The organism is Pseudomonas phenolilytica, assembly GCF_021432765.1.
In the GTDB taxonomy this organism is placed as follows: domain Bacteria; phylum Pseudomonadota; class Gammaproteobacteria; order Pseudomonadales; family Pseudomonadaceae; genus Stutzerimonas; species Stutzerimonas phenolilytica.
Window position 1 is genome coordinate 1,190,120 of record NZ_CP058908.1, and the last position, 229,033, is coordinate 1,419,152.

The following is a 229,033-nucleotide window of genomic DNA, read 5'->3' on the forward strand; positions in this document are numbered from 1 at the left end:
GTCCCGTCTGGTGTTGCTGATGCTGCTGCTGAATGTTCTGACCCTCGCCGCGGGCGTGGGCATCAGCTACTGGCTGTTCAAGCCAGCCGCGGGCGCGCTGGCGTCGACCGAGGCGTCGGTGGCTGAGCCGGCCGAGCCGGTGGCCTACGAGTTCTTCCCGGTGCCGAAGGTGATCGTCAGCGTGCGCGACGAAGGGCGCGAGCATTACTTCGTGCTCGACCTGGCGCTGCAGGCCGAAGCCAGCGAGGACGAGCCGGTCAACTTCGCCCAGGTGGAGCCGCTGGTGCGCAACTCGGTGGTCGCCTACCTCTCCGGCCTGCCGTTCGCCGAGTTGCGCGGCTTGCAGATCGGCGAGCTGCAGGCACGGCTGGAGACGGCGCTGTTCGCTGATTTCGCCAGCAAGAACGCCGCGGCGCCGTTCAAGCACGTGCTGGTCAACAAGCTGATCGTGCAGTAAGGCCCCGCCATGAGCGCCACCTGTCCCGTCGATCACTACAGCGTCGCGCCGAGCGCTCCGGTGCTGTTCGCCCCGGGTGCCGAGCAACGCTGGTTGATGCAGTACCTGCCGCTGGTCAAGCGCATCGTCCGGCAGCTGTCGCTGCAGGCCAATCAGGTGCTCGACCGCGAGGACATGGAGCAGATCGGCATGATGGGTCTGCTCGAGGGACTGCGCCGCTACGGCGAGCCGGACGAGCAGTTCGGGCGCTTCGCCGCGCTGCGCATTCGCGGGGCGATTCTCGACGAGTTGCGCCGGCAGGACTGGCGGCCGCGTCAGGTGCGCCAGCAGGCGCACAAGGTGCGCGACGCCATCCGCGAGCTGGGGCGCCAGTTGGGACATCCGCCGACGGAGGAGGAGATCAAGGCCTTCACCGGTCTTGAGGACAAGGACTACCAGGACTTCCTCTGGGCCGACTCGTCCGAGGCCATCGAGAGCCTGGATGCGCTGCTGCAGAGCGGTCACGAGCATTTTCCCGACGCTGCCGAGCTGTTCGAGGAGCGTCTGCTGAAGGAACGGCTGCTGGAACAGGCGCTGAGCCAGCTGGACGAGCGCGAGCGCCTGGTGCTCACGCTCTATTACCAGCATGAGCTGAGCCTGAAGGAAATCGCCCTGGTGCTGGAAGTCAGCGATGCCAGGGTCTGTCAGCTGAGCAAGCAGGCGATCGGCAAGGCCTGTCGCTTCCTAACCGAGAGAAACTAGAGACGTCATGCAGAAAGTAATAGGTGCGTTGATCATCGTCGGCTGTGTGCTGGGCGGTTATGCCATGGCTAACGGCGACATGCGAGTGCTCTGGCAGCCGGCGGAAGTGGTGATCATCCTCGGTGCGGCCATCGGCAGCCTGGTGGTGGGCAATCCCAAGGAAGTGCTGGTGGAGATGCTCTCGCAGATGCGTGGCGTGTTCATCTACGAGCGGCGCGGCGAGGAATTCCAGCGCCAGCTGCTGATGCTGCTCTACGAGCTGCTGGAAATGGTCGACGTCGGCGGCCTCAAGGTGCTCGATTCGCACATCGAGGAACCGGAAGAGAGCGACCTGTTCGCCCGCTATCCGCTGATCCTCAAGGAGAAGAACCTGATGGCCTTCATCGCCGACAACTTCCGGCTGATGGCCATGGGCAAGATCAGCGCCCACGAGCTGGAGGGCTTCCTCGAGCAGGAACTGGAGGCCATGGAGAACGCGCTGCTGCAGCCGTCGCGCTCGCTGTTCAAGATCGGCGAGGCGATGCCGGGCTTCGGCATCCTGGCGGCGATCATGGGCATCATCATCACCATGGGCAGCATCGGCGGCAGTGTCGCGGAGATCGGCTCGCATGTCGCCGCGGCGCTGGTCGGCACCTTCCTCGGCATCTTCTTCTGCTACTGCCTGATGGAGCCGCTGTCCAACGCCATGGGCCAGCGCGTCAAGACCGAGCTGTCCGCGCTTGAGTGTGTGCGCACCACGCTGGTGGCGCATCTGGCCGGCAAGCCGACGCTGCTGGCGGTCGACGCCGGACGCAAGCTGATCGAGCAGGACGTCAAACCCGCCTTCCGCCAACTCGAGGTCTGGGTCAACCAGTACGAGGAAGAAAGGGACGCGGCATGAAGAGCCGAGGCAAGGGCAAGGGCGGCGAAGAGCACGAGATCATCGTCCGGCGCCGCAGCAAGAAGGGCCACGGCGACGAGCATGGCGGCGCCTGGAAGGTGGCATTCGCCGACTTCACCCTGGCGATGATGGCGCTGTTCATGGTGCTGTGGATCATCCAGCCGCAGATGCAGATGAGCAACCCGGCCTACGGCGAGCAGGAAAGCAATCCGCTGGTCGACGGCGGCGCCGGCATCTTCGACGGCACCAGCCGTTCGCCGCTGGAGCTGGACGGCGTGCCGATCCGCGCGCCGCAGGCCGAGCCCGCGCCAGCGGACAAGCCGCAGCAGGCCGACGAAGGCAGCCGCCGTTACGGTTCCACCGCCGAACTGCAGCAGCTCGCCGAGCTGATGAAGAACGTCGCCAGCGAGGTCGATGCGCTCGCCAACATCGAGGTCGATGTGGTGCCGCAGGGGCTGCGCATCCTGATCAAGGACGACCAGCAGCGCTTCATGTTCCAGCGTGGCAGCGCAATCCTCGATCCGCATTTTCGCAAGTTGCTCGATGTGCTTGCCGGCGTGCTGGCCAAGGTGCAGAACAAGCTGATCATCAGCGGCCATACCGACGCCACGCCCTATCGCCAGCAGAGCGGCTACGACAACTGGAATCTCTCCGGCGACCGCGCTCTGCGCGCGCGCAACGCGCTGGTCGCGTCCGGCTTGCCGGCGCGGGCGGTGCTGCAGGTGACCGCCCAGGCCGATGTCATGCCACTGCACCCGCAAGACCCGCTCAACGGCGCCAATCGGCGGGTGGAAATCCTCCTGCTGACCGATTCGGCGGAAGCGCTGTACAAGGAACTGTTCGGCGACAGCTATGGGCGGGTGAATTTCTCGGAAAGCGGCGCGCGCTTCAGTGAGCCGGCCGACAAGGTGCTGTGATCGGCTGCCGGCAATGGCCGGCAGCTGCTTCAGAGCCGGGCGCTGGCGTGATCAGCGCAGTAGACCTGCTGGGTTTCCACACCATAGAGGCAGGCGCCGATCTTCTCGAGGGTGATCCGTGCACCTTTGTGCTTGCCGTAGAACAGGTTGAAGACCAGCTCGTCGTCGAGCGGGCTGTGCGCTTCGAATCCGTTGATCTGCCCTTCCTCGACCACCAGTCGCGGCTGACCCAGCAGGTCGGTTTCGATCCGTCCGGACGCTTCGACCACGGCAGGAGCGTTGCGGGTCATGGCGTAGAAACGCCCGTCATTGAAGACCAGGCTCTGGGTGACGTGGACCACCTCGCCATTGCTCAGCAGCACCTGGCCGGCCGAGCTGTAGCGGCCCTCCAGACGTGGCGCGAGGCTGCTGGTAGCGCCCATCGCCACCAGCGCCCAGAGCGCCAGCGCCGAAGGCACCATCACCTGCAGCAGGCGTGTGCCGATGACGCCGGCTCTGTTACCCATATTCATTGCAGACATCCTTGCAGCTGTTGCGCGGGAATCTCGTTCAGTCGGCTTTTGTGCACTTTCAGCCAGTTGGTCTGGCCGTTCGCATGCACACAGCGAATTTCATAGAAGCCTGGTGACATGTTGACGATCAGCTGCGTGGGCCTGACGTTCATTGCGGCGATCGCTTCCACCACTTTGCGCGTATCCATGACCAGCGCATCCAGCAGGTGCTGGCTCTTGTCGATGTACAGAACCTCCAGGACGCCGATACCTACCCGGTGGGTGAACAGTCCTTTCGGCGTTAGCAGGAAGCGATAACCCAGGACGGCGACCGCGAGCGCCAGCAGCAGCGCAGTACCGGCCAGCAGGGGCGATAAGCCGAAACGAGGCCGATGCGGGGCCGCTGGTACCGGTACCGGTGCCGGTGCGCGGGTTGCGTCTGGCGACTGCTCGGCCTCGACCGGTTTGACCGTGGTTGCCGGATTGGTCGCCAGAAAATGCGGATTGAACAGATAGCCGCGTCGCGGCAGCGTCTGAATGATCTGGTTGCTCGAATCGAACAGCAGCTGACGCAGGGTATAGATCTGCTGGTTCAGGCTGCCTTGGCCAACCACTCGATTCTCCCAGGCATGGCGCAACAGCTCTTCGCGAGAAACCACCTCACCCGGCGTCTGCAGCAGGCGTTCCAGCACGCGGCTGCCGGAGAAGCCCAGGTCGATCTTCTCGGCGCGGTCAGGATGATGCTGCACCAGCTGGTACAGCGCACTGTCGAAGCGCGCCGTACAGGTGTCGCGCCCGGTTTTCAGCAGCGTACAGGCAGTGGCATCGGTGGCCGAATGCGTCAGAGATGAAGTCATGATGCCTGGTCGGCGAGCTGTGATTGAGATCAACATACTGATGAGAACAGATCGGCAGTATCTTGGCGCCGTTTTTTTGAATGCACAAGCGCAAGCAATGGCATTTTGCTTTGGATAGTGATATCACGGTGATATCATTGGCCTCCAAATGGCACCCGCATGCGAGTGGCTGGTTGGCCTGCAAGCCTCGCCATTACTGGCTTCCCGCGCATGGCGTGGGCGTTCGGCCGCGCCGCAGTGAGGCATCAACCATTGGTCGGATGGACGGCTATTCATCCGGCGGAAACGAAAACGCCCCGAGTTCTCGGGGCGTTTTCGTTTGATCGGACAATCGGCCAGCGAACTGACCGATCCGGCGCAGGCTGTTAGCCCAGCAGGCCCATGACCATGCCCGGCATCTGGCCGGCTTGCTTGAGCATCGAGATGCCGGACTGCATCAGCATGCTGTTCTTGCTCATGTTGGCGCTTTCGATGGCGAAGTCGGCGTCCATGATGCGGCCCTTGGCCATCTCGGTGTTGTCCTTCATGTTCGCCAGGTTGTTGCTGGTGTGGTTCAGGCGGTTGATGGTGGCACCGAACTGCGCACGCAGGGAGCCGATATCGTCCAGCGCGGTCGCCAGGGTATCGACCATGGTGTTGGCGCCGGCTTCGGTGGCGATTTCGCCGCCCGAGGTGGCCGGGGTGGTGTAGGTGCCCGCCAGACCGTCCAGGGTGGTACCCAGGGCAGCGGAAGCAGTGGTGACGTTCAGGGTCAGCTTCTCGGCAGTGGTGGAGCCGATCTGGAAGTTGACGGCAGCGGCGCCGAACTTGCCGGTGGCGCCAGTGAGGCCGAACAACTTGTCGCCAGCATAGCTGGTGTTGGTCATGATGTTGGCCAGTTCTTTGCCCAGCTCGTCGTATTCAGCCTGCAGGGCATCGCGATCCGCCTGGGCGTTGGTGCCGTTGGCGGATTGGGTGGCCAGGTCCTTCATGCGCTGAACGATGTCAGTCATTTCGTTGAAGGCGCCTTCAGCGGTCTGCAGCATCGAGGTGGCGTCGCCAGTGTTGCGGATAGCCACGGACATGCCGCGGCTCTGAGCGTTCAGGCGGGTCGCGATCTGCAGGCCGGCGGCGTCGTCGGCAGCGGAGTTCACGCGCAGGCCGGTGCCCAGGCGCTGCTGGTTGGTCGACAGAGCATTGTTGAATTTGGTCAGGCTGGTCTGGGTGGTCAGCGAGGAGTAGTTCGTGTGGATGGACAGGGCCATGATGAATCCTTCGTGCTAAGTGGGCTGTAGGAGCTGGCTTGACTGCCTGCTGAAAGGACAAGGCGACAGCCGATAGCGAAGGATTAAATTCTGGCGCCAAATTTTTTTTGGCAGCTGTCCTGCTGATGATGTCTGCCGTCCCGGACCCGCCGCGATGCGCGGTACATCTGATAAAGCAGCATCTAGAAGGTGCTGGTCACCACCCCTTCGTCGAGTACCTGTGCATCGATCACCTTGCCGCTGCGCACGTTGCGCACGCGGATCACCTCGCCGGTGCGACCGTCGCCCAGCGCTTCGCCGGCCGTGGAAGCCTCGATGCCGTCGTGGCTGGCGACGATCTTCACCGGCTGGCCGCGCTTGACCGCCAGCGGCTGGGCGAGCAGCGCCGGCGTCAGCGTCTGCCCGGCGCGAATGCGCCGCTTGGCTGCCTTGCCGACAACCTCGTCGAGACGGTTGAAGTAGCCGCGCGGTGCCTTGCCGATGTTGATCCGTTGCAGCTTGAGGTCTTCGCGACCAATGAGCTGGCCGCGTTCGATGATCCCCAGCGCATGCACCGCCGGCAGCGAGACGTTGGCCTGGCTGGTGACATCGATCGACCAGCCGGCGCCGGCCGGGCAGCGGATCTCCAGACGCTGGCGCTCCAGCGGCGACGGCGCCTCGCCACTGGGCCGTACCTGCAACGGCTGGCTGCACGCCGGCAGCCGTACGGCGCTTGCCGGCAGGCTGGTGTCGATCTGCGCCTGCATGCCCTGCCAGCGCTGCCGGACGGCTTCGCGCTGGAGGTTGTCGCGCAGGTAGCCTTCGACCGCCTGTTCGATCTGGCGTGGCGCGTCCGTGCGCGTCGTGGCGGTCTGCGCCAGCGCGGCGCCGGTCAGGCAGAGCGTCAGCAGGGCGGAAACGACTTTTCCGCCTAGCCCGCGCACACCGTGCCGATGCGGAAGCATATGGGCGTTCCGTTGCTCGTCTTCTTTTAAATTAGTCATATAAAACAAAAGCTTATAGGTATCTAAAGGCTGGGCACGATTCCTGCAATCCATGCCCGACCAGCGGCGCGGACGGTTGTCCGCCCACTCATGCTTCAAGGGTATCGGCGAATGAGTATACGGTTTGAAGAGGTGACCGGCGTCCACGAACGCGCCCTCGAGCTGCGCATGCAGCGCAGCGAAATTCTGGCGGCCAACCTCGCCAACGAGGACACGCCCGGCTTCCAGGCGCGCGACATCGATTTCCGCCAGGAGATGCAGCGCTTGCAGGACAGCGAAACACCGCGCCTGAGTATCGCCGGCAGCGATCCGCGTCTGCAGTACCGCGTGCCGACCCAGGCCTCGCAGGACGGCAACACCGTCGAGCTGTCGGTCGAGCAGGCGCAGTTCTCGCGCAACTCCATGGATTTCCAGACCAGCCTGACCTTCCTGACCATGAAATTCCGTGGCCTGAAGCAGGCCATCGAGGGTCGCTGATGTCGTTCGATTCCATCTACCGCATCGCCGGTTCGGCGATGAATGCCCAGACCGTGCGGCTGAACACCGTGGCCAGCAACCTGGCCAACACCGATTCGGCGGCCAGCAGCGCCGCGGATACCTACCAGGCGCGCAAGCCGATGTTCGCCGCGGTGTACGAGAACGACTCGCTGACCCGCGGCGTCGGCCTCGGTGGCGCCCACGTGCAGGTGCTCGACGTGGTCACCTCCGGCGCCGAGCCCAAGCGTCGCTACGAGCCGGGCAATCCGCTGGCCGACAACGAAGGCTACGTCTATTACCCCGACATCAACGAGATCGAAGAGATGACCGACATGATGTCGGCCACCCGCAGCTTCGAGACCGGCGTCGAGGTGCTCAACCGCGTGAAAAGCATGCAGCAGAGCCTGCTGCGTCTGGGAGAAGTCTGATGAGTAGCGTCAACTCCGCGCTGGACAGCAGCCTGGCCGGCAACTCCATCGAGCAGGTCAAGCGCGCCGTCAACGTCAGCGACGCCACCACCATGGAGAACAACTTCATCAGCCTGATGGTCGCGCAGATCAAGTATCAGGACCCGACCAAGCCGGTCGACAGCACCGAGTTCCTCAACCAGTTCTCGGCGATGTCGCAGGTCAAGAGCATGGAGAACATGGCCAGCCTGGCGCAGAACAACCTGGTGCTGATGGACAACCTGCAGACCCTCACCGCCTCCGGGCTGGTCGGCCAGCAGGTCAGCGTCGCGGTCGAAACGCTGAAGCTGGATGGCACGGTCGTCAGCGGCCAGTTCAGCCTGGAGCACGCCTCCAATCGCACCTCGCTGGTGCTGACCGATTCCAACGGCGTGCAGACCGCCGTCGAGCTGGGCGCCCACTCGGCCGGCGCGGTGCCATTCCAGATCGATCCGGCCAGCCTCGGCCTGCCCGCGGGGCGCTACAGCGTGGCGATCGAGTCGGACAGCGGCGAGTTCCCGCAGGCAGAGGTCGCCGGACGGGTCGACAACGTGCGAGTCAGTGCCGAAGGGCCGGTGCTGCAGGTCCAGGGCGTCGGTTCGGTGCCGTTCTACAACATCCTCGAGTTCGGTCAGGGCGCCGCCAGCGCCTGATGGCGCCGCGTGCCGCCCGAACCTCCCTTCAGCAGAGACGAGACGCAACCATGAGTTTCAACATCGCCCTGACCGGCCTCTCCGCCGTCAACGAACAGCTCAACACCATCGGCAACAACATCGCCAACTCCGGCACCGTCGGCTTCAAGTCCTCGCGCACCGACTTCGGCAGCCTCTACGCCGAAACCCAGGCGATGGGCGTGGAAGTGATCGGCAGCACCCAGAGCATCAGCCAGGGCGGCGCGCTGACCACCACCAACCGCACCCTCGACCTGGCCATCTCCGGCGGCGGCTTCTTCGTCACCCGCGCCAGCAACGGCGATGTCGGCTACACCCGCGCCGGCATCTTCGGCACCGACAAGGACAGCTACATCACCAACAGCCTCGGCCAGCGCCTGCAGGGCTATCCGGCGGACGCCACCGGCAACCTGCAGACCGGGACCGTCAGCGACCTGCAGCTGCGCTCCGGCGGCCTGCCGGCGCGCGCCACCGACGCGCTGAGCTTCGTCGCCAACCTCGACGCCAACGGCGAGGTGCCGGCGGTGGCCTTCGACCCGCTGGTGGCCGACAGCTACAACTCCACCTACACCACCAAGCTGTTCGACTCGCAGGGCAAGGAACACACCCTGACCCAGTACTTCGTCAAGACCGCCGACAACAACTGGGATGCCCACTACTACATCGACGGCGCTTCGCTGGGCGCCGCGCAGCCGCTGGCCTTCGACAGCGCCGGCGTGCTCGCCGCGCCGATCGGCACGGTCACCCTCAACGCCGCGCTGACCGGCGGTGTCGCCCCGCTGGCGATCGACCTCGACTACACCGGCAGCAGCCAGTACGGCTCGGAGTTCAGCGTCACCAGCAACCGCGCCACCGGCTATGCGGCGGGCGAGCAGACCGGCATGGCGGTGGAGAAGGACGGTCGCGTCTACGCCAGCTACTCCAACGGCGAGCGCCTGCTGCAGGGCCAGGTGGTACTGGCCAGCTTCGTCAACGCCGAGGGGCTGAAGAACATCAGCGGCACCGCCTGGACCGAAACCGCCGCCTCCGGCGCGGCGATGCTCGGCGCCCCGGGCGTCGGCCAGTACGGCACGCTGGCCTCCGGCGCGCTGGAAAGCTCCAACGTCGACCTGACCCAGCAGCTGGTGGGCCTGATGGAAGGCCAGCGTAACTACCAGGCCAACACCCAGGTCATTTCCACCAACAAGGAACTGACCCAGGTTCTGTTCAACGCACTCTGAGGCTGACCGATGGACCGTCTGGGATACACCGCGATGACCGCCGCCAGCCGCACGATGCTGTCGCTGCAGGTGCGCTCGAACAACCTGGCCAACGTCAACACGCCCGGCTTTCGCGCCGATCTGGAGCGTGCCCAGGCGGTGGCCGTCGAAGGCTATGGCTACGACAGCCGACACATGGCCGTGGTCGAGAACAACGGCGTCAGCCTCGCCGCCGGGCCGCTGATGGCCACCGGCCGCGAGCTGGATTTCGCCGTCAAGGGCAGCGGCCTGATCGTGCTGCAGGATGGCGAGGGCGAGGCGTACACGCGCCAGGGCAGCCTGCAGATCGACGCCGAAGGACGCCTGACCCTCAACGGTCGCGCCGTGCTCGGCGAGGGCGGGCCGATCGTGCTGCCCGAGCACGACCGACTGGAAATCGGCAACGACGGCACCGTGTCGATCATGGCACCGGGCGACTGGGTGATGGCCGAGGTCGACCGCATCCGTTTGGTCGACGTGCCGCCGGCCGATCTGACCAAGAACGCCGCCGGCCTGCTGGTGACCCGCGACGGCCAGCCCGCCGCGCCCAGCGCTGACGTGCGCCTGGCCAGCGGCTTTCTCGAGGCGAGCAACGTCTCGGCGATCGACGAGCTGGCCTCGACCATGAGCCTGAACCGCCTGTTCGAAACCCAGGTGAAGATGATGAAAGCCGCCGAGGACCTCTCCGACGCCGGCAACCGAATGATCCGCGGCAGCTGATCGGGAGATAACGCATGAATTCCGCCCTTTGGGTCAGCAAGACCGGCCTGGCCGCCCAGGACATGGCCATGACGACCGTCGCCAACAACCTGGCCAACGTCAACACCAACGGCTTCAAGAGCGACCGCGCGGTCTTCGAGGACCTGTTCTACGTCATCGAGAAGCAGCCGGGTGCCCAGGCCGACGAGATCAACACCGTGCCGTCCGGCATCCAGCTGGGCAGCGGCGTGCGCGTCGCCGGTACGCAGAAGGTGTTCACCGAGGGCAGCATCCAGACCACTGGCCAGCCGATGGATCTGGCCATCGTCGGCCGCGGCTTCTTCCAGGTCGAGGCGCCCAACGGCGATATCTTCTACACCGAGAACGGCCAGTTCCAGCTCAACGCCGAAGGCATGATGGTCAACGCCCAGGGCCTGCCGCTGAATCCCGCCATCGAAGTGCCCGAAGGCAGCACCGGCTTCACCGTCGGCAGCGACGGCATCGTCACCGCCGTGCTGGCCGGCGATACCCTGCCGTCCGAGCTGGGGCAGATCACCCTGGTCAACTTCACCAACCCCGGCGGACTGGAAGCGCTGGGCGGCAACCTGTACCGCGAAACCGTCGCCAGCGGCGAGCCGGTGGAAGGCGTGCCGGGCGAGGAAGGCCTCGGCCAGCTCAAGCAGGGCGTGCTGGAGGGCTCCAACGTGCAGGTGGTCGAGGCGATGGTGGCGATGATCGCCATCCAGCGCGCCTACGAGGCCAACGCCAAGGTGCTCGACGCCGCCTCCGGCATGCAGCAGTTCCTCAACCAGACCGTCTGAGCCCGATGATGCGTACGCCGATCCTGCTCGCCCTGCTGTTGTTGCTCAGCGGCTGCGCCAGCTTCAACGAGTTGCTGCCGGACGAGGATTCCAGCGAGTACGAGCCGCTGGAGCTGGACTACAGCCTGCCGCCGACCACCAGCGGCGGACTGTTCCGCTCGGGCTACGGTGGCTCGCTGATCAGCGACCGGCGCGCGGTCCGGGTCGGCGACATCCTCACCGTGGTGCTGGACGAGTCGACGCAGTCGAGCAAGAGCGCCGGCACCAGCTTCGGCAAGGAGTCGAGCATCGGCATTGGCATCCCCACCGTGCTCGGCAAGCGCTACCCGGACGTCGAGACCTCGGCCAGCGGCGAGCGCGAGTTCGACGGCTCGGCCAAGAGCTCGCAGCAGAACACCCTGCGCGGCTCGATCGCCGTCACCGTGCACCGCGTGCTGCCCAACGGCACCCTGCTGGTCAAAGGCGAGAAGAACCTCAAGCTCAACCAGGGCGACGAATACATTCGCCTGACCGGGCTGGTGCGCATGGACGACATCAACCGCTTCAACCAGGTGTCTTCGCAGAACGTCGCCAACGCGCGGATTTCCTACGCCGGGCGCGGCGTGCTCAACGACAGCAACTCGGCCGGCTGGCTGACGCGCTTCTTCTCCAGCCCGCTGTTCCCCCTCTAAGTGGAAAGACTCCCGATGCGTGTGAAGCTGTTTCTCGCCGTCGCATGGCTCTGCTGGCAGCTGCCGGCGCAGGCGGTGCCGCTGATGGATCTGGTGGATATCGAAGGCATCCGCGACAACCAGTTGATCGGCTACGGCCTGGTGGTCGGCCTGGATGGCACCGGCGACAAGAATCAGGTCAAGTTCACCAGCCAGTCGGTGGCCAACATGATCAAGCAGTTCGGCGTGAACCTGCCGCCGAACGTCGACCCGAAGCTGAAGAACGTCGCCGCGGTGACCGTCACCGCCATGGTGCCGCCGTCCTACGGGCCGGGGCAGAGCATCGACGTCACCGTGTCCTCGCTGGGCGACGCCAAGAGCCTGCGCGGCGGCCAGCTGCTGATGACGCCGCTGCAGGGCCTCGACGGCGAGGTCTATGCCGTGGCGCAGGGCGCGCTGGTGGTCGGCGGGGTGAATGCCGAAGGTGCCAGCGGCTCGAAGGTGGCGATCAACACCTCCAACAGCGGGCGGATCCCCAACGGCGCGACGGTGGAACGGATGATTCCCACCGATTTCACCGAGCGCGCGCAGGTGATGCTCAACGTCCGCCAGCCGAGCTTCCAGACCGTCACGCGGGTGGTCGATGCGGTCGACGCGCTGTTCGGCAAGGGCACGGCCACCGCGCTGAATGCCACCAAGGTCGCGCTGCGCGCGCCGGTGTCGAGCAACCAGCGCATGAGCTTCATGGCCATGCTCGAGCGCCTCGAGGTCGAGGAAGGCCGCGTGCGGCCGAAGGTGGTGTTCAACAGCCGCACCGGCACCGTGGTGGTCGGCGAGGGCGTGCGCGTGAAGGCCGCCGCAGTGGCCCACGGCACGCTGACGGTGACCATCAGCGAGCGTCCGCAGGTCAGCCAGCCGGGGCCGTTCTCCCAGGGCGAGACCGCCGTGGTGCCGCAGTCGGACGTCGCCGTCGAGCAGGACCGCAACGCCATGTTCAAGTGGCCCGAAGGCGCCAGCCTGGAAAGCATCATCAGCACCATCAACAGTCTCGGCGCCACGCCGGATGACGTGATGAGCATCCTGCAGTCGCTGGAACGCGCCGGCGCACTGAACGCCGAACTGATCGTGATCTGAACCATGAGCATCGTTTCCCTTCCGCAACACCTTAACAGCCTGCGCCAGCGTGCCGACGGCCCGGCCGCGGCGCGGCGCCAGCAGCTGGAAGTCGTCTCCGAACAGTTCGAGGCGATGTTCCTGCAGCAGATCCTCAAGCAGATGCGCAAGGCCGGCGACGTGCTGGCCGCCGGCAACCCGATGCGCAGCCGCGAGCTGGACACCATGCGCGACTTCTACGACGAGGTGCTCGCCGAGAACCTGGCGACCAAGCGCCAGACCGGCATCGCCGACATGCTGGTGCAGCAGCTCGCCGGCGGCGGCGAGGGCCGCACGGCGGCGCCGGTCGCCAGCACCCTCGGCGGACTTTCCGCGGGCCAGACGAACGGGCTGCACGCGCTGCGTGGCACCTGGCAGCGCGGCGTGCAGGCCATCGACCGTGCCTGGGCCGATGGCAAGGCGAGCTTCCAGGCGCTGGTCGCCAGCGTGATCAAGCACGAGTCCAGCGGCAACGTCGCCGCCGTCTCGCCCAAGGGCGCGCGCGGTCTGATGCAGCTGATGCCGGGCACCGCGCAGGACATGGCCGCCGAGCTCGGCCTTCCCTACAGCGAGGCACGCCTGACCAGCGACGCCGCCTACAACCAGCGGTTGGGCAGCGCCTACCTGAGCAAGCTGCTCGAACGCTACGACGGCCATCAGGCATTGGCGCTGGCGGCCTACAACGCCGGCCCGGGCAAGGTCGACGAGTGGCTGCAGCAGCATGGCGATCCGCGCGCCGGCGAGATCGACACGGCCAGCTGGGTGCAGAAGATTCCCTACGCGGAAACCCGCGACTACACCCGCAACATCCTTCAGGACCTGCAGGCGGCGACCGCGCGCCAGGCCGAGCCGCCGGCGCAGCGCGCGGCGCTTAATTCCGCCGCCGCGCCGGTCGCCCTGAATAACCAGCAGCGAAGCGGCGGGCATCTGTCCGTGGCCTTCGCCCAACCGATCCGGATCGAGTCGAAGGAAGTCGTGTCGTGAGCATTCTCAGCCAGATTGGCTACAGCGGGGTTCGGGCTTCGCAGATCGCCCTCAGCGCGACCGGGCAGAACATCGCCAACGTCAACACCCCCGGCTTCAGCCGCCTGGCGCCGGAGCTGCATTCGCTCGGCGGGCAGACCGCCTCGAGCATCGGCGGCGGCGTGCAGGTCAGCAGCATTCGCCGGCTGTCCAACGACTTCCAGAACCAGCAGCTGTGGCGCGCCAGCACCGAGAAGAACTACTACGGCACCAGCCAGCAGTACCTCACCGCGCTGGAAGGCCTGCTCGACAGCGAAGGCTCCAGCGTCAGCGTCGGCCTCGATAACTTCTATGCCGCACTCAGCGAGGCCAGCTCGACGCCCGAGTCGATCGCCCTGCGCCAGCAGATCCTCAGCGAGGCCAAGCAGCTGGCGCAGCGCTTCAACGGGCTGAACGCCAACATCGACACGCAGCTCGGCGCCCTCGAAGGCCAGCGCGTGGCGATGGTCAGCGAGATCAACGGCCTGTCGAGCAACATCGCCGAGCTCAATGCGCAGATTCTCGAGATGGAATCTTCCGGACGCGATACCGCGACCCTGCGCGACTACCGCGAGAACCTGATCAAGGACCTCAGCCAGTACGCCGGCATCCGCGTGCAGGAAGCCGCCGACGGTAGCCTCGGCGTGTCGCTGGTCAACGGTCAGCCGCTGGTCGCCGGCACCACCGCCGGCCAGCTGCAAGTCAGCGAGAACCTCGCCGGCGAGCAGGAACTGACGCTGGTCTTCGCCAAGACCTCCTTTCCGCTGATCCAGGACGGCCTCGGCGGTTCGCTCGGCGCGCTCTACGACATGGAGTACGGCGCCCTGCGCCCGGCCCAGGACGACCTGCACGCCATGGCCGGCGCGCTGGCGCAGGCGGTCAACGACACCCTGGCCGGCGGCTTCGACCTCAACGGCAACCCCGGCCAGCCGCTGTTCGTCTACAACCCGGCGAGCACCAGCGGCATGCTCGCGATCGGCACGCTGTCGACGCAGGAGCTGGCGCTGTCCTCGGTGGCCGGCGAGGTCGGCAACAACCAGACGCTGCTGGCACTGCTTGGCACCAAGACGACCAGCGTCACCGTCGGCGGCGATGCGGTGCCGCTGAACGATGCCTATGCCGGACTGGTCGGGCGCATCGCCAGCGCCAGCCGGCAGAACCAGGCCGATCACGCCGCGGCCACTACCGTCGCCGAACAGGCGCAGGCCCAGCGCGACAGCGTCAGCGCGGTCAACCTCGACGAGGAAGCGGTCAACCTGATGGCCTACGAGCAGGCTTACCAGGCCAACATGAAGGTGATCAGCACCTCCAACGAGCTGTTCAACGCCGTGCTGGCGATGTTCTGAGCCACCTGACGAGAAGAAGACCATGCGCATCTCCAACGCCCAGATCACCGCCACCATGCACGGCTCGCTGAACAACAGCTCGGCCAAACTCGGCAAGCTGATGCAGCAGATGTCCAGCGGCGAGCGCATGCTGCGTCCGTCCGACGACCCGATCTCGGCGGTGCGGGTGCTGCGCATCGAGCGCGAAGAAGCGACCCTGGCGCAGTACCGCACCAACATCGCCAACGTCTCGGGCAATCTGTCCAAGCAGGAAACCAACCTCAAGGCCGCCTCCGACACCATGCTCAGCGCGCGCGACCTGCTGCTCTGGGCCGCCAACGGCAGCAACACCAGCGAGGACCTGGCAGCCATCGCCGGCGAACTGCAGAGCCTGGAGAACACCATCGCCAGCTTCGCCAACGTGCGCGACGAGGAAGGCCGCTACCTGTTCTCCGGCACCCTCAGCGATCGCCCGGCGATCAGCTTCGACGCCGCCACCGAGACCTACAGCCTCACCGGCAACGACCAGCACCGCCAGGCCGCGGTCGCCAACGGCGTGCTGGTCGAGGAGAACGTCACCGCCGCGCAGGTGTTCGGCGCTGGCGTGGACATGCTCAACCAGTTGCACGCGCTGGTTAAGCAGCTGCAGGACCCGACGCTGGATGCCAGCGACCCGGCGGTCGGCGCGCAAATCACCGCCAGCATGAACAGCCTCGACGCGACCCACAGCGAACTGCTCGGCGCCGTCACCGAACTCGGTGGCCGGCAGAACACCCTGACCCTGCTGACCGGCAGCAATCAGGACGTGTCGCTGGTCAACCAGAAGATCGAGGGTGAGCTGTCCCGGCTCGACTACGCCGGTGCCAGCATCGACCTGAACAACTACCAGCTGGCGCTGCAGGCGACCCAGAAGACCTACCTGAAGATCAATGGCCTGTCCCTGTTCGGGATGCTCTGAGCGAGGAAGCCTGAATGAAGATCGGCAAGCAGCTGCCCGCCGTTTCCCCCGCCAGCCCGCAGGAACGGCGTCAGGTGCTGGTACCCGAAGCGCCGGTGACGTCGCGCCGCGCCGCGGCCAGCGAAAGTGCAATCGCCGAAGCCGGCCAGCGCAAGAGCACCAGCTTCAGCCTGCAGCTCAATCAGCAGCTGTCGTCGATGCAGACGGCCGAGAGCTACCTGGCCGACCTGCACAACCGACTGTCGCAGCTCAAGCTCAGCCTCAGCCGCGAACTCGGCGCCCCCAGTCAGGCTGCAGGCCAGGACGCGATCCGCGAGCAGTTCCAGCAGGTTGACGAGCTGCTGCAACAGCGCAGCAGACGCTCGGGCAATACGCTGGATGCCAACCTCAAACTGCGGCTCAACGAGCCGGTGCGCAGCCGCTTCAGTCTGCAGGGGCTGGATTCGCTGGATACCATCCGCCAGTCCGGCCGCGAGACGCTGCTGTTCAGCGGCGGCCGCCAGTTGGCCGAGCCGGTGGCGGTGGTGCTGGATGACAACCTCAGCGACGAACAGATCCTGCGTCGTTTCAATGCCACCCTCGGCAATGCCGGCATCCGTGCCGAGCTGGATCAGCACGGCCAGCTGAAGTTCTCGGCGCGCGAGAGCGACTGGCAGCAGCTCAAGGGCCAGCTGGCGGTGCAGGGCGAGGGCAAGCTGTTCGCCAAGGGCGCCCAGCGCCTAGCAAGCGAGGAGGAGCGGGCGCTCAGCCTGCCCGCCGAGCCGCAGCTGGATTCCTTGCGCGAACTGCGCCGTCTGCTCGACAGCGTGGTCAGCGGGCTGGACAAGGTCACCGCCCTGCGCGAACAACTGAGCCAGCGCCAGCGCGAAATCCGCGAATTCCTCGCCCGCCAGGCCGATGCCGACGAACAGCAATGGGCGCTGGAATTCGCCCGCGAGCTGTACGAACTGATGCAGCGCAGCCCCTCGAGCTACGCCGCGGTCACCCAGACCGTCGTGGCGCAGGCCAACATCGGCCGGTTTGCCGTGGTCAGCTTGTTGTCGGCGTAGCTGCTTCGGCGGGATTTGACGACCTCGCGAGCGATGCTACGTGGTGTGGTGGCAGGCACCGGTCTCGTAGAAGGCTGAAGACGCTTCTCGCCTTCAACCACTTCGAAGCTTGCTGGAGGCGTCTAGTTGGAACCACTTCGCTGCGTATCTCTAAATTATCGCGCCACCCGTGATCGTCAGATCTAGTCAGCGTCAATGGCGCGCGATAGCTCCGTGGATGTAAGCCGCTTCAATGTGTGTGAGATAGGGTCCATTTCTACATCTAGTGCTAAGGGTGTAATTCCATCGGCGTCATATACTAAATAAGCATTGCCGGCGGTCACTTCATGGAATTTTCCACCTTTTGTCGCTATGGTTCTTGGGCTGGCAGACATTAGGTCTTCAATCGAATCGTAGCGCAATGACATATTAACTTCGCCAAGCGGGCCGAGAGGTACTAAAGCAGCTTTGGATGGCTCGTCCATAATAGATTGAAGTGATACCTCGTTGGACGCGTCAATCCAGGCGTCAGAATAGTTAAAAATTAAATCTTGATAATTGTTTGATAGGGGGGCTTCTAGATTGCATACAGCTTTTCGAACGGAGACACCGTTCTGCCCGTTGCGGATATTAGCATAGGCGCAGTCTATAAGAGGGGTGTCCTTGTTAAGTGTTAGGGTATAGAAAACCTCAAAGTATGTATTTGATCCAGAGTTTTCGTAACTTAGGGCGGGGCCGTTGTTGAACGACGTTAGAGTCCTGGTGATCTGTCCTGTATGGCCAACGATATTTGGGAGTGTCGTGATCGTCTCTCCCCTTCTCTGAATTATTAAAATGCCGCTTTCGATATCGGCGGTAAAACTCTCTGAAGAGTCGGCTCTATTGACTGCTATTGTATATGGCTTTGCATATGTGGTGGTGGCTAGGGCTGCCGCAATGAATATCGCAAAAACTAGTAAGAGTCTCATGGAACGAAGGTTTCCTTAGCCGACGATGTTTTTCTGAGGATGGCTTCAAATTTCTGCGCGTAGCCGGCGATACGTTGCCGCTGGTCGGTGCCGTTAATTATCCGTCTGGCTTCCAAATAATCCACCCCATTGGGATTAATGTAGTGACTTAGCTTTTTACCAGTAAAAATTCCTTCTTTCATACCCCATATCATAATGGGCACAGAATGTTCAGGCTCGGCTGCTCGCTCGGGCTGGGTTACGAATGGAATATCAAAATGGTCTTCGGCCTTGCGGTAGTTATTTTTCCATGTGAGGTGTACGAGGCCCCGCCCACGGTATTTATAGCCATCGCCTTCTTGAGTATTTCCATTCTTCATCGCGCGATCACGATGCTCTTGGGTTGCAGCGAGCACCGGATCATACTTGTTAAAATAAGCAATGCTGCCAACCTCTGGTTTAGAGCTAAAGAACTCTCCTGAAGGGAAGTAGTAGGCTTCATGTCGGGCGGTGGCAAACATATACGCTAGCTCGAAAAGGTTTGATTTCTCGGGGGCTCTTTCGTAATACTTATTAATAAGTTCCACGATTATACGAAGATTAGTTTTTGAGGCGGGAGAAAAAGCTGGCGAATTTGGGGCGAATTGCTCGTGCTGGCAAGTGTACTCGTCGATAAATCGATCGACATCAATCAATCGGCTCGCATACAAAAAATGGCCCACCGTGGCAATGGAATGAAGATGCCATGCTTTCCTATCGTTCGAAATCCCATGCCTTCCAGCCAGATCACCCCACCAGCTCAATTTCTCGATCCGCTGCTTTTCCGCTTCCCAAACAAGATTTGGCGTTCCGGGCTCTTCCGCCAGTAACGGATCAAGCTCGTCCCACTTGCTTTTGTTCCAGAACCACTCGCTTTCATACTTGGTGATCAGCTGCCCGAGCACTTGGGCGTGCCAGGGCTTGGCCAGCGCTGCTCGGATTTCGCGACTCGTCAGCGTGCCGTCTTTGTTTGCATCGACGATATCGTACAGCCGAGCAATGGTTGTGAGAGGGCCGCCGTCAGCGTTGCTGATCTGGACACTGTAGTTTTGCTGCTCCTCTGCGCTCAGCAGGCCCTTGGCGTTAAAGGAATAGGCGAGTTTCTCGACGGGCGTTCCGGTTTCCTCGATGCATTGAAAGCCTTCCCACTCCCACGGGCTGTGACGAGTAGTGATCAGCTCCTGCTCGGCGAGCCAGCCATCGATGAGGTTGCCATTATCGTCGGCGAACAGGCCGTCCAGTCGCCACCATGTGGATGTGCTTGCTGGCGTGCTGCCTTCGGCAGGGATGGTGGCCGGAATCTTGTGCGAAGCCGGCAACCCATCCAGCAGCGCTTGCGGGATTATCAGGTCGACACCGACCTGCGTGCCTTCGTCGCTGAGCTTGGGAGGATTTCCGGCACTGATACCCTCTCGATGAGCAATCAGTTTGCTCGCACCTTTATAGACCTTGAGCAGGGTTTTCTGGTCGTCCGGCAAGCGGCTGGCCCAGGCGCGGCTCTGCGCGATGAAAGCAGGCACATCGTCGCAGCTGAACAGTTCGACATGGATCATGTGCTGAGCGGCGCTGTCGTGATTCTGGTACAGACCGGGATGGCCAATAAGTTCACCCGCCTTGATCGGCAACCCGCTGTCGAGAACGACGACCTTGTCGTATTCCGCTGGCTCGCTGTGCGGCTTGAGCAAGCTGGTGGATACATAGCCGGGTAGGTGCCCCTCGTCGTCAGCTGATAGGGCGGGTTGTGCCGTCCCGCTGATCAGACTGACCAGCTTGCTGAATTCACCTTCCGCTCTGCCGATGGTGATCTCGGCACCCTTGGACAGCTCCGAGAGCTTAGTGGTGTGCTTGCTCGGGCCTGCGCGAACGCTCAGGCCATCGTGCTGCGTATTTACGGTATAGCGTTTGGTTTCCCAGAAGGCGGGGCGCGGCAGGTCCGGTTGTGCCTGGTAGCCGACCCAGTCCAGCAAATGCATGTACAGGCTATAGAGAGTGAGGCTTGGAGGGGTTTGCCCTTCGGTGATGCTGCCGTCCGCGTTCTTCAGTGGAGGCGGCTGCAGGCTGTGCTTGATCAGAACGAACCCCGTGGAAAAGGGCGCTCGTTTGACCATGGGAATGTCGTCGGTGAATTCGCTGACCGGATAGCGCTCGTCGATGCGGTAGGCAATTACTTCTCCGTCGGCGATACAGCGGACGCTCGACTGGTCGAATGCAGCAGCCGTGCCTTCGTCGAAGTGCACGCCGCCATGCCATAAGCCGTTCTCGCCAGTAGGGTAGAACCCGCCCTTGGCCTGGGCCATATGCGTAAGCAGGTGCAGCGGGTTGCAGTTGGTGTCCTTGCTGGGAAAGGGGTAAGCCCAATTGATCGGATGGTGTTCGGCCATGTTCGATGCTTCCTTGCGTTCGAGCCGGCGGCGCTGCCGGCACTGTTCTTAGCCCGAGAAATTGAGCGAGCGCTTGCGTTTGCGGAGCAGGCTGTCCGCCTCACCCGGCATTGCCTGCTCCAGTAGGCTCCCGGCCTTATCCGTATCCGCCATTCCCGGCAGCACCGGCGGTTTGATCTTGATCCCTGAGCCCTTGCCCGGTGCGCCGCCGGCGTTGATTCGCGCCAGCGGGCCGGAGATGGTGATGCCGCCCGGGTCGAGCTTGATGAAGCTGCCGCCGGCCTTGAGGGTCAGTTCAACGCCGGCTTCGATGACCATCTTCTGCCCGGCCTTGAGATGGATCTCGCGGCCGGCCTTGGTCAGCTGGGCGGTGCCGAGCTTGATGTGCTGGGTCTGGCCGACGGTGAGGTGGTCGTCGGGTTTGACTTCCACCTTGCGGTCGCCGGCAACGGTCAGGTGTTCCTCAGCGCGGAATTCGCTGTAGCTGTTGGCCTCCACCGTGTCGTGACGTTCGTGGCCGACGCGGATCTTCTGGTCGTTCTCGATGTTCTCGTCCCAGTTGCGCTGGGCGTGGAGGTAGATCTGCTCGGCGCCCTTGCGGTCGTCGATGCGCAGCTCGTTGTAGCCGCCACCGCCGGGCGAGCTTAGCGTCTTGAACACCGTGCGGGTCTTGTTGGCCGGCAGGTCGTAGGGGACCTGATGCTCCTTGTGGTACAGGCAGCCGGTCACCAGCGGTTGATCGGGATCGCCTTCGAGGAAAGTCACCAGTACTTCCATGCCGACCCGCGGGATGGCGATGCCGCCATAGCGGTCGCCGGCCCAGCTGGAGGAGACGCGCAACCAGCAGCTGGTCTTGTCGTCGGCCTGGCCGTGGCGGTCCCAGTGGAACTGGACCTTCACCCGTCCGTATTCGTCGCAGTGGATCTCTTCGCCGGCAGGTCCGGTGACCACGGCGGTCTGGCTACCGAGCAATTTCGGTTTCGGATGTTTCAGAGGCGGGCGGAAGGGGATGTCCCAGGGGGTGACGCTGAAGTGGTTACGGTAGCCTTGGACGAAACCGTCACCGTTATCGACATGACTGGTGATCGACTCTTCCAACACCTGCGGCTGCTTGCCTTCGTGCAGCACCTCGGTGAGCAACCAGAGGTCGTTCCATTCCCGGCGCGGGTGGTCGGAGATCTCCAGCAGATGGCCGCTGACCAGTCCTGTTTGATCGCTGTCGCCTTCGGCCAGGCGATAGTCGTGGCGATGCCGTTCCAGTGCGCGTTGCGACAGGTGCTTGCCGCGGGCGCGCTCGGTGAAGCGGCCGGGGTAGTCGTAGTCCTCGAGATCGGGCTGCGGTATGGCGTTCACCGCTTGCTCGCCGCGATAGGCCGCCTCCATCAATACTCTGGGCTGCTCGAAATCATAGTCTCGACGGCTGACCCGGCTGGTGCGTGTGGCGACACGCACGGCGAAGCGCTTGATCACCGGCTCGTCGGCGGTCATGCCATTGTCCTGCAGGTAGGCGGTCGGCTGGCCGAGTCTGGCGAAGCTGGTCTGGTCATCGCCGAAAACCAGCACATGGCCGTTCGCGCTGTGCTGGAAGTGGTAATGGATGCCCTCTTCCTCGCACAGGCGCTGGATGAAGTGCAGGTCGGTCTCGTCGTACTGAACGCAGTATTCGCGCTCTGGGTAGATCACCGGGCCGCGCTGGAAGCGGTAGGCATCGGCCTGGATACCGTGTTCCTCGAGCACCTGGGCAACGATCTGCGGCACCGTCAGGTGCTGGAAGATGCGCTGGTTGGTGCGGTGCGCTAAGTAAGCCAGCTGCGGTACGAGCGTCAGCCGATAGCGGGTCTGGCGCTTGCCCGATTCGCCCTGGGCGATGCGGTGGACCAAGCCGTGGATACCCATGCCGGCGGGGTCGAACGCGAGAAAGGCAGGTTTATGCAGCAGCGCCTGCAGATCCAGATCAGGCAGCTCGCTGACCAGCTCGAGGTCGAAGCGATACGGTTGGCTGATGGCTTCCCGACCACTGAAGGCGAGGACCTGCAGATCGTGCTCCACGCCTTCGAGCGTCAGGCTGAAGTGGGTTTCGTTAGCCGCGTTGAACATGGGGCTTTCCTTGTCCTGATGTCATCCATGGGAGTGCCCGAACCAGCGCTGCAGGCGGCTCGGCGCGGGGCGGCTGAAGGCTTGCAGCAGGCCCGCTGCATCGATGCTGCGCTGCGCTTCGTCGAATGCCAGTGCCAGACGCAGTGCCGGCCAGCAGTGCGCCGGCAGCTGCGGCGGGCGCTGCAGGGTGCGGTCCAGCTCCATGGCTTTGGCCTGACGGGCGCTGAGCCGGCGATAAGGGTGGCTGCCGCTGGCCAGTTCGTAGAGCACGCAGGCCAGGGCGTAAACATCCGCCGCGGCGGTCAGCTCGCCACCGTCGAGCAGCTCCAGTGCGGCATAACGCGGCGTCCAGGCTGCAAAACGTGTGCGGCACAGGCGCGGCAGACCGGGGAGCAGCCCTTCCAGCGGTTGTCCGAGCCCATAGTCGAACAGGCGCAGGCCGTCATCGGCGAGCATCACGTTGCTCGGCTTCAGGTCGCCATGCAGCACGCCCAGGCTGTGGGAATAGCTCAGCGCGTCCAGCAGCGGCAACGCGATGCCCTGCAGTTCGCTCCAGGGCATGCCCTGCGGGCGCTCGCACAGCAGCTGGTCGAGGGTTGGCCCCTTGAGCAGCTCCAGGGTGATGAAGGCGCGCTGGCTCGCCGGGTCGATATCGAAGTTGTACAGGCGCACCACATGCCGATGGCTGAGGCGCGTGGTCAGTGCGTACTCGCTGTAGAGCAGGGCGCTGGCGTCGGGGTATTCGGCGAAATCCTCGCTGAGGGTTTTCAGCGCCACGTAGGGCTCCGGATCGCCGAGCTGTTCGCGCAGCAGATCGCGGGCGCGATAGACCGCACCCATGCCGCCGACGCCGAGCAGGCGCTCGATCCGGTAGCGGCCGCCGAGGACTTCCGGCAGCTCGCCGACAGGCGTTTTCGGTGCCTCCGACACCGGCGTGACCGCGGTGGAGGCCAGTGCAAAATAAGTGAGATCGCAGGCGGGCTGGGCGTTCATCGGCGTATCACCACGGCGCTGAGATTGTCTCGCGCCGGGCCCTTGAGTGCCTGGCGAAACAGCCGCTCCAGCGCCAGCTGCGTGGACGGCAGGCTGAGCGCGGCGCCGAGCGCGTCGGCGGACATGCTCTGGTAGAGCCCATCGCTGCACAGCAGCAGCGTGTCGCCCGGGAATACGGCGAATTCGAGGATATCCAGCTCCAGCTTCTCGCTGGCGCCGATGGCGCGGGTCAATGCATGGGCGGCCGGGTGTTCGGCGGCAAGCTCGGGGCTGAGCTGCTGCTCGTCAATCAGTTGCTGCAGCAACGAGTGGTCGCGTGACAGCTGATAGAGACGGCCGCTACGCCACAGGTAGCAGCGGCTGTCGCCAGCCCAGATGCAGGCGGCGCGATCACTTTCCATAAGCAGGGCGACCACGGTACTGCCGATCACCGGATCGGGGCGCTCGGCGGTGACCGTCAGTTCCTGGCTGAGGCGGCGATTGAGCTCATGCAGGCAGCGCCGCAACGCCCGCAGCCGCTCCGGCAGATCGCCGCCGCCGGAAAGCTCGGCCAGCTGCTCGATGATCAGGCGGCTGGCCAGCGCGCCGTTCTGGTGCCCGCCCATGCCGTCGGCCACGGCCCACAGCCCGGCCTGTGGCAGGTCGAGAAAGGCGTCCTCGTTGCGCGCCCGCACCTTGCCGGTGTCGGTGCGCGCGGCGCTGCGCCAGCTGCACGCGGTTGCGCTCATCACAGCGTCGCCGGCAGCTTGAAGCCGCGCAACAGCGCGAGGTCGAACGGATTCGGCGAGCGCTGCGCATGCAGCAGATAGTTGGCGCGCAGACCGCCGAGGTCGGCCTTGAGCATCAGCACGTCGCGCCCGCTGTGGTAATCCACCTGCATCAGGTCGATCAGGCGGAACAGCGACCAGGGCCCGGTGTTCTTCTCGATACCCACGCGACGGCCGCCGAGTTCCTCCACTACTAGGCTGGTGCGTCCGTCGTCGGCTTCAGCCGGCCAGCGGAACGCGGTCTGCACGATGGGCCCGTGGCGATATTCCAACTGCTGGTTGCCGAAGCGGAAGTCGGCCCGGCCGAGGCTCGAATCCAGCGAGTACGGTTCGAGCTTGAACAGGATCAGCGGCTCGTTGGGGTTCTCGGCGAAGAAGCTGCGGCGAATGCTCTGCGCCCGGCTCATCTGTGCAAGGAACTGCTCGGACAGCGGCAGGCCGCGACCGTCGACCCGGCGTAACCGATACTGGCCGGCGCTGCCGCTGACGAAGGGCTTGAGGTAGCGCTCGAAGAAGCTGTCCGCCAGGCCCTGGGCCTTGAAGAACTCGCGGAAGTCGGCGAGGGCGACGTCGCTGGCGCTGTGGGCGCTGAACGGATAGCGCTCGCGCAGGGCACCGCGGTAGCTGGCGTAGAGCTCGTTGCGATAACGCTGGTTGAGGTAGTGATAGGCATCGCTGAGCACCAGCGACCAGCTGTCCTCGGCCAGCAGCCCCAGCCACTTGCCCAGCGGCTGCGGCAGGCGTGCAGCGCTGTTGCGCAGCTGGTTGATGGCATCGCGCTGGCCGCCCATGCGTGCCTTGGCCATCTCGAAGGCGGCCTGTTCCGGTGCGCTGGCATGGGCCAGCGAGGCCAGCTGCAATTGCAGGGCGTCGAGTGCCTGCAGGCTTGCCGTCAGCTCAGGACCAGCCGCGCCGTTTTCGTTGAGCAGCTGGTGCAGCGGCGCAAAACGGCGTTCGAGGGCCTTGCGTGCGGTGTCCGGTACGTTCTTCAGTAGCGCGGCCTGCTCCGCTGCCGCGGTAGCCAGCTTGGCCGCCTTGCCGAGCTTGCCACCGGCGCCTTGCGCCGCTTCGGCCAGCTCGCCGGCCTCGGCGGTCGCTTCGGTCACACCGGCGAAGCGGGTGTTCTCGCGTATTTCCAGCAGCAGTTGCAGCAGCGGCGAGTTGGCGGCGGTGAGCCCGGCGAGCTGCGCGGCACCCTGCGCCGCACTGCCGGCGGGGAGGATGTTCAGCTGGGCGATTGCCTCGCTCCAGTGTGCGGCGTAGTCGCGGAAATACAGCTGTTCCATTTCCACCAGCAGGCGGCTGAGGTCCTTGGCGCTGAGGCTGTCGCCTTCGCCCAGCACCCAGTTGTCGCGCAGGATCTCGCTGACCAGATCGCCACCCTGGGCGACGAACAGCTTCTGGTAGCCTTGCTGGGTGTAGAAGCCGGGAATCGTGTAGTCGCCGCCGACGAACAGTGCCGCCTGCGGGCCGAGCTGGGTGTTCAGCCGATAGTCGGGAAGGTTGCGTGCCTGATCGCGCAGCATGCGGTACACCACTGCCGCCAGCGATTCGCTGCGCAGCTGGGCACGGGCCTTGGTCACCAGTTTTTCGTTCAGCTGATACGGCGCAAAGGATTCTTCCAGCAGACGCGCAAAGTGCGTGTTGAGCCCCTGCTGCGCCACGGCATTGCCCGGATGGCGCAGCGACCAGTCGGCGGCCAGCCAGTCCTTGAGAAACGCCGCATCACGGCGTTCGGCCAGGTTCAGCATGAGATAGGCGCGCAGGCTACCGAGCAGTTGCTCGCGGTCGTTCAGGTTGGCGCGAATCTGCGCTTCCAGCTGCCGGCCGACACGTGGCAGCAGCAGTTTCTCCAGATCGCGGCGGTAGGCCTCGTGCAGCGTCGGGTCGACCGCCTCGCCCTGATACAGACCGCCCCGGCGCAGCCAGGACACCTCATCTTTCGGCGGGAACACCTCGGTCGCCGCATAGCTCGCGTCCAGAGCCTTGAGCGTACGTAGCGCCTCGTCTCCCGCCTCGATGGACTTGCGCTCGCTGCCGAGTTGCTGGGCGATGCCGCGCAGCTGTTCCAGGCGCTCATGGTTGCCCGAGAAGTTCATCGCCCAGGCGCCGCCGATCAGCAGCAGGCAGCCGAAGGCGCCGGCATAGAGGGCACGCTGGCCCCAGTCGATGCGGCGTACCTCGCGTTGGTCGAGGCCCGCCAGCTCGGCTTCCGGGAAGATCACCCGGCTGAGCAGCTGATTGATGAAGCGCGCACGGCCGCTGCGGAAGGTTGGCAGTGCACTGCTGGCCAGGCCGAGCTGACGACCGATGCCGGCGGTGAGCGGGTCGAGACCTTCGCGCAGTTGCGGCGCGCTGGTCAGGTAGAAGCCCCGCAGCTGGCTGGCACGCTGGTAACGGTTGCCGGCGAAGGCGAGTTCGATAAACAGGCTCAGATGCTCGCCGATCTGCCCCAGCTGATGGGGGAAGTCGAGGATGCGGCCACGGCGCTGGGTATCGCGCTCCTGATGCATGCGCAGGATCACCTGGCTGTTCAGCCGGCGCAGCAGTTCCTCGAACTCCTGGCGCACGACCTGCGCGTCGCTGCCATTCTGTTCTTTGCGGAAACTTGCGCCGAGCACCTGGTCGCTTTCCTCCCGCGACAGCTGCTCGAAGAACTCGTCGAAACCGAGAATCCGATCGGCCTTGCTCAGCACCAGGTAGACCGGCACGTCCACGCTCAGACGTTGATGGATCTCGTGCAGGCGCTGACGGGTCTGGCGGGCAAGGTTCTCCAGCTCCAGTTCACTGCCGCCCTGCAGCTGGTCCACCGGCAGGTTGACCAGCACGCCGTTGAGCGGACGGGCACGACGCCTGCGCAGCAGACCGAGCAGGGTGTCCCAGGCGCTGCCGTCGACGGCAGCGTCGGGCTGGGTCAGATAGCGGCCGGCGGTGTCGATCAGCACGGCATGATCGGCGAAGTACCAGTCTGCAAAGCGGGTGCCGGAGACATCCTTGGTCAGGCGCTGCTGTTCACTGCGGTTGAGCGGAAAATCCAGCCCGGAGAAGTCCAGCAGGCTGGTCTTGCCGCTACCCTGAGGGCCGATCAGCAGGTACCAGGGCAGCTCGCGGCGCCATTTCTCGCTGCGCCCGCGATAGAGGCTCGAGGTCTTCAGGATACGCAGCGCCTGCCTGAAGCGATGGCGCAACTCCTGTTGCTCTTCGCCGATCAGGCCGTCGCGGCGCAGTTGTTCCTGAACGTCCTGATCCTCGGCGTCGCGCTTCTTGCGCGCGCTGGCGCGCCAGCTGGCGAAGACCATGGCCAGGCCCCAGCCGAGAAACAGCACGCTGATGCTCAGCAGGCGGGCGGTCGAGGATTCCCAGAATCGGTAGTCGTCGACTGCCAGCAGCGGCCCGACGAACCACACCACGACTGCCAGCAACAGGACCAGCAGCAGGCTCCAGACCCAGGTTCGGCGCAGCACGGCGCCGAGTTTGCCGAAGAACGTCTTCATCTCATTTCATCCCTGACGAGGTGGAATCGCCGGCATCCATGTCCAGCGAGCGATAGGGTTGCAGCACGCTCTCGCGTTGCTCGCCGAGCACCCAGGCGAAGCCGCCGTAGATCACCCCGAGACAGATCAGGGTAAACAGCGCCACCATCCACCAGGGCACAATGCGCACCAGACGCCGGCGGGTGTCCTTGAGGCCTTCCCAGTGCGGCGACAGCTCGCGCGGTATATCGCCGCGCATCTGGCGAATCTGTCGGTAGAGGCTGTCGCGTACCGCTTCCAGCTCGAGCATGCCGCGCGGTAGCACGCGATACTTGCCCTCGAAGCCGAGCGACAGGCAGAGGTACATCAGCTCGAGCATCGGCAGGTGCTTGACTGGGTTGCGCGACAGCCGCTCGAGCAGCTGGAAGAATTTCTCTCCGCCGAAGGTCTCGTTGTGGAAGGAGGACAGCAGGCTCATCTGCGACCATTCGCTCTCGTTGCCCCAGGGCGTGGTCACCACGGCCTCGTCGAGCACGGTGCAGAGCACGTAGCGCGCCGCCATCACCTGGCTGCTTTCGGCGCCGTCATGCAGCGCGCGATGCTCGAACAGCTTGATCGCGCCGCTCAACTGCCCGTGCAGGGCCTGCAGGTCTTCGCTTTCCAGGCTGTGCTTGAAGCGCACCACTTCCGACAGCAGCGGCGAGGCGGCGGCCACTAGCGGGTTGAGGCTGATGTTGAAGGTTTCCGCCGGGCGCAGGCGGGCGGCGTAGATCATCCGCTCCTCCAGCTGCTCGAAGCGCGGCGGGCTGTCGAAGTCGGTCAGCGGGCTCTGCGCCGGGGCCTCTCCCGCTCGATTGACGATGACCGTGCGGTCGTCCTGTCCGTAATCCATTTCCTTGATCATGTCGCTCAGTCCCTGACCGCCCAGAATTTCAGTTCGAGCCCGGCGAAGTCACCGGACACATGGAAGGCAAAGCCGCCGGAACGCTCCAGTTGCGCCTGGTCCTCGGCGCTGAGCTCCAGGGCGAAATAGGTCTTGCCGGCATGGAAGGGGATCTGCCGCGGCGCCACCGGCAGCGGCTTGAGGCGGATACCCGGCAGATGCAGGTTGACCAGCTGGCGGATGCGCTCCACCGGGCCGATCTTCAGGTGCGCCGGTAGGCGGGTGCGCAGCGTTTCCGAATCGCACTGGGCGCTGGCGGCGAGCACGAAGGAGGCGGTGCCGAGCAGCTTGTGATCGTGCAGTGGCGATACCTGGATGCCGTACTGGCGTTGCTGCAGCAGCAGTTCGATGGCGTGCTGCTCGAGCACCATCGACAGCACCTGGCGGATCGCGTCCATCAGCTTGCGGAAGCTCGCGCCCTGGTCACTGTGCTGGTAACGGCCGTCCAGGCGCGGGCGCTTGCTCTCGCTGGAGAAGGTCGCCAGCTCGCCGAGCAGGCCAAGCAGGTCGCGGTAGATCTGCTCCGGGTGCACCTGCTCCACGCCCAGGTAGTGGCGCAGCACCGGTTCGTGACGGTTGATCAGCTGCAGCATCATGAAGTCGCCGACCTCGGCGCCACCGACCTTGCCGGTGGCGCTGATGCGCTCGGCGAGGGTATCGCCGCGGTGGGCGAGCATGCTGATCACTTCCTTCAGGCAGGACAGCAGGTAGCCCGAAGCCTGGAAGTTGACGTAGGTGGGAATGAACTCGGGGTCGAGGCTGATGACCCCGTCCGGCGTGGTGTCCAGCACCTCGCACAGCTGCAGCTTCACGTAGGCCTGGTCGCTCTGCTGCTCGCCCAGCAGCAGGCGAAAATCCGGCAGGCCGGTGCTGACCTGGCTGGTGCTGCTGTCGCCGGCATTGGAGTCGGCGACATCCAGCTCATGGGCGGTGTAGCGCGCCAGCACATCCTTCTGTTCGGGACGACGCGTTTCGATGTGGTTGCCGGTAACCAGTGGCAGCGCGAGGTATACCGGTGTACTGCCGGTGTTCGGCGGAATGTCCAGCGCCAGTGGCTCGCGCTCGCTGCCCAGCTCGAACAGCGTACCGTCCGGGAGGATGCCGCTGGCCTGGCTGAGCACCAGCTTGCCCATGTTGAGGAACTGGCGGTCGATCTCCAGATTGAAGAATCCCCAGGCATAGCTGCTCAGCTTCTGGGTGCGCGTCTTGAGTTGGTGATCGTAATATCGATCGCTTTGCTGGAAGTGCTGCGGGCGCAGCAGCATGCCTTCCTGCCAGACAACCTTGTGCAGGCTCATGCTTATTTTCCTTCTTCGGCGAGCGGGTCGAACAGCGCGATGCCACGCTCGTCCAGGCTCAGGGCGATGCGGGTGCGCTCTTGCGGCGGCACGGCGATGACGTAGCGCCAGCTGGCTTCCGGCAGGTCGCGGTAGGCGGCCAGCACGCCGACGTAGCGGCTGCCGTCCTGCACGGAGAGCTTCAGCTCACGGCTTTCGCCGGGACGCAGTTCCAGTTCCTCGGAGGTCACCAGGTCTGGCGCCAGTGCTTCCTTGGGCCGCTGGTAGAGGGCGAAGAAGTCGCCGTTTTCGAACGCCACTGGATGCTTGAGCTCCAGCAGGCGCAGCACGATCGGCGAAGGCCGGCCGTTGAGGTCGGGGTTGAGACGGTCGCTGCCGTGCAGCTCGAGGTCGAGCTTGGTCAGCTTGGAGTACGGCGACAGTGCCGAGCAGCCGCCCAGTACGAGCAGCGAGGCCAGCATGGCCAGGGTGATGCGACGAGGCATGGGATCATCCTTGATGGGTTGAATCGAGCGTGGCGATCAGGCGCACTTGCTCCTCATAGGTCTTGGCGAAGTCGCGGGCGAACAGGCGTTCGCTCCAGTCGGCATCCTGGCCGAGGCTGTGATACAGGCGGCGATAGGCGCGCCAGCGACTGCCGGCGGTGGCGAGCAGCGGTTTGCGGCCTTCGCGTTCGAAACGCAGCGCGAGCTGTTCTGGTGCCAGCTGCTCGAACATCGCGTGAACGGCGGCGCGGCTGGCCGCCAGCAGTGCCACCTGATGCGCCTGCAGATCACGAAAGGCGCGGCCGACGGCCTGTTCGGCGCTGAGCTGGCCGGGTTTGCCACCGCGCAGCAGGGCGTTCAGGGCCTCGCTCGCATCGGCGCTGTGCTTGAGCGGGTTGTTGCCGGCGCTCTGCACAGTGGTCAACGCCAGGCGCAGCTCGTTCTTCAGCTCGCTGCGGGTGCGCAGGCTCTGCTGCAGGCCCGCCACGCTTTGCTTGAGCAGGCGGGCGGCATTCAGCGCCAAGGCCTGGCGTTGGTCCTCGTCGAGATCGTCGAGATCGATGCCCAGCGCCTCGCCGAAACGCGCCCAGAACCCCTGCGGCAGTCGTTCGGGCTCGGCTTCGCCCTTGGCTTGCGGTGCTGCCTGCGGCATGACCAGCTCCGGCAACGGCAGGCTTTCCATGTCGATGCGTGCGTAGTCGCGCTGTTGCTGCGCCTGGCGCTGTGGCGCTACCAGGGCGAGGTCGAGGTCGTCGATCTCGGCATAGATGCGCTCCTGTTGTTCCATCGCGATCAGCGGATCGAGGTCGAGGAAGGCATCGTCGGGGATGATGCTGCCGGCCGGCAGCGGACGACCGATGTCACCTTCGAACAGCGCCGGATCCTGGATCAGCCGGGCGCGGATCTCGAAGTCGCCCAGGCAGTAGACGCTGCCATGCTCGATGCGCTGCGGCTGGCCCTTGACCAGGCTGGCACCGCTGTCCTTGAGCTGGATGCCGTTGCTGCTGGTATCGGTGAGAAAGAAGGCGCCGTCGCGATAGCTGATCACCGCGTGGCGTCCGGAAAGTACACGCTTGCGATCGGGGATCACCCAGTCGCAACCTTCGGCCCGGCCGATCACGCCGCCGGCCTGCTTGAAGGTTTTGGTGGTCAGCAGCCCAGGCACGAATTGCTGGGCGCCTACCATATCGAAGACCAGTTCCATGGTCGTGTCGCTCCTTGCGGTTACTGGCCGCGATTCAAGGCTTGCGGATCACCCAGCGGGCGATAGTGGTCATCGTCGAATCTGTAGTTGCCGGTGCAACCGGCGAGCAGCGCGGCGGCGATGAGCGAAACGAGGGCGTAATAGCGCACGGGCACGCGATTTCCTCCTTGAAGTCGTGTGTGGGGAGCGAGGTGCGCCTGGCGGCGCGACACGGGCGGCACATTGAAGTTCAGTTGTGGTGTCTGGCAGGTGATCCGGTTCACAGAACACCCGCCGGATGCTGCCGAAACGCGCAGACGGTCAGATATGCCCGCGCGGTTGCGGATGTCGGCGCCGATGCGGCGCGTGCCTGGGCGTCCGTGCTGCATCAGAGATCGGCCGGGCTGATATTCAGCCGTTCCATGCGATACAGCAGCGTGCGCCGCGGCAGGCCGAGTTCGCGGGCGGCCTGGCTCTGGTTGCCGCCGTTCTTGCGCAGGCAATCCATGAGCAGGCTGCGTTCGACCCGCTCCATGCGTTCGCGCAGGTTCAGGCTGCTGTCCAGGCTCGCCTCCACATGCAGATTGAAGTGTTCCGGTAGTAGCTCACCGCCCTCGCAGAGCAGCACGGCGCGCTCCACCAGCCCTTTCAATTCCCGCACGTTGCCGGGGAAGGCATAGCCTGCCAGACGCTCGAGCGCGGCGTCGGACCAGCGACACAGATCGCGCTGGAGAAACGCGCAGGCCTTGTCGGCGAAATGCCGGGCCAGGCGCAGGATGTCCTCTTCACGCTCGCGCAGCGGCGGCAGTTCGATGGGGAAGTGCGAGAGGCGGTAGAACAGATCCTCGCGAAACAGCCCGTTTTCCACCTGACTGCGCAGGTCACGGTGGGTGGCGGCAACGATGCGCACGTCGACCTTGTGGGTTTCGGTGGAGCCCAGCGGGCGCACTTCGCCTTCCTGCAGCACGCGCAACAGCTTGGCCTGCAGCAGCAATGGCATGTCACCGATCTCGTCGAGGAACAGCGTGCCGCCGTTCGCCGCATCGAGCAGGCCGCTGCGGTCGCGGTCGGCACCGGTGAAGGCGCCCTTGCGGTAGCCGAACAGCTCACTTTCCAAGAGTTGCTCAGGCAGCGAGGCGCAGTTCTGCACGATGAAGGGCTTGCTGCGGCGAAACCCGCAATCGTGAATGGCGCGCGCCACCAGTTCCTTGCCGGTGCCGGTTTCTCCCGTGAGCAGCACGTTGACCGGGCTGTGCAGCACCTTGCCGATCAATTGGTAGACCGCACGCATGCGCGAGCTGTCGCCGATTAGGCCGTAACCGCTGGCGCAGGGGCTGACCGGTGCGGCGGGCGGTGCGGTGCTCCCGGGTGTACGCAGGCGCTGGAGCAGATGCAGCTGGGCGAGGCCGAAGGCGCCGAGCTGGGCCAGCGAACCGCTGAAGCCGTGCAGCTCGCGCGATTCGGTACTGGCCGTCAGCAGCAGGCCGGCAACACGCTGCTGTTCGTCCTGCAGCGGCAGGCAGAGCAGGCTGCGCCAGGGCGCCGGGCTGTCCGGCAGGAAGCCCGAAGCGTGCAGATTGCTGTCCAGTTCGCTGAGGCAAAGGGTCTGGTTCTGGCACAGGCAGTATTGCAGCAGCTGCTCGCCGTGGTAATCGCTCGGCAGGCTGGTGGCTTCGCGCGGCTGTAGCAGGCCGTTGTGCCACTCGGCCGAGAGCGTCAGGCGGGTATGGGTGGCGTCCAGCAGATAGAGCTGGCTGAGTTGGCAGTTGCTCAGCTGCGCCGCGGTTTCCACCAGCCCACCGAGCAGGCTGTCGGCGTTCGCCGCGCGCGCCAGCCCGGCGAAACGGCCCAGCAGGGCCTCGGCATAGCGCAGCGGCTGTGGCACCTGATTGAACATTGCGGACATCTCAGGCGAACTCACAGACCAGCGCGCCGTCGCCATCCAGCGTGGCATGCACCCGCTGCAGCGGCTCGCCACTGGCCATGGCATCGAGCAGGCGGTCCACCACCAGTGGTTGCAGGTGCTGCTCGATCAGATGGTCGATCAGGCGCGCACCGCTGTCGCTGTCGCAGCAGCGCTCGGAGAGGTGCGTGACCAGCGCCGGGCAGTGGCTGAACTGCAGCTGGCGACGCTGCAGGCGCTCACCGAAGCGTGCCAGCTTGAGCGCAACCAGCTCGTCGAGCACCTCACCAGCGATCGGGTAATAGGGCACCACGCGCATGCGCCCGAGCAGGGCCGGCTTGAAGTGCTGCGACAGCTGCGGACGGATGGCCAGTTCCAGGTCCTCGGCCGTCGGCCGCTGCCCGGCGCTGCAGAAACTGGCGATGCGCTCGCTGGCGAGGTTGCTGGTCATCAGGATCAGGGTGTTGCGGAAGTTGATCTCGCGGCCTTCGCCGTCATTAGCCACGCCCTTGTCGAAGATCTGATAGAAGACGTTCATCACGTCTGGATCCGCCTTCTCCACCTCGTCGAGCAGGATCACCGAGTAGGGTTTCTGCCGCGCCGCTTCGGTGAGCATGCCGCCTTCGCCGTAGCCGACGTAACCCGGAGGTGCGCCGATCAGGCGGGAAACGCTGTGTTTCTCCTGGAACTCGGACATGTTGATCACGGTGAGGAAACGCTCGCCGCCGTACAGCAGGTCGGCCAGGGCGAGGGCGGTTTCGGTCTTGCCGACGCCGCTGGGGCCGACCAGCAGGAACACGCCCACCGGAGCGTCGGGCTTGTTCAGCCCGGCCGCTGCCGCGCGCATGGCACGATCCAGCGCTTCCACGGCCTGTTCCTGACCGCGCACCCGGGCGCGCAGATCGGCGGCGAAGTTGGCGACCTGGGCGTTGTGCTCCCGCGCCAGCTGCGTCAGCGGCACACCGGTCCAGTGGCTGATCACCTCAGCCACCAGGCGCGGGCAGACCTCATGGCTGACCAGTCGTTGCTCGGCCTGGGCTACGGCGAGTTCTGCCTGTACGGTGCGCAGCTCGGCCTCCAGCTCATCGAGCGATGGGGCCTCGCCGTCCTCGTTTGCATCGCTGCGGGCTTCGGCGGTGCGTTTGCGCAGCTCGAGCAGGCGCTCGGCGAGCTGGCGCTGCCTGGTCCAGCGGGATTCGAGCTGCTCTATTTCGTCCCCCGCCGTGAACAGACGTTGCTCCAGTCGCTCGAGGACAGACGCGTCGACCGGCAGGCCGGCGGCCAGATCGCGGCGCATGGCTTCACGCTGGCGCTCGCCTTCGGCGACCTCACCACGCAGGCGTTCCAGCGCCTCGGGCGCGGCGGCGAGGCTGATGCGCACCCGCGCGCAGGCGGTATCCAGCACGTCGACGGCCTTGTCCGGCAGCTGCCGGCCGGCCAGGTAGCGTGCCGACAACTCGGCGGCGGCCGTGACCGCATCATCGCGCAGGTAGATGCCATGACTCTTTTCGTAGACCGGCGCCAGCCCGCGCAGGATGGTGACGGCTTCCGGAACGCTCGGCTCGTGCAGCTGCACCGGCTGGAAGCGCCGGGCCAGTGCCGGGTCCTTCTCGAAGTATTTCTTGTACTCGCTCCAGGTCGTTGCAGCGATGGTGCGCAGCTCGCCGCGTGCCAGTGCCGGCTTGAGCAGGTTGGCCGCATCGCCGCTGCCGGCCTGGCCGCCGGCGCCGATCAGGGTATGCGCCTCGTCGATAAACAGGATGATCGGCTTGGATAAGGCCTTCACCTCGTCGATCACGCCCTGCAGACGGCGTTCGAATTCGCCCTTCACGCTGGCACCGGCTTGCAGCAGGCCGAGGTCCAGGCAGAGCAGCTCGACGCCCTTCAGTGCCGCAGGCACTTCCCCGCTGACGATGCGCAGCGCCAGGCCTTCGACGATAGCGGTCTTGCCGACCCCAGCTTCGCCGACCACGATCGGATTGTTCTTTCGCCGCCGGGCGAGGATGTCGATCATCTGGCGAATCGCCGAGTCGCGGCAGAGCACCGGATCGAGCTTGCCGTCACGGGCCTGTTGGGTGAAGTTGTGGGTAAAGCGCGCTAGGTTCGACTCCACACCGGCGGCAGGTTTGCCAGTGCTGCCTTGAAGCTGCTGGCTTAGGGCGAAGTCGCGCAGGCGCTCGGCATCCAGCCGGGCCAGCAATGGCTGGTAATGACTGCCTGCATAGCGCAGCGGATTGCGCAGCAGCGCGAGAATCAGTGCGGCCTGGTCGATCTGGCTCTGGCCGAGTTCCAGACTGGCCACCAGCAGGGCATCCTGTAGCCATTGCACCAGTTCGGTGGAAAACACCGGGTTGCGCGACTCGCTGCGCTCGCCTCGCGGTTGCAGCGCCTGCGCCAGTGTGCCGGTATCGACTTCGGCATCCAGCAAGGCTCGCTTGAGCAATCCATCGGGACGCTCGAGCAGGCCGAGCAGCAGGTCCTCGACGAGAACCTTGCTGCCGCCACGTACCACGCAGCGTTCGGCTGCGCCTTCCAGATCCTGTTTACTGGGGGCATCCAGGGCTTGCACCAGTTGCTGTAAGTCGACGTTGATCATTTTCATCTTCCTTAATGAGTCTTGCTGCCCAGGGTGACCAGGCCGTCGGCGCGGTCGCGTCCGAGCCAGCTGGTCCAGCCGAGGCGGCAGTTGTTGTCGGCGCCGATGCGCAGCTCACGGATCTCGTCCGGGCGAAGCTCCAGGCGCAGGTCGTAATCCAGCGGATCCCGCAGGGTGAAGCGCACCAGCGCACAGAGCGGCTGGTAGCCGCTGCCGATGGGCAGGAATTCGTGGAAGCGATTCCAGTCCAGCTGGCGGATATGGATGCGGAACTTGCCGCCGCGGTCGCGGACCCGCTCGCCGAGCACCAGGCTTTCGCCCAGCTGACTGTTGGCCAGCCCGAGGCGGTTGCGTTGCTCGCCGAGGATTTCCACCCGGCGCTCCAGGCATTGCTCGATGTTCAACTCGGCGTGCTTGAAGTAGTAGCGCAGCACCGATTCGATCAATGCTGCCGAGTGCGCGCGCAGGCTGAGCAGGCCGAGATAGGGCAGCAGGCGCTTCCAGTTCAGCTCCGGCGCGCTGCGGATGGCCTCGCCGCTGAGTCCGACCAGGGCGAACAGCTGCTCCGAGAAGGGGTCATGGGCGCCGCTGGTGAAGCGGGCGCGGTAGCGGTACTTCTGCCAGATCGGCAGCAGCAGGCGCTGCAGGCGGTTGTTGAACAGGTCGAGGAAGTCGCGGGTCGGGTTGCCGTCTTCATTGTCGCCAAGCGCTTGTTCGCCGTAGAAGGCCGGCAGCGGCGAGCCAGCGCCGAACAGGCTGACCAGGTTGATGCGCAGGCGCGCGCGCCACTCGCCGTGCTCCTGGAAGAACTGCACCTGCTCAATATCACTGCCGGGAAAGCCCAGGCTCGGGTTGGCCTGGAATTCCAGGCGCTCGTAGAGCGCCTCGTCATCCAGACCGGGATTGAGCTGGCGCAGGCGGTCGAGCACCAGCAGCACACCCTGGAACAGGCTGTACTCGCGGATGCCGCGGTTGAGCGGTTTCAGAGCAGCGGTTGCTGACCCATGCGCGGCGTCCATTGGTACACCTCTCCCTGTGTGCTCTGCACGCGCAGCTCGTGATACGAGTTGAGGCTGGCGTAGAGGGCGAAGAATTCGTTGAGCACCGAGGCGAAGAGGAACAGATCGCCCTCACCAATGAAGCCGTCCTGGTTCATGGTCAGTTCGGTACGTACGCCACGCACCGGCAGCCCGCGATGCAGGCGATCGACGTGCTGGTGGGCGATGTGAGCCAGGCCGCCGAGGCGCCGCCGGCTGACGTTCTCGGCGTGCTTGTCGTAATAGCATGGTAGGTCGTAGGTCTCGAGGATCACCTTGAGCGCCTCGACGTTGGCCAATGACAGGTAGTTCAGCGACATGTTGCTGATCAGCTTCCACAGATAGTCGCGCTGCAGCGGCGGCGCGTAGCTCGGGGTGACCGCCGAGATATTGCGGAAGCTGAGAAATTCCGGGGTGTCTTCGCAGGGCTTGCAGATGTCGCCGAGCTTAAGCTGGCGCGGCAGGTTCTGGTTGGTGCAGGTCAGCTCGATGGACAGCGTCTCGTGCTGGTCGAGGTTGCGCAGGCCGAAGCTGAGCCAGGTTTCCTGGCCTTCGCCCAGCAGCGAAGGTTGCTGGCGCACGCTGTAGTGCGGGCGCGCCACCGGCACATCGAAGCTGGGGTCATGCTCGAAGGATTCGAACGGCACGTACTCTTCGTAGCCCATGCCGCCGGGTTTCCAGCCGGTGACCCGGTCCACCGAGAACACGCCGCATTGCTGCGCGTCGTACTCGGCCGGCAGCAGCAGGTACTGGTCCTGCTTGCCGTCCAGGCGGATCGGGATGGCATCGTGCGGGAACAGGTTGACCACCGGCGTGCAGTACAGGCGCACGTTGTCCAGCGTCGGGCGGATGCGCTGCACGCCGGCCTTGTGAATGTCGAAGCGCAGCTCCAGGCCGCGGGCCTGCTTGAGCAGGTCATCCGGAATGCGCTGAATGATCTCCAAGCCCTTGATGTCGACGAAGAGAAACTTGTCGGGGAAGGCGAAATATTCCTGCAGGTAGCGATAACCGCGGAAGGTATTGAGCGGGTAGGGGATCAGCGCCTCATCCTCGGCGAATCCCACCGGCTCGACCTGCTTGGCGTTGAGCTGCAAGGGCGTCAGTGGCCGGCCATCGGAGCCGGTCAACGGTTTGCCCTGGTCGTCCAGCGGCACCAGCTCGATGCCACCCAAGTGGCGCAACAGGCTGAGGTAGAGTAGTTGACTGATGTAGGGCTCGCCCGCCAGGTGCAGGCGCAGATGACTGAGGCCGATCTCGCCGAGATGACCATCGGCGCTCATCTGCAGGCACAGGCTGAGCAGCGCACCGGTGCCCTTGACCGAGTACTCCAGCGTCTGCAACGCCAGAGGCAGCACCTCGGTGGCGTAGGTGGTGCGAAAACAGCAGCTGACACCCTGCACCGGATTGGATTCCACTGGTGTATTGCGCGGCACCGTCAATGCCGGGCCGGGGCGCTTCAGCGGATCGAACTGCAGCATGCTGAAGGCTGGCAGCGGACGCATGTAGTTCGGCCACAGCAGATGCATCAGCGAGTGGGTCAGTTCCGGCAGCTCGTCATCGAGCTTCTGCCGCAGCCGCCCGGTGAGAAAGGCGAAACCTTCGAGCAGACGCTCGACATCCGGATCGCGCCCGGCCTGCCCGAGGAACGGCGCCAGCGCCGGACTCCGCTCGGCGAAGCGCTTGCCCAGCTGGCGCAGGGCGGTCAGTTCGCTTTGGTAGTAGTGGTTGAAAGACATCAGACGTGTTCTCCGTCGATTCCATCGAACGCGCACTGGAGACGAACGTATTTGCGCCAGTCTTCCGGGTAACGGGTATCAGCAAGCCATTCGGCGCGCTGTTGCGGACTGCGGCTGAGCCAGTACGGCCACCAGCAGTGCTGCCACCAATGTTCGAGATTGCCCTGCAGGCTGCCGAGCCCGCCAGCGTCAACTTCCGGGAATACTTCCCAGGGGTTCGGCGGTATTTGGTCTTGATGATTGAGGTGCATTAGCAGTCCCTTGCTGGTAGTCGCTATATCTCAAGCGCTTTTGGCTTTAGAGCCATAGTGCATGGCGGCATAGATAGCCAGAAGCGATAACCCGCCAGACAGCCCAGCGAAGAACAGCGCACGTAGAGGATGTTGCGGAAGCAGATACAGCAGGTTTGCCAGTACCAATGCACTGACCAGAACAATCTTTGCCTTCAGGTTTTTGGTTATGGCGATTAGTGCATTGGTCATAACGAAGGCAGCGAAAATAAGCTGGACCGCCAGACCTATCGCGACACCTCTGGACTGCGTGGCACCGAAGATGGCCGTAAAAGCTTGAAAGCCCAGTGTGGTGGCTATTGGGAACAGCAAGCATGCCAGGGCGTGACACGTCAGGGCAGTGAGTTTTTGTCGATTCATTTCTTCCACTCTCCGTAGATTGCGAGTGATTCGGTGGAGATGGGTTGCTGGAGATAGCGTGAGGAGACCGGTTGGTGGACTGTTCTTGTCCGCTCGACGGTACGAACTACGTCACGTGTTTGGAGCAACTCCTTCGTGACGATTAGTTGGAAGTTTTCCGACGCCCAGAGCGATCCACGCAGCACCATGTAGTTGTCGTATTCATTGGTTGGATCGCTATTGGGAGCGAACGGATTTCCGTCTCCATACTCCATGCCGGTACGCACGGTCTTGCGGATGGCCTCAGGACTAACGCGTAGCTCTTCGAGATATTTTCTGAAGGTGTCGACCGCGAAGGGAATCTGTCCGACGGCATCGGTCCAGAACGGAAGTTTATCGACCATGACCATCAGAAAGCCGGCCCCGCCATCGGAGTTGGCTTTCCAGTCCCCGGGAAGTCCCTTGGAAAAGCTGATCGACCAGCGATCTACGACGGAGAAGTCGATGATCTGCTGCCAAGTGAAGTGCTTGTATGCGGTATAGGCCTCAGAGCCTGGAGTGGACGATTCAGGGTGTTGCCAGATCAGCTCTCGATAATGATCTGCCAACGGCTCAAACCACTGGATTTTCTCTGCGTAGAGTTTTTCAGCATTGATGATGCGAAATGGCGTTTCGCCTTGTTTCGGACGCACGGCGAAGAGAGGAAATCCGCTTCTGCGGGTGATCAGCCATATGGTCGGAACCTGAATCTGTTTCGGTTTCTGGTCTTTGCTCGGAGTGCTCTCGGACTGCAGTTTCAGCTCGGTTTTACCATCTGTTGTCTCAAAGGTATGGCTGACTCCATCCAAAGTAATGATGGTTTCCATCACTCGGCCCCCGAGATATACAGCGTGATCGGCTCCTGCTGGGCGCCAGTCGAGAAATTGCCTGTATCACCAGCGCTTGAAGTGCTGCCTAAGCGAGAGAGACCGCTGGCCGAAACCAGTCGATAGCCAAGTCCTTCAACGGGTCTACCTTCCGCAGTGGTCAGCATAAACGCGCGATCAAAAGTCCCACTGATCGTGAGTGGAGACGGTGCTTTAAATGCCGCCCCACTCCCACTAGTACCAATAATCACCGTCCCCGACCCACTCACCACCACGTTACCGTGACTCCCCACACTGCCCACCACCGCCGCCGGCTTGCCATCGATCAGCACGTTGGAAATTACCGCGCTGGCCATCGCTCCGCCACAGGCGGAAGCGTCGCCCATGCGTGCGGCCGGCAGGCCGTCGAACAGCACGTCGGGCGAGCCGGCGGCGATGGGGTTGGTGCCGTGGCCCGTCTGCGGGCAGGCGGTAGGGTCGCCGAGGCGGGCTGCGGGTTTGCCGGACATCCGTTGTCTCCTTACTGGACCTTGACCTGTCCGCTGCCATCCAGGCTGACGGAAAAGCTGACCTGGCGCTTGAGGCCATCCACTTCCAGCAGGCCTTCGATGGTGAAGGCGAGGGTCAGTGGGTCGTGGGTGCGCGGCAGCGACAGTACGCGCACCTGGGTCAACCTGGGTTCGTACGCTTCGATGAAGCGCTCGATGGCGATACGCGCCTGCTGCAGCGAGTCGTGCAGCGACAGGCGCATATCGTTGAGATCTGGCAACCCATAGTCGGGCAGCGTCTGCACGCTGCCCGCTCGGGTGCTGAGCATCTTGGCCAGATGGGCAGCCACCGAGGCCATCGCCGCGGCTTCGCGGCTCCAGCCGGAGCGCCGCGTGGCGTCGCCGCCGAGGCGTTCGAAGAGGCTGCCGTATCCGTTCAAATGCTTATTCCTTGTCCAGCTTGCCGACCAGCGACAGGGTGAAATCCGCGCCCATGTATTTGAAGTGCGGACGCACGCTGAGGCTGACGCGGTACCAACCCGGCTCGCCCTCGACATCGCTGACGTTGACCTGGGCGGCGCGCAGCGGACGGCGGCTGCGTACTTCGGAGCTTGGGTTCTCCTGATCGGCGACGAACTGGCGAATCCACTTGTTCAGTTCCAGTTCAAGGTCGGTGCGCTCCTTCCAGGCACCGATCTGCTCGCGCTGCAGCACCTTCAGGTAGTGCGCCAGGCGGTTGACGATGAACAGGTAGGGCAGCTGGGTGCCGAGCTTGTAGTTCAGCTCGGCGGTCTTGCCTTCCTCGCTGTTGCCGAAGAACTTCGGCTTCTGCGCCGAATTGGCGGAGAAGAACGCGGCGTTGTCGCTACCCTTGCGCATGGTCAGGGCGATGAAGCCTTCCTCGGCCAGCTCGTACTCGCGGCGGTCGGAAACCAGCACTTCGGTCGGGATCTTGGTTTCGATCTCGCCCATGCTTTCGAAATGGTGCAGCGGCAGGTCTTCCACTGCGCCGCCGCTCTGCGGGCCGATGATGTTCGGGCACCAGCGGAACTTGGCGAAGCTGTCGGTCAGACGGCTGGCGAAGGCGTAGGCGGTGTTGCCCCACAGGTAGTGCTCGTGGCTGCCGGCGACGTTTTCCTTGTAGACGAAGCTTTTCACCGGGTTGTCTTCCGGATCGTAGGGGTTGCGCAGCAGGAAGCGCGGAACGGTCAGGCCGACGTAGCGGGCATCTTCCTGCTCGCGGAAGCTCTGCCACTTGGTGAACTGCGGGCCCTCGAAGTGATCCTTGAGATCCTTCAGGTCCGGCAGACCGGTGAAGCTTTCCAGACCGAAGAATTTCGGGCCGGCAGCGGCGATGAAGGGCGCGTGGGACATGCTGGCGACGCTGGCGACGTACTGCATGGTCTTCACATCGGGCGCGCTGGGGTCGAAGAAGTAGTTGGCGATCAGCGCACCGACCGGCTGGCCGCCGAACTGGCCGTATTCGGCGGTATAGATGTGCTTGTACAGGCCGGACTGGACGATCTCCGGGCTGTCCTCGAAGTCATCGAGCAGGTCCTGCTTGGAGGCGTTGAGCAGCTCGAGCTTGATGTTCTCGCGGAAGTTGGTGCGATCCACCAGCAGTTTCAGGCCGCGCCAGGAGGACTCCAGGGCCTGGAACTGCGGGTGGTGCAGGATCTCGTCCATCTGCCGGCTGAGCTTGGCGTCGATCTCCGCGATCATGCGGTCGACCATCGCCTTCTTCACCGGCTCGTTTTCGTTCTGCGGCTTGAGCAGTTCCTCGATGAAGGCCGAGACGCCGCGCTTGGCGATGTCGTAGGCCTCGTCGTCCGGGGTCAGGCGGGTTTCGGCGATGATGCGGTCGAGGATGCCGCCTTCGGCGAGGTGGTTGCCGTGCTCGACGGCGGCTGCGCTAGTGGTCATGTAGATGTGCTTCCTTGTCGGTGATATCAGGCGTCCAGCTTCTCTTTGGCCGCCAGGCCCAGTTCGCCGAGTACGCGGTCACGCGAATCGTCGTCGGCGAGTACGCTTTCGATGGCCTTGCGGAAGGCCGGGGCATTGCCCAGCGGGCCTTTCAAGGCGACCAGAGCGTCACGCAGTTCCATCAGTTTCTTCAGCTCCGGGACCTGCTCGACCAGATTGGCCGGGTTGAAGTCCTTCATCGAATTGATGCGCAGCTGCACGGCCAGTTCGTCATCGGTCTGCTCGTCCTGCAGGCGGTTCGGCACGCCGAAGGTCAGGTTCAGCTCCTGCTTGGCCAGGACCTCGTCGAAGCTGTTCTTGTCGATGGCGATGGGCTTTCGGTCTTCGATCTTGCGGTCGTCGGCGCGCTGGGTGAAATCGCCCAGCACCATCAGCTTGAGGGGCAGCTCGACCTCTTCCTGAGCGTTGCCGGTGGCCGGCTTGAACGTGACGTTGATGCGTTCCTTGGGTGCAACCGAGCCTTCTTTGGCCATGGTGTTCTCCTTTGCGGTTAGTCCAGCACCACTTCGAGATCGAGGTGGCACAGCCTGCGGTAAATCTCATCCTTGCTTTCACGCACGGCGTGGTTCTGCGGCAGCAGCTCGCAACAGCTGTGCAGCAGGCGCAGTACCTCGAGGGCGAGATCGGGTTCCCAGCTGCCCAGGCCGCTGGCCTCGAGCTGCTGGTCGAGTGCTTCGAGCTGGGTTTTGGCCAGTTCGTATTTCTTGGCCTGGTAGCACAGGCGGGCGAGGCTCAGTTGCCAAAAAAATCGCTCACGGCCGCCACGGGCGCGAGCCAGGCCCTGCTTGAGCTGTTGCACGGCAGGCTTGAGGCCTTCTTTGCGCAACAGCGGAACGGCTTCTTGCAGCGCGAGCTCCCAGCTCGGTTGTGCGGTGCCGGTGACAGGCGGTTCTTCCTGTCTGGTGGCCGTGGCCGGTTGTACATGGGGCATGACCTGGCCGCTGATCCAGGCGCGGGTTTCGGCGTCGGCGAACGGGGTGCCGTCGTGAAAGCGCAGCTCCTCCAGGCGCGGCAGGCGCTGCAGGAACAGCGCGAGCTGAATCTCCACCTCGCGCATGGCCTGTTCGGCTGCCAGCTCCTGCAGGCACTCCCAGGCCAAGCGCTGACCGTCCAGCCAGAACGGCGCGCGCGCGGTGCTGTTTTCCAGGTCCACCAGCAGGTCGGCGTACTGCCCCTGAGCGAAGCGTTCGCGGTAGCTGGCCAGCTTGTCGGCGGGTACGCCACGTAGCGCGGTGATCTGCTCGCTGTTGTGCTCGGGCAGGCTGTCGATGCTCAGCCAGAGCAGGGTTCGCGCCAGGCGCAAGGGGCGCAGATCGCTGGTGCGTTGCTTGAGCCACCAGGCGGTCAATGGGCGCGCCTGCTCCTGCAGGTTGCGCAGGGCCTTGAGCGCTTCCTTGTCGTTCTCGATCGGTGAGCCGGGGGCGAAGACCTGGCTGGCGACCTGCTTCACCTGGGCGATGGCTGCGCCGACTGTCCCGGGCTGCGGTTGCCCCGAGCTGGCGCGCTTGACCATGCCGTCGAGCTGGCGGCAAAGCGGCAGCAGCAGCGGTGCGTCTTCGCCGAGATGGTCGGACAGGCATTGCTCCAGCGCATGCAGTTGCTCGGCGAGGCTGCGAAACAGCGGCAGCTGTTCGCCGACCGGCACGTCTTCGGAAAAGGTCTGTTCAAGGCGCGGCAGCAGCCAGTTGATCGCGGCGGCGCGGGTGCGTGGCTTGCGTGGGTGCAGCTCGTCCCAGTGATGGCTGCACAGGTAGTGCAGAACGCTCAGGCCGGCCTGCAACCCGGCGAAGGACTCGCGCTGGAACAGGCTCCAGGTCAGCCAGGCTGCGGCACGCAGGTCCTTGGACAGCGAAGCGAGCAGCACTTCGCTGCCTTCGCGGACCTTCTGCCAGTCGATACCGGTGGTCTGGTGCAGTGCTCCGGCCTTGGCCAGTTCGGCTTCCAACGACTCGAACTCGCTGCTGTAACGAATATCGTCACCGGCGAAATTGCTGTCATTGACCGGCTTTCTGGCGAGTTCCAGATAATGCTGGCTAAGTGCGCTGGAATGCATGGGGTCTTCCGTGACGCTCAAGTTCTATCCGTGAACTTCTGGAGTGCACCTTATATATGTTCAGGAACACTCCGCGAGTAGGCTGCGCAAATTCTTGCGCACTTCACGTTGCGCAATTAGTTGCGCAGCGGCCTCATGGGGTGGGCATCCTAGGCGTATGAAAGGGGCCATTCAAGGCGAGAAGTGTGACCCGACTAACATTGGAAAAGATTGATCGGGGTGCGATGGAACTAATTGGAAAGCAGGTTCCGATTGTTTGGTTCCGTGTAACTTTGAATGTGCGAGATATGCTCGTTACATATGGCCGATCACTTACAAGTAAACGGCCACTACATCACGGAATGCCGGCGAAGTTTGTTATAGCGCGTCGTTGTGCGAATGGATTTCCACCGACATCGCATGCTGTTCGCCAGGCTGCAGTTCGAACGCATCGCCGAGGACGTTCGCCGTTTCGATGCACAGCATGCGCTGCCAGGCGTCATCGGCGAAGCTCGACAGACGCCGCGCCTTGTCGATCCACGGATTCCACAGCACCGCTGACGATGAGCCGCTGCTGCTGAGCAGAATGCGGCGGTTCCAGCCGTGATCGATCACGCTGAGGCTCGCCGGCAGGTCGAGGTAGATGCGGTCGGTTTCCCCGCAAAAGCGCAGGCTGCCCTGCTGCCGACGTGTCTCCCAATCCGCCAGGGTTTCCACATAGGGCCGACCGTCGAGGCCTTCGACCTCGACCTGACGGATGTCGCTGACGGCGAAGTAGCTGTGCAGTGCCTGACTGATGGCAACCGGCCGGTCGCCGCGGTTGTGGCTGGTTAGCGTCAGCCGCAACCGATCGGCGAGGCGAATCTGCAGCGTCAGCTCGACGGCATGGGGCCAGCCCGGCAGTCGCTCCTGCGCCTGCGCGCAACGGAACTCGAGTAGCGCAACATCGCCCTCGCAACGTTGCTCGGCCAGTTGCCACGGCAGCGCGCGTACCAGCCCGTGGAAGGGGGCGGGCTGCTCGCTCTGGTAAGTCGCCTGTACCGCCGGCGGATTACGCGCCAGATCGCCGAACCACGGCCAGCAGATCGGCACGCCGCCGCGCACCGACTGGCCCTGCTTGAACTCCGCCTGTTCGCTGAGCCAGATCAGCGGCGCCGCGTCGCTCTGGCGATAGCTGAGCACCTGCGCGCCCTGCTCGGCGACCAGCAGCTCGGCGTCGCCGCGGCGGATGCGCCAGCAAACCAGTTGATCCATGTCGATGCGTTGGATGTCGATGGGCATGTGCGTTCTCGGAAATCGGGTGGTTGAGCGAGGCTGTGACCACGCGGTCACGAGGGGATTCCGCTGCTGCGGTCGTCGCTACCAGCCGGCAGGTAGTCGCTGCGGCTGAGGCCGTGGCGCTGCATCTTCTCGTTGAGCGTGCGGCGCGGCAGCTGGAGCACGGCCATGACCTCGGCGATGTTGCCTTTGCAGTGCTGCAGGGCATTGTGCAGGCATTGCGCCTCGTAGGCTTCCATCTGCTCGGCGAGCGACTGGCCGCCCCGGCTGGCCGGCGCCGGTGCGCTGAGGCCGAGCGCGTGGCGTTCGGCGGCGTTGATCAGTTCGCGCACGTTGCCGGGCCAGTCGTGGGCGAGCAGGCGTGCGAGTTCGCCGGGCGATACCGCCGGCGCGGTGCGGCCGTGGCGTTCGGCGGCCTGGTGGGCGAAGTGCTCGAACAGCAGCGGGATGTCCTCGCGGCGCTCGCGCAGCGGCGGGATGTGCAATTCGGCGACGTTCAGGCGGTACAGTAGGTCTTCGCGGAAACGTCCGCCGCGCACTTCGTCCAGCAGGTCCGGCTTGGCGGCGCTGATCACCCGCAGGTCGACCTCGATGCTGCGGTTGGAGCCCAGGCGTTCCAGGGTCTTTTCCTGCAGCACGCGCAGCAGCTTGACCTGCTGCGCCAGGGGCATGCTCTCTATCTCGTCGAGGAACAGGGTGCCGCCGGCGGCATGTTCGATGCGGCCGATGCGCCTGCCCTGCGCGCCAGTGAAGGCGCCGCTCTCGTGGCCGAACAGTTCGCTCTCGAAGATGGTCTCCGGGATCGCCGCGCAGTTCAGCGCGACGAACGGGCCGCTGGCGCGCGGGCTGAAGTCGTGCAGGCAGCGCGCCACCTGCTCCTTGCCGCTGCCGGTGTCGCCGCGGATCAGCACGTTGACATCGGTGCCGGCCAGCTCCAGCACCTGGCGGCGCAGGTTTTCCATCGCGCGGGAGACACCCAGCAGTTGCGATTCGATGCGTCCCCGGCGGTTGAACTGTTCGCGCAGCTGGCGGTTCTCGCAGACCAGCCGGCGCTTCTCCTGCGCGCGCCGCACGCTGTCGAGCAGGCGCTCGGGGGTGAAGGGCTTTTCGATGAAGTCGTAGGCGCCCTGACGCAGTGCCTGCACTGCCATCGGCACGTCGCCGTGGCCGGTGACCATGATTACCGGCAGGTCGGGGTCCAGCTCGACCAGTTGTTCGAGCAGGCCGAGGCCGTCGAGATCGGGCATGCGCACGTCGCTGATCAGCACGCCGGGAAAGTCGCGGTCGATGACGACCAGGGCCTCGCGCGCGCGGGCGAAGGTGCGCACCTCGAAGCCGGACAGTTCCAGCCACTGCTGCACCGCCTGGCGAATTGCCGCTTCATCGTCGATGAAGACTACTTGTGCGCCCATGCTTCGCTCCTCGTCTGCCCGGCGGCGGCAGTTTACGCGGTCGCGCCGACCTCGGCAGCCGGCAGGGTCAGAGTAAAGACGGCGCCGTGCTCGTCGTTGTGCGCCGCGAGGGTGCCGCCGAAGTCACGTACGATGGCGTAGGAGACAGCCAGACCGAGGCCAAGCCCCTGGCCCACCGGCTTGGTGGTGAAGAACGGCTCGAATACCTGCTCCAGATGCTCGCCGCCGATGCCGCCGCCATTGTCGGCGACGCAAAGCTGCCAGCTGTCGCCGCGGCGCTGGCAGTCGATGCGCAGACGCGGCTGTGGCTGTCCGCTCATGGCGTCCAGGGCGTTGTTCAGCAGGTTGATCAGCACCTGTTCGAGGCGGATGGCGTCGCCCTCGATCCACGCCTCGGGCGGAATCTGCCGTTGCACCTCGACCTGCTCGCCGCGAATGCGCGGCGCCAACAGCTGCAGCGCCTGTTCCAGCACCTCGGCCAGACGCAGGCGCTGGCGTAGTCCGGCTGGGCTCTTGCGGGCGAAGGTCTTCAGATGGCCGGTGAGCGCGGCCATGCGTTCGAGCAGCCCTTCGACATGACCGAGGCCTTGGCGCACGTCGGCATCGCGGCCGCTGTCGAGCAGCAGACGCAGGCTGGCCAGCTGCATGCGCAGCGCAGTCAGCGGCTGATTGATTTCGTGCGCCAGCGCGGCGGACATCTGCCCCAGCGCCGCCATGCGCGCGGCATGCACCAGTTCGTCCTGGGCGGTGTGCAGCTCGCGGGTGCGCTCGGCCACCAGGCGCTCCAGCTCGTTGCGGCTGCGCTGTTCGACGCGCCGCGTCTTGCGCCGCTGGGCGAGGTAGAGCAGCAGGAAGGCCAGGGTCATCCACACGCCGGCGGCGGCCAGACGATAGCTGCGCGCGCTGGCGATCGCCGATTGCGGTTCCAGCAGCAGATGCAGCGTCCAGTTCTCCTGCGGCAGTTGCAGGCGTTGCCAGAGGTAATCCTGGCGGCCGTCCGGCCCTTCGACCCGGCGCCGGTCGCCATGCGCGTCGATGCGCTCGAGCTGTTCGCTGTAGAGCGGCCGCAGCGTCTGCTCGGCATAGCGGCGTGCCGCCACCAGGCGACTGCGCACCGCGTCGCTGAGCGGGCGCAGGTGGCTGAAGCGCCACGCCGGGCGGTTGCTGAGGATGACGATGTCCAGCGAGTCGGCGACCAGCAGGATGCCCGGCTGCCCGACCCACTCGCGCTGCATGTCCTCGAGTTCCAGCTTGACCACCAGCACGCCGATTACCTCGCCGGCGGCGTTCTTCACCGCGCTGGAGAGAAAGTAGCCGGGGATGCCGGTGGTGACGCCGACCGCGAAATAGCGGCCGCTGCCGCGCTGCAAGGCGTCGCTGAAGTAGGGGCGAAACGCATAGTTGTTGCCGACGAAGCTGCTCCATTCACGCCAGTTGCTGGCCGCAAGGGTGTCGCCGTTGCGATCGAGCAGATAAAGCACCGAGGAGCCGGCGGCCTGGTTCTGCTGTTCGAGGCGTCGGTTAAGCTGCTTGCGCAGGTGCTGATCGTCGGGTGCCGCCAGCAGCGCCTGGATATCGCTGTCCAGCGCCAGCAGCGCCGGCACCGAGCGGAAACGTTCGACCTGGGTGTGGATGGCCTGGGCATACAGCTCCAGCTGGCCGCGTGCCTCCTGGCTGCGTTCGAGCAAGGCGCGCTGCTCGGCCAGGCGCCCCGCCCAGTGCATGCTGAGCAGCAGGCCGAGAACAATCAGCGCAACGATGAGGATGACGCGCAGATGGCGGAATGGGCTGAACATGGACGCTCGCTCGGGATATCGGGCGATAGTAGAGTAAATGTCGGCGACGCAGGTCCGGCCCGTTCCGTCGAATGATCGCTCAGCGATACAGGTCGGCGCGGCTCCAGGGCAGCTCGTGCGAACCATCCGCATGCGGCTTGCTGGCGAGGATCTGATGCAGGTTGATCCAGTTGTGCCGGAAGCCATAGGCGCAACCGGCCAGATACAGCCGCCAAATACGCAGCGCGCGCTCGGGAATCAGTTGCCGCGCCTGCTCCAGGTTGGCCTCCAGGCGTGCACTCCAGAATTCCAGCGTGCGTGCGTAGTGCAGGCGCAGGCTTTCCACATCGACGATTTCCAGCCCCGCCTCGCTGATGCAGCCACTGATATTTACCAGGTGCGGCAGCTCGCCGTGCGGGAAGACGTAGCGGTCGATGAACTCGCCGGCGCCGTGGCCCACCGGCCGGCCATCGGTGTGGTGGGCGGTGATCCCGTGATTCATCACCAGCCCGCCCGGGCGCACGGCATCGAACAGGCGCTGGCAGTACAGTGGCAGGTTGACGAGGCCGACGTGCTCGAACATGCCGACGCTGACCACCTTGTCGAAACGCCCATCACGCGGCAGGTCGCGATAGTCCATCAGCTCCAGCGTCACCTGCCCGGCCAGCCCCTCGGCGTCCACCCGCTCGCGAGCGAGCTCCAGCTGCTGCTGGCTGAGCGTGATGCCAAGTACCTGAACGCCGAACTCGCGGGCGGCATAGCGCGCCAGCCCGCCCCAGCCGCAGCCGACATCCAGCAGCCGTTCGCCAGGCTTGAGCCGCAGCTTGCGGCACAGATGGCGCAGCTTAGCCTGCTGCGCCTGTTCGAGATCCTCGTCGCCGGTTTCGAAATAGGCGCAGGAGTAGACCATGTCGCGGTCCAACCAGAGCTGGTAGAACGCGTTGGACAGGTCGTAGTGATAGGAAATGGCCTCGGCGTCGGTGGCCTTGTCGTGGGCCTCGCGCGTCGGCAGCGGCAGAGTGTCCTCGCCCAGCACGCGGGTGATGGTGTCGCCGATGCGGATCACCTCATCGACCGGACCTTGCAGATCGATCAGGCCCTCAACATAGGCGGTACCGAGCAGATCGAGACTCGGCCGCGCCAGTTGCGCCACCAGTTGCGGATCGCGGATCACCAGGGTGACGGACGGGGACGGTCCGATATCGATGTCGCTGCCGTCCCACAGGCGCAGGCGCAACGGCAGCTGAAGGTCTTTCAGGGTCGGAAGCAATGAAGCGAGCATGCCGCGATCTCCTTTTCATCACCGAACAATCGTAGTCCAACAAGTTGAAACTATAGGTCAGGGTCGTGATAGTTTCCGTCTATGTGTCGGACGGCGATCCGGCCTCAATGTCCGGACGTGGAGCAGTGACATGCACGCACCTGCAAATCAGCGGGTCCTGATCCTGGTCGCCAGCGGCCCGAGCACGCCGGCGCGCTGTGCCGCGCCGTTCCATATCGCCACGCTGCTGGCCTGCATGGATGCCGAGGTGACGCTCTACCTCACGGGCGAAGGAACGCAGCTGGCCCGCCGCGACGTGGCCGAGTCGCTGCGCGCGGTGGCCGATGGCGAGCCACTGCTGCACTTCATCCGCAACGCTCGGCTGGCCGGTGCGCGGCTGCTGATGTGCCGTCAGCCCGGCGTCGACCTGACCGGTATCGCGCTAATCGACGAGCTGGACGAGATTTCCAGCGGCGGCGAGCTGGCGCAGATGATCCTCGAATACGAAAGAGTCCTGACCCTATGAATCTGCATGGCCTGGAGTTTCCCGACACCCTGCGTTACGCCCCCGAGCACAGCCTGTGGCTGCGCGAGGAAGACGACGGCAGCGTGACGCTCGGCCTCACGGCATACGGCTGTGCGCTCTACGGACAGATCTTCGCCTTCACCCCCAAGCGCGTTGGCATGCGCATCGAGCGCGACCGTGGTTTCGGCGTAGTGGAATTCGCCAAGGCCGCCGCCTCGGCGCGCAGCCCGCTGACCGGCGAGCTGCTCGCCGTGAACGAAGCGCTGCGCGAACGGCCCAGCCTGATCAACCGGGACTGCTATGGCGAAGGCTGGATGGCGCGCCTGCAGCCGCTGGACTGGCCGGCGATACGCGACCAGTTTCCGCAAGGCGAGACGGCGCTGGCTGCCATCGCCGAGCGTATGCGCCTGGACAATTTCGACCCGGCCAACGTCCACGTACAGGCGTTGCAGTGGAAGTGAAATCAGCGCGGGTGGCGGCTGCCCGTGTCAGGCTTCGTCTGGTTCTGAGCAGTGGCGAACCCTGAGGCTGTTCTGCTGGATCGAGTGATCGAGCTGCCTGATGCAGATATCGATCGCCAGATCTCGTGTGCGTGTGTTCGCCCATTCCTGCCCGGCCAGCATCTCGATGAGGTCCTGATGGCCATTCTCGTTGACCAGCATGCCGTGCCGAACCGTGAGGGTGCGGCCCTGCAGACTCAGCTGCACCGGATCCCGGCCCGTCAGCGACGCCCCGGCTGCCAGCAGGCAATCGATATGATCGCGCAGCGCATGCAGCGTGCGGCGCTCGTCGGGTGGGTTGCTCACCGCGACTCTCCTGTCCCTGGAAAGATAAAAAGACGATTGTGATGAATTTCGCATTCGCCTGCGATGGCGTTTTGACATCTCAGGTGCGGCAAACTGCCGCATATGTGCTTGGCTAGGCGGAATTGGCGGGGCAGGACAATGGCGGAAGGCAGTGGGAGTCGAACCCACCCGGGAACGGCTGCCGCCCCCAACCGGGTTTGAAGCCCGGCCGCAGCACCGGCTGCGATTGCCTTCCTTATTGATTTACAACGATTTTTCGTGCGCCGTTTGGGGCTCAGAAGCGGGAGTGTCGAAGAAGTGTCGAAAATCCCTAGCAGGCCCAAACGCTAACACGTCTTGCAGATGATCGGGTGACAGGTGCGCATAGCGCATTGTCATCGCCAAGGACGAATGACCCAAAATCTTTTGCAGAGTCAGTATGTTGCCACCGTTCGCGATGAAGTGGGAGGCGAAGGTGTGCCGCAGGACGTGCGACTTTTGTCCGGCCGGCAATCCGAGGCCAGCACGCGAGACAGCATCATCGAACCGATCCCGACAGTTGCTGAATGCGCCATGCACCCGCAGGTGATCGCGAATACGGTCGGCCAGCTTCGTATCGATCGGCACCACCCGACGCCGCTTCGACTTCGTGTTCACGAACTGGAGCATCCCGTCGCCAACCCGGCTGAGCGTCAGACCCTGCGCTTCACCCCACCGGCAACCCGTCACCAGACAGATCATGGCGATCAGCTCGACATGCGGGTGCGTCATGCTTCGCAGCACCTGGAACAATCGGTCGATCTGCTGAGCATTCAGGTAGGACAGTTCCCGCTCTTGCAGCCGGATCGCTCGGAGCAGGCTTAGCGGATTCTCGAACTCGATTTCTCCGAGTCGCCGCAGCTCATTGAACAGCGCACGCAGGTAGGAGAGTTCATTGTTCAGCGTTTTAGGGCTGATGCCTGACGCGATCCGCTTCGCGCGGTACTCCGCGAAGTCCGTCGCCGTGAACGTAACCGCTACCGGGTCCCTCAGGCGTTCAACCATGCGATCCAGAATGACGCGACGCCCTTCGTAATCGGCCAGCGACCCGCCATGCAGGCGACCCCAGCAATCCACCAGCTCGGAGAGGCGGCGGCGATCCTTTGGCTTGGGTGACCACTGCGGGCTTTCGATCAGCTTGGATCGACAGGTTGCCTCGAAGCGCTGGGCCTCGCCCTTGGTCTTGAACGTCTTGCGGAAGCGCTTGCCCTTGATCGGTTCAACATCGACCCGCCAACGACCGTCCGGCAGTTGCTGAATCGCCATTAAACAGCGCGCCCCCACCTCACATGCCGCTCTTGAAGCAGGTTCTTTATGTGCTTGTACAGGTCGCGTTCGGTCATATCCTTCGAGGCGTAGTGATCGCGAATCACCGGCCAGCATTCCCATTGCTGAAGCGTCTCGAATGCCTTCTTAGCGCCCACCCGCTCCCGTGCCAGCAGGCTTACGAAGTTTCCCAGGAACAGTTCCACGTTCTTGCCCGAGAAGCCGCGCGAGGTTTTGTAGTACCGCTTGTACTGCGTTTCATCGACCAGGGAATCGACTGGCAGATCGACCCGCACATCGTCGCGAATCAGCGTCCAAAGTGGTTCGTAATAGCCAGGGCGGGCGAGCAGCTTGAATTGCCCCAGGCCATAGCGCCACAGCCCTTCCAGATGCGCCGAGAACGCCGCAAACGAGTCCGTATTAATGGCCTCACCGGTTTTCACATCCACCGAGCCGCTAGCGAATTGCTGGATGACCGAATGGTGGTAGCGCAGCTCGACGCGCCACACTTCTTGAGCCGGATCGTAGTTGTCCGGGTCTTCAGCATCGAACGAATCACGGCGACGCCAGACGCTTTCCCAATAATCCAGCTTGTCTTGGGCGCGAGCCTGAAGGGTCTTGTTGTAGATGCCGAGTTGTACGCCACCGGCAGAGCCGAACAGGAACGATTGACCCTTGCCATAAGTGGCAGCTTCCATAGTCCATTGGATTTCTTTGATGCCGGAGATATCGCGGTTGGCGCGTGCGCGGCAGTGCATCCGGGCAGTCAGATCGGCGGGAGGCGTCCAGCCTTGCAGGTCCAACGCCAGGTGGACCGCACATTGGTTGCGTTCGCGATTGGTCATTACAGCCGCCGCGTAGTAGTCCATCCGCTCTTGCAGACGCTCAGGCGACAGCGCGTCGATGGCGTGCGGTGAGACTTCGATCTTCAGATGCGGGCCGATCTGCTCCAGCTTCGCGTTGAAGTTCTTGATCAGCAGGACGAAACCGAGATCGGCGTTCTGTAGCTTGTACTGGTAGCCCGAGTCCCGGCCCACTCGCCCCGAGTGCCAGATCTCCCCGGCAAACTCGACCATTGCGCCCGGCTTCTCGAATAGCGCCATGATTTCCGGGCGGATTAGCCCGCGATACAGCTGGCGGACCGTATCGACGCCGCAACGCAGCAGACGAACCTTCGACAGATCGGTCATCGCCGCCGTGCCCGGATCGACAAACAACCGGCCGTGCTTCGACGGAACTCCGCTTTGACGATCAAGCCTCGCTTGGTCTTTAACGCTCATTCTTGAATCTCCAACAATGTCCAATAACGGATGGTTTCAGCTGGTTTTATCTGACGTGCTACAGGGACGTCAGCGGGGCGGCGCGCGCACGCCGGCACAGGCAACGCGCTCGCTCCGCTCGGCGTAGAGCTGTGCAGCCGAGCGCGCGCTCATTAGCTGCCATGCAGTAACGGCGTCGATGAAGAGCTCGATTGGGTCTTCCAGGCAGGGTTGTTCCTGGGTGAATGGCGGGAGGTAGGGACGTTCAGGCGGCGGGGTGCCGGCAAGGGCGATGCAGAGCACGAGGCTGGCCAGCCCGAGAAGCAGGTGCGGAAGGCAGGAATAGGCGCGGCGCGCGAGGACGAATAACACCAAGGGCGCTGCCCTTGTCATCCCGCTCTTGCCGCCGAGGGCTCGGGAGCGTGGGGTGGAAAAGCTACCCCACACTCCCCGCGATAGGCTTTTCATAGTCGTGCAGGGTCAAGGGTGCGCTGCGCCCGTGCTTCCGTTCGCCGGAACGGTGAAGCTGTTCCGACGAGCCGGGAGCGCGGCCCTTGACCTTGCAGAGTTGGGCAGGGCGATACGGCCCAGTACGTTGCCGGAACCATGCCGGTCGCGGTGCCGCATCGCCCTGATCGTGCGAATGTTCGAGAAGAACACTTCGTTGGGAAATTCGTCCTGGGCGTTCAGCTCCAGAGTCATAAAGCAGCCGTGCTCATACACGCCTTCAACGGGCAGCATCACGCCGACGATATGCAGGCAGTACCAGTAGGATTCCGGCTCATCATCCCAGTGCAGCTCAACGAGAACGGTCTGGCCGATGTAGCCCATGGCGGCTTGGGTATCCAGGGTGATGCCGGGCTTACGCATGGCTGTAGTCTCCTTCCTTGAACTCCATTTTGCCTTTCTTCAGGTCGGCCCGCAGGCGCGCGAGATTGACCATGCGGAGATCCGCGAGGCGCATCGTTGGGATGGTGCCGGTGGCGGCCCAGTCGGCGGCCTCTTCGATGGATACCCCGCCCATTTCGGCGAAGGTCTCGAGGCTGCACAGGTCGAGGCTGTCCTGCGCCTTGCTCATAGCGTCCACTCCTGCTCCAGAAGTTGCTGCTGCAGAAGGGCCACATTAACCATTACGTGCTTACCTACCTTGTACGACGGTATATAGCCCTGACGTATCCACCCCCAAACGATGTTTTGCTCGGCATCCATGCGTATCCATGTAGCGAACTGGCGCCACGGCATAACCGGTGGTGCGACTAGTAGTTTCGAACCAAATTCATCCTCTATATCCATGGCAATATGCTCCAAGGGATCACCGTGGTCCAAATAGAACCACGGTGGTTCCATTGCCGTCAAGACCACCGTGATCCATCATGCGAAAATGAGTAGAGAAGACCCGCAGTTCAAGCTACGTATGCCCCATGAGTTACGCGTTCTCGCAGAGAACGCGGCGAAGGCGGCTGGGCGATCTTTGAACGCTGAGTTGGTTGCAAGAATTGAGGCAAGCTTTCTCGCCGGCGGTGTTGCTTCCCCGCTGATGCGGGCGGAACGTGCTCGGGAATTGGCTCTGATGGCCCGGAGCGGCATTCCTGATATCGTGCGTAAGCGGGCAATTGAAGCAATTGCCAGAGCTGTAAGGCTGGGACATAGCCGTGCTATTGCACGCCTTGATGACCTCCACCTAGACGGGGGAATCGTCGACGAAGATCTAGATCGACTTTTAGACAACCTGATAAAGGAATTGAAGGCAGCAGGTTATAAGGTTAGCTGGGACGATATAAGCGCCTTATGCATTGAGTTCTAAAATGGCGGCGAGCAAGTGGAACGGATCACAGGCATAAATTACGGAAGAGTGCTCTGGTGTTGTGATGATGCCGGAATGAGCATTGCTGACCTCGCTTCTGCTACCTCCATATCTCCGGCTAGCTTAGAAAAGGCTATAGCTGGACGACTGGATCTTACTTTTCCGCAGTTAAACCGGGTTGCTGATTACTTTGGTCGTGGAGTTCTATTTTTCCTAGACGAGTCACCGGTTGAGATAGAGCATGTACACACGCCAGCCTTCAGAACAATAACTAATCAAAAGCCAGGTATATCTCTAAGACTGAGGTCGCTTATCGAGCGGGCGGAAAAGCAACGAGAAATCTATTTAGGTCTTAGAGAAGAACTTGGGTACGTCAACGTTCCTTTCTGCCCGCCAGATATGCCTAAAGATATCAATCTTGCGGCAACTGTGGCGCGAGCTTGGCTTGGGCTATCGAACGAGAACTCCTTTGAAGGTTATCGATCGGCTATTGAGCGAAAAGGCATTCTTGCGTTTCGGAGTAATGGCTATAACGGAAAGTGGCAAGTCCCGAAAGAAAGCCAAATTCTAGGCTTTTCTCTCTATGACAATGTGTGCCCTATAATTTTTGTTAGAAAGCAAGAGTTTGATGCTAGGCAAACTTTCACACTTATGCATGAGCTAGGGCATATACTGCTTCATCGTAAAAGCACCATAGATGACGATGATGATCTTTGGTCTATCGATGGGCCAGAGAGCGAAGCAAATTCTTTCGCGGGAAAAGTCCTTGTTCCAGATAGCTTTCTCAAAGAAATAGTGGACAGCTCGAAGCCCGATGAAGCCTCCGAGTTCGAGAACTGGCTGTATCCCCAAAAACGAAGGTGGGGCGTTAGTACAGAATTAATATTAAGAAGGTTGCTTGATAGCGGTAGGCTTGAACGACATGAGTACACCGCGTATCGCAATTGGCGAAGCAGCTTGCCTCCGGTTGAAAGCGCTGTGGCGCCTCGCATGTATCGACATCGGGAGCCAAAGAATATCTTTGGCGACCGATTTGTACGCACCGTCCTAGATTCATTAAGTGCCAAAAACATTACCTTATCGAAGGCAAGCACATATCTTGATGGATTAAGAATTAATGATTTGCATAAGTTAGAGGACCATTATGCTGGTTCTTGATGCGTCTTCGATGATTCATGCATGGGATAATTATCCGCCAGAACAGTTTCCGGGCCTATGGAATTGGTTTGGTAGTCAGATAGCAATAAAGGCGGTTTGTATTCCATTTGCAGCTTATAAGGAAGTGCGGGATAAAAATCCCGAGTGTGCCGATTGGCTTGATCAAAATGAAGTGGATGTGGTTACTCCGAGCAATGCGATTGTACATATAGCGGGATCTATCAAGGCGTCGCTTGGGATAAGAAATGATCAGTACGGAACCGGCGTGGGCGAAAGCGATATTTTCATCATCGCTACTGCCAAAGCACTAAGCTACGAGCTTGTCTCTAACGAGTCCAAGCAGAATACCCTTCCTGCCGATATGCGGAAATATAAAATCCCTGCCGTGTGCGCGTTATTAAAGCCTCAAGTAGGCCACTTAGATTTTCTTGGATTGATAAAGCGCTCAAAGGCAACGTTTTAGCGTTGTGGCAATTTATCAGCTGAACAGCCAGTTGTCTTGAGCGACTCCAGTGATTTTATTAAACTCATTAAATAAAAATGATCTAATTATGCACCCGAAGGGTGACGTTTCTTTTGGGGTAATCCCTGAATTTAAGCAGCACTCAGTAAAAGAAGGCCACATTTATCTGCGTAAGGGCGATCATTGGGAGAATGGCCGAAAGCTTCAAGGTTATGGCGCCATTCATATTTGGCAGGCTCATGAATACGACTTGAAGAAACTAGGATACCTAACGCCGGAGGACGTGGCTCTTTACGTCGCACATCTAACGCAGCCTGGGACCGCCATCTATTGTGATATCCATGATAGATCAAGGCAGAGACGGTTAAACGTACTAAGAAGCCACTACGGGCTGCTAGTGGTTGAGCCCCGTTCCGATAGAAGTGGGTTCGGTTATTACGTGGTAACAGCCTATCCAAAACGCCAAGCTAACGGCGTGTTCATCGGAGTGACTAGCTAAAAAAAAAGCACCCATTAGGGTGCTTTTGTATTCTGAGGGGTAGTCGCAGCACTTCTTTAGCTCATGGGGTCAGAAGTCGATTTTCAGCGGTCATGGCTTCAATCGTCACTACCGCAGAGATAGCCAGTTCTCTGCTGCCGAACGGTAGGGGGTCAATACTGGAAAACCAAGCCTACCAATGCGCGTTTGCAGTCCTCGGATTTCATTCTACAGCCGATCACTGCCCTGTCAACCGAGGGTTTGAAGAAAGATGACAAGCGGTGACCTGTGTCGAAAAAGTGTCGAAAGCGAAGTCCAAAAGAGTCCAAAGATAACGTCGACGCCGACCTTCCGATCAGCTTAAACGCCATTGTTGTCCAGCATAAGCCTTTGACAGACAATGCAAAAACAGGATTTGAAGCCCGGCCGCAGCACCGGCTGCGATTGCCTTCCTTTTGAAGGGTCATGCTGACCGATAGGTCAGCAGAACGGTTGCCAGACTACCCGAGCGGTGCGTCTGTCGCCAAGGCGTTGTCGTGGCGGATTTTGCGTTCGTTGCCGAAGCGGCGGGTGAAGCCGATGCGGTCGAAGTGTTCGAGCAGTTGGATGCTGCGTTTGCGACCGAGTTGGATCTGGTCGCGGAAGGCGGCGGCGCGGATCACGCCGCTTTTCGCTTCGAGCTGCAGGGCATGCCCGGCGAGCTGGCGAATGGTGGGCTCGGGGTAGAACAGGTCCTTGACCACCTGTTGCAGTAGGCCGAGGCGGGCGAGCTTGCGCAGCAGCTGGCGCGTCTGCATTTCTTCAGCGCCGAGCGCGCTGGCGAGGTCGCGGACCCAGGGCGGGTCGAACCGGCCGGCTTCCAGCAGCGGCCAGAGCCGCGCCTTCAGCGCTTCTTCCTGCGCGGTCAAGCGGACCTGATGGTCGGGGCGATGCAGCCAGGGGCCGCTGCTGGCGATCTCGCCGGCGCAGAGGGCCTGCTCGAGCAGGGCGAGGAATACCGGTCGCTCCAGCTGCGGCAGCGCGAAGCGGCGCAGGCGGTCGCGATCCGGTCCGAGTTCGTCGGGCTGCTCCTCGTGAAAGCGCTGCAGGGCGGCGAGCAGTAGCGAGCCGAGGGTTTGCCAGCGTTGTTGATCGAACAGCCGCGGGCCCTGGCGCGTGGCGATCTCCACTGCGCTGGCCGGCAGCTGCCAGCCATCACGCGGGCGGTTGAACTGGCGCTCCAGAGCCTGCGGTTCGAGGCCGTTGTGGGCTTCGGCCAACAGGCCGGGCAGGGCCTGTTCCAGCGAGGTGGCCTCGAGTGCGCGTAGTTGTGCCAGACGTGCTTCGCGCCGGCGGTTGCGTGGCGGGGCGAAGGGATCGAGCACCCGGCCGCCGCCGAGGGTGCGCTGGGCCGACTGGTCGCGCAGCACGATGCGGTCGCCGTGTACGGCGTGGATCGGCGCGTTGAGCAGCAGTTGGGCGAACATCCATGCGCCGGGCGCGAGGCTTTCGCCTTCGAGCAGGGCGATGCGTGCGGTAACGTCCTGCGCGCCGAGGTGGGCGTGCACCGGGGTCCAGTGCCGGAGTTCGTGGACCTCGCCGGGCAGCAGCTGGAACTGGATATCGATGCGCTGGGTCGGCGCATGCAGCAGCGGTCGCAGCAGCCAGTCGCCGCGATGAATCTGTTCGACCGCCAGCCGCTCGCCGGCCAGGTTCAGCGCTACGCGCTGGCCGGCGTGGGCCTGCCCGGCTTCGCGGTTCTGCGCATGCAGGCCGCGCACGCGAACGCTGCGGCCGCTCGGGCTGAGCTGCAGCTCATCGCCGACCTGCACGCGCCCGGCGAAGGCGGTGCCGGTGACCACCACGCCGGTGCCGCTGACGCTGAAGGCGCGATCGATGGCGAGACGGAAATGTCCGTCGGTGCCACGCGCTTCGGCGCGGGCGGCCTCGGCGACCAGCGCCGTGCGCAGGGCATCGATGCCGTGGCCGGTGACGCTGGACACTGGGAAGACCGGCGCGCCGGCCAGCGGCCCGCTGGCCAGCAGGTCGTCGATCTGCCGGCGCACCGTAGCGATGCGTTCGGCCTCGACACGGTCGATCTTGGTCAACGCGACCAGTGCGCGGCGAATGCCGAGTAGCTCGACGATGGCCAGGTGCTCGCGGGTCTGCGGCATCACGCCGTCATCGGCGGCGACCACCAGCAGCAGACAATCGATACCGCTGGCGCCGGCGAGCATGTTGTGGATGAAGCGCTCGTGGCCGGGCACGTCGATGAAGCCGGTCAGCGTGCCTTCCCCCAGGTCGGCATAGGCATAGCCGAGGTCGATGGTGATGCCGCGCTCGCGTTCCTCGCGCCGTCGGTCGCCCTGCTGGCCGGTCAGTGCCTTGAGCAGCGCGGTTTTGCCATGGTCGATATGGCCGGCGGTACCGACGATCAAATCGCCAGCTCCTCTTGCAGTTGCACCAGTTGCTGGAGAAAGGCCGGCTCGTCGTCGAGCTGGCGCAGGTCGAGCCAGAGCGCGTCGTCGTCAATGCGCCCGAGCACCGGAATCGGCAGGCAGCGCAGCGCTTCTTCCAGCTGGCGCAGGCTGCGGCCGCGCAGGCGCTTGGGTTGCTGCGGGCGAATGCACAGCGCGGCGCTGGGCAGGCGTGCCACCGGCTGGGCGCCGCTGCCGATCATGCCGAGCGCGTCGGTTACCGCGACCTGCCAGGTTTCACCGAGCACGGTGGCCAGCGCCGGGGCGATGCGTTCGGCCTGGACACGGATCTCGGCCTGCGCGCGGCTGAGCAGGCGCAGGCTGGTGAGGCGCTCGGCCAGGCGATCGGGGTCGCGATAGAGGTTGAGCACCGCTTCCAGTGCGGCAAGGGTCAGCTTGTCGACGCGCAGGGCGCGCTTGAGCGGGTTCTTCTTGATCTTCGCGATCAGCTCGCGACTGCCGACGATAAGCCCCGCCTGGGGACCGCCGAGCAGTTTGTCGCCGCTGAAGGTGACGATGTCGGCACCGTCGCGCAGCGCTTCCTGCACGGTGGGCTCCTTCGGCAGGCCCCAGCGCGAAAGGTCGACGAGGCTGCCGCTGCCCAGGTCTTCCAGCAGCGGCAGATCGTGGGCGTGGGCGATGTCGGCCAGCGCGCGGGTGGCGACGCTGGCGGTGAAGCCCTGCACGCTGTAGTTGCTGGTGTGCACGCGCATCAGCAGGCCCGAGCGCGGGGTGATCGCCGCTTCGTAATCCTTGGCGTGGGTGCGGTTGGTGGTGCCGACTTCGACCAGCTTCACGCCGGCGCGCGCCATGATGTCGGGGATGCGGAAGGCGCCGCCGATCTCGATCAGTTCGCCGCGGGAGATGATGCCTTCCTTGCGCGCGCCAAGGCTGTTCAAGGCCAGCAGCACGGCGGCGGCGTTGTTGTTGACCACGGTGACGGCCTCGGCGCCGGTCAGCTCGCGGATCAAGCCTTCGATCAGATCGTCGCGATCGCCGCGCTTGCCAGTCGACAGGTCGAATTCCAGGTTGAGCGGATAGCGCGCGGCGAGGGTGATCGCCTCGATGGCCTCGTCCGGTAGCAGCGCGCGGCCGAGGTTGGTGTGCAGCACCGTGCCGGTGAGATTGAACACGCGGCGCACGCGGCTGCGGTGCTGGCTGGCCAGGCGTTCACCGGCACGCCCGGCGAGCACCGCCTCGGACAGCTCCAGCGCGGCGAGCTGGCCGTTGCGGGCTGGCTCGCGCAGCTCGTCGAGCAGGTCGCGCAGGGTGTTGAGCAGCGCCTGACGGCCATAGCGTTGCTGCAGCGGCTGGCAGGCCGGAGCGCGCAGCAGCCGGTCGACCGAAGGCAGATGAGCGCTGCTCATCCTTCGCCGCCCGGCGCCAGCAGCAGATTGGGCGCCATGCGCTGGAAGCCCTGCTCGGCCAGCAGCATGTCGAGGTCCAGCGTGGCGAGATCGGCTGACAGCGTTTCGCCATCCGCCGCCAGCTCCAGATAGAGTTGTTTGAGATAGCCATTGCAGGACGGACAGACTTCGGCCTTGACGCCGTGTGGCGAGCCCTCGAAATGCAGGTAGTCGAGCTTCTTGGTGCTGCGGCAGTGGCTGCATTTCAGGCGCACATAGTGCCACTCGCTGGAGCACAGCGAGCAGACCAGGTAGCGCAGGCCGTTGAGCTGGCCACGGTGGCGGATCACGCCGGCCATCGGCAGTGCGCCACAGCAGGGGCAATGCGTCTGATCTTCGCGCTCGCGCACGGCGGTCGAATCGAGCGACAGCGCCTGATGAGTCCAGGCGACCTGCAGCGCGGCACCGAGGAACGGCACCAGTGCCGCCGGCAGGCTGTCGTACTGGCCGCTGATCAGCGCCACGGCCCAGGCCTTGCGCTGGCCGGCATCGGCATCGCGCAGCTGTTCCAGCGCGGCGGCAACGGCCGGATTGTCCGGCGTGCCGAACGCATCGAGCCAGGCGTCGAGCATCGCAAGCCAGGCATCCTCGCGGACCAGCGTGTCGGCTGCCAGCGGCGGCAGGCCGTGCGTCAGGCATTCACGGGTGCGGTGGGCGTCCAGCGCCGGCAGTGTGGGGGGGTTATCGAGCACCTGCTGCTGCGCGCGGCAGACCCCGGCCAGCAGTCGCAGGTAATCGCCCAGCGGATGGTCGAGGGCAAGTTTGTCCAGGCGCTCGGCGCGCAGGATGAACAGCTCGCGCGGCGGCAGGTTGAGGAAAGGGGGTTTGCTGGCAGCGGCTTCGATCTGCCCGGGTTCGAGAATGGTGCCTGCCACGCAGGACTCCTTTTCTTATGGCGTTGCGGGACAGCATAGCCCGTGGGGGTTGCTGCATGCGTAAAGCGCACGGCGGCCGCCAACGGTATTCGCCGGCGGCCGCAGCGATGCGGCGCGGGGCTTACTTGCGCTCGTTGATCTCGCGGTACCAGGCCCGATGGTGCTTGCGCGCCCAGGCACGGCTGACCGTGCCGTAGAGCATGGCGCCCATCGAACCCTTCAGCCAGATCGCGGCGTAGATGTGCACGATGATGCTGACGATCAGCACGAACGCGGCCGCGGCGTGCAGCAGGCTCGCCCAGCGCAGCGTGACGATGCCGAACGCGCCAGCGAAGTACTCCCGCCAGATGACGATGCCGCTGAGCAGCAGCACCAGCATGCAGACGATCAGCGTCCAGAACAGCAGCTTCTGCCCGGCGTTGTAGCGCCCCACTTCCGGCAACCGGTCTTCGCGGTTGTTCACCACGTCGCCGATCTGCCGCAGCCACTGGCGATCGCGCGGCTCGATGCGGTTATGCCCGGCAAAGCGCAGCGCCAGCACCAGGAACAGCACGAACATCGCCACGCCGATGAACGGATGCAGGATGCGCGTCCAGGTGCCGCCGCCGAACAGCCCGGAAAGGCCGAACAGCGCCGGATGGAACAGCGCCAGCCCCGACAGTGCGGCGAGCACGAAGAGGATGGCGACGGCCCAGTGATTGGATCGCTGGGACGGTGTGTAGCGTTCGATTTGGTTATTCATAGCTGGCTCCTTGAGCATTCGGCAGCCCCGGGAAAGACGGCCCTGCGTACAGGGCCGCATTCGTCAGGGACGAGGCTCCTTCGGATCGACCACATGCACCGTCGGATCGACCTTGTGCACGACCGGTTCGCTGAGTTCGCCCTCGGACTCCTCCTCGACGCGCACCGGACCGACACGCGTGTAATGGAAGAACCCGGCCAGCACCGCCGCGCCCATGCCGAGCAGGGCCAGCGGCTTGGTGATGCCTTTCCACAGGCTGACCAGCGGACTGATGGTCGGCTCGTTGGGCAGGGCGCTGTACAGGGACGGCTGGTCGGCGTGGTGCAGGACGTACATCACGTGCGTACCGCCCACGCCGTCCGGGTCGTACAGGCCGGCCTTGTCGAAGCCACGCTCCTTCAGGTCGGCGATTCGTCCGGCGGCATGTTCCTTCATATCCTCCTTGCTGCCGAAGACGATGGCGCCGGTTGGACAGGTCTTCACGCAGGCCGGCTCCAGGCCGACCGAAACGCGGTCGGAGCACAGCGTGCACTTGTAGGCCTTCTTGTCCTTCTCGGAGATGCGCGGAATGTTGAACGGACAGCCGGTGATGCAGTAGCCGCAGCCGATGCACTTGTCCTGGTTGAAGTCGACGATGCCGTTGGCGTACTGCACGATCGCGCCGGGACTCGGGCATGCCTTGAGGCAGCCCGGCTCGGCACAATGCATGCAGCCGTCCTTGCGGATCAGCCATTCGAGGTTGCCGCTGTCCGGGTTCTCGTACTCGGCGAACTTCATCACCGTCCACGACTCGGCGGTGAGGTCGATCGGGTTATCGTAGGTTCCCGGGCTGGTGCCAACCTCGTCACGCAGGTCGTTCCATTCCGAACAGGCGACCTGGCAGGCCTTGCAGCCGATGCACTTGGAGGTGTCGATCAGCTTCGCCACTTCGCCGATCTCGCGGATCGACGGCCGCTCGGTGGTCGTGGCGGAGCGGGCAATCACGTCTTGAGTAGCCATCATGCCTTCTCCACGTTGACCAGGAACGACTTGAACTCCGGCGTTTGGGTGTTCGCGTCACCGACGAACGGCGTGAGCGTATTGGTCAGGTAGCCGTTGCGCGCCAGCCCGGCGAAGCCCCAGTGCAGCGGGATGCCGATCTGGTGCACGGTCTTGCCGTCCACCGTCAATGGCTTGATGCGCTTGGTCACCACCGCAACCGCCTTGATGTAGCCGCGGTTGGACGACACCTTGACCCGTTCGCCCGCGGCGATGCCCAGTTCCTTGGCCAGCACTTCGCCGATTTCGACGAACTGCTCGGGCTGGGTGATCGCATTGAGTCGGCAATGCTTGGTCCAGAAGTGGAAGTGCTCGGTCAGACGATAGGTGGTCGCCGCGTAGGGGAATTCCTCCGCGGTGCCGAACAGCTCCATGTCGTTCTTGAAAACCCGCGCGGCCGGGTTGCTGATGGCCTGCGGATTGTCCGGGTGCATGGGGTTGCGCCCGATCGGCGTTTCGAACGGCTCGTAGTGCTCGGGGAAGGGCCCCTCGTTCATCTTGTCCACGGCGAACAGTCGTGCCACGCCTTCCGGGTTCATGATGAACGGGTTCATGCCGGCTTCCGGTGGCGAGTCGACCTTGAAGTCCGGCACGTCGGTGCCGCCCCAGCTCTTGCCGTTCCACCACACCAGGCGCTTCTTCTCCGGATCCCACGGCTTGCCGGAGACGTCGGCCGAGGCGCGGTTGTAGAGGATGCGCCGGTTGGCCGGCCACGCCCAGGCCCAGCCGAGAGTCTGGCCCATGCCATACGGGTCGGCGTTATCGCGTCGGGCCATCTGGTTACCAGCCTGGGTCCAGGCACCGCACCAGATCCAGCAGCCGCTGGCGGTCGTGCCGTCGGCACGCAGCTGACCGAAGCCGGCCAGTTGTTCGCCGGCCTTGGCCAGCACCGCGCCCGTGGCCGGATCGGTCACGTCGGCCAGCGCCTTGCCGCTGAACTCGCGGGCGATTTCCTCGCTGCTCGGCTCGTCGGGGCGCAGATAGGGCCAGTCGATGTTGAGCAGCGGTTCAGCGTAGGCGCCGCCTTCCTTGCGATACATCTCGCGCAGGCGATGGAACAGGCCGCCCATGATCATCACGTCGGTTCTGGCCTGTGCCGGCGGCTCGGCCGCTTTCCAGTGCCATTGCAGCCAGCGCCCGCTGTTGACCAGCGAACCGTCTTCCTCGGCGAAGCAGCTGGTTGGCAGACGGAACACCGTGGTCTGGATGCTGGCGGTGTCGACGTCGTTGAACTCGCCGGCGTTGCGCCAGAATTCGCTGGTCTCGGTGACCAGCGGATCCATGATCACGAGGAACTTCAGCTTGGCCAGCGCCGCGCTGACCTTCGCCTTGTTGGGGAACGAGGCGATCGGGTTGAAGCCCTGACAGAAGTAACCGTTGACCTGACCCTGGTACATCATGTCGAAGTACTTGAGGACGTCGTAGCCGGGAATATCCAGCTTCGGCAGCCAGTCGTAGCCCCAGTTGTTCTCGGCCGTGGCGTTGTCGCCATACCAGGACTTCATCAGGCTGACGTGGAACTTCTCGTAGTTCTGCCAGTACGACAGTTGCCCGGGACGGATCGGCTTGGCGGTGCGCTTGGTGATGTACGCCGCGTAGTCCTGTTCCGCGTCCTGGGGCAGGGTGAGGTAGCCCGGCAGCAGGTTGGACAGCAGGCCGAGGTCGGTCAGGCCCTGGATATTGGAGTGACCGCGCAGAGCGTTCATGCCGCCACCGGGCATACCGATGTTGCCCAGCAGCAACTGCACCATCGCACCGGTACGGATCATCTGCGAGCCGACCGAGTGCTGGGTCCAGCCCAGGGCGTACATGATGGTCATCGCCTTGCCGGGTGCGGACGTCTCGGCAATGGTTTCCCAGACCTTCAGCATCTTGTCCTGCGGTGTGCCGCAGATGTTGCTGACCACGTCCGGTGTATAGCGGCTGTAGTGCTGCTTGAGCAGCTGGAAGACGCAACGCGGATGCTGCAGCGTCGGATCGACCTTGGCGAATCCCTGCTCGTCCAGCTCGTAGCCCCAGGAGGATTTGTCCGGGTAGCTGCGCTTGTCGGCGTCATAGCCGTTGAACAGGCCGTTCTCGAAGCCGAAGCCTTCCTTCACGATGAACGAGACGTCCGTGTAGTTGCGCACGTACTCGTGCTGGATCTTGTCGTTCTCCAGCAGGTAGTTGATCAGGCCGCCGAGGAAGGCGATGTCGGTCCCGGTACGGATCGGCGCATAGAAGTCGGCCACCGAGGCCGAACGGGTGAAGCGCGGATCGACCACGACCAGCCGTGCCTTGTTGTGGGCCTTGGCTTCGGTCACCCATTTGAACCCGCACGGATGCGCTTCGGCGGCATTGCCGCCCATGATCAACACCAGGTCCGCATTCTTGATATCGGACCAGTGGTTGGTCATGGCGCCACGGCCAAACGTCGGGGCAAGACTTGCCACCGTCGGGCCGTGTCAGACACGTGCTTGGTTGTCGAATGCCAGAATGCCGAGTGAGCGAACCACCTTGTGGGTGATGTAGCCGGCCTCGTTGGACGATGCCGAGGCGGCGAGAAATCCTGTGGTCAGCCAGCGATTGACGGTCTGGCCTTTGTCGTTGCGTTCGACGAAGTTGGCGTCGCGATCTTCTTTGACCAGCTTGGCGATGCGGTCGAGGGCTTCGTCCCACTCGATGCGCTTCCACTCGTTGCTGCCGGCCTCGCGTACTTCCGGGTACTGCAGGCGGTTCGGGCTGTGGACAAAGTCCAGCAGGCCGGCGCCTTTCGGGCAGAGCGTGCCGCGGTTGACCGGATGGTCGGCGTCGCCTTCGATGTGGATGATGTTCTGGGAGACGTTCTTGCCGCCACTGCCCTGGCTGTACATGATCAGGCCGCAGCCGACCGAGCAGTAAGGACAGGTGTTACGGGTTTCCCGCGTGTTGGTCAGCTTGAAATGCCGAATCGACTCGGCGTAAGCCGTGGGCGGCGCCATCCCCAACGCCGCCATGCTCGACGCCCCAAGGCCTACACCGCAGACCTTGAAGAACTGTCGACGATTCATATCCATCGTGGTTCTCCTTCTTTCAGGCTCGTGCGCCAGTACGTCGCTGACGCCTGCTGGCAGTGTAGCCAAGACTGGACGGATTGAAGAATTAATTAGACTTTTTGGCGATGAATGAACCTAAATTCCCTTTTATTAAGAAATAAAAAAAGGTTCTTTACAGCATCGGCAACACTGAACCTGACGTTGGTTATTGCACCGCATGCTGTTCGCTGTTAACCGCGACAGCGCCCAAAAAAAACCCGGGACAAGCCCGGGTTTTTGTCGTCATACGCTTCAGGCGTTCTGGCGGATACCAGCCACCAGCCAGGGCTGGTTTTCACCCTGGGCACGTTCCATGCGCCAGCTTTCGCTGAACGCTTCGCCCTGGTCGAAACGCGAGGTCTTGGCGACGCCGCTGAAGGTCAGCGTGGCGACCGTCTTCTCGGCGTTGTCGTCGACGCCCTCGAGCTGGATTTGCAGATCGTCGATATAGGTCGACTGATAGGCATCACCGATCTCGGCGCGCTCCTGCTTGAGGAAGCCCAGCAGCTGCGGGGTGACGAACTCGGCGATCTTGTCCATCTCGTTGGCGTCCCAGTGCTGCTGCAGCGCCAGGAAGTGCTCGCGGGCCGCGGCGACGAAGTTCTGCTCGTTGAACCAGGCCGGCGCGTTGATTACCGGCGCGGCGGCAATCGGAGCCGCACTGCCGCCGAAGATCGAGGTCGGCTGCTGCGGCATCTCGCGCTGCATCGGCGCGTGACCGGCCATGGCCGGCTGCTGCTGGCGGCGACGGGCGGCGAGGAAACGGAACAGCAGGAATGCAATCAGACCGAAGATCAGGATATCCATGAACTGGATGCCCTCGAAGCCGTCGCCCATGAACATCGAGGCGAGCAGGCCGCCGGCGGCGAGACCGGCCAGCGGGCCGAGCCAGCGCGAAGCACCGCTGGGTGCAGCGGCGGTTTGTTTGCCGGCTTGGGTCGGCGCGGCCTGGGTCTGCTGAGGCGCCTGGCGCGTCTGGTGGCTCGGTGCCGAGCCGAAGCTCTTGCCGCCGCCGAAGCGCTTGGCCGCCGTGGCGTCGAGCGCGAAGGTCAGGCTGATACACAGCGCCATGAAAATGCTAAGCACACGTTGCATTGAGTGTTCCCGCTATGAAATGAAGAGGTACGCGCGCCATCCTGCCGAGCTGGGCAGGTGTTGGCGAGGGGCAGAATGTTACCGGCTTTTGCGTGCGGCGGTTGGTCGCGCCGTGCCGCGCCGCGGGTGCGGCCGGCCGGCGAGGCTGGCTCAGCGCCAGTCGTAGAGTTCCTTTTCGGAAATCGCGTGCATCGCTTCGGCTTGCGCCTGGAAGGCTTTCATCGAGGCCCAGATGCGGCCGTTCAGCTCGCTCTGCGCCGCCAGCTCGCCGAGCACCTGCTCGGCCTCGTTGCGCATGGCTTGCAGCACGTCGTCCGGGAAACGCTTGAGCTCCACGCCCTGCTGCTTGAGCTGATCGAGCGCCAGCGCGTTGTGATAGGTGTAGTCGTCGAGCATGTCGCGGCTGGCGGCGCGGGTCGCTTCGGTGAGGATCGCCTGCAGGTCCGCTGGCAGCTCGTCGAAGGCTTTCTGATTGACCAGCAGCTCCAGCACCGCCTGCGGCTCCTGCCAGCCGGGGTAATAGTAGTAGCGCGCCGCCTTGTGCAGGCCGAAGGCCAGGTCGTTGTAAGGGCTGACCCAGTCGGTGGCGTCGATCGCGCCGGTCTGCAGCGCGGTGAACACCTCGCCGCCGGGCAGGTTGACGCTGGTCGCGCCGAGGCGCGTGAGGACTTCGCCGCCGAGGCCCGGCATACGGATCTTCAGACCGCGCAGGTCGTCCAACGCGTTGATTTCCTTGTTGAACCAGCCGCCCATCTGCATGCCGCTGTTGCCGACCACCATCGGCAGCACCTCGAACGGTGCATAGGCTTCTTCCCAGAGTGCCTGACCACCACCCTTGCTGAGCCAGGCGTTCATTTCGATGGCGGAAAGACCGAACGGCACCGAAGTGAAGAACTGCGCAGTCGGCACCTTGCCTTTCCAGTAGTAGGAAGCGCCGTGTCCTAGCGCGGCAGTGCCCCGGGAGACGGCGTCGAAGACCTCGAGCGCGGGCACCAGCTCGCCGGCGGCATAGACCTTGATGGTCAGGCGGCCGCCGCTCATGGTGGTGACGCGTTCGGCCAGGCGTTCGGCCGAGGTGCCCAGGCCCGGGTAGTTCTTCGGCCAGGCGGTGACCATCTTCCACTGATAGGTCTTGGCCGGTTCGCTGGCGGACTGGCCCGTGGCCGGCGCCTGCTCGTCCTTGCAGCCGGTGAGGAACAGGCCGGCGAGCAGGGCGGCGGCACCGAACAGATGGCGGCGTTTCATGGGAAATGAAGGTCCTTGGTTCTTGTGGAAATCTTGACTCAGAGCGCTTCGAGCTTGGCGTAGCTGAGCATCAGCCACTTGCTGCCTTCATCCTCGAAATTCACCTGCACCCGTGCCTGGGCGCCGGAGCCTTCGAAGTTGAGGATGGTGCCCTCGCCGAACAGCGCATGGCGCACGCGCTGGCCGAGGTTGAACGGGGTGTCCGGCACGCCGGCACCGTCGAACAGCGAGCCGCCGCCCATGTTCTTGCCGCTGAACGAGCGCGTCACCGTGTTGCTCAGCCGCACTTCCTGAATCAGCGCCGGCGGGATCTCGCGGACGAAGCGCGAGACCTTGTTGTAGGTCTCGCTGCCGTACAGCCGGCGCGTTTCGGCGTAGGTGATCACCAGCTGCTGCATGGCGCGGGTGATGCCGACGTAGGCCAGGCGGCGTTCCTCTTCCAGGCGGCCGGACTCCTCCAGGCTCATCTTGTGCGGGAACAGGCCTTCTTCCATGCCGACCAGGAACACCAATGGAAACTCCAGACCCTTGGCGCTGTGCAGCGTCATCAGCTGCACGCTGTCCTCGTGGTCGCCGGCCTGCTGCTCGCCGGCCTCCAGCGAGGCGTGGTCGAGAAAGGCTGCCAGCGGTGACTGGACGTCGTCGTCCTCTTCGCTGTAGTTGTCGAAGGCGCGCGCGGCGGACACCAGTTCCTCGAGGTTCTCCACCCGCGCCTGGGCCTTCTCGCCCTTCTCGTCGCGGTGGTAGGCGAGCAGGCCGGACTGTTCGATGACCAGCTGCGCCATGCTGTGCAGCTGCATGCCCTCGACCTTCAGCGCGAGGGTGTCGATCAGTTCGACGAAGCCGTTCAGCGCGCTGGCGGCGCGGCCGGAGACGAGCTTGGTGCCGACCGCCTGGTGCAGCGCCGCCCACAGCGAGATCTCCTCCTGGCGCGCCAGTTGGCGCAGGGTCTCGACGGTCTTCTCGCCGATGCCGCGCGCCGGCAGGTTGATCACCCGTTCCAGCGCCGCGTCGTTGTGACGGGTCTGGATCAGGCGCAGGTAGGCCATGGCGTTCTTGATCTCGGCGCGCTCGAAGAAGCGCTGGCCGCCGTAGATGCGGTAGGGAATCTTCTCGCGCAGCAGCGCCTCTTCCAGCACCCGTGACTGGGCGTTGGAACGGTAGAGGATGGCGATTTCGCTGCGACTCAGACCGTCGCGGATGGCCTTCTCGATGCTCTCGACCACGTAGCGCGCTTCGTCGTGCTCGTTGAAGGCGGCGTACAGGCTGATCGGCTCGCCTTCGCAGCCCTCGGTCCACAGCTCTTTGCCCAGGCGGCCCTGGTTGTTGGCGATCAGTGCGTTGGCGGCCTTGAGAATGCAGGCGGTGGAGCGGTAGTTCTGCTCCAGACGGATGGTCTCGGCGTCGGGGAAATCCTGACTGAACTGCTGCAGATTCTCGATCCGCGCGCCGCGCCAGCCGTAGATCGACTGGTCATCGTCGCCCACCACCATCAGGCTCTCGCCGCCGCGGGCCAAGAGGCGCAGCCAGGCGTACTGCACGGCGTTGGTGTCCTGGAATTCGTCCACCAGCACGTGGCGGAAACGCCGCTGGTAGTGCTCCAGCAGGCCCGGATGATTGCGCCACAGGTCGAGGGCACGCAGCAGCAGCTCGGAGAAGTCGATCACCCCGGCGCGGACGCAGGCCTGCTCGTAGGCCTCGTAGATCTTCAACTGGGTGGCGAGGAACAGGTCGCCGCCGGCCTGGATGTTCTGCGGGCGCAGGCCCTCGTCCTTCTGCGCATTGATCCACCACTGCGCCTGGCGCGCCGGCCAGCGCTGCTCGTCCAGGCCGAGCTCGCGGATTACCCGCTTGACCAGCCGTTGCTGGTCGTCGGAATCGAGAATCTGGAAGTTCTGGTCCAGCTTCGCTTCCTGCCAGTGGGCGCGCAGCAGGCGGTGCGCGAGGCCGTGGAAGGTGCCAACCCACAGGCCCTGCGGGTTCACATGCAGCAGCTGCTCGATGCGCTGACGCATCTCCGCGGCGGCCTTGTTGGTGAAGGTCACCGAGAGGATCGAGTGCAGCGAGGCGCGTTCGACCTGGTGCAGCCAGGCGATGCGGTGCACCAGCACGCGGGTCTTGCCCGAGCCGGCGCCGGCCAACACCAATTGACGCCCCAGCGGCGCGGCCACGGCCTGGCGCTGGGCATCGTTGAGGGAGTTCAGGAGGAGAGAGAGATCGTCATGCATCGCGGCATTCTATGGGAAATGCCCGCGCTGCGCTCGCCCGGCGGTCCTGGCCGGCAGTCGGGCGTCGAGCGGAGGTCCGGCTTCGCGCTAATGGCTGATTGACAGCATTACCGTCGGTCAGCCAGCTTTCCGGTTGTCACAAATTTGCCAATTCGGATAGGTCTTAGCGATGGCAACATGCCATTATCGGTCGCTTCCAACCGCCGTCGACCACCTCGGGGATCATTACAAGAACAACAGCCATGACCGATTCCGTTCGCTCCCTAGACGCCTTCTCTGCCAGCGATGCCACCAGCGCTGACCTCAGACTGCCCATACGCCACGAGGGAGTCGAACGCACTCGCTTGCTGTATCGGGGGTCGCGCATCCCGGCGCTGCTCTCGCTGGTCGCCAGCGTGGCGTGCGTGCTGCTGCTGTGGTCCGAACGTGGCGGTATCGAACTGGGTGCCTGGTTCCTCTGGATGGTCGTGCTCGGCCTGCTCTGGCTGCGGCACGTCAACGCCTTCAGCCAGGCCTCCGGTAGCGAGCAGGCGGCGCCGTCGTGGTATCGATGCTTCCTGCTTGGCAGCGCGACTTCGGCGCTCAGCTTGAGTTATGCGATGGTCGCGCTGGTACCGCCGGCCGATTTTCTCCAGCAGGCGCTGCTGTACGGCCTGATCGGCTCGGTGGTGGTGGTCGCCAGCGTTGCCTACGGCGTCAGCCTGCCGGCGTTCCTCAGTTTCGCCGTACCCTGCCTGTTGCCGGCCGGGCTGTACATGCTCACCGCTGCTGATCCGCAGCAGCAGGGCTGGGGCCTGCTGGCGCTGATCGTGCTGGCGACCCTCAGCCTGATCGCCTGGCAGATCAGTCGGCTGGTCGGCGACGGCCTGACCCAGCGCGTGCAGCGCCTGGTGCTGATCGAGCGGCTGGGCAGCGCGGCACGCCGTGCCGAGCAGCTGAATGCCGAACTGGCGCGCGAAGTGGAACAGCGCCGCGCTGCCGAGCGGCAGCTACGGCGTGCCTACGACGGCCTCGAGCAGCGCGTCGCCGAGCGCACCGTAGAACTCGCGCGGGTGGCCGACGAACTGCGGCAGAGCGAAGCGCGCCTCAGTCTGGCGCTGGAGGCCAGCGAGCTGGGCCTGTGGGACTGGGACCTGGCGCTGGGCAAGGTGCATTACTCGCGCCTGGAGGTGTCCTTCGAACTGGACGCCCGCCAGCGGCCGGACGCCGAGGGGCGACCGCTGCCCGACCTGCACCCGGACGATCTGCCCGGCGTGCGCGCCAAGCTCATCGCACACCTCAAGGGCGAGACCGAGTTGTACGCCGTCGAATACCGCGCGTTGCGCGCCGATGGCAGCCACCTGTGGGTCGAGGATCGCGGGCGGGTGATCAGCCGCGACGCCGACGGACGCGCGCTGCGCATGCTCGGCACGCGTCGCGATATCAGCGACCTGCGCCGCCAGGCCGAACAGCAGCGGCTGGCGGCCACAGTGTTCGAGGCCGCGGGCGAAGGCATGGTGATCATGGATTCGCGCTTCCGCATCCTGGCGATCAACGATGCCTGCTGCGCGCTGTCCGGCTTCAGCCGCGAGGAGTTGCTCGGGCGCAGTGCCGCACGGCTGGCCGGTTCGGCGGAATCGCAACGGCGCTACGCGGCGATGCGCGAGGCCCTGCAGCGCGACGGCAGCTGGCAGGGCGAGCTGCTGGAGGTGCGCAAGAACGGCGAGGTCTACCCGCAGTGGCTCCAGCTGCGCGAGGTGCGCGACGCGCTGGGCGGTATCTCCCATGTGGTCGGTTTCCTTTCCGACCTGACCGTGCGCCGCCAGGCCGAAGAGCGCCTGCGCTACCTGATGCATTACGACAACCTGACCGGGTTGGCCAACCGCAGCCTGCTCAAGGAGCGCCTGCACGCCGCCTGCCTGCGCGCGCAGCAGAGCGGACGCACGCTGGCGGTGCTGTACATCGACCTGGATCGTTTCAAGAATCTCAACGAAAGCCTCGGCCACGAGGCGGCGGATCGCCTGCTTGGCGAGATGTCGCGCCGCATCAGTCAGACCCTGGCCGAGGCCGATACCATCGCACGGCTCTCCGGTGACGAATTCGTCGTGCTGCTGGAGGGCTACGGCAGCCTGTCGAGCCTCGCTCATCTGGGCAGCCGCCTGCTGACGCGGGTGCGCAAGCCGGTGACGGTCGCAGGGGAGGAGCTGGTGATCAGTGCCTCCATCGGCGTCAGCCTGATGCCGGACAACAGCCGCGACGCCGTGACCCTGCTGCGCCAGGCCAGCCGCGCGATGCAGCAGGCCAAGCATCTGGGCGGCAACACGCTGCAGTTCTTCACCGAGCGCGCGCAGCGAGCGACCATCGATTACCTGCAGATGGAGAATCAACTGCGCAAGGCGCTGGTAGAAGGGCAGCTGGAGGTGTTCTATCAGCCGCGGCTGACCCTGCTCGACGACCGCCTGGAGGCCGCCGAGGCGCTGGTGCGCTGGCGCCATCCGCAGCAGGGGCTGGTGGCCCCTGCGCAGTTCATCCCGCTGGCGGAGGAAACCGGGTTGATCATCCCGCTCGGCGAGTTCGTGCTGCGCGAGGCCTGTCGGCAGGCGCGCGAATGGCAGCGCTCCGGCCTGGCGGACATTCGCATCTCGGTGAACCTGTCCGTCAAACAGCTGCGCCAGGGCAACTTCGTCAGTCTGGTACGCCAAGTGCTGGAAGAAACCGGGCTGCCGGCGTCGATGCTGGAGCTGGAGCTGACCGAGAGCCAGCTGCTCGATGACATCGACAACGCCATCAACATCAGCCGGCAGCTGCGTGCGCTGGGCATCAAGCTGGCGATCGACGATTTCGGCACCGGCTATTCCTCGCTCAGCTACCTCAAGCGCTTCCCGGTGGATTACGTGAAGATCGACCGCACCTTTATATGCGAGCTGGAGCATTCGGCCGAGGACGCGGCGATCGTCCGCGCAATCATCGCGATGGCGCACAACCTGGAACTGCAGGTGGTGGCCGAGGGCGTGGAAACCCAGGCACAGATGGATTTTCTCAAGGACCAGCGCTGCGACGAAATCCAGGGCTATCTCGTCAGTCGCCCGGTGCCGGCGGCCCAGCTCGCCGAACTGCTGGGTTAGTCGGCGGCACAGATCGCGAGGTTTTTTGCGCGGTAAGAAGCGTGATTCCGATCATGCGGTCGTCCCGCCATCATTGAATCGGGCATCGAGGTCGTTCAACCTTCGGCCTTCGCCTGACTCAAGGATGGAGGCCAAGGCATGCTGGATGCCAATCAAGCGCATATCACCCTCGCCGTTGCCGGCGTCGAAACCGACCTGCAAGTGCTCAGTTTCGAAGGCCACGAGAAACTCAACCAGCCCTACCGCTTCGACATCGAAGTGGTCAGCGAGCGCCCCGATCTCGATCTCGAAGCCCTGCTGCATCGCCCGGCGTACCTCGCGTTCGGCCCGGCCCGCAAGGGGGTGCACGGGGTGTTGCAGCGCGTCCGCCAGGGTGAATCGGGCAAGCGCCTGACGCGCTATAGCCTTAGCCTGCGCCCGCAGCTGGCCTACCTGGCGCACAGCCACGACCAGCGCATCTTCCAGCATCTCGGCGTGCCACAAGTCATTGCGCAGGTGCTGGAAGCCCACGGCATCCAGGCCGACGCGTATCGCTTCCAGCTCGGTCATTCGTATCCCGAACGCGACTATTGCGTGCAGTACGACGAAAGTGATCTGCGCTTTATCCAGCGACTGTGCGAAGAGGAGGGCATCAGCTTTCACTTCCAGCACAGCGAATCCGGCCATGTTCTGGTGTTCGGCGACGATCAGACGGTGTTCGCGAAACTGGCACCGCTGGCCTACCAGCAGGATTCCGGGCTGGTCGCCGAGCGTACGGTCGTCAAGCGCTTCGGCGTACGCCTGGAGACTCGCAGCAGCCACGCCAGCCTGCGCGATTACGACTTCGAGCAGCCCAGACTGCGGTTGGAAGCCGGCCATGGCAGCGAGTTCGCGCCGATACTGGAGGCCTACGACTATCCCGGGCGCTTCACCACCCGCGAGCGCGGCAAGCACCTGGCCAAACGCAGCCTGCAGCGCCTGCGCGCGGACTACGAGCTGGCCGAGGGCGCCAGCGACGCCTATCTGGCCAGCGGTCACTTCCTTGCCCTCACCGATCATCCGCGTCCATCGTGGAACGATCTCTGGCTGCTCACCGAGGTATTCCATCAGGGCCGACAGCCACAGGTGCTGGAAGAGTCGATCAGCACCGCCACAGCGGACAGTGGCGACGCCGACTTCAATCAGGGCTATCGCAACCACTTTGCCGCCACGCCGTGGGATGTCTTCTACCGCCCGCCGCGCGAACATCCCAAACCCAAGGTTCTCGGCAGTCAGATCGCAGTGGTCACCGGTCCGGTGGGCGAAGAGATCCACTGCGACGAGTACGGCCGCGTGAAGGTCCAGTTCCACTGGGACCGCATCGGTGCGGCCGACGACAAGACCAGCTGCTGGTTGCGCGTCAGCTCCAGCTGGGCCGGCGACCGCTACGGCGGTATCGCCATTCCGCGGGTCGGCATGGAGGTGCTGGTGACCTTCCTCGAAGGTGACCCCGACCAACCACTGGTGACCGGCTGCCTGTACCACAAGGAACACCAAGTCCCCTACGACCTGCCGGCGAACAAAACCCGCACGGTGTTCAAGACGCTCAGCTCGCCCGGCGGTGGCGGCTACAACGAACTGCGCATCGAAGACCGCAAGGGCGCCGAGCAGATCTATGTCCACGCCCAGCGCGACTGGGACGAGAACATCGAGCACGATCAGAAGATCCGCGTCGGCCACGAGCGTCACGATACCGTGGAAGCCAGCAGCTACAGCGAGTTCAGGGCCGAGGAACACCGCACGACTCACGGCGACCGCAAGACCGAAGTCAGAGCCAGCGATCACCTCATCGTCGGCAACACCCAGCACGTCCGAATCGGCAGCGGGCAGTTCATCGAAGCCGGCGATGAGATCCACTACTACGCCGGCAGCAAGGTCGTTATCGACGCCGGGATGGAACTCACCGCCAGCGGTGGCGGCAGCTTCCTCAAGCTCGACCCCAGTGGCGTTACGGTGAGCGGCGCGACGATCAAAATGAATTCCGGTGGCGCACCCGGTAGCGGCTCGGGGCTGAAGGTGCTTGCGTCCGCCCTGCCCAATGCGGCGGGCAAGGCCCGCGCCGGCGCCAAGCCGAAGCTGGCGCTGGCCAACACCCAGCTGATGATGGCACGCAAGGCGCGGCAGATCGGCGCCAGCCGCTGCCCGATCTGCGAAGCCTGCAGAGACGGCGTCTGCGACACGGGGCCGAGCGCATGAACGAGCCCCTGTACCAGTGGCTCGATGACCAGCGGGCGCAACAGCGACAGCTGCTACTCGTTATCGACAGCCTGGCCGAACCCAATCCCGTTCAGGAGCTGTTTGCCCGCGACCTGATGCACGATTACGTCAATCTCTACCATGCAACCGAGTTTGCCGACCTGGCGGATATCGGTCCGTGGCTGGTTGCCTTGAGCGAGTTCGAAATCGCGCGGATCCAGCCGTTGCTCGATGCGCCCGAACGCAACTGGGGCTGGTTGGCCAGCGCCGACCGCGTCGAGCTGCCTGTCCTCGCGCAGCATTGGCGCGAACGTATGCAGGTAGATGATCAGGGACAGCGCTCGCTGTACCGATTCCAGGACAACCGGGTCATCGCCCGTCACCTTGCCGAGCTTGCAGCGCACCAGCAACCGTTGCTGCTGGGGCCTCTGGCGAGCGCCCTGTGCTGGGATGGTGAGCACTGGCGGTGTTTCGATAACCCGCGCCCGGGACAGTACGCTGCACCGTTCGAAGCCGCCTGGTTGGCCCTGCCCGAACCGGACAGGGTCGTGCAGGAGATCCATCGTCATAACCTGACGCTTTGGCTGTGGCAGAACCATGCGGCGGCCACCGCGCGCCTCGCCGAAACTCGCGTTCTCAGCGATTGGCTGAGTGAGCAGCTGGATAAGGCCGAAGTCTGGGGATGGCGGTCGCTGGAACACCTACAGTTCCTGCTGCGTTACCAGCTCGACCCGGAACTCGCGAACCATCCCGCCTGGATTCCCGAAGAACGGGAATCGCCTGAAATGCATTTCGCCAGGCTCAGCCAGATGCTGCACGCCACTTCTACTGCTCGGGATCAACAGTTATGAATCATTACCTCAAGGCATCCCGCATTCATGTGCTCTCACCCTTGCTGCTGGGACTCTCCCTGAGCGCCTGCAGTGCACTGGGTTCGTTCGGCGGTGAATCCTTCATTTTTGAAGGGGAGTTACCGGCCGATTTCTCGCTCAAGGCGCAAGCGGAATATGACGCCGCCGATTCATGCAATGGCCGCAGCCAAAGCAAGACATTCAAGACGGATTATGAAAGCGCTCCGCATCAATATCGTTTCAAGATTCCGGTCAATTACCGTTCCGGCTTATGCGAAATGCAACTGGCAAAAGTGAAACTGACCATAAACGGACGTTATGGCGAAAAAGAGTGGCAGCAAACCTATGACAACGGGGGATTGGTCATAGTCGATAAACTTCCGCAAGGCGCTTCGGCCTTCCAGGCAAACGGGTCGTTTACCAAAACTGCGAAATGTTTGTGGTTGTTTCAGCTAAGTAAGGCGAAATCGCGACAAGGCGAGATTAGCAAGCTTTTGAGTTGCAAGGGGGCAGGAGGTCATCTCGTATCCAATCAGCTTGCACAAAAAAACGTACGGTTAAATTTTGACGTAAGCAAGGAAGAAAAACCGTATATGAGGGGGTATTGGCTAAAGACTATGCGCGGTTGGAAGCCCTGTACTGGGCGTTGGGGGACGAGCTTTGAAGAGCTTTGTATGGACCCGCCGCAGTTTCGCACGTTTATGATGAACGGTCGTGAATGCGCCGTTTACCCAAATTGCATTGAGTGATTCAGGGATGAATGCTTCTCTTAGTTCTTCCAGGCTTAATTGTCCACTTCGCCGCGAGTGGGTCAGCTTTCGTTTAGTAGATGAACATGGGAGTGGCCTACCTTTTGCCGGCCTTGCTTACCAATTGCAAGATAGCCTCGGACAGCGATACACGGGTGCGTTGGATAGTGACGGATATGCCCGCGTAGAACAGCTCCCTTGCGGCCTGATCGTATTACAGCTATTGGATAGCTATGTGGGTAGCGACTATTGGTATGCGGCTATCTCCCGCCGGGAAAAATTCACGCTCCCCTTAACTGCTCTGCAAGTAGCGGCTGAACAGGTGCCTTCTGGGCCGCGTCGTACAGACGGAAAAACCTATCTAGCGGAAGCGCGTGCATCACAAGAGAAAGCTCGTTTTTTTCGAGTCGAAGTTAGGGATTTCGCTAAGGCTGCTGGCCATCTACCCGAGGCAGACAAGACATGGCAGCCGCGCCCTCCAGCCATTCCCAAACGAAATGTCGGTTTGCCGGAAGAGCAACCGGGAATCGTGTTAATGGCAGAAAGCGCGCATTACGTACTCGAAGTCAAAGCCCTGCGCGCCTATAGCCCACTGTTTTCTAGGGATAAGGACTTCTGTGCGTTGAACGCCTATCACTTGGCGGTGATGAGCGCCTTTGTCTACGCGCCGTTCAGCAAGGAGCCGGGATCGTTCGAGCGTTATGAATCGTCGCCGCCACCCTACACGTCTCCCGGCAGCATCGGTCATGTGTTGCAGAATCAGTTGGGACGCCTGGTTAAGCCAACACAATTTAACGCCGCCGGGCCATACCATTTGCTCTGTGAGGAGGTGCCTTATTCCAAGCGCCTGGAAATCATGCCGTACGATCCCGAGCGCTATGTGACGGAGGCGGAGGAGGGCTGGAAGAACCCTGAGGACGTGCACTTTCTCTACGACAAGGATTCCAGTACCCAGGCATTCATCACCCACAACGACAAGATCGTGCTGATTTCGGTGCGCGGCACCCAAGAGATGCTCGCCGACACGGGACGTGATCTGGACGCGCGCCAGGTGCCCTATGAGGGCATAGGCCAAGCCCACCGCGGCTTCCATGGCGGCTTCCTCGCGGTGAAGCCTTTTGTCGAGCGCTATCTGGAAGCGTTCTACACCGCCGAACACACGCTCATCGTCTGCGGCCACAGCCTCGGTGGTGCTATCGCGCTGCTGCTGGCGGAATGGCTTCGTCGAAAGTGGTCCGACGACGTTCAGCTCTATACCTACGGCGCACCTCGCGCCGGCGACCGTGCGTTCGTCCAGGCAGCTCAAGCGCTGACCCACCATCGCATCGTCAATCACGACGATCCCATCCCGGCCTTGCCGCTGCCTTGGATGGATGCCGAGTGGAAGCTGGCGCTGCCCGGTACCGCGCTACTGTTCAGTTCGCCGGTGGCCGGCATCGTGCTGTTGCTCGCGGGATTGGTGAACCTGCACGGCGATCCGTACGAGCATCATGGTGAGCAGCGGCACTTCATGCCGCGCAAGCTGGGCGGCGGAAGCGAGGCAGCCATTCTCTGGCAGCCGGGCTGTGCGCTGATCGACGAGCAGACCTGTGCGCGCTACATGGGAGAGATCGCCCTCGACGGGGATATGCCAGAGCGTGTTCCGCTGTCCGGCGCGCATCACTCGAGCGATAGCGGCTACGCCCGCGCAGCCTTGACGACGCTGCTGCGCTGGCATGACAGCGTCGAGAAACGCCAGGGCGCATTGTTCACCGACAGTGAAGTTCGCGATATCCACGCCCAGGTGAAGGATGTCCGGCAGCTCCTCGAGAGTTGGCAGCCGCGCTCCTTCAACGAGTTCCGCTGGAAGGTCCGGCGCAGCGGCGACATGCGCTTCTATGGCAAGAGCGATCTGGAGCTGCGCGCCATCTACGCCGACGCGCTGCAGAAAGGCGAGCAGCTTCGCAACGAGCAGGAACAGGCTTTGTCGCGAGCGCAGCAGCGTCTGCTGGCTCAGGCCGCGCGGGTGGTTACGCCGCGCAGCGTCCTGGGTGAATTTGCCGGGCGGGCGGACGTGGGCGAACTGTTCGCCCAGTGGCAGACCCTGAAAGAGCACCAGGCGGCGCAGAAGCTGGCGGGAGTCGTTACTAAAACGACACCCAGCTACGCCTAGCGGCCCGACGCGGTTGGTCGACTGCCGGCGCGCTCGCGGAAACCGGGCGCGCCGAACACGGGGCCGGAATTATCGGTTCGCCTGCCGATGGCAGTACGTGCCGACTTACCCTCTCGTCGTGCCGCTCTCCAGTTCGCGCATCAGCAGGGCGTATTGCAGCGCCACGCCTTCCGGCACGGGCAGGTAGACGGTGTGGCCGTCGCCCGGCGCCACGTCGATGGCTTCGCCCCGGCTGTTTTCCAGCCGCTCCAGGCGCAGGTTGAGGTTGCCCTGCGGGGTCATCAGCTCCAGCCGGTCGCCGACGGCGAAACGGTTCTTCACTTTCACCTCGGCCAGGCCGTTGCGGCGTTCGCCGGTCAGTTCGCCGACGAACTGCTGGCGTTCGGAGAGCGAGAAGCCGCGCTCGTAGTTCTGGTATTCGTCGTGCACGTGGCGGCGCAGGAAACCCTCGGTGTAGCCGCGGTGGGCCAGCGATTCCAGCGTGTCCATCAGCGACCTGTCGAACGGCCGGCCGGTCAGGGCGTCGTCGATGGCTTTGCGGTAGACCTGAGCGGTGCGCGCCACGTAGTAGTGGCTCTTGGTGCGGCCCTCGATCTTCAGCGAGTGCACGCCCATCTGCACCAGCCGCTCGACGTGCTGCACGGCGCGCAGATCCTTGGAATTCATGATGTAGGTGCCGTGCTCGTCCTCGGTGGCCTCCATGAATTCGCCGGGGCGCGAGACGTCTTCGAGCAGGAATACCTTGTCGGTCGGCGCGCCGACACCCAGGGTCGGGTTGTCCTGTGCCTCGACCTGCTGCACGGCGATGGGCTCGTAGAGGTGGACCGAGTTGCCCAGTTCATCCTCCTTGGCCTCGTGGGTCTTGTATTCCCAGCGGCAGGCGTTGGTGCAGGTGCCCTGGTTGGGGTCGCGCTTGTTGATGTAGCCCGACAGCAGGCAGCGGCCGGAGTAGGCCATGCACAGCGCGCCGTGAACGAAGACTTCCAGCTCCATGCCCGGCACCTGTTCGCGGATCTCGCCGATCTCCTCCAGCGACAGTTCGCGCGAGAGAATCACCCGGCTGACGCCCTGGCTTTCCCAGAACTTCACCGTGGCCCAGTTCACCGCGTTCGCCTGCACCGAGAGGTGGATGGTCTGCTGCGGGAAATGCTGGCGCACCAGCATGATCAGCCCCGGGTCGGACATGATCAGCGCGTCCGGGCCCATCGCCACCACCGGCTCCAGATCCCTGATGAAGGTCTTCAGCTTGGCGTTGTGCGGGGCGATGTTGACCACCACGTAGAACTGCTTGCCCAGCGCATGGGCCTCGTCGATGCCCAGCTTGAGGTTGGCGTGGTCGAATTCGTTGTTGCGCACGCGCAGGCTGTAGCGTGGCTGCCCCGCGTAGACCGCGTCGGCGCCGTAGGCGAAGGCGTAGCGCATGGATTTCAGCGTGCCGGCGGGTGACAGCAGCTCGGTACGGCGGGTGGTACTCATGGGGGCGGGACTCGCAGGGGCATCGAAGCGCGGCATTCTACTGCGCTCGTGCCCGGCGTGCGCGGCCAATGGGCGGATCGGCGGTCGTGCAGGGCGCCCCGTCTGGCGGAACGCCCGCTGGCCTCAGGTAGGCGATGCCTCCTTGAGCATCTCGTAGAGGCGGTCCTTGAGCTGCAGTTTTTCCTTCTTTAGGGCTTCGACTTCGCTGTCGGTGCCGGGGATGATGCGCGCCTCGATGTTCTTGACGCGCTGGTCCAGCTCGTTGTGCTCGTCGAACAGGCGGGCGAACGTCCGGTTCTCCGCCTTCAGGCGGGTGATCAAATCGCGGTATTCGGGGAACATGGCAACTCCTGCTGCATGGGGGAGCGGGTGGACAGGCGCTACGGTCTACGCGAACCGTGACCTGCCGCCTGTTTCCATGGTCGTCCCGCCCTGTGCCGGCGGTATTGATCGGGGTCATGCGCCGATAGCAAAGGCCAGACAGCAAAACGCCGGGGCGTGCCCGGCGTTTCGACCACCTGCACGGCTCAGGCGGCGGCGATCACATCGCCATGGTTCTCCGGCTCGATCAGCGCGCGGTGCAGCGCGGCGATAGCGGCGGCGTAGTCCTCCTCATTGACCACGCACTGCATCTCCACCTGGCGGATCGACTGGTGCAGCGCCTGGATACTGATGCCGGCCTCGGCCAGCGCGGTGGCGGTGCGTGCGAGGATGCCCTTGACCTTGAGGTTGGAGCCGATCGCCGACACCACGGCGACGTTGTGCATGGTCACCTCGGCCGCCGGGAAGCGCTCCTCGATCAGCCGCGCGGCGCGGTTGATCGCCTTGCGCGAGCCGCTGACGTAGTAGGTGATGCTGTTGGCGTCGCAGCCCTTGTTGATCACGTACAGCTTGAGCTGCTTGAGCAGCTTGCTGATCTCGATGTCGTGTTCGGGGTCGCCGAGCATTTCCTGGTCGAACACCTCGATGCCGAAGACGTCCTTGCGTCCGGCGATGATTTCCACGCAGGGCCGCGCGCTGCAGTAGTCCTGGCTGATCAGCGTGCCGCCGTGCTCGGGCTCGAAGGCATTCTTGATGCGCAGCTCGATGCCGGCGCGGCGCAGCGTGCGCGCGGCACGCGGGTGGATCGCCTCCATGCCGAGGTTCGACAGCTGGTCGGCGACGTCGTAGTTGGTGCGGCCGATGGTGACCACCTTGTCGACGCCGACCAGATTCGGGTCGGCGCTGGAGAGGTGGAACTCCTTGTGGATGATCGCCTCGCGCGCGCCGGTGGCGGCGGCGATCTGGGCGAAGGTGATCTCGCTGTAGCCGCGGTCGAAGGTGTTCATCAGGCCCTCGGCGCAATGCGCGTAGCCGGTGGCGATGATCAGCTCGCGGCTGAGATCGAGGTCGGCGAAGCTCTGCGCGATCATCGTCTCGAACGGCAGCGGCTTGTCCAGCTGCCAGCCGCTGAGGTCGACCAGCCGCGCGTTGATGTCGCGCTGCCGCAGCGCCAGCACGCTGTTGAACGCGCTGTGCGCCTCGCCGAGCGAGGCGAGCATTTCGCGCACCTTCATCAGGTTCTCGCTGAGCTGGAAATGGCCGTAGCTGCATAGCTTGTGCAGGCTGTCCATGCAGTCGCGGGCGTCGTTGATGCGCTCGTTGACGAAGCGATCGGCGGCCTGCAGTTCGGGCGTGCCGGTGAACAGCTCGGCGTTCTTCTCCAGCATGCGCTGGCGCACGGTCTCCAGCGCTTCGCGCCAGGCTTCGTCGTTGTGGGCTTCGGCGAAGCGTTGATAGACGCCCGGCTCGCCGGTCTTCTTGTGCTCCAGCAGCAGATTGGTCATGCCACTGTAGGCCGAGACGACGAACACACGCTGGTACAGCGCGTCACCCTGGCGCGAGCCGATGAAGATGTTGTCGAGCAGTTCGTCGAAGCGGCTCATCGACGTGCCGCCGATCTTTTCCACGGTATGCATCTATTTATTACGTCCGCATCTGGCAGGCCGCTGGCAGGCCGCGCGCGGAAGCGCCGGCGGTCAACGAGCTGGAAATGGATTCATCCCCCGGCCGTGTGGCACGGCCGAGGTCGGGTCGTCATCAGACGCACCCGAACGCCTCAAGGATACTGTTGCGGCTGAATGTCGAGCGGCTTGAATGTCTCACGCTCGGCGACGAACGCCGGGCGCGGCTTCTGCGCGCAGAACGGAGCCAGCACGGCATTATCCACATGGTTGTAGACGTAGAACAGATTGCTCCGCGCACTCGGGGTGATATTGCCATTGGAGCCGTGCATGGTGTTGCAGTCGAAGAACACCACGCTGCCGGCGGGGCCGGTGGCGCAGTCGATGCCGAAACGGCTGGCCAGCTCGCTCAGGCTGTTCTGGTCGGGCACGCCGATCTCCTGCTTGCGCAGGGATTTCTCGTAGTGGTTTTCCGGCGTGGCGCCGACGCAGCGCACATAGTGGCGGTGCGAACCGGGCATCAGCATCAGCGGGCCGTTGTGCGGCTCGTTGTCGGTCAGCAGGATCGAGCAGGACAGGCAGCGCATACGCGGCATGCCGTCCTCGATGTGCCAGGTTTCGAAATCCGAATGCCAGTAGAACTCCTTGCCGCTGAAGCCCGGTTTGAAGTTCATTCGCGACTGATGCACGTAGACGTCGCCACCGAGAATGAAGCGGGCGATGCCGGCGATGCGCTCATCGGCGGCGACGCGGGCGAACAGCGGGTTGTCCTTGTGGATAGCGAACACCGAGCGGATCGCGCCGCTGTCGGGTTCCTGAATGGTCTTGCCGGAGTCGGCGACGGCCGGATCCTGGCGCATGCGCTCGAGTTCGGCGCGAAACAGGGCCACTTCCTCGGCACTGAACAGCTGGGGGATGACCAGGTAGCCGTCGCGCTCGAAGCGTTCGATCAGCTCGGCGGCGATCGGCGCGTTCTCCAGGTCGCTGCGGTAGACGACCGGGTCCAGACGGTCCTGCCAGCGCGGCTGGTTCTCGTGGCGCGAGGGATACAGGTCGGCTTGCATAGGCTGCACGCTTGCCTCCTTTCTTGTCGTGGCGGGGCGGCATGCTGGCCGCCCCGGTGAATCAGACGGTTGCGGCCTCCAGCGGATAGACGCCGCTGGCGTCATGCACTTCGCGGCCGTTGAGGGGCGGGTTGAACACGCAGGCCAGCTTCATGTCCTCGCTGCCGCCTCGCAGCAGGTGCTCGTCATGCTGGTCCAGCACGTACAGCGTGCCCGGCTCGATCTTGTAGATCTTGCCGTCGGCGAGGGTTTCGATCTCGCCATTGCCGCTGATGCAGTACACCGACTCGAAGTGGTTCTGGTAGTGGATGTGCGTCTCGCTGCCGGCGTAGATGGTGGTGATGTGGAAGGAGAAGCCGACGTTGTCATCCTTGAGCAGCATGCGCGTGCTGTCCCAGGTGCCGGTCTGGCTGTGGACCTTGCGTTCGGTCTTTTCGCATTCGGCGAGGGTTCTGACGATCATGTGAAATACCTCAGGAAGCCTGGTTCGCGGTCTGTTCGCTCATCACGGCGGCGAACGCCTTGTCGAGGATGGTAAGTGCCTTGTCGATCTGCCCGTCGCTGATGATCAGCGGGCAGAGACACTTGACCACTTCGCTGTGGGCGCCGCTGGTCTCGATCACCAGACCGCTGTCGAAGGCGTGACGGCAGACGGCGGCAGCGATCTCGCCATCCGGGCAGCTGATGCCGAGCATCATCCCGCGGCCCTTGAGAAACAGCGAATCCGGGCCGTGGCGGCGGATGATGCGCTGCATGCCGTCGGCGATGCGCTTGCCCTTGGCTTTCACGCCGCTGGCGAACGCGTCGTTCTGCCAGAAGTGCTGCAGCGCCGCCGCGGCGGTGACGAAGGCGTGGTTGTTGCCGCGGAAGGTACCGTTGTGTTCGCCCGGCTGCCACTGGTCCAGCTCCTGGCGCAGCAGCACCATGGCGAACGGCAGGCCGTAGCCGGACAGCGACTTGGACAGGGTCACGATATCCGGCTGGATGCCCATTTCCTCGAAGCTGAAGAAGCTGCCGGTGCGGCCGCAGCCGGCCTGGATGTCATCGACGATCAGCAGCATCTCGTGCTTGCGGCAGAGCTTCTCCAGCTTGCGCATCCACTCGGCCGAGGCGACGTTCAGACCGCCTTCGCCCTGCACCGTTTCGACGATCACCGCCGCCGGCTTGTCGATGCCGCTGGAGGGGTCGGACAGCAGCTTGTCCATCATGCCGATGGTGTTGGTTTTGTCGCCGAAGTAGTTGGCGTAGGGCATGCGGCTGACATCGCTGAGGCCGGTGCCGGCGCCGCCGCGGTGGTGCTGGTTACCGGTGGCGGCCAGCGCGCCGATGCTGCAGCCGTGGAAGCCGTTGGTGAAGCTGATGATGTTGTTGCGCCCGGTGACCTTGCGCGCGAGCTTCAAGGCCGCCTCGACCGCGTTGGTGCCGGTCGGGCCGGTGAATTGCATGCGGTAGCTGCCCATGCCGCGCGGCTCGAGGATCAGCCGGTTGAAGGTGTCGAGAAAGCGCGCCTTGGCCGCGGTGTACATGTCCAGGCCATGGGTAATGCCGTCGCGCTCGATGTAGTCGAGCAGCGCCTGCTTGAGTACCGGGTGGTTGTGCCCGTAATTGAGCGTGCCGGCACCGGCGAGGAAGTCGATGTAACGCTTGCCGTCGTGGGTGACCAGTTCGGCGCCCTGGGCCTTGTCGAAGACCACGGGGAAGGAACGGCAGTAGCTGCGAACCTGGGATTCGTTCAGTTCAAAGGTGTTCATACGTGCTCCTTGAGCTCTTCTTCTAGGTGGGAAACGGTGAACGGACCGGCGCGGTAGAGCACCTCGTCCTCGTGCTGTCCGGCGAAATGCACGTCGCGGGCGAACAGCGTGCGTGTCGTGCAATTGGCGTCGAGGCGGTCGAAGGCGCGCTTGAACAGCGCCTGCGACGCCGCGTTGTCCGGCGAGATGGTGGTTTCCATGAAACGTACGCCGTGTTCGCCAGCGACGCGGGCGGTCAAGGCCAGCAGCATGCGCAGGGCCAGCCCCTGGCCACGCATCGAGGCGTCGACGGCGACCTGCCAGACGAACAGCGTGTCCGGCCGTGAGGGCGGGCGATAACCGGAGATGAAGCCGACCAGGCGGCCGTCGGCGGTTTCGGCGGCGATGGCGGTGTCGGCGAAGTCGGAGCACTGCAGCAGGTTGCAGTAGACCGAGTTCCTATCGAGGGGCTGGCAGCGCGCCACCAGCTGATGGAGGTTGTAACCGTCGCTGTCGGTTGGACGACGGAGCATTACGGTGGCAAAACTCAAAACAACTCCTTTCGGTTGATACTGTCCTTTTTCAGGGTAAACACATTGAAAAGATTATCTCAACCCGCTGCGCCGATATTGGCCGCGAGTCAGCGGAGATGAACTCGTAGAATATCCACGGATAACGGCAAGTTGCCGAAGGTGATTCAATGTGTTTCACGGTGCCAATTCGAGCGAGATACTGAGGTCGATGCGGAAGTTGAACTTGGTGGTCGCGCAAAGTTCCATGCGAATGGCGCAAAGGTAGGCTGCAGCCCTCGTCATACCTGGCTTTGCGGCGGATTTCATTGCCGCGCTGTCAGTCTCGAGAACAGTGGAAAGTTTCCGCAGAACTATCTGGCCGATATGGCATGACATGCGGTTGAATATCGCGGACCAACTGTTGGGTGAACTTGCGTGGTTCGCTGGCGGACGAGCGCCTTCAACTGGCGCGTTGCCGGAAAGTTGATCTTGTGTGATGTGACGTAGGGTGCCGGAAGTTCATGCGACTCATCTGGCGGCATATCGGCCATATATGCCGCGCAGTGTCGCGTGATTCCATCGCGCGCACTGCACGCAGTTCACCCAGTGCGCGCGGAACGCCTCAATGCGACCAGCCGCGACCCTGGCGTTCGATGAGCTGGTGGGCCTGTTCCGGGCCGTCGCTGCCGGCGGGGTAGGGGCGCGGCTTGCGGTAATGGCCCTGCCAGCCGCGCAGGATCGGATCGACCCACTGCCAGGCGGCTTCCACCTCGTCGCGCCGCATGAACAGCGTGGAATCGCCTTCGATCACGTCGAGCAGCAGGCGCTCGTAGGCATCCCAGCGGCGGCTGCTGCTGAAGGCGTGCGCCAGGTTCAGATCCAGCTCCACCGGTTCGAGCTGCATGCCCTTGCCCGGCGCCTTGGCCATCAGCTGCAGGCCGATGCATTCCTCGGGCTGCAGGCGGATCACCAGGCGGTTGGCTTCGCCCTTCTTGAACAGCAGGTGCGGCACCGGCTTGAAGGTGATGATGATCTCCGAGCGCTTGCGCGCCATGCGCTTGCCGGTGCGCAGGTAGAACGGCACGCCGGCCCAGCGCCAGTTGTCGATCTCGGTCTGCACGGCGACGAAGGTTTCGGTGTCGCTGTCATTGTCGATGCTGGGCTCGAAGTAGTAAGCCGGCACGTCGTGGCCGCCGATCTGGCCGGCGCCGTACTGGCCGCGCACGGTCTTGTCCAGCACGTCCATGCCGGTGATCGGCTTGAGCGCCTGCAGCACCTTGACCTTCTCGTTGCGCACCGACTCGGCGTCGAAGCGCACCGGCGCCTCCATCGCCACCAGGCAGAGCAGTTGCAGCAGGTGGTTCTGCAGCATGTCGCGCATCGCGCCGGCGTGGTCGTAGTAGCCGCCGCGGTTCTCCACGCCGAGCGTTTCGGCCACGGTGATCTGCACATGATCGATATGCCCGGCGCGCCAGATCGGCTCGAACAGCGCGTTGGCGAAGCGCAGCGCCATGAGGTTCTGCACGGTTTCCTTGCCCAGGTAGTGGTCGATCCGGTAGATGCGCGACTCGGCGAACACCGCGCCGATCGCCGCATTGATCGCGCGCGCCGATTCCAGCGAGTGGCCGATGGGTTTCTCCAACACGATGCGCGCGTTTTCCCCGGCCAGTCCGGCGCTTTCCAGATGGCTGGCGATGGGCTCGAACAGGTCCGGCGCGGTGGCCAGGTAGTAGACCCGCACGCGCCTGTCACCGCTGCCCAGGTGATGCGCCAGGCGGACGAATTCGCCGCGCTGGCTGGCGTCCATGGCGAAATAGTCCAGCCGCTGGGCGAAGGCCTGCCAGGTGTCGACGCTGAAATCGCCGCGCGCGACCTGCGCCCGGCAGTGGCGTTCGGCTAGCGCCAGGTAGCCGGCGCGGTTGAGCTTCTTGCGCGCCAGCGCGAGAATCCGCACGTCGCTGTGCAGGCGACCGTCGCGGTGCAAGTGGTAGAGCGCCGGCAGCAGTTTGTGCAGGGTCAGGTCGCCGGTTCCGCCGAACACGAGCATGTCACAGGAAATCGACACGGGAGCACTCCTGGAGGCCAAAAAAGGGGCGTCACGGCGAGGCTTGTAGTATAACTACCGCCCCACTACAACCCGCTGATGGTCGAGCGGCGCTGCGGCGCCCAGGCCATCGGACGCGAGCATAAGCGAGTCCGCCACGTGAATCTGCTGCAACACATCGCCCAATCGAGAAGCCTGTTGAGGAAGTCGGAACTGAAGGTGGCCGACCACGTCCTGCTCGATCCGGCCTCGGTGATGCACAGTTCGATGGCCGATCTGGCCCATGCGGTAGGTGTCAGCGAGCCGACCATCGTGCGTTTCTGCCGCGCCATCGGCTGCCAGGGCTTTCAGGACCTCAAGCTGAAACTGGCGCAAAGCCTGGCCGCCGGCGCCAGCTTCGGCCAGTTCGCCATCAGCGAGAACGACTCGGTGATGGATGTCAGTCTGAAGATTTTCGATACCACCCTGCACACCCTGATGGAGGTGCGCGAGCGCCTCGATCCGCAGGCGCTGGAGCGCGCCATCGAGGCCTGCGCCAAGGCCGAGCGGGTGGAGTTCTACGGTTTCGGCGCGTCCGGCGCGGTGGCCACCGATGCCCAGCACAAGTTCTTCCGTCTGCTGCTGTCGGCGGCGGCCTATTCCGACCCGCACATGCAGGCGATGTCGGCGGTGACGCTCAAACCCACCGACGTGGCGATCTGCATCTCGCAGTCGGGGCGCTCCAAGGACCTGCTGATCACCGCCAACGTGGTGCGCGAATCCGGCGCCACGCTGATCACCCTGTGCCCGAGCCAGACGCCGCTGGCCGAGCTGGCGACCATCAACCTGGCCATCGACGTGCAGGAAGACACCGAGATCTACACGCCGCTGACCTCCCGCATCGCCCATCTGGTGGTGATCGACGTGTTGGCGATGGGCGTGGCGATGGCGCGCGGACCGAGCCTGGTCAACCACCTCAAGAGCGTCAAGCGCAGCCTGCGCAGCCTGCGGCTGTCGCCCAAGTCGGTGAAGCACGACGACTGAACGGGCGCGTTCATCGCTCGTTCAACGAGCTGTCTTCAAGGCGTCATCTGGCGGTCCGATGCTGGGTTTCCCGATACCCGTCCTGGGAGACCGCCCCATGTACCCGTATACCGACCTTCCGCCGTCCGACGCCAAGGCCCGCCGCAAGGAGCAGGACGTGCGGCGCATGCAGTTCCGTCGCGCCATCGAGAGTTACGCCGAGGAGCGCCGTCTGCACGCGCTGCTGGACCCGTTCGCCGAGCCTGCCGCACTCACTGCACAGCGGGCTTGGGCTGAGAACCGCCGAAGCGCGCGGCCAGCGCACTGACCTGCGCGCGCTGATCACGGATGAAGGCGAAGAATGCCTGGGCCACCGGGCTCAGGCGTTTGCCGCGGGCATGCGCGACGCACCAGCTGCGGTAGAGCGGTAGCTCGTCCACCGGCAGCTCGCGCAGCAGGCCGTGGGCCAGTTCCAGCGTAACCGCATGGCGCGGCAGCAGCGCCACGCCGAGGCCGGCGATCACCGCTTCGCGCAGCGCATCGAGCGAGGCGATCTGCACCGTCTGCGCGAAGTGCGCGCGCTTTTGCTGGAAGTATTCCTCGCAGGCCTTGCGCGTGCCCGAGCCGGGTTCGCGCACCAGCAGCGGATAGGCCGCCAGGTCCTGCAACGACAGCCGGCTGGCCTGACACAGCGGATGTTCCGGCGGCGCCACGGCGACGATCGGGTTGTTGAGGAACGGCAGGAACTCCAGCGCGACTTCCGAGGGCATCAGCGACATGATCACCAGATCGTCGCGGTTGTCCGACAGGCGCTTGATCACCTGCGCACGGTTGACCACGCTCAGTTGCAGGCTGACGTCCGGGTGCTGGCGACGAAACGCGGCGAACAGGTGCGGCACGAAGTACTTGGCGCTGGATTCCACCGCCAGGTTGAGCTGGCCCTGCAGCGAGCCCTGCAGGTCGGTCAGCTGCATGTCGAGGCTGTCGAGGCGGGCGAAGATGTCGCTGCTGGCGCGCTTGAGCGCCTCGGCGGCCTCGGTCAGGTAGAGTTTCTTGCCGACGTACTCGAACAGCGGCTGGCCGACCAGCTCCTCCAGCTGGCGAATCTGCAGACTCACCGCCGGCTGGGTCAGCGCCATTTCCTCAGCCGCGCGGCTGTATGAGCGACTTTCGCAGACGGCGCCGAACACCTGAAGCTGGCGCAGCGTCATGCGCATCAGGGACTTTCGCATGAGGGTTCTCCGGCGCCACGGGCGCCTGGCAGATAACGAATTTTTACTGTTCAAGCGGTCAGCTAAGCGCGCCGCAGCCCGGTAATACCGGTATCTGCACGCATGTATAAGTTTTCACTTATCCATAAGCAAACAATTATTTATTTTCGGTAATCGATAAGCGAGGCGTAGGGTAAAAAACGCTCGCCGAGGCGGGCACTTCCCGACCCGTCCTGCGTGCGGGTCGCCTGCTCATCGATCCGAGGAAGACAGCGTGATCAAGAAGCTGCTGATCGCCAACCGCGGGGAAATTGCGGTGCGCATCGTGCGTGCCTGTGCCGAAATGGGCGTCCGCTCGGTGGCGGTGTTCTCCGAGGCCGACCGCCATGCGCTGCACGTCAAGCGCGCCGACGAGGCGCATTTCATCGGCGAAGACCCGCTGGCCGGCTACCTGAACCCGCGCAAGCTGGTGAACCTGGCGGTGGAAACCGGCTGCGATGCCCTGCATCCGGGCTACGGCTTCCTCTCCGAGAATGCCGAACTGGCGGAAATCTGCGCCGAGCGTGGCATCCGCTTCGTCGGTCCGAGCGCCGAGGTCATCCGCCGCATGGGCGACAAGACCGAAGCGCGGCGCAGCATGATCAAGGCTGGCGTGCCGGTCACGCCAGGCACCGAAGGCAACGTCGCCGACCTCGCCGAGGCGCTGCGCGAAGCTGAGCGCATCGGCTACCCGGTGATGCTCAAGGCCACCTCCGGCGGGGGCGGCCGCGGTATCCGTCGCTGCAACACGCGCGCCGAGCTGGAAGCGGCCTACCCGCGCGTCATTTCCGAGGCGACCAAGGCCTTCGGCAGTGCCGAGGTGTTCCTCGAGAAATGCATCGTCGAGCCCAAGCATATCGAGGCGCAGGTGCTGGCCGACTCCTTCGGCAACACCGTGCACCTGTTCGAGCGCGACTGCTCGATCCAGCGGCGCAACCAGAAACTCATCGAGATCGCGCCCAGCCCGCAGCTGACCCCGGAGCAGCGCGCCTACATCGGCGATCTGGCGGTGAAGGCGGCCAAGGCGGTGGGCTACGAGAACGCCGGCACCGTGGAGTTCCTGCTCGCCGATGGCGAGGTGTACTTCATGGAGATGAACACCCGCGTGCAGGTGGAACACACCATCACCGAGGAAATCACCGGCATCGACATCGTGCGCGAGCAGATCCGCATCGCCTCCGGCCAGCCGCTGTCGGTCAAGCAGGAAGACATCCAGTACCGCGGCTACGCGCTGCAGTTCCGCATCAACGCCGAGGACCCGCGCAACAACTTCCTGCCGTGCTTCGGCAAGATCACCCGCTACTACGCCCCCGGCGGCCCCGGCGTGCGCACCGACACGGCGATCTACACCGGCTACACCATCCCGCCGTATTACGACTCCATGTGCCTGAAGCTGGTGGTCTGGGCGCTGACCTGGGAAGAGGCGCTGGCGCGTGGCTCGCGTGCACTGGACGACATGCGTGTGCAGGGCGTGAAGACCACCGCCACCTACTACCAGCAGATCCTGGCCAACCCGGATTTCCGCAGCGGCCAGTTCAACACCAGCTTCGTCGATAACCACCCGGAGCTGCTGCACTACTCGATCAAACGCAAGCCGGGCGAACTGGCCCTGGCCATCGCCGCTGCCATTGCCGCCCACGCAGGCCTGTGAGGAACGACCCATGACTGCTCAGAAGAAAATCAGCGTTACCGACACCATCCTGCGTGACGCCCACCAGTCGCTGCTGGCGACCCGCATGCGCACCGAAGACATGCTGCCGATCTGCGACAAGCTCGACCGCGTCGGCTACTGGTCGCTGGAAGTCTGGGGCGGCGCCACGTTCGACGCCTGCGTGCGCTTCCTCAAGGAAGACCCGTGGGAGCGTCTGCGCCAGCTCAAGGCCGCGCTGCCCAATACCCGCCTGCAGATGCTGCTGCGCGGGCAGAACCTGCTCGGCTACCGCCACTACAGCGACGACGTGGTCGAAGCCTTCGTCGCCAAGGCGGCGGAGAACGGCATCGACGTGTTCCGCATCTTCGATGCGATGAACGACGTGCGTAACCTGGAGACCGCCATCCGTGCGGTGAAGAAGGCCGGCAAGCACGCCCAGGGCACCATCGCCTACACCACCAGCCCCGTGCACACCATCGACGCCTTCGTCGAGCAGGCGCGCAAGATGGCGGCGATGGGCATCGACTCCATCGCCATCAAGGATATGGCCGGCCTGCTCACGCCGTACGCCACCGGCGCGCTGGTCAAGGCGCTGAAGCAAGCGCTGCCGCAGCTGGACGTGGTGGTGCACTCGCACGACACCGCAGGTGTCGCCAGCATGTGCCAGCTCAAGGCCGTGGAGAACGGCGCCGACCGCATCGACACTGCGATCTCGTCGATGGCCTGGGGCACCAGCCACCCGGGCACCGAGTCGATGGTCGCCGCGCTGCGCGACACGCCGTACGACACCGGCCTGGATCTGGAGCTGCTGCAGGAGATCGGCCTGTACTTCTACGCGGTGCGCAAGAAGTACCACCAGTTCGAGAGCGAATTCACCGGCGTCGACACCCGCGTGCAGGTCAACCAGGTGCCCGGCGGGATGATTTCCAACCTCGCCAACCAGCTCAAGGAGCAGGGCGCGCTGCATCGCATGGATGAAGTGCTGGCCGAGATTCCGAAGGTGCGCAAGGACCTCGGCTACCCGCCGCTGGTCACGCCGACCTCGCAGATCGTCGGCACCCAGGCGTTCTTCAACGTGCTCGCCGGCGAGCGCTACAAGACCATTACCAACGAGGTGAAGCTCTACTTGCAGGGCCGCTACGGCCAGGCTCCGGCGCCGGTATGCGAGCGCCTGCGCTTCATGGCCATCGGCAGCGAGGAGGTCATCGAGTGCCGCCCGGCCGATCTGATCGCACCCGAGCTGGACAAGCTGCGCAAGGAAGTCGGCGCGCTGGCCAAGAGCGAGGAGGACGTGCTGACCTACGCCATGTTCCCGGACATCGGCCGCAAGTTCCTCGAGGAGCGCGAAGCCGGCGCCCTGCAGCCCGAAGCGCTGCTGCCGATCCCGGGCACCACCGCCAACGTCGCCCAGGAGGGCGTGCCGACCGAGTTCGTCATCGACGTGCACGGCGAAACCTACCGCGTCGACATCACCGGCGTCGGCGTCAAGGCCGAAGGCAAGCGCCACTTCTATCTGTCCATCGACGGCATGCCGGAAGAAGTGGTGTTCGAGGCGCTCAACGAGTTCGTCGGCGGTGGCAGCAGCGGGCGCAAGCAGGCCAGCGCGCCGGGCGACGTTAGCACCACCATGCCGGGCAATGTGGTCGACGTGCTGGTCAAGGTCGGCGATGTAGTCAAAGCCGGTCAACCGGTGCTGGTCAGCGAGGCGATGAAGATGGAGACCGAAATCCAGGCGCCGATCGCCGGCACCGTGAAGGCGGTGCACGTCGCCAAAGGTGACCGCGTGAACCCGGGCGAAGTCTTGATTGAAATCGAGGCCTGATAGCGCGTGTCGTAACGGATCAGGGAGCCCGCGCGGCTCCCTTTTTTTCAGCCGCGGATGGCGACCAGGGACGGTGCTCGGATTCCAATCCTCTGCCAGGAGTAACAAATGGGTATCGACCCCGTCGTATTGTTCTTCGTCTTCGGCCTGTTCGCCGGGCTGCTCAAGAGCGAACTGAAGCTGCCACCGGCGCTGTACGACACGCTGTCCATCGTGCTGTTGCTGGCCATCGGCTTGCACGGCGGCGTCGAGCTGGCCGAACAGGCCAGCGCCGCGCTGCTCGGCCAGTCGCTGTTGGTGCTGGCGTTGGGCATGCTGCTGCCGGTGCTGGCGTTCGGCCTGTTGCGCGGCCTGCGCTTCGACCGCATCAATGCCGCCGCGGTCGCCGCGCACTACGGCTCGGTCAGTGCCGGCACCTTCGCCGTGGTGGTGGCCTATCTGGCGGCGCGCCAGGTGGCGTTCGAGAGCTACATGCCGTTGTTCGTGGCGATCCTCGAGATTCCGGCGATCCTGGTCGGCATCCTGCTGGCCAAGGGCGTGTCGCGCGAGACGCAGTGGAAGGAGCTGGGCCGCGAGATCTTCCTCGGCAAGAGCATCATGTTGCTGCTGGGCGGTCTGCTGATCGGCGCGATCGCCGGCAAGGAGGCGATCAAGCCGCTGGAGCCGCTGTACACCAGCATGTTCAAGCCCGTGCTGGCGTTCTTCCTGCTGGAGATGGGGCTGATCGCTTCCGGCCAGCTCGCTTCGCTCAAGCGCTACGGCATCAAGCTCGCCGCGTTCGCGCTGAGCATGCCGCTGCTCGGTGCGCTGATCGGCGCCCTGCTGGCGCGCTTCATGGGGCTGTCGTTGGGCGGCACGGCGATGCTCGCCACGCTGTCGGCGAGCGCCTCGTACATCGCAGTGCCGGCGGCGATGCGCCTGGCGGTGCCGGAGGCCAATCCGTCGTTATCGCTGACCGCCTCGCTGGGCATCACCTTTCCCTTCAACATCCTGCTCGGCATACCGCTCTATCTGGCGCTCGCCGAGCGACTGATCGCCTGGGGACTCTGAGATGAACGCACATACCCGCACGCTGCTCACGGTGATCTGCGAAGCCGCGCTGGAGCACAAGCTGGAAGCCGACCTGCAGGCGCTCGGCGCGCCCGGCTGGACCCTGTCCGACGCACGTGGCAGCGGCAGCCGTGGCGTACGCAACGCCGAGTGGAACACCGACGGCAACATCCGCCTGGAAGTCATCTGCAGTCGCGAGATCGCCGAGCGCATCGCCGAACACCTGCAGGCCCGTTATTACGAACACTTCGCGATGGTCTGCTACCTCGCCGAAGTACAAGTGCTGCGCCCGGAGAAATTCTGAAGCGCGCCAACACACCTTGCGAGAGTCGAACATGAGCAATCAGCAACGCAACGAAAGTGCCCAGGAGGCGCTCGATCACATCATCGGTGGGGTCAAGCGCTTTCGCGAGGAGATCTATCCCCAGCAGCGCGAGCTGTTCGAGAAGCTCGCCTTCGAGCAGAAGCCGCGAGCGATGTTCATCACCTGCGCCGACTCGCGGATCATTCCCGAGCTGATCACCCAGAGCTCGCCGGGCGACCTGTTCGTCACCCGCAACGTCGGCAATGTGGTGCCGCCCTACGGGCAGATGCTCGGCGGCGTCTCCACCGCGATCGAGTTCGCCGTGGTGGCGCTTGGCGTGCAGCACATCATCATCTGCGGGCATTCGGACTGCGGCGCGATGAAGGCGGTGCTCGACCCGGCGCCGCTGCAGCGCATGCCCACGGTGAAAGCCTGGCTGCGCCACGCCGAGGTCGCCCGGCATGTGGTGGAAGAGAATTGCGGCTGCGCCAACGAGCACACCCTGGGCATCCTCACCGAGGAAAACGTGGTCGCCCAGCTCGACCACCTGCGCACCCACCCGTCGGTCGCCGCACGCCTGGCCAGCGGCCAGCTGTTCATCCACGGCTGGGTTTACAACATCGGCACCAGCGAGATCCGTGCCTACGATGCGCAGTCCGGCGCCTTCCGCCTGATCGGCGACGGCCCGCTGCCGATGGCCACGCCGCGGGCGCGCTATCTGGCGGAGTGAGCCGGATCCGATCGAGAAATTTGCTGGAAAAGCGCAACGGCTAGCGCGTTTTTCATTGCAGTTACCGATAACACGGCGCAGTTCAGGCAACTTTTTCGACGCACGCTGTCTTAGAGGCCAGTGAGGAAAGCGGCTCCGGTCGCCCCTCGGCCAAGGACAGACAGCGTGACACACTCCCTCGAATCGATCGGGTCCGTGCTGGACCCGGCAGCGCCCGTGCGCGACTCGACCGCCACCGCGCCGACGCTCTATCGTGCACTGGCACGTCTGGCCGCTGCCGCTCCGCGGCGGCCGGCACTGCTCGCCACGCGCTTCGCCCCGCTGGATCGCGGCGCCCTGTGCGATCAGCTCGACGGCATCCGCCGCCAGCTGCGCCAGGCCGGTCTCGGTCGTGAGGCGAAGATCGGCGTGATGATCCCCGACGCCGCCCAGGCGGCCGTCGGCATCCTCGGCGTTGCCTGTTCGGCGGTCGCCGTGCCGCTCGATCCGCGCCTCGGGCCGGCCGAGCTGGACCAGTTCCTCGAACAGCTGCCGCTCGATGCGCTGCTGATCATCGACGGCGGCCCCGATGCCGGCTATCGCGCCGCGCACCGGCACGACCTGCCGCTGATCATCGCCGAGCCCGCCGAAGACGGCAGCGCCGGCCTGCTGCTGCGCGCCACGGCCGCGGCCGTTCCGGCGCCCGATGCCGAGCCGGAAGCGGACGCGCCGGCGTTCATCCTGCGCAGCTCCGGCACCACCGCGCGGCCCAAGCTGATTCCGTTCAGCCATCGCAACATGCTCGCCGCCGCGCAGAACTGGCAGCGCTGGTTCCGCCTGAATGCCGAGGACCGCTGCCTGTGCGTCTCGGCGCCGTACTACTCGCACGGGCTCAAGGTGACCATCCTTACCCCGCTGCTCGGTGGCGGCAGCGTGGCGTTCCCGCTCAGCCCGGCGACCGTGGACCTGCACGAGTGGTTCGAGACGCTCCAGCCGAGCTGGTATTCCGCCGGCCCAGCACTGCACCGCGCGGTGCTCGAAGCCACCCACAGCCGCCCCGAGGCCTTCGCCCGGCATCGTCTGCGCTTTGCCTCCTCGGGTGGGGCGCCGTTACAGCAGGAGATCATCGACGGCCTGCAGGCGGTGCTGGGCATGCCGCTGCTCGAACACTACGGCTCCAGCGAGGCCGCGCAGGTTGCGGTGAACACGCCGTTTCCCGGCGAGCACAAGGCCGGCACGGTCGGCCGGCCGCTACCGGGCACCGTGCGCATCGTCGATGACGCGGGCACGCCGGTCGCGGCCGGCGAACGCGGCGAGGTGCTGCTCCGCGGACCGACGCTGATGTCCGGCTATCTCGGCGACCCGGCGCTGAACCAGGCGGCCTTTCACGATGGCTGGTTCCACACCGGCGATCTGGGCAGCTTCGATGCCGATGGCTTTCTGCGCCTGCATGGACGCCTGCGCGAGGTGATCAACCGCGGCGGCGAGAAGGTCAGCCTGCAGGAGGTCGACGATGCACTGCTGCGCCACCCGGCGGTGGCCGAGGCCGCGGCGTTCGCCGTGCCGCATCCGCGTCTCGGTCAGGACGTGGCCGCCGCGGTGGTGCTGCGGCCGGGCATGCAGGTGGAGGCGGAGGCGCTGCGCGAGTATCTGCGTGGCGAACTGGTGTACTTCAAGGTGCCGCGGCGCATCCAGCTGCTCGACGAACTGCCGCGCGGGTTGACCGGCAAGGTGCTGCGTCACCGCTTGAGCGATGCGCTGCTGGCGATGCGCGCCGCCCAGGCGCGCGCGGGCGCCACCACTGCGGATGCGCTGCTGACGCCGTTGGAGCGCGATGTGCTGGGCGTCTGGCGGCGCCTGCTGAAGACCGATGCGGTCGGCCCGGACGACAACTTCTTCGACTGCGGCGGCGATTCGCTGCTCGCCACCGAGATGCTCGCCGAACTCGAACAGCTGCTCGGGCGCATGATTCCCGAGACGGTGCTGGTCGAGGAGAGCGCGCGCAAGCTCGCCGCGCGCCTGCAGGACCTTGCCGGGCAGGTGATCCCGGTGATCGAGTTCAATCAGGACCCGCAACGCACGCCGCTGTTCTGGTTCCACGGCGACTTCGCCCAGGGCGGCTACTACATCCGCCGTCTGGCCAAGCTGCTCGGCGCGCGGCAACCGCTGATCGCCATCGCCCCGCACGGCCTGGACAACGAGCCGATTCCGGCGTCGGTCGAGCAGATGGCGCGTGCGCGGCTGCCGCTGATCCTCGAACGCCAGACGCGTGGTCCGTACCGCATCGGCGGCTACTGCAACGGTGCGCTGGTGGCGTTCGAAACCGCGCGCCTGCTGATCGAGGCCGGCGAAGAGGTGGAGATCGTCGCGCTGATCGACCCGCCGACGGCCAACGTGCGGCCCTGGTCGCGCGTCATCCTGCGCAGCGCCGACGCGTTGCTGTCGGAAACGCTGCTGGCGCGCACCTACGAGGCGCTGAGCCGCTTCGGCGAGACCAGCAAATGGCCCTATCCCAAGCGCATCGCCAACCTGCTGCACAAGCTCGGCGGGCGTCTGCTGCGCCGCGCCAGCGCGGAGGCCGCGCCGACGGCGCGGGATCTGGAGGTGCGTGAACGCTTCCAGCGTTACTCGCTGGCGATGGCGCGCTACCTGCCCGGGCGGCTGGCGGCGCCGGTGGTGTACTTCTCGGCCGATTACACCAGCCACGCGTGGCGCAACATGGGCATCCGCTTCGAGAGTTACGACGTACTGGGCGGCCATCACCGCTGCGTGAAGGACTACACCGCCTCGATCGCCACGCCGCTACGCGCCCTGCTGGAGCAGGCCGAGCCCGGCCCGCTGGTTTCCCTTACCGAGTCCCCCGACCATGATCGTACCGTGCACTGAGTCGGCCATCGTGCCGCTGGCCGCCAATCTGGCGGCATTTCCGCGCGTGGACGGCGCCCAGCCGGTCGCTGCGCCTGCCCGGATGCGTCCCGGCGAGCGCGGCTGGCGCTGGCCGCGGGCGATCTCCACCGTTTCGCTGAGCGGCACTCTGCCGGACAAGCTGCGCGCCATCGCCGCGGCCGGCTTCGACGCCGTCGAACTGTTCGAGACCGATCTGCTGCATTACCCGGGCAGCCCGGCGGAGGTGCGTCGGCAGTGCGAGGAGCTGGGCATCGGCATCGCGCTGTTCGAGCCGTTCCGCGACTTCGAGGGCTGCCCGCGCACGCTTGTGCAGCGCAACCTCGACCGTGCCGAGCGCAAGTTCGACCTGATGCAGGACCTGGGTACCGAGCTGCTGCTGGTCTGCAGCAACACCCAGGCCGAGGCGCTGGGCGAGCCGGAGATTCTCGCCGCCGACCTCGCGCTGCTGGCCGAGCGCGCGCAGGCACGCGGCCTGCGCATCGGTTACGAGGCGCTCGCCTGGGGCCGCCATGTGCAGACCTGGGGCCAGGCCTGGGAACTGGTGGCGCAGGCCGACCACCCGGCGCTCGGTATCGTCCTCGACAGCTTCCACACCTTGGCGCTGCGTGACGATCCGGCCGGCATCGCCGCGCTGCCCGCCGAGAAGATCTTCTTCGTGCAGCTGGCCGATGCGCCGCTGCTCACGCTCGACGTGCTGCCGTGGAGCCGCCATCACCGCTGCTTCCCCGGGCAGGGTGCGTTCGATCTGGCGGGCTTTCTCGCGCCGGTGCTGCGCAGCGGCTATCGCGGGCCGCTGTCACTGGAAATCTTCAACGACGGCCTGCGGGCCGCGCCCGCGCCGGCCAGTGCCGCCGACGGGCTGCGCGCGCTGCTCTATCTGGAGGAGCAGACCCGCCAGCGCCTGGAGCAGCAGGGCGCGACACCGCGCGGCAACCTGCTCGCCGCCCCGCCGGCTGCCAGCCATACGGGGCTCGATTTCCTCGAATTCGCCGTCGACGCCGCGCAGGCCGAACGTCTCGGCGGTTGGCTCGAGCGCCTGGGTTTCGCCCGTGTCGGCGAGCATCGTTCCAAGGCGGTGTGGCTGTATCGCCAGGGCGAGGCGAACATCGTGCTCAATGCCCAGCCGCAGTCGTTCGCCGCGGATTTCTTCGCCGCGCACGGCACCTCGCTCTGCGCGATGGCGCTGCGGGTCGAGCGCGAGGCGCCGGCGCTGGAGCGCGCCTGTGCCTTCCGCGCCCAGCCCTACTGCGGCCTGGTCGGCCCCGACGAACGGGAAATACCGGCCGTACGCGCGCCGGACGGCAGCCTGATCTATCTGGTCGAGCCGGGTGCGCCGGGGCACAGCGTCTACGACACCGATTTCCGCATCGACCCGCAGGCGCAGCCGAGCGGCGGCCTGCGCGGCATCGATCAGCTGGCCAGCGCGCTGCCGGCCGAGCGGCTGGCCAGCTGGCTGCTGTTCTACCGCAGCCTGTTCGATTTCGAGGTGGCCGACGAGGCAGTGGCGTTCGACCCCCGCGGGCTGATCCGCAGCCGCACCGTGCACAGCCGCTGCGGTCGGGTACGCCTGCCGCTGGAGACTTCGCCGGACCACGACACGGCGGTCGCCCACACGCTGGCGCGCTACCGTGGCGCCGGGCTGCAGCGCATCGCCTTTGCCTGCGATGACCTGCTCGCCGAGGTGGAACGCCTCCAGCAGGCCGGCGTGGCGCTGCTGGACATCCCGCAGAACTACTACGCCGACCTCGCCGCGCGCTTCGCGCTCGACGACGCCACCCTGCAGCGCCTGGCCCGCGGCAATGTGCTGTACGACCGCGATGCGCAGGGCGGCGAGCTGCTGCAGGTGTGTACCGTGCCGTTCGAGGGGCGCTTCTGCGTCGAGATCCTGCAGCGGCGCAACGGCTACGCCGGGCACGGCGAGGCCAACGCGGCGGTGCGCCTGGCGGCACTCGCGCGCCAGCGCGGTTAGGACAACCGACGCTGGATAAGCAGCAGCGCACGGCCGGCTGTACGTCTATCGGCGAAACTGGGTTTTACCGGGCGCGGTGATATGATCCCGCCGCTTTCGCCCATCAGCCGTTTGCGCGCCGTGCGCTGGAGCTCCCGTGCCGTCGAGAAGCCCGATCGGTCTGCGCCAATGGATCTGGCGCGCCTTCGTTCAGAGTGCCCTGATTCCGCTGGTGCTGGTGGAGGCGGTGCTCATCGCAGTCTATCTGCTGACCAACAATGCCATCCGCGATGCGCATATCGACTACCTGCGCGACACCGCCCTGACCGACCTGCAGGCCTCGGTCGGCCTGGAGGCGCGCATCATCGATGCGCAGCTGGGGCAGATCACCGCGGCCACCGAGCTGTTTCGCAGCCTGACCGGCCGCGCCCTGCTCGATCAGCCGCCGGCGTGTGCCTGCCCGCCGGCGCTGGCCTTGAACGCCGCCGGAGTGCGTTACAGCCCGCGTGACGAGGGCGGCGCGGCGGCGTTCTATTCCGGCTCCACACCGCCGGCGCGCCAGGATCTGGACAAGGTCACGCGCCTGCGCAGCCTCGATCCGCTGATGATGGAGCTCAAGGCGCGCTTTCCGCTGATCGCCAGCCTGTATTTCAACAGCTGGGACAGCTACAACCACATCTACCCCTGGTTCTCCACGCCGGACCAGTACCCGAATGACATGGTCATTCCCGACTACAACTTCTATTACCTCGCCGATGCCGAGCACAATCCGGAGCGCGGCGTGGTGTGGACCGACGTCTACCTCGACCCCGCCGGCCACGGCTGGATGATGTCGGCCATCGCGCCGGTCTATCGCGGCGATTTCCTCGAGGGTGTCAACGGCATCGACATCACCGTCAGCGGCATCCTGCAGCAGATCGCCCAGCTGCATGTGCCGTGGGACGGCTACGCGATGCTGGTCAGCCGCGACCTGGGCATCATGGCGCTGCCCGGCCCCGGCGAGCGCGACTTCGGCCTCGCCGAACTGACCGAGCACTCCTATGAGGAGGCGGTGCGCCGCGAGATCTTCAAGCCCGAGGACTTCAAGCTGCAGCAGCGCGCCGAGACCCGCGAACTGGCCGCCGCCATCGAAGGTGAGCCGGACGGTGTGCGCCGCCTGGTGCTCGGCGGCCGGCCGCAGCTGGTGGCCTGGACCACCATCGATCAGACCGGCTGGCACCTGCTGGCGGTGGTCGACGAGGCGCAGATGTTCGCCCAGACCAACGCCCTGGCCAGCCGCTACCAGCAGATCGGCTACCTGCTGATCGCCGGGCTGCTGTTGTTCTACCTCGGCTTCTTCGCCTTCATGTGGCGGCGCGCGCGGCGCCTCAGCGATTCGCTGCGCGCGCCGATCGCCGGTGTCTCGCAGATGCTCGACGAGATCGGTCAGGGCCGCTGGCAGCCGACGCCGGTGACCTCGCGCATTCGCGAGCTGGACGACATGGCCCGGCATACGCTGTCGATCGGCAGCCAGTTGCAGTCCAGCGAAACGCAGCGCTGGCAGACCCAGCGCCGGCTCGAGCTGGTGCTGGAAAGCGCCACCGAAAGCCTCTGGGAGTTCGATCTGCAGAGCGGCGTGCTGCAGCTGCGCGGGCGCCTGTCAGGACGCTTCGGCTTGCCTGAGGGGCAACTGACCGGCGAGCAGTTCCGCCAGCGCATTCACCCCGAGGACCTGCCGCGGGCGATGGCCCAGCTCAAACTGGTCCAGCAGGGGCTGTCGCAGCGCTACGACGTCGAATACCGCTTTGCCGACGCGCTCGGCCAGTACCACTGGCTGCTCAGCCGCGGCCGGGTGCTGGAGCACGATGCGCAGACGGGCCTGCCGCGCGTGCTGGCCGGCACGCACGTCGACATCGATGCGCTCAAGCAGGCGGACGCCGAGCTGCGCGCCGCGACGGCGCAGGCGCAGGCTGCCAACGAGGCGAAGACGCGCCTGCTGTCGGGTATCAGCCACGAGCTGCGCACGCCGCTCAACGCCATCCTCGGCTTCGCCCAGCTGATGCGCATGGACTGCAACGACGAGAGCCAGTCCGAGGCCGCCGAGTACCTCGACGAAATCCTCCTGGCCAGCCGCCATCTGAACCAGATGCTCGGCGACGTGCTGGAGTGGTCCGGCCTGCAGAGCGAACGGCAGACGCTCGAACTGCGGCCGGTGGCGGTCGCCGGGCTGCTGCGCGAATGCGCCGAGCTGGTGTCGCTGGAGGTGCGCCAGCGCAACCTGCGCCTGGAGGTGCAGCTGCCGCCGGACGCGTTGCAGGTGCTGGCCGAGCCGCGTCGGCTGCGCCAGGTGCTGCTCAACCTGCTGTCCAATGCGCTGAAGTACAACGTGCCCGATGGCTGCGTGATGCTGCGCGCGGAGAGCGCCGGCAACCGCGTGCGGTTGATCGTCGAGGACACCGGGCTGGGTATCGACCCGCAGCAGCAGGATCAGGTGTTCGAGCCGTTCCAGCGGCTGGGGCGCGAGAACAGCATGATCCAGGGCACCGGTATCGGCCTGTCGCTGTGCCTGGAATTCGCCCGGCAGATGAACGGGCAGATGGGCCTGCACAGCGAGCCGGGCGTCGGCAGCCGCTTCTGGATCGAGCTGGAGCAGGCGCCGACGCCGGTCGCCGGCTGAGCCGGGCGGCGCGTCAGTCGGCGCGCTCGCCGCACAGGTCGGCCGCGAACCAGTGCGCCACTTCGGCGGACGTCAGCCCGGCGCCGAGCAGGGCGAACAGCTTGCCCAGCGCCGCCTCGCGCGTCATGCCGCCGCCATCGAGCAAGCCGCAGGCGGCCAGACGGCTGCCGGCGGCATACAGGCCGAAATCCACATGGCCCTGTGGGCACTGACTGATCGCCACCAGCACCACGCCGCGCGCATGGGCCTCGGCCAGCGCCGCCAGCAGCTCGGCATCGTCGGACGGTCCGGTGCCGCTGCCGTAGCATTCGAGCACCAGCCCGCGCACGTTGCCGGCGAGCGCGGCGCGCAGTTGTGTCGCCTGGATGCCCGGATACAGCGGTAGCACGGCCAGTTCGACCGGCTGGCGCGGCTGGCGGTAGTCGAGACACGGCGGGATGCCGCTGCCGCGCGGCTCGTGACGCTGGCGCGGCAGGGTGGCGAACGCATCGAGGCTGGCGGTGCCGAGCTTGCTGGCGCGGGCGCCATGCAGCAGGCGGTCGTGGAAGTACAGCTGGACACCGGCTACCGCGCCGTCGTGCAGCGCCTGCAGGGCGCCGAACAGGTTGTCCCAGGCGTCACTGCCCGGCACGCCCGCCGGTAGCATGGAACCGGTCAGCAGCACCGGCGCCTCCAGCCCGAGCAGCAGGAAGCTCAGCGCCGCGGCGCTGTAGGCCAGGGTGTCGGTGCCATGCAGCACCAGCACGGCGTCGCAGCCCTCCTGCTCGACGCCCTGGCGGATCGCCGCGGCAATCGCCAGCCAGTGGCGCGGTGTCATGTTGGCGCTGTCGATCGGCGGCAGCAGCTCGCGGAACTGCCAGTCTGGCAGCGCCCGCCCCGGTTGCAGCAGCTGTTGCGCCCGCAGCCGCTCGGCGAAGCCGGAGGCCGGCATCAGTCCGTCGGCGCTCTGCTGCATGCCAATGGTGCCGCCGGTGTACAGCACCAGGGTCTTTCTGGAAGCCGGCATGGGATCTCCTCAAACGAAACAGGGGGCCTAGGAGCCCCCTGTCGGTCGACGCGAGCGGGTGCTCAGTGCTGGACGGCGGCGTTGCCGATGATACGGGCCTCTTCGCCGGTCTTGGTCGGCCAGACGGCAGGATCGAGGTCCAGATCGGCGTAGTCGCGCGGGTCGAGCACCGGCGACTCTACACCGGCCTTGAGCTGGTTGTCGTAATCGCGCATCAGGCGCAGGCCGACCTTGAACAGCAGCGCCAGGGCGACCAGGTTGCAGATCGCCAGCAGGCCCATGGTGAGGTCGGCGAAGGCGAACACCGTGCCCAGGTCCTGGATCGAGCCCCACAGCACCAGCGCCACCACCAGCAGGCGGTACAGCTGCACCGGCCAGCGTTTGGCGGTGAAGAAGCCCAGCGCGTTCTCGCCGAGGTAGTAGTTGTAGATCAGCGTGGTGAACACGAACAGCAGCAGCGCGAGGCTGACGAACACTCGACCCCACTCGCCGACCACGGCGGCCACGGCGGTCTGCGTCAGCACCACGCCGGCCTGCTCCATGCCCGGCTGGTAGACGCCCGAGAGCAGGATGATCAGCGCGGTGCAGCTGCAGATCACGATGGTGTCGATGAACACGCTGAGCGACTGCACGATGCCCTGCGCCGCCGGATGTTTGACCTCGGCCACCGCCGCCACGTTCGGCGCGCTGCCCAGGCCGGCCTCGTTGGAGAACAGGCCGCGCTTGACGCCCATGATGATCGCCGCGCCGATGCCGCCGGCGAAGGCCGGCTCCAGGCCGAAGGCGCTGCGCACGATCAGGCTGAAGGTCTCGGGAATCTGCCCGGCGTTACTGCCGATCACATAGATCGCCATCGCGATGTAGGACAGCGCCATGACCGGCACCATCACGTCGGCGAAGCTGGCGATGCGGCGGATGCCGCCGAAGATGATCAACCCCATCACCACCATCAGCGCGATGCCGCTGACCAGCGTCGGCACGCCGAAGGTGTCGTGCAGCGAGCTGGCCACGGTGTAGGACTGCACCGCGTTGAAGCCCAGACCGAAGGTCACTAGCAGCAGCAGCGACACCAGGATGCCCAGCCAGCGCTGACGGAGGCCGTGCTCGATGTAGAAGGCCGGGCCGCCGCGATAGCCGCCGTCCGGCTCGCGGCGCTTGTACAGCTGCGCCAGGGAGCACTCGAAGTAGCTGGTGGCCATGCCGACCAGCGCCACCATCCACATCCAGAACACCGCGCCCGGCCCGCCGAGCATGATCGCCACCGAAACCCCGGCGATGTTACCGGCGCCGACGCGGCCGGCGACCGAGAGCATCAGCGCCTGGAACGAACTGAGCTGACCCGGCTGGCGGGTGAACGCCTCGCCGAAGATGCGGAACATGCTGCCGAAATAGCGAAACTGGACGAAACGCGAGGCAATCGTGAAGTACAAGCCAAGGCCGATCAGCATGACGATCAGCAGCTTGCTCCAGATGAGATCGTTGAGAATATCGAGCATGGGGGAAGGTCTCTCTTGTTGTTTTGCGAGTAGACAACGTGCGGGGCGGAAATGATTCGGCCGCGCGCCCTGGCCACGCAATTGTGCAGGTCGCGGCGACCTGACGCGAGTTGATGCTAGACTCGCGTCACCCGCATCAGATGCCGCCGCCATGTACGAACACCTGGGTGACAATCTCAAACTGCTCTGCAGCCACTACCGTTCGATCGCCGAGGTCTGCCGCAAGCTCGGCATCAACCGCGCGCAGTTCAACCGCTACCTCGGCGGCCAGAGCCGTCCGACCGCGCACAACCTCAAACGCATCTGCGATTTCTTCGGCGTCGAGGCCTACGAACTGGGCCTGCCCGGCGAGCAGTTCGCCCAGCTGATCGGCCTGCGCCGCCACGATCAGGAGCGCAGCGGCGCCAACGATCCGCTGCTGGAGCTGTTCCAGCCGTTGCGCGACAACGCCAGCAGCCTGCTGTCGCGCTATTGCGGCTACTACTTCGAGTACGCCAACTGCATGTCGGTGCCGGGGCAGATCCTGCTGTCGCTGGTGCACCTGCGCGAGGATCGCGGCAGCTTCGTCTTCGAGCGTCAGGAACGTCAGGAGCGCTCGCGCGCCGGCCAGGCGCCGGCCGAGGAATGGGTGGTGCGCTGCCGCTACCTGGGCGCCGCGTTCTACCTGCAGGACCGGCTGTTTCTCATCGACTACGAGTCGCTGACCGACAACGAGATGAGCCAGACCATCCTCATCCCCAGCTTCAAGAGCCGCATCGGCCGCCTCAACGGCCTGAAGACCGGCGTCTCCAGCGGCGACCGTCGCACCCCGGCCTGCACCCGCGTGGTGTGGGATTACCTGGGCAGCGAGATCAACCGCGTCAACGCCTACCGCCAGGTGATGCTCTACGCCCCCGACGACCCGCGCATCGACGATGACATCCGCCAGCGCCTGGCCGGCGCGCAGATTCGTGATGGGCTGTTCGAGATCGAGTAGCGGAGAGCGGTGCGGTCGTCCTGCGAGAGGCGCGATGGAGCGAACGAAACCCGGCGCAACCGGGCCCCGCAAAAATGCCAGTCCGGTGCCAACCCGCTCCCTCCCGCGAAATCGCGATAAACAAAAAAAGGGATGGCCTAACCATCCCTTTTCTACGGCGCGCGCTGGCAGCAGCCGTCACACCGCCAACGGCACCAGCCGTGGGGCGATCATGTTTTCCGGGCGCAGGATGTCGGCCAGCGTGGCGTCGTCGAGCAGCTGCTCCTCGCGCACCAGTTCCAGCACGCCGCGGCCGCCGAGCAGGGCCTGGCCGGCGATGCGCGTGGCGTTTTCGTAGCCGATGTAGGGGTTGAGGGCGGTGATCAGGCCGATGGAGTTTTCCATCAGCTCGCGGCAGCGCCCTTCGTTGGCGGTGATGCCGACGATGCAGTGCTCGCGCAGCATGTCGATGGCGCGCTGCAGCAGGCGGATCGAATCGAACAGCTTGTAGGCGATCAGCGGCTCCATGACGTTGAGCTGCAGCTGCCCGGCCTCGGCGGCCATGGTCAGCGCCAGGTCGTTGCCGATTACCTCGAAGGCGACCTGGTTGACCGCCTCGGGAATCACCGGGTTGACCTTGCCCGGCATGATCGAGCTGCCCGGCTGGCGCGGCGGCAGGTTGATCTCGTTGATGCCGGTGCGCGGGCCGCTGGAGAGCAGGCGCAGGTCGTTGCAGATCTTCGACAGCTTGACCGCGGTGCGCTTGAGCAGGCCGGAGAACAGCACGAAGGCGCCCATGTCCGAAGTGGCCTCGATCAGGTCGGCGGCCGGCTGCAGCGGCTGGCCGCTGATTTCGGCCAGGCGCTGCACGGCGATGGCCTGATAACGCGGGTCGGCGTTGATGCCGGTGCCGATCGCGGTGCCGCCGAGGTTGACCTCGACCAGCAGTTGCGGGGCGATGCGGCGCAGGTGGCCGAGGTCTTCGCCGAGGGTGGTGGCGAAGGCGTGGAACTCCTGGCCGAGGGTCATCGGCACCGCGTCCTGCAGCTGGGTGCGGCCCATCTTCAGCACGTGGGCGAATTCCTCGCCCTTGCCGGCGAAGGCCTGGATCAGGCTGTCGAGGCTGGCCAGCAGGGTGTCATGGCCGAGCAGCAGGCCCAGGCGGATGGCGGTGGGGTAGGCGTCGTTGGTCGACTGCGCCATGTTCACGTCGTTGTTCGGGTGCAGGTAGCGGTATTCGCCCTTGGCGTGGCCCATGTATTCCAGCGCGAGGTTGGCGATCACCTCGTTGGCGTTCATGTTGGTCGAGGTGCCGGCGCCGCCCTGGATCATGTCGACCACGAACTGCTCGTGGAACTCGCCGCGGATCAGCCGCGCGCAGGCCTGGCTGATCGCCTGGTGCTTGGCCTCGCTCAGCTGGCCCAGCTCGCGGTTGGCGTCGGCGGCAGCCTGCTTGACCATCGCCAGTGCGACCACCAGCTTGGGGTAGTGCGACAGCGGCACGCCGGACAGGCGGAAGTTGTTCACCGCGCGCAGGGTCTGGATGCCGTAGTAGGCATCGGCGGGGACTTCCAGTGGGCCGAGCAGGTCTTTTTCGAGGCGAAAGGATGCAGCGCAGGACATGAGAGTTCTCATCCGGTAGGAAAGCGGCTGTGACCGCGATGCCAGCTACCATAAGGCCTGCGGCCGTTCGTCGGCCAATGCCGTTATCCGCTGTGCCATGCCGGATCGGCATAATGTGGCTGTGACGTTCGGTCGTTGGCGAGCGTTATCCTGTCGGCAGACGACGCTTCGGAGATGGCATGAACATCGAAACCAAATGGCTGGAAGATCTGGTCGCGCTGGCGGCCACCCGCAGCTTCTCGCAGGCCGCCGAGCGGCGTTTCGTAACCCAGCCGGCGTTCAGCCGGCGCATCCGCAGCCTGGAGAGCACGCTGGGGCTGACCCTGGTGAACCGCTCGCGCACGCCGGTGGAGCTGACCGAGGCCGGCCAGCTGTTCCTGATCACCGCGCGCAACCTGGTCGAGCAGGTCGGCGAGGTGGTGCGCTATCTGCACAATCTCGAAGGCCAGCGCGGCGAGGTGCTGCGCATCGCCGCCGCGCACTCGCTGGCGCTGGGCTTTTTTCCGGCCTGGCTGGCGCAGCTGCGGCGCGACGGCGTTCCGGTCAACAGCCGGCTGGTGGCGACCAACGTCGGTGAGGCGGTGCATTCGTTGCGCGAGGGTGCCTGCGACCTGATCCTCGCCTACCACGACCCGGAAGCGACGCTGCAGATGGACCCGGAGCTGTTCCCCTCGCTGGCGCTGGGGCGTACCGAGATCGTCCCGGTGTGTGCGGTGGACGAGGCCGGCGCGCCGCTGTTCGATCCCGACAGTGGGCAGAGCGTGCCGCTGCTGGCCTACAGTGCCGGCGCCTCGCTGGGGCGTTCGGTGAATGCACTGCTGCGCCAGCGCGGGCTGCGTTCGACCACGGTGTACGAGACGGCCATGGCCGACAGCCTGAAGAGCATGGCGATGCAGAAGCTCGGCCTGGCCTGGGTGCCGCGGTTGAGCGTGACCGCCGAGCTGGCGCGCGGCGAACTGGTGATCTGCGGCGGCGAGCATTGGCGCGTGCCGCTGGAGATTCGTCTGTACCGCTGCGCGCTGGTGCGCAAGGCGCCGGTGCGCCTGCTCTGGCGCAAGCTGGAGAGCGGCGCGGGACGCGGGGACGGCGCAGGCGATGACTGAGCGGGCAACCGCGCCCTCAGCCCCGTCGCCACCAACGTGAGCGCGACTCAGCGTCCGGCCAGGGTACCGCCTTGTTTTCGCAGCGCACGATGCCGCCGGCGCTCAGGCGCAAGGTCCAACGCTGGGCGATCTCGCCCGGCTCACCGGGTTGCCGGCTGACCAGCAGCAGGTTGTAGTCGTGCTGTTTTTCGATGGCGTGCGCCTGGATGACCGGTGGCTGGCCATCTTCGTCCTGCCATTCGTAGAGCTGCTGGTGGCTGGCCTGGATCAACGCGCAGAGCGGCTCGAAATCCAGGGTCAGACGCTCCTGGATCTGGTTCTGAGTCAGCGCTGCCTTGTCCAGCAGCAGCCGTGAGCGGTAGCAGACGATCTGCCGCTCCTCGTTGGTGGCCCACTTGCCCGAATGCTCGCGCACCGCACGCTGAAGCTCGCCCAGCTTGCGGTAGTCGAGCCAGAGCAGCTGCTGGGCCATCACCTTCTGCGTGTAGGGCATCAGCAGGCGCAGCTTCCAGCGGGGCTTGCCCTTGCGTAGCCAGCGGGTGGCGGTATCGATCAGGTCGTCGCGCAACACGTCGCGAATCGCGTAGATCAGCGCGATGCCCATCAGCAGGGCGAAGGAGAGCTTCTGACTGGCATCGCGCACGTTGAACAGGAAGTAGGTGAACAGCGACATGATCAGCATGGTGGACGCCGCCTTCACCAGCTTGCGGGTGCCGGCGCCCAGTTCGATCAGCTGCTGGCGCAGCACCACCGGGTACTCCAGCAGCCGCTGGTAGAGGCCCATGCGGTTCCACACGCGGGTCGGCGGACCCTTGAAGTCGCCCAGGTAGTCGTGCTCGGCGCGGTAGCGGCGTTCCTGCTGGATGAACTCCAGGGCCGCCCGTTTCAGCTCGTCGTCCAGTTCGTCGTAGCCTTCCAGCGTCATGCTTTCCAGCAGGAACTGCTCGGCCAGCCAGGAAAAGTAGACGTCCAGCTGGCGGAAATAGCGCGATTGCTTGCTCTGCTGCGGCTCGCCCTTGCGCAGGCGCTGGGCGAAGTTCTGGCTCAGGCGCAACGCGCGCGCCAGCTGCTCGGCGGATGCCTTGCCCTGCAGCTGCTGGCGCAGGCGGTCCAGCGACGCCTGATAACGGAAGAACCAGGCGCCGTGCATGATCTCGTAGTGCGGCGAGATCAGCGAGAAGGCGGTGTCCAGCTTGCTGGCGCGGTCCTGGACCGGCAGGCCGAGCAGGCGGAAACGGTGCATCAGCGCGCCGTGGAAGAACTGCTCCTCGCTCAAGGTGTGGCCGGACAAGGTGGTCTCGTGGGGCGTGAACAGGTACAGCTCGACCAGATGCCGGCCCGGCTGGGTTAGGGTTCGGGTCAGTTGCAGGCGGAAATCGCCCTGGCGCTTCAACGAGAACACGGCACCTCCATTCACAGTACGCGGCGAGCATAGCAAGCCTGAGGCACCTGCCGGCGGCGCGAGAACCGGCGCCAGCCCATCCCGATCGGGCGGCGCCTGGCGGACAAGCGCGGGTGCCGGCGCGCCGGGGCTTGCGATATACTGCGCGGCCCTCGGTCGGACTGGTTCCGGCCCTTTTTCCTAACGGCCGCGCTGCCCCCAGCGCGGCCGTTGTTCCTGATGCGCCGGCAAGGCGCGAGAAAGAGGCACGACGATGACCGCACTGGTAGGCGTGATCATGGGCTCGAAGTCCGATTGGTCCACCCTCAGCCACACCGCCGAGATGCTGGAAAAGCTGGGCATTCCCCATGAGGTGACGGTGGTTTCCGCTCACCGCACCCCGGATTTGCTCTTCCAGTACGCCGAACAGGCCGAAGCCCGCGGGCTGCGCGTGATCATTGCCGGAGCCGGCGGTGCCGCCCACCTGCCGGGCATGTGCGCGGCCAAGACGCACTTGCCGGTGCTCGGCGTGCCGGTGCAGTCGTCGATGCTCTCGGGTGTCGATTCGCTGCTGTCGATCGTGCAGATGCCGGCGGGCGTGCCGGTCGCCACCCTGGCCATCGGCAAGGCCGGCGCGATCAACGCGGCGCTGCTGTCGGCGAGCATCCTCGGCCACGAGTTCCCGGAATATCACGCTGCGCTGAAAAAATTCCGCGACGAGCAGACCCAGAGTGTGCTGGATAACCCGGACCCGCGCGGCTGAGCGGGTTCTACACTTGCCATCGGCGCGCGCGGATGGCCGCCTAACGAAGGGCCGTGAGTTATGAAAATTGGTGTGATCGGTGGCGGCCAGCTGGGCCGCATGCTGGCCTTGGCGGGCACTCCGCTGGGCATGAGCTTCGCCTTCCTCGACCCGGCGCCGGACGCCTGCGCCCAGGCGCTCGGCGAGCACATCCGCGCCGACTACGACGACAAGGAACACCTGCGCCGGCTGGCCGACGAGGTGGACCTGGTGACGTTCGAGTTCGAGAGCGTGCCGGCCGAGACGGTGGCCTTCCTTTCGCAGTTCGTGCCGGTCTACCCGAGCGCCGAGTCGCTGCGCATCGCCCGCGATCGCTGGTTCGAGAAATCCATGTTCAAGGACCTCGGCATTCCCACGCCGGAGTTTGCCGACATCCAGTCGCAGGCCGATCTCGACGCCGCAGTGGCCGCCATCGGCCTGCCGACGGTGCTCAAGACGCGCACCCTGGGTTACGACGGCAAGGGCCAGAAGCTGCTGCGCAAGCCCGCCGACGTTGCCGGCGCGTTCGCCGAACTGGGCAGCGTACCGTGCATCCTCGAGGGCTTCGTGCCATTCACCGGCGAAGTCTCGCTGATCGCCGTGCGCGGCCGTGACGGCGAAACCTGCTTCTACCCGCTGGTGCACAACACCCACGAGAGCGGCATCCTGCGGTTGTCAGTGGCCAGCAGCAACCATCCGCTGCAGGCGCTGGCCGAGGACTACGTCGGCCGCGTGCTGGAGAAGCTCGACTACGTCGGCGTGCTGGCCTTCGAGTTCTTCGAGGTGGACGGCGGTCTGAAGGCCAACGAGATCGCGCCGCGCGTGCACAACTCGGGGCACTGGACCATCGAAGGTGCCGAGTGCAGCCAGTTCGAGAACCACCTGCGCGCCGTCGCCGGCCTGCCGCTGGGCTCGACCGCCAAGCTCGGTGAGAGCGCCATGCTCAACTTCATCGGCGAAGTGCCGGAGGTGGCCAGGGTCATCGCCGTCGAGGACTGCCACCTGCATCATTACGGCAAGGCGTTCAAGGCCGGGCGCAAGGTCGGCCACGCCACGCTGCGCTGTCCCGACCGCGCCACGCTGGACCGGCAGATCACCGCGGTCGAGACGCTGATCAGCCACGCCTGACGCTCCGGTCGTCCGGCTGCCGCGAACGCAACCGCCGTCGCCCGGGTCCATCGGTTACCACCTACGGACCCGGGAGAATCACATGGGCATCATCGGTACCATCCTCATCGGCCTGATCGTCGGCCTCATCGCGCGTTTCCTCAAGCCGGGCAACGACAGCATGGGCTGGATCATGACCATCCTGCTCGGTATCGGCGGCTCGCTGCTGGCCAGCTACGGCGGCCAGGCGCTGGGCCTGTACGAAGCCGGCGAGGGCGCAGGCTTTATCGGCGCGGTGGTCGGTGCGATCATCCTGCTGGTCATCTACGGTGCGCTGACCCGCCGCAACCACTGATCCGCCGCGGGCCGCCGTGGCGGCCCATCCCTCCACCGAACCGCCCACCATGCCCCGATTGCTGCTGCCGCTGTTGCTCTGCTGTTCCCTGCTTGCCCACGCCGCCCCGCCGGAACTCGACTGGCTGGAGCTGATGCCGCCCGAGGATCGCCAGGCGCTGGAGGACATGCCGGAAATCGACCACGGCGGCACCGAGGACCCGGGCTTCAGCGCCCAGGGCGCGCTCAAGCAGGGCGCCGGGCTGCCGGCCGTGATGTATTCGGCCAAGACGGTGCCGGCGCTCGACGGCAAATCGGTGCGCCTGGGCGGCTATCCGGTGCCGCTGGAAAGCGACGAGCAGGGCCGCAGCACGCTGTTTTTCCTGGTGCCCTATCCGGGCGCCTGCATCCACGTGCCGCCGCCACCGCCGAATCAGATCGTGCTGGTGCGCTACCCGCGTGGCATTCAGCTCGACGATATCTACACGCCGCTGTGGGTCGACGGCACGCTGAAGATCGAGACGGTGAGTAACGAACTCGCCGACGCCGCCTACGTCATTCCGGCCGATGCAGTGGAGCCGGTCGACGAAGCGGACTTCTGAGTGCTCGACGCACGACGCCGCGAGGCATTTCGCCGGCTCGCGGCCGACACCGTGGGCATCGACGTCGAGGTCTACCGACAGTTTGGCAAGGACCCGCTGGAGCCGATCCTCGGCCTCGGCGATGCCGCCGCACCACTGTGTTTCTTCGGTCGCGATCCGGGCCGCGAGGAGGTTCGCCACGGCGCGCCGTTCGTCGGTGCCAGCGGGCAGAGCGTGCGCCGCGCGCTGCATCGCCAGCTGCATGGCACGGCGCCGCCGGACTTCGATGCGGCGCTGGCGGTAGGGCGGGGTTTCTTCTGGCTCGGCACCGTGCCGTACAAGCCGCTGGGCAACCGGGCCTGGTCGATGGCGGTCAAGCGGCGCTTCCAACCGTTGCTGCGCGAGCTGCTGCTGGCCGAATGGCACGGCCGGCACATCGTCACCTTCGGTCGCGAGGCGTTTCTCTGGTTCGGCATCGACCAGCCGCGCGCGGTGCGTGAACGGCTGGAGGCGTTCTGGCGGCGCGACGACCGCTTCAGCGCGAGCATCGACGTGCGGCTGCACGACGAACACGGCGCGCTGCGGGAATTCGTCCTGCATCCGCTGCCGCATCCCTCGCCGCTCAATCAGCTCTGGTTCAAGCGCTTTCCCGCGCTGCTGCAGGCGCGTCTGGCGGCGCTCGCAATCGGTGCGCCGACGGCGAGCTGAGGCTCAGATATCCAGGCAGATCTTGCCGAAGTGGCGATTGCTCTCCTGATAGCGGAAGGCGTCGCAGATCTGCTCCAGCGGGAAATGCCGGTCGATCACCGGACGCAGGCCGTTGGCGTCGATGGCGCGGATCATCGCCTGCTGCTGGGTGCGGCTGCCGACCAGCACGCCCTGCAGGCGCAGCTGGCGCACCAGCGCGGTGACCAGCGGCAGCTCGCCGGCCACCCCGGTGAGGATGCCGATCACCGCGATGTGCCCGCCGATGCGGGTGGCGGCCATCGACTGCACCAGCGTCGCTGGGCCACCGACCTCAATGACGTGGTCGACGCCACGGCCATCGGTGAGTTCGAGCACGCGCTGGCCCCACTCCGGGGTGCTGCGGTAGTTGATCAGGTGGTCGGCACCGAGGCCGCGCAGGCGTTCGAGCTTGTCGTCGCTGGAGGAAGTGGCGATTACGCTGGCGCCGGCCAGCTTGGCGAACTGCAGGGCGAAGATCGACACGCCACCGGTGCCCTGTACCAGCACCGTCTCGCCGGGCTTGAGCGCGCCGTCGACCATCAGCGCGCGCCAGGCGGTGAGCCCGGCGGTGGTCAGGGTCGCCGCCTCGGCATGGCTCCAGCCCTTCGGCGCACGGGTGAACGAGGTGGCGCGGGCGGTCACCGTCTCGCGCGCGTAGCCGTCGATGCCGTCGCCGGGCACCGTGGCGAAGCCTTCCACCAGTGGCTCGCCGTCCAGCCAGTCGGGGAAGAAGGTGCTGACCACTTGATCGCCGACAGCGAACTCGCTGACCCCGGCACCCACCGCGATCACCTCACCGGCGCCGTCCGCCATCGGGATGCGCGGCTCGCTCGGCCCCCACATGCCGCTGACCACGGCGAAATCGTGGTAGTTGAGCGAGTTGGCGCGCAGGCGCACGGTGATTTCGCCGGCCGCCGGTTCGCGCGCCGGGCAGCTGCCGACGATGACCTTGTCGTAGCCGCCGCCGGGTTGAACGTAGATCGCTTTGCTCATGGTCGCTCCAGAATGCGAATGGTGAGCTTCACAGCCGGCGTCGGCGTCCGGTCACCATCGAGAGAAAGAGGTTTTCGCGCAGCCGCAGGCTTTCCACCAGCGCGGCCAGCAGGTGCAGGCCGACCAGTCCGAGCAGCGCGTTGGCGAAAGCATCGTGCACGATCAGAGGGCCGTCCAGCCCCCAGAAGTAGTCGACTTCCTCCATCAGAAAGCCGGTTACGCCCAGGCCGAGCATCAGCAGCATCATCAGGATCATCACCAGCGCGCCGAGCGGCGAATGCCCCAGGCGATGGTAGGGCCGCCCGTGCAGCAGCGCGCCCAGATGTTCGGCCAGCCGCGCGCGGCTGGGCCAGAAGTCGGCCCAGCGCGCCGCCGGCGTGCCGACGAACCCCCACACCAGGCGGATCGCCAGCCAGGCCACGGCGTAGTAGCCCAGCCAGCGATGCCACGCCTCGCCCTCCTCGGTGAAGAAGTAGTTGGCGATGAAGGCGCCGGCCAGCGACCAGTGGAACAGGCGCACCAGCGGGTCCCAGAGCGTGACGCGGTCGGGTTTCATGTCAGTCGTCGATCTCGGTCTTGACCGCCTCGCCGCTCACCGGATCGAAATAGATCTCGACCTTTTGCTTGTCCTTGTTCCAGCCGTAGATTTCGTAGCAGTTGCCGTCGGTGACCTTGAACTTCTTGATCTCGTAGCCCTGGGCCTTGAGGTCGGCCTGGAACTTGTCCTGGTCCTGCCACTGCGCCTTGTCGGCGCTGGTGCACTCGGGTTCGGCCAGGGCCAGCGGGCTGGCGAGGGCGAGGGACAGCAGAAGCAGCTTGCGCATGGGAAGGTCCTCTTGCGAAAGAATGGCAAATGCCCCGGCGAGGCGGTCGAACGGCGCAGGCCGCGGCGCGTGACGGTGCCCGGGCGCAGCGCCCGGTACCGTCAGCATTCAGAGCGCGGCGGCGCCGGCATGTTCCGCAGCCGCCACCGGCACCGCGCGTGCGGCTGGATTTGCCGCTGATCTGCTGGGAGCATGGGAGGCCCGCCAGCCAAGGAGCCGTCATGAAGGGACAACCGTTCTACCGTCGCCTGCGGTTCGCCCGTCACGGCCTGGCGCAGGCCTGGCGCCGCGAGCGCAGTCTGCGCACGCACCTGCTGGCCGCGACCCTGGTGCTGCTGGTGCTGCTGCTGACGCGCCCGGCTGCCATCTGGTGGGCGGTCCTGACGTTGACGGTGGGCCTGGTGGTGATCGCCGAGCTGCTCAACAGTGCGCTGGAAACCCTACTCGACCACCTGCACCCGCAGCAGCACCCGGAGATCGGCGTGGCCAAGGACATCGCCGCCGCGGCGGTGCTGATCGCCAGCCTGGTGGCGCTCGGTGTCGGCGCGGCGTTCCTGTTCAGCCTGCTCGGCGGCTGAGGCGGCCTCTCAACGCGGGGCGGCCGCGGCCTTGCGGCGCCTGCCGGTGGTGCCTTTGTTTGCGGCGGCCTTGCGCTTGTTCTTCCAGGGCGCGCCGCCGCGTGCGGGCGGCCCGCTGATGGTGAGGCGCAATCCGGCGCAGCGTTCGACCAGCTTGCTCATCCACGCCGACTGCTTGACGACGAATTCCTCCAGCGGCATCTCGCCGTTCTGCACCATATCCAGCGCCTGCTCCCAGATCGCCGTGGTGCCGGGGGCGGCGATCGGCCGCGGCACCGCGTCGATCAGGCCGAACGCCGCGGGCGTGGCGGCCAGCGCCTTGCCCTGCTTGCTCAGGTAGCCGCGTTCGAGCAGGCCCTGGATGATCCCGGCGCGCGTCGCCTCGGTGCCGATGCCGGTGGTGTCCTTGAGCTTCTGCTTCAGGCGCGGGTCGTCGACCAGCCTGGCGACGTTCTTCATCGCCTTGATCAGTTCGCCCTCGGTGAACGGCTTGGGGGGTTGGGTGTGCTGGTCCTTGAGCGTTACCTCTTGCACCGCGCAGTCCTGGTTCGCGGCGAGTGCCGGCAGCGCCTGCGGTTCGGGCGCTTCGCGGCCTTTGGCCGGCCTCAGCGCCTCGGGCAGCGCGCGGCGCCAGCCCGGCTCGACGATGCGCTTGCCCACCGCGCGCAGCGCCTGGCCGGCGCAGCTGAACTCGGCCTGGGTGCGGTCGTACTCGTGGTTGGGCAGGAACTGCGCCAGATAGCGTGCGCGGATCAGCCCGTAGACGGCGCGCGGCTTGCCGCTCAGGCGCGCCGCGGCCTGCGCGGCGACGGTGGGAATGATGCCGTGGTGCGCGCTCACTTTCGCATCGTTCCAGGCCCGCGAACGGCGCCGGGCGTCGAGGTGCGGCGCCAGGGCAGCCAGCGCCGGATCGGCAGTACCCAGTGCGGCGAGGATCGCCGGGGCTTCGGCGTGCTGGCTGAGCGGCAGGTAACCGCAGTCGCTGCGGGGGTAGGTGATGAGCTTGTGCGTTTCGTACAGCGCCTGAGCGATGTCGAGGGTTTCCTGGGCGCCGAGGCCGAGCTTCTTCGAGCAGACTTCCTGCAGCGTGCCGAGATCGAACGGCAGCGGCGCCGCCTCGCGCATCCGTTCGGTCTTCAACTCGACCAGCCGCGCGCTGCCGGCGCTACGCATCGCCTCGGCGGCGTCACGCGCCAGCTCGGGCTTCAGGCAACGGCCCTGTTCGTCACAGGCATCCGCCGCGGCCCGCCACTGCGCGGTGAAGGGAATGCCGTCGGCCAGCAGCTGCACGTCGATGGCCCAGAACGGCACCGGCATGAAGTCGGCGATGCTGCGGTCGCGGTCGACCACCAGGCGCAGCGTCGGGGTCTGCACGCGGCCCACCGGAAGCACGCCCTGGTAGCCGGACTGGCGGCCGAGCAGGGTGAACAGCCGGCTCATGTTCATGCCGATCAGCCAGTCGGCACGCGAGCGTCCCAGCGCGGCCTGGTAGAGATTGAAGGTTGCGCTGCCCGGCTTGAGCGCGCCGAGCGCCTTGCGGATCGACGCCTCGTCCAGCGCCGACAACCACAACCGCTGGATCGGCCCGCGATAGCGGCAGTGCTCGACCAGCTCGCGGGCGATCATCTCGCCTTCGCGGTCGGCGTCGGTGGCGATCACCAGCTCCGCACACTCGCCGAGCAGGCGCTTGACCGCCTTGAACTGGCTGGCGGTCTTCGGCTTGACCTGCATCTTCCACTGCTGCGGCACGATCGGCAGGTCGGCCAGGTTCCAGCGCTTGTAGCGCGCGTCATAGGCATCCGGCGGCGCGGTTTCCAGCAGGTGGCCGATGCACCAGGTCACGCTCACGCCGGCGCCCTGCCAGCAGCCGTCGCCGCGCCGGTTGGCGCCGAGCACCTTGGCAATGTCCTTGGCCTGGGAGGGTTTTTCGCAGAGAAAGAGCCGCATGCTGGTCATCGATGGCTGCAACGAGCACCAAGCATGGGCAGAAAGCGCGGCGCCGGCAATCGAAAATCTGTATATGCATACAGTTTGTTCGTGCCGTGACCTTCAGCTCCGCGGCGGCGGGTGCAGCTGACTGCGGAATTGCCCCGGACTCTGGCCGGTCCAGCGGCGGAACAGCCGATGAAACGCGCTGGGCTCCTGGAAGCCGGCGCGCACGGCGATTTCGCTGATGCTCAGCTGGCGGTCGCGCAGCAGGTTGAAAACCAGGGCGCGGCGTACCTCATGCTTGATCTCCTGGTAGGTGAAGCCTTCCTTGGCCAGTTGCCGTCGCAGCACCTGCTCGCCGAGCCCGCGCGCGCGGGCGATGGCGGCCAGCGTCGGCCACTGATCGCTGGGCTGGCTGCGCAGCGCGCGGAAGAGCTGCGAGGCCAAGCCGCTGTCGTTGCGAAAACGCACCACCAGCCACTGCGGACAGCTGCGCAGGAAGGCGCGCAGCGAGGCGCCATCCTGGATCACCGGCAAGCGCAAGTAGCTGGCCTCGAAGGCCACCTCGCTCTGCGCCCCGTCATATTCCACCAGCGGTCCCCAGTGCCACGGCGTGGTCTGGCCGGCCGGGGCGGGCGTGCTGAAACGGCTGCGATTGAGCGGAATGCGCCGTCCCACCAGCCAGCACATCACACCCAGCACGATGCTGAGGAAGATTTCCTCGGCCGGTCCCTTGAGCGTCGGGTCGGTCAGCTCGCTGGTCAGCCTGACGACGGCCTGGCCGTTGCGCACCTCCAGCGTCGCGCGGATGTCGTGAATGAACAGGCCGAGGTACTGCAAGCAGCGCGGCAGCGCCTTGCCCAGGTTGCTTTCCTGGATCAGCCCGCGGCAGATCAGGGCGAAGCTGCCGTTGGGCAGGCCATGGGAATCGAAGCCGAAGAACTCGTCGCCCAGCTCGGCGCTCATCGCCAGCCAGAAGCGGCTGACCGCGGCGGCCGCCACCTGGGCGTTCGGCGCGGCCAGCGCGGCGGCGTCGATGCCCGCGGCGGCGAGCACCTGCTGCAGGCGCGCCGGGTTGTCGCGCAGACGATGAAGCGCGGCCTGGACGAGGTAGGCCGCCACCGAATCCTGTTCACGCATGGCGTTATCCGTTTGCTGGGGTCGGGCGTGCGCCCGCGGTGGCGTCGGGTGGCCGAATCTATGCCGCTGCAACGACGGTTTTGGGCATAGCAAGTGCACTCGGCGCCTGCCTAGACTGGCTCACACCGTCGCCTGCGTGCAGGCCCGACCATCTCCGTGGAGGCTGCCATGCACGCCCGATCCGCCGCAACCTTTGAAATCAGCCGCGAGCGTGCGCTGCAGCTGTTCGCCGACGAGGGCTTCGGTCAGGTCAGCCTGCGCCGGCTGGCCAGCCACATGGGCATTTCCACCGCGACCCTGTACACGCATGTGGCCGGCAAGGAGGAGCTGCTGTTCGACGCGCTGGAGGAGCATTACGAGCATCTGCTGCTGCTCGCCGAGCGCGGTGTGCGCGGCGAACCGGCCGTGCGCCCGCGCGTGCAGCGGCTGAGCCGGGCGCTGGTCGAGCTGTATCGACACTGTCCGTCGCGCTTCCTGCTGGCCACGCGCGAGCGGCACTGCCTGCGCGATGGCCACCGGCGACGCATCGACAGCCTGCGCCGACGCATCGTCGAGCAGCTCGCTACCTGGCTGCAGGGCGGCGAGGCGCCGACGGCAGGTCGCGTGCTGCTCGAACTCATCGAACACCTGCCGCTCTGGCTGGCCGCGCATGGCCTCACGGCCGAGCAGCAGACCCGGCTGGTCGATGCGCTGCTGCTCGGCAGCCTTCCCGGCCTGCGCCAGCTGCCCTCCCCAGAACCCATCCTGCCGACCGAGGTAATTCACCATGCCCAGTTACAAGGCCGATCTGCGTGACGCCCGCTTCATCCTCCACGAAGTCTTCGATGCGCCTGCGCTGTGGGCGCGCCTGCCGGCGCTGGCCGAGCGGATCGATGCCGAGACCGCCAACGCCATACTCGATGAGGCGGCCAAGGTCACCGGCGAGCTGCTGGCACCGCTGAACCGCAGCGGCGACGAGGAGGGCGCGCAGTGGCTCGAAGGCCGGGTGCGCACCCCGGCGGGCTTTCGCGAGGCCTATGCCACCTACGCCGAAGGCGGCTGGGTGGGCCTGGCCGGTAATCCCGAATACGGCGGCATGGGCATGCCGAAGATGCTCGCGGTGGCCTTCGAGGAAATGCTCTACGCGGCCAATTCGAGCTTCGCGCTGTATTCGGCGCTGAGTTCCGGCGCCTGCCTGGCCATCGACGCGCATGCCAGCGAAGCCCTCAGGCAGCGCTACTTGCCGCCGCTGCACGAGGGCCGCTGGGCCGGCTCCATGTGCCTGACCGAGCCGCACGCCGGCACCGACCTGGGCATCATCCGCACCCGTGCCGAGCCGCAGGCCGACGGCAGCTACCGCATCAGCGGCACCAAGATATTCATCACCGGCGGCGAGCAGGACCTGACCGAGAACATCATCCATCTGGTGCTGGCCAAGCTGCCCGACGCCCCGGCGGGGCCGAAGGGCATCTCGCTGTTCCTCGTACCGAAGGTGCTGGTCGGCGAGGACGGCAGCCTCGGGGCGGCGAACGCGGTGTCCTGCGGCTCCATCGAGCACAAGATGGGCATCAAGGCTTCGGCCACCTGCGTGATGAACTTCGACGGTGCCTGCGGCTATCTGGTCGGCGAGCTGAACAAGGGCCTGGCGGCGATGTTCACCATGATGAACTACGAGCGGCTGTCCATCGGCATCCAGGGCATCGGCTGCGCCGAGGCTTCCTACCAAGCGGCGCGCGATTACGCCCGCGAACGCCTGCAGAGCCGCGCGGCCACGGGGCCGGTCGCGCCCGAGCGGGGCGCCGACCCGATCATCGTCCACGCCGATGTGCGGCGCATGCTGCTGACCATGAAGACCATGACCGAGGGCGGGCGCGCTTTCGCCTGCTACGTCGGCCAGCAGCTGGACCTGGCCAAGTACGCCGACGACCCGGCGCAGAAGGAGCGCGCCGAGGCGCTGGTGGCATTGCTGACGCCGGTGGCCAAGGCGTTCTTCACCGATGCCGGGTTCGAGAGCTGTGTTCTCGGCCAGCAGGTGTTCGGTGGCCACGGCTACATCCGCGAATGGGGGCAGGAGCAGCTGGTACGCGACGTGCGCATCGCACAGATCTACGAAGGCACCAACGGCATCCAGGCGCTCGATCTGCTCGGACGCAAGGTGGTCGCCAACGGTGGTGTGTCGCTGCGGCTGTTCACCGATGAGGTCCGCGCTTTCGCCGCGACCCACGACACGCCGTTCAACGCCGCGCTGCACGAGGCGGTCGAGCGTCTGGAGCAAGTCAGCGCCTGGTTGCAGGAGCAGGCGCGCGCAGACGCCAACGCCGTCGGCGCGGCGTCCGTGGAATACCTGCATCTGTTCGGCTACACCGCCTATGCCTACATGTGGGCGCGCATGGCGACCAGCGCTGCCCGCGGCGCAGCCGACGATGCGTACTACCGCGCCAAGCTGGGCAGCGCGGCGTTCTACTTCGAGCGCCTGCTGCCGCGCACGCTGGGGCTGGAGGGTAGCATCCGCGCCGGCAGCGCCTCGCTCTACGGCCTGGAGGCCGAACAGTTCTGAGCGCCTAGCGGCCCGCCTGCCGAGCGCGAGCCGCAGGCGGCCCGGGGCAAGGGAGCCAGGGTTTGCTCAGTGCCCCGGAGAGGCCAGGGTCTGGGCGAATTCACCGATGGCTTCCACGACCTGCTGCGCGCCGTGCTGTATGTCGAGGATGACCGTGCCGGCCTGGTTGGCCAGGGCGACGCCTTGTTCCGCCTTGCGCGTGCTGGCCTGCATGTTCTCCGTCGCCACCCGGGCCAGTTCCCGGTTCTTGCCGACCACCTCGGTAATGGCCACGGTCGCCTGGCTGGTGCGCTGCGCCAGGTTGCGTACCTCATCGGCGACCACCGCGAAGCCGCGACCCTGCCCGCCGGCGCGGGCCGCCTCGATGGCTGCGTTGAGCGCCAGCAGGTTGGTCTGCTCGGCAATGCCGCGAATGGCGCCGACGATGCTGCCGATTTCTTCCGACTGGGCGCTCAGCGCGCCGATGGCCTGCGCGACCTGCGCAAGTTCATCGGCGATGCTCTGCACCACGCTGACCGACTGCTGGACCACCGCGGCGCCTTGCCGCGCGGACTCGTCGGTCTGCCGCGAGGTCTCGAAGGCCATCTGCGCTGCGCGGGTTTCGGCGTCCCGCTGCTCGACCCTGGCGGTGATGTCGGAGGCGAACTTGACCACGCCATACAGCCGGCCCTGGGCATCGTAGAGCGGGTTGTAGGTGGCCTGGAGCCAGACGCCACGGCCCTGTTTGGTCAGTCGTCGGAACAGGCCGGTACTGAACTCGCCCCGGTTCAGCCGGGCCCAGAAGTCGCGATAGGCGTCGCTCTGTGCTTCTTCGGGCTCGCAGAACAGACGGTGGTGCTTGCCACGGATATCGTCCAGGCGATAACCCATGACCTGGAGGAAATTCGCGTTGGCATTGACCACCAGCCCCTGCAGATCGAATTCGATCACCGCGGTGGAGCGCTCGACCGCCTGCATGCGGCTGGCATCCGCCTGCGCGCGCAGCGTTTGCTCGGTGACATCGGTAGCGAGCATGACGATGCGCTGCACTTTGCCGCCGGCATCACGGACCGGAACGTAACTGGCCTGCAGCCACACTTGCCGCCCCTGTTTTGCCAGCCACGGCATGAGATTGGTCACGCTGCGACCCTGCTGCAGGCCCTGCCAGAAGGCGCTGTAGTCGCGGCTCTGTGCATAGGCGGGATCGCAGAACGCGCGGTGCTGGCGTCCGCTGATTTCCTCCAGGGTTAGCCCCAGCAGGTTCAGGAACAGCGGGTTGGCTTGCAGCACCAGCCCCTCGGGACTGAATTCGATGGTCGCCACGGCACTGCGCAGCGCCACGTATTCCGCCTCGAATACCGCCCGCTGCGCCTGGCATTCACGCAGGGTGTCTTTGAAAGTTCGGGTACGCATGAACATTCGGGTACGGTCTCCGATGGCCTGTCATGGCATGCATCCACCCGAAGCCGACAGGCATGACTGGCTCCGGGAGTGATGGATGGGAAGCTACATCTTTTACAAAACCTATACAAATTGATTTGATGTATAGAAATGATAGAGATCCGTACAGCGCAGGACTCGGCACGCCGATATCAGGTATCGGGTGTACGGAAAAGGCAACGCGGGTGCTGCCTGGGAGAGGGAGGCGGCGAAAACTGGAAGCTGTTGCTCGGGTATGCGCGGAAGGACGCCCGGAACCGGCGAAAGGGGCGCTCCACTTCCGGCAGAAACGAAAAAGGCCCGCATTTCTGCGAGCCTTTGTGTTCGTGGTGCCGGCACCAGGAGTCGAACCCGGGACCTACTGATTACAAGTCAGTTGCTCTACCAGCTGAGCTATACCGGCAAACCGGGCGCCATTATAGCGATTGCGCGCGGCGAGTAAACCGTTCTCTGCCAAGCACTTGCGCAGCTTCGGGGGATCAGCGGCGCTCGGCGAGCAGCAGCAGGTTGCGGGGGGTGAGTTCGCCGGCGCAGAAGCGGCCGAGGCGCACCGCGTAGCCGTTCTCTTCCAGCAGCAGGGCGCGGTCGAGCAGTAGCCAGACTTCCAGCGGACGGCGGAACAGGCCGCGCAGCAGTTCGAGGTTGCGCACTTCGGCCAGGCGTTGCCAGCCGGCCTGTTCCAGTGCCGGCCAGTCTTCGGCGCCTGGCTCCGGCAGCTGCTTGAGTGCGGCGAGGTCGCGGCAATAGCGTTCGAAGTCTTTCTGTAGCCAGGTGCTGGGCAGCGAGGGAGTGGGCAGGTAGTCGTCCTGCCTGCGCAGACGGCGCTGCAACAGGTCGAAACCGAGCCGCCAGGCCATCGACTGGTCGCGGTTGCGGCGTTCGCGGGCGCCGGCGGTGACGGTCTCGGTCAGCGGCAGGCCGAGGTCGTCGCGCGATAGCCGCAGGCTGGATTGCTGCGCGGCGCGTGACAGCGGCTGATAGCGCTCGGCCTGGGTCCGGTTGTAGCAGCAGGGCGCGACGGCGAGCTGGCGCACGCCGGCGGCAATGGCCAGCTGCAGCAGACGTACGTGCAGGTCGCCGCAGGCGTGCAGGGCGACCGGCGTGTGGTCGGCGTGCAGGCGCTCGGCGCAGTCGGCGTCGAGCACGTCTTGTTGAAGATGACAGGCATCGATGCCCAGACGCCGGCTGAGACGGGCGCCGTCGTCGACCAGCGCGACATCCCATTCCAGGCAGGTCAAGGCGCTGCCGTCCTGCGCCAGCTGACGGCCCAGATGGCCCTTGCCAGCGCACCAGTCCAGCCAGTGGCGCGTCGGTTGACGGAACTGCAAGTGCGCTGCGAACGCACGGATCTGCTGCCATTTGCGCCCGGGAACGTCGACCTGCAAGCGGCTATCCGGCGTGGGCAGCGGGTGGGCTGGCAGTTCCGCCAGGTCGGCGAGCGCCCGTGCCGCGACCGCCAGCTGGGCGAAGGGCGCCGGTGCATCGAGTTCGCTCGGCTGGTTGTGGGCGGCTTCGGCATCGGCCAGCGAGCGTGCGCGCAGCCAGGCGGCCAGTTGTGGATAGGCGGCTTCCCATTCCAGTCGGTGCTGCACGAACGGGCGCGGCCGCCACAGCGACTGGTGCTCGGAGAGGAAGCGGTCGAGCGCGAGGAAATGATCGGTGAAGCTGGCGTGAGCGCGCATTCGGTGTGGGTGTCGGGTCGGTCGGCGGGCGCCGATTGTAGCGGCGATCGGCGCGCGCAAGGCACAACGCCCGTCGTCGACGGGCGTTGTGGGGGGGTTAGCGGCCGTACACCTGTTCGGGCAGCCAGGTGATCAGATCCGGCCAGAGGTAGGCGATCACCAGCATCAGCAGCTGGATGCCGATGAACGGCACCACGCCCTTGTAGATGGTGCTCGTCGGCACACTGCGCGGGGTGACGCCACGCAGGTAGAACAGCGAGAAGCCGAACGGCGGGGTGAGGAACGAGGTCTGCAGGTTGAGTGCGAGCATCACGCCGAGCCAGACCGGATCGAGCCCCATCGCCAGCAGGATGGGCCCGACGATCGGGACGACGACGAAGATGATCTCGATGAAGTCGAGGATGAAGCCGAGCAGGAAGATCACCAGCATCACCACCAGGAATGCACCGAGCACGCCGCCGGGCAGCGAATGCAGGGCGTCCTCGATCAGCACCTCGCCGCCGAAGCCGCGGAACACCAGGGAGAACAGCGAGGCGCCGATCAGGATCAGGAACACCATCGAGGTGATTTCGGTGGTGCCGAAGGCGACCTCCTTAAACTGGCTGAAGCTCAGCTGACGCTTGACCAGTGACAGCGCCGTCGCGCCCAGCGCGCCGATGGCCGCGGCCTCGGTAGGCGTGGCGTAGCCGGCGAGGATCGAGCCGAGCACGGCGGCGATCAGCACCAGCGGCGGCAGCAGCGCCTTGATCAGCCGTCCCCATTCGATCGGGCCGAGCTCTTCCTGCGGCAGCGCGGGCAGCTTCTTCGGCTGGAAGATGGCGATGATGATCAGGTAGACGATGTACAGGCCCACCAGCGCCAGCCCCGGCAGCAGCGCGCCGACGAACAGGTCGCCGACCGAGACGGTCTTCGGCGAGAAGATGCCCATCTTCAGCTGTGCCTGCTGGAACGCGCTGGACATCACGTCGCCGAGCAGGACCAGGATGATCGACGGCGGGATGATCTGCCCGAGCGTGCCGGTGGCCGCCAGCGTGCCGGTTGCGATCGCCGGGTCGTAGCCGCGGCGCAGCATGGTCGGCAGCGCCAGCAGACCCATCGTGACCACGGTGGCGCCGACGATGCCGGTCGAGGCCGCGAGCAGCGTGCCGACCACGCACACCGAGATCGCCAGACCGCCGCGCAGGGTGCCGAACAGCCGCGACATCGATTCCAGCAGGTCTTCGGCGACGCGGGATTTCTCCAGCATCACCCCCATGAAGACGAACAGCGGCACCGCCAGCATCGTCTGGTTGTTCATGATGCCGAAGATGCGGTTGGGCAGCGCATGCAGGAAGCCGACGTCGAACGTGCCGGTGACCACGCCCACGCCGGCGAACAGCAGTGCCATGCCGCCGAGGGTGAAGGCCACCGGATAGCCCGACATCAGCGCGATGCAGATGCCGACGAACAGTGCGATTGCCATGATCTCAGCCATGCTGCACCTCCTCGTCCTGCGGCAGGCGGCCGGCGAGGCGGTAACCGAGCTTGATCAGATCAGCGACGGCTTGCAGCGCGAGGCTGATGACCATCACCAGGATGATGCTCTTCTGCAGGTAGACGAACTTCAGGCCGCCGGATTCGTTGGAACCTTCATGCGTGGCCCAGGAGTTGGCGACGTAATCCCAGCTGTTCCAGGCCAGGAACAGGCAGACCGGGATCAGGAACAGCACGTGGCCGAGGCCATCGACGATGCCTTGCCGGCGGGAGACCAGCTTCTGGTAGAAGATGTCGACGCGGACGTGGCCATTGCGCTGCAGGGTCCAGGCGGCGGCGCCCATGAAGACCAGCGCATGGGCGTACATGACCGCTTCCTGCAGGGCGATGGCGCCGATGCCGAAGCCATAGCGCAGCACCACGACGATCGCGGTACCGGCAACGAGGAAGAGCGTGAACCAGGCACACAGCTGGCCGAAACGCCGATTCAGCGAATCGATGAAGCCAGCCACGCGCAGTAGCGGCGGGGCGTCATGGGACATTGGTGAGTCCTTCTTGTGGGGTCGCAAGGAATGTTGCGCAGAAGGATTCTTGCAGTAGTGGCGCTTTGCAGCAATCGGCATACGACTTTTAGCGGGATGGACTAGGCTTGAGCCGCAGATATCGCTAGTTTTCTTCACCTTGCTTGCACGGTTGCCGGTCCTGGCGCCGGGGCGTTGCCCGGCGCGGTTCTGCCTGGTCGGTCGTGTTCAGCCAAGTCGTTGTGCAAATAAGACAAACAACAAGGAGCACCACATGAAACGTCGTGACATTCTCGCCGCCGCGGGCGTCGGCCTGGCCGCCACCGCTCTGGCCGGCTGCAATGACAAGAGCGAAAAGACCGCAACCGCCGGCGCCCCCGCCGCCGAGCAGCAGACCTTCAACTGGAAGATGGTCACCTCCTGGCCGAAGAACTTCCCCGGCGTCGGCGTCGGTGCCGAGCGCTTTGCCACGCTGGTCAACGAGATGAGCGGCGGCCGGCTGAAGGTCAAGGTCTATGCGGCGGGCGAACTGGTTCCCGCGCTGGAAGTGTTCGACGCGGTCTCGCGCGGCACCGCCGAGATGGGGCACGGCGCGCCTTACTACTGGAAGGGCAAGGTGCCGGCCGCGCAGTTCTTCTGCGCCCTGCCGTTCGGCCCGAACGCGCAGGAAATGAATGCCTGGCTGCACCGTGGCGGCGGCATGCAGCTGTGGGAGGAGGTGTACAAGCCGTTCGGCGTGCTGCCGATGGCCTGCGGCGCCACCGGCGTGCAGACCGCCGGCTGGTTCAACAAGGAAATCAACTCGGTCGAGGATTTCCAGGGCCTGAAGATGCGTACGCCGGGTCTGGGCGGCGAAGTGCTGACCAAGATGGGCGGCACCGTGGTCAACATGCCGGCCGGCGAGATCTTCACCGCGCTGCAGACCGGCGCGATCGACGCCACCGAGTGGATCGGTCCGTACAACGACCTGGCCCTCGGCCTGCACAAGGCGTCCAAGTACTACTACACGCCGGGCTGGCAGGAGCCGAACGTCACCTTCGAGCTGGACGTCAATCTCAAGGCCTGGGAAACCCTGCCGGATGACCTGAAGGCCATCGTTCGCTCCGCCGCGCGCGACGTCAACGGCGACATGCTCGATGACTACAACGCCAAGAACATGGAGGCGCTGGAGCAGCTGCGCGAGCAGGGCGTGGAAGTGCGTCGGTTACCCGACGAGGTGCTGGCGCGGCTCAAGGAAGTCGCGGCCGAAGTGGTCGATGCGTCCGCGGCGGCCGATCCGGCGGCGAGCAAGGTCTGGGAGCAGCAGCGTGCCTATCTCAAGCGGCTGTACGCCTACGCCGAGCTGAACGAGAAGGACATCTACAACATCCGTGGCTGATCGCCGACCGCAACGAAAACGCCACGGCCTGCGCCGTGGCGTTTTCGTTTGCGCACAACCGGGACCGCTGCGCGTCAGCCGAGCAGGCTGGCGTTCAGGCTGATGCGCGCGTTGAGCACCTTGGAGACCGGGCAGCCCTGCTTGGCCTGCTCGGCGATCTGCTGGAACTGCGCGTCGCTGGCCCCGGGAATCTTCGCCTTCAGCGTCAGGTCGACGGCGGTGATGCTGAAGCCATCGCCATCCTTGTCCAGCGTTACCTCGGCGTGGGTCTCGATACGCTCGGCGGTGAGCCCGGCCTGGCCGAGCATCAACGACAGCGCCATCGAGAAGCAGCCGGCATGCGCGGCGCCGATCAGCTCCTCCGGATTGGTGCCCGGGGCGTCCTCGAAGCGGGTGTTAAAGCCATAGGGGTTGTCCTTCAGCGCGCCGCTCTGGGTGCTGATGGTGCCCTTGCCGTCCTTCAGGCCGCCTTGCCAGACGGCCGATGCGCTCTTCTTCACGTGCAATCCTCCTGCGAGGGGTGGATGAAAATGCGGGCGCCGGGCAACGGGCGCCGGGCGGCTCAGCGGGTCGGCTCGGCGGCGAGAATCGCACTCGCCAGCTCCATGTCGCTGGCCTGCAACTGTGGCTGCTCGGCGCGCAGCTGGCGCAGCAGCGCTTCCAGATGCGGGCCGCGGATGGCGCCATCGCTGGCGACGAAGCTGCTGGCATCCTCGCGCGCCGGCAGGACCAGCTTGTTGTCCTTGAAGGTCAGGTAGGTGGAGGCGGTTGTCGCGCCCGAGGACAGCAGGTCGCGGACCAGACCGTCAGCCAGGGCGTTGCCGAAGGGCAGTGCGGCGAACGCCAGTATCGCCAGTGTTGTATGTCGCATGATCGACACCTCCGAGTGTGCGTGCTGTTAAGAGTCCGCCCGCACCGGCCGAGTTCCGCTTCGCTGGCCTAGCCGTCGCGCTCGATCAGCTGACGAATGCGCTGGCCGAGGGCATCGATGCTGAACGGCTTGGCCAGCATGTCCATGCCCGGCCCGAGGAAGTCGCCGCGCACCGTGGCGTCCGCCGCATAGCCGGTGATGAACAGCACCTTCAGCTGCGGCCGTTGCTGGCGCGCGAGGTCGGCGAGCTGGCGGCCGTTGAGACCGGGCAGGCCGAAGTCGCTGACCAGCAGATCGATGCGCTGCTCGCTCTGCAGGTAGGGCAGGGCGCTGGCCGCGTCGCAGGCTTCGAGTGCGGCATAGCCCAGCTCGTGCAGCACTTCGATCACCAGCATGCGTACGGCGGCTTCGTCCTCCACCACCAGCACTGTCTCGCCATGCTGTGCCTGCGGTACCTCGGCGGGTGCGGGCGTGTTCGCCGATTCTTCCAGCGTGCTGTGGTTGCGCGGCAGGTAGAGGGTGATCCGCGTGCCCTCGCCCGGCGTGCTGTCGATGTGCACGTGGCCGCCGGTCTGCTTGGCGAAGCCGTAGACCATCGACAGGCCAAGACCGGTGCCCTGGCCGATGGGCTTGGTGGTGAAGAACGGATCGAAGGCCTTGGCGATCACCTCCGCGGACATTCCGGCGCCGCTGTCGGCGATGCTGAGCACCACGTAGTCGCCGGGCTCCGGGCCGTTCGGCTGGGCGCTGTCGATCTGCACGCAGCGGGTGCGCACCTGCAGGTCGCCGCCGCTCGGCATGGCGTCGCGGGCATTGATCACCAGGTTGAGCAGGGCGTTTTCCAGCTGGTGGGCATCGGTATACGCCAGCCAGGCGTCCGCCTGCAGCTGGGTGTGCAGGCGGATGTGCTCGCCGATGGTGCGCCGCAGCATGTCCTCCATCGATACCACCAGCTGGTTGACATCCACCGGCTTGGGGTCGAGCGACTGGCGGCGCGCGAAGGCGAGCAGGCGATGGGTCAGCGCCGCGGCGCGGTTGGCGGAGGTCATCGCGGCGTCGATGTAGCGGTGCAGGTCTGCGCTGCTGCCGTTGTTGACCCGCCGCTGGATCAGATCCAGCGCGCCGAGCACGCCGGTGAGCATGTTGTTGAAGTCGTGTGCCAGGCCGCCGGTGAGCTGGCCGATGGCTTCCATCTTCTGCGCGTGGCGCAGCGCCTCTTCGGCGCGCTCGCGCTCGGCCATCTCGATATGCAGGCGGCTGTTGATCGCCGCCAGCTCGCGGGTGCGCTCGGCGACCCGGCGCTCCAGGCTTTCGTTGAGTTCGCGCAGGGCCTCCTCGGCGGCGACCTGGGCGGTGATGTCGGTATTGGTGCCGAACCACTGGGTGACCTGGCCGAAATCGTCGCGAATCGGCAGCGCGCGGGAGAGGAACCAGCGGTAGATGCCGTCCTTGCCGCGTAGCGGGAAGGTCTCCTCCCAGACCGAGCCGATGGCGAACGCGCGCCTGAGCGAGGCGCTGACCCGCTCGTGGTGGTCGGGGTGGTTGACCGCGCGCCAGCCGAGCGCGCGCATTGCCTCGAAGGTGGTGCCGGTGTAGTCGTACCAGCGCTTGTTGTACCAGTAGATGCGCCCGCTCGGGTCGGCCATCCAGGCGAACTGGCTGATGTTGTCGGCCAGCGTGCGGAACTGTTCCTCGCTCTCGCGCAGCGCCCGCTCGGCGCGCATGCGTTCGTCGGCGTTCCAGGCACGGTCGGCGACCTCGCGGATGAACGAGATGTCGTCGTCGAGCCAGATGCGCGGCTCGCCATGCAGCAACATCAGCGCGGCGGCCAGCTGGCCCTGCTCGAACAGCGGCACGCAGACCAGACTGCGGATCTGCCGTTCGCTGTACAGGTCGGTCTGGGCGACGGTGCGCGCGTCGTGCAGCACATCGTCGATCACCACCAGATCATTGTTCTGCAGGTCGTAGTAGAGGTCGCCGAAGTCGGGAAAATGCACCCGCTCACTGCTGTCGCGCGAGGCACCGTCGCTCCAGTAGCGCTCGATGGTGGCGTAGAGGCTGCCGGGCTCGATGCTGGCGAACAGCACCCGTGCCACGCCCAGCGTGCCGCCGATGACGCTGACCGCGGCGTGGGCGATGGTCTGGCTGTCGTGCTGCTCGCGCAGCAGGTCGCCCAGCTCGATCAGCGCGGTCTGGCGCTGTTCGGCCAGGCGGCGTTCGCTGATCTGCTGTTCGAGCAGTGCGTTCATGCGCAGCATGTGCTCGGCGGCATTGCGCTCGGCGGTGATGTCGCGCGCGGTGCCGAGAATCCGCACTTCGCCGTTGGCATCCAGCACTCGGCGGCCGCGGTTGGTCAGCCAGCGAAACTGCGCGGTCCGGGTGTCCAGCACGCGGTAGTCGAGCTGGAATTCGCCGCCGTCCTTGCCTTGCAGCGCGCGACCGAGGGCGGCCAGCAGCTCGGCGCGATCATCCGGGTGCACGCGCGCCAGCACCTCGTCGACACGCGGCGCCGGCTGCTCCGGCGACAGCCCGGCCAGCGCCTTGAGCTGGGCATCCCAGTGCATGCTGTGATGGGTGTCGTTGTATTCCCAGACGCCGATCGAGGCGATTTCGTTGGCCAGGCTGACGCGCTGTTCCGCTTCGCGCAGCGCGCGGTTGGCGCTGGCGCGCTGGCTGGCATTGCGGATGCGGTCGACCACTTCGCGCACCAGCGCGACATCGGCCTGGTTCCAGTGACGCGGCAGCCGGCTGGCGAACAGCAGGAACAGCCGGTTGGGCTGCTGCGCGGAAATCGGCAGCGGAGCGAACAGCAGGCTCTGGCTGGCCAGGCTGGCGTGCAGTTGCCGCGGCTGCGAGTCGTCGGCGGCGTCGAGCAGGTTTTCCAGCACCAGGATGCTGCCCTGCGCCAGGTGCTGGGCCAGCACCTCGGCGCTGCTGCCGAGCGGGTGTCGACCCAGCCGGTCGGGGCTGTTCGCGGCACGCCATTGGCGGCTGACCACCAGCGTGGTGGCATCCTCCAGATGGCCGTAGGCGATGCAGTCGGTGCGCGTCAGCCGGCCGAGGCGTTCATCCAGCACGCAGCCGATGTCGACCTGCGTGTCGTCTTCCTGCAGCCGGTCGCTGATCTCCAGCAGGAAGGCCTGCAGCGCGTCGCCGTGGGTGCGCTCGCTGATGTCGGTGAAGGTGCAGATCGCGCCTTGCAGCTCGCCGTCGCGGTAGATCGGCGCGACCCGGTAGGCCACCGGCAGGCTGCTGCCGTCCTGGCGGAAGAACAGCTCGTAATCGACCTCGCGCGGCTCGCCGGTGACGGCGGTGTGCTGGATCGGACAGTCGTGCACCGGGTAGTCGCTGCCGTCCGGATGGCTGTGATGGATGATCCGGTGCAGGTGGCGCCCGAGCACCTGGTCGCGGCTTTCGAAGCCGAGCAGGGTGAGGAACGCCTGGTTACACAGGGTCACGGCGCCGCTGCGGTCGATGGAATAGAAGCCTTCGCTGGCCGAGTCGAGCAGCAGGCGGGTGAAGGCTTCGCTTTCCAGCTGCTGCGCCTGGGCGCGGCGCCGGTTGTCAATATCGTGGGCGACGCAGAGCCAGTGCTGCACCGCGCCGGCGCTGTCATAGACCGGCGCGGCGCTCAGCTGGAACCAGCGCGTGCTGGCATCGGCGGCGATCAGCGGCAGGTCGAGGCTGAACGGCAGCCGGCCCTGTACTGCCTGTCGCCACTGCTGCGCCAGCGTCGTGCGTTCCGCCTCGGCTACCGCCGCGAGCCAGCCGTCGCCGCGCGAGGCATCCTCGTCGAGCCCGGTGAAGTCGCTCCAGTAGCTGTTGCAGAACGTCAGCGCGCCATCCGCGTCGCACTGCCAGACCACCTGCGGACTGAGGTTGACCAGCGTGCGGTAACGCTCCTCGGCGGCGCGGGTGGCGGCCTGCTCGGCCTGCAGTGCGGTGAGGTCGCGCATGATCTTGATGAAGCCGTGCGGTTGCGATCCTTCCCGCAGTACGGTGAGCGTGCCGCTGCCCCAGAAGCGGCTACCGTCGCGTCGGCGATACCAGCGCTGGTGCACAGCGGAGCCTTGCGCCAGCGCATCCTGCAGCGCCTGGCGGGTTACGTCCTGACTGTTCTGCTCGGCGAGCAGTTCGCTGAAGCAATGGCCGAGCATCTGTTCGGCGTCCCAGTGAAGGATGCGATGGGCGCCCTCGTTCCAGCTGGTGATGCGGCCTTGCAGGTCCAGCGTGATGACCGCGTGGTCGATCACGCTGTCGATGATGTGGCGGTCGCGCAGCAGCTCCAGCTGCGCCATCGCCTGGCGGCCCAGCGACTGCAGGCGTCGCCCGGCGTCCGCGTCGAGCACGCGCGGCTCGCGGTCTAGCACGCACAGCGTGCCCAGCGGCAGGCCGTCGGCGGTGCGCAGGACGGCCGCCGCGTAGGAGGCGGCCGGTGTGCCGTCGGCCAGGTGTGGCAGCTCGACGCCGTCCGGCAGGCAGTCGGCCTGCAGGAACGCCAGCGATTCGGCATGCTCGATGGCCCAGGCGCTCGCCGTTCCGTTACGTGGCACGGTCGTGCGGTCGGCGCCGAGGGCCGTCGGGCAATGCTGCTGCTCGGCGGTGATCAGGTGCAGCGCAGCCGCCGGTGCCGCGCAAAGCTCGGCGGCGAGCGCGAGCAGATCGTGAAAGTCCGCGTCGCACAGGCTGCCCGGCACGAAGTAACGCGCCAGTGCGGTCAGGCGCTGGGATTCGGTCCATTCCCTGGCGTGCGTGCTGTGATCGGTGTTCAAGAAGTGTTCTGCTCGGCTGTCCATGGCGCTGAGCCAGCCATCGGTTGGCCGGACGGTAGATCGGTCCGCATGGGCCACGCAGCCCTCGCGGCAGTCAGCAAGAGACTAGCGCGCGAGTGCTTTGGTTCAAGCGCGGCCGGCAAAAGCCGCCGGCGGACGCCCGTTCAATCGCGCTGGGCGCGGTTCAGTGCGGCCAGCAGGGCGGCGTCCTGGCGGTAGATATCCGGGCGGTACTGCGGCTCGCCCTGTTCGTCCGCCTCGGCCGTCCAGTACGCCATGAGGATCGGTATCGGTCGCGCCAGCCGATACTCGTGGGTGACGCCGGTTTCCAGCAGGCGCGCGACTTCGGCGCGTTCGCGGTCGTCGAGCAGCAGGTCGACGACCTGCAACGCGCCCTCGACGCGCACGCAGCCCGAGCTGGTGGTGCGCGCCGCCTGGGTGAACAGGCGCTGGCTGGGCGTGTCGTGCAGGTACACCGAGAAGGGGTTGGCGAAGCGGATCGCCACCCGACCGAGCGGATTTTCCGGCCCGGCGTCCTGGCGCAGGTAGATGCCGTGCGGACTGCTCCAGTCGACGTGCTGCGGATCGAGGCGGTTACCCTGGGCGTCGAGCACGCGCAGGCGGCTGCGCTCCAGGTAGCCGAGGTCTTCGCGGATCAGCGGCAGCTTGTCCTCGCGCAGGATGGTCGGCGGCACGGTCCAGGTCGGATTCAGCGTCAGCCGGGTAACCGTGGACTTGAGCGGCGGCGTGCGTCGCCCCTCGCGGCCGACCTGGGTGCGCGTCTGCCATTGCACCTCGCATTCCTCGAGCAGGATCAGCCGGGCGCCGGCGATATCCACCAGCAGCGAGCGCGGCTCGATTTCGCGGGCGATCCAGCGCAGGCGCTCGAGGTTGATGCGCAGCTGATCCAGGCGGCTGGCAGGGCTGACGTTGAGCGCCGCCAGCGTGCCGCGACCGACCAGCCCGTCGGGCTCCAGCCCGTGCTGGCGCTGGAATGCCTCGACCGCAGCGACCAGCACCGGGTCGTAGCGCCGGCTCTCGTCGCCGACCAGGCCCAGCCCGGCGTGGCCGAGCAGGCGCTCGCGCAGCAACGGCACGCGGGCGTCGAGCATCTGCGGGCGCAGCGTCGGCCCGGCGGGGACCGTCGGCCACTGCGGCAGCGGCTGTCTGCGCAGGCGCGCATAGGCGGCGCGCAGGGCAAGGTATTGCGGCATATCCGGGCGCGCCCGGGCGAAGGCATCGGCCAGGTCGTTCAGCCCGCTGCTGGCGAGTTCCAGCGCGGCCTGGCGATCGTCCTCGAGCGGCCAGTCAGGGCTGCGCCACAGCGGTTCGATCTGCTCGCGCGGCAGGCGGCCGTGGGCCAGGTCGTGCAGGGCGCTGAGGTAGGCGTGGCTGGCCAGCAGATCGCTGCAGATCCGGTGCTGCGGCGCGGCGCTGGCGCTATGGGTCAGTTGGCGGATGCGTTCGAGGTGGTAGCTGGTCGGGGCCAGGCCGTCGTCGGCCAGCTGTTCGAGCTGCCGCAGCAGGCCATCGATCTGCCGGTAGGAGCGCCACACCGGCGCAAAATCCTGCCGCGCGTAGAACCCTTGCAGACGCTCGCGGGCGGCCGGTTGCAGCGGCGGGAGATAACCACTGCAGTACGCCGGCAGCTGTTCGAGGGCCGTGCGCAGCGGGCCGACAGGCTCGCCAGCCGGCGCGGCGAGGGCCGCCAGCGGCAGCAGCAACAGTCCGGCAGCCAGACGAAATGCGTGTTTTTTGTACAACGTTGCGCTCCCCGTGCACCGTTCGACTGCTAGACTGCGCGGCATTCGACCCCAGCCGCGGCGGCGGTGCAGGTCGATCCGATCACTAGAACATACCGTGTCGGGCCAGGCTGTTTACAGCTTGGCCCGAGTTGTGTCGCTACACTTTGGGGTAGCGAGTATAAGGCGCCGGCCGGACAGGAAGTCGCAAGGTCGTGCCCGATGAGGCTTTCTGTATGCGTCCGTTGCTGCGACGACTCTGCCTGTTGGCAGGCCTGTCTGTCCTGTCGGCGCCCGTCTGGGCGACCGTTCCCGTCTATCAACCGCTGGTCGACAGCCTCGCGCGCGTGGCGCCGACGCTGGATCGCCAGGTCCTGACCCATGCCGTTGCCGCCATGCAGTGCGCGGTGAACAACGGCGCCGCGCCGGCCCAGCGCCTGGCGGTCATCGATTTCTCGCTGCCCTCGTCCGAGCGGCGCCTGTGGATCTTCGACCTGCAGCGCAGCACTTTGTTGCTGCGCGATCTGGTCGCCCACGGGCAGAAGTCCGGCGACAACCACGCCACGCGTTTCTCCAACGCGGTGGGCAGCCACCAGTCGAGCATCGGCCTGTTTCGCACCGCCGAGAGCTACAGCGGCAAGCATGGCTATTCGCTGCGCATGGACGGCCTGGAGCCCGGCATCAACGATCGCGCCCGCGAGCGCGCCATCGTCATCCACCCGGCGGCTTACGTGAACCCCGACTGGATCGCCACCCAGGGCCGCATCGGCCGCAGCCAGGGTTGCCCGGCGGTACGCCCGGAAGTCGCGCGGATGGTGGTCGACAGCCTCAAGGGCGGGCAATTCATGTTTTCCTGGTATCCCGACCAGAACTGGCTGCAATCCTCGGCCTACCTGAACTGCAAGCCGAACCAGGTGGCGAGCATCCTCGCTGCCCGTCGCGGCTGAGTTGCCGCCCGCCCTGGCGGATCGGTTAGCACGAAAAAGCCCGGCACATGGCCGGGCTTTTTGTTTGCCGCCGGATCAGTCGCCGAGCAGCGCCTTGTTGCGCACCGCGCCCTTGTCGGCGCTGGTGGCCAGCAGGGCGTAGGCCTTGAGCGCGGTCGAGACCTTGCGCGCGCGCGGTTGGGCCGGCTTCCAGCCGAGCTTGTCCTGTTCGATGCGGCGGTGGGCCAGCTCCTCATCGCTGACCAGCAGCTGGATGCTGCGGTTGTGGATGTCGATGTGGATGCGGTCGCCTTCGCGTACCAGGCCGATGGCACCACCGGCGGCGGCTTCCGGCGAGGCGTGGCCGATGGACAGGCCCGAGGTGCCGCCGGAGAAGCGGCCGTCGGTGAGCAGCGCGCATTCCTTGCCCAGCCCCTTGGACTTCAGGTAGGAGGTCGGGTAGAGCATTTCCTGCATGCCCGGGCCGCCTTTCGGCCCTTCATAGCGGATGATGACGATGTCGCCCGGCTTCACCTCGTCGGCGAGGATGCCCTTCACGGCGCTGTCCTGGCTTTCGTAGATCTTCGCCGTGCCTTCGAAGACGTGGATCGATTCGTCCACGCCGGCGGTCTTCACCACGCAGCCGTCCAGCGCGATGTTGCCGTAGAGCACGGCGAGGCCGCCTTCCTGGGAGTAGGCGTGTTCGACCGAACGGATGCAGCCTTCGGCACGGTCCAGGTCCAGGCTCGGCCAGCGGGTGGCCTGGCTGAACGCGGTCTGCGTCGGGATGCCGGCCGGGCCGGCCTTGAAGAAGGTATGCACCGCTTCGTCATTGGTCTGGGTGATATCCCACTGCGCGATGGCCTCGGCCATGGTCTTGCTGTGCACGGTGGAGACATCGGTATGCAGCAGGCCGCCACGGGCCAGCTCGCCGAGGATGGAGAAGATGCCGCCGGCGCGGTGCACGTCTTCCATGTGGTACTTCTGGATGTTCGGCGCCACCTTGCACAGCTGCGGCACCTTGCGCGACAGCGCGTCGATGGCGCGCAGGTCGAAATCGACCTCGGCCTCCTGGGCCGCGGCCAGCAGGTGCAGGATGGTGTTGGTCGAGCCGCCCATGGCGATATCCAGCGTCATGGCGTTCTCGAAGGCCTGGCGATTGGCGATGTTGCGCGGCAGCACGGAGGCGTCGCCGTCCGCGTAGTAGCGCTTGCACAGCTCGACGGCAATGCGCCCGGCACGCAGGAACAGCTGTTCGCGGTCGGCGTGGGTGGCCAGCGTGGTGCCGTTGCCCGGCAGCGACAGGCCGAGGGCCTCGGTCAGGCAGTTCATCGAGTTGGCGGTGAACATGCCGGAGCAGCTGCCGCAGGTCGGGCAGGCGCTGCGCTCGTATTCGGCGACGGTTTCGTCGGAGCAGGAATCGTCGGCGGCGGCGACCATGGCGTCGACCAGGTCCAGGCCGTGCGCGGCCAGCTTGGTCTTGCCGGCTTCCATCGGCCCGCCGGAGACGAACACCACCGGGATGTTCAGGCGCAGCGCGGCCATCAGCATGCCGGGGGTGATCTTGTCGCAGTTGGAGATGCAGACGATGGCGTCGGCGCAGTGCGCGTTGACCATGTACTCCACCGAGTCGGCGATGATCTCGCGCGAAGGCAGCGAATAGAGCATGCCGTCGTGGCCCATGGCGATGCCGTCGTCGACCGCGATGGTGTTGAATTCCTTGGCCACGCCGCCGGCCTTCTCGATTTCGCGGGCGACCAGCTGGCCCATGTCCTTCAGGTGCACGTGGCCGGGCACGAACTGGGTGAAGGAGTTGGCAATGGCGATGATCGGCTTCTTGAAGTCCTCGTCCTTCATCCCGGTGGCGCGCCACAGGGCACGGGCGCCGGCCATGTTGCGGCCGTGGGTGGAGGTTTTCGAGCGGTAATCGGGCATGGCAATCGTCCTGCTGAGGCTGGTCAGGTTTTAAGCATATGGTGAGCGTGCTGCACGCCCGAGGCAAACGCGGTGGATGTCTGTCGGGGGCGGGGCCGGGTGGTCAGGCGGGATCGCCGCTGCTTCGGCCGGCTCGCGAGTCCGCCTGAGGTGGGGCAGGAGCGGGGATTCTAATCCCAGCCGGCGCGCGGGCGAAAGGGCGGCGGTCGCCGGCCCGAACGGCACGACGCCCGGGCGGGCCGGGCGTCGTGGGTATCGCGGTCGGTCAGGCCGTCTGCGGCAGCTCGGCAGGCGCCGGCGCCGTGGTGCTCGGCCGCTCGAGGGCGGCGGCGAGCTGCTGCTTGTCCAGCTCGCCTTCCCAGCGGGCGACGACGATGGTCGCCACCGCGTTGCCGACCAGGTTGGTCAGCGCGCGGCACTCGGACATGAAGCGGTCGATGCCGAGGATCAGCGCCATGCCCGCCACCGGCACCGCCGGCACCACCGAAAGCGTCGCGGCCAGGGTGATGAAGCCGGCACCGGTGATGCCCGCCGCGCCCTTGGAGCTGAGCATTGCCACCAGCAGCAGGGCGATCTGATCGCCGAGCGACAGCGGAATGTCGGTGGCCTGGGCGATGAACAGCGCCGCCAGGGTCATGTAGATGTTGGTGCCGTCGAGGTTGAACGAGTAGCCGGTGGGAATCACCATGCCGACCACCGAGCGCTTGCAGCCGGCCTTTTCCATCTTGTCCATCAGCGTCGGCAGCGCCGCTTCCGAGGAACTGGTGCCGAGTACCAGCAGCAGTTCCTCCTTGATGTAGCGGATCAGCGCGAGGATCGAGAAACCGTTGTAGCGCGCGACGGCGCCCAGCACCACCAGCACGAACAGCAGCGCGGTGATGTAGAAGGTGCCGATCAGCATCGCCAGGTTGGCGATCGAGCCGATGCCGTACTTGCCGATGGTGAAAGCCATGGCACCGAAGGCACCGACGGGCGCGGCCTTCATCAGGATCGCCACCAGCTTGAACACCGGTGCCACCAGGTCCTGCAGGAAGCTGACCACCGGCTTGCCCTTGTCGCCGACCAGCGCCAGGGAAATACCGAACAGCACGGAGAAGAACAGCACCTGGAGGATGTCGCCGGAGGCGAAGGCGCCGACGATGGTGGTCGGGATGATGTTGCTCAGGAAGCCGACGACCGACTGCTCATGGGCCTTCAGCGCGTAATCGGCCACCGCCTTGGGGTCCAGCGAGGCCGGATCGATGTGCATGCCGGCGCCGGGCTGGATCACGTTGCCCACGATCAGGCCGATGATCAGCGCCAGGGTCGAGAAGGTCAGGAAATACAGCATGGCCTTGCCGGCGACGCGGCCGACCTTCTTCATGTCGGACATGCCGGCGATGCCGGTGGCGATGGTGAGAAAGATCACCGGCGCGATGATCATCTTGACCAGCTTGATGAAGGCGTCGCCCAGCGGCTTCATCGCCTCGCCGACTTCAGGGTAGAAGTGGCCGAGGGTGATGCCGAGGATAATCGCGGCGATCACCTGCACGTACAGGTGCGCGTAGAGCGGCGTTTTCCGTGGGGGCAGGGAATCGGTTTCGGGGTGCGCAACGATCATTTCTTGTTCTCCAGGGCCTGCCAGGCCAGGTTCATGGGGAGGTCGACGCCTCGTCATGTTCCTCATGGCAAATGTCGCGCCAGCTTTCCTGCATTAGATAACTTGTTGATTTAGCTAGTTAAAAACCTAAGAACCGAGTTATTGAACGTCATGCTTGTGCGAAACACCGCACATCCGGTTTGATGCCTGTGCGGAATTCGGCGCACTATGCGCACCCCACACCCGATCTGCGCCGGGGCGCTACCGCGATGAGCGAAGCCACACTCAGCAAGGCCGTCTTGCGTCGCCGTCAGCGCCGTGAAGCGGGGCTTTTCGCCCTGCTGGCGGCACTGCTGGTGGGCGTTGCGCTGTGGCTGGCTGGCACGCATGGCCGCGACGAGGCCTATGCCGCCCTCAACGAGCGCGGCCAGCACGATGCAGCGCTGCAGAGCGCGTTGCTGAGCACGGTGCTGGAGAAGCAGCGCTCGCTGCCTTTCGTGCTGGCCGACGACCGCGATATCCGCGACGGCTTGCTCACCCGCGACGATCAGGCGCTGCGACGCATCGACCGCAAGCTCGAGGCGCTGCTGGCCGGCACCCAGGCCTCGGTCATCTACCTGTTGGATGTCGACGGCGTGGGCGTCGCGGCGAGCAACTGGCGGGAGCCGGCCAGCTTCGTCGGCAGTCGTTACGATTTCCGCGCCTATTTCCGCGATGCGCTGCGCGACGGCCATGCCGAGCACTACGGCCTGGGCAACGTCAGCAAGCGGCCGGGGCTATACATCTCGCGGCGCGTCGACGGGCCGTCCGGGCCGTTGGGCGTGATCGTGGTCAAGGTCGAGTTCGATACGGTGGAGCAGGACTGGCGCCGCTCCGGCGGGCTGACCTATGTGGTCGACGAGCGGTCCATCGTGCTGGCAACCAGCGTGCCGCACTGGCGCTTCATGGCCGTGGCGCCCATCGAGCCGCAGCGCAAGACGGCGATCCGCGAGAGCCTGCAGTTCGGCGATGCGCCGCTGGCGCCGTTGCCGCTCGAGGCGCGTGCAGACGGCACCGCCGATGTGGTGCGGGCGCAGCTGGCGCCGGACCGACCCGCGCATGGCTATCTGCGCGTGGCGACGGCAGTGGCCGGCACCGGTTGGCAGCTCAACCTGCTGCTGCCGAGCGAGGCCGTGGTGGCGCGCGCGGTACGCCAGAGCCGTACCGCCACGCTGTTCGTGCTGGTGCTGCTGCTCGGCAGCGGTGGGCTGTTTCTCTATCGTCGCCAGAAGAGCGACGAGCGGACGGTCGATCACCACAACGCGCGCATCGAGCTGGAGCGGCGCGTGGCCGAGCGCACCCGCGCGCTGAGCGAGGCGCATGACCAGCTGAAGATGCAGATCGACGAGCGCCTCAAGGCGCAGACCAGCCTGCAGACCGTGCAGCAGGAACTGGTCCAGGCCAACCGTCTGGCGATCCTCGGCCAGGTCGCCGCCGGCGTCGCGCACGAGATCAACCAGCCGGTGGCGGCGATCCGCACCTATGCCGACAACGCGCGCACCTACCTCAAGCGCGGCGATCCGCAGGGCACCGAACGCAAGCTGGAGCAGATCGCCGGCCTCACCGAGCGCATCGGCACCATCACCGACGAGCTGCGCACGTTCTCCCGCAAGGGCCGGGCGAAGGCCGAGCCGACGCGACTCGACGAGGTGATCGAGGGTGCGCTGCTGCTGCTCGGCAGTCGCTTTCGCCAGCGCTACGGCGCCATCGACGCGCAGCTGCCGGCGCCCGGCCTGCGGGTCATGGGCACGCGCATCCGCCTGGAACAGGTGCTGATCAACCTGCTGCAGAACGGCCTGGAGGCGGTGGAAAGCCGGCCGGACGGGCGCGTCGAGATCAGCGTGGTGGAGGGCGCGTCCGGCGTCGAGCTGATCGTCAGCGACAACGGCGGCGGCATCGCGCCCGAGATCATGCAGGCGCTGTTCACCCCCTTCAACACCTCCAAGGCGGCTGGGCTCGGGCTCGGTCTGGTGATCTCCAAGGACATCGTCAGCGACTTCGGCGGCCGCATCGAGGTCGTCAGCGGCCCGCAGGGCACCCGTTTCACCGTCCATCTGCAGAAGGCAGCCTGAACATGAATGACCGTCCCCGCGTCGCGTTCGTCGATGATGACGCCGAGCTGCGCAACGCCAACCAGGAGTCGCTGGAACTGGCCGGCTTCGAGGTTTACCCGTTCGCCGATGCCGAAAGCGCGCTGGCGTTTCTCGATGCCGATTTCCCCGGCGTGGTGGTCAGCGATATCCGCATGCCGCGCATCGACGGCCTGGAGCTGTTCCAGCGACTCAAGGCGCTGGACGCCGACCTGCCGGTGATCCTCATCACCGGTCACGGCGACGTGCCGATGGCGGTCGCGGCGCTGCATGACGGTGCCTACGATTTCATCGCCAAGCCCTACGGCGCCGACCGGCTGGTGCAGAGCGTCAGCCGCGCGGCGGAAAAGCGCCGACTGGTGCTGGAGAACCGCCGCCTGCGACTGGCGGCGCAGAGTGCCGAGGAGTCGCTGCCGCTGATCGGCCAGACCCCGGCGATGGAAAACCTGCGACGCACCATCCGCCACATCGCCGACACCGAGGTGGACGTGCTGATCGCCGGCGAAACCGGCAGCGGCAAGGAGGTGGTCGCCAGCCTGCTGCACGAATGGAGCAGCCGGCGCAGTGGCAACTTCGTCGCGGTGAACTGCGGGGCGCTGCCGGAAAGCATGATCGAGAGCGAGCTGTTCGGCCACGAGGCGGGTGCGTTCACCGGCGCGCAGAAGAAGCGCATCGGCCGCATCGAGCACTCCAGCGGCGGCACGCTGTTCCTCGACGAGATCGAGAGCATGCCGCCGGCGGCGCAGGTACGCCTGCTGCGCGTGCTGGAGCAGCGCACCATCGAGCCGCTGGGCAGCAACGAAAGCCGCGAGCTGAGCCTGCGCGTGGTCGCCGCGTCGAAGATCGACCTGGGCAACCCGGTGCAGCGCGGCGATTTCCGCGAGGATCTGTACTACCGGCTGAATGTGGTGACGGTGTCGATTCCGCCGCTGCGCGAGCGCAAGGAAGACATCCCGCTGCTGTTCGCGCATTTCATGCAGCGCGCCGCGGCGCGCTTCGGCATCGAGGTGCCGCAGCTCTCGCCGCAGGTCAGCCGCTACCTGTTTCAGCACGACTGGCCGGGCAATGTGCGCGAGCTGGCGCATTTCGCCGAGCGGCTGGCGCTGGGGCTGGGCGATGTCATCGCGCCGCCGGCGACACTGCGGATCGACAGCGGCCATGCCAGCCTGCCGGCCCGCCTCGAACAGTACGAGGCGGACCTGATTCGCGAGGCGCTGCTGGCCAACGCCGGCGATGTGCGCTCGACCCTGGAGACGCTGGGCATCCCGCGCAAGACCTTCTACGACAAGCTGCAGCGCCACGGCATCGACCGTGCGCAGTACGTGCGCAAGGCCGACGACTGACGCGGATCAGCTGTTGGGCAGGATGCGGCAGGTCAGGCTCTTGATGTAGCGGGTCTCCGGGATCGCCGGGTGTACCGGGTGGTCCGGTCCCTGCGCGCCGCGTTCGAGCAACTGGATGTTGCGGTCCAGATGGCGCGCGCTGCCGAGCAGGATGTTCTGCAGGTCGTCTTCGGGCAGGTGCATCGAGCAGCTGGCGCTGACCAGGATGCCGTCCTTGTTGAGCAGGCGCATGGCCTGTTCGTTGAGCCGGCGGTAGGCCGCCTCGCCGTTCTTCAGGTCCTTCTTGCGCTTGATGAAGGCTGGCGGGTCGGTGATGACCACGTCGAAGCGCTCCTCGGCGTTCTTCAGTTCCTTCATCGCCTCGAAGGCATCGCCCTCGACGCAGGTCATCCTGTCCGCCACGCCGTTGAGCGCCGCGTTGCGCTCCACACCATCGAGGGCGAAGGCCGAGGCATCGACGCAGAATACTTCGCTGGCGCCGAACGCCGCCGCCTGCACGCCCCAGCCGCCGATGTAGCTGAACAGGTCGAGCACCCGCTTGCCCTTGACGTAGGGCGCCAGGCGCGCGCGGTTCATGCGGTGGTCGTAGAACCAGCCGGTTTTCTGCCCGGCGATCACCGGCGCCTCGAACTTCACGCCGTTCTCCTCCAGCGCGACCCATTCGGGCACCACGCCGAAGGCGGTGTCGACGTAGCGCTCCAGGCCCTCGGCGTCACGCGCGCTGGAGTCGTTCTTCCACAGCACGCCGCTGGGCTTGAGCACCTGCACCAGCGCTTCGAGCACGGCGTCCTTGTTGCGCTCCATGGTCGCCGAGGCGAGCTGCACGACGAGGATGTCGAAGAAGCGATCGACCACCAGACCCGGCAGCAGGTCCGAGTCGCCGTAGACCAGGCGGTAGCACGGCTGGTCGAACAGCCGCTCGCGCAGGCTCAGCGCGACCTGGATGCGGTGCACCAGCAGCGACTTGTCCAGGCTGTGCTTGAGGTCGCGCGACAGCAGGCGGGCGCAGATCAGGTTGTTCGGCGACACGCCGACGATGCCCAGCGGTTTGCCGCCGGCCGCTTCGAGGATCGCCTGGTCGCCGGCGACGAACCCGGACAGCGGCGTGGCGGCGGTGTCCACCTCGTTGCTGTAGACCCACAGATGGCCGGCGCGCAGGCGGCGATCGGCATTGGCTTTGAGGCGCAGGCTGGGCAGGGTCATTGGCGGGGCTCCCGGAAAAAGACGGGCATTCTAAACGAGCCGTGCTGCGGCGACATGAAAAGCGCGCCAGCCGTGCGCTTCAGACCGTCTGCAACGCCTCGATCAGTGCGCTGCCGAAGGCCGGGATGTCGTCGGGCTTGCGGCTGCTGATCAGCCCGCCATCGACCACCACCGGCTCGTCGACCCACTCGGCGCCGGCGTTGCGCAGATCGTCGGCGAGCGAGGGCCAGCTGGTCATGCGCCGGCCCTTGACCAGTCCGGCGGAGATCAGCAGCCAGCTGCCGTGGCAGATCACCGCGATCGGCTTGCCCTCCTGCGCCGCCTCGCGCACCAGCTGCTGGGCCGTGGCATCGGTGCGGATGGTGTCGGAATTGACCACGCCGCCGGGCAGCAGCACGGCGTCGTAGTCGGCGATGCGGATAGCATCGAAAGTCTGGTCGACGTGGAACTTGGTGGCCGGTGTGGTGTGGTTCCAGCCGGTCACCTCGCCGTTCTTCGGCGCGACGATGTCGGCGCGCGCGCCGGCGTTTTCCAGCGCCTCGCGCGGGCCGGTCAGTTCCGCCTGCTCGAAGCCGTCGGTCACCAGAATTGCCACGCGTTTGCCTGTGAGGGGTTGGCTCATGGGCTCCTCCGTCGATTCGCCCGCGATGTGCGGGGCACCTGATTTCGGACACGCAGGTGCACGAAAGTTCGCCGCTCCCGGCCGGGCGGCGCCGGTGGCCCGTGCTAGGATGCGTTCCCCTTTCGTCGCCCCCGCTCCGCCGTCATGCCCGAACTTCCCGAAGTCGAAACCACCCGCCGCGGTATCGCCCCGTATCTCGTTGGTCAGCGCGTCAGCCGGGTGATCGTGCGCGAGCGGCGGCTGCGCTGGCCGATTCCCGAGGATCTGGACGTGCGCCTGTCGGGGCAGCGTATCGAGGCGGTCGAGCGCCGCGCCAAGTACCTGCTGATCCGCTTCGAGGCCGGCACGCTGATCGCGCACCTGGGCATGTCCGGCAGCCTGCGGCTGGTCGAGGGCGCCTTGCCCGCGGCCAAGCATGAGCACGTCGACCTGCTGCTCGAATCCGGTCAGGCTTTGCGCTACACCGATCCGCGGCGCTTCGGCGCGCTGCTGTGGAGCGACGATCCGCTCAGTCACGTGCTGCTCGCCAGCCTCGGCCCGGAACCGCTGAGCGAGGCGTTCGACGGCGAACGGCTGTTCCAGCTGTCGCGTGGGCGCAGCATGGCGGTCAAGCCGTTCATCATGGACAACGCGGTAGTGGTCGGCGTCGGCAATATCTATGCGAGCGAGGCGCTGTTCGCCGCCGGCATCGATCCGCGCCGCCCGGCCGGCGGCATCTCGCGGTCGCGCTATCTGAAACTGGCGGACGAGATCAAGCGCATCCTGGCGCTGGCTATCGAGCGCGGCGGCACCACGCTGCGCGATTTCGTCGGCGGCGACGGCAAGCCGGGTTACTTCCAGCAGGAGCTGTTCGTCTACGGGCGCGGCGGCGAGTTCTGCAAGCACTGCGGCACGACCCTGCGCGAGGTTCGCCTCGGCCAGCGCGCCAGCGTCTATTGCAGTCGTTGCCAGCGCTGATCGCTGCGCGGCGCGTTGACGGCGTTCACGCTCGCGAGGCAGCGGCCACTGCTATAGTGGCCGGCACAACTTGAAAATGCCGCGTTTCGCACAGCTGAAGGACCACACCATGAATCTGTTCCGCTCCACCGCTGTTGTCTTGGCTCTGACCACCGGCCTGCTGGCAATGCCGGCACAGGCGGAAACAGTCACCCAGAATGCCAGTGGCGATCCGGCCTACACGGTCGAGGCACCGCCTGCGTTCGCCATGATCGGCGACCTGGTCGTCGCCCGTCCGCTGCTGATCGGTGCGACGCTGGTCGGCGCTGTCGCGTTCGTCGTCAGCCTGCCGTTCACCGTGCTCGGCGGCAACGTCAAGGAAGCCGGTCAGGCACTGGTCGGCGACCCGGCGCGCGAGGCGTTCGTGCGCTGCCTGGGTTGCACCACTTCGCAAAGCCCTTACTGATGCCGATGGCGCGGGGCGCTCGTTCCGCGTAATCCTGAAATTCCGCATCGCGCAGCCTGCCCTGCAGGCTGCATTCTCCTGACCACCCCGCCCCGGCCCGCCACCTCGGCGAGGCATCGTCGCCGCATGGCGAATCCCCTAGAATGCCCGGCGGTCGCACGCCGGTGCTGCAGCGGCGACCATCCCTATGTGACCGGCTCGGCCGGTTCTTTCCCTATGGCACGCGGCAGGTAACGAAAAGTACACATGGGCACGTTCAAGAAGCACGTCAGGACATTCCTGATCGTGGCGGGGAGCCTTCTGCTCGGGGCAGCGTTCTGGAGCAGCCAGCCCTGGCTGGAGCTGTGCGCCGGCCTGGCGCTGTTCCTGTTCGGTATGCAGTGCCTGGAGGAAGGGCTGCGCCAGCTGGCCGGTGGCAAGCTCGAACAGCTGTTGGCGCGGACCACCGCGACGCCGTTCAAGGGGCTGCTGTTCGGCGTCGGCGGCACCATGCTGCTGCAGTCGAGCACGCTGGTGTCGCTGTTGACCATCGCCTTCATCAGTACCGGGCTGATCAAGCTGGCCGGCGGCATCCCGATCCTGTTCGGCGCCAATCTCGGCGCCACCAGCGGCATCTGGCTGCTGGCGCTGGCTGGGCACAATCTCAGCCTGTCGCCGCTGGCGCTGCCGCTACTGGTGTTCGGCGTGCTGGCGAGCTTCCTCGGTGACAAGGGCAAGGCGGCCGGGCGCATCGTATTGGGGATCGCCTTTATCTTTCTCGGCATCGATCAGATCAAGGACGGCTTCTCCAGCTTCGGCAGCGACGTGGACATGTCGGCCTACCAGGCCGAGGGGCTGATCGGCCAGCTGCTGTTCGTCGGCATCGGCCTGGCGGCCACGGTGGTGCTGCAGTCCAGTCATGCGACGCTGATGCTGACGCTCGCCGCACTGGGTGCCGGCCAGCTGGCGCTCGGCCCGGCGCTGGCGATTGCCATCGGCGCCAATGTCGGCAGCAGCGTCACCACCGCCTTCGTCGGCTCGCTCGGTGGCAACCGCAGCGGGCAGCGTCTGGCGCTGGCGCACGTGCTGTTCAATGCGCTCACGGCGCTGGTGGCGCTGGTCCTGCTGCTGCCATTGACCGCGCTGGTGCAGGAGGTTGGCCTGGGCGACAACGCGCTGCTGCAGCTGGCGTTGTTCCATACGCTGTTCAACGGGTTGGGCGTGTTGCTGTTCTGGCCGTGGCAGGTGCGTCTGGCGGCGCTGTTGATTCGCCTTCTGCCCGACCGGGTCGAGCCGACGGTGCTGATCACCGAGCTGGCGCAGCCGGACGAACCGCCGCAGCGTACCCGCGCGCGTTACCTCAACGCCCGCGCGCTGGATTCGGCGGATGCCGCCACCTGTGCGGTGGCGCAGGAGCTGCAGCACATGACCCGGCTGAGCCTGGAAGTGATCTGCCATGCGCTGTTCCTGCCGGTGGACCAGCTGATGCGCCAGGGACGCATCGATGACGCACTGATGGCCGCGCCACCGGAGCCCGGTGCGCTGGATGCCGAGCAGCTCTACCAGCGCCACATCAAGGGTGTGTACGCCGACCTGCTGAGCTTCATGGGCCGCCTCGAGGTGCCGCTGGACGAGCAGCACCAGGCGTTCTGGCTGAGCGGCCAGATCGCCGCGTTGCAGCTGGTGGATGCGGTCAAGGACGCCAAGCATCTGCAGAAGAACCTCGGCCAGTACCTACGCCAGGAAGCCTCGACGGTGCGCCGCTCGTACGTCGAGCTGCGCCGCCATCTGCTCGAGGCGCTGCGCGAGCTTCGTGCGCTGACTCATTCGGAGCTGCCGGAGGAGCTGTGGCGCGAGCGGCTGCAATGGCTCGACGAGCGGGCCGCCGAGTTCGACGGCGCGTTTCGCAAGCGCCTGTTCCTCGCCGTGCGCAACCACGATCTGGACGGCCTGCAGACCAGCTCGCTGATGAACGACCTGGGCTACGCCAGCCGCATTATCCAGAGCCTGCGCAATGCCTTGTTGCTGGCCGACGGGCAGGAGCCGATCCGCCAGTTGCGCCAGCTGTCGACCGACGACGGTCCGATCATTCAGCGGCCCTGAGCGGCGACACCAGAAGCGCCCGGCCGATGCCGCGCGGATCGCTGGCGGCGTCGACCGCGCCGCTGCGCTTGTTCCAATAGAGCACCTGCTGGTTGCCGTAATCGCGCTCGATCAGCTTTGGCTGGTGGCCGAGCGCGCGCAGCGCCTGCAGCTGCGCCGGGCTGAAGGTGGCGGCCTCGTACTGCAGCACGTCGGGCAGGTACTGGTGGTGGAAGCGTGGCGCCGCCGGCCAGGCCGACACCGGCTCGCCGTCCAGGTAGGCCAGCACCGAGAGCAACACCATGCTCGGGATGCGGCTGCCGCCGGGCGTGCCGAAGCTGGTGAACTCCCGCTCGCTCTCGATGAAGGTCGGGCTCATGCTCGACAGCGGGCGCTTGCCGCCGGAGATCGCGTTGGCGCTGCTGCCCTTGAGCTGATAAGCGTTGCTGCCGGCGATGTCGGCGGCGAAATCGTCCATTTCATCGTTGAGCAGCACACCGGTGCCGGGCACGGTGAACGCGGCGCCGAACATCATGTTCAGCGACAGGGTGGCCGCCACCGCGTTGCCTTCGGTATCGATCACCGCGAAGTGGGTGGTGTGCTCGCCCTCACGCCAGCGTGGCGCCGGCGGCAGGGCGCTGCTCGGCGTGGCGCGCGCCGGATCGATGCCGGCAGCCTGCGCCTGCAGATAGTCTGCCGACAGCAGCCGCTGCAGCGGCGCGCGGACGAAGTCGGGATCGCCCAGCAGGCCGCGGTCGCGATAGGCGCGGCGCAGCGCCTCGACCACCAGGTGGCTGCGCTGCACCGGCGCGGCGTCGCGCCAGGACAGGTATTCGAGCATGCCCAGGCTCTGCGCGAGGATTACGCCGCCGGCCGAGGGCGGTGGCGCGCCGATCAGCTCGCGGCCGTCAGCCAGCTGGAAACGCAGCGGTGCACGCTCGACGGTCCGGTACTCGGCCAGATCCCGCAGCGTCCAGATGCCGCCGGCGGCGCGCACGCCCTGCACCAGGCGCTCGGCCAGATCACCGCGATAGAAGCCGTCACGGCCTTCGCGTGCCAGACGTTCGAGGGTGGTGGCCAGCTCCGGCTGACGCAGGCGCTGACCCTCGGCCGGCAGCTCGCCGTCACGCAGGAACAGCCGCGCGCTCTCCGCATCGGTGCGCAGCGCATCGAGACGCCAGCTGGCGCGCTGCCGGTAGACCGCGTCGACGCTGAAGCCGTCGCGCGCCAGGGCGATGGCCGGCGCCAGGGTTTGCGCCAGCGGTAACCGGCCGCGCTGCTGCGACAGTTCCGTCAGCGCCGCCGGGGTGCCGGGAATCGCCGCCGCCAGCGCGCCATTGAGCGACAGTTCGCGCTGTACCTCGCCATCGCGCAGGTAGAGATCGGGCGTGGCAGCCAGCGGGGCGCGCTCGCGGGCGTCGAGGAAGCTGAAACGAGCCGGTTCGCCGGCTTCGCGCAGGAGGAAAAAGCCACCGCCGCCGAGGCCCGAGCCATAGGGTTCGACCACTGCCAGCGCAGCGCTGACCGCCACGGCGGCATCGAAGGCGTTACCGCCGGCCTGGAGGATTTCCCGGCCGACTGCGCTGGCCAGCGGGTGCGCGGTGGCAACGGCGCCCTGTGCCGGCGGTTGCGCCTGGGCGCAGAAGGAGAACAGCAGGAGAGCGGCGAGACAGGCCCGCACGCCCTCGCGCAGTGCGCATCGGCGAGCCGGCCGCACCGCGTGCATCAGGCCTTGCCGGTGATGATCAGATATTTCTGCATCAGTTCGTCCTTGCTCTCGACGTTGTTCTCGTCGAGCGGGATGCAGTCGACCGGGCAGACCTGCTGGCACTGCGGCTCGTCATAGTGACCGACGCATTCGGTGCAGAGGTTGGGATCGATGACGTAGATTTCCTCGCCCTGGGAAATCGCGCCGTTCGGGCACTCGGGCTCGCACACGTCGCAGTTGATGCAGTCATCGGTGATTTTCAGGGACATCCAGCGAACTCCTGCCACGGCTCAGGCCGCAGCACAGCAGATAACGACGCGCAATTGTGCCGCATTGGCGGGCCTGCTGCCCACCGGCGGATCCCTCAGCGCTGGCCGAAGCGCACCTTGAGCGCGTCCATCACCGCCGGATGGACGAACTTGGACACGTCGCCCTCGAGCGAGGCGATCTCGCGCACCAGCGTGGAGGAAATATAGGAGTACTTCTCCGACGGCGTGAGAAACAGGCTCTCGACCTCCGGCGCCAGCTGGCGATTCATGTTGGCCAGCTGGAACTCATACTCGAAGTCGGACACCGCGCGCAGGCCGCGCAGCAGCACGTTGGCGTTCTGCTCGCGGACGAAATGCGCCAGCAGCGTGGAGAAGCCCATGACCTCGACGTTCGGCAGGTGCTTGGTGACTTCGCGGGCCAGCTCGACGCGTTGCTCCAGCGGGAACAGCGGATTCTTCTTCGGGTTGGCCGCCACGGCGATGATCACCTGGTCGAACAGCCGGGAGGCGCGCTCCACCAGATCGGCGTGGCCCATGGTGATGGGATCGAAGGTTCCCGGATACAACACTCGATTCATCGCGGCGTCCTGACGCAGGCGTGGGGGTGTGGATGGTAGCGGCTGCGCGTCGGCAGCGTAAAGTCTCAATGGCCGTGCGGCGATCTGCGCGGATAACCTGCCGATCTCAGGCGTTCTGCAAGTCTTCGCTGAGCTGACTGGCGAATTTCGCGCACAGGGCGTAGATCGACAGCTGCGGGTTGGCGCCGATGCTGGTGGGAAACAGCGAGCCGTCGTGAACCGACAGGTTCTCCAGCTGATGATGCCGTCCGCGGCTGTCGACCACCGCCAGGCGCGGATCGTCGCCCATGGCGCAGCCGCCCATCACATGCGCGCTGCCGAGCCGCGTGCGGTAGAGCGCAAGGTCGAGGCGATCGATCAGCTCGCGCGCCGCGCGCGGCGTGCGCACATAATCCGCATCGGCATGCAGCGGCAGCACGGCTCGCGCGCCGGCGGCGAACTGGATCTCGGCCATGCTGTGGAAGGCGCGGCGGATGCCGTCCCAGCTGTAGGCGGTCATGCGGTAATCGAGCACCGGCGTGCCGTCGCTGCGCAGCTCGACGCGGCCTGCGGCGCTGTCCGGGTGAAAGCCATCGCGCTGCAGCGCGATCATCGCGTGAGTGTGCGGTAGCTGCGCCATGCGCAGGGCGTTGTCGATGCCGAAGCGGCCGAACAGGGTCGCCGCCAGCGCCGGATGCAGCGGCGGCACTTCGAGCTTGTAGGACATGCGCCCGCGCGGGCCGTCTTCCCACTGGAAGTGATCCGAATAGATCGACTGCGGTGCACCGTAGAACGGGTTGATGATCTCGTCGAACTGCGCCGCGCAGAAGTTGGTCAGGTGCAGGAAGGTGCGTTTGCCGACGCGCCCGTGCGGGTCCGGTGCGGCGGAGCGCAGCAGCAGCGCCGGGCTGTTGATGCCGCCGCCGGCCAGCACGTAATGCCGCGCCCGGACCTGAATCCGCCGGCCGCTGGGCGCCACGCCGCGCGCATCCATGCCGACGCAGTCGAGCCCGGTGATACGCCCGGCGTCGATCCGCAGGCGCTCGGCGCGGGCCAGATAGAGCAGTTCGCCGCCGTCATCGAGCAGTGCCGGGATGCTGGTGACCAGCATCGACTGCTTGGCGTTGGTCGGGCAGCCCATGCCGCAGTAGCCGAGGTTCCAGCAGCCGCGCACGTTGCGCGGAATCACTGCCCAGCGATAGCCGAGGCGTTCGCAGCCGCGCTGCAGCACCGCGTTGTTGGCATTCGGCGGCATGGCCCACGGCGCGATGCCCAGGCGCTCTTCCATCCGCGCGAACCAGGGCGCCAGCTGCTCCGTGGCAAGGCCGCTGACGGCGTGTTCGCGGGCCCAGTGGTCGAGCGTCTGCGGCGGTGTGCGAAAGCTCGAGGTCCAGTTCACCAGCGTGGTGCCGCCCACCGCGCGGCCCTGCAGGATGGTGATGGCGCCGTCCTTGCTCATGCGCCCGACGCCTTCCTGGTATAGCGAGCGGTAGGCGGTGGATTCCTGCAGATCGAAGTCGCTGCTGGTGCGCAGCGGACCTTCTTCGATCAGCAGCACCTTGAAACCGGCCGCGCTGAGGATTTCCGCGCTGGTGGCGCCACCGGCGCCGCTGCCGATGATGGCGATGTCCGTCTCCAGCGTGAGGTCGCCGGCGAGGCGCGAGCCATCGTGGGTCTGCCAGCCACGGGCGAGGCCGGCGGCAAAGAGGTCGGGGATGGGCATCGTTGCTCCTGAAATCAGACCGTGAGCGGGCCGGGATAGCCGCAATGCGCCCAGGCCTCGGGCCGGCCGTACCAGGCCATCAGCACCAGTTGCAGCAGGACGCCGTGGCCCTGGCGCAGCAGCGCCAGCGGAGCGTTTTGCCAGCGTTGCAGGAAGTCCTGCATGGCCTGGTCGCTCGCCGCGTCCCAGCCGCCCCAGATGCCGGTCAGCGGGCCGCGCGTGATCGGCAGGCTGAGCAGGTCGAACAGCTGCAGCACCTGCGCGGCCAGCGCCGGCGACAGCTGCTGCAGGTTGCGATCGAGGCTGCTCAGCGTGCCCTCGACCACCGCCGGCGCGCTTGGCGCTGCCACCGCGCCGGCCAGCAGCACGGGGATCAGCCGGCGCAGCAGCGGCAGGTCGCTGCTGCGCAACAGGCCGAACTCCGCCGCCGCCAGCTCACGACCGCAGCCGCTCAGGCTGGCGCACAGCCCCGTGGTTGCCAGCAGCGCACCGCCGAGCAAACCGATACGCAGCAGCCCGCGGCGATTCAGTGGCAGGTCGCTCATCAGCGCACCAGCAGGCGGTAGAGCAGCTTCTGCCACCACTTGCCGTAGGGCGGATAGATCAGGCGTGCCGCGTTCAGGCGCGGCTTGCTGAACACGCCGCGGGCCTTGCTGAAGGTCAGGAAGCCTTCGTGCCCGTGATAGTGGCCCATGCCCGATGCGCCGACGCCGCCGAACGGCAGGTCGTCCTGGGCGACGTGCAGCAGGGTGTCGTTCAGGCATACGCCGCCGGACAGCGTGCCATGCAGCACGCGCTGCTGCTCGGCGCGGTCGTAGCCGAAGAAGTACAGCGCCAGCGGCCGCGGCCGGGCGTTGACATAGGCGATGGCCGCGTCGAGATCGTCGTAGGGCACCAGCGGCAGCAGCGGACCGAAGATTTCCTCGTGCATCACGCGCATGTGCTCGTTGACGTCGAGCAGCAGGTGGTGCGCCAGACGGCCCGGCGCGCTGTCCTCGAACAGCGGCAGCACGCGGGCGCCCTTGCTGCGCGCATCGTCCAGATAGTCCCGCAGGCGGGCGAGTTGGCGGGTGTTGATGATCGCGGTGTAGTCCGGGTTGTCCGCCAGGCGGGGCAGCAGGCGGCGCACCGCCGCGCGGTAGGCGTCGGCGAAGTCGTCCAGACGCGCGCGCGGCACCAGCACGTAGTCCGGCGCGACGCAGGTCTGCCCGGCATTGAGTGTCTTGCCGAAGGCGATGCGTTCGGCGGCGTCGGCCAGCGGCACCGTGGCCGAAACGATGGCCGGCGATTTGCCGCCCAGCTCAAGCGTCACCGGGGTGAGATTGTCTGCGGCGGCGTGCATCACGTCGCGACCGATGTGCGTCGCGCCGGTGAACAGCAGATGATCGAACGGCAGCCGCGCGAAGGCCTTGCCGACCTCGACATCGCCGAGCACCACCGCCACCTGATCCTCCGGGAAGACCTGCGCCAGCAGCCGCTGGAGCAGCGCGCCGGTGGCCGGGGTCGACTCGCTCATCTTCAGCATCACCCGGTTACCGGCGGCCAAGGCGCCGACCAGCGGGCCGATGGCCAGATACAGCGGGTAATTCCACGGCACGATGATGCCGACCACGCCCAGCGGCTGATAGATCACCCGCGCGCTGGCCGGCTGGAACGCCAGCCCGACGCGGCGCCGCGACGGTTTCATCCAGCCGCGCAGGTGGCGACGGGCGTAACGGATGCCATGCAGGCTCGGCATGATCTCGGCCAGCAGCGTCTCGTCGGCCGAGCGGTTGCCGAAGTCGGCCGAGATCGCCTCGACCAGTGCCTGCTGGTTGCCCGCCAGCACGTCGCGCAGCGCGTTCAGCCATTGCCGCCGCGTCTGCGCGCAGGGCAGCGGCGCGGCCGCGCAGGCACTGCGCTGCGCGGCGAGGATCTGCTGCAGGTACGCAGCGGGCGTTTCGACAGGCATGGCGGCTCCTGAGGGCGGCGAGAGAGTGTTTTCTAGAGTAATTGCTCTAAAGTGTCAACGCGACTCGCCTGCGCCGGTGCGGGGCTGTACCGTTGCACCCTCGCAGACCCCACGAGACCGACGCCCATGGCGCCCCGAGCAAAGACCCGCGACCGCATCCTCGATGCCAGCCTCGAGCTGTTCAATGCCCAGGGCGAGCGCGGCGTCAGCACTAATCACATCGCGGCGCATCTGGGCATATCGCCGGGCAACCTGTACTACCACTTCGCCAACAAGCAGGCGATCGTCGCCGAGCTGTTCAGGCGTTACGAGGCTCGCATCGACGAGTTCCTGCGCCCGCCGCAACGGGCGTTGACGGTGGCGGACAAGGCCGTCTATCTGGAGGCGCTGCTGGCAGCGATGTGGGACTTCCGTTTCTTGCATCGCGACCTGGAAACGCTACTCGCCGCCGACGAAGCGCTGGCACAGCGCTACCGCGCCTTTGCGGCGCGTTGCCTGGACAACGCGCGGGCGATCTATCAGGGATTCGTCGACGCCGGCATCCTGCGCATGGGCCCCGCCGAGGTCGACGCGCTGGCACTCAATGCCTGGATCATTCTCACTTCCTGGGTACGCTTCCTCGGTACCGTCGGCGAGCCCTCGGTGCAGCTCGGGCCGGGGCAGTTGCGCCGCGGTATCTATCAGCTGCTGGCGCTGGAGATCGGCTTCGTATCGCCGGCTGCTTCGGCGGAAGTCTGCGCGTTGCTGCGCCAGTACCTGTCGGATGGTTGTCAGGGTATTTCGTCGGATTAATGGCGTTCGCGCTGCGCCTGATCAATATTCAAGCGTCGAGGCGACGAATAGCTGGCGAATAACCCTGGAAGAACTCGTAGAATGATGGCAATCAAGTATCACATAGCCATTATCCGGTTTTCCTTCCATGTCCCCCATGCCACGCGTCGCTGTTCTTGGTGCGTCTTCTTCCCCTGTTGTCGGTATCGAATACGAGCGGCACCCCGAGTGGTCCGCGCTCGCGGCGCTGCCGGCGTATGACATCGTTCTGCTCGATCTGCCGGCGGTGCGCGCCGGCGAAGCCTTGCGCAGCCTGCGTATGGACAAGCGTTATCGCTTCAGCCTGATCTATTGCTGCCAGGAGCAGGACGCGTCCTGCAAGGCGCTGAGCGACGGCGCGCCGCCGGCTGATCTGAGCGCCCTGGTGCCGCTCTGGCGGCTCTGGCAGGAGCGCTTCGCGCTGTTCAACCGAGGGGTGGCGCCGGAGCGTTTCGAGTCGCGCGTGCTCGCCTGGCTGTGGTTGCGCCCGCACGGCGCCATCCATGCGGTGCGCGATGCCGGCGTGGCGCAGCACTATCACTATCCGCTGCTGGAGGCGCTGGAGGACGACGAGTCGCCGAACGCCTTCGCCTGGCTACAGCTGATGACCCAGCAGGGCTGGCTGGAAGAGGGTGAGCTGGTCGATCGGGTGCGCCTGTGCGTCGGTTGTGGCTCCGGCCGGTTGAACTACGTGGATGTCTGCCCCGAGTGCCAGACGCTGGAAATCGCCCGTCAGCCGTCGCTGCACTGCTTCACCTGCGGCCACGTCGGCGCCCAGGAGCACTTCCTCAAGGATGGCCTGCTGCTCTGCCCGAACTGTTTCTCGCGCCTGCGTCACATCGGCAGCGATTACGACCGGCCGCTGGAGAACTATCGCTGCCGCAGCTGCCAGGCGTTCTTCGTCGATGCCGAAGTCGAGGCGCGCTGCCTGGACTGTGGCCAGGCCCATGCGCCGGACAAGCTGCGCGTGCGCGAGGTGCGTCACTTCCGCCTCGCCGAGGCCGGGCGATTGCGTTGTCGGCAGGGTTACTCGGCCAGTGTCGCCGAGACCGATCAGTTCGGTGCGCTCAACCTGCTCAACCAGAAGTCCTTCCACGAGCTGCTCAACTGGCAGCTGCAGCTGGTGCGGCGCTACAAGCAGCCGGCGTTCTCCCTGCTGGGGCTGCGGTTCGTCAACCTGGCGGCGACCATCAGCGCACTCGGCGAGCTGCGCGGCCATGCGTTGGTGGACAGCCTGGTGGAGCGTCTGCAGGAAGCCGTGCGCGACACCGATCGCTGCAGCCGGGTCAGCGAAGAGATCCTCTGGATCATGATGCCGCACACCGATGCGGCCGGCTTGGCAGTGGTGCGTAAACGCCTGCAGGAAGGTGCCGAGCGTCTGGCCAGCGAGCAGATCGGCCAGCTGCAGCTGCGTCAGATCGGCTTCACCGCCCCGGCCGACCTGCTCGAACAGGAAGATGCCGCGTTGCTGCTGGCGCGCCTGAACGGGGAGTTGGGCTGAGATGGAGGGTTTCTGGCTGCAGTGGCTGGGGATTCTCGGCGAAATCGACAAGCCCGACGGACTGGGCTATCTGCTGGTGATGCTGTTTCCGGCGTTTCTGCTGCTGGAGGTGCCGCTCAGTCTAGTGATCCTGCTCGGCGTGCTGCGCTGGTTCGTGCGCAAACCCTTCGAACTGCCAGAAGGCAACAGCTACCAGCCGCGCGTGTCCTGCGTGATCACCTGCTACAGCGAAGGTCGCGATGTGCAGACCACGCTGCTCAGCCTGTGCGAGCAGACCTATCGCGGCGAGATCGAGATGATTCCGGTGGTCGACGGCGCGACGGCCAATCACGCGACGATGCAGGCCGTGCGGGATTTTCGCCTCGATGCGCAGCTGTATCCGCGGCGCTTTCTGCGGCCGATCGCCAAGTGGCAGCGCGGTGGCCGGGTTTCGTCGCTGAATGCAGGGCTGGAATACAGCACCGGCGAGATCGTCATGGCGCTGGATGGCGACACCTCGTTCGACAACGACATGGTGGTCAACGTGGTGCGCCATTTCCAGGATCCGGACGTGCCGGCGGTGGCCGGCAGCCTGCGGGTGCGCAATGCCCGTGCCTCGCTGACCACGGCGATGCAGGCGCTGGAATACCTGCTGTCGATCCAGCTGGCCAAGATCGGCCTCAGCGAGTGGAACGTGGTGAATAACGTATCCGGCGCGTTCGGCGCATTTCGTCGCAGCTTTCTGCAGAAAATCGGTGGCTGGGACACCCATACCGCCGAGGATCTGGATATCACCCTGCGCATCAAGAACTACTTCGGCCGCCGGCCGCTGCGCATTCCGTTCGAGCCGTGCGCCATCGGCCATACCGACGCGCCGGTGACGTTCCGCCAGTTCCTCATGCAGCGCCTGCGCTGGGATGGCGATCTGTTCTTCCTCTATGTGCGCAAGCATCGCCACAGCTTCACGCCGCGCCTGCTCGGCTGGCCGAACTTTCTGGTGGTGCTGGTCAGCGGGTTCTTCTTCCAGCTGGTGCTGCCGTTCATCATCCTCGGCTACTTCATCGTCGGACTGTACTCGCTGGCGCTGTCGACCTTTCTCGTGCTCGCCTGGCTGGTCTATCTGGTGTACCTGGCCAACACCCTGTTGGCCTACGTGGTGGCGGTGAGCATGGTGTCCGAACGGCCGCGGCAGGACCTGTGGCTGTGCTGGGTGGTGCCGCTGTTTCCGCTGTTCATGTTCGTCATGCGCTGCTGGAGCGCGGTGGCGATCCTCAACGAAATGATCCGGCGTGGCCATGAGGAAACCTCGATGGCGCCCTGGTGGGTGCTGCGCAAGGCGAAGAGGTTCTGATGCGGCGAGTATTCCTATTGCTGGGTCTGCTGGGACTGGCTTCATCCTGTCTGGCCGAGGTATTGCCACTGCCGGCGCTGCTCGATGGCGCCGACAGCACGCCGCTGTTGCGCGCGGCCGAGGCCGAAGGCGCGGCGCTCGAGGCCTTGCAGCGCCAGCGCGAGGCCGAAGCCGGCTGGCAGTGGTTCGCCTCGGCGGGCACCGGCCGCTACCGTGAGCTGGTGACCGAGGAGGTGCGCGATGACTACTACGGCCGCGATCTGGCGCTCGGCCTGCGCCATCCGCTGCTCGGCAGCCTGAAGCGCCAGCAGGATGCGCTGCGCAGCGTCGAAGACCAGCGCCAACAACAGCAGGCGCGGCTGCAGCTGGCGCGCCTCGAGCAGCGCCTGGCACTGCGTAGCGCCTATGCCGACTGGTGGCGGGCGCAGGAGGAACTGCGCTGGTGCGACGGCATCGCCGCGCCTGCACAACGCGCGCGCGCGCAACTGGCGGCGCGGCTGCGCGAAGGCTGGCTGCTGGCTTCCGAGGCGCGTCTGCAGGACGGTCGCTGGCAGGCGCTGCAGCGCCGCTGTGCCGCCGCCGGGCCGATGCTGGAAGAAACCCGCTACAGCCTGCAGTCGGTGAGTGGACAGACCATCGACGCGCGGCAGCAGGCCGGCGCCGAGGCGCTGGCGAGCGCTGCGCAGCCGTTGGGTGCCTGGTTGCAGCAGCTCGAACGGCATCCGCGGCTACAGGAGCGCCGCGAGCAGCTGCGTCAGGCCGAGCGCAATCGGCAGAGTCCGTGGTATGCGGCGGTCGACTCGAGCTTCAGCGTCGCGCAGAGCTACGAAGACCGCAGCGGCGGCAACGAGCCGGGCAATGGGTTGGTGGCCAGCATCAGCCTGTCGGCCCCTTTCGATCCGCTGGCCTATGGGCGGGCGCGCACTGACGAGGGCGTGGCACGCCACGAGATGGCACTGGCGCAGCTGGATGCCGAGCGTGAGGGGCTGCAGCAGGGGCTCGGCCAGGCGCTGCGCGCGCAGCGCGCGGCCGCCGAAGACCTGTTGCAGGCGCGTCAGCAGCTGGAAACGGCGGCGCTGGCCACGCGCGAGCAGCGTCTGCGGCGCGCTGGCGATGTCGATCAGGCTTGGCTGGGCAGCCTGGCGGCCGAGCTGGAGCATGCCTACGCCGGATTGCGCCTGATCGCCGCCTGGCACGGGTTGTGGCTGCGGGAAGCGGCTCTGCACCTGTTCGTCGACGACAGCGTGGCGCACGCGCCGCTGCTGGGGCCGGGCACGCTCGACTGGCAGGCACCGCAGGCCGAGGCGCGCACCTCGGCGGCGCCCCGTGCCGCGCGTTGGCAGCAGGGTGTCTACGTCTGGAAGAGTCACGCGCTGCTCGATGAACAGCGCCGCGCCGAGGCACTCGCGCAGCTGCGCGTGGCCGGCATGCAGCGCCTCTATCTCGGCCTCGACGCCACCCAGGTGGCGCAGCCGGAGCGCCTGCGCGGTCAGTTGCGCGGGTTGCTCGGTGCCGCGCGCGAGCAGGGCTTCGAGGTGCTGCTGCTGCTCGGCGATCCGCACTGGTTGCAGGCCGACGGTCGCCAGGGATTGCTCGATCTGCTCGGCGATCTGCGCGCGTTGCCGTTCGCCGGTCTGCATCTGGATCTGGAGGTCGAGCAGCTCGGCTGGCCGGTGCCCGAGGCGCGGCTGCGCGACTGGATGGACACGCTGACGGCGGTCGCCGGTGTCAGCCCCTGGCCGCTCGAACTGTCCAGCCATCACCGCTGGTTCGCTGCGCCGCGCGCCGGCGAATACTGCGTGCCCTGCGAGCTGCGCCAGCGCGGCGTGCGCCAGGTCAGCCTGATGATCTACACCCGCAACGCCGCACGCAGCGCCGAGCTGACGGAGGCTATCGCACGCCGCTGGCCGGGGCTGTCGTTCCGCCTGGCGCAAAGCGTGGAACCGCAGCTGGCCGCCGAGGAAAGCTGGAGTGCTGCCTCGCGCGCGCAACTGCAGGCGCAGACCGAGCGCTGGCGCCAGCAGTTGCAGCCACAGGCCGTCGTCGGCATCGACTGGCAGGACTGGTCTCACTACCCCCATTGAGCACATCGCATGAAGATCAAATTCTCCAGCGCCAAGGAGCAACAACCCACCCAGGAGCAGGGCCTGCAGGTGCTCTATGCGCCGGGCAAGCGCCTGGCCTTCCGGCTGCGTTGGTACCTCATTCTGCTCGCGGTACTCAGTCCGTTGCTGTGGTTGATCGGCCGCTGGGTGCTCACGCTGTGGCTGATCGAGGCGCCGGCGCAGCTGCATCTGCCGGGCAGCGAGCTGCGCGCGCGTGACGCCGCGCAGGTCCAGCAACTGCTGGTACAGCCGGGGCAGCGGGTCACGGCCGGCGAGCTGCTGGTACGTCTGGATAACCCGGAATGGCGCGCGCGGCGCTTCCTGCTGCAGGCGGCGAGCGCACCGACGGAAAGCCCGAACGCCGCGAGCCTGGCAGCCGAACGTGCGCTGCTGCAGGCGTCGCTGGCGGGCGCCGAAGCGCGCGTGCGGCAGGTCCGGCGACTGCTCGATGCTGGCGCGGCGACCCGTGGCGAGTTGCTGGCGGCGACCGATCTGCGTGATGCGCGGCTGCGCGAGCTGTATCAGCTGGAGCAGCGGCGCCAGCCGGAGGCCGGCCCCGAGCAGCGCCAGCGTGATCTGGAGCTGGCCTGGCTGGACAGCCGTTTGCAGGGGCTGGAACTGCGCGCCGAGAACGATGGCCGCGTCGGCGAAATCCTCGTCGCGCCCGGCGAGAACGTCGGACCGGGCACACCGCTGCTGCGCGTGGAAAGCGACGGCGAACCGCAGGTGTGGGTCTATCTCGACCCGCGGCATGCCGCCGAGGCCATGCCCGGCAAGTCGCTGACGCTGATTTTCCCGGACCACAGCCAGCGGCAGGCGGTGGTGATCCAGGCGGTGGACGACGCCGCGCCGGTGCCGGTCGAGCTGCGCCCGCCGTTCAGCGCACCGACGCGCAGCCTGCGGGTGATTGCGCGGGTGCAGGACGGGCTGCCGCCGGAGTGGCGCATCGACCGGCTCGGCCTCAAGGCACGATTCCCCCACGCGTGGCTGCCGTTCGGCGGCTAAGCGCGCCTAGACGTCAGCCAGCCACTGCGGAATGCGCCGCTCCAGGTAGTAGCGCGGGCGGCGCGGTGTGCCCTCGATGAAGCCGACATGCCCGCCGTGGGCGTGCAACTCCAGCGTGGTGGTCGGTGACAGTTCGCTGGGTTCCGGCACGCTGTGGCGGAACACGAAGGGGTCATCGGCGGCCTGGATCAGCAGTGTCGGGATCGCGATGTCGGGCAGGAAATAGCGGCTCGACGCACGCCGGTAGTAGTCCTGGGCGTCCCGGTAGCCGTGCAGCGGCGCGGTGATGCGGCCGTCGAAATCCCAGAAGGTGCGCATGCCGTCGAGCGTGCCCAGGCCGCTGAGCGTGGCCAGGTGCTGCTGCAGATCGCGTTCGCGGAACAGCCGTTGCTTGTCCTTCACGTAGGCGACCATCGCCTTCATGAAGTGCGCCTGATAGAGGCGCGAGAAACCCAGGCCGATGCGGTCGGCGCACTGGTCCAGACGGAACGGCACCGAAACCGCGACGGCCTTGCGCAGCGGGCTGCTGACGCCGCTTTCGCCGAGGTACTTGAGCAGCACGTTGCCGCCCAGCGAATAGCCGACCGCGTGCAGCGGCGCCAGCGGGCGGCTGGCCTGCAGGTGAGCGATGACTTCGCCGAGGTCGTCGCTGGCGCCGGAATGGTAGGCACGCGGCAGCAGGTTGGGCTCGCCCGAGCAGCCGCGCCAGTTGATCGCCACGCTGGCCCAGCCGCGCGCGGCCAGCTGCTGCTGCAGGCCGAGCACGTACAGCGAGCTGGACGAGCCGGTGAGCCCATGCAGCACCAGCACCAGCGGCGCCGCAGCGTCGTGCGGGCCGTGCCAGTCGAGGTCGATGAAGTCGCCATCGGCCAGCCACAGCCGTTCGCGCCGTCGCGCGAGTGCCGGCGCGCTGCGCAGGAACGGGTTCCACAGGGTCTGCAGATGCGGCCCCGGCAGCCACCAGGCGGGTTGGAAGAGGTCGGTCACGGTTGCTCGCAGCGCATGGGTTGGCTCGACGTTAGTGCCCGCCGTGGGCAATGAACAGCACCATGTGCGGCTTGAATGGTGCCGGCCTTTCGGCGGACGTATACCTTTGGAGATATGGCCAGCGCGCCGCCGCGGGTAAACAGTGCACGGTGAATCCGCAGCCTGGAAACCAAGCCATGACCACCACCCCGTTCGATGAACTCCTGAATGCCGCGCGGCAGGAACGCGAGCCGCAGCGGCTGCTGTTCGTTTTCGTCACGGCGGAACTGCCTGACGACGCCACCGAGGAGGAGCGCCAGCGCTTCGAGGAGAATGCCGGCGGCTCGCTCAAGCCGGTGCTCTGCGTCGACAAGCTGCCCGAGGAGCTGAGCAGCTTCGCCGCGCTGCGCGAGGAGTCGCGGCGTACCGGCGTGGCCTGGGACCTGTTCTTCGCCGCCGCACTGCCGGGGCTGGCCGGCATCACGCCCGGCTCGGACGACGCCGAGGAGCCGCTGAAGATGATGGTCGCTGCCATCGAGACCGGCAACATCGGTCGCTTCCTGGCGTTCGACCGCGACGGGCAGACGGTCGACTTCTACTGAACCGCACGGTGCCGCGCGTCCGCAGCGGCAGCTGATCCGCTCAGGCCGTGCGCTCCCACAGCGCGTAGTACACCTTGCCGGCCTTCTTCTCGCGATGCAGGCGCCAGTTGGCCGGCAGCCCCAGGCTCGACGGCGCCGCTTCGCTTTCGGTGTAGATCCAGGCGCGCTCGGCCAGCCAGCCCTTGTCTTCGAGCAGCGTGCACGCCGGTTGCAGCAGGTTCTTGTTGAACGGCGGATCGAGGAACACCAGATCGAACGGCGTCGGCGTCTGGGTTTCCAGGTAGCGCAGGGCATCGCTCTGCAGCAGCTGGCCGTTGCCGCAGTTGAGCGTGTCCAGGTGCTTGCGCAGGCTGGCGATGGCGTTGGCGTTGAGGTCCAGCGCCAGCGCCATGCCGGCGCCGCGCGACAACGCCTCGAGATAGAGTGCGCCGCTGCCGGCGAACGGGTCGAGCACCCGCGCGCCGGAGAGGTACGGCATCAGCCAGTTGAACAGCGTTTCGCGCACGCGGTCGGGCGTTGGCCGCAGCCCTTCGGCATCGGGAAAGCTGAAGCGGCGCGAGCGCCAGTCGCCGCCGATGATGCGTAGCTGGCCCTGGCCGCCATGGGCGCTGGGTCGAATCGGTGGGTTGGCCATCAATGCTCCGGAACCGCGCTGGGCTGTTCGACAGGTCGTTCGGTAGGCGGCGGCAGCGGTTGCTGCTCGACGCTGGGGCCGGCGGTGACGATGACGAAACCGTCGGGCTGCAGGTGCTTGTTCATCGCTGCCTTGACCTGTTCGACTGTCAGCGTCTGGATTTCACCCATGAAATCTTCCAGGTAGGTCAGCGGCAGGTCGTAGAAGCCGATACTGCCGAGCTGGCCGACGATGTCGGCGTTGCTCGCCGTCGAGAGCGGGAAGCTGCCGGCGATCTCGCGCTTGCTGCGTTCCAGCTCGGCCTCGGTCGGGCCTTCGGCAAGGTAGTCGCGTACCAGCTGCTGCACCAGCTGCAATGAGCCGTCGGTCAGTTCGGCGCGGGTCTGCATGCTGATCATGAACGGTCCGGCGGCGCGCATCGGGCTGAAGCCTGAGTAGATGCCGTAGGTCAGCCCGCGCTTCTCGCGCACCTCTTCCATCAGCCGGGTGCCGAAACCGCCACCGCCGAGGATCTGATTGCCCAGATAGAGCGCCGCATAGTCCGGGTGGCCGCGCGGAATGCCGAGCTGAGCCAGCAGCAGGTGGGTCTGGTTGGACGGGTATTCGATGTGGTGCTTGCCGGCCGGTGGTGCCTCGGGCACCGGGGTCGCCGGCAATGCCGGGCCCTGCGGCAGCGCGGCGGACACCTGCGCGGCGACGGCCTCGGCCTGGGTACGGTCGAGATCGCCGACCAGCGCGATCACCAGATTGCCGGCGGCATAGGCACGGGCATGGAACTCGCGCAGCTGCTGCACGCCGATGCCCGGTACCGACTCGGCGGTGCCTTCGCTGGAATGCGCGTAAGGATGCTCGCCGTAGAGTTGCTCGAACAGTTCGAGGCTGGCCAGTTTGCCGGGGTTCTGCTTCTGGAACTCGAAGCCGGCCAGCAGCTGGTTCTTGATCCGCTGCAGCGAATCCTCCGGGAAGGTCGGGCGGCCGACCACTTCGCTGAACAGCTCGAGCGCTGCCGTGCGCTTGTCCGCAGCGCTCAGGCTGCGCAGGCTGGCCACCGCCATGTCGCGGTAGGAGCCGTTGCTGAAATCAGCGCCGAGCCCCTCGAAGCCCTGGGCAATGGCGGTGACATCCTTGCCGGCGACGCCTTCGTTGAGCATCGCGTTGGTCAGCAGGGCGAGCCCTGGTGTGCCAGCGTCCTGACTGCTGCCGGCGGCGAAGGTCAGCCGCAGGTCGAACATCGGCAGCTCGTGGGCCTCGACGAACAGCACCTTGGCGCCTTCGGCGGTCTGCCAGGTCTGGATGTCGAGTTTGCGCCGCGCCAGTGGCTGCCCGTCGAGGCTGGCCAGCGACTGCAGACGCGGTGCATCGCTGTCGGTCGCCGCCGGGCGGGCCTCGGTCGTCGTCGGCGCCGCCTGGGGTGGCGGGACGGGAGCGTCCTGATCGCAGCCGGTCAGGGCCAGGCAGGCGGCCAGCAGCAGGCCGGACAGGTCGCGGCGCAGGGTGCGGGAGTCATTCATCGGCGCTCTCCTCGGGCAGCACGTGGGCGACGCTCAGGCGCGTAGGGGTGAAGTAGGTGCGCGCCGCCTGCTGGATGTCCTCGGGGGTGACGGCCTCCAGCGCGGCCAGCTCGTCGTCCATCAGTCGCCAGGACAGGCCGACGGTTTCCAGCTGGCCGATGGTGGTGGCCTGCTGGGTGATCGAGTCGCGTTCGTAGACCAGCCCGGCGATCACCTGGGCACGTACGCGCTCCAGTTCCTCGCGGCTCGGCGCGTTCTGCTTGAGCAGGTCCAGCTCGGCCCACAGGCGGCTTTCGACATCGGCCAGGCTGTGGCCCTTCTGCACGTTGGGCACCGCCGAGAGCATGAACAGGCTGTCGCCGCGGGCGTAGGCGTTGTACCAGGCGGAGGCGCTGGTCACCAGCTCCTCGCCGCGCTCCAGGCGTTCCGGCAGGCGCGCGCTGTAGCCGCCGTCGAGCAGCGCGGCGATCAGGCGCAGGGCGTGGATCTGGCGCGCGTCCGCCTCGGTCGACAAGCTCGGCACGTTGAACGCCATCAGCAGGCTCGGCAGCTGCGTGTTGACGTGCAGCTGCAGGCGCCGCTCGCCGGGTTGGTCCAGCTCCAGCGGCGCCTTGGCCGACGGCAGCGGACGCTTGGCGATCGGGCCGAAGTAGCGCTCGGCCAGGCCGCGCACCTCGTCCTGGGTCACGTCGCCGACCACCACCAGGGTGGCGTTGTTCGGCGCGTACCACTGCTCGTACCAGGCGCGCAGCTCGTCGGCCTGCATGCGTTCGAGATCGGCCATCCAGCCGATGGTCGGGTTGCGGTAGCCGCTGGCCGGGTAGGCGACGGTCTTGAAGCGCTCGAAGGCCAGTGCATTGGGCTTGTCGTCGGTGCGCAGGCGACGCTCTTCCTTGATCACCTCGATTTCGCGGGTGAATTCCTCGGCCGGCAGCTTGAGGCTGGCCAGGCGATCGGCTTCCAGTTCGAAGGCCACTGCCAGGCGATCACGCGCCAGCACTTGGTAATAGGCGGTGTAGTCGTCGCTGGTGAAGGCGTTTTCCTCGGCACCCAGCTCGCGCAGGATGCGTGAGGCTTCGCCGGGACCGAGCTTGCGGCTGCCCTTGAACATCATGTGTTCGAGCGCGTGCGAAAGACCGGTCTGGCCGGGCGTCTCGTAGCTGGAGCCGACCTTGTACCAGAGCTGGGAGACCACCACCGGCGCGCGGTGGTCCTCGCGCACGATCACCTTCAGGCCGTTATCGAGGAAGAATTCGTGGGTCGGCTGGCTGTCGGTCGCGGCGACCAGCGGCAGGTACAGCGCGCCGAGCAACAGGGCCGCAGCGCGGCGTAACGTCAGGTGCATAGCAGGTTTCCCGGGTCAATGGCGCCGAAGCGGCCGGCAGGGCGGGCAAAGCGCCGAACATGGTACTGGCGAGGGCGGAACAGGCAAAGCGCGCAGTGCCGTGGGGCCTGTGGCCGTGCTTAGCGCACCCCGGCGGGGAGGTGCTAGGATAGCGCCCGTCCAGCCGGCGGCGTGGCTGCCGGCGTTTCGCATCCTTGAGAATATCTTCTCCATGTTTGGTTCAAACGACGACAAGAAGACGCCGGCCGAGCCCGGCGAGAAGAAGGGCCTGTTCGGCTGGCTGCGCAAGAAGCCGCAGGCGCCGGCCGCCGAACCGCCGGCCAGCGAGCCGCCGGAAGACAGCCAGCCACTGGCCGAACACGCGGATATCCAGGCGGCCGAGACGGCCGAGGCACTCGCCGTACAGTCTGAGCGCACTGCCGAGCCGGAGCCGCCCATTGCGTCCGCAGTACCCGTTCTCGCAGAGCCCGTTCCCCCAGAACCCGAGCCAGAGGCCGAACCAGAACCCGAGCCTGCGCTCGAAGTGCAGCCCGAACCGCAGCCGGTCGCTGCCGCGCTGGCGCCCGAGGCTCCGGCCAAGCTGGGCTTCTTCGCCCGCCTGCGCCAGGGCCTGTCGAAGACCAGCGCCAGCATCGGCGAGGGCATGGCCAGCCTGTTCCTCGGCAAGAAGGCCATCGACGACGACCTGCTGGAAGAGCTGGAAACCCGCCTGCTGACCGCCGATGTCGGCGTCGAGGCCACTGGCGTGATCATGCAGAACCTCACCCGGCGCGTGTCGCGCAAGGAACTGGCCGACAGCGGCGCGCTTTACAAGGCGCTGCAGGAAGAGCTGGCGAGCCTGCTGCAACCGGTCGAGCAGCCGCTGATCATCGATAGCCAGGCGCGGCCCTACGTGATTCTCGTGGTCGGCGTGAACGGCGTCGGCAAGACCACCACCATCGGCAAGCTGGCGCGCAAGCTGCAACAGGAGGGCAAGAAGGTCATGCTCGCCGCCGGTGACACCTTCCGCGCCGCCGCCGTCGAGCAGTTGCAGGTGTGGGGCGAGCGCAACAACATCGCGGTGATCGCCCAGCACACCGGCGCCGACTCGGCCTCGGTGATCTTCGATGCGGTGCAGGCCGCCAAGGCGCGCGGCATCGACGTGCTGATCGCCGACACCGCCGGCCGCCTGCACACCAAGGACAACCTGATGGAGGAGCTGAAGAAGGTCCGTCGGGTCATCGGCAAGCTCGACGAGACGGCGCCGCACGAGGTGCTTCTGGTACTCGACGCCGGCACCGGGCAGAACGCGATCAACCAGACCCGCCAGTTCAACCAGGCGGTCGAGCTCACCGGGCTGGCGCTGACCAAGCTTGACGGCACCGCCAAGGGCGGAGTCATCTTCGCCCTGGCCAAGCAGTTCGGCACGCCCATCCGCTACATCGGCGTTGGCGAGGGTATCGATGATCTGCGCACCTTCGAGGCGGATGCCTTCGTGCGGGCGCTGTTCGGCCAGCAGGACGGCAAATGATCCGTTTCGAGCAGGTCGGCAAACGCTACCCCAACGGCCACGTCGGGCTGCACGAGCTGTCCTTCCACGTGCAGCGCGGCGAGTTTCTCTTCGTCACCGGCCATTCCGGCGCCGGCAAGAGCACGCTGCTGCGCCTGCTGCTGGCGATGGAACGGCCGACCAGCGGCAAGCTGCTGCTAGCCGGACAGGACTTGTCGCGTATCACCACGGCGCAGATTCCGTTCCTGCGCCGGCAGATCGGCGTGGTGTTCCAGAACCACCAGCTGCTGTTCGATCGCACGGTATTCGACAACGTCGCGCTGCCGCTGCAGATTCTCGGGCTGAACAAGCGCGAGATCGGTCAGCGGGTGATGACCGCGCTGGAGCGCGTCAGTCTCAAGGACAAGGCGCTGCAGTACCCGGCGGATCTCTCCACCGGTCAGCAGCAGCGTGTCGGCATCGCCCGTGCCGTGGTGCATCGGCCGGCGCTGCTGCTGGCCGACGAACCCACCGGCAACCTCGACCCGCGACTGGCGGCCGAGATCATGGGCGTGTTCGAGGACATCAACCGCCTCGGCACCACGGTATTGATCGCCAGTCACGATCTGGCGCTGATCGCGCGCATGCGCCATCGCATGCTGACGCTGCAGCGTGGTCGCCTGATCGGCGACGGGGAGGCCAGCTGATGAGCGACGAACGCAAAGCCAAATCCAATACCAGCGCGGCCGAGCGCGTCGGCGGCTCGGTGAAGAAAGCCGAGCACAGGAGCGACGAGCCGGATTTCCAGACGCTGCTGCATGCCTGGCTGGAAAGCCATCGCGCCAGTCTGGTGGACAGCGTCAGCCGCTTGTTCAAGCAGCCGATCGGCAGTTTCTTCACCTGTCTGGTAATGGCGGTGGCGCTGAGCCTGCCGATGGGGCTGGCGCTGCTGCTGGACAACGTCGAACGGCTAGGCGGGTCATGGCAGCGCGCGGCGCAGATCTCGCTGTTTCTTGAGCTGGATGTCGACGCGGCACGCGGCGAGAAGCTACGCGACGAGGTGGCGGCGCTACCCGATGTCGCCGAGGCGACGTGGATCAGCCGCGAGGCGGCGCTGGAGGAATTCCAGCAACTGTCCGGGCTCGGCGAGGCACTCAAGGAACTACCGGAAAACCCGCTGCCCGGCGTGGTGGTGGTCACGCCCGAGGAAGTCGACAAGGACAAGCTCGAAGCCCTGCGTACGCGGCTCGCGGCACTGCCTGGCGTCGAGCAGGCGCAGCTCGACCTGCTGTGGGTGGAGCGGCTGACGGCAATCCTCAAACTCGGCGATCGTTTCGTTTTCGGTCTCAGCCTGCTGCTGATCGCGACGCTGCTGCTGGTGATCGGCAACACCATCCGCCTGCATATCGAGAACCGTCGCACCGAGATCGAGGTGGTCAAGCTGGTTGGCGGCACGGACGGCTACGTGCGCCGCCCGTTCCTCTACATGGGCGCGCTCTACGGTCTGGGCGCCGGCCTCATCGCCTGGCTGCTGCTGGCCTACGGCCTGGGCTGGCTGAACGAGGCGGTAACGCGGCTGGCGGGGCTCTATGGCAGCGATTTCGGCCTGTCCGGAGTGCCTTCGGGCGACGCCCTGTCGCTGGTGATCGGTGCCGTGCTGCTGGGCTATATCGGGGCCTGGCTGGCGGTGGCGAGGCATTTGAGCGAATTGGCTCCGCGCTGATAACTCGTTGATATATAAGCGCTTATCGGTAACGTAAGTGAACTTTTCGGTGTGCTTGAAGTCTCATGCGGCAATGCTAAACTGCTGCAGCTTCACTATCGGAGGAACTGCATGACCACGACTCTGCAACCTGTTCACGCGCTGGTCCCGGGAGCCAATCTTGAGGCCTACGTGCACACCGTAAACAGCCTGCCGCTGCTTACCGTCGAGCAGGAGCGCGAACTGGCTGAGCGGCTGTTCTACCAGCAGGACCTCGAGGCCGCGCGGCAGATGGTTCTGGCGCATCTGCGCTTCGTCGTGCACATCGCCCGCAGCTATTCCGGCTACGGCCTGGCCCAGGCCGACCTGATCCAGGAAGGCAACGTCGGCCTGATGAAGGCGGTCAAGCGCTTCAACCCGGAAATGGGCGTGCGCCTGGTGTCCTTCGCCGTGCACTGGATCAAGGCGGAAATCCACGAATTCATCCTGCGCAACTGGCGCATCGTCAAGGTCGCCACGACCAAGGCGCAGCGCAAGCTGTTCTTCAACCTGCGCAGCCAGAAGAAGCGTCTGGCCTGGCTGAACAACGAGGAAGTCAACCGCGTGGCGGACAGCCTCGGCGTCGAGCCGCACGAGGTCCGCGAGATGGAAAGTCGTCTGACCGGCCACGACATGGCGTTCGATCCGGCTGCCGATGCTGACGACGACAGTGCATTCCAGTCGCCGGCGCATTATCTGGAAGACCACCGCTACGACCCGGCCCGCCAGCTGGAAGATGCCGACTGGAGCGACAGTTCCACTTCCAGTCTGCACGAAGCGCTGGAAGGCCTCGACGAACGCAGCCGCGACATTCTCCAGCAGCGCTGGCTGAGCGAAGACAAGGCGACGCTGCATGATCTGGCCGCCAAGTACAACGTCTCCGCGGAGCGCATTCGCCAGCTGGAAAAGAATGCGATGAACAAGCTCAAAGGCTCGATCCAGGCCTGACGCACGACGCGGCGAAGGTTCTGTTGAACGCGGGAGTGGTCTGACGACCCTCCCGCGTTTTTCATGGGCGCTCGGTTCGCACCGCTCAGCGCGACGGTGCGAGTGCGCGCTGAACGGCGGTCAGTAACTGCGCGCTGGTGATCGGCTTGTGCAGCCAGACGGTGTGTTCGTCGTCAATGCCGGGGTCGAGCCGGTTGGCGGCGGAAATGACGATTACCGGCAGGCCGCGCAGCGCCGGATCGCGACGGATCTCCTCGATCAGCTGGCGGCCGCTGCCATCGGGCAGATGCAGGTCCAGGGTCATCGCCTGATAGCCGCCGGCGGCCAGCCGCTCGCGTGCCTGGTACAGACTCTGCACGCGATCCACCGCATAGCCGCCTTCGCGCAGCATCAGGTGCAGCAGGCGACCGGTGTCCGGTTCGTCCTCGACCACCAGCAGGCGCGGGCGTCCGTCATCGTCGCTGCTGTCGCCGTACAGTTGGGTCTGCACCGGCAGCTGACACCAGAACGTGGTGCCCTGGCCGTCCACGCACTCGAAGCCGACGCTGCCGCCCATGCGCTCGATCAATTCCTTGCTGATCGCCAGACCCAGGCCGGTCCCGGCGACCTTGCGGCTGTCGGAGGCATCGGCCTGGGCGAACTTCTCGAACACCTGCTGACGGAACGCCTGCGGGATGCCGGGACCCTGGTCACTGACGCAGACGCGCACCTGGTTGTCGCGCATGATGGCGTGTACGCGCACTTCGCCGTGCTCGGGGGTGAACTTGATGGCATTGGAGAGGAAGTTATTCAGCACCTGTTGCAGGCGCAGGCCGTCGACCCAGACGTTGACCCGCGGCGGCGCTTCGAGCACGCAGCGCACGCCGTGTTGCTCGGCGAAGCCCCGGTTGCTCGCCACGGCATCTTCCAGCAGGCGCGCCAGGTCGTGTTCGCGCAGGTCGAAGGTCATCTTGCCGGCGGCCATCTTCTCCATGTCGAGCAGGTCGTTGATCAGGTGACCGAGGCGCTGGCTGTTGCGGTAGGCGATCTCGAGCATCTGCTGCATCGCCGGCGGAGCTTCGCCCAGCGCGCCGCCGGTGATCAGCCCGAGCGCGCCACTGATCGAGGTCAGCGGCGTGCGCAGTTCATGGCTGACGGTGGAGACGAACTCGTTCTTCATCTGCTCGATGCGCTTGCGCTCGGTCAGGTCCATCAGGGTGCCGCTGAGGCGTTGCGCCTGGCCGTTCGTGTCGCGCTGGATGTAACCGCGCAGCAGGACCGGCACCACCTCGCCGTGCTTGTGCTGCAGACGCAGCTCGGTGGTGAAGTGGTCGACGTTGGACAGCATCGTCCGGGCCAGGCGGGCACGTTCGCGCGCGAGGTCTTCGGCGACCATCACCCGTTCCCACAGCTTGAGATCGGAAGGCAGCTCGCCGGGGCGATAACCGAGCATCTCCCAGGCGCGCGGCGAGGCGTAGAGCGTGCCGGCTTCGAGGTCGAGGTCCCAGAGGCCGTCATTGCTGCCCTTGAGCGCGAGCGAGAGACGCTCCTCGCTCAGCCGCAGGGCCTGCTTGTTGCGGCGGATGTGCCGGGTCATCTGTTCGGCGAGCGCCTGGGCGCGCTGGTGGCGCAGCGCCAGCGAGGCGGTGAGGAAGAACAGCAGCAGGCTCAGACCCAGTCCCAGGCCGACCACCAGCGCGTCGTTGGCGTGAAAGCGCGCCTCGAACTCCGGCAGGCTGTTCAGGCGCAGCGTCCAGGTCTGGCCGTACAGCTGCAACTGTTGCAGGCGGCTGTAGGCGGGCTGGCGGGCATTCTCGGGCGCCTGGTGGGTGGTGAACAGCAGATGCTCGGCTTGTTCGCGGTCGCTGGCATAAATGCTCAGATCCAGCGGCAGGTCGACATCGCCGAGAATGCCCTGCATCAGGTCGCCCAATCGATAAGGGCTGTAGACGAAGCCACGCAGCGCCGTCATGCGCTGCTCGGCGGTGTCCAGCGGTAGCCCCGGACGGTACACCGGCACGTAGAGCAGGACACCGGCCTGCACATCGCCATCGATCTCCTGCATCAGGGTGACCTTGCCGGTGATGCTGGTGCGCCCCTCCCGCGCCGCCCGCAACATAGCCTGGTGGCGCGCCGGTTCGGAGTACATGTCATAGCCGAAGGCGGCGCGGTTGCGCGCATCGAACGGCTCCAGGTAGATGATCGAGGTATACAGCGGGCGCTGACCCTCGGGGCGAATGGCGTAGTCGGGAAAGCCTTCGGCACGTATCGCCGCCTCGTGCGCCGCGCGCTCGGCGGGCGTGATCGCCTGGGTGAAACCGACGCCCTGGATGCCCGGGTAACGCTCGTCGAGTCGCAGGCGTTGCGTATAGGTGTGCCACTGCTCGCGGCTGACCAGGCCGCTGGCATCAAACAGGCCGGCGCCGCCGAGCAGGATCTGCTCGTGGTTGTGCAGGCGACGCTGGATGGCTTCGATGACCTTTTCGCTCAGCAGGTCGAACTGCTGGTTGGCCGCCTGCTCCTCGTTGCTGCGCAGGTGCTGGAACACCACCAGCTGCACCAGCAGCGTGAACAGCAGGACCAGCCAGGCAATGCCGTTGCGCCAGCCGATCAGCTGGCGCCAGCCGGTCGAGGACTCATTGTCGATTGCGGGATCGCCCATAAATTGACTGCAAGGCGCCACCAGACGCGAATGGAGACGAATTCAACGGTTGCACGGGCGTTTCGGCTCAGCCTTACGCAGCCATGCCCTCGGCGCAGGGTAGTGCACCGGCGCGAGAAAGCCTACCCATGAATGATGTCAGACTGACATATGGCGCCCGGCGGCGCTTTGCGACTGGCCATACTCCATGTCGGCAATCTGCCAGTCGATCTCCTGCGCGGCACGCGGGCGGGCGAAGCCATAGCCCTGGCCGTAGTCGCAGCCGTGCTCCAGCAGGAAGGCCGCCTGGTGAGCCTGTTCGATGCCCTCGGCGACGACCCGCAGCCCGAGGTTGTGCGCCAGGCTGATGACCGAGCGGGTGATCGCCGCGTCTTCCAGGCTTTGCGGCAGGCCGCGGACGAAGCCCTGATCGAGCTTGAGCTTGTGCACGTTCATGCGCTTGAGGCGCAGCAGCGACGAATAGCCGGTGCCGAAATCGTCGATCGCCAGGCGCACGCCGAGTTCGCGCAGTCGGCGCAGCTGCTCGCTGGCGGCGTCCGGGTCCTGCATCATCGCGCTTTCGGTGATTTCCAACTCCAGATACTGGGCCGCCAGGCCGGTTTCGCCGAGGATGCCGGCGACCTGCGCATCGAGTTCGCCGTAACTGAACATGCGGCTGGAGACGTTGACCGCCATGAAGTGCAGCGCCCGGCCGGCGTTCAGCCAGTCCCGCATCTGCCCGCAGGCTTGGGTCATCACCCAGTGATCGATGGCGCCGATCAGCCCGCTGTCCTCGGCGAGGGGGATGAAAACGGCTGGCGAGATCGGCCCCTGCTGCGGATGCGTCCAGCGCACCAGCGCCTCGAAGCCGACGATCGTGCCGTCGGTGAGGTCGTAGATCGCCTGATAGTGCACTTGCAGCTGATGCTGCTCCAGAGCCTGGCGCAAGGCGGTGATCAGTTCGACGCGCTGGCGGGCCTGACGGGTCAGCTCCTCGGAGTAAAAGGCATAACTGCCGCGGCCGTCGTGCTTGGCCTTGAACAGCGCGGAATCGGCGTTGCGCATCAGCTGCTCGACGTTCTGCACGTTGGTCGGCGAGGGATACAGCACGATGCCGATGCTGGCACTGCTGAACAGCTCGACCTCGCCGAGGCGAAAGGGTTGGTTCAGCGCACCGAGGATGCGTAGCGCGAGTGACGCGGCCTGGTCGGCACCGCAGTTCTCACAGAGCAGGGCGAACTCGTCGCCGCCCAGGCGGGCGAGAGTCATGCCCTCGCGTACCAGCTCCCCAAGCCGGCGCGCGACGGCTTGCAACAGCGCGTCGCCGAGACTGGGGCCGAGGCTCTCGTTGATGTCCTTGAAGTGGTCGAGGTCGATCAGCAGCATCGCCCCGCCACGCTTGTGCGCACGGGCGCGCTCGATGTCCTGTTTGGCGCGCTCGCTGAACAGCAGGCGGTTGGGCAGCTGCACCAGCGGATCGTAGTGCGCCAGCTGCTCCAGCTCCTCGCGCGAGCGTTTGAGTGCGGTGAGGTCGGAAAATACCGCGACGTAATGGCTGAGTTGCCCGTGCCCGTCGTGGATGGCGCGCAGGTTCTGCCACTGCGGGTATACCTCGCCGCTCTTGCGACGATTCCAGATCTCGCCGCTCCAGGCGCCGGTGCTGCGCAGGGAACGCCACATGTCGCGATAGAAGTGCCGGTCATGCTGCCCGGACGCGAACAACTTGGGGGTCTGGCCGAGCACTTCGTCGATGGCGTAGCCGGTGATGCGGCTGAACGCCGGATTGACGTGCACGATGCGCTGTTCGGGATCGGTCACCAACACGCCTTCCTGGGTGCTGTCGAACACCGCGGCGGCCTGTCGCAGGCTGGTTTCCTGCTGGCGCTGGGTCTGCTGTTGCGCGGCGGCCCGACGGATATGCTGGCGCCCGAGCAGATACAGCAGCGTGCTGGTGACCAGTACGAACAGCCCGCCCTTGAGGCTATGCCAGCCGGCCTGGCGGCCATCGGTGAGGGCCAGCAGCAGCGGATCGCTGATCAGCACCCAAGTCATGGCCAGCAGGAAGTAACCCAGGCACAGCCGGAGGAGAGGCGTATTCATGTCCTGCTTCGGATCCGTAGAGGTACTGCTCGAAGAAAGCCACAGTGCGCTGTGGTGCCAGGGGTTGCGGTGCGGTCGACGATGATCGCCGTACTGCTAGACGTCGGTCGAGCCGCGGGTGTCACGCCGATCGCAGTGCCGGCGGTCGCTCAGCGCTCGACTTCCAGGCGCTGCAGATAATGGCTGCCGCCCAACTGACGCATCTGCCGGCGGATCCAGTTCGCTCGATTGCTCACGTAGGCGCTGGGGCGGCCGGCGCTCCACTCGCGCGGGTTGGGCAGCACCGCGGCGAGCAGGCAGGCCTGGCGGGTCGACAGGTACGGCGCACCCACACCGAAGTGCTGCCGTGCGGCCGCTTGCGCTCCGAAGATGCCCGTGCCCCATTCGACGCTGTTGAGGTAGACCTCAAGGATGCGCTGCTTCGGCCACAGCAGTTCGATCAGTGCTGTAAACCAGGCTTCGACGCCCTTGCGCAGCCAGCTGCGACCGGACCACAGGAACAGGTTCTTGGCCACCTGCTGGCTCAGCGTGGAGGCGCCGCGCAGCGAACCGCCGCTGGCGTTGTGGCTGAAGGCCGCGCGGATCGCGGCGACATCGAACCCCCAGTGCTCGGCGAACTTCTGGTCCTCGGCGGCGATCACCGCCATCTTCAGATCGTCCGGCAGCTCCTGCCACGGTCGCCATTCTCGCTGCAGGTCGATGGGCTTGCCGTCGATCCAGGATTCGATCTTGCGCTCGACCATCAGCGCGGTGAACGGCGGCGGCACCCAGCGCAGCAGCAGGACCAGCGCGGCCGACAGGGCGGCGGTCCAGAGCAGCAACTTGATCAAGCGGCGCAGCAGGAAGCGGAGCATGTGGCGTGGTCGCAGGCAAAAAGAGCCGGCATTATAGCGGCCGTTACGCAGCCACCACCCGGACGACCCGATGATTCGTGCATACCTGCCGCTCGCCGCCGGCTTCGGCCTCACCGGCGTTGCGCTCGGCGCCTTCGCCGCGCATGGCCTGAAAGCCAGCCTGAGCGCCGAGTACCTGGCCATCTTCCAGACTGCCGTGCTGTACCAGCTGATCCATGCCCTGGCATTGTTCGGTGTCGCGTTGCTGAGCCTGCACGCGCCGGGCCGGCTGCTGCGTGCGGCCGGGGCGTTGTTCGCCATCGGTGTCGTGCTGTTCAGCGGCAGCCTCTACCTGCTGACTCTGACCGGCATCGGCAAGCTCGGTATCGTCACGCCGCTGGGCGGTACCGCCTTCCTCGCCGGCTGGCTGTGCCTGGGGCTGGCCGGCTGGCGCCTGCCTCGTCGAGCGGGATGAACGGCCGCCGCCGGCGCTTTGGTGTGCCGGGTGGTTCGGGCTAGAATGCCGACCCCCTTTCGCAACGGCGGCCAACCCACATGCTGATTCAGTTGAATGGCGAACCCTACCAGCTGCCCGCCGGCCAGACGGTCGCCGATCTGCTCGTGCGCCTGGAACTGAGCGGGCGGCGCCTGGCGGTCGAACTCAATCGCGACATCGTGCCACGCAGCGCGCATGCCACGACGGCGCTCAAGGAGGGCGATCACGTCGAGGTGGTGCACGCCATCGGCGGCGGCTAGGGCTCCCGGCCACCCAGTTTCGAAGCGTCCGCTGCCGTGACGGCGGTCGTTGTGCTGTTCAACCTCCGAACGAGGATTACCCATGCGCGCAGTTCCGAACGACAAGCCCTTCATCCTGGCTGGCCGCACCTATCAATCACGGCTGCTGGTAGGCACCGGCAAATACAAGGACCTCGACGAGACGCGCGACGCCATCGAGGCCTCCGGCGCGGAGATCGTCACCGTCGCCGTGCGCCGTACCAACATCGGCCAGAACCCCGGCGAGCCGAACCTGCTCGACGTGATCAGCCCCGAGCGCTACACCATCCTGCCGAATACAGCCGGCTGCTACACCGCCGAGGATGCGGTGCGCACCTGTCGCCTGGCGCGTGAGCTGCTCGACGGCCACAAACTGGTCAAGCTGGAAGTGCTGGCCGACCAGAAAACCCTGTTCCCCAACGTGATCGAAACCCTCAAGGCCGCCGAAGTCCTGGTCAAGGACGGCTTCGACGTGATGGTCTACACCAGCGACGACCCGATCATCGCCCGCCAGCTGGCGGAGATGGGCTGCATCGCGGTGATGCCGCTGGCCGGCCTGATCGGCACCGGCCTGGGCATCTGCAACCCGTACAACCTGCGCATCATCCTCGAGGAGGCTACCGTACCGGTGCTGGTGGATGCCGGCGTGGGTACCGCGTCCGACGCCACCATCGCCATGGAGTTGGGTTGCGAGGCGGTGCTGATGAACAGCGCCATCGCCCATGCGCAGCACCCGGTGCTGATGGCCGAGGCGATGAAATACGCCATCGAGGCCGGGCGTCTGGCCTATCTCGCCGGACGCATGCCGAAGAAGCTTTACGCCAGCGCTTCGTCGCCTCTGGAAGGACTGATCCGCTGATTCCTCTCGTGGCCGGTCCCGATGTCGAGTCGGGGCCGGCTTTTTTGTTTTCGCAGGTATCCCATGACTGAACCGACCTCCACGCCCGAGCAGCCGCTCGAACATCGGCGCACCATCAAGAGCTTCGTGATGCGCGCCGGCCGCACCACCCTCGGCCAGCAGCGCGGCATCGAACTGGGCTGGCCGAAGTTCGGCCTGGAGCTGAGCGACGGCCTGCGCGACTTCGACCAGGTGTTCGGCCGCCAGGCGCCGCGTACCTTCGAGATCGGCTTCGGCATGGGCCATTCGACGCTGGAAATGGCCGCCGCCGCGCCCGAGCAGGACTTCATCGGCGTTGAAGTGCACAAGCCGGGGGTGGGGGCGCTGCTCAGCGGACTTCTGTCACAAAACCTGCAGAATGTTCGCGTCTACAGTTGCGACGCGCTCGAGGTCCTGCGTGAATGCGTCGCCGACGCCAGCCTCGATCGGGTTCTGCTGTTTTTCCCCGATCCTTGGCACAAAAGCCGTCACCATAAACGCCGTATCGTGCAACCGGCTTTTGCCGAGCTGATCCGGCAGAAGCTCAAGGTCGGTGGCGTGCTGCACATGGCGACCGACTGGCAGCCGTATGCCGAGCACATGCTCGAGGTGCTGAGCGCAGCGCCGGGCTACCGCAATCTCGCAACCGACGGCGCTTACGTGCCGCGGCCCGCGGAGCGTCCGGTGACCAAGTTCGAGCGCCGCGGCGAGCGCCTCGGTCACGGCGTCTGGGACCTGAAGTTCCAGCGCGTCGACTGAGTCGGCACGCACCGCCGCACAAGAGCCGCAGCCAAGCGGCCGCAGGATGCACAACGCCAGGACGGCTCGCCTGCCCGAACCGAACAACAATGCCAGCGGATGGCCGCGAGCCTGCACATGCACGGCCGTCGTCGTCCGCCACAAGGGGGAAGTAGACGATGAACGTGAAGATTGCAGTGCTGCTGACGGCCTGTGCCAGTTGGCCGGCGCTCGCCGCGGTGGATGCGAGCCAGGCGGCCCGCCTGGGACAGGACCTCACTCCGCTCGGCGCCGAGCGGGCCGGCAATGCGGACGGCACGATCCCGGCGTGGACCGGCGGCATCGCCCCGCCAGCGAGCTACCAGCCGGGCATGCACCATCCAGATCCGTTCGCCGATGATGCGCCGCTCTATCGCGTCGACAAGAACAACCTCGCCGAGCATGCCGAGCGGCTGCCCGAGGGGCTGGCGGCGCTGCTCGAGCGCTATCCCGAGTTCCATCTGCGCGTCTTCCCGACCCGTCGCAGCGCCGCAGCGCCGCAGCGTATCTACGAGGCTACCCGGGCCAACGCCCAATCCGCCGAGCTGATTGCCAACGGCAACGGCATCCAGGGCGCGGCGGCCGGCATTCCCTTCCCGCTGCCGCAGAACGGCATGGAGGCGATCTGGAACCACGTACTGCATTACAAGGGCGAGCAGACCCACATGATCAACCACCAGGCGGTGGTGATCGGCGGCCGCGCCAACTACATCAAGCGCGATCGTCACGTGTACTACGTCTACAACCGCGAGGGTATGGAGCAGGGTGATCTGAACAACACCCTGCTGTACTACAAATACCGGGTGACCGCACCGGCCAAGCTGGCCGGCACCTCGCTGGTGGTACAGGACCCGCTCGATCAGGTGCTGACCACCCGCAAGGCCTGGCGCTACAGCCCGGGGGATCGCCGTGTTCGGCGGCTGCCGTCGCTGGCCTACGATTCGGTACAGCCGGACACCAGCGGCCTGGCCACCGCCGACGTGGTCGATTCGTTCAACGGCGCACCGGACCGTTACGACTGGCAGCTGCTGGGCAAGCGCGAGATGCTGCTGCCCTACAACAGCTATGCCGTGCACCAGCAGGGCATTCCCTACGACGACATCGTCCTGCCGCGCACGCTCAACCCCGAGCTGCTGCGTTACGAGCTGCATCGCGTGTGGGTGGTCGAGGCGACCCTGCGCACTGGCTTCACCCACCCCTACGCCAAGCGGCGCTTCTACCTCGACGAGGACAGCTGGCAGATTCTCGCCGTGGATCTGTTCGATGACGGCGGCCAGCTGATCGGCCTGCAGGAAAGCCATCCGATCAGTTACTACGAGGTGCCGATGTTCAACAGCACCCTGGAGACGCTGTATCACCTCAAGGACGGCAACTACTTCGTCGATGGGCTGGACAACGGCGAACCGATGTACGACTTCGGCGTGCGCCTGAGCCCCCACGACTTCTCGCCACAGGCGCTACGCCGCGGCGCGAACTGAGCCGAACGCCACACAAGAACGCCGCCCTCGGGCGGCGTTTTCATGTGTGGCGATGCGTGCTCAGTTGCGATCGGCGATCACTCCGACGATGAACAGCACCACCAGCAGCACCGGTGCCAGCGTGTAGTTGTTGAACTGCGCCAGCCCCTTCGCCAGCCAGGGGCTCAGGTAGATGATCCCCAAGCCGTAGACGATGGCGCAGAAGATCACGAACAGCAGGGTGCGCAGCACGAAGTTGAGTCCGCCGATGTTCTTCTGTACCCAGGCATTGAGCGCCGGGCCGAACAGCACGAACAGTGTGGCCATGATCGCCAGCGAGATATCCGACAGGTGACTGCGGCTCCAGCGCGACAGGCTGGCGATCAGGTCGAGTAGCAAATCCATGCGGGTTCCTTAGGGCAGGAAGAGTTGGAGCAGGTCGTTGAGAAACAGCTGGCCCTTGGGCGTCGCCACCAGCCGCTGCGGATCGGCGACCAGCAGGCCGCGCGCCTCGGCCTCGCGACGCCCGGCGGCGAGCAGGTCGAGCGACAGGCCGGTGCGCTGAGTGAACAGCAGTGCCGGCACGCCGTCGGTGAGGCGCAGCACATTCATCAGGAATTCGAAGGGCAGCTCGTCCGTCTGCAGCTGCTTTTCGCCGGCACGAAAGGGTTTGCCCGGGTCGAGGTAGTCCTTTGGCGTGCGGGTCTTCCAGCTGCGCAGGATGCGCCCGTCGGCCTGGGTGAGCTTGGCGTGGGCGCCGGCGCCGATGCCGAGAAAGTCGCCGAAGGTCCAGTAGTTCAGGTTGTGTCGCGCCTGCCGACCGGGCTGGGCATAGGCAGAGGTCTCGTACTGGCGGTAGCCGTGTTCGGCGAGCAGTGCCTGTCCGGCTTCCTGAATGTCCCAGAGGATGTCGTCGTCCGGCAGCAACGGCGGTCGGCTCCAGAACTCGGTGTTCGGCTCGACGGTCAGCTGGTACCAGGACAGGTGCGTCGGCTGCTGGGCGATGGCGGTGCGCAGGTCTGCCAGCGCGTCGTCCAGACTCTGCTGCGGCAGGCCGTGCATCAGGTCCAGATTGAAGTTGTCGAAGCCGGCGGCGCGCGCCATGTCGGCGGCGCGGACGGCCTCGTCGCCATCGTGGATGCGCCCCAGTGCCTTGAGCTTGTCGGCCTGGAAACTCTGCACGCCGATCGACAGGCGATTGATGCCGAGCTGGCGATAGTCGTGGAACTTGGCCTGCTCGAAGGTGCCCGGGTTGGCTTCCAGGGTGATCTCGATGTCATCGGCGAAGCCCACCTGCCGCTCCAGCCCGTCGAGGATGTGCCCCAGCGCCGACGCGCTGAACAGGCTCGGCGTGCCGCCGCCGAAGAAGATCGAGGTCAGCCGGCGCTGCTGTACCTGTTCGAGATCCTCGTCCAGGTCGGCCAGCAGCGCGTCGGCATAGGCGGCTTCTGGCAACTCGGCGCCGGCGGCGTGGGAGTTGAAGTCGCAGTACGGGCATTTGCGCACGCACCAGGGGATGTGCACGTACGCCGCCAATGGCAGCAGCGGGTCGAGCGGCGCCGTTTGGTGTTGTCCGGATACCGCGCTGGCTGCCGTGTCCGAGGCAATGATCACGCGATGCCCAGGCGCTGCTTGAGCAGTGACATGGCCCGCGCGCGGTGGCTGAGCTGGTTCTTCTCGGTTGCCCGCAGCTCGGCGCTGGAGCAGTCGCATTCGGGCACCCAGAACAGTGGGTCGTAGCCGAAACCGTGCTCACCGCGCGGGGCGTGCAGGATGCGGCCGTGCCACAGGCCTTCGCAGATAATCGGCAGCGGGTCATCGGCGTGCCGCACCAGCGCCAGTGCGCAGACGAACTGGGCGTCGCGCTCGGCGTCCGGCACGCCCTGCAGAACGTGCAGCAGCTTGGCGTTGTTCGCCGCGTCGCCCTGGCCGTCGGCATAGCGCGCCGAATAGATGCCCGGCGCGCCGCCAAGCGCATCGACCGCCAGACCGGAGTCGTCGGCCAGCGCCGGCAGTCCGGAGAGCCGCGCGGCGTTACGCGCCTTGAGAATGGCGTTCTCGATGAACGACAGGCCGGTCTCTTCCGGCTCGATGGTGCTGAACTCGGCGACCGAGCGTACGCGCACGCTATCGCCGAGCATGGCCTGGAGTTCCTTGAGCTTGCCGGCGTTGTGGCTGGCGAGTACCAGTTCGTTGAAAGGCATCATTCGTCGGGGAAGATTTCCTGGTTGAAGTCGAAGGTCACCGCCTCGCCGTCCTGCGGCTTGACCGTCAGGCTGAAGCGCAGGGTTTCCTGGGAGTCGATGGGGAACTGCGCCAGGTAGTACAGCGCCGCATCGCCTTCCTTGAGCTGCTTGAAGGTCAATGGCCGGTCCTGCCCAAGCAGGTTCTTCACCGTGCCGCTGACCTGCGCCGGCACCGCCTTGCCCTGCTTGAGCACGGAGACGTTGACCACGCCCTGCGTCTTGCTGCGCACCAGACCGGCCGCGGCGGCGACGTCCGGCTGCAGGAAGCCGGAATTGAAGGCGATGTAGTGAATGTCGTACTCGCCGACGCTGTGCTTGCGCTCGGCGAACGCCGGCAGCGCGAACAGCGCGACCAGCAGGCAGATCAGGGCACGTTTCATGGTCTCTCCTCCAGCAGTGCAGCCGGTCATCGGGCCGGTCCGGTAACGCGGTAGATGCCGATCTCGCCTAGCAGGTTGGGCCACAGGCGACTGCCCCAGCCGTGCCGGTGATCGCGATCCACCGCCAGTCGCTCCAGCACCCGCGCGCCACGTTCATGGCAGAGCCGTTCGAAGTCCTCGAAGGTGCAGAAGTGAATGTTCGGCGTGTTGTACCAAGTGTAGGGGAGGAACTCGGAAACCGGCATGCGCCCCTTGCTCGCCAGGTACCAGCGACAGCGCCAGTGGCCGAAGTTGGGGAAGGTGATGATGCACTGGCGACCGACGCGCAGCATTTCCTTCATCAGCAGGTCGGGATAGTGCACGGCCTGCAGCGCCTGGGTCATCACCACCATGTCGAAGCTGTCGCTGGCGAAGTTGCCGAGGCCCTTGTCCAGGTCCTGCTCGATGACGTTGACGCCCTTTTCGATGCAGGCGGCGATGTTGTCGGGGTCGATCTCCAGGCCGTAGCCGCTGACCTGCTTGTGGTCGCGCAGCCAGGCCAGCAGCTCGCCGTTGCCGCAGCCGAGGTCGAGCACCCGGCTGCCGGTCGGAATCCAGTCTTGGATGATGTCCAGGTCGGCGCGCATGGAGGTTCCTTATACGGCGATGCGGTTCATGTAACCGCGAAAGGCCTGCAGGTAGCGGGGATTGGGGATCAGGAAAGCATCGTGGCCTTGCGGCGCGTCGATCTCCAGGTAGCAGACGTTCTTGCGTGCGGCGAGCAGCGCGTCGACTATTTCCCGCGAGCGCTCCGGCGAGAAGCGCCAGTCGGTGGTGAAGGACATCACGCAGAAATCGGCCTTGGCATCGGCGAAGGTCTTGGCCAGGTCGTCATCGTGCGCGGCGGCCGGGTCGAAGTAGTCCAGCGCCTTGGTCATCAACAGGTAGGTGTTGGCGTCGAAGCGGCTGGAGAATTCCTCGCCCTGGTAACGCAGGTAACTCTCGACCTGGAATTCCACGCTGTTGAAGTCGTAGTTGAGCTTCTCGCTGCGCAGGCCGCGACCGAACTTGGTGCCCATCGCATCGTTGGACAGGTAGGTGATGTGGCCGACCATGCGCGCCAGCATCAGGCCGCGCTTGGGAATCACGCCCAGATCCTGGAAGTGCCCGCCGTGAAATTCCGGGTCGGAGAGAATCGCCTGGCGCGCGACTTCGTTGAAGGCGATGTTCTGTGCCGACAGCTTGGGCGCCGAGGCGATCGCCAGGCAGTGACGCACGCGCTCGGGGTAGCTGATGGTCCATTGCAGCGCCTGCATGCCGCCCAGGCTGCCACCCACCACGGCGGCCCATTGTGCGATGCCGAGCTGGTCGGCCAGACGTGCCTGGCTGTGCACCCAGTCCTCCACGGTGACCACCGGGAAGTCGGCGCCATAGACCTTGCCGGTCGCTGGATTGAGGCTGCCCGGGCCGGTCGAGCCGTTGCAGCCGCCGAGGTTGTTCAGGCTGACGACGAAGAAGCGCTCCGTGTCGATCGCCTTGCCTGGCCCGATGCAGCTATCCCACCAGCCCGGCTTGCGATCGTCCGGGCTGTGGTAGCCGGCGGCATGGTGATGGCCGGACAGCGCATGGCAGATCAGCACGGCATTGCTGCGCGCGGCGTTCAGTTGGCCGTAGGTTTCGTAGATCAGCTGGTAGTCAGCCAGCGTGCGGCCACAGGCGAGTGCCAGCGGTTCGGCGAAATGCGCGACCTTCGGACTCACCAGGCCAACGGAATCGGCTGGAATGGCAGTGGGCATCGACCCTGGCTCTTGCGAAAAGAAGGCGGCAAAGTCTAAAGGGAAGCGCGCCGCAATTCATCTGCAATCGCTGCGGCCGATCAGCACCGAGCCGCATCCGTCAGGTTGACCACCTTGGCCTGGCGCCGCCGCGGCGCGGGCAGGCGCAGCACGCGCAGCATTTCTGCCGCCTGCGCCAGCTGCTGGTCCAGCTCGCCGCTGTAGCGGGTCAGCAGCTGGCCGCGCTGGCTGTCCTGCTGGCTGGTCTGCGCCAGTGTCTTGAGGCGCAGCATGTGGATCTCCAGCTGTTGCTTGTTCTCCAGCGCATGCTGCAGCAAGGGCGTCAGCGCGTCGCCAGCCCAGCTCTTGGCCTCCTGCCGCAGGCGCTGGTGCAGGCCGATCACCTCCTGCACCAGCGTGGCGAAGAAGCGCCGGGTGAGCGCGCTCTGTTCGGTGAGCAGGGTCTTGAGCTGCAGGCGGAACTGGTCGGCCTTGCCCTGCAGGCTGCGCAGTTCGTGCTGGAACGGCTGGAGCTCGAACAGCGGCGCATCGAGGCCCTGCAGCGGGTTTTCCTCGTTGTGCCGCTGGTAGATGGCAACGACCACCTTGTTGGCGCGTGCGGCTTCGAGTTCCAGCGCGTGCAGGTCCTGCTCGACGCAGCGGAAGAAATGCAGGATGGCCAGGTTGATACCCAGCGTCGTCAGGCTGCCGGTGAGGCCGCGACGCAGACGGGCCAGGTGCTCCTCCAGGCGCTCGGCGCGAATGGCCGCGCCGAGCAGCTCGCCCTGACGCTGCAGCAGGTGCTGATTGGTACGCAGTTCGAGCAGGCGTTTGTGATGGCGGTTGTGGTCGTGACGGGTGCGCGCGGTCAGCTCCAGCAACATCTGCCCGTTGCCTTCCTGGTGGTTCTCCAGCAGCGCGCGCTGCTCGTTGACCTTCTCGCGGCGTAGCTGCAGCACCTGCTGGCTGTTGTGCAACAGGGCGAGCACCTGGCGCACTACCTGCTCTTCGAGCAGTCGCTCCTTCTGCGCCAGGATGCGCGCGGCAAGCAGCTGCTCCAGCGCTTCGAGCTGGCTGCGCTCGAGCAGCGCCTGATCGCCGCGCACCTTACCCAGCAGGGCCTGCTTGGCCGACAACGGCAGCACCTGGTCACTGTCGATGCCCAGTTGCTGGGCGGTGCTGGCGCGCATCTGGTCAATCGCTTCGCGGACGAACTCGTCGCCGGCAGGGTCGTCCCACAGCACGTCGATCTTGTTCAGCACGGCGAACAGGTTGCCGCGGGTATCGCTGTCGAGCTGGCAGACGTGCCGTCGCCAGATGTCCATGTCGCTGGCAGTGACGCCGGCATCGGCGGACAGCATGAACAGGACGGCTTGGGCGTTGGGCAGCATCGACAGCGTCAGCTCCGGTTCGCTGCCCAGCGCGTTCAGGCCCGGGGTGTCGAGAATGCGCAGGCCCTGGCGCAGCAGCGGATGATCGAAGCTGACCAGCGCATGGCGCCAGGCCGGCACCAGCACCTGCTCGGTGCCGTCGGCGCGCTCCAGCGTCTCGGCCTGGAAGCCCAGTTCGATCGCCTGCTCGACCGATACGGCCTTGGTCCGGGCGACCTGGGTGAAGGCCTCGACCATGCTTTGCGGATCGTGCGGGTACAGCGGGATGTTCAGCCAGTGCCGCGGCGTGCGCTTGAACTGCGCGATGCTGGTGTCTTCCAGGCGTGATTCGATGGGCAGCAGGCGGATGTAGCAGCGCTCGGCCCGCGGGTCGAAGAACAGCTCGGTCGGGCACATGGTGGTGCGCCCCGCGCGTGACGGCAGGATGCGTTGGCCGTAGCTGGAAAACAGCAAGCTGTTGATCAGCTCGGTCTTGCCGCGTGAATACTCGCCGACGAACGCCAGGGTGATCTGATCGGTGCGCAGGATGCGCAGCGCACGCTCGAGACGGGCATCGACCGCCTCGCTGCCGAGGCGGTTGTGCAGCAGCCAGCTGCGATAGCGGGTGATCTCGCGGATCAGGTCGCGTTTCCAGGTGACGTAGGCGTCCACCTGTCGATCGAGTCGTTCCATGCTCATCCCGGGTCCCTGGGGAAGTGGTACGGCGATTTATCCGATTCGCTGACAGACGGTCAATCCGCGACCGCCGGTTGGCCGCCCGGTGGGCCTGTGAAGCCCCCGGACGGTCGTCAGGCTCAGATCAGCATGCGCAGAATGTTGGGCATGTGCGTCATGGTCGCCAGGTTGTTGACCACCAGCATGTCCAGCAGCTTGATCGCCAGGAAGGCGAAGATCGGCGAGATGTCGAGCCCGCCGAGATTCGGCAGCAGGCGACGGAACGGAGCCAGTACTGGCTCGCACAGCTGGCTGACCAGCTGCGCGCCCGGGTTGTGGCTGCCCGGCGCGACCCAGGAGAGGATCACGCTGATGATCAGTGCCCAGAAGAAGATGTTGAGAAACAGCCCGGTGATGCCGATCAGTGCCCATATCAGCAGCAGAATCGGGTTGCCGGTGGTGCCGTAGGCGACCAGCAGGATCAGCGCCATCAGCACGATTTGCACGATCAGCGCGAGCAGCAGCGACGACAGGTCCAGCGTGCCAATGCTCGGAATCACCCGGCGCATCGGCCGCAGCAGCGGGTGGGTGGCCTTGACGATGAACTGGCTGAGCGGGTTGTAGAAGTCAGCGCGCACCAGCTGCAGGATGAAGCGCAGCAGGACGATCAGCAGGTAGAGGCTGCCGAGCGTCTGGATGATCAGGATCAGGGCTTGCGAAAGTTGGGACATGAATGCTCCTTATTGGCCCAGTTGTTCGGCCAGCTCGGCCGAGCGGTGCGCGGCGGCGTTCAGCGCCTGCTGCACCAGTTGCTCGAAGCCGCCAGCCTGGAAGGCTTTGATCGCCGCTTCGGTGGTTCCGTTCGGCGAGGTGACGCGGCTCCGCAGCTCGGCGGCGTCGACGTCGCTTTCGCAGGCCATGCGCGCCGCCCCCAGGGCCGTCTGCAGCGTCAGTTGCGCGGCGGTTGCGCGTGGCAGCCCGAGTTGTTCGCCGGCCGCGGTCATCGCCTCGATGAGCAGGAAGAAGTAGGCCGGGCCGCTGCCGGACACGGCAGTGACCGCGTCGATCAGCTGTTCTTCGTCCAGCCACAGGGCCACGCCGACCGCCGAAAGCAGCTGTTCGGCCTGGTGCTTCTGCATAGCGCTGACCTGTGCGTTGGCGAACAGGCCGCTGACGCCCTGGCGCAGCAGCGCCGGGGTGTTCGGCATGCAGCGCACGATGGCCCGTGGCTGCGGGCCGAGCCAGCGCTGCAGGCTGTCGCAGGTGATGCCGGCAGCGATGGAAACGATCAGCGTGGTCGGTGCAAGCTGCGCTGACAGGTCGCGGCAGACGGCCTGCATCACCTGCGGTTTGACCGCCAGCACCACCACATCGGCATTCGTCAGCGCGTCGCGGTTGTCGGCGAAGGTCTGGATGCCGTGCTCTGCGCTGATTCGCGCGCGCTGCTCGGCACCAGGATCGCTGGCGCGGATGGCGTCGGCGGCGACACCCTGGGCGCGCAGACCGCCGATCAGGCTGGTCGCCATGTTGCCGGCGCCGATGAAAGCGATGCGGGGAGAAGTCATAGCAGTTCCTTTATTGAGGGCGACCGTAGTCACGGGCGCCGAACAGGGCAGTACCGATGCGCACCCAGGTGGCGCCTTCGGCGATGGCCGCTTCGAGATCCTGGCTCATGCCCATCGACAGCGTGTCCATGCGGGGATCCAGTTCGTCGCGCAGATGGCGCAGGCGGGCGAAGGCGGCGCGCTGCACGGCGGCATCGTCGCTCGGTGCGGGAATGCACATCAGTCCGCGCAGGCGCAGGCGCGGCAGCGCGGAGATCGCGGCGACCAGTTCCCGCGCCTCGCTTTCGCTGCAGCCGGATTTGCTCTGCTCGTCGCTGACATTGACCTGCAGGCACACGTTCAGCGGCGGTAGATGCGCGGGACGCTGGTCGGACAGGCGCTGGGCGATCTTCAGTCGATCCACCGAATGCACCCAGGCGAAATGCTCGGCGATCGGCTTGGTCTTGTTCGACTGGATGGGGCCGATGAAGTGCCAGGCCAGCGGAACGTCGGCGAGCAGCGCCTGCTTTTCCAGCGCTTCCTGCAGGTAGTTCTCGCCAAAATCGGCCAGGCCGGCGGCGAACGCTTCGCGCACGGCGCTGGCCGGCTGGGTCTTGCTGACGGCCAGTAGACCGACCGTAGAAGGCTCGCGCCCCGCAGCTTGCGCCGCCTCACGGATGCGCGCTACGACCTTTGCAATATTGTTCGCTATCGTGGACATTACCTGCGCCCGCCGCCTGAGGGTCTGCGCGGCATTCTACCCGCTTGCCTGTAATTGGGGAGTCCCATGGATATCACAGAACTGCTGGCCTTCAGCGCCAAGCAGGGCGCGTCCGACCTGCACCTTTCCTCCGGCCTGCCGCCGATGATCCGCGTCGACGGCGACGTGCGGCGGATCAATCTGCCGGCGATGGACCACAAGCAGGTGCACGCGCTGATCTACGACATCATGAACGACAAGCAGCGCAAGGATTATGAAGAATTCCTCGAGACCGACTTCTCCTTCGAGGTGCCCGGCGTTGCGCGTTTTCGGGTCAACGCGTTCAACCAGAACCGCGGCGCCGGTGCGGTGTTCCGGACCATTCCCTCCAAGGTGCTGACGATGGAAGACCTGGGCATGGGCGAGGTCTTTCGCAAGATCACCGACGTACCGCGCGGCCTGGTGCTGGTCACCGGCCCGACCGGTTCGGGCAAGTCGACCACGCTGGCGGCGATGCTCGATTACCTGAACAACACCAAGTACCACCACATCCTCACTATCGAGGATCCGATCGAATTCGTTCACGAATCGAAGAAGTGCCTGGTCAACCAGCGCGAAGTGCACCGTGACACGCTGGGCTTCGCCGAAGCGCTGCGATCGGCGCTACGTGAAGACCCGGACATCATTCTCGTCGGCGAGATGCGCGACCTGGAAACCATCCGTCTGGCGCTGACTGCCGCGGAAACCGGTCACCTGGTGTTCGGCACGCTGCACACCACCTCGGCCGCCAAGACCATCGACCGCGTGGTCGACGTGTTCCCCGCCGAGGAAAAATCGATGGTGCGCTCGATGCTTTCCGAATCGCTGCAGGCGGTGATCTCCCAGACCCTGCTGAAAAAGGTTGGTGGCGGACGAGTGGCGGCGCACGAAATCATGATCGGCACCCCGGCGATCCGTAACCTGATCCGCGAGGACAAGGTCGCGCAGATGTACTCGTCGATCCAGACCGGTGGCGCGCTGGGCATGCAGACCCTCGATGCGTGCCTCAAGGGCTTGCTCGCCAAGGGGCTGATCAGCCGCGATAGCGCCAAGGAAAAGGCCAAGCAGCCGGAAAACTTCTGACAATCACTGCGCCGCGCATGCCTGAATGCGATGGCGCCGCGCCTGCGAGAACCCCGATGGAATTCGAGAAACTGTTGCGCCTGATGGTGGAAAAGGGCGGCTCCGATCTGTTCATCACGGCCGGCGTACCGCCGTCGATGAAGATCAACGGCAAGATCATGCCGGTGAGTAAAACGCCGATGTCGCCGGAGATGACCCGCGAAACGGTGCACGGCGTGATGAACGAACAACAGCGGCGCGAGTTCACCGAAAATCACGAGTGCAACTTCGCCATCAGCGCCCGTGGTATCGGCCGTTTCCGCGTCAGTGCCTTCTATCAGCGCAACCTGGCCGGCATGGTGCTGCGGCGCATCGAAACCAACATCCCGACCATCGAAGACCTCAAGCTGCCCGATGTGCTGAAGAAGCTGGCGATGACCAAGCGCGGCCTGGTGCTGTTCGTCGGCGCCACGGGTACCGGCAAGTCCACCTCGCTGGCGGCGATGATCGGTTACCGTAACAAGAACTCGAGCGGCCACATCATTTCCATCGAGGATCCGATCGAGTTCATTCACCAGCACCAGAGCTGTATCGTCACCCAACGCGAGGTCGGCATCGATACCGAATCGTTCGACGTGGCGCTGAAGAACACCCTGCGCCAGGCGCCGGACGTGATCCTCATCGGCGAAGTGCGTACCCGCGAGACGATGGATTACGCCGTGGCCTTCGCCGAGACCGGCCACCTGTGCCTGGCCACCCTGCACGCCAACAACGCCAACCAGGCGCTGGATCGCATCATCAACTTCTTCCCCGCCGACCGGCAGCAGCAGGTGTGGATGGATCTGTCGCTAAACCTCAAGGCCATCGTCGCCCAGCAGCTGGTGCCGACGCCGGATGGCAAGGGTCGCCGCGCGGTCATCGAGGTGCTGATCAATACCCCGCTGGCGGCCGACCTGATTCGCAAGGGCGAGGTGCACGAGCTGAAGAATCTGATGAAGCGCTCCACCGAACTCGGCATGCAGACCTTCGACCAGGCGCTGTACAACCTCTACGTGCAGGGAGAGATCACCTACGAAGATGCGCTGGCGCACGCCGATTCGGCCAACGATCTGCGTCTGCTGATCAAGCTGGGTTCGGAAACCGACGGCGAGCACCTGACCAGTATGTCGCAGGGCCTGAGCCTGGAAGTCAGCGACGATGATCCGGGGCGTAGCTTCCGCTAGCGCTGCCGTCCCGCGCCGCGCCGCGAACGGAGCAGCAGGTCCGGTTGTGCCGGATGCGCGTGCGGCGATACAGTCGAGACGCTGATCCATCGCAGCCAAGGGGGCAAACGTGCAGCAGGACACACACAGCAAGGTGATCGGATATCTTCTATGGATATTCGGTTTTCTAGGGTCGCACCGTTTCTACTACGGTCGGCCAGTCACCGGGACCATCTGGTTCTTCACGCTCGGCCTGTTCTTCATCGGCTGGATCATCGACCTGTTCCTGATCCCGTCGATGGACCGCGAAGCCGACCTGCGCTTCCAGTCCGGTTCCATCGACTACAACGTCGCCTGGATCCTGCTGACTTTCCTCGGCGTGTTCGGCGTACATCGCATGTATCAGGGCAAATGGATCAGCGGGATCATCTACCTGTGCACCGGCGGGCTGTTCTTCCTCGGCGTGCTCTATGACTTCTGGACGCTGAACGACCAGATTTCCCTGCGCAACGCGCAGCAACGCTGAGGTGAACGCAGCGGTGGCTGCTGACGTCGGTCTGCGGTGAGCGCGCGACCGGTGCGGGTTTCCGCACCGGTCGCGCTGTGCTTTCAGCCTTGGAAGCTGATGTGTCCGTCGACGATGGTGTAGCGCACAGCGCTCGGCAGGCAGTGGCCCATGAACGGGCAATTGCGCCCCTTGGAAAGCCAGGTTTCGCCGACCAGCGTCGAGCTGCGGGGGTCGAACAGCACCAGATCCGCTGCCTGGCCGACGGCGAGACGGCCCGCCGGCAGGCGCAGGGCGGCCGCCGGGCCGCTGGACAGGCGCGCCAGCAGCGTCGGCAGATCGAGCAGACCGTCTTCCACCAGGGTCATGGCCAGCGGCAGGAGAATTTCTGCGCTGCTGATGCCCGGCTCGGTCTCGCCGAACGGTGCCAGCTTGGCATCGACTTCATGCGGCTGGTGATGGCTGGCAATCGCCGATATGACACCCGCCTTCAGCGCCTCGCGCAGACCGTCGCGATCGGCACGGCTGCGCAGCGGCGGCTGCACGTGATACAGGCTGGAGAAACCGTGCAGCGCCTCGTCGGTGAGAATCAGCTGATACAACGCCACGTCAGCGGTCACCCGCAGGCCGCGTGCCTGGGCGTCAGCGATCATCTGCGCGCCGCGCGCACTGGTCAGCTGGCTGAAATGCGCGCGGACGCCGGCCTGCTCCACCAGCAGCAGGTTGCGCGCCAGGGCCACGGTCTCGGCGCTCTCGGGAATCCCCGACAGGCCGAGAAAGCTGGCCGCCGGGCCCTCGTGGGCGAGACCGCCCTCGGCCAGGTCGCGGTCCTGCGAGTGCAGAACGATGGTCAGGTCGAAGGTCGCGGCGTATTCCAGCGCGCGCCGCAGGTTGCGGTTGCTGGCGAAATCGGCGAGGCCGTTGCCGAACGCGACGCAGCCGGCTTCGCGCAGAGCGACCAGCTCGGACAACTGCTCGCCGGCGAGATTGCGGGTCAGCGCGCCGATCGGATAGACCTTGGTGTGGCCGGATTCGCGGGCGCGATCGAGGATCAGCTCGGTGACCGCCGCGGTATCCAGCACCGGCTTGGTCAGCGGTGGGCAGCACAGCGTGGTGGTGCCACCCGCCGCCGCGGCGAGGGTTTCGCTGGCAATGCTGCCCTTGCGGCTGTAGCCGGGTTCGCGCAGGGCCACGGACAGATCGACCAGCCCTGGAGCCGCGATCAGGCCGTTGGCGTCGATGCTCTGCTGCGCGACGAAGCCGGCGGGTTGGGCGCCGATTGCGATAATTTTGCCGGCTTCGATATAGATGTCGGCGACTTCGTCCCGCCCGCTGACTGGGTCGATCACGCGCGCGCCGAGGATGTGGGTAAGCATCAGTTCTGCTCCTCGGAGACGGATTCGGACTCGAGCTGACGCTGTGTCGCCTGCCCGCTCATGGCCATCGACAGCACCGCCATGCGAATGGCGATGCCGTAGGTGACCTGGTTGAGAATCACCGATTGCGGACCGTCGGCCACCGCCGATTCGATTTCCACCCCGCGGTTGATCGGCCCCGGATGCATGACGATGGCGTCCGGCTTGGTGAGGCGCAGGCGCTGCGCGGTCAGACCATAGAGCTTGTAGAACTCGCCCTCGCTGGGCAGCAGGCCACCCTGCATGCGTTCGCGCTGCAGGCGCAGCATGATCACCACGTCGACATCGCGGATGCCTTCGTCCATGTCATGGAACACGCGCACGCCGTACTGCTCGAGCCCGCTGGGCAGCAAGGTCTTCGGACCGATCACGCGGATGTCCGGGCAGCCCAGGGTCTTCAGCGCCAGCATGTTCGAGCGCGCTACCCGCGAGTGCAGGATGTCGCCGACGATCGCCACTGAGAGGTTTTCGAAGCCGCCCTTGTGCCGGCGAATGGTCAGCATGTCGAGCATGCCCTGGGTCGGGTGCGCATGGCGGCCATCACCGCCGTTGATCACCGCCACGTTGGGGCAGACGTGCTCGGCAATAAAATGCGCCGCGCCGGAATCGGCATGGCGTACCACGAACATATCGGCGGCCATTGCCTCGAGATTGCGCAGGGTGTCAGTCAGCGTCTCGCCCTTGCTGGTTGACGAGGTCGATACGTTGAGCGTGATGACGTCTGCCGACAGCCGCTGGGCGGCCAGCTCGAAGGTGGTGCGGGTGCGTGTGGAGTTCTCGAAGAACACATTGCACACCGTCCGTCCGCGCAGCAGCGGGACCTTCTTCACTGCCCGCGCGCCTACCTCGAGGAAGGAGTCGGCGGTGTCGAGGATTTCGGTGAGCAGCTCGCGGGACAGGCCGTCCAGCGAGAGGAAGTGGCGCAGCTGGCCGTTGTCGTTCAGCTGCAGCGGGCGCTTAACGTCGGGTTGCGTCATCGCGAGGTCTCAGTTGGCGGAATCGAGGGTCTGCAGCTCGAGGGCGAGCGGTGCGGGGCCGAGCAATTTTATGCGCTGCTGGGGTGTCAGCGACAACGTGGCGCCGACCACGTCCGGGCAGATCGGCAGCTCTCGAGCGTTCAGATCGAGCAGGCAGACCAGCGTCACGCTGGCCGGGCGGCCATAGTCGAACAGCTCGTTGAGCGCCGCGCGTATGGTGCGACCGGTCATCAGCACGTCATCGATCAGCACCAGGTGCTGTCCTTCGATCTCGAACGGCAGCTCCGACGGCCGCACCTGCGGGTGCAAGCCGCTCTGGGTGAAGTCGTCACGGTAGAAGGATACGTCGAGGATGCCCAGCGGCTCGTCCCAGCTGCCTTCATCGAGCAGCGCCTGGGCGACCCAGATACCGCCGGTGCGTATACCGATGAAGCGCGGTGCGACGATGGCGCGGCTGTGCAAGTGTTGACGCAGGGCAGCCGCCATCTCGGGTAGCAGCTGCTCGGGATTGGGCAGGGTCATGGATTCTCCTCGCTCGTGCGGGTCAGGCCGTGGCGTGTTCGCTCAGCCAGCCTTCCAGTAAAAGTGCGGCCGCCAGCGCATCGACCGGGCGTTCGCGATAGCCGCCGTGCTGGCCCTGGCGCAGGCGTTCGCCCTTGGCCTCGAAGGTGGTCAGGCGTTCGTCGTGGGTGTGCACCGGCAGGTTGAAACGCCCCGCCAGGCGCCGGGCGAATTTTTCCGCGCGGGCGCTCATCTCGCTCGGGCTGCCGTCCATGTTCAACGGCAGGCCCACCACCAGCGCGTCGGGTTGCCATTCGCGCAGCAGTGCCTCGATCCGGCTCCAGTCAGGTGTGCCGTTCTGCGCCTTCAGCACGCAGAGCTCACGTGCCTGTCCGGTGATGGCCTGGCCTACTGCCACGCCGATCTGCTTGGTGCCGAAGTCGAAGCCGAGCAGCAGACGCGGTGCGCTCATGCGTGGCCCACCTGGCTACTCAACAGTCGCAGGTCGATGCCAAGACTGGCGGCGGCGGCCTGCAGTCGCTGTTCGGCTGGCAATTCGAACAGGATTCGGGGATCCGCCGGACAGCTCAACCAGGCGTTGTCGGCCAGTTCGGCCTCCAGCTGGCCGGCGTCCCAACCGGCGTAGCCGAGGGCGATGAAATGTTGCTGCGGCCCGTGGCCATCGGCGATGGCGAACAGCACGTCCTGCGAGGTGGACATGCCCAGCTCGCCGAGCGCCAGGGTCGCCTGGAACTGCTCCTCTGACGGATGCAGGACGAAGCCGCGGTCGCTCTGGACCGGGCCGCCGCTGTAAACGGTGAGCTCATGGCAAGCCGGCGCGATAGGTTCTTCGGGACGCAGCTGCTCGAGCACATCGGCCAGATTGAGGCCGCTGGGGCGGTTGATTACCAGTCCCATCGCGCCCTGAGGGCCATGCTCGATCAGGTAGATCAGCGCCTGGGCGAAATTCGGGTCGGCCATGTGTGGCATGGCAATCAAGAAATGATGCTTGAGGTAGCTGGGCGCGGTGCTTTTCATGCCGGCTAGCTTAAGGCCTGCCGGGGCGGCAGGCTACTGGCATGCTCGCGTTGACACCGTCCGTCGCGCCGGCTCAGCGACTGGACAGTCGGTCGCCACGCTCGAAGCGCCAGGTGCGGATGATCTCGACCTGGTCGAACTTCTGCCCCAGCTCGCCGGTGAACGGCGCGAAGGGGGCCGCCAGGCGAACGATGCGGAGCGCGGCCTCGTCCAGTACGGGCTGGCCGGATGATTCAAGCACGCGCAATTCTTGCACCGTGCCGTCTCGGTTGATGGTTACCAGCATCCGCAGGCTGCCGTAGATACGCTGGCGGCGGGCCTCGTCCGGATAGTTGAGGTTGCCGATGCGCTCGACCTTCTTGCGCCATTCGTCGCGATACCAAGCGCTGATGTCACGCATCGTTGCCGCGCTGTTCTGCCGATTGACGCGCGGTCGCTTGGCGTAGCGCTCGACGTCCTGCGCCAGCTCGGCTTCTAGGCTGGCAATCTCGGCGCTCAGCTGGGAGCTATCGAATGCGGGCGCCGCTTGCGGTTTGGGCTGCGGTTGACGCTGTTGCTTGGTCGGAGTCTTGTCGGGTTGCGGGCTGCGTGTGGCAATCGCTGCCTTCGGCGCTTCCTGGCGGGTTGCCTGCGGGCGGCTGGGTGGTGGGGAAACCTTGCGTACCTCGGTGTCCTGAAACGGTGCCTGCACGTTGGTCTTGGGCGATGCCTTGTGCTCGAGCGTACCGCTGCCCTGCTGGTTATCCTGGGCCAGGAAGTCCGCCTCCTTGGGCTTTTCCTTGCTCTTGAAGGTGGACAGCGTGATTTCCAGGGTCTTGCTGATCTGCTGGGGCTCGGCAATCGAAAAGCCCAGGCCGAGGATCAAGGCGACGTGCAATACGGCGGCGAGAAACAGGGTGAAACCTAGTCGATCGGCCGGGCGGACGCGGGGTGATACTGAGGATGGCTGGCGGATTGCTGCGTTCATCGCGTTTCGGTCGGCTCGAAGTGCCGCGCAGTCTGCCGGCTTTGAGCTTCAAGCCGCAAGCTTCAAGCTCAAAGCTGTTAGCTGGTTCAAGCTTGCAGCTTGGCGGCAATGGCCTCCATCAGGCGCTCGGCGATACGCGTGTCGAAGGCGCTGTCGATCTCGCGGATACAGGTCGGGCTGGTGATATTGATTTCCGTAAGGTAGTCGCCGATGACATCCAATCCAACGAACAGCAGGCCACGCTTACGCAGCTCCGGACCAACGATGGCGGCGATCTCGCGGTCGCGCTCCGATAGCGGTTGGGCGACGCCGCGCCCGCCGGCGGCGAGATTGCCGCGCGTCTCGCCAGCGGCAGGGATGCGAGCCAGGCAATACGGCACTGGTTCCCCGTCGATCATCAGGATGCGCTTGTCGCCGTCCTTGATGGCTGGGATATAGCGCTGCGCCATGATCTGGCGGCTGCCGTGCTCGGTCAGCACCTCCAGGATCACCGAGAGGTTCGGGTCGCCTTCGCGGTGGCGGAATATCGAGGCGCCGCCCATTTCATCTAGGGGTTTGAGAATGATGTCACGCTGCTCGCGGGCGAACTCGCGCAGAATGTCCGACCGGCGACTGACCAGCGTTGGCGGAGTGCATTGCGGAAACTGCGTGGCGAAGAATTTCTCGTTGCAGTCGCGCAGGCTCTGGGGGCGATTGACTACCAGGGTGCCAGCCTGTTCGGCCAGTTCCAGCAGGTAGGTGGCGTAGACGTATTCGCTGTTGAATGGCGGATCCTTGCGCATGAGGATCACATTCAGTTCGGCCAGTGCGGTGTCGCGCTCCTCTCCGGTTTCGAACCAGTGCGTCGGGTCATTGAAGACCGTTAGCGGGCGCATTCGCGCGCGGGCCTGGCTGCCCTGTTGGTAGAGGTCGCGCTGCTCCATGTAGTGCAACTCCCAGCCGCGGGCCTGGGCGGCCAACAGCATGGCCAGCGAGCTGTCCTTCTTGAAGGAGATCTGCGCGATAGGGTCCATGATGATCCCGACGCGAACGGTCATATCGGTTCTCCGCAGGTGGTGGGCGTGGCCGCCGAGGCGTGAAGTGCCGACGCAGATTGGCGGCGGTTGTGCGCTGGGTCAAGGAAAATCCGAGTGATTTTCCCGTCGATAGCCTGTGCAGAATGAGTGTGCTACAAAGGTCGCGCGATGGGCGGGGCCTATCGGTTTCAGGGCCTTGCGGCACTCTGGCTTAACGAAAAATTACGACTCATCGAGGCGATGGTAGGGCGAAATGGAACAGCACTCCGAGGGCTTGAAGGTCATGGTGATCGATGATTCGAAAACGATTCGTCGCACCGCTGAAACCCTGCTGAAGAAAGTAGGTTGTGACGTCATCACGGCGGTGGATGGCTTCGATGCGCTCGCCAAGATCGCCGATACCCATCCGCGTATCATCTTTGTCGATATCATGATGCCTCGACTCGATGGTTATCAGACCTGCGCCTTGATCAAGAACAACAGCTCGTTCAAATCGACGCCGGTGATCATGCTGTCCTCCAAGGATGGCTTGTTCGACAAGGCGAAAGGGCGCATCGTCGGCTCCGATCAATACCTCACCAAACCTTTCAGTAAGGAAGAGCTGCTCGGCGCCATCAAGGCTCACGTTCCTGATTTCGTACCCATCGAGCAGGCATCCTGATTCCGTGTTGTGTGCTGTTGAAGCCTTCTAATGGAGAAAACATGGCTCGCGTTCTGATTGTTGATGACTCGCCGACCGAAATGTACAAGCTGGCTGCCATGCTGGAGAAGCACGGACATGTCGTGCTCAAGGCCGAGAATGGTGCTGACGGCGTGGCGCTGGCTCGGCAGGAAAAGCCGGACGCGGTACTGATGGATATCGTCATGCCGGGACTTAACGGTTTCCAGGCGACGCGGCAGCTGACCAAAGATTCGGAAACCAGTCACATTCCGGTGATCATCGTCACCACCAAGGATCAGGAAACCGATAAGGTCTGGGGCAAGCGCCAGGGGGCCAAGGACTACCTGACCAAGCCAGTGGACGAGGCGACGCTGTTGCAGACCTTGAACGCCGTGCTGGCTGGCTGACACCGGATCATCCCGATTGCAGGTGGTTTCAACGACCTGACAGAGCAGGGGAGTGGTCGGTAATGTCGGATAAGCAGGCACCATTTCAGCGACTGCTGGAGATCGATGGTCGTTGCCGTCAGCTAGCAGCAGGGCTGCCCTCTCAGCAAGAGGTAGTGCAGACCTGGGGCGGGATCGGTTTTCGTATGGGGGGGCGGTTGTTCGTCGCGCCGATGGGGGAGGTTGGCGAGATCCTGCATGAACCGCGCTATACCTTGCTGCCTGGCGTCAAAAGCTGGGTTAAAGGGGTTGCCAACGTGCGCGGCCGATTGTTGCCGGTAATGGATCTATGCGGCTACTTGGGCTACGAACTATCGCCTTTACGCAAACAGCGCCGGCTGCTCGTCGTTGATCATCAGGACGTCTTCGCAGGGCTGACGGTCGACGAGGTCTTCGGCATGCAGCACTTTCCCGTGGAGGCGTTCTCGGAGCAAGTGCCACCGGTAGAGGCGGCAATTCAGCCTTTTATTCACGGCGTATTTCAGCGGGAACAGCCTTGGCTGGTCTTCAGCCCGCATGCGCTGGCGGCGCATCCGACTTTCATGGATGTTGCTTTCTGATGTTGGTGGGCCGGCAAGGTGCCGGCCTTTTGGTTTTTGATGGAAGCGCACGGGGGTCCAGGCGGGGGCCGGATAATGAAAAAAATGAAAGCGATTGCTTTGTTGAGCGGCCTGCGTAGCAATACGCTCATCACTGGGCTGTTCGTTGTTCTGATCGTTTCGATCGTACTGTTGTTCGCGAATTTCGCGTACGTCAATCGGCAGGCCGACCATGATAACGAGTACATCGCGCACGCTGGCGAACTGCGCGTACTGTCACAGCACATCGCAAAGAACGCGGTGGAAGCTGCGGCCGGTACGAAGGAAGCCTTCGCCTCGTTGAAGGCGGCCCGCAACGACTTCGACCGGCGCTGGGGTTATTTGTCCAAGGGTGACGAAAGCATCGGCCTGCCCGCCGTACCGCAGAGCCTGCAGGTCGAGATCGATGCGGTGCAGCAGGATTGGAACACGCTACGTCGCAACACTGACGCCATTCTGGCCAGCGAGCAGACGGTGCTGTCGCTGCATCAGGTGGCGACCACTCTGGCTGAAACCATTCCACAGCTGCAGGTTGAATACGAAGAGGTCGTCGACATCCTGTTGGAAAGCGGGGCACCCGCCGCCCAGGTTTCGGTCGCGCAGCGCCAGTCTCTGCTGGCGGAACGTATTCTCGGCTCGGTGAACAAGGTGCTTTCCGGCGACCAGGATTCGGTGCAGGCTGCAGACATGTTCGGCCGTGATGCCAGCCTCTTCGGTCGCGTTCTGAATGCGATGATCGAAGGCAACGTGGCAATGGGGATCACCCGCGCGACGGATGCCGAGGCGCTTGATCGCCTGGCAGAGATCGCCGAACTGTTCCAATTTGTCTCGGGTTCGGTGGACGAAATTCTGGAAACCTCGCCCGAACTGTTCCAGGTACGCGAGTCTGCCAACAGCATTTTCGAGGTGTCGCAGACACTGCTCGATAAGACGTCCGCGCTTGGCGAGGGTCTGCAGAACCGTGCCGATGCCCGCTATCTCAATACCATCGCCGGCTACGTACTGGGCGCCTTGGCGCTGGCGTCGATCATCCTGATCGGTCTCGTGATGGTGCAGGAAGCGCGTCGTCGCTTGAGCGAAACGGCCGAGAAAAACGAGCGCAACCAGGCCGCGATTCTGCGCCTGCTCGATGAAATCGGCGACCTCGCCGACGGTGACCTCACCGTGGCGGCGACTGTAACCGAGGACTTCACCGGCGCGATTGCTGACTCCATCAACTACTCCATCGACCAGCTGCGCGAACTGGTGGAAACCATCAACCAAACTGCGGTACAGGTTTCCGGCGCGGCCCAGGAAACCCAGGCGACCGCCATGCACCTGGCCGAGGCGTCCGAACATCAGGCACAGGAGATCGCCGGGGCTTCGGCGGCAATCAACGAGATGGCCGTTTCCATTGACCAGGTATCCGCCAACGCCGCTGAATCGTCCGCGGTAGCAGAGCGCTCGGTTGCGATTGCCAACAAGGGTAACGAAGTGGTGCACAACACCATCACCGGCATGGATAACATCCGCGAGCAGATCCAGGACACTTCCAAGCGGATCAAGCGCCTGGGCGAGTCCTCGCAGGAGATCGGTGACATCGTCAGCCTGATCAACGACATCGCCGACCAGACCAACATCCTTGCGTTGAACGCTGCGATCCAGGCATCGATGGCCGGCGACGCGGGTCGCGGCTTCGCGGTGGTTGCGGATGAGGTTCAACGCCTGGCGGAACGCTCGTCCGCTGCGACCAAGCAGATCGAGGCGCTGGTCAAGACCATTCAGACCGATACCAACGAGGCCGTAATCTCGATGGAGCAGACCACGTCGGAAGTGGTACGCGGTGCACGCCTTGCGCAGGATGCCGGTGTGGCGCTGGAGGAGATCGAGAAAGTGTCCAAGACCCTTGCGGCGCTTATCCAGAACATTTCCAACGCAGCGCGCCAGCAGGCCTCCTCTGCCGGTCACATCTCCAACACCATGAACGTGATTCAGGAGATCACCTCGCAGACCTCGTCCGGTACCAGCGCCACTGCCAGAAGCATTGGTAACCTTGCCAAGATGGCCAACGAGATGCGCCAGTCGGTTTCCGGCTTCACTCTGCCGGACGCTCAGGATCGGGCGTGATTCGACCGCAGCGGCGGCCGCTGGCGGCCGCCGCTCATGATCATGAGCGAGGGGCAGGGCAGCATGCAGTCAAGACTGGACTGGGCTTTGGAGCCGATTGCCGAGATGTCGGCAGCGGAATTCCATGTCTGGCAGGCCCTGCTCGAAGAGCGTTCGGGCATGGTGGTTTCCGAGGGGCGTCGCGTCTTTCTGCAGACCAATCTCAGTGCGCGCATGCGCGAAATCGGCGCCGCCGACTATTCGAGTTACTACCGCCAGGTCACGGCCGGCCCGCGTGGTGCGGTGGAATGGTCGCTGCTCATGGACCGGCTGACGGTGCAGGAAACTCGGTTCTTTCGGCATCCCGAGTCGTTCACGCTGCTTGAGCGCTATCTGGCGCAGCGTTTGCGCCACGAAGGCATCGAGCGGCCCTGGAGCCTCTGGAGCGTCGGTTGTGCCAGCGGCGAGGAGACTTACTCGTTGGCCATCAGCGCCTCCGAAGTCCTGCGCGATTGCGCCGCTGTCGATCGTTTCGGTGTAACCGGCACCGATATCAGCCTCAGTGCTCTGGAGAAGGGGCGCAATGCTATTTACGACGAGCGTCGTCTGGAGCAGGTATCGGCGCCCTTGCGTGAGCGTTATTTCGTCAGCATGCCGCACAACCGTGCCCAGGTCGCGCCTGAGTTGGTGGCGCGGGTCTGCTTCGCCAAGCTAAATGTTCTGGAGCTGGCCAGCGCGCCGCTTGCAGGACTGGACGTCATTTTCTGTCAGAACCTGCTGATCTATTTTCGTCGCTGGCGCCGCCGCGAAATCCTCAACCGTCTGGCCGAGCGACTCGCGCCGGGAGGATTGCTGGTGGTCGGTGTCGGCGAGGTGGTGGGTTGGCAGCATCCGGACCTGGTGCCGGTGGCCGATGATCAGGTTCTGGCCTTTACCCGGAAGAGTTTATGAGCGGAGTCGCTATGGGTGATCGGCACGATTATGTCGCCCTGGAATGGGTGAAAGGCGAGATCGCCGAGACCCTCAAGCAGGCACGTCAAGCCTTGGAAGCCTACGTAGAGGCTCCGCAAGATTCGACGCGGATGCGCTTCTGCATGACCTATGTGCATCAGGTGCATGGCACCTTGCAGATGGTCGAGTTCTTCGGCGCGGCCTTGCTGGCCGAGGAAATGGAACAGCTCGCGCGCGCGCTGCTGGAGGAGCGGGTCGCCAATCGAGCCGAGGCGCTCGAGGTCCTCATGCAGGCCATTCTGCAGATGCCGGTTTACCTCGATCGCATCCAGAGCGCCCGTCGCGATCTGCCGATGGTGGTGTTGCCGCTGCTCAACGACCTACGGGCTGCGCGGGGTGAAAAGCTGCTGTCGGAAACCAGCCTGTTCGCACCCGATCTGTCTGAGCGTACGCCGATACTGCCGAGCGAATCCGTTGAGCGCCTGCGGACCGAGGAGCTGCCGGTGCTGCTGCGCAAGATGCGGCAGATGCTCCAGGTCGCCCTGGTTGGGGTGATTCGCAATCAGGACCTGCCCACCAACCTCGGCTACATGGCCCGGGTCTTCGCGCGATTGGAGTCGCTGTGCAAGGACGCGCCGCTCGGCGCACTCTGGCAGATCACTTCGGGCATGATCGAAGGGCTAGCCAGCGGTGCGGTCAGCAACGGAGCGTCGGTGCGCACGCTGTTGCGCCAGGTGGACAAGGAGTTCAAGCGGCTGGTCGAGCAGGGTGTCGACGGGCTGAACCAGCCGGCTCCCGATGAGCTGATCAAGAATTTGTTGTTCTACGTAGCCAAGGCTCCGGCCGATACGCCGCGCCTGCGCGCCCTGAGAGAGCTCTATCGGCTCGACGATGCGCTGCCCGACATGACGATCGTCGATCAGGAGCGCGCACAGCTCTCCGGTCCCGATCGGGGCGCCATGCGCTCGGTGGTTGCGGCATTGTGCGAGGAGCTGGTGCGGGTTAAGGACAGTCTCGATCTATTCGTGCGTAGCGACCGCCGCGCACTGGACGATCTGGCCAGTCTACATGCCCCGTTGAAGCAGATTGCCGACACCCTAGCGGTGCTGGGCTTTGCCCAGCCGCGCAAGATCATCGTCGACCAGACCGGGCTGATCCAGGCGCTGACCTCGGGCCTGCGCCAGCCTGACGATGCCACGTTGATGGATATCGCTGGCGCCCTGCTATACGTCGAGGCGACCCTGGCCGGCATGGTGGGAACAACTACCGAGGAACAGGACGAGGCGCGTCATCTGCCCACGACCGATGTCGCGCAGATTCACCAACTGGTCATCAAGGAAGCGCGTACGGCGCTTGAGCAGGCCAAGGACGCGATCATCGAATTCATCGCATCGCAGTGGAATCATGATCATCTCGCCCGCGTTCCCGAGCTGTTGACCCAAGCACGCGGCGGGCTGGCGATGATCCCGCTGCAGCGCGCCGCCGCGCTGCTCGATGCTTGCAATCGCTATATCCAAGAGCAGCTGCTGGCGCTACGCGCGGTGCCGGATTGGCAGAGTCTGGATACGCTGGCCGATGCGATCACCAGTGTTGAGTACTACCTGGAGCGGCTCAGCGAGGATTGCGGTAGTCAGGGCGACCTGATTCTCGACGTCGCAGAGGAAAGTCTGCAGCATCTGGGCTATCCACTGGCTTCCACCAGTCCATCTGTATCTGAGAAAGAACAACCGCAACCGGAATCGGACCTGTCCGGCGATCCGCTAGACGAAATCGAGTTCCTGCTGCCCGAAGCCGATCCTGAGCCGGCGGAGATGGCGTCGCACCGGTCAGGGAATTCCGAGGAGCAACGGGCTGGCGACGTAACGCTCGGCGAGAACGAACTGCCAGCGGTGACTTTGCCAGCGAACGACGCCGCCGCTGCAGTGGATTACCTGCCCCCCGCTGCGGATCTCGATGGCTCGGCGTTGGAGTTGCCGACGCTGGAGTTCGAGATTCTGGATGAGGCTGCGCCGGCCACCAGTTGGAGCGCGGTCGAGATCGCCGATCTCGGGTTGCCTGAGATCACCCTGCCGCCCTTGAGCGAGAGCCTCGAAACGCCGGAACAGGCTCCAGATTTGGAGCAGATCATGGCCGCCCCGGTGCTGGCGATCAATCCGCCGGCCCAGGACGTGCCGCCGAGCCTGCTCCCGCCGCCGGAAGGGGAGGAGCCGGTCGACGACGAACTGGCCGAGGTCTTCATCGAAGAGGCGGCAGAGGTTCTGGAGACGATCCGCGAGCAGCTTCCCGCGTGGCTGGCCGAGCCCGACGACAAGGCTGTGCTCGGTGAAGTGCGACGCGCCTTCCATACGCTCAAAGGCAGCGGGCGCATGGTGCGCGCGCTGATCGTTGGCGAGCTGGCCTGGTCCATCGAGAATCTGCTCAATCGTGTGCTGGATCGCAGCATCGGGACGACCGAAGCGGTCAAGCAGGTGGTGGTTGACGTCGTGGCCTTGTTGCCGGCGCTGGTCGAAGAGTTCGCCGCTCATGCACAGCGCCAACGCAGCGATGTCGATCAGCTGGCCGCCTGCGCACATGCCCTGGCCAAGGGCGAACCGCTCCCTAACCTGGCGGCCGGTGCGGTAGAGCAGCCGGAACCGAGCGTAGACGCGGCTGGCGAACGCGAGCCGGCGTCGGACGGTTTGGATCCGCAGTTGCTCGAGATCTTTCGCAACGAGGCCGAGGCTCACCTGACCACCCTCGTCGACTATCTCGCCGACTGCGCCCAGCGCCTTCCTCAACCGGTGACCGATGCACTGCAGCGTGCACTGCACACGCTCAAGGGCAGCGCGCACATGGCGGGTATCCTGCCGATGGCCGAGATCGCCACACCGCTGGAAAAGCTGGTCAAGGAGTTCAAGAACAACCTGATCCAGATCGAACTCGCCGACGCCCAGCTGCTACACGATGCCGAGCAGCTGCTGCGCCAGGGCTTGGACAATCTGCAGGAGCGGCCGCTTGCACCGATCGCCGGTGCGCCGGAGTTTCTTGCTCGCGTGCAGGCGCTGCATCAGGCACGCCTCACCGAGGCTGGTGTTCGGCGCGAGAGCGCAAAGGGGGAGGCGCGTGATCCGAGCCTGATCGCCGCATTCCTGTCCGAGGGGATGAATATTCTGCTCGATGCCGCGGATCTGCTGCAGCGCTGGCGCGAGCATCCCACCGAGCGCCAGGAGCTATCGGCACTGCTGCAGGAGCTGAGCAGCCTAGGCCACAGTGCGCAGATGGCCGACCTGCCGCAGGTCGATGCGCTCTGCCAGGCGCTGCTCAAACTGTACGGCGTGGTGCAGGACGGCCGCCTGGCGGTCGATGCGCATTTCTTCGATACCGTCGAGGAGGGACACGAGGCACTGGTCGGCATGATGGATCAGGTCGCCGCCGCGCTGCAGGTGACCGCCCAGCCGCAGCTGGTCGAACGGCTCGAAGCGCTCGCGGCGCAGGCCATCGATACGCTAGCCGCACCCGAGGAGACGCTACTCCCTGCCGTCCAACCTCTGGTGGACGACGGATATCCGGCGCTCGCGCACGAGTGTGGCGGGAGCGGCGCCGCCGACGACAGTTTCGACCCGGACATGGTGGACATCTTCCTCGACGAGGCCGTCGACCTGTTGGAGAGTGCGGGCGAGGCGCTGGAGCGCTGGCTGAGCGAGCCAACCAACCAGTTGGCGCTGTCGGCGCTACTGCGTGACCTGCACACGCTCAAGGGCGGCGCCCGTATGGCCGGGGTGCGTCCGGTCGGTGATCTGGCACACGAGCTGGAATCGCTCTACGAAGGATTGTCCGACGGCCGCTATGCCTATGCGCCGGACCTGGCCGCATTGCTACAACGCAGTCACGATCAGCTGGCGCTGCAGCTTGAGCAGCTGCAATCAGACACACCCATGAGCGTCGCCGACGAGCTGGTTCGGACGATCCGTGCCTATCGGCAGGGCGACCTGCTTGGCGCCGTCGCTGATGATTTAGTCGGCGTGCCGGACATGCCGCAGGAGCACGTCAGCGAGCCGGTGGCCGATGTGGACGCTGCGGGCGAGGAGCTGAGCGCCGGCGATCACCACGACGATCTGCAGCTTGATATCGACGCCAGCGATGCTGCGAAGTCCGATACCCTCGAAGCCGAAGCCGAAGCCGAAGCCGAAGCCGACCTGGGCGACATACAACGTCCAGGTGCGATTGAAGTGTCGGACGAAGCACTACCGGTGATCGCTGAGGACCTGCACGACGAACCCGATCCGGAGCTGGTCGAGATATTCCTCGATGAAGGCTTCGACATCATGGAAAGCGTTACCGCGGGCTTGCAGCGATGGATGGACGACGTCGACAACAGTTTCGAGCTGGAGGCGCTGCAGCGTGACCTGCATACCCTGAAGGGTGGCGCACGGATGGCCGACAGTCGCGCCATCGGCGATCTGGCGCATGAGCTGGAATACCTCTACGAAGGTTTGTGCGCAGGCAAGTATCGGGCTACCGAGCAGCTCTTCGCGCTGTTGCAGGCCTGTCATGACCGTCTTGCCGAGATGCTCGACGCGCTGCGCGCCAGACGCCCGCAGCCGGATGGCAAGGCGCTGATCGAGGCGATCCGCGCCTTTCGCGATAATCCGCAGCAGCAGCTGAATGCACCCAGCAGCATCACCCTGAAGGCTGCTGAAGAAACAACGGCGGCTCATGAGTCCGACGCCTCGGAGATTCTCGACATCTTCGTCGAGGAGGCCGATGACCTGCTCGAGGAAATGGAGGCAGCACTTGGCCGCTGGGACGCGCAGCGCGACGACGCTGCTCCGCTGGCTGACATGCTGCGTGTGCTGCATACGCTCAAGGGCGGTGCACGGCTGGCCGGGCAGGCGCGCCTGGGCAACATGGCGCATGACCTTGAACAGCACCTGAGCGAGGCCCGGCAGATGGGCGCACCGTGGCCGGAGAGCCTGTTCCTTGATGTGCAGCAGGGCTATGACGGCCTGCTCAAGGAAGTCGAGCAGCTCAGGGCGCTGCTCGCTGCGGAGATTCCTCCGGACCCGGTGACCCAGGAGGTCGCGGAGGAAGCGGCGAATGTCGTGACCACGCTGCCTCTGGCGCAACCCATCGTCGCCGCCAGCGTGCGCCCCGTGGCCAATGCCGAGCCGGCGAAGGTCCTGCCGTTCGTCCAGCGCGCCCGGCAGGCGGCGCAGGATGCCGCGGCGCGGCGCGCTCCGCAGGAGCTGGTCAAGGTACCGGCGGAGCTGCTCGAGGGGCTGGTCAACCTGGCGGGCGAGACCTCGATTTTCCGCGGCCGAGTCGAGCAGCAGGTCAGCGATGTCAGTTTCACCCTGAGCGAGATGGAAGCCACCATCGAGCGTGTGCGTGACCAGTTGCGCCGCCTGGACACCGAAACCCAGGCACAGATTCTCAGCCGCTACCAGGCCGAGGCGGAGCGTGCCGGCTACGATGATTTCGACCCGCTGGAGATGGACCGTCACTCGCAGCTGCAGCAGTTGTCGCGCGCGCTGTTCGAGTCGGCGTCCGACCTGCTGGATCTGAAGGAAACCCTGGCTGCGCGCAACCGCGACGCCGAGACCCTGCTGCTGCAGCAGGCGCGGGTCAACACCGAGCTGCAGGAAGGCCTCATGCGCACCCGCATGGTGCCGTTCGAGCGCTTGGTACCGCGCCTGCGGCGCATCGTCCGGCAGGTCGCCGGTGAGCTGGGCAAGCAAGTAGAGTTCCTCGTGGGCAACGCCACCGGCGAGATGGACCGCAGCGTCCTCGAGCGGATCGTGGCGCCGCTGGAGCACATGCTGCGCAACGCTGTCGACCACGGCATCGAGTCGCAGCAGGCGCGCCGCGCGGCGGGCAAACCCGAGCAGGGCACCATTCGCCTCGACCTGGCGCGCGAAGGCGGCGACATCGTTCTGACGCTGAGCGATGACGGCGCCGGTATCAACCTAGCGGCCGTACGGCGCAAGGCCATCGAACGCGGCTTGCTAGCCCCGCAGAACGATCTCACCGACCACGAGATCCTGCAGTTCATCCTCGAAGCCGGCTTTTCCACTGCCGAGCGGGTAACGCAGATTTCCGGTCGCGGCGTCGGCATGGACGTGGTGCACTCCGAAGTGAAGCAGCTCGGCGGCTCGATGAGCATCGAGTCGACGCAGGGTCAAGGCACGCGCTTCCTGATTCGCCTGCCGTTCACCGTGTCGGTCAACCGGGCACTCATGGTTTATTCCGGCGAGGATCTCTATGCGATCCCGCTGAACACCATCGAAGGTATCGTGCGTGTCTCGCCCTACGAGCTGGAGGCCTACTACCAGCCGGATGCGCCGCGTTTCGAGTACGCCGGGCAGACCTATGAGCTGCGCTACCTCGGTGAGCTGCTGAACAACGGGCAGCAGCCCAAGCTGGTTGGCCAGAGCCTGCCGCTGCCGGTGATCCTGGTGCGCTCGAAGGAGCACAGCGTCGCCGTACAGGTGGACAGCCTGGCCGGCTCGCGCGAGATCGTGGTGAAAAGCCTGGGGCCGCAGTTCGCGGGCGTGCACGGCATTTCCGGCGCGACCATCCTCGGTGATGGTCGGGTGGTGGTGATTCTCGACCTGCTGGCGACCATTCGTGTTCTCCATGCGCACCTGCTGACCCAGCAGCGGCCGCAGCAGCTGCCGCAGTTGCCGGAGACGGTGGAAGTCGAAGCCGATCGCCCGCTGCTGGTCATGGTGGTCGACGATTCGGTCACCGTGCGCAAGGTCACCAGCCGCCTGCTGGAGCGCAACGGCATGAACGTGCTGACCGCCAAGGACGGTGTCGACGCCATCACCCAGCTGCAGGAGCGGCGGCCCGACATCATGCTGCTGGATATCGAGATGCCGCGCATGGACGGCTTCGAGGTGGCGGCGCTGGTGCGCCACGACGAACGCCTCAAGGATCTGCCGATCATCATGATCACCTCGCGTACTGGCGAGAAGCACCGTGATCGCGCCTTGGCGATCGGCGTCAACGAGTACCTGGGCAAGCCGTACCAGGAATCGGTGTTGCTGGAGCATATCCAGCGGCTGGTGCATGCCGATGTCTGAAGGCGCCGCTCGCATCGCGGTCCTGGCCGATACCTCGCTGCAGCGCCATGTGCTGCAGCAGGCGCTGGGTGCCAGTGGCTATCGCGTGGTCCTCAACAACGATCCGGCGCGGATGGAATTGGCCGATCTGGACCTCACCGAGGCCGATCTCTGGCTGGTGGACCTGGCACAGACCGAGGATTCGCCGCTGGTCGATGCGCTGCTCGAGCGCGACAGCACGCTGGTGCTATTCGGCGAGGGGCATGCGCCGGAGCGCAGCTCGGAGAACTACCCGCGCTGGGAGCGCCGGCTGTTCGGCAAGCTCAAGCGGCTGGTCGGTGACCCGGCGGTAGCGGTCGGCCCGCGTCTGGGAGCGCTCGACAGCGACTCAGCGCGCAGTGGACAACTGACCTTGCCCGGAGCGCTGGCCGTCCATCCGGCGACTGCCGGCGAGGTGGCGCCGCGGGTGTGGCTGCTCGCGGCCTCGCTGGGCGGGCCGGAGGCGGTCAAGGCGTTCCTCGATGCGCTGCCGGAGGGGCTGCCGGTGGGGTTCATCTACGCCCAGCACATCGAGGCAAGTTTCGAGGCGGCGCTGTCCCAGGCGGTCGGCAGGCACAGCAGCTGGGCGGTCCGGCAGAGCAGGGGCGGCGATCACATTCGTTGCGGGGAAGTGATCATCGCGCCGATCGCGCAGGAGCTGGGCTTTGATCTCGATGGCCTGATGCGCAGCAGCGGCCGCAGCTGGCCGGAGCCGTACAGCCCGTCGATCGATCAGATGATGCTCAATCTCGCCCAGCACTACGGCGACCGCTGCGGTGCCATCGTCTTCAGTGGCATGGGCAGCGACGGCAGCGCCGCGGCGGCCTACTTGCTGCGCCAGGGCGGCCGGATCTGGACCCAGCGCGCCGACTCCTGTGCCTGCTCGAGCATGCCGGACAACCTGCGCGAGGGTGGCTACAGCTCGTTCACGGGCGATCCGCGCGAACTCGCGCAAGCCTTGGTCAACCATCTTGCGGAGCAGGCACGCCTGGCCGCTACGTCCATCGAAAGGGATCTGTCATGAGTCAAGCGGTCGTCTCCCAGGAAAGCCCCGTCAGCCTCACCGGCCTGCTGGTGCCGCTTGCGGATCGCACCCTGCTGGTGCCGAACGTCGCAGTGGCCGAGCTGATTCCCTATCGCACGCCGCAGGCGGTGCCGGGTGCGCCGGCGTGGTTCCTCGGCCAGGTGCAGTGGCGCGACCTCAACCTGCCGCTGCTGTCGTTCGAGGCGGCGTCTGATGGTACGGCGCAGGTCGGCGCTGGTGCGCGGATCGTGGTGCTCAATGCGCTCGGCGGTCGGGAGCATGTGCGTTTCATCGCGCTGCTGGTGCAGGGTATCCCGCGTTCGATCAAGGTCGATGCAGACCTGGCGCGCGCCGAGCTGGCGCTGGCGCCGCTTGAGCTGGATGCGGTGGAGCTGGGGGATGTGCAGGCGCGCATTCCCGATCTGGTCGGGCTCGAGCAGTGTCTGGCGGATGCCGGGTTGATCTGAAGCGCGGTGCAGCCGGTGCCGTCGGCACCGTTCAGAAATCGCCCCACAGCTGCTGAGCCACGCTCAGTGCCACAACCGGTGCCGTCTCGGTGCGCAGCACTCGGGGGCCGAGCCGTGCGGCCTGGAAGCCGGCCTGCTGCGCCTGCTCCACTTCGTGCTCGCTGAGCCCACCTTCCGGGCCGATGAGAAACGCCAGCGTACGCGGTTGCGCATGGCTGGTCAGCGGCGCGGCCACCGGATGCAGGACCAGCTTCAGCTCGGCCTCGACCGGCAGCCAGTCGCCGAGCTGCTGCGGTGGATGAATCGTCGGCACCACCGAACGCCCGCACTGCTCGCACGCGCTGATGGCGATCTGGCGCCAGTGGGCCAGACGCTTGTCGGCGCGTTCGTCGTTCAGCCGGACTTCGCAGCGCTCGCTGATCAGGGGGGTGATCTGCGCCACGCCGAGCTCGGTGGCCTTCTGGATCGCCCAATCCATGCGCTCGCCGCGCGACAGGCCCTGGCCGAGGTGGATCTGCAGCGGCGACTCGGGCAGGCCGGCGAGCTGTTGGCGCAACTCGACGCGAACCTGCTTCTTGCCTACCTCGACCAGCTCGCCGAGATATTCCTGGCCGCAACCGTCGAACAACTGCACGGCGCTGCCGCTGGTCAGACGCAACACGCGACCGATGTAGTGCGCAGCGGTTTCGGGCAGTGCGTGCGAGCCGAGGGCGAGCGGGGCGTCGATGAAGAAGCGGGATAGGCGCATAAGGGCAGCTGCAAGCGGCAAGTTGGAAGCGGCAAGTCTAAAGCATCGCTGGTCTGACTCGCAGTGCTGCGTTGCTGGAAACCTGCCACCGCCAGAGGGCTAGCCCGGATCGTGGAAGTTGCTCGGGGCGCCGGGTTGCAGCGCCACGCTGACCGCCGCGCGGGTGGCGATATCGATGCCTTCGCTGGCGACCTCGGCGAGGAAGTCGATCTGTTCCGGCGTGATGGTGTAGGGCGGCAGGAAATACACCACGCTGCCCAGCGGCCGCAGCAGCGCGCCGCGTTCCAGCGCGTGCTGGTAGACCTGCAGGCCGCGGCGCTCCTGCCATGGGTAGGCGGTCTTGCTGGCCTTGTCCTGCACCATCTCGATGGCCAGCGCCATGCCGGTCTGACGCACCTCAGCAACGTGCGGATGCTCGGCGAGGTGCGCCGTGGCGCTGGCCATGCGCGCGGCCAGCGCCTTGTTCGCCTCAATGACGTTGTCCTCGGCAAAGATATCCAGCGTCGCCAGGGCCGCGGCGCAGGCCAGCGGGTTGCCGGTGTAGGTGTGCGAATGGAGGAAGGCGCGCAGGGTCGAGTAGTCGTCGTAGAACGCCTGGTAGAGCCGGTCGGTGGTAAGCACTGCGGCCATCGGCAGGTAGCCGCCGGTGAGCGCCTTGGACAGGCAGAGGAAGTCCGGGCTGATGCCGGCCTGCTCGCACGCGAACATCGTGCCGGTGCGGCCGAAGCCGACGGCGATTTCGTCGTGGATCAGGTGTACCTCGTAGCGGTCGCAGGCCTCGCGCAGCAGCTTGAGATAGATCGGGTGGTACATGCGCATGCCGCCGGCGCCCTGGATCAGCGGTTCGACGATCACCGCGGCGACCTCCTCGTGGTGCTCGGCGAGGGTCTGCTCCATGTGCGCGAACATGTGGCGCGAGTGTTCTTCCCAGCTCATGCCTTCGGGCCGCAGGTAGCAGTCCGGGCTAGGCACCTTGAGCGTGTCGAGCAGCAGCGGTTTGTAGGTGTCGGTGAACAGCGCGACATCGCCCACCGACATCGCCGCGACCGTTTCGCCATGGTAACTGTTGGTCAGGGTGACGAAGCGCTGCTTGCGCGGCCGCCCGCTGTTGCGCCAGTAGTGAAAGCTCATCTTCAGCGCGACTTCGATGCCGGTGGAGCCGTTGTCGGTGTAGAACACTCGCTCCAGTCCCGGCGGGGTAAGCGCCACCAGGCGCTCGGACAGCTCTACTACCGGCTGGTGGCTGAAGCCGGCGAGCATCACGTGCTCCAGCTGGTCGAGCTGGTCCTTGATGCGCTGGTTGATGCGCGGATTGGCATGGCCGAACACGTTGACCCACCAGGAACTGACCGCGTCGAGGTAACGCTTGCCGTCGAAATCCTCCAGCCAGACGCCCTCGCCGCGACGGATCGGAATCAGCGGCAGCTGCTCGTGGTCCTTCATCTGGGTACATGGATGCCAGAGCACGGCCAGGTCGCGGCGCATCCAACTATCGTTCAGGCTCATGGGGTCCTCCTCTGATCTGCGCGCAGCCTAACAGATGGCTGCCTCAGGCAAGCCGATGCGGATGTTCGGGTTATCGAATATCTGAATTGTTTAGAGCGAATTTATGCGCGCTTTTCCGATAGGTAAGCCGGTAGGCTTGTTCCACTTTCAACTGGGAGCTTGACGATGCAGTGGCGCAACACTTCCCGCAATTACGGTCTGACCAGCATCCTGCTGCACTGGATCGGCGCGCTGGCGGTCTTCGGTCTGTTCGGTCTGGGCCTGTGGATGGTTGGGCTGAACTACTACAGCAGCTGGTACCGTACCGCCCCGAATATCCACAAGAGCATCGGCATCCTGCTGTTCTTGCTGATGCTGGTGCGGCTGCTGTGGCGCTTCCTCAGCGCCGGTCCGACGCCCCTGGCTTCGCACGGCGCGGCGACTCGGCTGATGACCCGTCTGGGCCACGGGGTGCTCTATCTGGGCCTCTTCGCGGTCATGCTGTCTGGCTATCTGATTTCCACCGCCGACGGCCGGCCGATCAGCGTCTTCGGCTGGTTCGAGGTGCCGGCGCTGCTGACCTCGATTCCCAACCAAGAGGATGTTGCCGGCCTGGTTCACGAATACCTCGCCTGGGGGCTGGTCATTCTGGCCGGCCTGCATGGCCTGGCTGCCCTTAAACACCACTTCATCGACCGCGACCCGACCCTGCTGCGCATGTTCGGCCGTGCCGATGCCTGACTCGACTCACCAAGGAGACACATGATGCTGAAGAAAACGCTCACCGCACTTGCCCTGGGTTCCGCGCTGCTCGCCGGCCAGGCTATGGCCGCCGACTATGTCATCGACAAGCAAGGCCAGCATGCCTTCGTCAACTTCAAGATCAGCCATCTGGGCTACAGCTGGCTGTGGGGCACCTTCAAGGACTTCGACGGCACGTTCAGTTTCGATGCTGCCAAGCCGGAAGCGAGCAAGGTCAGCGTCACGCTGAAGACTGCCAGCCTCGACAGCAACCACGCCGAGCGCGACAAGCACCTGCGTAGCGAGGACTTCCTCAACGTGTCCAAGCACCCGACGGCGACTTTCGAGTCCACCTCGGTCAAGTCGACCGGCGAAGGCACTGCCGATATCACCGGCAACCTCACCCTCAACGGCGTGACCAAGCCGGTGGTGATCGCTGCCAAGTTCCTTGGCGAAGGCGACGATCCTTGGGGTGGCTACCGCGCCGGCTTCGAGGGCAGCACGACGCTCAAGCTGAAAGATTTCGACATCAAGATGGATCTCGGCCCGGCTTCGCAGACTGTTGATCTGATCATTTCGGTCGAGGGCGTGCGTCAGTAAACGCTCGTCGAGATCGACCAGAACGCCGGCTCATTGCCGGCGTTCTGCGTTGTGGCGACTCATTCGGCGCATGGCGGCTGGGCGATCGGATCGTAACGAATCGAAATGCTTGCGATGGTCTGCACCTACTCGTACGGACGGTTTTGCGCCACGCTGTAGCGTTGTTCCGGCAGGCGGTTTTTTGTGTTTACAAACACTGTTGAACGTAAGTATATTCCGGACCCTGCCATTCGAGTCTGCCGGGCGCCCGCTGCCTTGGCCTGTCCGTCCTCAAGAGGTTCTTTCCATGTCACGTAAGTCAGCCAATGCCGCCGCCCTGGTTTCACTCGTTGCCGCGGCATTACTGCTGGGCGGCTGCCAGGAGGAATCGGCGGCGCCGACGGCGAAGCCGACGCCCAAGGTCGGCTTCGTCACACTGCAGGCCGAACCGTTCGCACTGACCACCGAGCTGCCGGGACGTGCGCGTGCACACCGGGTCGCCGAAGTGCGTCCGCAGGTCAACGGCATTATCCAGAAGCGACTGTTCACCGAAGGCAGCGAAGTGAAGGCCGGTCAGCAGCTCTATCAGATCGATGCGTCGGTGTACGAGGCCGCGCTGAAGAGCGCGCAGGCCAGCCTGGCGTCGGCCAAGTCGCTGTCCGACCGCTACGGGCTGCTGGTCGAGGAGCAGGCGGTGAGCAAGCAGGCCTATGACGAGGCGCGCGCGGCGAGCCTGCAGGCCGAGGCGAATCTCGAGCAGGCGCGCATCAACCTGCGCTACACCAAGGTGCTGGCGCCAATCTCCGGGCGTATCGGCCGCTCGGCGGTAACCGAGGGCGCGCTGGTCAGCAATGGCCAGGCGCAGGAACTGGCGACCATCCAGCAGCTCGATCCGATCTACGTCGATGTCACCCAGCCGGCGCGCGATCTCCTCGCTCTGCGACGCGACTTGGCCGAAGGCCGTCTGCAGAAGGCCGGCGATGATGCGGCCAAGGTGACGCTGACGCTGGAGGACGGCACCCGCTATGCGCACGAGGGCAAACTGGAGTTCTCCGAGGTGTCCGTCGACTCCACCACCGGGTCGGTGACCCTGCGTGCGGTCTTCCCCAACCCGGATCGCATCCTGCTGCCGGGTATGTTCGTGCATGCGCAACTGGTCGCCGGGCTCAAGAGCGAAGCGATCCTGGCGCCGCAGCAGGGCGTGACGCGCAATCCCAAGGGCGAGGCCACCGCGCTGGTGATCGACGCCGAAAACAAGGTCGAGCTGCGCCAGGTCAAGACCGATCGTGCCGTCGGCAACCGCTGGCTGATCGCCGAGGGTCTCGAGGCCGGCGACCGCCTGATCACCGAGGGCCTGCAGTTCATCCGCCCGGGTGACCAGGTGGAGCCGGCTCCCGCCAGCAATGTCACGGCTGCCCAGCCGCAAGCCAACTGAGGCTGAGGCCGAGGATCAATCACGATGTCCAAGTTCTTCATTGATCGCCCGATTTTCGCCTGGGTGATCGCGCTGGTGATCATGCTCGCTGGCGGGCTCGCCATTCTCGGCTTGCCAGTCAACCAATATCCGAGCATCGCGCCGCCCGCGGTCGGCATCTCCGTGAGCTACCCGGGCGCTTCCGCGCAGACCGTGCAGGACACGGTGGTGCAGGTCATCGAGCAGCAGATGAACGGGATCGACGGACTGCGCTACATCTCGTCGGCGAGCAACTCCGACGGCAGCATGGAGATCACGGTGACCTTCAACCAGGGCACCGATCCGGATATCGCCCAGGTGCAGGTGCAGAACAAGCTGCAGCTGGCGACGCCGCTGCTGCCGCAGGAAGTGCAGCAACAGGGCATCCGCGTGACCAAGTCGGTGCGCAACTTCCTCATGGTGGTCGGCGTCGTCTCGGCGGATGGCAGCATGACGCAGAGCGACCTGGCCGACTACATCGTCTCCAACATCCAGGACCCGCTGTCGCGTACGCCCGGGGTCGGTGATTTCCAGGTGTTCGGCTCGCAGTACGCCATGCGCATCTGGCTCGATCCCGCACGGCTGAACAATTTCCAGCTCACGCCCACCGACGTGGCCAACGCCATCCGTGTGCAGAACGTGCAGGTTTCCGCCGGCCAGTTCGGCGGTCTGCCGGCCGTGCCGGGGCAGCAGTTGAGCGCCACCATCATCGGCAAGACGCGCCTGCAGACGCCCGAGCAGTTCCGCGAGATTCTGCTCAAGGTCAATGGCGACGGTTCGCAGGTGCGCCTCAAGGACGTCGCCCGCGTCGAACTGGCTGCCGAGCGGGCGGCGATCACCGCCCAGTACAACGGCAAGCCGGCCGCCGGTATCGGTATCAAGCTGGCCACTGGCGCCAACGCGCTGGATACCGCCAAGGCGGTGCGCCAGACCATCGGCGAGCTGCAGCCGTTCTTCCCGGCGGGGATGGAGATCGTCTACCCGTACGACACCTCGCCGGTCGTTTCGGTATCGATCACCAACGTGGTGCACACCTTGTTCGAGGCCATCGTCCTGGTGTTCCTGGTGATGTACCTGTTCCTGCAGAACTTCCGCGCCACGCTGATTCCGACGCTGGCGGTGCCGGTGGTGCTGCTGGGGACCTTCGGTCTGCTGGCGGTGTTCGGTTTCAGCGTCAACACGCTCACCATGTTCGCGATGGTGCTGGCCATCGGTCTGCTGGTGGACGACGCCATCGTCGTGGTGGAGAACGTCGAGCGGGTGATGGCCGAGGAAGGACTGTCGCCGCTGGAGGCGACGCGCAAGTCGATGGGACAGATCCAAGGCGCGCTGGTCGGTATCGGCCTGGTGTTGTCGGCGGTATTCCTGCCGATGGCCTTCTTCGGCGGTTCCACCGGCGTGATCTACCGGCAGTTCTCGATCACCATCGCTTCGGCGATGACGCTCTCGGTGCTGGTGGCGCTGGTCTTCACCCCGGCGCTGTGCGCGACGCTGCTCAAGCCTGTCGAGAAGGGACATCACCACGAGAAGCGCGGTTTCTTCGGCTGGTTCAACCGCACGTTCGATCGCGGCGTGCGCCGCTACGAGCAGGGCGTGGTCGCGGTGCTGCGGCGCAAGCTGCCGTTCCTGATTCTGTATGTCGCCATCGTCGCCGTGCTGGCGGTGCTGTTCAGCCGTCTGCCCAGCGCGTTCCTGCCGGACGAGGATCAGGGCGTGCTGTTCGTCCAGGTGCAGACGCCGGTGGGCTCGACCGCCGAGCGTACTCAGCAGACCGTGGACGCCATGCGCGAATATCTGCTGAAGGAGGAGGGTGACGTCGTCAATTCGGTGTTTACCGTCACCGGCTTCAACTTCGCCGGCCGTGGACAGAACTCGGCGCTGGGCTTTGTCGGCCTCAAGCCGTGGGATCAGCGTCCGGATGCCGAGGACTCTGTGTTCGCGCTGGCCAAGCGCGCACAGCAACGCTTCGCCGGCTTCCGCGACGCCATGGTGTTCGCCTTCGCGCCGCCCGCGGTGATGGAGCTGGGCACCGCGACCGGTTTCAACTTCTATCTGCAAGACCGTGGCGGGCTCGGCCACGAGGCGCTGATGGGTGCGCGCAACCAGTTTCTCGGGTTGGCGGCGCAGAGCCCGGTATTGCAGGCGGTGCGGCCGAACGGGCTGAACGACGAACCGCAGTACCAGCTGCTGATCGACGATGAAAAGGCGCGCACGCTAGGGGTTTCCCTGGACGCGATCAATAGCGCGCTGTCGATCGGCTGGGGGTCGAGCTACGTCAACGATTTCATCGACCGCGGCCGGGTGAAGAAGGTCTACCTGCAAGGCATCGCGCCATCGCGCATGGGCCCGGAGGATCTCGACAAGTGGTTCGTGCGCAACGATCAGGGCGAAATGGTGCCGTTCAGTGCGTTCGGCAGCGGCCAGTGGATCTACGGCTCGCCGAAGCTGTCGCGCTATAACGGCGTTTCGTCGATGGAAATCCTCGGCGAGGCGGCGCCCGGTTACAGCACCGGTGATGCGATGGCCGAGGTCGAGCGGCTGGCGCAGCAGCTGCCGGCGGGCGTCGGGGTGTCCTGGACGGGACTGTCGTTCGAGGAACGCCTGTCGGGCGGGCAGGCGCCGGCGCTCTACGCGCTCTCGCTGCTGGTGGTGTTCCTCTGCCTGGCGGCACTGTATGAAAGCTGGTCGATTCCGTTCGCCGTGATGCTGGTCGTGCCGCTCGGTGTCATCGGCGCACTGCTGGCGACGATGGGGCGAGGCCTGAGCAACGACGTGTTCTTCCAGGTCGGTCTGCTGACGACGATTGGCCTGACCGCGAAAAACGCGATCTTGATCGTCGAGTTCGCGAAGGATCTGCATGGCGAAGGCAAGAGCCTGTTCGATGCCGCCGTCGAGGCCTGCCGGATGCGCCTGCGGCCGATCATCATGACCTCGCTGGCGTTCACCCTCGGCGTGGTGCCGCTGGCGCTGGCCAGCGGCGCCGGAGCAGGCAGCTCGCATGCCATCGGCACCGGCGTGATCGGCGGCATGGTCACGGCGACCCTGCTGGTGATTTTCTGGGTGCCGCTATTCTTCGTTCTGGTGACCTCGCTCGCCGGCGGCCGCAAGGCTGCAGCCGCGAACGAGAAGGGAGAGGTGCAATGAACAGGTCGTTGTTGAGCATCGCGTTGCTCGCCGCATTGAGCGGCTGTTCGTTGATTCCCGACTACCAGCGGCCGGAAGCCCCGGTGGCTGCCAACTGGCCGCAGGGCGAGGCCTACGCGGCCGGCGGTGAGCAGGCAGCCGCCGTGCCGGGCTGGCGCGAATTCTTCCGCGATCCGGCGCTGCAGCAATTGATCGAAGTGGCGCTGGAAAACAACCGCGACCTGCGGGTGGCGGCGCTGAACGTCGATGCCTATCGCGCGCTGTATCGCGTCCAGCGCGCCGATCTGTTGCCGGCCGTCACGGCCGATGGCGGCGGCACGCGCACCCGCACCCCGGGCGATCTGAGCATGAGCGGCGAGCCGACGATCAGCAGCCAGTACAGCGCGACCCTCGGCGTGTCCTGGGAGCTGGATCTGTTCGGCAGGCTGCGCAGCCTGCGCGATCAGGCGCTGGAGGAGTATTTCGCCAGCGAGGCCGCCCAGCGCAGCACGCAGATCAGCCTGATCGCCAGCGTCGCCAATGCCTGGCTGACGTTGCAGGCCGACCAGGCGCTGCTGGAGGTCACGCGAGACACGCTCAAGACCTACGAGGAAAGCTTCGGCTTGACCCAGCGCAGCTTCGATGTCGGCGTGGCCTCGGCGCTGGAACTGCGCCAGGCGCGCAGCGCGGTGGAAAGCGCGCGGGTGAGCATCGAACGGTACACCCGTCAGGTGGCGCAGGACCGCAATGCGCTGACGCTGCTGCTCGGCCAGGGCATGCCAGCGAATCTGCAGGTCTCCGGCGAACTGGCGCGCGAACAGCTGGCCGAGTTGCCGGTCGGCTTGCCGTCGGACCTGTTGCAGCAGCGCCCGGACATCCTTCAGGCCGAACACCAGCTCAAGGCGGTGAATGCCAGCATCGGTGCGGCGCGCGCGGCGTTCTTCCCGCGCATCAGCCTGACCGGCGCGGCCGGTACGGCCAGCCGCGAGCTGTCCGGTCTGTTCGACGGCGGTTCCGGGTACTGGACATTCACGCCGAGCATCAGCGTGCCGATCTTCAATGCCGGCCAGCTGCGCGCCAATCTCGACTACGCCACGATCAGTCGTAACATCCAGGTCGCCGAGTACGAGAAGGCGATCCAGACCGCCTTCCGCGAGGTAGCCGACGGTCTTGCGGCGCAGGCCACCTACACGCGCCAGGTCCAGGCGCAGCGTGATCTGCTGCAGACCAGCGAGGACTACTACAACCTCGCCGAACGGCGCTACCGCACCGGCGTGGACAGTTACTTGACTCTGCTCGATGCGCAGCGCCAGTTGTTCAGCGCTCAGCAACAGCTGATCGGCGACCGTCTGGCGCAGCTGGTCAGCGAGGTCAACCTGTTCAAGGCGCTGGGTGGCGGCTGGCAGGAGGCGGTGCGGGTGCAGCCGGCAGAGGGATGAGGCGATGCGGTGGTCGGTTGGAACACGACCAGCGCCGATAACACGCAGATATGAGAACGCCGCCCATGGGGCGGCGTTCTCGTCTGTGGCTCAGGCTTCGCGGTTGCGCGTCAGCAGGGCCGGCTTCTCGCCTCGTGGCCGGGTTGGCAGCTGCTCGAGCTGATCCAGGCTGGGCAGGCGATCGATCTTCGATTCCTTGTGGATGATCACCGGCTGCTTTTCACGCGGCTTGGCGGCTTCCTGACGCACGACAGCCGGCTCTTCAATCCGGCGGCCCTCGTTCTTGCGCCGTTGCTGGCCGTTGCGCGGCTGACCGCTGCGCGCCGTCTGGCCTTGACCCGCACCCGGGCGCTTGCCCTTGCCGGAGGGAGCGCCAGGCGCGCCCGAACGTGCGGCACCGGCGGCACGTGGCGCGCTACCAGGTTGAGCCGGGGCGCCGGGACGGCGGCCGCGGTTCTGTTTGTTCTGGTAGGGGCTGACGTAATCGACACGATTGCCGAAGTTGTCCACTTCGTCATCGAGAAATTCGTCCGGAGCACGGTTCGGCGGTAGCTGTGGCGGGCGAGCAGGGGCTTGCGCTTCGCTGGCGGCGCCATCGCGAGCAGGCTTGCGCGCCTTGCTCTGACTACGACGATTGCGTTCCTTCTGCTCGGCGCCTTTGTCTGCCGGCTTGTCGCGTTCACCGCGTGCCTTGCGTTCGCCACGCTGCGGACGCGGCGGGCGCGGTTCGCGCACCTCCGGCTTCTCCGCCTCGATGGTGCTGGCATCGAAGCCCATCAGATCGCCGTCGGGAATGCGCTGCTTGGTCAGGCGTTCGATGCCCTTGAGCAGCTTTTCCTCGTCCGGCGCGACCAGCGAGATGGCCTCGCCGCTGCGTCCGGCACGACCGGTGCGGCCGATGCGGTGCACGTAGTCTTCCTCGACGTTGGGCAGCTCGAAATTGACCACGTGCGGCAGCTGGTCGATGTCCAGACCACGGGCGGCGATGTCGGTCGCCACCAGGATGCGCACCTGGTTGGCCTTGAAATCGGCCAGCGCCTTGGTACGGGCGTTCTGGCTCTTGTTGCCGTGGATCGCGGCGGCTGGCAGACCGTGCTTTTCCAGGTACTCGGCCAAGCGGTTGGCGCCGTGCTTGGTGCGGGTGAACACCAGCACCTGTTCCCAGGCTCCCTGGGTGATCAGGTGCGCGAGCAGCGCGCGCTTGTGGCTGGCGGCAATGTGGAACACCCGCTGCTCGATGCGCTCGACGGTGGTGTTCGGCGGCGTGACCTCGATGCGCTCGGGGTCGTGCAGCAGCTTGCCGGCCAGATCGGTGATGTCCTTGGAGAAGGTGGCCGAGAACAGCAGGTTCTGGCGCTTGGCCGGCAGCTTGGCCAGCACCTTCTTGACGTCATGGATGAAGCCCATGTCGAGCATGCGGTCGGCTTCGTCGAGCACGAGGATTTCCACGTGCGACAGATCGATGGCCTTCTGGTTGGCCAGATCGAGCAGGCGGCCGGGGCAGGCCACCAGCACGTCGAGACCCTTGGCCACGGCCTGGATCTGCGGGTTCATGCCGACGCCACCGAAGATCACCGCGCTTTTCAGCGGCAGATCGCGGGCGTAGACCTTGAAGCTGTCATGGACCTGGGCGGCGAGTTCGCGGGTCGGCGTCAGCACCAGCACGCGCGGCTGTTTCGCGCCGTGGCGATGCTCGCGGTCCGGGTGGCCGCCGGGGAACAGCAGTTCGAGTACCGGCAGGGCGAAGCCGCCGGTCTTGCCGGTACCGGTCTGGGCGGCAACCATCAGGTCGCGGCCTTGCAACACGGCGGGAATGGCCCGCTGTTGCACGGGAGTAGGCTGGGTATAACCGGCGGCCTCGACGGCACCGGCTAAAGCCTCGGAGAGACCGAGGGAAGCAAAGGACATGAGTAATCCTGTCTTGTAGAGGGCGTGGCCCTGGGATGATCGTGCCTGGCTCGAATCGCGACTGGCGTGCGATCCCGTCCGGTCCTGCCGCGATTTGCTGATGCGACATCCGGACGTAAGTCTGGCGGAAGCGCGGAGTATAACAGAGCCTGTTCGCTCCGCACTGCTCTGACAGTGTCGCAGGTCACGGGTTCATTTGCCGGCTTCGCTTGGGCGGCGAAGCCGGTGCGCTCAAGCCTGGCGCGGCAGGCCGAGGTTGTTCCAGATCGCCAGGCTCGGCTCGGCCTGGTTCAGCGTGTAGAAGTGCAGACCCGGCGCGCCCCCGGCCAGCAACTTCTCGCACATCTCGCTGATGACCTGCTCGCCGAAGGCCTGAATACTGTCGATATCGTCGCCGTACGCTTCCAGCTGCTTGCGCACCCAGCGCGGAATCTCCGCACCGCAGGCATCGGAGAAGCGCGCCAGCTTGCTGTAGTTGGTGATCGGCATGATCCCCGGCACGACCGGAATTTCCACGCCCAGCTTGCGCACGCGCTCGACGAAGTAGAAGTAGCAGTCGGCGTTGAAGAAGTACTGGGTGATGGCGCTGTCGGCGCCGGCCTGGGCCTTGCGTACGAAGTTCGTCAGGTCGTCCTCGAAGTTGCGCGCCTGCGGATGCATCTCCGGGTAGGCGGCGACTTCAATGTGGAAGTGATCACCGGTTTCGCTGCGGATGAACTCCACCAGCTCGTTGGCGTGGCGCAGCTCACCGCTGGCCAGGCCCATGCCGGACGGCAGGTCGCCGCGCAGCGCGACGATGCGGCGGATGCCGGCCTTGCGGTAGATATCCAGCAGTTCGCGCAGCTCGGCCTTGCTGTCGCCCACGCAGGACAGGTGCGGTGCGGTCGGCACCTTCACCTCGCCATCGAGCTGGAGCACGGTGTTCAGCGTACGGTCGCGGGTCGAGCCGCCGGCACCGTAGGTGCAGGAGAAGAAGTCGGGGTGGTAGCTGGCCAGCTGGCGGGCCACGTTCAGCAGTTTTTCATGCCCGGCTTCGGTCTTCGTGGGGAAGAACTCGAAGCTGTAGCGGCGTTCCTGAGACATTGCAGAAGTCCTTGTTGGCGTAGGGTGGAAAACGCGCCCGGCGTTTCCAGCGAGATGGAAAAGGCCTGGTTTTCCACCCTACGGCGATCAGTAGCGGTAGCTGTCCGGCTTGAACGGACCTTCGACGGTCACGCCGATGTACTCGGCCTGCTTGGGCGTCAGTTGGGTGACGACACCGCCGAAGCCCTTGACCATCTCCAGCGCCACTTCTTCGTCGAGCTTCTTCGGCAGGACCATGACGGTGACGTTCTTGGTCTTCTCGGCCACCGGCAGATCGGCGAACTTCTCGTTGTACAGGTGGATCTGCGCCAGCACCTGGTTGGCGAAGGAGCCGTCCATGATCCGGCTCGGGTGGCCGGTGGCGTTGCCCAGGTTCACCAGGCGGCCCTCGGCGAGCAGGATCAGGTAGTCGTCGTTCGCCGGATCGACGGCCTTGCCGGTGCGGTGGATCTTGTGCACCTGCGGCTTGACCTCTTCCCAGCCCCAGTTGGCGCGCATGAAGGCGGTGTCGATCTCGTTGTCGAAGTGGCCGATGTTGCACACCACGGCGCGCTTCTTCAGCACCTTGAGCATGTTGGCGTCGCAGACGTTGACGTTGCCGGTGGTGGTGACAATCAGGTCGATCTTGCCCAGCAGCGCGGCGTCGACGCTGGCTTCGGTGCCGTCGTTGATGCCGTTCTTGTACGGCGAGGCCAGCTCGAAGCCGTCCATGCAGGCCTGCATGGCGCAGATCGGGTCGACTTCCGAGACCTTGACGATCATGCCTTCCTGGCGCAGCGACTGCGCCGAGCCCTTGCCCACGTCGCCGTAGCCGATCACCAGCGCCTGCTTACCGGAGAGCAGGTGGTCGGTGCCGCGCTTGATGGCGTCGTTGAGGCTGTGGCGGCAGCCGTACTTGTTGTCGTTCTTGCTCTTGGTGACCGAGTCGTTGACGTTGATCGCCGGCACCTTCAGCGTGCCGCCCTTGAGCATGTCGAGCAGGCGGTGCACGCCGGTGGTGGTTTCCTCGGTGATGCCGTGCACGCGCTCGAGTACCTGCGGATACTTGTCATGCAGGATCTGGGTCAGGTCACCGCCGTCGTCGAGCACCATGTTGGCGTCCCACGGCTGGCCGTCCTTGAGGATGGTCTGCTCGATGCACCACTCGTACTCCGCCTCGGTCTCGCCCTTCCAGGCGAACACCGGGATGCCGGCAGCGGCGATGGCGGCAGCGGCCTGGTCCTGGGTGGAGAAGATGTTGCAGGACGACCAGCGTACCTCGGCGCCGAGGGCGATCAGCGTCTCGATCAGAACGGCGGTCTGAATGGTCATGTGGATGCAGCCGAGGATTTTCGCGCCCTTGAGCGGTTGCTCGGCGGCGTACTTGCGGCGCAGGCCCATCAGCGCGGGCATTTCCGATTCAGCGATGATGATCTCGCGGCGGCCCCAGGCGGCCAGGGAAATATCGGCGACCTTGAAGTCGGTGAAACCGGCAGGCGTCATGACAGCACTCATCGAAGAGTTCTCCATTCGTAGGTATGCGAATGGGCGCCGTTGATGCGTTCTAGAAACGCCCCATCCGAGCCTGACAGGTGAAACCGGATTTGGATCTGCTGCGGCGCGACCGGTAAGCCGCGTGGCTTGCGAGATTCAAAAACAGGCATTCGCCCTGCTGCAGCGCCCCTCGGATGGGTGGCGGGCACGGTCGAAGCGGAGTCGGCCGCGAAAAAACCCGGCGATTATAGCCGCGCCTGCCGGCAATCCCAAGCCCGCGCCGGTGCGCGAACTCCGCTGGCGGCGCGCGGGTCGTACTTGCAGGGCCTGGCGCGCCGCGCCGGGCGCGAATGCACAAGGAGACTCCGATGAATCCCACGCTTCGCCTCACCCTGGCCCTGCTCGCGGCGGTCGTCAGCCTGCCCGCGGCGGCGCAGTCCTGTTACGTGCACAGCGAGACCTCGGGCGCCGTGCCCGCGCCGGTGGTCACCGAGAAATGCTTCGAGCTGCGTGGCATGCAGCCGGAGGACGATTCGATGGATTGGCTCTGTCGCAACGAGGAGGGTGTCAAGAGCGTCCGCCGCGAACCCCGGCAGAGCTGTCCTGACGGTCATTTCGGTGTCTGCGTGGCCGCAGTGACACCCGAGACTCTGGCCAACGAGCAGGCCGGTGGGAGCCAGGCGACCAACGGCACGCTGCCGACCACCGTGCCTGAAGGTGCGCAGATCGTCACCTATCACTATCACGCGAGCGATCGCGCGCAGGCCAAGGTGGATTGCGAGCGCGCGGGCGGCGAGTGGTCGCGCTGATACCCGAGCGATTTGTTCACCTGCGCACAAGCGCGGATAATCTCGCGCTTTG

At 65.6% G+C, this 229,033-nt stretch carries 197 protein-coding genes, 2 tRNA genes, 1 pseudogene and 1 riboswitch (1 of these 201 only partly in view); of the genes and pseudogenes, 85 read left to right on the forward strand and 115 right to left on the reverse strand.

All coding sequences use genetic code 11. The features are described from left to right. The 4 genes in view from HU825_RS05705 to HU825_RS05720 are tightly spaced (at most 9 nt apart) and all read left to right on the forward strand, a layout consistent with a single transcriptional unit that may run on beyond the window. Positions 1–457: the 3' portion of a flagellar basal body-associated FliL family protein gene (locus HU825_RS05705; protein WP_043298654.1), read on the forward strand. Its footprint begins 8 nt before the window's first position; 457 of the gene's 465 nt are visible here — the last part of the coding sequence; the start codon falls outside the window, past its left edge; it ends in the stop codon at positions 455–457. Between the two features lie 9 nt (positions 458–466). After that, the gene (locus HU825_RS05710) at positions 467–1,198 is read left to right on the forward strand and encodes a FliA/WhiG family RNA polymerase sigma factor (protein ID WP_008567518.1); all 732 of its coding nucleotides are present in this window, start codon (positions 467–469) and stop codon (positions 1,196–1,198) included. 7 nt (positions 1,199–1,205) lie between these two features. Continuing rightward, a complete protein-coding gene (gene motA / locus HU825_RS05715; RefSeq protein ID WP_043298655.1) occupies positions 1,206–2,078 on the forward strand; it encodes a flagellar motor stator protein MotA in 873 nt (290 codons plus the stop codon). Then, positions 2,075–2,995 carry an OmpA family protein gene (locus HU825_RS05720; RefSeq protein WP_043298656.1) on the forward strand — a complete coding sequence of 307 codons (921 nt, stop codon included), beginning with the start codon at positions 2,075–2,077 and terminating at the stop codon, positions 2,993–2,995. The genes motA and HU825_RS05720 overlap by 4 nt, the downstream gene beginning before the upstream one ends. Before the next feature lie 29 nt (positions 2,996–3,024). On the opposite strand, the gene HU825_RS05725 is transcribed toward HU825_RS05720, so the two are convergent. From HU825_RS05725 to flgA, 4 genes are all read right to left on the reverse strand, one after another. Then, positions 3,025–3,507, reverse strand: coding sequence for a hypothetical protein (locus tag HU825_RS05725; RefSeq protein ID WP_234303093.1), 483 nt, complete (start codon positions 3,505–3,507; stop codon positions 3,025–3,027). Beyond that, positions 3,504–4,343, reverse strand: coding sequence for a winged helix-turn-helix domain-containing protein (locus tag HU825_RS05730; protein WP_234303094.1), 840 nt, complete (start codon positions 4,341–4,343; stop codon positions 3,504–3,506). Before HU825_RS05730 ends, HU825_RS05725 begins: the two co-directional genes overlap by 4 nt. Before the next feature lie 365 nt (positions 4,344–4,708). Next, positions 4,709–5,587, reverse strand: coding sequence for a lateral flagellin LafA (lafA, locus tag HU825_RS05735; protein ID WP_234303095.1), 879 nt, complete (start codon positions 5,585–5,587; stop codon positions 4,709–4,711). A gap of 182 nt (positions 5,588–5,769) precedes the next feature. Next, complete coding sequence (gene flgA, locus HU825_RS05740; RefSeq protein WP_234303096.1) at positions 5,770–6,531, reverse strand: flagellar basal body P-ring formation chaperone FlgA; 762 nt, start codon at positions 6,529–6,531, stop codon at positions 5,770–5,772. Positions 6,532–6,681: 150 nt separating this feature from the next. Here flgA and flgB point away from each other — a divergent pair, with 150 nt between their 5' ends. Genes flgB through HU825_RS05800 form a run of 12 tightly spaced genes read left to right on the forward strand, consistent with a single transcriptional unit; the run spans position 6,682 to position 17,058 of the window. Continuing rightward, complete coding sequence (flgB, locus tag HU825_RS05745) at positions 6,682–7,047, forward strand: flagellar basal body rod protein FlgB (protein ID WP_043298661.1); 366 nt, start codon at positions 6,682–6,684, stop codon at positions 7,045–7,047. Next, the gene (gene flgC, locus HU825_RS05750) at positions 7,047–7,475 is read left to right on the forward strand and encodes a flagellar basal body rod protein FlgC (protein WP_043298664.1); all 429 of its coding nucleotides are present in this window, start codon (positions 7,047–7,049) and stop codon (positions 7,473–7,475) included. Before flgB ends, flgC begins: the two co-directional genes overlap by 1 nt. Further along, positions 7,475–8,146 (forward strand): flagellar hook capping FlgD N-terminal domain-containing protein, encoded by a 672-nt coding sequence (locus tag HU825_RS05755; protein ID WP_234303097.1) that lies wholly within the window; start codon positions 7,475–7,477, stop codon positions 8,144–8,146. The genes flgC and HU825_RS05755 overlap by 1 nt, the downstream gene beginning before the upstream one ends. A gap of 50 nt (positions 8,147–8,196) precedes the next feature. Continuing rightward, the gene (gene flgE / locus HU825_RS05760) at positions 8,197–9,384 is read left to right on the forward strand and encodes a flagellar hook protein FlgE (protein WP_043298667.1); all 1,188 of its coding nucleotides are present in this window, start codon (positions 8,197–8,199) and stop codon (positions 9,382–9,384) included. A 9-nt stretch (positions 9,385–9,393) separates the two neighbouring features. After that, entirely contained in the window at positions 9,394–10,122 is a 729-nt protein-coding gene (locus tag HU825_RS05765) for a flagellar basal body rod protein FlgF (RefSeq protein ID WP_043298668.1), read from the forward strand. Between the two features lie 14 nt (positions 10,123–10,136). Continuing rightward, the gene (flgG, locus tag HU825_RS05770) at positions 10,137–10,922 is read left to right on the forward strand and encodes a flagellar basal-body rod protein FlgG (protein WP_234303098.1); all 786 of its coding nucleotides are present in this window, start codon (positions 10,137–10,139) and stop codon (positions 10,920–10,922) included. A gap of 5 nt (positions 10,923–10,927) precedes the next feature. Continuing rightward, positions 10,928–11,593 carry a flagellar basal body L-ring protein FlgH gene (gene flgH, locus HU825_RS05775; protein ID WP_043298672.1) on the forward strand — a complete coding sequence of 222 codons (666 nt, stop codon included), beginning with the start codon at positions 10,928–10,930 and terminating at the stop codon, positions 11,591–11,593. Positions 11,594–11,608: 15 nt separating this feature from the next. Continuing rightward, the gene (locus HU825_RS05780) at positions 11,609–12,706 is read left to right on the forward strand and encodes a flagellar basal body P-ring protein FlgI (protein WP_054094164.1); all 1,098 of its coding nucleotides are present in this window, start codon (positions 11,609–11,611) and stop codon (positions 12,704–12,706) included. 3 nt (positions 12,707–12,709) lie between these two features. Beyond that, on the forward strand, positions 12,710–13,708 hold the full coding sequence (locus HU825_RS05785) for a lytic transglycosylase domain-containing protein (protein WP_234303099.1): 999 nt from the start codon (positions 12,710–12,712) through the stop codon (positions 13,706–13,708). Beyond that, positions 13,705–15,072, forward strand: coding sequence for a flagellar hook-associated protein FlgK (gene flgK / locus HU825_RS05790; RefSeq protein ID WP_234303100.1), 1,368 nt, complete (start codon positions 13,705–13,707; stop codon positions 15,070–15,072). Before HU825_RS05785 ends, flgK begins: the two co-directional genes overlap by 4 nt. 22 nt (positions 15,073–15,094) lie before the next feature. Continuing rightward, entirely contained in the window at positions 15,095–16,009 is a 915-nt protein-coding gene (flgL, locus tag HU825_RS05795) for a flagellar hook-associated protein FlgL (RefSeq protein WP_234303101.1), read from the forward strand. 14 nt (positions 16,010–16,023) lie between these two features. After that, a complete protein-coding gene (locus HU825_RS05800; RefSeq protein WP_043298681.1) occupies positions 16,024–17,058 on the forward strand; it encodes a hypothetical protein in 1,035 nt (344 codons plus the stop codon). Positions 17,059–17,240: 182 nt separating this feature from the next. Here HU825_RS05800 and HU825_RS05805 read toward each other — a convergent pair whose 3' ends face one another. From HU825_RS05805 to cfaB, 27 genes are all read right to left on the reverse strand, one after another. After that, entirely contained in the window at positions 17,241–18,005 is a 765-nt protein-coding gene (locus HU825_RS05805; protein WP_234303102.1) for a hypothetical protein, read from the reverse strand. Next, positions 18,002–20,404 carry a hypothetical protein gene (locus HU825_RS05810; RefSeq protein WP_234303103.1) on the reverse strand — a complete coding sequence of 801 codons (2,403 nt, stop codon included), beginning with the start codon at positions 20,402–20,404 and terminating at the stop codon, positions 18,002–18,004. The genes HU825_RS05805 and HU825_RS05810 overlap by 4 nt, the downstream gene beginning before the upstream one ends. Positions 20,405–20,452: 48 nt before the next feature. Then, positions 20,453–22,501, reverse strand: coding sequence for a type VI secretion system Vgr family protein (tssI, locus tag HU825_RS05815; RefSeq protein WP_054094159.1), 2,049 nt, complete (start codon positions 22,499–22,501; stop codon positions 20,453–20,455). 21 nt (positions 22,502–22,522) lie between these two features. Further along, positions 22,523–23,494 carry a serine/threonine-protein kinase gene (locus HU825_RS05820; protein WP_054094158.1) on the reverse strand — a complete coding sequence of 324 codons (972 nt, stop codon included), beginning with the start codon at positions 23,492–23,494 and terminating at the stop codon, positions 22,523–22,525. Continuing rightward, on the reverse strand, positions 23,491–24,222 hold the full coding sequence (locus tag HU825_RS05825; protein WP_077682857.1) for a PP2C family protein-serine/threonine phosphatase: 732 nt from the start codon (positions 24,220–24,222) through the stop codon (positions 23,491–23,493). Before HU825_RS05825 ends, HU825_RS05820 begins: the two co-directional genes overlap by 4 nt. Further along, positions 24,222–27,755: a type VI secretion system membrane subunit TssM gene (gene tssM, locus HU825_RS05830; RefSeq protein WP_234303104.1), complete on the reverse strand. Its 3,534-nt coding sequence runs from the start codon at positions 27,753–27,755 to the stop codon at positions 24,222–24,224. Before tssM ends, HU825_RS05825 begins: the two co-directional genes overlap by 1 nt. Position 27,756: 1 nt before the next feature. Further along, complete coding sequence (gene icmH, locus HU825_RS05835; RefSeq protein ID WP_234303105.1) at positions 27,757–28,638, reverse strand: type IVB secretion system protein IcmH/DotU; 882 nt, start codon at positions 28,636–28,638, stop codon at positions 27,757–27,759. A gap of 5 nt (positions 28,639–28,643) precedes the next feature. After that, the gene (gene tssK, locus HU825_RS05840) at positions 28,644–29,975 is read right to left on the reverse strand and encodes a type VI secretion system baseplate subunit TssK (protein ID WP_102828231.1); all 1,332 of its coding nucleotides are present in this window, start codon (positions 29,973–29,975) and stop codon (positions 28,644–28,646) included. A gap of 2 nt (positions 29,976–29,977) precedes the next feature. Next, positions 29,978–30,460 carry a type VI secretion system lipoprotein TssJ gene (tssJ, locus tag HU825_RS05845; RefSeq protein WP_014595380.1) on the reverse strand — a complete coding sequence of 161 codons (483 nt, stop codon included), beginning with the start codon at positions 30,458–30,460 and terminating at the stop codon, positions 29,978–29,980. 4 nt (positions 30,461–30,464) lie between these two features. After that, complete coding sequence (tagH, locus tag HU825_RS05850; RefSeq protein WP_234303106.1) at positions 30,465–31,664, reverse strand: type VI secretion system-associated FHA domain protein TagH; 1,200 nt, start codon at positions 31,662–31,664, stop codon at positions 30,465–30,467. A gap of 20 nt (positions 31,665–31,684) precedes the next feature. Next, a complete protein-coding gene (locus tag HU825_RS05855; RefSeq protein ID WP_411912487.1) occupies positions 31,685–31,786 on the reverse strand; it encodes a type VI secretion protein in 102 nt (33 codons plus the stop codon). A 245-nt stretch (positions 31,787–32,031) separates the two neighbouring features. Continuing rightward, entirely contained in the window at positions 32,032–33,540 is a 1,509-nt protein-coding gene (locus HU825_RS05860) for a sigma-54-dependent Fis family transcriptional regulator (protein ID WP_234303373.1), read from the reverse strand. A gap of 10 nt (positions 33,541–33,550) precedes the next feature. Then, positions 33,551–36,148, reverse strand: a complete 2,598-nt coding sequence (gene tssH / locus HU825_RS05865; protein ID WP_234303107.1) for a type VI secretion system ATPase TssH — start codon at positions 36,146–36,148, stop codon at positions 33,551–33,553. A gap of 5 nt (positions 36,149–36,153) precedes the next feature. After that, positions 36,154–37,161 carry a type VI secretion system baseplate subunit TssG gene (gene tssG, locus HU825_RS05870; protein WP_234303108.1) on the reverse strand — a complete coding sequence of 336 codons (1,008 nt, stop codon included), beginning with the start codon at positions 37,159–37,161 and terminating at the stop codon, positions 36,154–36,156. Beyond that, positions 37,125–38,915, reverse strand: a complete 1,791-nt coding sequence (tssF, locus tag HU825_RS05875; protein WP_234303109.1) for a type VI secretion system baseplate subunit TssF — start codon at positions 38,913–38,915, stop codon at positions 37,125–37,127. Before tssF ends, tssG begins: the two co-directional genes overlap by 37 nt. After that, on the reverse strand, positions 38,915–39,166 hold the full coding sequence (locus HU825_RS05880) for a hypothetical protein (RefSeq protein ID WP_146029391.1): 252 nt from the start codon (positions 39,164–39,166) through the stop codon (positions 38,915–38,917). Before HU825_RS05880 ends, tssF begins: the two co-directional genes overlap by 1 nt. Before the next feature lie 30 nt (positions 39,167–39,196). Further along, a complete protein-coding gene (locus HU825_RS05885) occupies positions 39,197–39,565 on the reverse strand; it encodes a hypothetical protein (protein ID WP_054094149.1) in 369 nt (122 codons plus the stop codon). After that, positions 39,562–40,410: a hypothetical protein gene (locus tag HU825_RS05890; protein WP_054094148.1), complete on the reverse strand. Its 849-nt coding sequence runs from the start codon at positions 40,408–40,410 to the stop codon at positions 39,562–39,564. The genes HU825_RS05885 and HU825_RS05890 overlap by 4 nt, the downstream gene beginning before the upstream one ends. Beyond that, positions 40,410–40,919 carry a PAAR domain-containing protein gene (locus HU825_RS05895; RefSeq protein ID WP_234303110.1) on the reverse strand — a complete coding sequence of 170 codons (510 nt, stop codon included), beginning with the start codon at positions 40,917–40,919 and terminating at the stop codon, positions 40,410–40,412. Before HU825_RS05895 ends, HU825_RS05890 begins: the two co-directional genes overlap by 1 nt. Positions 40,920–40,930: 11 nt before the next feature. Beyond that, positions 40,931–41,338 (reverse strand): type VI secretion system baseplate subunit TssE, encoded by a 408-nt coding sequence (tssE, locus tag HU825_RS05900; protein WP_234303111.1) that lies wholly within the window; start codon positions 41,336–41,338, stop codon positions 40,931–40,933. A 4-nt stretch (positions 41,339–41,342) separates the two neighbouring features. Continuing rightward, positions 41,343–42,821 carry a type VI secretion system contractile sheath large subunit gene (gene tssC, locus HU825_RS05905; protein ID WP_013984440.1) on the reverse strand — a complete coding sequence of 493 codons (1,479 nt, stop codon included), beginning with the start codon at positions 42,819–42,821 and terminating at the stop codon, positions 41,343–41,345. Positions 42,822–42,847: 26 nt separating this feature from the next. Beyond that, entirely contained in the window at positions 42,848–43,354 is a 507-nt protein-coding gene (tssB, locus tag HU825_RS05910; protein WP_008567243.1) for a type VI secretion system contractile sheath small subunit, read from the reverse strand. Positions 43,355–43,371: 17 nt separating this feature from the next. Next, on the reverse strand, positions 43,372–44,934 hold the full coding sequence (tssA, locus tag HU825_RS05915) for a type VI secretion system protein TssA (RefSeq protein ID WP_234303112.1): 1,563 nt from the start codon (positions 44,932–44,934) through the stop codon (positions 43,372–43,374). Between the two features lie 357 nt (positions 44,935–45,291). Further along, positions 45,292–46,194 carry a D-hexose-6-phosphate mutarotase gene (locus tag HU825_RS05920; protein WP_054094145.1) on the reverse strand — a complete coding sequence of 301 codons (903 nt, stop codon included), beginning with the start codon at positions 46,192–46,194 and terminating at the stop codon, positions 45,292–45,294. A 47-nt stretch (positions 46,195–46,241) separates the two neighbouring features. Next, positions 46,242–47,603: a sigma-54-dependent transcriptional regulator gene (locus tag HU825_RS05925; RefSeq protein WP_156715949.1), complete on the reverse strand. Its 1,362-nt coding sequence runs from the start codon at positions 47,601–47,603 to the stop codon at positions 46,242–46,244. Between the two features lie 32 nt (positions 47,604–47,635). Then, positions 47,636–49,399: a sensor histidine kinase gene (locus HU825_RS05930; protein WP_234303113.1), complete on the reverse strand. Its 1,764-nt coding sequence runs from the start codon at positions 49,397–49,399 to the stop codon at positions 47,636–47,638. A 79-nt stretch (positions 49,400–49,478) separates the two neighbouring features. Then, positions 49,479–50,660 (reverse strand): C17 cyclopropane fatty acid synthase CfaB, encoded by a 1,182-nt coding sequence (gene cfaB / locus HU825_RS05935; protein ID WP_054094142.1) that lies wholly within the window; start codon positions 50,658–50,660, stop codon positions 49,479–49,481. Positions 50,661–50,790: 130 nt separating this feature from the next. On the opposite strand from cfaB, the gene HU825_RS05940 reads away from it, so the two are divergent. Together HU825_RS05940 and HU825_RS05945 are read left to right on the forward strand one after the other, a co-directional pair. Beyond that, positions 50,791–51,165: a DsrE family protein gene (locus tag HU825_RS05940; RefSeq protein WP_008567250.1), complete on the forward strand. Its 375-nt coding sequence runs from the start codon at positions 50,791–50,793 to the stop codon at positions 51,163–51,165. Beyond that, positions 51,162–51,626: a glycine cleavage system protein H gene (locus HU825_RS05945; protein ID WP_043298713.1), complete on the forward strand. Its 465-nt coding sequence runs from the start codon at positions 51,162–51,164 to the stop codon at positions 51,624–51,626. Before HU825_RS05940 ends, HU825_RS05945 begins: the two co-directional genes overlap by 4 nt. Before the next feature lie 27 nt (positions 51,627–51,653). Here HU825_RS05945 and HU825_RS05950 read toward each other — a convergent pair whose 3' ends face one another. The 8 genes from HU825_RS05950 to HU825_RS05985 all read right to left on the reverse strand — a co-directional run bounded on the left by HU825_RS05950 (position 51,654) and on the right by HU825_RS05985 (position 55,807). Continuing rightward, a complete protein-coding gene (locus HU825_RS05950; RefSeq protein ID WP_043298714.1) occupies positions 51,654–51,971 on the reverse strand; it encodes a hypothetical protein in 318 nt (105 codons plus the stop codon). 139 nt (positions 51,972–52,110) lie between these two features. After that, positions 52,111–52,206: transfer RNA gene (locus HU825_RS05955), tRNA-Sec, on the reverse strand. 8 nt (positions 52,207–52,214) lie between these two features. Next, positions 52,215–53,255, reverse strand: coding sequence for a phage integrase (locus tag HU825_RS05960; protein ID WP_008567253.1), 1,041 nt, complete (start codon positions 53,253–53,255; stop codon positions 52,215–52,217). Beyond that, the gene (locus tag HU825_RS05965; protein ID WP_234303114.1) at positions 53,255–54,535 is read right to left on the reverse strand and encodes a hypothetical protein; all 1,281 of its coding nucleotides are present in this window, start codon (positions 54,533–54,535) and stop codon (positions 53,255–53,257) included. Before HU825_RS05965 ends, HU825_RS05960 begins: the two co-directional genes overlap by 1 nt. 69 nt (positions 54,536–54,604) lie before the next feature. Beyond that, positions 54,605–54,886 (reverse strand): hypothetical protein, encoded by a 282-nt coding sequence (locus HU825_RS05970; RefSeq protein WP_234303374.1) that lies wholly within the window; start codon positions 54,884–54,886, stop codon positions 54,605–54,607. 108 nt (positions 54,887–54,994) lie between these two features. Further along, positions 54,995–55,384: a hypothetical protein gene (locus HU825_RS05975; RefSeq protein WP_234303115.1), complete on the reverse strand. Its 390-nt coding sequence runs from the start codon at positions 55,382–55,384 to the stop codon at positions 54,995–54,997. After that, positions 55,377–55,592, reverse strand: coding sequence for a hypothetical protein (locus HU825_RS05980; protein ID WP_234303116.1), 216 nt, complete (start codon positions 55,590–55,592; stop codon positions 55,377–55,379). Before HU825_RS05980 ends, HU825_RS05975 begins: the two co-directional genes overlap by 8 nt. Continuing rightward, positions 55,589–55,807 carry a DNA-binding protein gene (locus HU825_RS05985; RefSeq protein WP_234303375.1) on the reverse strand — a complete coding sequence of 73 codons (219 nt, stop codon included), beginning with the start codon at positions 55,805–55,807 and terminating at the stop codon, positions 55,589–55,591. The genes HU825_RS05980 and HU825_RS05985 overlap by 4 nt, the downstream gene beginning before the upstream one ends. 88 nt (positions 55,808–55,895) lie before the next feature. Between HU825_RS05985 and HU825_RS05990 the strand changes: the two genes are divergently transcribed. From HU825_RS05990 to HU825_RS06000, 3 genes are all read left to right on the forward strand, one after another. Continuing rightward, positions 55,896–56,318 (forward strand): Arc family DNA-binding protein, encoded by a 423-nt coding sequence (locus HU825_RS05990; RefSeq protein WP_234303117.1) that lies wholly within the window; start codon positions 55,896–55,898, stop codon positions 56,316–56,318. Positions 56,319–56,393: 75 nt separating this feature from the next. Continuing rightward, the gene (locus tag HU825_RS05995) at positions 56,394–57,476 is read left to right on the forward strand and encodes an ImmA/IrrE family metallo-endopeptidase (RefSeq protein ID WP_234303118.1); all 1,083 of its coding nucleotides are present in this window, start codon (positions 56,394–56,396) and stop codon (positions 57,474–57,476) included. Then, positions 57,463–57,939, forward strand: a complete 477-nt coding sequence (locus HU825_RS06000) for a DUF4411 family protein (RefSeq protein WP_234303119.1) — start codon at positions 57,463–57,465, stop codon at positions 57,937–57,939. The genes HU825_RS05995 and HU825_RS06000 overlap by 14 nt, the downstream gene beginning before the upstream one ends. Before the next feature lie 978 nt (positions 57,940–58,917). Here the strand turns inward: HU825_RS06000 and selB are convergent. The 9 genes from selB to uvrD form a co-directional block, all read right to left on the reverse strand. Next, positions 58,918–60,834, reverse strand: a complete 1,917-nt coding sequence (selB, locus tag HU825_RS06005; RefSeq protein WP_234303120.1) for a selenocysteine-specific translation elongation factor — start codon at positions 60,832–60,834, stop codon at positions 58,918–58,920. Beyond that, the gene (gene selA, locus HU825_RS06010) at positions 60,831–62,240 is read right to left on the reverse strand and encodes an L-seryl-tRNA(Sec) selenium transferase (protein ID WP_077682839.1); all 1,410 of its coding nucleotides are present in this window, start codon (positions 62,238–62,240) and stop codon (positions 60,831–60,833) included. The genes selB and selA overlap by 4 nt, the downstream gene beginning before the upstream one ends. Then, positions 62,237–63,154, reverse strand: a complete 918-nt coding sequence (fdhE, locus tag HU825_RS06015; protein WP_234303121.1) for a formate dehydrogenase accessory protein FdhE — start codon at positions 63,152–63,154, stop codon at positions 62,237–62,239. Before fdhE ends, selA begins: the two co-directional genes overlap by 4 nt. A 121-nt stretch (positions 63,155–63,275) precedes the next feature. Next, positions 63,276–63,896 carry a formate dehydrogenase subunit gamma gene (locus HU825_RS06020; protein WP_008567270.1) on the reverse strand — a complete coding sequence of 207 codons (621 nt, stop codon included), beginning with the start codon at positions 63,894–63,896 and terminating at the stop codon, positions 63,276–63,278. 63 nt (positions 63,897–63,959) lie between these two features. Continuing rightward, complete coding sequence (gene fdxH / locus HU825_RS06025; RefSeq protein WP_054094137.1) at positions 63,960–64,895, reverse strand: formate dehydrogenase subunit beta; 936 nt, start codon at positions 64,893–64,895, stop codon at positions 63,960–63,962. Then, positions 64,895–67,969 (reverse strand): formate dehydrogenase-N subunit alpha, encoded by a 3,075-nt coding sequence (gene fdnG / locus HU825_RS06030; RefSeq protein ID WP_152947568.1) that lies wholly within the window; start codon positions 67,967–67,969, stop codon positions 64,895–64,897. Before fdnG ends, fdxH begins: the two co-directional genes overlap by 1 nt. Positions 67,970–68,239: 270 nt before the next feature. Next, positions 68,240–69,082: a Tim44 domain-containing protein gene (locus HU825_RS06035; RefSeq protein ID WP_234303122.1), complete on the reverse strand. Its 843-nt coding sequence runs from the start codon at positions 69,080–69,082 to the stop codon at positions 68,240–68,242. A 150-nt stretch (positions 69,083–69,232) separates the two neighbouring features. Beyond that, positions 69,233–70,327 carry a TRAP transporter substrate-binding protein gene (locus tag HU825_RS06040; RefSeq protein ID WP_234303123.1) on the reverse strand — a complete coding sequence of 365 codons (1,095 nt, stop codon included), beginning with the start codon at positions 70,325–70,327 and terminating at the stop codon, positions 69,233–69,235. A 38-nt stretch (positions 70,328–70,365) separates the two neighbouring features. Further along, complete coding sequence (gene uvrD / locus HU825_RS06045) at positions 70,366–72,555, reverse strand: DNA helicase II (RefSeq protein WP_138300832.1); 2,190 nt, start codon at positions 72,553–72,555, stop codon at positions 70,366–70,368. A 242-nt stretch (positions 72,556–72,797) separates the two neighbouring features. Between uvrD and HU825_RS06050 the strand changes: the two genes are divergently transcribed. From HU825_RS06050 to HU825_RS06070, 5 genes are all read left to right on the forward strand, one after another. Continuing rightward, complete coding sequence (locus HU825_RS06050) at positions 72,798–75,659, forward strand: putative bifunctional diguanylate cyclase/phosphodiesterase (protein ID WP_234303124.1); 2,862 nt, start codon at positions 72,798–72,800, stop codon at positions 75,657–75,659. Between the two features lie 138 nt (positions 75,660–75,797). Further along, entirely contained in the window at positions 75,798–77,873 is a 2,076-nt protein-coding gene (locus tag HU825_RS06055; RefSeq protein WP_234303125.1) for a type VI secretion system Vgr family protein, read from the forward strand. Beyond that, on the forward strand, positions 77,870–78,724 hold the full coding sequence (locus HU825_RS06060; protein WP_234303126.1) for a DUF4123 domain-containing protein: 855 nt from the start codon (positions 77,870–77,872) through the stop codon (positions 78,722–78,724). The genes HU825_RS06055 and HU825_RS06060 overlap by 4 nt, the downstream gene beginning before the upstream one ends. Continuing rightward, complete coding sequence (locus tag HU825_RS06065) at positions 78,721–79,473, forward strand: hypothetical protein (protein WP_081973359.1); 753 nt, start codon at positions 78,721–78,723, stop codon at positions 79,471–79,473. The genes HU825_RS06060 and HU825_RS06065 overlap by 4 nt, the downstream gene beginning before the upstream one ends. Then, on the forward strand, positions 79,439–81,625 hold the full coding sequence (locus tag HU825_RS06070; protein WP_234303127.1) for a lipase family protein: 2,187 nt from the start codon (positions 79,439–79,441) through the stop codon (positions 81,623–81,625). The genes HU825_RS06065 and HU825_RS06070 overlap by 35 nt, the downstream gene beginning before the upstream one ends. Positions 81,626–81,730: 105 nt before the next feature. Here the strand turns inward: HU825_RS06070 and yegQ are convergent, their stop codons facing one another. From yegQ to zwf, 8 genes are all read right to left on the reverse strand, one after another. Continuing rightward, entirely contained in the window at positions 81,731–83,101 is a 1,371-nt protein-coding gene (yegQ, locus tag HU825_RS06075; RefSeq protein ID WP_234303128.1) for a prephenate-dependent tRNA uridine(34) hydroxylase TrhP, read from the reverse strand. 123 nt (positions 83,102–83,224) lie between these two features. Further along, positions 83,225–83,443, reverse strand: a complete 219-nt coding sequence (locus tag HU825_RS06080) for an HP1242/YdcH family protein (protein ID WP_043298762.1) — start codon at positions 83,441–83,443, stop codon at positions 83,225–83,227. Positions 83,444–83,628: 185 nt separating this feature from the next. Next, positions 83,629–85,059 carry an aspartate kinase gene (locus HU825_RS06085; protein ID WP_234303129.1) on the reverse strand — a complete coding sequence of 477 codons (1,431 nt, stop codon included), beginning with the start codon at positions 85,057–85,059 and terminating at the stop codon, positions 83,629–83,631. Between the two features lie 140 nt (positions 85,060–85,199). Next, positions 85,200–86,108, reverse strand: coding sequence for an ectoine hydroxylase (gene thpD / locus HU825_RS06090; RefSeq protein WP_102829164.1), 909 nt, complete (start codon positions 86,106–86,108; stop codon positions 85,200–85,202). A gap of 61 nt (positions 86,109–86,169) precedes the next feature. Further along, positions 86,170–86,571, reverse strand: a complete 402-nt coding sequence (locus HU825_RS06095; RefSeq protein ID WP_043298767.1) for an ectoine synthase — start codon at positions 86,569–86,571, stop codon at positions 86,170–86,172. Positions 86,572–86,581: 10 nt separating this feature from the next. Beyond that, a complete protein-coding gene (gene ectB, locus HU825_RS06100) occupies positions 86,582–87,859 on the reverse strand; it encodes a diaminobutyrate--2-oxoglutarate transaminase (RefSeq protein ID WP_234303130.1) in 1,278 nt (425 codons plus the stop codon). Then, positions 87,856–88,371, reverse strand: coding sequence for a diaminobutyrate acetyltransferase (ectA, locus tag HU825_RS06105; RefSeq protein WP_043298772.1), 516 nt, complete (start codon positions 88,369–88,371; stop codon positions 87,856–87,858). Before ectA ends, ectB begins: the two co-directional genes overlap by 4 nt. A gap of 601 nt (positions 88,372–88,972) precedes the next feature. Further along, entirely contained in the window at positions 88,973–90,397 is a 1,425-nt protein-coding gene (zwf, locus tag HU825_RS06110) for a glucose-6-phosphate dehydrogenase (RefSeq protein WP_234303376.1), read from the reverse strand. A gap of 156 nt (positions 90,398–90,553) precedes the next feature. Here zwf and hexR point away from each other — a divergent pair, with 156 nt between their 5' ends. Together hexR and HU825_RS06120 are read left to right on the forward strand one after the other, a co-directional pair. After that, positions 90,554–91,417 carry a transcriptional regulator HexR gene (gene hexR / locus HU825_RS06115; protein WP_008568600.1) on the forward strand — a complete coding sequence of 288 codons (864 nt, stop codon included), beginning with the start codon at positions 90,554–90,556 and terminating at the stop codon, positions 91,415–91,417. A 97-nt stretch (positions 91,418–91,514) separates the two neighbouring features. Next, positions 91,515–91,724, forward strand: a complete 210-nt coding sequence (locus HU825_RS06120) for a PA3496 family putative envelope integrity protein (RefSeq protein WP_043298776.1) — start codon at positions 91,515–91,517, stop codon at positions 91,722–91,724. Here HU825_RS06120 and HU825_RS06125 read toward each other — a convergent pair. Then, complete coding sequence (locus tag HU825_RS06125) at positions 91,669–92,613, reverse strand: LysR family transcriptional regulator (RefSeq protein WP_167134693.1); 945 nt, start codon at positions 92,611–92,613, stop codon at positions 91,669–91,671. The genes HU825_RS06120 and HU825_RS06125 overlap by 56 nt on opposite strands. A 268-nt stretch (positions 92,614–92,881) precedes the next feature. Here HU825_RS06125 and HU825_RS06130 point away from each other — a divergent pair, with 268 nt between their 5' ends. The 8 genes from HU825_RS06130 (at position 92,882) to HU825_RS06165 (ending at position 105,693) form a co-directional block, all read left to right on the forward strand. Continuing rightward, a complete protein-coding gene (locus tag HU825_RS06130) occupies positions 92,882–94,297 on the forward strand; it encodes an acetyl-CoA carboxylase biotin carboxylase subunit (protein WP_043298778.1) in 1,416 nt (471 codons plus the stop codon). 10 nt (positions 94,298–94,307) lie between these two features. Next, positions 94,308–96,119, forward strand: a complete 1,812-nt coding sequence (oadA, locus tag HU825_RS06135) for a sodium-extruding oxaloacetate decarboxylase subunit alpha (protein ID WP_043298780.1) — start codon at positions 94,308–94,310, stop codon at positions 96,117–96,119. Between the two features lie 108 nt (positions 96,120–96,227). Beyond that, positions 96,228–97,169 (forward strand): sodium-dependent bicarbonate transport family permease, encoded by a 942-nt coding sequence (locus tag HU825_RS06140; RefSeq protein WP_234303131.1) that lies wholly within the window; start codon positions 96,228–96,230, stop codon positions 97,167–97,169. Between the two features lies 1 nt (position 97,170). Then, positions 97,171–97,473, forward strand: coding sequence for a P-II family nitrogen regulator (locus HU825_RS06145; protein WP_043298783.1), 303 nt, complete (start codon positions 97,171–97,173; stop codon positions 97,471–97,473). A 31-nt stretch (positions 97,474–97,504) separates the two neighbouring features. After that, the gene (locus HU825_RS06150; RefSeq protein WP_043298784.1) at positions 97,505–98,203 is read left to right on the forward strand and encodes a carbonic anhydrase; all 699 of its coding nucleotides are present in this window, start codon (positions 97,505–97,507) and stop codon (positions 98,201–98,203) included. 165 nt (positions 98,204–98,368) lie between these two features. Then, positions 98,369–101,068 (forward strand): AMP-binding protein, encoded by a 2,700-nt coding sequence (locus tag HU825_RS06155; RefSeq protein ID WP_431978448.1) that lies wholly within the window; start codon positions 98,369–98,371, stop codon positions 101,066–101,068. Between the two features lie 82 nt (positions 101,069–101,150). After that, positions 101,151–103,058 carry a bifunctional sugar phosphate isomerase/epimerase/4-hydroxyphenylpyruvate dioxygenase family protein gene (locus tag HU825_RS06160; RefSeq protein WP_234303378.1) on the forward strand — a complete coding sequence of 636 codons (1,908 nt, stop codon included), beginning with the start codon at positions 101,151–101,153 and terminating at the stop codon, positions 103,056–103,058. 136 nt (positions 103,059–103,194) lie between these two features. After that, entirely contained in the window at positions 103,195–105,693 is a 2,499-nt protein-coding gene (locus HU825_RS06165) for a sensor histidine kinase (protein WP_234303132.1), read from the forward strand. Positions 105,694–105,706: 13 nt separating this feature from the next. Here HU825_RS06165 and HU825_RS06170 read toward each other — a convergent pair whose 3' ends face one another. Next, positions 105,707–106,699: an asparaginase gene (locus tag HU825_RS06170; protein WP_234303133.1), complete on the reverse strand. Its 993-nt coding sequence runs from the start codon at positions 106,697–106,699 to the stop codon at positions 105,707–105,709. A gap of 62 nt (positions 106,700–106,761) precedes the next feature. Beyond that, positions 106,762–108,195, reverse strand: coding sequence for an alanine/glycine:cation symporter family protein (locus HU825_RS06175; RefSeq protein ID WP_054094117.1), 1,434 nt, complete (start codon positions 108,193–108,195; stop codon positions 106,762–106,764). A 151-nt stretch (positions 108,196–108,346) separates the two neighbouring features. Between HU825_RS06175 and HU825_RS06180 the strand changes: the two genes are divergently transcribed. Beyond that, entirely contained in the window at positions 108,347–109,171 is an 825-nt protein-coding gene (locus tag HU825_RS06180; protein WP_077682821.1) for a helix-turn-helix domain-containing protein, read from the forward strand. Between the two features lie 177 nt (positions 109,172–109,348). Here the strand turns inward: HU825_RS06180 and HU825_RS06185 are convergent, their stop codons facing one another. Continuing rightward, entirely contained in the window at positions 109,349–110,773 is a 1,425-nt protein-coding gene (locus HU825_RS06185) for an aspartate ammonia-lyase (protein WP_008568585.1), read from the reverse strand. Positions 110,774–110,952: 179 nt separating this feature from the next. Here HU825_RS06185 and HU825_RS06190 point away from each other — a divergent pair, with 179 nt between their 5' ends. Then, entirely contained in the window at positions 110,953–111,876 is a 924-nt protein-coding gene (locus HU825_RS06190; protein ID WP_008568584.1) for a LysR substrate-binding domain-containing protein, read from the forward strand. A gap of 16 nt (positions 111,877–111,892) precedes the next feature. Here HU825_RS06190 and HU825_RS06195 read toward each other — a convergent pair whose 3' ends face one another. Next, on the reverse strand, positions 111,893–113,278 hold the full coding sequence (locus HU825_RS06195; RefSeq protein ID WP_234303134.1) for a hypothetical protein: 1,386 nt from the start codon (positions 113,276–113,278) through the stop codon (positions 111,893–111,895). Between the two features lie 253 nt (positions 113,279–113,531). Between HU825_RS06195 and purE the strand changes: the two genes are divergently transcribed. From purE to HU825_RS06220, 5 genes are all read left to right on the forward strand, one after another. Continuing rightward, positions 113,532–114,020 carry a 5-(carboxyamino)imidazole ribonucleotide mutase gene (purE, locus tag HU825_RS06200; protein ID WP_008568582.1) on the forward strand — a complete coding sequence of 163 codons (489 nt, stop codon included), beginning with the start codon at positions 113,532–113,534 and terminating at the stop codon, positions 114,018–114,020. A gap of 60 nt (positions 114,021–114,080) precedes the next feature. Further along, positions 114,081–115,166: a 5-(carboxyamino)imidazole ribonucleotide synthase gene (locus tag HU825_RS06205; protein ID WP_234303135.1), complete on the forward strand. Its 1,086-nt coding sequence runs from the start codon at positions 114,081–114,083 to the stop codon at positions 115,164–115,166. A gap of 82 nt (positions 115,167–115,248) precedes the next feature. Continuing rightward, positions 115,249–115,500, forward strand: a complete 252-nt coding sequence (locus tag HU825_RS06210; protein WP_043298794.1) for a GlsB/YeaQ/YmgE family stress response membrane protein — start codon at positions 115,249–115,251, stop codon at positions 115,498–115,500. A gap of 49 nt (positions 115,501–115,549) precedes the next feature. After that, positions 115,550–116,080, forward strand: a complete 531-nt coding sequence (locus tag HU825_RS06215; RefSeq protein WP_054094112.1) for a DUF3299 domain-containing protein — start codon at positions 115,550–115,552, stop codon at positions 116,078–116,080. Then, positions 116,081–116,767 (forward strand): uracil-DNA glycosylase family protein, encoded by a 687-nt coding sequence (locus HU825_RS06220; RefSeq protein WP_234303136.1) that lies wholly within the window; start codon positions 116,081–116,083, stop codon positions 116,765–116,767. It begins immediately after the preceding gene. Positions 116,768–116,770: 3 nt separating this feature from the next. Here HU825_RS06220 and HU825_RS06225 read toward each other — a convergent pair whose 3' ends face one another. From HU825_RS06225 to HU825_RS06235, 3 genes are read right to left on the reverse strand one after another with little or no spacing between them, the layout of a single operon-like run. Continuing rightward, positions 116,771–117,778, reverse strand: a complete 1,008-nt coding sequence (locus tag HU825_RS06225; protein WP_234303137.1) for a zinc-dependent alcohol dehydrogenase family protein — start codon at positions 117,776–117,778, stop codon at positions 116,771–116,773. A gap of 28 nt (positions 117,779–117,806) precedes the next feature. Then, complete coding sequence (locus tag HU825_RS06230; RefSeq protein WP_043298800.1) at positions 117,807–118,334, reverse strand: cytochrome b/b6 domain-containing protein; 528 nt, start codon at positions 118,332–118,334, stop codon at positions 117,807–117,809. A 1-nt stretch (position 118,335) separates the two neighbouring features. After that, on the reverse strand, positions 118,336–118,602 hold the full coding sequence (locus HU825_RS06235; RefSeq protein WP_003286335.1) for a PepSY domain-containing protein: 267 nt from the start codon (positions 118,600–118,602) through the stop codon (positions 118,336–118,338). A 221-nt stretch (positions 118,603–118,823) separates the two neighbouring features. Here HU825_RS06235 and HU825_RS06240 point away from each other — a divergent pair, with 221 nt between their 5' ends. Beyond that, positions 118,824–119,180: a diacylglycerol kinase gene (locus tag HU825_RS06240; protein ID WP_138300850.1), complete on the forward strand. Its 357-nt coding sequence runs from the start codon at positions 118,824–118,826 to the stop codon at positions 119,178–119,180. Between the two features lie 9 nt (positions 119,181–119,189). Here HU825_RS06240 and HU825_RS06245 read toward each other — a convergent pair whose 3' ends face one another. Together HU825_RS06245 and HU825_RS06250 are read right to left on the reverse strand one after the other, a co-directional pair. Then, the gene (locus tag HU825_RS06245; RefSeq protein WP_234303138.1) at positions 119,190–121,127 is read right to left on the reverse strand and encodes a DNA topoisomerase III; all 1,938 of its coding nucleotides are present in this window, start codon (positions 121,125–121,127) and stop codon (positions 119,190–119,192) included. A 102-nt stretch (positions 121,128–121,229) separates the two neighbouring features. Next, positions 121,230–122,249: a helix-turn-helix domain-containing protein gene (locus tag HU825_RS06250; RefSeq protein ID WP_234303139.1), complete on the reverse strand. Its 1,020-nt coding sequence runs from the start codon at positions 122,247–122,249 to the stop codon at positions 121,230–121,232. Between the two features lie 168 nt (positions 122,250–122,417). On the opposite strand from HU825_RS06250, the gene HU825_RS06255 reads away from it, so the two are divergent. Together HU825_RS06255 and HU825_RS06260 are read left to right on the forward strand one after the other, a co-directional pair. After that, the gene (locus HU825_RS06255; RefSeq protein WP_102829139.1) at positions 122,418–123,044 is read left to right on the forward strand and encodes a TetR/AcrR family transcriptional regulator; all 627 of its coding nucleotides are present in this window, start codon (positions 122,418–122,420) and stop codon (positions 123,042–123,044) included. Then, on the forward strand, positions 123,016–124,785 hold the full coding sequence (locus HU825_RS06260) for an acyl-CoA dehydrogenase C-terminal domain-containing protein (RefSeq protein ID WP_234303140.1): 1,770 nt from the start codon (positions 123,016–123,018) through the stop codon (positions 124,783–124,785). The genes HU825_RS06255 and HU825_RS06260 overlap by 29 nt, the downstream gene beginning before the upstream one ends. A gap of 66 nt (positions 124,786–124,851) precedes the next feature. Here HU825_RS06260 and HU825_RS18835 read toward each other — a convergent pair whose 3' ends face one another. The 6 genes and pseudogenes from HU825_RS18835 to HU825_RS06290 form a co-directional block, all read right to left on the reverse strand. After that, the gene (locus tag HU825_RS18835; protein WP_234303379.1) at positions 124,852–125,370 is read right to left on the reverse strand and encodes a methyl-accepting chemotaxis protein; all 519 of its coding nucleotides are present in this window, start codon (positions 125,368–125,370) and stop codon (positions 124,852–124,854) included. An 84-nt stretch (positions 125,371–125,454) separates the two neighbouring features. Continuing rightward, positions 125,455–126,183 (reverse strand): annotated as a pseudogene (locus HU825_RS18840) (PAS domain-containing protein); the annotation flags it as partial. A gap of 348 nt (positions 126,184–126,531) precedes the next feature. Further along, positions 126,532–126,607, reverse strand: a tRNA-Thr gene (locus HU825_RS06275). A gap of 76 nt (positions 126,608–126,683) precedes the next feature. Next, complete coding sequence (locus HU825_RS06280; protein ID WP_234303141.1) at positions 126,684–127,886, reverse strand: methyltransferase; 1,203 nt, start codon at positions 127,884–127,886, stop codon at positions 126,684–126,686. A gap of 97 nt (positions 127,887–127,983) precedes the next feature. After that, positions 127,984–129,360, reverse strand: coding sequence for a TRAP transporter large permease (locus HU825_RS06285; RefSeq protein ID WP_043299453.1), 1,377 nt, complete (start codon positions 129,358–129,360; stop codon positions 127,984–127,986). Further along, positions 129,353–129,901 (reverse strand): TRAP transporter small permease subunit, encoded by a 549-nt coding sequence (locus tag HU825_RS06290; RefSeq protein ID WP_077682806.1) that lies wholly within the window; start codon positions 129,899–129,901, stop codon positions 129,353–129,355. The genes HU825_RS06285 and HU825_RS06290 overlap by 8 nt, the downstream gene beginning before the upstream one ends. 253 nt (positions 129,902–130,154) lie before the next feature. Between HU825_RS06290 and HU825_RS06295 the strand changes: the two genes are divergently transcribed. Further along, positions 130,155–131,258 (forward strand): TRAP transporter substrate-binding protein, encoded by a 1,104-nt coding sequence (locus tag HU825_RS06295; RefSeq protein WP_043299457.1) that lies wholly within the window; start codon positions 130,155–130,157, stop codon positions 131,256–131,258. A gap of 74 nt (positions 131,259–131,332) precedes the next feature. Here HU825_RS06295 and HU825_RS06300 read toward each other — a convergent pair whose 3' ends face one another. From HU825_RS06300 to HU825_RS06315, 4 genes are all read right to left on the reverse strand, one after another. Beyond that, entirely contained in the window at positions 131,333–131,758 is a 426-nt protein-coding gene (locus HU825_RS06300) for an OsmC family protein (RefSeq protein ID WP_043299459.1), read from the reverse strand. A gap of 62 nt (positions 131,759–131,820) precedes the next feature. Next, positions 131,821–132,129: a DUF2388 domain-containing protein gene (locus HU825_RS06305; RefSeq protein ID WP_077682805.1), complete on the reverse strand. Its 309-nt coding sequence runs from the start codon at positions 132,127–132,129 to the stop codon at positions 131,821–131,823. A gap of 68 nt (positions 132,130–132,197) precedes the next feature. Further along, positions 132,198–136,901, reverse strand: a complete 4,704-nt coding sequence (locus tag HU825_RS06310; RefSeq protein ID WP_234303142.1) for a PAS domain S-box protein — start codon at positions 136,899–136,901, stop codon at positions 132,198–132,200. 164 nt (positions 136,902–137,065) lie between these two features. Then, a complete protein-coding gene (locus HU825_RS06315; RefSeq protein ID WP_234303143.1) occupies positions 137,066–138,664 on the reverse strand; it encodes a L,D-transpeptidase family protein in 1,599 nt (532 codons plus the stop codon). Between the two features lie 215 nt (positions 138,665–138,879). Between HU825_RS06315 and HU825_RS06320 the strand changes: the two genes are divergently transcribed. Then, positions 138,880–139,590 carry a murein L,D-transpeptidase catalytic domain family protein gene (locus HU825_RS06320; RefSeq protein ID WP_054094338.1) on the forward strand — a complete coding sequence of 237 codons (711 nt, stop codon included), beginning with the start codon at positions 138,880–138,882 and terminating at the stop codon, positions 139,588–139,590. Between the two features lie 75 nt (positions 139,591–139,665). On the opposite strand, the gene ilvD is transcribed toward HU825_RS06320, so the two are convergent. Both ilvD and HU825_RS06330 read right to left on the reverse strand, forming a co-directional pair. After that, on the reverse strand, positions 139,666–141,504 hold the full coding sequence (gene ilvD, locus HU825_RS06325) for a dihydroxy-acid dehydratase (protein WP_234303144.1): 1,839 nt from the start codon (positions 141,502–141,504) through the stop codon (positions 139,666–139,668). Positions 141,505–141,769: 265 nt separating this feature from the next. Then, positions 141,770–143,104, reverse strand: a complete 1,335-nt coding sequence (locus HU825_RS06330) for a dicarboxylate/amino acid:cation symporter (protein ID WP_234303145.1) — start codon at positions 143,102–143,104, stop codon at positions 141,770–141,772. A gap of 248 nt (positions 143,105–143,352) precedes the next feature. On the opposite strand from HU825_RS06330, the gene HU825_RS06335 reads away from it, so the two are divergent. Both HU825_RS06335 and HU825_RS06340 read left to right on the forward strand, forming a co-directional pair. Then, on the forward strand, positions 143,353–145,194 hold the full coding sequence (locus HU825_RS06335; RefSeq protein WP_234303146.1) for an ATP-binding protein: 1,842 nt from the start codon (positions 143,353–143,355) through the stop codon (positions 145,192–145,194). A gap of 2 nt (positions 145,195–145,196) precedes the next feature. Next, positions 145,197–146,555, forward strand: coding sequence for a sigma-54-dependent transcriptional regulator (locus tag HU825_RS06340; protein WP_234303147.1), 1,359 nt, complete (start codon positions 145,197–145,199; stop codon positions 146,553–146,555). Positions 146,556–146,561: 6 nt separating this feature from the next. Here the strand turns inward: HU825_RS06340 and HU825_RS06345 are convergent, their stop codons facing one another. Both HU825_RS06345 and HU825_RS06350 read right to left on the reverse strand, forming a co-directional pair. Beyond that, positions 146,562–147,758: a class I SAM-dependent rRNA methyltransferase gene (locus HU825_RS06345; protein WP_043299471.1), complete on the reverse strand. Its 1,197-nt coding sequence runs from the start codon at positions 147,756–147,758 to the stop codon at positions 146,562–146,564. 79 nt (positions 147,759–147,837) lie between these two features. After that, positions 147,838–148,380, reverse strand: coding sequence for a type 1 glutamine amidotransferase domain-containing protein (locus HU825_RS06350; protein ID WP_234303148.1), 543 nt, complete (start codon positions 148,378–148,380; stop codon positions 147,838–147,840). Positions 148,381–148,524: 144 nt separating this feature from the next. Between HU825_RS06350 and mutM the strand changes: the two genes are divergently transcribed. The 3 genes from mutM (at position 148,525) to HU825_RS06365 (ending at position 151,864) form a co-directional block, all read left to right on the forward strand. Then, positions 148,525–149,337 (forward strand): bifunctional DNA-formamidopyrimidine glycosylase/DNA-(apurinic or apyrimidinic site) lyase, encoded by an 813-nt coding sequence (gene mutM / locus HU825_RS06355; protein ID WP_043299474.1) that lies wholly within the window; start codon positions 148,525–148,527, stop codon positions 149,335–149,337. Positions 149,338–149,446: 109 nt separating this feature from the next. Further along, on the forward strand, positions 149,447–149,782 hold the full coding sequence (locus HU825_RS06360; protein ID WP_037020050.1) for a hypothetical protein: 336 nt from the start codon (positions 149,447–149,449) through the stop codon (positions 149,780–149,782). Positions 149,783–150,028: 246 nt separating this feature from the next. Continuing rightward, positions 150,029–151,864, forward strand: a complete 1,836-nt coding sequence (locus HU825_RS06365; RefSeq protein ID WP_234303149.1) for a Na/Pi cotransporter family protein — start codon at positions 150,029–150,031, stop codon at positions 151,862–151,864. Here HU825_RS06365 and ggt read toward each other — a convergent pair. From ggt to HU825_RS06395, 6 genes are all read right to left on the reverse strand, one after another. Continuing rightward, on the reverse strand, positions 151,848–153,569 hold the full coding sequence (gene ggt, locus HU825_RS06370; RefSeq protein ID WP_234303150.1) for a gamma-glutamyltransferase: 1,722 nt from the start codon (positions 153,567–153,569) through the stop codon (positions 151,848–151,850). The two genes, HU825_RS06365 and ggt, sit on opposite strands and share 17 nt — an antisense overlap. Then, complete coding sequence (locus tag HU825_RS06375) at positions 153,569–153,820, reverse strand: YfhL family 4Fe-4S dicluster ferredoxin (protein WP_008568547.1); 252 nt, start codon at positions 153,818–153,820, stop codon at positions 153,569–153,571. Before HU825_RS06375 ends, ggt begins: the two co-directional genes overlap by 1 nt. A 95-nt stretch (positions 153,821–153,915) precedes the next feature. Continuing rightward, positions 153,916–154,398, reverse strand: a complete 483-nt coding sequence (gene coaD / locus HU825_RS06380) for a pantetheine-phosphate adenylyltransferase (RefSeq protein ID WP_043299477.1) — start codon at positions 154,396–154,398, stop codon at positions 153,916–153,918. 106 nt (positions 154,399–154,504) lie between these two features. After that, on the reverse strand, positions 154,505–156,100 hold the full coding sequence (locus HU825_RS06385) for a GMC family oxidoreductase (RefSeq protein ID WP_234303151.1): 1,596 nt from the start codon (positions 156,098–156,100) through the stop codon (positions 154,505–154,507). Positions 156,101–156,114: 14 nt separating this feature from the next. Next, positions 156,115–156,645, reverse strand: coding sequence for a twin-arginine translocation pathway signal protein (locus HU825_RS06390; RefSeq protein ID WP_234303152.1), 531 nt, complete (start codon positions 156,643–156,645; stop codon positions 156,115–156,117). After that, positions 156,645–158,051, reverse strand: coding sequence for a coniferyl aldehyde dehydrogenase (locus HU825_RS06395; RefSeq protein ID WP_234303153.1), 1,407 nt, complete (start codon positions 158,049–158,051; stop codon positions 156,645–156,647). Before HU825_RS06395 ends, HU825_RS06390 begins: the two co-directional genes overlap by 1 nt. Positions 158,052–158,177: 126 nt before the next feature. On the opposite strand from HU825_RS06395, the gene HU825_RS06400 reads away from it, so the two are divergent. The 5 genes from HU825_RS06400 to HU825_RS06420 all read left to right on the forward strand — a co-directional run bounded on the left by HU825_RS06400 (position 158,178) and on the right by HU825_RS06420 (position 164,802). Continuing rightward, entirely contained in the window at positions 158,178–158,843 is a 666-nt protein-coding gene (locus HU825_RS06400; RefSeq protein ID WP_234303154.1) for a TetR/AcrR family transcriptional regulator, read from the forward strand. 136 nt (positions 158,844–158,979) lie between these two features. After that, positions 158,980–160,362 carry a TackOD1 domain-containing metal-binding protein gene (locus tag HU825_RS06405; RefSeq protein WP_043299482.1) on the forward strand — a complete coding sequence of 461 codons (1,383 nt, stop codon included), beginning with the start codon at positions 158,980–158,982 and terminating at the stop codon, positions 160,360–160,362. Position 160,363: 1 nt separating this feature from the next. After that, positions 160,364–161,692, forward strand: a complete 1,329-nt coding sequence (locus tag HU825_RS06410) for a glycosyltransferase family 2 protein (protein WP_013984348.1) — start codon at positions 160,364–160,366, stop codon at positions 161,690–161,692. Then, entirely contained in the window at positions 161,692–163,776 is a 2,085-nt protein-coding gene (locus HU825_RS06415; protein ID WP_284692202.1) for a TolC family protein, read from the forward strand. Before HU825_RS06410 ends, HU825_RS06415 begins: the two co-directional genes overlap by 1 nt. 9 nt (positions 163,777–163,785) lie before the next feature. Then, positions 163,786–164,802 (forward strand): HlyD family secretion protein, encoded by a 1,017-nt coding sequence (locus HU825_RS06420; RefSeq protein ID WP_234303155.1) that lies wholly within the window; start codon positions 163,786–163,788, stop codon positions 164,800–164,802. 6 nt (positions 164,803–164,808) lie between these two features. Here HU825_RS06420 and HU825_RS06425 read toward each other — a convergent pair whose 3' ends face one another. Beyond that, the gene (locus HU825_RS06425) at positions 164,809–165,789 is read right to left on the reverse strand and encodes a hydrolase (protein ID WP_077682790.1); all 981 of its coding nucleotides are present in this window, start codon (positions 165,787–165,789) and stop codon (positions 164,809–164,811) included. 176 nt (positions 165,790–165,965) lie between these two features. Here HU825_RS06425 and HU825_RS06430 point away from each other — a divergent pair, with 176 nt between their 5' ends. Beyond that, a complete protein-coding gene (locus tag HU825_RS06430) occupies positions 165,966–166,370 on the forward strand; it encodes a hypothetical protein (protein ID WP_003286293.1) in 405 nt (134 codons plus the stop codon). A gap of 40 nt (positions 166,371–166,410) precedes the next feature. Here the strand turns inward: HU825_RS06430 and rsmD are convergent, their stop codons facing one another. From rsmD to HU825_RS06445, 3 genes are read right to left on the reverse strand one after another with little or no spacing between them, the layout of a single operon-like run. After that, positions 166,411–167,004, reverse strand: a complete 594-nt coding sequence (gene rsmD / locus HU825_RS06435) for a 16S rRNA (guanine(966)-N(2))-methyltransferase RsmD (RefSeq protein ID WP_234303156.1) — start codon at positions 167,002–167,004, stop codon at positions 166,411–166,413. After that, positions 167,004–168,515: a M16 family metallopeptidase gene (locus HU825_RS06440; RefSeq protein WP_043299487.1), complete on the reverse strand. Its 1,512-nt coding sequence runs from the start codon at positions 168,513–168,515 to the stop codon at positions 167,004–167,006. The genes rsmD and HU825_RS06440 overlap by 1 nt, the downstream gene beginning before the upstream one ends. Next, positions 168,508–169,860: a M16 family metallopeptidase gene (locus HU825_RS06445; protein ID WP_138300872.1), complete on the reverse strand. Its 1,353-nt coding sequence runs from the start codon at positions 169,858–169,860 to the stop codon at positions 168,508–168,510. Before HU825_RS06445 ends, HU825_RS06440 begins: the two co-directional genes overlap by 8 nt. 211 nt (positions 169,861–170,071) lie before the next feature. Here HU825_RS06445 and ftsY point away from each other — a divergent pair, with 211 nt between their 5' ends. From ftsY to rpoH, 4 genes are all read left to right on the forward strand, one after another. Further along, complete coding sequence (gene ftsY / locus HU825_RS06450; protein ID WP_234303157.1) at positions 170,072–171,370, forward strand: signal recognition particle-docking protein FtsY; 1,299 nt, start codon at positions 170,072–170,074, stop codon at positions 171,368–171,370. Further along, positions 171,367–172,035, forward strand: a complete 669-nt coding sequence (ftsE, locus tag HU825_RS06455; protein WP_008568533.1) for a cell division ATP-binding protein FtsE — start codon at positions 171,367–171,369, stop codon at positions 172,033–172,035. Before ftsY ends, ftsE begins: the two co-directional genes overlap by 4 nt. Further along, a complete protein-coding gene (ftsX, locus tag HU825_RS06460) occupies positions 172,035–173,051 on the forward strand; it encodes a permease-like cell division protein FtsX (protein ID WP_054094357.1) in 1,017 nt (338 codons plus the stop codon). Before ftsE ends, ftsX begins: the two co-directional genes overlap by 1 nt. 111 nt (positions 173,052–173,162) lie before the next feature. After that, entirely contained in the window at positions 173,163–174,017 is an 855-nt protein-coding gene (rpoH, locus tag HU825_RS06465) for an RNA polymerase sigma factor RpoH (RefSeq protein WP_008568531.1), read from the forward strand. 85 nt (positions 174,018–174,102) lie between these two features. Here rpoH and HU825_RS06470 read toward each other — a convergent pair whose 3' ends face one another. From HU825_RS06470 to mtgA, 3 genes are all read right to left on the reverse strand, one after another. Beyond that, complete coding sequence (locus tag HU825_RS06470) at positions 174,103–176,658, reverse strand: hybrid sensor histidine kinase/response regulator (RefSeq protein ID WP_234303158.1); 2,556 nt, start codon at positions 176,656–176,658, stop codon at positions 174,103–174,105. Positions 176,659–176,796: 138 nt separating this feature from the next. Beyond that, complete coding sequence (dibA, locus tag HU825_RS06475) at positions 176,797–178,737, reverse strand: phosphodiesterase DibA (protein ID WP_234303159.1); 1,941 nt, start codon at positions 178,735–178,737, stop codon at positions 176,797–176,799. A 149-nt stretch (positions 178,738–178,886) separates the two neighbouring features. Then, a complete protein-coding gene (gene mtgA, locus HU825_RS06480) occupies positions 178,887–179,591 on the reverse strand; it encodes a monofunctional biosynthetic peptidoglycan transglycosylase (protein WP_102829103.1) in 705 nt (234 codons plus the stop codon). Between the two features lie 70 nt (positions 179,592–179,661). Here mtgA and HU825_RS06485 point away from each other — a divergent pair, with 70 nt between their 5' ends. The 5 genes from HU825_RS06485 to HU825_RS06505 all read left to right on the forward strand — a co-directional run bounded on the left by HU825_RS06485 (position 179,662) and on the right by HU825_RS06505 (position 183,476). Continuing rightward, the gene (locus HU825_RS06485; protein ID WP_102829102.1) at positions 179,662–180,045 is read left to right on the forward strand and encodes a DUF423 domain-containing protein; all 384 of its coding nucleotides are present in this window, start codon (positions 179,662–179,664) and stop codon (positions 180,043–180,045) included. Between the two features lie 80 nt (positions 180,046–180,125). Beyond that, the gene (thiS, locus tag HU825_RS06490) at positions 180,126–180,326 is read left to right on the forward strand and encodes a sulfur carrier protein ThiS (RefSeq protein ID WP_043299495.1); all 201 of its coding nucleotides are present in this window, start codon (positions 180,126–180,128) and stop codon (positions 180,324–180,326) included. Between the two features lie 82 nt (positions 180,327–180,408). Next, positions 180,409–181,203, forward strand: a complete 795-nt coding sequence (locus HU825_RS06495) for a thiazole synthase (protein WP_043299496.1) — start codon at positions 180,409–180,411, stop codon at positions 181,201–181,203. 63 nt (positions 181,204–181,266) lie between these two features. Further along, positions 181,267–181,980 (forward strand): tRNA (guanosine(46)-N7)-methyltransferase TrmB, encoded by a 714-nt coding sequence (trmB, locus tag HU825_RS06500; protein WP_043299497.1) that lies wholly within the window; start codon positions 181,267–181,269, stop codon positions 181,978–181,980. A gap of 158 nt (positions 181,981–182,138) precedes the next feature. Beyond that, positions 182,139–183,476: a DUF1329 domain-containing protein gene (locus HU825_RS06505; RefSeq protein WP_234303160.1), complete on the forward strand. Its 1,338-nt coding sequence runs from the start codon at positions 182,139–182,141 to the stop codon at positions 183,474–183,476. A gap of 60 nt (positions 183,477–183,536) precedes the next feature. Here the strand turns inward: HU825_RS06505 and HU825_RS06510 are convergent, their stop codons facing one another. From HU825_RS06510 to HU825_RS06555, 10 genes are all read right to left on the reverse strand, one after another. Next, positions 183,537–183,860 (reverse strand): DUF3392 domain-containing protein, encoded by a 324-nt coding sequence (locus HU825_RS06510; protein WP_043299499.1) that lies wholly within the window; start codon positions 183,858–183,860, stop codon positions 183,537–183,539. Between the two features lie 9 nt (positions 183,861–183,869). Continuing rightward, a complete protein-coding gene (gene hemW / locus HU825_RS06515) occupies positions 183,870–185,000 on the reverse strand; it encodes a radical SAM family heme chaperone HemW (protein WP_234303381.1) in 1,131 nt (376 codons plus the stop codon). A gap of 65 nt (positions 185,001–185,065) precedes the next feature. Next, positions 185,066–185,662, reverse strand: coding sequence for an RdgB/HAM1 family non-canonical purine NTP pyrophosphatase (rdgB, locus tag HU825_RS06520; RefSeq protein ID WP_234303161.1), 597 nt, complete (start codon positions 185,660–185,662; stop codon positions 185,066–185,068). Beyond that, positions 185,659–186,081: a DUF4426 domain-containing protein gene (locus tag HU825_RS06525; protein WP_234303162.1), complete on the reverse strand. Its 423-nt coding sequence runs from the start codon at positions 186,079–186,081 to the stop codon at positions 185,659–185,661. Before HU825_RS06525 ends, rdgB begins: the two co-directional genes overlap by 4 nt. 26 nt (positions 186,082–186,107) lie before the next feature. Beyond that, the gene (gene metW / locus HU825_RS06530) at positions 186,108–186,707 is read right to left on the reverse strand and encodes a methionine biosynthesis protein MetW (protein WP_043299502.1); all 600 of its coding nucleotides are present in this window, start codon (positions 186,705–186,707) and stop codon (positions 186,108–186,110) included. Between the two features lie 9 nt (positions 186,708–186,716). Then, positions 186,717–187,856, reverse strand: a complete 1,140-nt coding sequence (metX, locus tag HU825_RS06535) for a homoserine O-succinyltransferase MetX (RefSeq protein ID WP_234303163.1) — start codon at positions 187,854–187,856, stop codon at positions 186,717–186,719. 80 nt (positions 187,857–187,936) lie between these two features. Continuing rightward, a complete protein-coding gene (locus tag HU825_RS06540; protein WP_102829098.1) occupies positions 187,937–189,904 on the reverse strand; it encodes a dynamin family protein in 1,968 nt (655 codons plus the stop codon). A 116-nt stretch (positions 189,905–190,020) separates the two neighbouring features. Beyond that, the gene (locus HU825_RS06545; protein ID WP_234303164.1) at positions 190,021–190,611 is read right to left on the reverse strand and encodes a YggT family protein; all 591 of its coding nucleotides are present in this window, start codon (positions 190,609–190,611) and stop codon (positions 190,021–190,023) included. A 9-nt stretch (positions 190,612–190,620) separates the two neighbouring features. Further along, positions 190,621–191,445 (reverse strand): pyrroline-5-carboxylate reductase, encoded by an 825-nt coding sequence (gene proC, locus HU825_RS06550; protein WP_234303165.1) that lies wholly within the window; start codon positions 191,443–191,445, stop codon positions 190,621–190,623. A gap of 10 nt (positions 191,446–191,455) precedes the next feature. Further along, positions 191,456–192,145 (reverse strand): YggS family pyridoxal phosphate-dependent enzyme, encoded by a 690-nt coding sequence (locus tag HU825_RS06555; RefSeq protein ID WP_234303166.1) that lies wholly within the window; start codon positions 192,143–192,145, stop codon positions 191,456–191,458. Between the two features lie 66 nt (positions 192,146–192,211). On the opposite strand from HU825_RS06555, the gene HU825_RS06560 reads away from it, so the two are divergent. From HU825_RS06560 to HU825_RS06570, 3 genes are all read left to right on the forward strand, one after another. Continuing rightward, positions 192,212–193,246 carry a type IV pilus twitching motility protein PilT gene (locus HU825_RS06560; protein ID WP_043299506.1) on the forward strand — a complete coding sequence of 345 codons (1,035 nt, stop codon included), beginning with the start codon at positions 192,212–192,214 and terminating at the stop codon, positions 193,244–193,246. A 56-nt stretch (positions 193,247–193,302) separates the two neighbouring features. After that, entirely contained in the window at positions 193,303–194,448 is a 1,146-nt protein-coding gene (locus HU825_RS06565; protein ID WP_043299507.1) for a PilT/PilU family type 4a pilus ATPase, read from the forward strand. Positions 194,449–194,557: 109 nt separating this feature from the next. Then, entirely contained in the window at positions 194,558–194,953 is a 396-nt protein-coding gene (locus HU825_RS06570; protein ID WP_008568505.1) for an NINE protein, read from the forward strand. An 83-nt stretch (positions 194,954–195,036) separates the two neighbouring features. On the opposite strand, the gene HU825_RS06575 is transcribed toward HU825_RS06570, so the two are convergent. The 7 genes from HU825_RS06575 to gshB all read right to left on the reverse strand — a co-directional run bounded on the left by HU825_RS06575 (position 195,037) and on the right by gshB (position 200,867). Beyond that, positions 195,037–196,308 (reverse strand): dihydroorotase, encoded by a 1,272-nt coding sequence (locus HU825_RS06575; RefSeq protein ID WP_043299508.1) that lies wholly within the window; start codon positions 196,306–196,308, stop codon positions 195,037–195,039. Then, positions 196,308–197,324 (reverse strand): aspartate carbamoyltransferase catalytic subunit, encoded by a 1,017-nt coding sequence (locus tag HU825_RS06580; RefSeq protein WP_043299509.1) that lies wholly within the window; start codon positions 197,322–197,324, stop codon positions 196,308–196,310. Before HU825_RS06580 ends, HU825_RS06575 begins: the two co-directional genes overlap by 1 nt. Before the next feature lie 9 nt (positions 197,325–197,333). Then, positions 197,334–197,846: a bifunctional pyr operon transcriptional regulator/uracil phosphoribosyltransferase PyrR gene (pyrR, locus tag HU825_RS06585; protein WP_102829093.1), complete on the reverse strand. Its 513-nt coding sequence runs from the start codon at positions 197,844–197,846 to the stop codon at positions 197,334–197,336. Positions 197,847–197,868: 22 nt separating this feature from the next. Further along, positions 197,869–198,297, reverse strand: coding sequence for a Holliday junction resolvase RuvX (ruvX, locus tag HU825_RS06590; RefSeq protein ID WP_043299511.1), 429 nt, complete (start codon positions 198,295–198,297; stop codon positions 197,869–197,871). Continuing rightward, complete coding sequence (locus HU825_RS06595) at positions 198,294–198,863, reverse strand: YqgE/AlgH family protein (RefSeq protein WP_043299512.1); 570 nt, start codon at positions 198,861–198,863, stop codon at positions 198,294–198,296. The genes ruvX and HU825_RS06595 overlap by 4 nt, the downstream gene beginning before the upstream one ends. Positions 198,864–198,936: 73 nt before the next feature. Continuing rightward, on the reverse strand, positions 198,937–199,830 hold the full coding sequence (locus HU825_RS06600; protein WP_043299513.1) for an energy transducer TonB: 894 nt from the start codon (positions 199,828–199,830) through the stop codon (positions 198,937–198,939). Between the two features lie 86 nt (positions 199,831–199,916). Then, positions 199,917–200,867, reverse strand: a complete 951-nt coding sequence (gshB, locus tag HU825_RS06605) for a glutathione synthase (RefSeq protein ID WP_077682770.1) — start codon at positions 200,865–200,867, stop codon at positions 199,917–199,919. A gap of 232 nt (positions 200,868–201,099) precedes the next feature. Here gshB and pilG point away from each other — a divergent pair, with 232 nt between their 5' ends. From pilG to HU825_RS06645, 8 genes are all read left to right on the forward strand, one after another. Beyond that, positions 201,100–201,507, forward strand: coding sequence for a twitching motility response regulator PilG (pilG, locus tag HU825_RS06610; RefSeq protein WP_234303167.1), 408 nt, complete (start codon positions 201,100–201,102; stop codon positions 201,505–201,507). A gap of 41 nt (positions 201,508–201,548) precedes the next feature. Further along, on the forward strand, positions 201,549–201,914 hold the full coding sequence (gene pilH / locus HU825_RS06615; RefSeq protein WP_008568495.1) for a twitching motility response regulator PilH: 366 nt from the start codon (positions 201,549–201,551) through the stop codon (positions 201,912–201,914). 62 nt (positions 201,915–201,976) lie between these two features. Further along, positions 201,977–202,513 carry a chemotaxis protein CheW gene (locus tag HU825_RS06620; RefSeq protein WP_234303168.1) on the forward strand — a complete coding sequence of 179 codons (537 nt, stop codon included), beginning with the start codon at positions 201,977–201,979 and terminating at the stop codon, positions 202,511–202,513. Between the two features lie 75 nt (positions 202,514–202,588). Next, the gene (locus HU825_RS06625; RefSeq protein WP_043299515.1) at positions 202,589–204,637 is read left to right on the forward strand and encodes a methyl-accepting chemotaxis protein; all 2,049 of its coding nucleotides are present in this window, start codon (positions 202,589–202,591) and stop codon (positions 204,635–204,637) included. Between the two features lie 63 nt (positions 204,638–204,700). Beyond that, positions 204,701–205,567 (forward strand): CheR family methyltransferase, encoded by an 867-nt coding sequence (locus HU825_RS06630; RefSeq protein ID WP_234303169.1) that lies wholly within the window; start codon positions 204,701–204,703, stop codon positions 205,565–205,567. A gap of 11 nt (positions 205,568–205,578) precedes the next feature. After that, complete coding sequence (locus tag HU825_RS06635; protein ID WP_234303382.1) at positions 205,579–212,631, forward strand: hybrid sensor histidine kinase/response regulator; 7,053 nt, start codon at positions 205,579–205,581, stop codon at positions 212,629–212,631. Continuing rightward, complete coding sequence (locus HU825_RS06640; protein ID WP_234303170.1) at positions 212,624–213,673, forward strand: chemotaxis protein CheB; 1,050 nt, start codon at positions 212,624–212,626, stop codon at positions 213,671–213,673. Before HU825_RS06635 ends, HU825_RS06640 begins: the two co-directional genes overlap by 8 nt. Next, entirely contained in the window at positions 213,670–214,140 is a 471-nt protein-coding gene (locus HU825_RS06645) for a chemotaxis protein CheW (protein ID WP_008568487.1), read from the forward strand. The genes HU825_RS06640 and HU825_RS06645 overlap by 4 nt, the downstream gene beginning before the upstream one ends. 31 nt (positions 214,141–214,171) lie before the next feature. Here the strand turns inward: HU825_RS06645 and HU825_RS06650 are convergent, their stop codons facing one another. Beyond that, entirely contained in the window at positions 214,172–214,888 is a 717-nt protein-coding gene (locus tag HU825_RS06650; RefSeq protein WP_054094373.1) for a 16S rRNA (uracil(1498)-N(3))-methyltransferase, read from the reverse strand. Positions 214,889–214,987: 99 nt separating this feature from the next. Next, positions 214,988–216,394 carry an adenosylmethionine--8-amino-7-oxononanoate transaminase gene (locus tag HU825_RS06655; protein ID WP_054094374.1) on the reverse strand — a complete coding sequence of 469 codons (1,407 nt, stop codon included), beginning with the start codon at positions 216,392–216,394 and terminating at the stop codon, positions 214,988–214,990. Positions 216,395–216,559: 165 nt separating this feature from the next. Between HU825_RS06655 and HU825_RS06660 the strand changes: the two genes are divergently transcribed. The 5 genes from HU825_RS06660 to HU825_RS06680 all read left to right on the forward strand — a co-directional run bounded on the left by HU825_RS06660 (position 216,560) and on the right by HU825_RS06680 (position 223,708). After that, a complete protein-coding gene (locus HU825_RS06660; protein ID WP_054094375.1) occupies positions 216,560–217,114 on the forward strand; it encodes a cytochrome b in 555 nt (184 codons plus the stop codon). 24 nt (positions 217,115–217,138) lie between these two features. After that, complete coding sequence (locus HU825_RS06665) at positions 217,139–217,714, forward strand: YceI family protein (protein WP_043297927.1); 576 nt, start codon at positions 217,139–217,141, stop codon at positions 217,712–217,714. 286 nt (positions 217,715–218,000) lie between these two features. Further along, complete coding sequence (locus HU825_RS06670) at positions 218,001–219,128, forward strand: efflux RND transporter periplasmic adaptor subunit (protein ID WP_234303171.1); 1,128 nt, start codon at positions 218,001–218,003, stop codon at positions 219,126–219,128. Positions 219,129–219,152: 24 nt separating this feature from the next. Continuing rightward, complete coding sequence (locus HU825_RS06675) at positions 219,153–222,290, forward strand: efflux RND transporter permease subunit (RefSeq protein ID WP_043297809.1); 3,138 nt, start codon at positions 219,153–219,155, stop codon at positions 222,288–222,290. After that, positions 222,287–223,708: an AdeC/AdeK/OprM family multidrug efflux complex outer membrane factor gene (locus HU825_RS06680; RefSeq protein ID WP_077682762.1), complete on the forward strand. Its 1,422-nt coding sequence runs from the start codon at positions 222,287–222,289 to the stop codon at positions 223,706–223,708. The genes HU825_RS06675 and HU825_RS06680 overlap by 4 nt, the downstream gene beginning before the upstream one ends. 90 nt (positions 223,709–223,798) lie before the next feature. Here HU825_RS06680 and HU825_RS06685 read toward each other — a convergent pair whose 3' ends face one another. The 3 genes from HU825_RS06685 to ahcY all read right to left on the reverse strand — a co-directional run bounded on the left by HU825_RS06685 (position 223,799) and on the right by ahcY (position 228,193). Next, positions 223,799–225,616: an RNA helicase RhlE2 gene (locus HU825_RS06685; RefSeq protein ID WP_043297812.1), complete on the reverse strand. Its 1,818-nt coding sequence runs from the start codon at positions 225,614–225,616 to the stop codon at positions 223,799–223,801. A gap of 231 nt (positions 225,617–225,847) precedes the next feature. Then, entirely contained in the window at positions 225,848–226,699 is an 852-nt protein-coding gene (gene metF / locus HU825_RS06690) for a methylenetetrahydrofolate reductase [NAD(P)H] (protein ID WP_043297813.1), read from the reverse strand. A gap of 87 nt (positions 226,700–226,786) precedes the next feature. Next, positions 226,787–228,193, reverse strand: coding sequence for an adenosylhomocysteinase (gene ahcY / locus HU825_RS06695; RefSeq protein ID WP_234303172.1), 1,407 nt, complete (start codon positions 228,191–228,193; stop codon positions 226,787–226,789). A gap of 24 nt (positions 228,194–228,217) precedes the next feature. Continuing rightward, positions 228,218–228,370: riboswitch (S-adenosyl-L-homocysteine riboswitch) on the reverse strand. A gap of 170 nt (positions 228,371–228,540) precedes the next feature. Between ahcY and HU825_RS06700 the strand changes: the two genes are divergently transcribed. Continuing rightward, entirely contained in the window at positions 228,541–228,981 is a 441-nt protein-coding gene (locus tag HU825_RS06700) for a hypothetical protein (RefSeq protein WP_043297815.1), read from the forward strand. Positions 228,982–229,033 lie beyond the last annotated feature (52 nt).

Bases quoted from the DNA above. Each gene is read 5' to 3' on its own strand.
- metW (WP_043299502.1), bottom strand. From the start codon at position 186,707: ATGCGCGCCGACCTGGACATCATCCAAGACTGGATTCCGACCGGCAGC.
- HU825_RS05980 (WP_234303116.1), bottom strand. From the start codon at position 55,592: ATGAGCAAGGCGCAGGACAGCCTCGACCTGTGCAGCCTCGAGACCTTC.
- HU825_RS06295 (WP_043299457.1), top strand. From the start codon at position 130,155: ATGAAACGTCGTGACATTCTCGCCGCCGCGGGCGTCGGCCTGGCCGCC.
- HU825_RS06420 (WP_234303155.1), top strand. From the start codon at position 163,786: ATGAAGATCAAATTCTCCAGCGCCAAGGAGCAACAACCCACCCAGGAG.
- cfaB (WP_054094142.1), bottom strand. From the start codon at position 50,660: ATGCTCGCTTCATTGCTTCCGACCCTGAAAGACCTTCAGCTGCCGTTG.
- proC (WP_234303165.1), bottom strand. From the start codon at position 191,445: ATGACTTCTCCCCGCATCGCTTTCATCGGCGCCGGCAACATGGCGACC.
- HU825_RS06645 (WP_008568487.1), top strand. From the start codon at position 213,670: ATGAGTCAAGCGGTCGTCTCCCAGGAAAGCCCCGTCAGCCTCACCGGC.
- tssB (WP_008567243.1), bottom strand. From the start codon at position 43,354: ATGGCCAAAGAAGGCTCGGTTGCACCCAAGGAACGCATCAACGTCACG.
- HU825_RS06285 (WP_043299453.1), bottom strand. From the start codon at position 129,360: ATGGCTGAGATCATGGCAATCGCACTGTTCGTCGGCATCTGCATCGCG.
- HU825_RS05995 (WP_234303118.1), top strand. From the start codon at position 56,394: ATGAGCATTGCTGACCTCGCTTCTGCTACCTCCATATCTCCGGCTAGC.
- HU825_RS06190 (WP_008568584.1), top strand. From the start codon at position 110,953: ATGAACATCGAAACCAAATGGCTGGAAGATCTGGTCGCGCTGGCGGCC.
- oadA (WP_043298780.1), top strand. From the start codon at position 94,308: ATGACTGCTCAGAAGAAAATCAGCGTTACCGACACCATCCTGCGTGAC.
- HU825_RS05710 (WP_008567518.1), top strand. From the start codon at position 467: ATGAGCGCCACCTGTCCCGTCGATCACTACAGCGTCGCGCCGAGCGCT.
- pilG (WP_234303167.1), top strand. From the start codon at position 201,100: ATGGAACAGCACTCCGAGGGCTTGAAGGTCATGGTGATCGATGATTCG.
- ggt (WP_234303150.1), bottom strand. From the start codon at position 153,569: ATGCACGCGGTGCGGCCGGCTCGCCGATGCGCACTGCGCGAGGGCGTG.
- trmB (WP_043299497.1), top strand. From the start codon at position 181,267: ATGACTGAACCGACCTCCACGCCCGAGCAGCCGCTCGAACATCGGCGC.
- HU825_RS06670 (WP_234303171.1), top strand. From the start codon at position 218,001: ATGTCACGTAAGTCAGCCAATGCCGCCGCCCTGGTTTCACTCGTTGCC.
- HU825_RS06360 (WP_037020050.1), top strand. From the start codon at position 149,447: ATGAATCTGTTCCGCTCCACCGCTGTTGTCTTGGCTCTGACCACCGGC.
- selA (WP_077682839.1), bottom strand. From the start codon at position 62,240: ATGAGCAGCGCTCATCTGCCTTCGGTCGACCGGCTGCTGCGCGCTCCG.
- HU825_RS06595 (WP_043299512.1), bottom strand. From the start codon at position 198,863: ATGAAAAGCACCGCGCCCAGCTACCTCAAGCATCATTTCTTGATTGCC.
- HU825_RS06700 (WP_043297815.1), top strand. From the start codon at position 228,541: ATGAATCCCACGCTTCGCCTCACCCTGGCCCTGCTCGCGGCGGTCGTC.
- coaD (WP_043299477.1), bottom strand. From the start codon at position 154,398: ATGAATCGAGTGTTGTATCCGGGAACCTTCGATCCCATCACCATGGGC.
- HU825_RS06125 (WP_167134693.1), bottom strand. From the start codon at position 92,613: ATGCGCATGACGCTGCGCCAGCTTCAGGTGTTCGGCGCCGTCTGCGAA.
- HU825_RS05960 (WP_008567253.1), bottom strand. From the start codon at position 53,255: ATGGCGATTCAGCAACTGCCGGACGGTCGTTGGCGGGTCGATGTTGAA.
- metF (WP_043297813.1), bottom strand. From the start codon at position 226,699: ATGTCTCAGGAACGCCGCTACAGCTTCGAGTTCTTCCCCACGAAGACC.
- HU825_RS05990 (WP_234303117.1), top strand. From the start codon at position 55,896: ATGAGTAGAGAAGACCCGCAGTTCAAGCTACGTATGCCCCATGAGTTA.
- HU825_RS06175 (WP_054094117.1), bottom strand. From the start codon at position 108,195: ATGCTCGATATTCTCAACGATCTCATCTGGAGCAAGCTGCTGATCGTC.
- ftsX (WP_054094357.1), top strand. From the start codon at position 172,035: ATGAGCGACGAACGCAAAGCCAAATCCAATACCAGCGCGGCCGAGCGC.
- HU825_RS06655 (WP_054094374.1), bottom strand. From the start codon at position 216,394: ATGAGCCTGAACGATAGTTGGATGCGCCGCGACCTGGCCGTGCTCTGG.
- uvrD (WP_138300832.1), bottom strand. From the start codon at position 72,555: ATGCATGACGATCTCTCTCTCCTCCTGAACTCCCTCAACGATGCCCAG.
- HU825_RS05810 (WP_234303103.1), bottom strand. From the start codon at position 20,404: ATGGCCGAACACCATCCGATCAATTGGGCTTACCCCTTTCCCAGCAAG.
- HU825_RS06495 (WP_043299496.1), top strand. From the start codon at position 180,409: ATGCGCGCAGTTCCGAACGACAAGCCCTTCATCCTGGCTGGCCGCACC.
- HU825_RS05925 (WP_156715949.1), bottom strand. From the start codon at position 47,603: ATGGGCGCACAAGTAGTCTTCATCGACGATGAAGCGGCAATTCGCCAG.
- tssF (WP_234303109.1), bottom strand. From the start codon at position 38,915: ATGTCTTTCAACCACTACTACCAAAGCGAACTGACCGCCCTGCGCCAG.
- HU825_RS06335 (WP_234303146.1), top strand. From the start codon at position 143,353: ATGAGCGAAGCCACACTCAGCAAGGCCGTCTTGCGTCGCCGTCAGCGC.
- HU825_RS06320 (WP_054094338.1), top strand. From the start codon at position 138,880: ATGCGTCCGTTGCTGCGACGACTCTGCCTGTTGGCAGGCCTGTCTGTC.
- HU825_RS06150 (WP_043298784.1), top strand. From the start codon at position 97,505: ATGAGCAATCAGCAACGCAACGAAAGTGCCCAGGAGGCGCTCGATCAC.
- HU825_RS06390 (WP_234303152.1), bottom strand. From the start codon at position 156,645: ATGAGCGACCTGCCACTGAATCGCCGCGGGCTGCTGCGTATCGGTTTG.
- HU825_RS06580 (WP_043299509.1), bottom strand. From the start codon at position 197,324: ATGACGCAACCCGACGTTAAGCGCCCGCTGCAGCTGAACGACAACGGC.
- HU825_RS06510 (WP_043299499.1), bottom strand. From the start codon at position 183,860: ATGGATTTGCTACTCGACCTGATCGCCAGCCTGTCGCGCTGGAGCCGC.
- lafA (WP_234303095.1), bottom strand. From the start codon at position 5,587: ATGGCCCTGTCCATCCACACGAACTACTCCTCGCTGACCACCCAGACC.
- HU825_RS06035 (WP_234303122.1), bottom strand. From the start codon at position 69,082: ATGCAACGTGTGCTTAGCATTTTCATGGCGCTGTGTATCAGCCTGACC.
- HU825_RS06000 (WP_234303119.1), top strand. From the start codon at position 57,463: ATGCTGGTTCTTGATGCGTCTTCGATGATTCATGCATGGGATAATTAT.
- HU825_RS06560 (WP_043299506.1), top strand. From the start codon at position 192,212: ATGGATATCACAGAACTGCTGGCCTTCAGCGCCAAGCAGGGCGCGTCC.
- HU825_RS06410 (WP_013984348.1), top strand. From the start codon at position 160,364: ATGGAGGGTTTCTGGCTGCAGTGGCTGGGGATTCTCGGCGAAATCGAC.
- HU825_RS05820 (WP_054094158.1), bottom strand. From the start codon at position 23,494: ATGAACGCCCAGCCCGCCTGCGATCTCACTTATTTTGCACTGGCCTCC.
- flgL (WP_234303101.1), top strand. From the start codon at position 15,095: ATGCGCATCTCCAACGCCCAGATCACCGCCACCATGCACGGCTCGCTG.
- HU825_RS05860 (WP_234303373.1), bottom strand. From the start codon at position 33,540: ATGTTCAATCAGGTGCCACAGCCGCTGCGCTATGCCGAGGCCCTGCTG.
- HU825_RS06080 (WP_043298762.1), bottom strand. From the start codon at position 83,443: ATGTTCCCCGAATACCGCGATTTGATCACCCGCCTGAAGGCGGAGAAC.
- pilH (WP_008568495.1), top strand. From the start codon at position 201,549: ATGGCTCGCGTTCTGATTGTTGATGACTCGCCGACCGAAATGTACAAG.
- pyrR (WP_102829093.1), bottom strand. From the start codon at position 197,846: ATGACCCTGCCCAATCCCGAGCAGCTGCTACCCGAGATGGCGGCTGCC.
- HU825_RS06640 (WP_234303170.1), top strand. From the start codon at position 212,624: ATGTCTGAAGGCGCCGCTCGCATCGCGGTCCTGGCCGATACCTCGCTG.
- HU825_RS06400 (WP_234303154.1), top strand. From the start codon at position 158,178: ATGGCGCCCCGAGCAAAGACCCGCGACCGCATCCTCGATGCCAGCCTC.
- HU825_RS06430 (WP_003286293.1), top strand. From the start codon at position 165,966: ATGACCACCACCCCGTTCGATGAACTCCTGAATGCCGCGCGGCAGGAA.
- HU825_RS06065 (WP_081973359.1), top strand. From the start codon at position 78,721: ATGAATCATTACCTCAAGGCATCCCGCATTCATGTGCTCTCACCCTTG.
- HU825_RS06385 (WP_234303151.1), bottom strand. From the start codon at position 156,100: ATGCCCATCCCCGACCTCTTTGCCGCCGGCCTCGCCCGTGGCTGGCAG.
- ruvX (WP_043299511.1), bottom strand. From the start codon at position 198,297: ATGAGCGCACCGCGTCTGCTGCTCGGCTTCGACTTCGGCACCAAGCAG.
- HU825_RS06485 (WP_102829102.1), top strand. From the start codon at position 179,662: ATGATTCGTGCATACCTGCCGCTCGCCGCCGGCTTCGGCCTCACCGGC.
- HU825_RS05945 (WP_043298713.1), top strand. From the start codon at position 51,162: ATGAATCTGCATGGCCTGGAGTTTCCCGACACCCTGCGTTACGCCCCC.
- HU825_RS06330 (WP_234303145.1), bottom strand. From the start codon at position 143,104: ATGATCGTTGCGCACCCCGAAACCGATTCCCTGCCCCCACGGAAAACG.
- HU825_RS06180 (WP_077682821.1), top strand. From the start codon at position 108,347: ATGTACGAACACCTGGGTGACAATCTCAAACTGCTCTGCAGCCACTAC.
- HU825_RS06085 (WP_234303129.1), bottom strand. From the start codon at position 85,059: ATGCATACCGTGGAAAAGATCGGCGGCACGTCGATGAGCCGCTTCGAC.
- HU825_RS06255 (WP_102829139.1), top strand. From the start codon at position 122,418: ATGCACGCCCGATCCGCCGCAACCTTTGAAATCAGCCGCGAGCGTGCG.
- thpD (WP_102829164.1), bottom strand. From the start codon at position 86,108: ATGCAAGCCGACCTGTATCCCTCGCGCCACGAGAACCAGCCGCGCTGG.
- HU825_RS06445 (WP_138300872.1), bottom strand. From the start codon at position 169,860: ATGCACCTGACGTTACGCCGCGCTGCGGCCCTGTTGCTCGGCGCGCTG.
- HU825_RS06020 (WP_008567270.1), bottom strand. From the start codon at position 63,896: ATGAATAACCAAATCGAACGCTACACACCGTCCCAGCGATCCAATCAC.
- HU825_RS06095 (WP_043298767.1), bottom strand. From the start codon at position 86,571: ATGATCGTCAGAACCCTCGCCGAATGCGAAAAGACCGAACGCAAGGTC.
- HU825_RS05755 (WP_234303097.1), top strand. From the start codon at position 7,475: ATGAGTAGCGTCAACTCCGCGCTGGACAGCAGCCTGGCCGGCAACTCC.
- HU825_RS05880 (WP_146029391.1), bottom strand. From the start codon at position 39,166: ATGCACCTCAATCATCAAGACCAAATACCGCCGAACCCCTGGGAAGTA.
- HU825_RS06565 (WP_043299507.1), top strand. From the start codon at position 193,303: ATGGAATTCGAGAAACTGTTGCGCCTGATGGTGGAAAAGGGCGGCTCC.
- tssH (WP_234303107.1), bottom strand. From the start codon at position 36,148: ATGAAAATGATCAACGTCGACTTACAGCAACTGGTGCAAGCCCTGGAT.
- HU825_RS06665 (WP_043297927.1), top strand. From the start codon at position 217,139: ATGCTGAAGAAAACGCTCACCGCACTTGCCCTGGGTTCCGCGCTGCTC.
- HU825_RS06505 (WP_234303160.1), top strand. From the start codon at position 182,139: ATGAACGTGAAGATTGCAGTGCTGCTGACGGCCTGTGCCAGTTGGCCG.
- tagH (WP_234303106.1), bottom strand. From the start codon at position 31,664: ATGGAACTGGTCTTCGATATGGTAGGCGCCCAGCAATTCGTGCCTGGG.
- HU825_RS06290 (WP_077682806.1), bottom strand. From the start codon at position 129,901: ATGTCCCATGACGCCCCGCCGCTACTGCGCGTGGCTGGCTTCATCGAT.
- ilvD (WP_234303144.1), bottom strand. From the start codon at position 141,504: ATGCCCGATTACCGCTCGAAAACCTCCACCCACGGCCGCAACATGGCC.
- mtgA (WP_102829103.1), bottom strand. From the start codon at position 179,591: ATGCTCCGCTTCCTGCTGCGCCGCTTGATCAAGTTGCTGCTCTGGACC.
- tssC (WP_013984440.1), bottom strand. From the start codon at position 42,821: ATGACCACTAGCGCAGCCGCCGTCGAGCACGGCAACCACCTCGCCGAA.
- tssI (WP_054094159.1), bottom strand. From the start codon at position 22,501: ATGTTCAACGCGGCTAACGAAACCCACTTCAGCCTGACGCTCGAAGGC.
- HU825_RS05920 (WP_054094145.1), bottom strand. From the start codon at position 46,194: ATGCCCATCGACATCCAACGCATCGACATGGATCAACTGGTTTGCTGG.
- motA (WP_043298655.1), top strand. From the start codon at position 1,206: ATGCAGAAAGTAATAGGTGCGTTGATCATCGTCGGCTGTGTGCTGGGC.
- HU825_RS06685 (WP_043297812.1), bottom strand. From the start codon at position 225,616: ATGTCCTTTGCTTCCCTCGGTCTCTCCGAGGCTTTAGCCGGTGCCGTC.
- HU825_RS06630 (WP_234303169.1), top strand. From the start codon at position 204,701: ATGCAGTCAAGACTGGACTGGGCTTTGGAGCCGATTGCCGAGATGTCG.
- HU825_RS05965 (WP_234303114.1), bottom strand. From the start codon at position 54,535: ATGAGCGTTAAAGACCAAGCGAGGCTTGATCGTCAAAGCGGAGTTCCG.
- HU825_RS05885 (WP_054094149.1), bottom strand. From the start codon at position 39,565: ATGAATCGACAAAAACTCACTGCCCTGACGTGTCACGCCCTGGCATGC.
- HU825_RS05890 (WP_054094148.1), bottom strand. From the start codon at position 40,410: ATGGAAACCATCATTACTTTGGATGGAGTCAGCCATACCTTTGAGACA.
- HU825_RS06635 (WP_234303382.1), top strand. From the start codon at position 205,579: ATGGGTGATCGGCACGATTATGTCGCCCTGGAATGGGTGAAAGGCGAG.
- metX (WP_234303163.1), bottom strand. From the start codon at position 187,856: ATGCCCACTGCCATTCCAGCCGATTCCGTTGGCCTGGTGAGTCCGAAG.
- HU825_RS06365 (WP_234303149.1), top strand. From the start codon at position 150,029: ATGGGCACGTTCAAGAAGCACGTCAGGACATTCCTGATCGTGGCGGGG.
- tssJ (WP_014595380.1), bottom strand. From the start codon at position 30,460: ATGCCTCGTCGCATCACCCTGGCCATGCTGGCCTCGCTGCTCGTACTG.
- icmH (WP_234303105.1), bottom strand. From the start codon at position 28,638: ATGATCAAGGAAATGGATTACGGACAGGACGACCGCACGGTCATCGTC.
- HU825_RS06555 (WP_234303166.1), bottom strand. From the start codon at position 192,145: ATGTCCACGATAGCGAACAATATTGCAAAGGTCGTAGCGCGCATCCGT.
- gshB (WP_077682770.1), bottom strand. From the start codon at position 200,867: ATGACCGTTCGCGTCGGGATCATCATGGACCCTATCGCGCAGATCTCC.
- HU825_RS05730 (WP_234303094.1), bottom strand. From the start codon at position 4,343: ATGACTTCATCTCTGACGCATTCGGCCACCGATGCCACTGCCTGTACG.
- HU825_RS06240 (WP_138300850.1), top strand. From the start codon at position 118,824: ATGAAGGGACAACCGTTCTACCGTCGCCTGCGGTTCGCCCGTCACGGC.
- HU825_RS06305 (WP_077682805.1), bottom strand. From the start codon at position 132,129: ATGCGACATACAACACTGGCGATACTGGCGTTCGCCGCACTGCCCTTC.
- HU825_RS06120 (WP_043298776.1), top strand. From the start codon at position 91,515: ATGTACCCGTATACCGACCTTCCGCCGTCCGACGCCAAGGCCCGCCGC.
- HU825_RS05930 (WP_234303113.1), bottom strand. From the start codon at position 49,399: ATGTTCAGCCCATTCCGCCATCTGCGCGTCATCCTCATCGTTGCGCTG.
- HU825_RS06340 (WP_234303147.1), top strand. From the start codon at position 145,197: ATGAATGACCGTCCCCGCGTCGCGTTCGTCGATGATGACGCCGAGCTG.
- HU825_RS06140 (WP_234303131.1), top strand. From the start codon at position 96,228: ATGGGTATCGACCCCGTCGTATTGTTCTTCGTCTTCGGCCTGTTCGCC.
- HU825_RS06415 (WP_284692202.1), top strand. From the start codon at position 161,692: ATGCGGCGAGTATTCCTATTGCTGGGTCTGCTGGGACTGGCTTCATCC.
- ftsY (WP_234303157.1), top strand. From the start codon at position 170,072: ATGTTTGGTTCAAACGACGACAAGAAGACGCCGGCCGAGCCCGGCGAG.
- flgG (WP_234303098.1), top strand. From the start codon at position 10,137: ATGAATTCCGCCCTTTGGGTCAGCAAGACCGGCCTGGCCGCCCAGGAC.
- HU825_RS05825 (WP_077682857.1), bottom strand. From the start codon at position 24,222: ATGAGCGCAACCGCGTGCAGCTGGCGCAGCGCCGCGCGCACCGACACC.
- flgC (WP_043298664.1), top strand. From the start codon at position 7,047: ATGTCGTTCGATTCCATCTACCGCATCGCCGGTTCGGCGATGAATGCC.
- HU825_RS06675 (WP_043297809.1), top strand. From the start codon at position 219,153: ATGTCCAAGTTCTTCATTGATCGCCCGATTTTCGCCTGGGTGATCGCG.
- HU825_RS18835 (WP_234303379.1), bottom strand. From the start codon at position 125,370: ATGGCCTTCGAGACCTCGCGGCAGACCGACGAGTCCGCGCGGCAAGGC.
- HU825_RS06345 (WP_043299471.1), bottom strand. From the start codon at position 147,758: ATGACCCTGCCCAGCCTGCGCCTCAAAGCCAATGCCGATCGCCGCCTG.
- HU825_RS06205 (WP_234303135.1), top strand. From the start codon at position 114,081: ATGAAAATTGGTGTGATCGGTGGCGGCCAGCTGGGCCGCATGCTGGCC.
- dibA (WP_234303159.1), bottom strand. From the start codon at position 178,737: ATGAATACGCCTCTCCTCCGGCTGTGCCTGGGTTACTTCCTGCTGGCC.
- HU825_RS05720 (WP_043298656.1), top strand. From the start codon at position 2,075: ATGAAGAGCCGAGGCAAGGGCAAGGGCGGCGAAGAGCACGAGATCATC.
- tssG (WP_234303108.1), bottom strand. From the start codon at position 37,161: ATGGACGCCGCGCATGGGTCAGCAACCGCTGCTCTGAAACCGCTCAAC.
- HU825_RS06185 (WP_008568585.1), bottom strand. From the start codon at position 110,773: ATGTCCTGCGCTGCATCCTTTCGCCTCGAAAAAGACCTGCTCGGCCCA.
- HU825_RS05780 (WP_054094164.1), top strand. From the start codon at position 11,609: ATGCGTGTGAAGCTGTTTCTCGCCGTCGCATGGCTCTGCTGGCAGCTG.
- HU825_RS06620 (WP_234303168.1), top strand. From the start codon at position 201,977: ATGTCGGATAAGCAGGCACCATTTCAGCGACTGCTGGAGATCGATGGT.
- tssM (WP_234303104.1), bottom strand. From the start codon at position 27,755: ATGAAGACGTTCTTCGGCAAACTCGGCGCCGTGCTGCGCCGAACCTGG.
- HU825_RS06470 (WP_234303158.1), bottom strand. From the start codon at position 176,658: ATGGGCGATCCCGCAATCGACAATGAGTCCTCGACCGGCTGGCGCCAG.
- HU825_RS05765 (WP_043298668.1), top strand. From the start codon at position 9,394: ATGGACCGTCTGGGATACACCGCGATGACCGCCGCCAGCCGCACGATG.
- thiS (WP_043299495.1), top strand. From the start codon at position 180,126: ATGCTGATTCAGTTGAATGGCGAACCCTACCAGCTGCCCGCCGGCCAG.
- flgH (WP_043298672.1), top strand. From the start codon at position 10,928: ATGATGCGTACGCCGATCCTGCTCGCCCTGCTGTTGTTGCTCAGCGGC.
- HU825_RS05725 (WP_234303093.1), bottom strand. From the start codon at position 3,507: ATGAATATGGGTAACAGAGCCGGCGTCATCGGCACACGCCTGCTGCAG.
- tssA (WP_234303112.1), bottom strand. From the start codon at position 44,934: ATGCATTCCAGCGCACTTAGCCAGCATTATCTGGAACTCGCCAGAAAG.
- HU825_RS06405 (WP_043299482.1), top strand. From the start codon at position 158,980: ATGCCACGCGTCGCTGTTCTTGGTGCGTCTTCTTCCCCTGTTGTCGGT.
- HU825_RS05975 (WP_234303115.1), bottom strand. From the start codon at position 55,384: ATGCGTAAGCCCGGCATCACCCTGGATACCCAAGCCGCCATGGGCTAC.
- rdgB (WP_234303161.1), bottom strand. From the start codon at position 185,662: ATGATGCCTTTCAACGAACTGGTACTCGCCAGCCACAACGCCGGCAAG.
- HU825_RS06280 (WP_234303141.1), bottom strand. From the start codon at position 127,886: ATGCGCGCTCACGCCAGCTTCACCGATCATTTCCTCGCGCTCGACCGC.
- HU825_RS05940 (WP_008567250.1), top strand. From the start codon at position 50,791: ATGCACGCACCTGCAAATCAGCGGGTCCTGATCCTGGTCGCCAGCGGC.
- HU825_RS06625 (WP_043299515.1), top strand. From the start codon at position 202,589: ATGAAAAAAATGAAAGCGATTGCTTTGTTGAGCGGCCTGCGTAGCAAT.
- HU825_RS06660 (WP_054094375.1), top strand. From the start codon at position 216,560: ATGCAGTGGCGCAACACTTCCCGCAATTACGGTCTGACCAGCATCCTG.
- HU825_RS06160 (WP_234303378.1), top strand. From the start codon at position 101,151: ATGCGTCCCGGCGAGCGCGGCTGGCGCTGGCCGCGGGCGATCTCCACC.
- HU825_RS06440 (WP_043299487.1), bottom strand. From the start codon at position 168,515: ATGAATGACTCCCGCACCCTGCGCCGCGACCTGTCCGGCCTGCTGCTG.
- ectA (WP_043298772.1), bottom strand. From the start codon at position 88,371: ATGCTCCGTCGTCCAACCGACAGCGACGGTTACAACCTCCATCAGCTG.
- HU825_RS06245 (WP_234303138.1), bottom strand. From the start codon at position 121,127: ATGCGGCTCTTTCTCTGCGAAAAACCCTCCCAGGCCAAGGACATTGCC.
- ftsE (WP_008568533.1), top strand. From the start codon at position 171,367: ATGATCCGTTTCGAGCAGGTCGGCAAACGCTACCCCAACGGCCACGTC.
- HU825_RS06260 (WP_234303140.1), top strand. From the start codon at position 123,016: ATGCCCAGTTACAAGGCCGATCTGCGTGACGCCCGCTTCATCCTCCAC.
- HU825_RS06350 (WP_234303148.1), bottom strand. From the start codon at position 148,380: ATGAGCCAACCCCTCACAGGCAAACGCGTGGCAATTCTGGTGACCGAC.
- rsmD (WP_234303156.1), bottom strand. From the start codon at position 167,004: ATGGCCAACCCACCGATTCGACCCAGCGCCCATGGCGGCCAGGGCCAG.
- HU825_RS06650 (WP_054094373.1), bottom strand. From the start codon at position 214,888: ATGCGCCTATCCCGCTTCTTCATCGACGCCCCGCTCGCCCTCGGCTCG.
- HU825_RS05785 (WP_234303099.1), top strand. From the start codon at position 12,710: ATGAGCATCGTTTCCCTTCCGCAACACCTTAACAGCCTGCGCCAGCGT.
- HU825_RS06375 (WP_008568547.1), bottom strand. From the start codon at position 153,820: ATGTCCCTGAAAATCACCGATGACTGCATCAACTGCGACGTGTGCGAG.
- HU825_RS05800 (WP_043298681.1), top strand. From the start codon at position 16,024: ATGAAGATCGGCAAGCAGCTGCCCGCCGTTTCCCCCGCCAGCCCGCAG.
- HU825_RS06235 (WP_003286335.1), bottom strand. From the start codon at position 118,602: ATGCGCAAGCTGCTTCTGCTGTCCCTCGCCCTCGCCAGCCCGCTGGCC.
- HU825_RS05895 (WP_234303110.1), bottom strand. From the start codon at position 40,919: ATGTCCGGCAAACCCGCAGCCCGCCTCGGCGACCCTACCGCCTGCCCG.
- HU825_RS06600 (WP_043299513.1), bottom strand. From the start codon at position 199,830: ATGAACGCAGCAATCCGCCAGCCATCCTCAGTATCACCCCGCGTCCGC.
- HU825_RS06395 (WP_234303153.1), bottom strand. From the start codon at position 158,051: ATGCCTGTCGAAACGCCCGCTGCGTACCTGCAGCAGATCCTCGCCGCG.
- HU825_RS06215 (WP_054094112.1), top strand. From the start codon at position 115,550: ATGCCCCGATTGCTGCTGCCGCTGTTGCTCTGCTGTTCCCTGCTTGCC.
- HU825_RS06170 (WP_234303133.1), bottom strand. From the start codon at position 106,699: ATGCCGGCTTCCAGAAAGACCCTGGTGCTGTACACCGGCGGCACCATT.
- HU825_RS06525 (WP_234303162.1), bottom strand. From the start codon at position 186,081: ATGAAACGTGCCCTGATCTGCCTGCTGGTCGCGCTGTTCGCGCTGCCG.
- ahcY (WP_234303172.1), bottom strand. From the start codon at position 228,193: ATGAGTGCTGTCATGACGCCTGCCGGTTTCACCGACTTCAAGGTCGCC.
- HU825_RS06680 (WP_077682762.1), top strand. From the start codon at position 222,287: ATGAACAGGTCGTTGTTGAGCATCGCGTTGCTCGCCGCATTGAGCGGC.
- HU825_RS06050 (WP_234303124.1), top strand. From the start codon at position 72,798: ATGACCGATTCCGTTCGCTCCCTAGACGCCTTCTCTGCCAGCGATGCC.
- HU825_RS06060 (WP_234303126.1), top strand. From the start codon at position 77,870: ATGAACGAGCCCCTGTACCAGTGGCTCGATGACCAGCGGGCGCAACAG.
- HU825_RS06575 (WP_043299508.1), bottom strand. From the start codon at position 196,308: ATGCTTACCCACATCCTCGGCGCGCGCGTGATCGACCCAGTCAGCGGG.
- flgB (WP_043298661.1), top strand. From the start codon at position 6,682: ATGAGTATACGGTTTGAAGAGGTGACCGGCGTCCACGAACGCGCCCTC.
- HU825_RS06040 (WP_234303123.1), bottom strand. From the start codon at position 70,327: ATGAAACGCCGCCATCTGTTCGGTGCCGCCGCCCTGCTCGCCGGCCTG.
- HU825_RS06055 (WP_234303125.1), top strand. From the start codon at position 75,798: ATGCTGGATGCCAATCAAGCGCATATCACCCTCGCCGTTGCCGGCGTC.
- HU825_RS06250 (WP_234303139.1), bottom strand. From the start codon at position 122,249: ATGCGTGAACAGGATTCGGTGGCGGCCTACCTCGTCCAGGCCGCGCTT.
- zwf (WP_234303376.1), bottom strand. From the start codon at position 90,397: ATGCTCGTGTTCGGCGGAACCGGCGACCTGACCCTGCACAAACTGCTG.
- HU825_RS05985 (WP_234303375.1), bottom strand. From the start codon at position 55,807: ATGGATATAGAGGATGAATTTGGTTCGAAACTACTAGTCGCACCACCG.
- tssK (WP_102828231.1), bottom strand. From the start codon at position 29,975: ATGAGCCTGCACAAGGTTGTCTGGCAGGAAGGCATGCTGCTGCGCCCG.
- HU825_RS06145 (WP_043298783.1), top strand. From the start codon at position 97,171: ATGAACGCACATACCCGCACGCTGCTCACGGTGATCTGCGAAGCCGCG.
- HU825_RS06545 (WP_234303164.1), bottom strand. From the start codon at position 190,611: ATGTCCCAACTTTCGCAAGCCCTGATCCTGATCATCCAGACGCTCGGC.
- HU825_RS05805 (WP_234303102.1), bottom strand. From the start codon at position 18,005: ATGAGACTCTTACTAGTTTTTGCGATATTCATTGCGGCAGCCCTAGCC.
- ectB (WP_234303130.1), bottom strand. From the start codon at position 87,859: ATGAACACCTTTGAACTGAACGAATCCCAGGTTCGCAGCTACTGCCGT.
- HU825_RS06230 (WP_043298800.1), bottom strand. From the start codon at position 118,334: ATGAAACCCGACCGCGTCACGCTCTGGGACCCGCTGGTGCGCCTGTTC.
- HU825_RS06210 (WP_043298794.1), top strand. From the start codon at position 115,249: ATGGGCATCATCGGTACCATCCTCATCGGCCTGATCGTCGGCCTCATC.
- HU825_RS06540 (WP_102829098.1), bottom strand. From the start codon at position 189,904: ATGAGCATGGAACGACTCGATCGACAGGTGGACGCCTACGTCACCTGG.
- purE (WP_008568582.1), top strand. From the start codon at position 113,532: ATGACCGCACTGGTAGGCGTGATCATGGGCTCGAAGTCCGATTGGTCC.
- HU825_RS06225 (WP_234303137.1), bottom strand. From the start codon at position 117,778: ATGAGCAAAGCGATCTACGTTCAACCCGGCGGCGGCTACGACAAGGTC.
- mutM (WP_043299474.1), top strand. From the start codon at position 148,525: ATGCCCGAACTTCCCGAAGTCGAAACCACCCGCCGCGGTATCGCCCCG.
- fdxH (WP_054094137.1), bottom strand. From the start codon at position 64,895: ATGGCTACTCAAGACGTGATTGCCCGCTCCGCCACGACCACCGAGCGG.
- yegQ (WP_234303128.1), bottom strand. From the start codon at position 83,101: ATGAGTACCACCCGCCGTACCGAGCTGCTGTCACCCGCCGGCACGCTG.
- rpoH (WP_008568531.1), top strand. From the start codon at position 173,163: ATGACCACGACTCTGCAACCTGTTCACGCGCTGGTCCCGGGAGCCAAT.
- flgA (WP_234303096.1), bottom strand. From the start codon at position 6,531: ATGCTTCCGCATCGGCACGGTGTGCGCGGGCTAGGCGGAAAAGTCGTT.
- flgE (WP_043298667.1), top strand. From the start codon at position 8,197: ATGAGTTTCAACATCGCCCTGACCGGCCTCTCCGCCGTCAACGAACAG.